202 protein-coding genes, 1 tRNA gene, 4 pseudogenes and 6 riboswitches (1 of these 213 cut by a window edge) are annotated in these 230,686 nt (G+C 71.8%); of the genes and pseudogenes, 123 read left to right on the top strand and 84 right to left on the bottom strand.

The genetic code is table 11. The features are described from left to right. Positions 1–67: 67 nt before the first annotated feature. From C8E87_RS38045 to C8E87_RS38035, 3 genes are all read left to right on the top strand, one after another. Positions 68–140 (top strand) — tRNA-Gly (locus C8E87_RS38045). A 650-nt stretch (positions 141–790) separates the two neighbouring features. Next, a complete protein-coding gene (locus tag C8E87_RS46070) occupies positions 791–2,866 on the top strand; it encodes an adenylate/guanylate cyclase domain-containing protein (protein WP_239080119.1) in 2,076 nt (691 codons plus the stop codon). After that, the gene (locus C8E87_RS38035) at positions 2,856–3,530 is read left to right on the top strand and encodes a Crp/Fnr family transcriptional regulator (protein ID WP_133878209.1); all 675 of its coding nucleotides are present in this window, start codon (positions 2,856–2,858) and stop codon (positions 3,528–3,530) included. Before C8E87_RS46070 ends, C8E87_RS38035 begins: the two co-directional genes overlap by 11 nt. 44 nt (positions 3,531–3,574) lie before the next feature. Here the strand turns inward: C8E87_RS38035 and C8E87_RS46545 are convergent, their stop codons facing one another. Both C8E87_RS46545 and C8E87_RS38025 read right to left on the bottom strand, forming a co-directional pair. After that, positions 3,575–4,660 (bottom strand): calcium-binding protein, encoded by a 1,086-nt coding sequence (locus C8E87_RS46545; RefSeq protein WP_166661413.1) that lies wholly within the window; start codon positions 4,658–4,660, stop codon positions 3,575–3,577. Between the two features lie 245 nt (positions 4,661–4,905). Beyond that, positions 4,906–5,688, bottom strand: a complete 783-nt coding sequence (locus C8E87_RS38025; protein WP_307870691.1) for a TSUP family transporter — start codon at positions 5,686–5,688, stop codon at positions 4,906–4,908. 47 nt (positions 5,689–5,735) lie between these two features. Here C8E87_RS38025 and C8E87_RS38020 point away from each other — a divergent pair, with 47 nt between their 5' ends. From C8E87_RS38020 to C8E87_RS38000, 5 genes are all read left to right on the top strand, one after another. Then, a complete protein-coding gene (locus C8E87_RS38020) occupies positions 5,736–6,263 on the top strand; it encodes a CGNR zinc finger domain-containing protein (protein WP_133878206.1) in 528 nt (175 codons plus the stop codon). A 34-nt stretch (positions 6,264–6,297) separates the two neighbouring features. After that, entirely contained in the window at positions 6,298–9,909 is a 3,612-nt protein-coding gene (locus tag C8E87_RS38015) for a tetratricopeptide repeat protein (protein ID WP_133878205.1), read from the top strand. A 1-nt stretch (position 9,910) separates the two neighbouring features. Further along, positions 9,911–10,300, top strand: coding sequence for a hypothetical protein (locus C8E87_RS38010; protein WP_133878204.1), 390 nt, complete (start codon positions 9,911–9,913; stop codon positions 10,298–10,300). A 336-nt stretch (positions 10,301–10,636) separates the two neighbouring features. Beyond that, positions 10,637–11,074, top strand: a complete 438-nt coding sequence (locus tag C8E87_RS38005) for a CBS domain-containing protein (RefSeq protein WP_133878203.1) — start codon at positions 10,637–10,639, stop codon at positions 11,072–11,074. Between the two features lie 246 nt (positions 11,075–11,320). Beyond that, on the top strand, positions 11,321–11,956 hold the full coding sequence (locus C8E87_RS38000) for a TetR/AcrR family transcriptional regulator (protein WP_166661412.1): 636 nt from the start codon (positions 11,321–11,323) through the stop codon (positions 11,954–11,956). Here C8E87_RS38000 and C8E87_RS37995 read toward each other — a convergent pair. The 4 genes from C8E87_RS37995 to C8E87_RS37980 all read right to left on the bottom strand — a co-directional run bounded on the left by C8E87_RS37995 (position 11,911) and on the right by C8E87_RS37980 (position 20,946). Then, entirely contained in the window at positions 11,911–12,309 is a 399-nt protein-coding gene (locus tag C8E87_RS37995) for a VOC family protein (RefSeq protein ID WP_133878201.1), read from the bottom strand. The genes C8E87_RS38000 and C8E87_RS37995 overlap by 46 nt on opposite strands. 13 nt (positions 12,310–12,322) lie before the next feature. Beyond that, complete coding sequence (locus C8E87_RS37990; RefSeq protein WP_133878200.1) at positions 12,323–17,476, bottom strand: diguanylate cyclase; 5,154 nt, start codon at positions 17,474–17,476, stop codon at positions 12,323–12,325. Positions 17,477–18,336: 860 nt separating this feature from the next. Continuing rightward, on the bottom strand, positions 18,337–19,446 hold the full coding sequence (locus C8E87_RS37985; protein WP_133878199.1) for an endonuclease: 1,110 nt from the start codon (positions 19,444–19,446) through the stop codon (positions 18,337–18,339). A gap of 66 nt (positions 19,447–19,512) precedes the next feature. Next, a complete protein-coding gene (locus C8E87_RS37980; RefSeq protein WP_203720589.1) occupies positions 19,513–20,946 on the bottom strand; it encodes a glycoside hydrolase family 76 protein in 1,434 nt (477 codons plus the stop codon). Between the two features lie 98 nt (positions 20,947–21,044). Here C8E87_RS37980 and C8E87_RS37975 point away from each other — a divergent pair, with 98 nt between their 5' ends. Further along, the gene (locus C8E87_RS37975) at positions 21,045–21,332 is read left to right on the top strand and encodes a DUF1905 domain-containing protein (RefSeq protein ID WP_133878197.1); all 288 of its coding nucleotides are present in this window, start codon (positions 21,045–21,047) and stop codon (positions 21,330–21,332) included. Positions 21,333–21,356: 24 nt separating this feature from the next. Here the strand turns inward: C8E87_RS37975 and C8E87_RS37970 are convergent, their stop codons facing one another. Next, a complete protein-coding gene (locus C8E87_RS37970) occupies positions 21,357–21,950 on the bottom strand; it encodes a mycothiol transferase (protein ID WP_133878196.1) in 594 nt (197 codons plus the stop codon). Between the two features lie 91 nt (positions 21,951–22,041). On the opposite strand from C8E87_RS37970, the gene C8E87_RS37965 reads away from it, so the two are divergent. The 6 genes from C8E87_RS37965 (at position 22,042) to C8E87_RS37940 (ending at position 28,359) form a co-directional block, all read left to right on the top strand. Then, entirely contained in the window at positions 22,042–22,869 is an 828-nt protein-coding gene (locus C8E87_RS37965; protein ID WP_133878195.1) for an alpha/beta fold hydrolase, read from the top strand. Between the two features lie 64 nt (positions 22,870–22,933). Next, the gene (locus C8E87_RS37960; protein WP_133878194.1) at positions 22,934–24,184 is read left to right on the top strand and encodes a DUF1800 domain-containing protein; all 1,251 of its coding nucleotides are present in this window, start codon (positions 22,934–22,936) and stop codon (positions 24,182–24,184) included. Between the two features lie 15 nt (positions 24,185–24,199). Beyond that, positions 24,200–25,432, top strand: a complete 1,233-nt coding sequence (locus C8E87_RS37955; RefSeq protein WP_133878193.1) for a DUF1501 domain-containing protein — start codon at positions 24,200–24,202, stop codon at positions 25,430–25,432. Further along, entirely contained in the window at positions 25,432–26,106 is a 675-nt protein-coding gene (locus tag C8E87_RS37950; RefSeq protein ID WP_133879211.1) for a response regulator transcription factor, read from the top strand. Before C8E87_RS37955 ends, C8E87_RS37950 begins: the two co-directional genes overlap by 1 nt. Continuing rightward, the gene (locus tag C8E87_RS37945; protein WP_133878192.1) at positions 26,099–27,436 is read left to right on the top strand and encodes a HAMP domain-containing sensor histidine kinase; all 1,338 of its coding nucleotides are present in this window, start codon (positions 26,099–26,101) and stop codon (positions 27,434–27,436) included. The genes C8E87_RS37950 and C8E87_RS37945 overlap by 8 nt, the downstream gene beginning before the upstream one ends. A gap of 95 nt (positions 27,437–27,531) precedes the next feature. Then, the gene (locus C8E87_RS37940; protein ID WP_133878191.1) at positions 27,532–28,359 is read left to right on the top strand and encodes an RpnC/YadD family protein; all 828 of its coding nucleotides are present in this window, start codon (positions 27,532–27,534) and stop codon (positions 28,357–28,359) included. A 221-nt stretch (positions 28,360–28,580) separates the two neighbouring features. Here C8E87_RS37940 and C8E87_RS37935 read toward each other — a convergent pair whose 3' ends face one another. From C8E87_RS37935 to C8E87_RS37915, 5 genes and pseudogenes are all read right to left on the bottom strand, one after another. Continuing rightward, positions 28,581–29,423: an alpha/beta fold hydrolase gene (locus C8E87_RS37935; protein ID WP_133878190.1), complete on the bottom strand. Its 843-nt coding sequence runs from the start codon at positions 29,421–29,423 to the stop codon at positions 28,581–28,583. Between the two features lie 158 nt (positions 29,424–29,581). Beyond that, positions 29,582–30,484 (bottom strand): annotated as a pseudogene (locus C8E87_RS37930) (SDR family NAD(P)-dependent oxidoreductase); the annotation flags it as partial. Beyond that, on the bottom strand, positions 30,481–31,917 hold the full coding sequence (locus C8E87_RS37925; protein WP_438866370.1) for a flavin-containing monooxygenase: 1,437 nt from the start codon (positions 31,915–31,917) through the stop codon (positions 30,481–30,483). The pseudogene C8E87_RS37930 and the gene C8E87_RS37925, both read right to left, overlap by 4 nt. Next, a complete protein-coding gene (locus C8E87_RS37920) occupies positions 31,905–32,186 on the bottom strand; it encodes a DUF4873 domain-containing protein (protein ID WP_133878187.1) in 282 nt (93 codons plus the stop codon). Before C8E87_RS37920 ends, C8E87_RS37925 begins: the two co-directional genes overlap by 13 nt. Then, entirely contained in the window at positions 32,183–32,860 is a 678-nt protein-coding gene (locus C8E87_RS37915) for a TetR/AcrR family transcriptional regulator (RefSeq protein WP_133878186.1), read from the bottom strand. Before C8E87_RS37915 ends, C8E87_RS37920 begins: the two co-directional genes overlap by 4 nt. 54 nt (positions 32,861–32,914) lie before the next feature. Here C8E87_RS37915 and C8E87_RS37910 point away from each other — a divergent pair, with 54 nt between their 5' ends. After that, complete coding sequence (locus C8E87_RS37910) at positions 32,915–33,799, top strand: AurF N-oxygenase family protein (RefSeq protein ID WP_133878185.1); 885 nt, start codon at positions 32,915–32,917, stop codon at positions 33,797–33,799. Here C8E87_RS37910 and C8E87_RS37905 read toward each other — a convergent pair. Then, entirely contained in the window at positions 33,744–34,889 is a 1,146-nt protein-coding gene (locus C8E87_RS37905; RefSeq protein WP_166661411.1) for a glycosyltransferase 87 family protein, read from the bottom strand. The genes C8E87_RS37910 and C8E87_RS37905 overlap by 56 nt on opposite strands. A gap of 117 nt (positions 34,890–35,006) precedes the next feature. Then, entirely contained in the window at positions 35,007–36,155 is a 1,149-nt protein-coding gene (locus tag C8E87_RS37900; RefSeq protein ID WP_133878183.1) for an alpha/beta hydrolase, read from the bottom strand. Positions 36,156–36,523: 368 nt separating this feature from the next. On the opposite strand from C8E87_RS37900, the gene C8E87_RS37895 reads away from it, so the two are divergent. From C8E87_RS37895 to C8E87_RS37840, 12 genes are all read left to right on the top strand, one after another. Next, positions 36,524–36,715, top strand: coding sequence for a hypothetical protein (locus C8E87_RS37895; RefSeq protein ID WP_133878182.1), 192 nt, complete (start codon positions 36,524–36,526; stop codon positions 36,713–36,715). Then, complete coding sequence (locus C8E87_RS37890; protein WP_133878181.1) at positions 36,705–36,890, top strand: hypothetical protein; 186 nt, start codon at positions 36,705–36,707, stop codon at positions 36,888–36,890. The genes C8E87_RS37895 and C8E87_RS37890 overlap by 11 nt, the downstream gene beginning before the upstream one ends. Positions 36,891–37,032: 142 nt before the next feature. Then, a complete protein-coding gene (locus C8E87_RS37885) occupies positions 37,033–38,139 on the top strand; it encodes a uroporphyrinogen-III synthase (RefSeq protein WP_133878180.1) in 1,107 nt (368 codons plus the stop codon). A gap of 95 nt (positions 38,140–38,234) precedes the next feature. Continuing rightward, the gene (locus C8E87_RS46055) at positions 38,235–39,077 is read left to right on the top strand and encodes a sirohydrochlorin chelatase (RefSeq protein ID WP_133878179.1); all 843 of its coding nucleotides are present in this window, start codon (positions 38,235–38,237) and stop codon (positions 39,075–39,077) included. 248 nt (positions 39,078–39,325) lie between these two features. Then, a complete protein-coding gene (locus C8E87_RS37875) occupies positions 39,326–41,398 on the top strand; it encodes a molybdopterin oxidoreductase family protein (protein ID WP_133878178.1) in 2,073 nt (690 codons plus the stop codon). A 2-nt stretch (positions 41,399–41,400) separates the two neighbouring features. Then, entirely contained in the window at positions 41,401–41,748 is a 348-nt protein-coding gene (locus C8E87_RS37870) for a molybdopterin oxidoreductase (protein ID WP_203720588.1), read from the top strand. Between the two features lies 1 nt (position 41,749). Continuing rightward, complete coding sequence (gene nirB / locus C8E87_RS37865) at positions 41,750–44,206, top strand: nitrite reductase large subunit NirB (protein WP_133878176.1); 2,457 nt, start codon at positions 41,750–41,752, stop codon at positions 44,204–44,206. After that, a complete protein-coding gene (locus tag C8E87_RS37860; protein WP_133878175.1) occupies positions 44,203–44,505 on the top strand; it encodes a Rieske (2Fe-2S) protein in 303 nt (100 codons plus the stop codon). Before nirB ends, C8E87_RS37860 begins: the two co-directional genes overlap by 4 nt. Further along, the gene (locus tag C8E87_RS37855; RefSeq protein ID WP_133878174.1) at positions 44,502–45,830 is read left to right on the top strand and encodes a nitrate/nitrite transporter; all 1,329 of its coding nucleotides are present in this window, start codon (positions 44,502–44,504) and stop codon (positions 45,828–45,830) included. Before C8E87_RS37860 ends, C8E87_RS37855 begins: the two co-directional genes overlap by 4 nt. 212 nt (positions 45,831–46,042) lie before the next feature. Continuing rightward, the gene (locus tag C8E87_RS37850; RefSeq protein ID WP_239080118.1) at positions 46,043–46,522 is read left to right on the top strand and encodes an anthrone oxygenase family protein; all 480 of its coding nucleotides are present in this window, start codon (positions 46,043–46,045) and stop codon (positions 46,520–46,522) included. A gap of 513 nt (positions 46,523–47,035) precedes the next feature. Further along, entirely contained in the window at positions 47,036–48,373 is a 1,338-nt protein-coding gene (gene ltrA / locus C8E87_RS37845; RefSeq protein WP_133878173.1) for a group II intron reverse transcriptase/maturase, read from the top strand. Positions 48,374–48,511: 138 nt separating this feature from the next. Then, positions 48,512–48,994 carry a GNAT family N-acetyltransferase gene (locus C8E87_RS37840; RefSeq protein WP_133878172.1) on the top strand — a complete coding sequence of 161 codons (483 nt, stop codon included), beginning with the start codon at positions 48,512–48,514 and terminating at the stop codon, positions 48,992–48,994. Here C8E87_RS37840 and C8E87_RS37835 read toward each other — a convergent pair. From C8E87_RS37835 to C8E87_RS37810, 6 genes are all read right to left on the bottom strand, one after another. Beyond that, complete coding sequence (locus C8E87_RS37835) at positions 48,976–50,373, bottom strand: pyridoxal phosphate-dependent decarboxylase family protein (protein ID WP_133878171.1); 1,398 nt, start codon at positions 50,371–50,373, stop codon at positions 48,976–48,978. The two genes, C8E87_RS37840 and C8E87_RS37835, sit on opposite strands and share 19 nt — an antisense overlap. A gap of 89 nt (positions 50,374–50,462) precedes the next feature. Continuing rightward, complete coding sequence (locus C8E87_RS37830) at positions 50,463–53,414, bottom strand: 3-keto-alpha-glucoside-1,2-lyase-like domain-containing protein (protein WP_133878170.1); 2,952 nt, start codon at positions 53,412–53,414, stop codon at positions 50,463–50,465. Between the two features lie 168 nt (positions 53,415–53,582). Then, on the bottom strand, positions 53,583–56,714 hold the full coding sequence (locus tag C8E87_RS37825) for an ATP-binding protein (RefSeq protein ID WP_133878169.1): 3,132 nt from the start codon (positions 56,712–56,714) through the stop codon (positions 53,583–53,585). Continuing rightward, positions 56,711–57,322: a hypothetical protein gene (locus C8E87_RS37820; protein ID WP_133878168.1), complete on the bottom strand. Its 612-nt coding sequence runs from the start codon at positions 57,320–57,322 to the stop codon at positions 56,711–56,713. Before C8E87_RS37820 ends, C8E87_RS37825 begins: the two co-directional genes overlap by 4 nt. Before the next feature lie 23 nt (positions 57,323–57,345). Continuing rightward, entirely contained in the window at positions 57,346–59,244 is a 1,899-nt protein-coding gene (locus tag C8E87_RS37815) for a hypothetical protein (protein WP_133878167.1), read from the bottom strand. Between the two features lie 290 nt (positions 59,245–59,534). After that, complete coding sequence (locus tag C8E87_RS37810; RefSeq protein WP_203720587.1) at positions 59,535–61,427, bottom strand: Na+/H+ antiporter NhaA; 1,893 nt, start codon at positions 61,425–61,427, stop codon at positions 59,535–59,537. Between the two features lie 155 nt (positions 61,428–61,582). On the opposite strand from C8E87_RS37810, the gene C8E87_RS37805 reads away from it, so the two are divergent. Then, positions 61,583–62,680: a GGDEF domain-containing protein gene (locus tag C8E87_RS37805; protein WP_133878166.1), complete on the top strand. Its 1,098-nt coding sequence runs from the start codon at positions 61,583–61,585 to the stop codon at positions 62,678–62,680. On the opposite strand, the gene C8E87_RS37800 is transcribed toward C8E87_RS37805, so the two are convergent. Beyond that, positions 62,681–63,346, bottom strand: coding sequence for a TetR/AcrR family transcriptional regulator (locus C8E87_RS37800; protein WP_239080117.1), 666 nt, complete (start codon positions 63,344–63,346; stop codon positions 62,681–62,683). Positions 63,347–63,409: 63 nt separating this feature from the next. On the opposite strand from C8E87_RS37800, the gene C8E87_RS37795 reads away from it, so the two are divergent. Then, a complete protein-coding gene (locus C8E87_RS37795; protein ID WP_133878165.1) occupies positions 63,410–64,099 on the top strand; it encodes a DUF4386 domain-containing protein in 690 nt (229 codons plus the stop codon). Here the strand turns inward: C8E87_RS37795 and C8E87_RS37790 are convergent. After that, positions 64,015–64,746 carry a type III effector protein gene (locus C8E87_RS37790; RefSeq protein ID WP_203720586.1) on the bottom strand — a complete coding sequence of 244 codons (732 nt, stop codon included), beginning with the start codon at positions 64,744–64,746 and terminating at the stop codon, positions 64,015–64,017. The two genes, C8E87_RS37795 and C8E87_RS37790, sit on opposite strands and share 85 nt — an antisense overlap. A gap of 118 nt (positions 64,747–64,864) precedes the next feature. Between C8E87_RS37790 and C8E87_RS37785 the strand changes: the two genes are divergently transcribed. The 8 genes from C8E87_RS37785 (at position 64,865) to C8E87_RS37755 (ending at position 72,055) form a co-directional block, all read left to right on the top strand. Continuing rightward, a complete protein-coding gene (locus tag C8E87_RS37785; protein ID WP_133879207.1) occupies positions 64,865–65,311 on the top strand; it encodes an Hsp20/alpha crystallin family protein in 447 nt (148 codons plus the stop codon). A gap of 45 nt (positions 65,312–65,356) precedes the next feature. Further along, on the top strand, positions 65,357–65,704 hold the full coding sequence (locus C8E87_RS37780; RefSeq protein ID WP_133878164.1) for a hypothetical protein: 348 nt from the start codon (positions 65,357–65,359) through the stop codon (positions 65,702–65,704). 187 nt (positions 65,705–65,891) lie between these two features. Next, on the top strand, positions 65,892–67,880 hold the full coding sequence (locus C8E87_RS37775; RefSeq protein WP_133878163.1) for a sensor histidine kinase: 1,989 nt from the start codon (positions 65,892–65,894) through the stop codon (positions 67,878–67,880). Between the two features lie 176 nt (positions 67,881–68,056). Then, entirely contained in the window at positions 68,057–68,194 is a 138-nt protein-coding gene (locus tag C8E87_RS44030) for a hypothetical protein (protein WP_166661410.1), read from the top strand. 98 nt (positions 68,195–68,292) lie between these two features. After that, positions 68,293–68,697, top strand: a complete 405-nt coding sequence (locus C8E87_RS37770; protein ID WP_133878162.1) for a hypothetical protein — start codon at positions 68,293–68,295, stop codon at positions 68,695–68,697. Positions 68,698–68,791: 94 nt separating this feature from the next. Next, positions 68,792–70,021, top strand: coding sequence for a serine hydrolase domain-containing protein (locus C8E87_RS37765; protein ID WP_133878161.1), 1,230 nt, complete (start codon positions 68,792–68,794; stop codon positions 70,019–70,021). Positions 70,022–70,096: 75 nt separating this feature from the next. Continuing rightward, positions 70,097–71,272 carry an alpha/beta fold hydrolase gene (locus C8E87_RS37760; RefSeq protein WP_133878160.1) on the top strand — a complete coding sequence of 392 codons (1,176 nt, stop codon included), beginning with the start codon at positions 70,097–70,099 and terminating at the stop codon, positions 71,270–71,272. Positions 71,273–71,452: 180 nt separating this feature from the next. Beyond that, complete coding sequence (locus C8E87_RS37755; protein ID WP_133878159.1) at positions 71,453–72,055, top strand: TetR/AcrR family transcriptional regulator; 603 nt, start codon at positions 71,453–71,455, stop codon at positions 72,053–72,055. Positions 72,056–72,064: 9 nt separating this feature from the next. Here the strand turns inward: C8E87_RS37755 and C8E87_RS37750 are convergent, their stop codons facing one another. Then, positions 72,065–72,634, bottom strand: coding sequence for a nuclear transport factor 2 family protein (locus C8E87_RS37750; protein ID WP_166661409.1), 570 nt, complete (start codon positions 72,632–72,634; stop codon positions 72,065–72,067). A gap of 139 nt (positions 72,635–72,773) precedes the next feature. Beyond that, positions 72,774–74,366: a methyl-accepting chemotaxis protein gene (locus tag C8E87_RS37745; protein ID WP_166661408.1), complete on the bottom strand. Its 1,593-nt coding sequence runs from the start codon at positions 74,364–74,366 to the stop codon at positions 72,774–72,776. 128 nt (positions 74,367–74,494) lie between these two features. Between C8E87_RS37745 and C8E87_RS37740 the strand changes: the two genes are divergently transcribed. From C8E87_RS37740 to C8E87_RS46720, 4 genes are all read left to right on the top strand, one after another. Continuing rightward, a complete protein-coding gene (locus tag C8E87_RS37740) occupies positions 74,495–76,051 on the top strand; it encodes a dolichyl-phosphate-mannose--protein mannosyltransferase (RefSeq protein ID WP_239080116.1) in 1,557 nt (518 codons plus the stop codon). A gap of 157 nt (positions 76,052–76,208) precedes the next feature. Continuing rightward, positions 76,209–77,165, top strand: coding sequence for a helix-turn-helix domain-containing protein (locus C8E87_RS37735; protein WP_133878155.1), 957 nt, complete (start codon positions 76,209–76,211; stop codon positions 77,163–77,165). Between the two features lie 75 nt (positions 77,166–77,240). Next, positions 77,241–77,750 carry an IS110 family transposase gene (locus tag C8E87_RS37730; RefSeq protein ID WP_239080115.1) on the top strand — a complete coding sequence of 170 codons (510 nt, stop codon included), beginning with the start codon at positions 77,241–77,243 and terminating at the stop codon, positions 77,748–77,750. Beyond that, on the top strand, positions 77,665–78,108 hold the full coding sequence (locus C8E87_RS46720; protein WP_307870683.1) for a transposase: 444 nt from the start codon (positions 77,665–77,667) through the stop codon (positions 78,106–78,108). The genes C8E87_RS37730 and C8E87_RS46720 overlap by 86 nt, the downstream gene beginning before the upstream one ends. Here C8E87_RS46720 and chrA read toward each other — a convergent pair. From chrA to C8E87_RS37715, 3 genes are read right to left on the bottom strand one after another with little or no spacing between them, the layout of a single operon-like run. Then, positions 78,020–79,408: a chromate efflux transporter gene (gene chrA, locus C8E87_RS37725; protein ID WP_133878154.1), complete on the bottom strand. Its 1,389-nt coding sequence runs from the start codon at positions 79,406–79,408 to the stop codon at positions 78,020–78,022. The two genes, C8E87_RS46720 and chrA, sit on opposite strands and share 89 nt — an antisense overlap. An 11-nt stretch (positions 79,409–79,419) precedes the next feature. Further along, positions 79,420–79,638, bottom strand: coding sequence for a chromate resistance protein ChrB domain-containing protein (locus tag C8E87_RS37720; RefSeq protein WP_239080113.1), 219 nt, complete (start codon positions 79,636–79,638; stop codon positions 79,420–79,422). Continuing rightward, positions 79,635–80,120 (bottom strand): Chromate resistance protein ChrB, encoded by a 486-nt coding sequence (locus C8E87_RS37715; RefSeq protein WP_239080112.1) that lies wholly within the window; start codon positions 80,118–80,120, stop codon positions 79,635–79,637. The genes C8E87_RS37720 and C8E87_RS37715 overlap by 4 nt, the downstream gene beginning before the upstream one ends. Positions 80,121–80,403: 283 nt before the next feature. Between C8E87_RS37715 and C8E87_RS37710 the strand changes: the two genes are divergently transcribed. Further along, positions 80,404–80,748, top strand: coding sequence for a YciI family protein (locus C8E87_RS37710; protein WP_133878153.1), 345 nt, complete (start codon positions 80,404–80,406; stop codon positions 80,746–80,748). A gap of 126 nt (positions 80,749–80,874) precedes the next feature. Here C8E87_RS37710 and C8E87_RS37705 read toward each other — a convergent pair whose 3' ends face one another. Further along, positions 80,875–82,656, bottom strand: a complete 1,782-nt coding sequence (locus tag C8E87_RS37705; RefSeq protein ID WP_133878152.1) for a carbohydrate-binding module family 20 domain-containing protein — start codon at positions 82,654–82,656, stop codon at positions 80,875–80,877. A gap of 497 nt (positions 82,657–83,153) precedes the next feature. Between C8E87_RS37705 and C8E87_RS37700 the strand changes: the two genes are divergently transcribed. Continuing rightward, the gene (locus tag C8E87_RS37700) at positions 83,154–83,675 is read left to right on the top strand and encodes a carboxymuconolactone decarboxylase family protein (protein WP_133878151.1); all 522 of its coding nucleotides are present in this window, start codon (positions 83,154–83,156) and stop codon (positions 83,673–83,675) included. A gap of 106 nt (positions 83,676–83,781) precedes the next feature. On the opposite strand, the gene C8E87_RS37695 is transcribed toward C8E87_RS37700, so the two are convergent. From C8E87_RS37695 to C8E87_RS37665, 7 genes are all read right to left on the bottom strand, one after another. After that, positions 83,782–84,312 (bottom strand): hypothetical protein, encoded by a 531-nt coding sequence (locus C8E87_RS37695; protein WP_133878150.1) that lies wholly within the window; start codon positions 84,310–84,312, stop codon positions 83,782–83,784. Continuing rightward, a complete protein-coding gene (locus tag C8E87_RS37690) occupies positions 84,309–86,525 on the bottom strand; it encodes a galactose oxidase early set domain-containing protein (protein WP_133878149.1) in 2,217 nt (738 codons plus the stop codon). Before C8E87_RS37690 ends, C8E87_RS37695 begins: the two co-directional genes overlap by 4 nt. Further along, complete coding sequence (locus C8E87_RS37685) at positions 86,522–87,754, bottom strand: glycosyltransferase (RefSeq protein ID WP_133878148.1); 1,233 nt, start codon at positions 87,752–87,754, stop codon at positions 86,522–86,524. Before C8E87_RS37685 ends, C8E87_RS37690 begins: the two co-directional genes overlap by 4 nt. Then, positions 87,751–89,274 (bottom strand): ArnT family glycosyltransferase, encoded by a 1,524-nt coding sequence (locus tag C8E87_RS37680; RefSeq protein WP_133878147.1) that lies wholly within the window; start codon positions 89,272–89,274, stop codon positions 87,751–87,753. The genes C8E87_RS37685 and C8E87_RS37680 overlap by 4 nt, the downstream gene beginning before the upstream one ends. Continuing rightward, positions 89,271–90,524 carry a glycosyltransferase gene (locus tag C8E87_RS37675; RefSeq protein WP_166661407.1) on the bottom strand — a complete coding sequence of 418 codons (1,254 nt, stop codon included), beginning with the start codon at positions 90,522–90,524 and terminating at the stop codon, positions 89,271–89,273. The genes C8E87_RS37680 and C8E87_RS37675 overlap by 4 nt, the downstream gene beginning before the upstream one ends. Positions 90,525–90,870: 346 nt before the next feature. Next, on the bottom strand, positions 90,871–91,791 hold the full coding sequence (locus C8E87_RS37670; protein WP_203720585.1) for a GNAT family N-acetyltransferase: 921 nt from the start codon (positions 91,789–91,791) through the stop codon (positions 90,871–90,873). Positions 91,792–91,869: 78 nt separating this feature from the next. Further along, complete coding sequence (locus tag C8E87_RS37665; RefSeq protein ID WP_133878146.1) at positions 91,870–92,094, bottom strand: hypothetical protein; 225 nt, start codon at positions 92,092–92,094, stop codon at positions 91,870–91,872. 82 nt (positions 92,095–92,176) lie between these two features. Between C8E87_RS37665 and C8E87_RS37660 the strand changes: the two are divergent. The 3 genes and pseudogenes from C8E87_RS37660 to C8E87_RS37650 all read left to right on the top strand — a co-directional run. Beyond that, positions 92,177–92,817, top strand: a pseudogene (locus tag C8E87_RS37660) (sugar isomerase domain-containing protein); the annotation flags it as partial. A 15-nt stretch (positions 92,818–92,832) separates the two neighbouring features. Beyond that, the gene (locus C8E87_RS37655; RefSeq protein WP_239080111.1) at positions 92,833–93,318 is read left to right on the top strand and encodes a type 2 periplasmic-binding domain-containing protein; all 486 of its coding nucleotides are present in this window, start codon (positions 92,833–92,835) and stop codon (positions 93,316–93,318) included. 98 nt (positions 93,319–93,416) lie between these two features. Then, positions 93,417–93,508: riboswitch (glycine riboswitch) on the top strand. Positions 93,509–93,511: 3 nt separating this feature from the next. Continuing rightward, positions 93,512–93,594: riboswitch (glycine riboswitch) on the top strand. A 39-nt stretch (positions 93,595–93,633) separates the two neighbouring features. Beyond that, complete coding sequence (locus C8E87_RS37650) at positions 93,634–94,965, top strand: L-serine ammonia-lyase (RefSeq protein WP_133878145.1); 1,332 nt, start codon at positions 93,634–93,636, stop codon at positions 94,963–94,965. 4 nt (positions 94,966–94,969) lie between these two features. Here C8E87_RS37650 and C8E87_RS37645 read toward each other — a convergent pair whose 3' ends face one another. Then, positions 94,970–96,193, bottom strand: coding sequence for a tetratricopeptide repeat protein (locus C8E87_RS37645; protein WP_133878144.1), 1,224 nt, complete (start codon positions 96,191–96,193; stop codon positions 94,970–94,972). 296 nt (positions 96,194–96,489) lie between these two features. Here C8E87_RS37645 and C8E87_RS37640 point away from each other — a divergent pair, with 296 nt between their 5' ends. Continuing rightward, positions 96,490–98,400, top strand: coding sequence for a zinc metalloprotease (locus C8E87_RS37640; RefSeq protein WP_133878143.1), 1,911 nt, complete (start codon positions 96,490–96,492; stop codon positions 98,398–98,400). A gap of 118 nt (positions 98,401–98,518) precedes the next feature. On the opposite strand, the gene C8E87_RS37635 is transcribed toward C8E87_RS37640, so the two are convergent. Beyond that, positions 98,519–101,491, bottom strand: coding sequence for a helix-turn-helix transcriptional regulator (locus tag C8E87_RS37635; protein ID WP_133878142.1), 2,973 nt, complete (start codon positions 101,489–101,491; stop codon positions 98,519–98,521). Between the two features lie 140 nt (positions 101,492–101,631). Here C8E87_RS37635 and C8E87_RS37630 point away from each other — a divergent pair, with 140 nt between their 5' ends. The 25 genes from C8E87_RS37630 (at position 101,632) to C8E87_RS37510 (ending at position 127,668) form a co-directional block, all read left to right on the top strand. Beyond that, positions 101,632–102,699, top strand: a complete 1,068-nt coding sequence (locus C8E87_RS37630) for a class I SAM-dependent methyltransferase (protein WP_133878141.1) — start codon at positions 101,632–101,634, stop codon at positions 102,697–102,699. Beyond that, on the top strand, positions 102,696–105,614 hold the full coding sequence (locus C8E87_RS37625; protein ID WP_166661406.1) for an AfsR/SARP family transcriptional regulator: 2,919 nt from the start codon (positions 102,696–102,698) through the stop codon (positions 105,612–105,614). Before C8E87_RS37630 ends, C8E87_RS37625 begins: the two co-directional genes overlap by 4 nt. A gap of 80 nt (positions 105,615–105,694) precedes the next feature. Then, positions 105,695–106,597, top strand: a complete 903-nt coding sequence (locus tag C8E87_RS37620; protein ID WP_133878139.1) for a hypothetical protein — start codon at positions 105,695–105,697, stop codon at positions 106,595–106,597. 240 nt (positions 106,598–106,837) lie between these two features. After that, complete coding sequence (locus C8E87_RS37615) at positions 106,838–107,449, top strand: TetR/AcrR family transcriptional regulator (protein ID WP_133878138.1); 612 nt, start codon at positions 106,838–106,840, stop codon at positions 107,447–107,449. A gap of 34 nt (positions 107,450–107,483) precedes the next feature. Then, positions 107,484–108,119 (top strand): class I SAM-dependent methyltransferase, encoded by a 636-nt coding sequence (locus C8E87_RS37610; protein ID WP_133878137.1) that lies wholly within the window; start codon positions 107,484–107,486, stop codon positions 108,117–108,119. 33 nt (positions 108,120–108,152) lie between these two features. Beyond that, positions 108,153–108,620, top strand: coding sequence for a hypothetical protein (locus C8E87_RS46040; RefSeq protein ID WP_239080110.1), 468 nt, complete (start codon positions 108,153–108,155; stop codon positions 108,618–108,620). 6 nt (positions 108,621–108,626) lie between these two features. After that, positions 108,627–108,887, top strand: a complete 261-nt coding sequence (locus C8E87_RS46880; RefSeq protein WP_203720602.1) for an MFS transporter — start codon at positions 108,627–108,629, stop codon at positions 108,885–108,887. A 306-nt stretch (positions 108,888–109,193) separates the two neighbouring features. Further along, complete coding sequence (locus C8E87_RS37595; RefSeq protein ID WP_133878136.1) at positions 109,194–109,472, top strand: MSMEG_0570 family nitrogen starvation response protein; 279 nt, start codon at positions 109,194–109,196, stop codon at positions 109,470–109,472. After that, positions 109,469–110,764, top strand: a complete 1,296-nt coding sequence (locus C8E87_RS37590) for an MSMEG_0569 family flavin-dependent oxidoreductase (RefSeq protein ID WP_133878135.1) — start codon at positions 109,469–109,471, stop codon at positions 110,762–110,764. The genes C8E87_RS37595 and C8E87_RS37590 overlap by 4 nt, the downstream gene beginning before the upstream one ends. Before the next feature lie 181 nt (positions 110,765–110,945). Then, entirely contained in the window at positions 110,946–111,749 is an 804-nt protein-coding gene (locus C8E87_RS37585) for an amidohydrolase family protein (protein WP_133878134.1), read from the top strand. 11 nt (positions 111,750–111,760) lie between these two features. Then, entirely contained in the window at positions 111,761–112,273 is a 513-nt protein-coding gene (locus C8E87_RS37580) for an MSMEG_0572/Sll0783 family nitrogen starvation response protein (RefSeq protein WP_133878133.1), read from the top strand. Between the two features lie 5 nt (positions 112,274–112,278). Then, positions 112,279–113,331, top strand: a complete 1,053-nt coding sequence (locus C8E87_RS37575; protein ID WP_133878132.1) for an MSMEG_0568 family radical SAM protein — start codon at positions 112,279–112,281, stop codon at positions 113,329–113,331. Positions 113,332–113,386: 55 nt separating this feature from the next. Beyond that, entirely contained in the window at positions 113,387–114,748 is a 1,362-nt protein-coding gene (locus C8E87_RS37570) for an MSMEG_0567/sll0787 family protein (RefSeq protein WP_239080109.1), read from the top strand. 64 nt (positions 114,749–114,812) lie between these two features. Continuing rightward, complete coding sequence (locus C8E87_RS37565) at positions 114,813–115,628, top strand: carbon-nitrogen hydrolase family protein (RefSeq protein ID WP_133878130.1); 816 nt, start codon at positions 114,813–114,815, stop codon at positions 115,626–115,628. Beyond that, entirely contained in the window at positions 115,628–116,452 is an 825-nt protein-coding gene (locus C8E87_RS37560; RefSeq protein ID WP_133878129.1) for a carbon-nitrogen hydrolase family protein, read from the top strand. Before C8E87_RS37565 ends, C8E87_RS37560 begins: the two co-directional genes overlap by 1 nt. After that, positions 116,449–117,486 (top strand): MSMEG_0565 family glycosyltransferase, encoded by a 1,038-nt coding sequence (locus C8E87_RS37555; RefSeq protein ID WP_133878128.1) that lies wholly within the window; start codon positions 116,449–116,451, stop codon positions 117,484–117,486. Before C8E87_RS37560 ends, C8E87_RS37555 begins: the two co-directional genes overlap by 4 nt. Positions 117,487–118,265: 779 nt before the next feature. After that, the gene (locus C8E87_RS37550) at positions 118,266–120,482 is read left to right on the top strand and encodes a glycoside hydrolase family 9 protein (RefSeq protein WP_133878127.1); all 2,217 of its coding nucleotides are present in this window, start codon (positions 118,266–118,268) and stop codon (positions 120,480–120,482) included. Positions 120,483–120,524: 42 nt separating this feature from the next. Continuing rightward, positions 120,525–121,097 (top strand): DUF2087 domain-containing protein, encoded by a 573-nt coding sequence (locus C8E87_RS37545; RefSeq protein WP_133878126.1) that lies wholly within the window; start codon positions 120,525–120,527, stop codon positions 121,095–121,097. A 172-nt stretch (positions 121,098–121,269) separates the two neighbouring features. Continuing rightward, positions 121,270–121,653: a hypothetical protein gene (locus C8E87_RS37540; RefSeq protein WP_133878125.1), complete on the top strand. Its 384-nt coding sequence runs from the start codon at positions 121,270–121,272 to the stop codon at positions 121,651–121,653. 508 nt (positions 121,654–122,161) lie between these two features. Next, positions 122,162–123,280, top strand: a complete 1,119-nt coding sequence (locus C8E87_RS37535) for an ABC transporter substrate-binding protein (RefSeq protein WP_133878124.1) — start codon at positions 122,162–122,164, stop codon at positions 123,278–123,280. Beyond that, positions 123,273–124,172 carry an ABC transporter permease gene (locus tag C8E87_RS37530; RefSeq protein WP_239080108.1) on the top strand — a complete coding sequence of 300 codons (900 nt, stop codon included), beginning with the start codon at positions 123,273–123,275 and terminating at the stop codon, positions 124,170–124,172. The genes C8E87_RS37535 and C8E87_RS37530 overlap by 8 nt, the downstream gene beginning before the upstream one ends. Next, complete coding sequence (locus tag C8E87_RS37525) at positions 124,160–124,963, top strand: ABC transporter permease (protein ID WP_239080107.1); 804 nt, start codon at positions 124,160–124,162, stop codon at positions 124,961–124,963. The genes C8E87_RS37530 and C8E87_RS37525 overlap by 13 nt, the downstream gene beginning before the upstream one ends. Then, positions 124,960–126,015 (top strand): ABC transporter ATP-binding protein, encoded by a 1,056-nt coding sequence (locus tag C8E87_RS37520; RefSeq protein WP_133878123.1) that lies wholly within the window; start codon positions 124,960–124,962, stop codon positions 126,013–126,015. The genes C8E87_RS37525 and C8E87_RS37520 overlap by 4 nt, the downstream gene beginning before the upstream one ends. A 51-nt stretch (positions 126,016–126,066) precedes the next feature. Continuing rightward, complete coding sequence (locus C8E87_RS37515; RefSeq protein ID WP_133878122.1) at positions 126,067–126,861, top strand: M15 family metallopeptidase; 795 nt, start codon at positions 126,067–126,069, stop codon at positions 126,859–126,861. A 57-nt stretch (positions 126,862–126,918) separates the two neighbouring features. Further along, a complete protein-coding gene (locus tag C8E87_RS37510) occupies positions 126,919–127,668 on the top strand; it encodes a class I SAM-dependent methyltransferase (protein WP_133878121.1) in 750 nt (249 codons plus the stop codon). A gap of 114 nt (positions 127,669–127,782) precedes the next feature. Here C8E87_RS37510 and C8E87_RS37505 read toward each other — a convergent pair whose 3' ends face one another. Next, on the bottom strand, positions 127,783–128,409 hold the full coding sequence (locus C8E87_RS37505; RefSeq protein ID WP_133878120.1) for a hypothetical protein: 627 nt from the start codon (positions 128,407–128,409) through the stop codon (positions 127,783–127,785). A 67-nt stretch (positions 128,410–128,476) separates the two neighbouring features. On the opposite strand from C8E87_RS37505, the gene C8E87_RS37500 reads away from it, so the two are divergent. From C8E87_RS37500 to C8E87_RS37490, 3 genes are all read left to right on the top strand, one after another. After that, positions 128,477–128,986: an NUDIX domain-containing protein gene (locus C8E87_RS37500; RefSeq protein ID WP_133878119.1), complete on the top strand. Its 510-nt coding sequence runs from the start codon at positions 128,477–128,479 to the stop codon at positions 128,984–128,986. After that, the gene (locus C8E87_RS46035; RefSeq protein ID WP_239080106.1) at positions 128,958–129,245 is read left to right on the top strand and encodes a hypothetical protein; all 288 of its coding nucleotides are present in this window, start codon (positions 128,958–128,960) and stop codon (positions 129,243–129,245) included. Before C8E87_RS37500 ends, C8E87_RS46035 begins: the two co-directional genes overlap by 29 nt. Positions 129,246–129,354: 109 nt before the next feature. Further along, a complete protein-coding gene (locus tag C8E87_RS37490) occupies positions 129,355–130,170 on the top strand; it encodes a cobalt-precorrin-6A reductase (protein ID WP_133878118.1) in 816 nt (271 codons plus the stop codon). Positions 130,171–130,276: 106 nt separating this feature from the next. Here the strand turns inward: C8E87_RS37490 and C8E87_RS37485 are convergent, their stop codons facing one another. From C8E87_RS37485 to C8E87_RS37465, 5 genes are all read right to left on the bottom strand, one after another. After that, positions 130,277–131,056 (bottom strand): CbtA family protein, encoded by a 780-nt coding sequence (locus C8E87_RS37485; protein ID WP_133878117.1) that lies wholly within the window; start codon positions 131,054–131,056, stop codon positions 130,277–130,279. A gap of 104 nt (positions 131,057–131,160) precedes the next feature. Next, positions 131,161–131,370 carry a CbtB domain-containing protein gene (locus tag C8E87_RS37480; RefSeq protein ID WP_133878116.1) on the bottom strand — a complete coding sequence of 70 codons (210 nt, stop codon included), beginning with the start codon at positions 131,368–131,370 and terminating at the stop codon, positions 131,161–131,163. Further along, positions 131,369–131,512, bottom strand: a riboswitch (adenosylcobalamin (AdoCbl) riboswitch). (Overlaps the previous gene by 2 nt.) Further along, the gene (locus C8E87_RS37475) at positions 131,509–132,867 is read right to left on the bottom strand and encodes a cobyrinic acid a,c-diamide synthase CobB (protein WP_133878115.1); all 1,359 of its coding nucleotides are present in this window, start codon (positions 132,865–132,867) and stop codon (positions 131,509–131,511) included. It overlaps the preceding riboswitch by 4 nt. After that, on the bottom strand, positions 132,861–133,475 hold the full coding sequence (gene cobO / locus C8E87_RS37470; RefSeq protein WP_133878114.1) for a cob(I)yrinic acid a,c-diamide adenosyltransferase: 615 nt from the start codon (positions 133,473–133,475) through the stop codon (positions 132,861–132,863). The genes C8E87_RS37475 and cobO overlap by 7 nt, the downstream gene beginning before the upstream one ends. After that, the gene (locus C8E87_RS37465) at positions 133,475–135,457 is read right to left on the bottom strand and encodes a VWA domain-containing protein (RefSeq protein ID WP_133878113.1); all 1,983 of its coding nucleotides are present in this window, start codon (positions 135,455–135,457) and stop codon (positions 133,475–133,477) included. The genes cobO and C8E87_RS37465 overlap by 1 nt, the downstream gene beginning before the upstream one ends. 47 nt (positions 135,458–135,504) lie before the next feature. Next, positions 135,505–135,649, bottom strand: a riboswitch (cobalamin riboswitch). A gap of 55 nt (positions 135,650–135,704) precedes the next feature. Between C8E87_RS37465 and cbiE the strand changes: the two genes are divergently transcribed. Together cbiE and C8E87_RS37455 are read left to right on the top strand one after the other, a co-directional pair. Next, positions 135,705–136,913, top strand: coding sequence for a precorrin-6y C5,15-methyltransferase (decarboxylating) subunit CbiE (cbiE, locus tag C8E87_RS37460; protein ID WP_133878112.1), 1,209 nt, complete (start codon positions 135,705–135,707; stop codon positions 136,911–136,913). Next, entirely contained in the window at positions 136,910–137,665 is a 756-nt protein-coding gene (locus C8E87_RS37455) for a cobalt-precorrin-4/precorrin-4 C(11)-methyltransferase (protein WP_133878111.1), read from the top strand. The genes cbiE and C8E87_RS37455 overlap by 4 nt, the downstream gene beginning before the upstream one ends. Here C8E87_RS37455 and C8E87_RS37450 read toward each other — a convergent pair whose 3' ends face one another. Genes C8E87_RS37450 through C8E87_RS37440 form a run of 3 tightly spaced genes read right to left on the bottom strand, consistent with a single transcriptional unit; the run spans position 137,666 to position 140,705 of the window. Continuing rightward, positions 137,666–139,168 carry a precorrin-2 C(20)-methyltransferase gene (locus C8E87_RS37450; RefSeq protein WP_133878110.1) on the bottom strand — a complete coding sequence of 501 codons (1,503 nt, stop codon included), beginning with the start codon at positions 139,166–139,168 and terminating at the stop codon, positions 137,666–137,668. It lies immediately after the preceding gene. Continuing rightward, positions 139,165–139,830, bottom strand: coding sequence for a precorrin-8X methylmutase (locus C8E87_RS37445; protein ID WP_133878109.1), 666 nt, complete (start codon positions 139,828–139,830; stop codon positions 139,165–139,167). Before C8E87_RS37445 ends, C8E87_RS37450 begins: the two co-directional genes overlap by 4 nt. Next, positions 139,827–140,705 (bottom strand): ferredoxin-like domain-containing protein, encoded by an 879-nt coding sequence (locus tag C8E87_RS37440; RefSeq protein ID WP_133878108.1) that lies wholly within the window; start codon positions 140,703–140,705, stop codon positions 139,827–139,829. The genes C8E87_RS37445 and C8E87_RS37440 overlap by 4 nt, the downstream gene beginning before the upstream one ends. A 45-nt stretch (positions 140,706–140,750) precedes the next feature. Then, positions 140,751–140,931: riboswitch (cobalamin riboswitch) on the top strand. 54 nt (positions 140,932–140,985) lie between these two features. On the opposite strand from C8E87_RS37440, the gene cobN reads away from it, so the two are divergent. Beyond that, positions 140,986–144,600, top strand: coding sequence for a cobaltochelatase subunit CobN (gene cobN / locus C8E87_RS37435; protein WP_239080105.1), 3,615 nt, complete (start codon positions 140,986–140,988; stop codon positions 144,598–144,600). Beyond that, the gene (gene cobF, locus C8E87_RS37430; protein WP_133878107.1) at positions 144,597–145,370 is read left to right on the top strand and encodes a precorrin-6A synthase (deacetylating); all 774 of its coding nucleotides are present in this window, start codon (positions 144,597–144,599) and stop codon (positions 145,368–145,370) included. Before cobN ends, cobF begins: the two co-directional genes overlap by 4 nt. A gap of 48 nt (positions 145,371–145,418) precedes the next feature. Here the strand turns inward: cobF and C8E87_RS37425 are convergent, their stop codons facing one another. Further along, a complete protein-coding gene (locus tag C8E87_RS37425; protein ID WP_133878106.1) occupies positions 145,419–146,213 on the bottom strand; it encodes a phytanoyl-CoA dioxygenase family protein in 795 nt (264 codons plus the stop codon). A gap of 95 nt (positions 146,214–146,308) precedes the next feature. Between C8E87_RS37425 and C8E87_RS37420 the strand changes: the two genes are divergently transcribed. Next, a complete protein-coding gene (locus C8E87_RS37420; protein WP_133879200.1) occupies positions 146,309–147,178 on the top strand; it encodes an AraC family transcriptional regulator in 870 nt (289 codons plus the stop codon). Between the two features lie 3 nt (positions 147,179–147,181). Here C8E87_RS37420 and C8E87_RS37415 read toward each other — a convergent pair whose 3' ends face one another. The 3 genes from C8E87_RS37415 to C8E87_RS37405 form a co-directional block, all read right to left on the bottom strand. Continuing rightward, positions 147,182–147,481, bottom strand: coding sequence for a putative quinol monooxygenase (locus tag C8E87_RS37415; RefSeq protein ID WP_203720583.1), 300 nt, complete (start codon positions 147,479–147,481; stop codon positions 147,182–147,184). A gap of 61 nt (positions 147,482–147,542) precedes the next feature. Then, positions 147,543–148,460, bottom strand: a complete 918-nt coding sequence (locus tag C8E87_RS37410) for a universal stress protein (protein WP_133878105.1) — start codon at positions 148,458–148,460, stop codon at positions 147,543–147,545. A gap of 7 nt (positions 148,461–148,467) precedes the next feature. Then, complete coding sequence (locus C8E87_RS37405) at positions 148,468–149,466, bottom strand: Acg family FMN-binding oxidoreductase (protein ID WP_133878104.1); 999 nt, start codon at positions 149,464–149,466, stop codon at positions 148,468–148,470. A 187-nt stretch (positions 149,467–149,653) separates the two neighbouring features. Here C8E87_RS37405 and C8E87_RS37400 point away from each other — a divergent pair, with 187 nt between their 5' ends. After that, positions 149,654–150,343 carry a CBS domain-containing protein gene (locus C8E87_RS37400; protein ID WP_133878103.1) on the top strand — a complete coding sequence of 230 codons (690 nt, stop codon included), beginning with the start codon at positions 149,654–149,656 and terminating at the stop codon, positions 150,341–150,343. Here C8E87_RS37400 and C8E87_RS37395 read toward each other — a convergent pair. After that, complete coding sequence (locus C8E87_RS37395) at positions 150,292–150,924, bottom strand: TetR/AcrR family transcriptional regulator (RefSeq protein WP_133878102.1); 633 nt, start codon at positions 150,922–150,924, stop codon at positions 150,292–150,294. The two genes, C8E87_RS37400 and C8E87_RS37395, sit on opposite strands and share 52 nt — an antisense overlap. Before the next feature lie 54 nt (positions 150,925–150,978). Here C8E87_RS37395 and C8E87_RS37390 point away from each other — a divergent pair, with 54 nt between their 5' ends. Then, positions 150,979–151,443: an ester cyclase gene (locus C8E87_RS37390; RefSeq protein WP_133878101.1), complete on the top strand. Its 465-nt coding sequence runs from the start codon at positions 150,979–150,981 to the stop codon at positions 151,441–151,443. Between the two features lie 9 nt (positions 151,444–151,452). Continuing rightward, entirely contained in the window at positions 151,453–151,809 is a 357-nt protein-coding gene (locus C8E87_RS37385; protein WP_133878100.1) for a hypothetical protein, read from the top strand. A gap of 2 nt (positions 151,810–151,811) precedes the next feature. Here C8E87_RS37385 and C8E87_RS37380 read toward each other — a convergent pair whose 3' ends face one another. The 5 genes from C8E87_RS37380 to C8E87_RS37360 are packed head-to-tail and all read right to left on the bottom strand — an operon-like array spanning position 151,812 to position 158,028. After that, the gene (locus tag C8E87_RS37380; RefSeq protein WP_166661405.1) at positions 151,812–152,531 is read right to left on the bottom strand and encodes a PASTA domain-containing protein; all 720 of its coding nucleotides are present in this window, start codon (positions 152,529–152,531) and stop codon (positions 151,812–151,814) included. A gap of 56 nt (positions 152,532–152,587) precedes the next feature. After that, positions 152,588–153,676, bottom strand: coding sequence for a CaiB/BaiF CoA transferase family protein (locus C8E87_RS37375; RefSeq protein ID WP_133878098.1), 1,089 nt, complete (start codon positions 153,674–153,676; stop codon positions 152,588–152,590). Beyond that, positions 153,673–155,670 carry a 3-hydroxyacyl-CoA dehydrogenase NAD-binding domain-containing protein gene (locus tag C8E87_RS37370; protein WP_133878097.1) on the bottom strand — a complete coding sequence of 666 codons (1,998 nt, stop codon included), beginning with the start codon at positions 155,668–155,670 and terminating at the stop codon, positions 153,673–153,675. The genes C8E87_RS37375 and C8E87_RS37370 overlap by 4 nt, the downstream gene beginning before the upstream one ends. Further along, positions 155,670–156,875, bottom strand: coding sequence for an acetyl-CoA C-acetyltransferase (locus C8E87_RS37365; RefSeq protein WP_133878096.1), 1,206 nt, complete (start codon positions 156,873–156,875; stop codon positions 155,670–155,672). The genes C8E87_RS37370 and C8E87_RS37365 overlap by 1 nt, the downstream gene beginning before the upstream one ends. Then, on the bottom strand, positions 156,865–158,028 hold the full coding sequence (locus C8E87_RS37360) for an acyl-CoA dehydrogenase family protein (RefSeq protein WP_133878095.1): 1,164 nt from the start codon (positions 158,026–158,028) through the stop codon (positions 156,865–156,867). Before C8E87_RS37360 ends, C8E87_RS37365 begins: the two co-directional genes overlap by 11 nt. A gap of 62 nt (positions 158,029–158,090) precedes the next feature. On the opposite strand from C8E87_RS37360, the gene C8E87_RS37355 reads away from it, so the two are divergent. Then, positions 158,091–158,690, top strand: coding sequence for a TetR/AcrR family transcriptional regulator (locus C8E87_RS37355; protein WP_133878094.1), 600 nt, complete (start codon positions 158,091–158,093; stop codon positions 158,688–158,690). Here the strand turns inward: C8E87_RS37355 and C8E87_RS37350 are convergent, their stop codons facing one another. Next, positions 158,691–159,794: a methyl-accepting chemotaxis protein gene (locus C8E87_RS37350; RefSeq protein ID WP_239080103.1), complete on the bottom strand. Its 1,104-nt coding sequence runs from the start codon at positions 159,792–159,794 to the stop codon at positions 158,691–158,693. A 156-nt stretch (positions 159,795–159,950) separates the two neighbouring features. On the opposite strand from C8E87_RS37350, the gene C8E87_RS37345 reads away from it, so the two are divergent. Together C8E87_RS37345 and C8E87_RS37340 are read left to right on the top strand one after the other, a co-directional pair. Then, complete coding sequence (locus C8E87_RS37345; protein ID WP_133878093.1) at positions 159,951–160,529, top strand: hypothetical protein; 579 nt, start codon at positions 159,951–159,953, stop codon at positions 160,527–160,529. Further along, entirely contained in the window at positions 160,526–162,652 is a 2,127-nt protein-coding gene (locus C8E87_RS37340) for a M48 family metalloprotease (protein WP_133878092.1), read from the top strand. Before C8E87_RS37345 ends, C8E87_RS37340 begins: the two co-directional genes overlap by 4 nt. Before the next feature lie 369 nt (positions 162,653–163,021). On the opposite strand, the gene C8E87_RS37335 is transcribed toward C8E87_RS37340, so the two are convergent. Together C8E87_RS37335 and C8E87_RS37330 are read right to left on the bottom strand one after the other, a co-directional pair. Beyond that, on the bottom strand, positions 163,022–163,357 hold the full coding sequence (locus C8E87_RS37335) for a hypothetical protein (RefSeq protein ID WP_239080102.1): 336 nt from the start codon (positions 163,355–163,357) through the stop codon (positions 163,022–163,024). Between the two features lie 39 nt (positions 163,358–163,396). Continuing rightward, on the bottom strand, positions 163,397–164,419 hold the full coding sequence (locus C8E87_RS37330) for a sialidase family protein (protein ID WP_166661404.1): 1,023 nt from the start codon (positions 164,417–164,419) through the stop codon (positions 163,397–163,399). 164 nt (positions 164,420–164,583) lie between these two features. Between C8E87_RS37330 and C8E87_RS37325 the strand changes: the two genes are divergently transcribed. Then, on the top strand, positions 164,584–165,291 hold the full coding sequence (locus C8E87_RS37325) for an SMI1/KNR4 family protein (RefSeq protein ID WP_133878090.1): 708 nt from the start codon (positions 164,584–164,586) through the stop codon (positions 165,289–165,291). A gap of 106 nt (positions 165,292–165,397) precedes the next feature. Here C8E87_RS37325 and C8E87_RS37320 read toward each other — a convergent pair whose 3' ends face one another. The 3 genes from C8E87_RS37320 to C8E87_RS37310 form a co-directional block, all read right to left on the bottom strand. Beyond that, the gene (locus tag C8E87_RS37320; protein ID WP_133878089.1) at positions 165,398–165,832 is read right to left on the bottom strand and encodes a GNAT family N-acetyltransferase; all 435 of its coding nucleotides are present in this window, start codon (positions 165,830–165,832) and stop codon (positions 165,398–165,400) included. Position 165,833: 1 nt separating this feature from the next. Beyond that, positions 165,834–168,233 (bottom strand): Hsp70 family protein, encoded by a 2,400-nt coding sequence (locus C8E87_RS37315; RefSeq protein ID WP_166661403.1) that lies wholly within the window; start codon positions 168,231–168,233, stop codon positions 165,834–165,836. 69 nt (positions 168,234–168,302) lie between these two features. Then, complete coding sequence (locus C8E87_RS37310) at positions 168,303–168,899, bottom strand: chemotaxis protein CheB (protein ID WP_203720582.1); 597 nt, start codon at positions 168,897–168,899, stop codon at positions 168,303–168,305. 221 nt (positions 168,900–169,120) lie between these two features. Here C8E87_RS37310 and glnII point away from each other — a divergent pair, with 221 nt between their 5' ends. Further along, entirely contained in the window at positions 169,121–170,131 is a 1,011-nt protein-coding gene (glnII, locus tag C8E87_RS37305; protein ID WP_133878087.1) for a glutamine synthetase, read from the top strand. Position 170,132: 1 nt separating this feature from the next. Next, on the top strand, positions 170,133–170,972 hold the full coding sequence (locus tag C8E87_RS37300) for an N-formylglutamate amidohydrolase (protein ID WP_133878086.1): 840 nt from the start codon (positions 170,133–170,135) through the stop codon (positions 170,970–170,972). Here C8E87_RS37300 and C8E87_RS37295 read toward each other — a convergent pair. The 3 genes from C8E87_RS37295 to C8E87_RS37285 all read right to left on the bottom strand — a co-directional run bounded on the left by C8E87_RS37295 (position 170,944) and on the right by C8E87_RS37285 (position 175,222). Then, positions 170,944–172,254, bottom strand: coding sequence for a neutral zinc metallopeptidase (locus C8E87_RS37295; protein ID WP_239080101.1), 1,311 nt, complete (start codon positions 172,252–172,254; stop codon positions 170,944–170,946). The genes C8E87_RS37300 and C8E87_RS37295 overlap by 29 nt on opposite strands. A 71-nt stretch (positions 172,255–172,325) precedes the next feature. Then, positions 172,326–173,960 (bottom strand): ABC-F family ATP-binding cassette domain-containing protein, encoded by a 1,635-nt coding sequence (locus tag C8E87_RS37290; protein ID WP_133878085.1) that lies wholly within the window; start codon positions 173,958–173,960, stop codon positions 172,326–172,328. A 440-nt stretch (positions 173,961–174,400) separates the two neighbouring features. Next, positions 174,401–175,222, bottom strand: a complete 822-nt coding sequence (locus C8E87_RS37285; RefSeq protein WP_133878084.1) for a PhzF family phenazine biosynthesis protein — start codon at positions 175,220–175,222, stop codon at positions 174,401–174,403. A 261-nt stretch (positions 175,223–175,483) separates the two neighbouring features. On the opposite strand from C8E87_RS37285, the gene C8E87_RS37280 reads away from it, so the two are divergent. From C8E87_RS37280 to C8E87_RS37270, 3 genes are all read left to right on the top strand, one after another. Continuing rightward, positions 175,484–176,902, top strand: a complete 1,419-nt coding sequence (locus C8E87_RS37280; RefSeq protein ID WP_133878083.1) for a sigma 54-interacting transcriptional regulator — start codon at positions 175,484–175,486, stop codon at positions 176,900–176,902. Position 176,903: 1 nt separating this feature from the next. After that, the gene (locus tag C8E87_RS37275) at positions 176,904–178,856 is read left to right on the top strand and encodes a vWA domain-containing protein (protein WP_133878082.1); all 1,953 of its coding nucleotides are present in this window, start codon (positions 176,904–176,906) and stop codon (positions 178,854–178,856) included. Between the two features lie 254 nt (positions 178,857–179,110). Further along, positions 179,111–180,073: a helix-turn-helix transcriptional regulator gene (locus tag C8E87_RS37270; RefSeq protein ID WP_133878081.1), complete on the top strand. Its 963-nt coding sequence runs from the start codon at positions 179,111–179,113 to the stop codon at positions 180,071–180,073. Positions 180,074–180,196: 123 nt separating this feature from the next. On the opposite strand, the gene C8E87_RS37265 is transcribed toward C8E87_RS37270, so the two are convergent. Next, positions 180,197–181,114: an SDR family oxidoreductase gene (locus tag C8E87_RS37265; protein WP_133878080.1), complete on the bottom strand. Its 918-nt coding sequence runs from the start codon at positions 181,112–181,114 to the stop codon at positions 180,197–180,199. Between the two features lie 425 nt (positions 181,115–181,539). Here C8E87_RS37265 and clsA point away from each other — a divergent pair, with 425 nt between their 5' ends. The 15 genes from clsA to fxsT all read left to right on the top strand — a co-directional run bounded on the left by clsA (position 181,540) and on the right by fxsT (position 196,805). After that, the gene (gene clsA, locus C8E87_RS37260) at positions 181,540–182,142 is read left to right on the top strand and encodes a cardiolipin synthase ClsA (RefSeq protein WP_133878079.1); all 603 of its coding nucleotides are present in this window, start codon (positions 181,540–181,542) and stop codon (positions 182,140–182,142) included. After that, positions 182,142–183,047, top strand: a complete 906-nt coding sequence (locus tag C8E87_RS37255) for a DUF881 domain-containing protein (protein WP_133878078.1) — start codon at positions 182,142–182,144, stop codon at positions 183,045–183,047. The genes clsA and C8E87_RS37255 overlap by 1 nt, the downstream gene beginning before the upstream one ends. Continuing rightward, the gene (locus C8E87_RS37250; RefSeq protein ID WP_133878077.1) at positions 183,044–183,376 is read left to right on the top strand and encodes a small basic family protein; all 333 of its coding nucleotides are present in this window, start codon (positions 183,044–183,046) and stop codon (positions 183,374–183,376) included. The genes C8E87_RS37255 and C8E87_RS37250 overlap by 4 nt, the downstream gene beginning before the upstream one ends. A 384-nt stretch (positions 183,377–183,760) precedes the next feature. Beyond that, on the top strand, positions 183,761–184,453 hold the full coding sequence (locus tag C8E87_RS37245) for a DUF881 domain-containing protein (protein WP_243755192.1): 693 nt from the start codon (positions 183,761–183,763) through the stop codon (positions 184,451–184,453). Between the two features lie 38 nt (positions 184,454–184,491). After that, positions 184,492–184,872, top strand: a complete 381-nt coding sequence (gene gcvH / locus C8E87_RS37240) for a glycine cleavage system protein GcvH (protein ID WP_133878076.1) — start codon at positions 184,492–184,494, stop codon at positions 184,870–184,872. A 164-nt stretch (positions 184,873–185,036) separates the two neighbouring features. Beyond that, the gene (odhI, locus tag C8E87_RS37235) at positions 185,037–185,489 is read left to right on the top strand and encodes an oxoglutarate dehydrogenase inhibitor Odhl (protein ID WP_133878075.1); all 453 of its coding nucleotides are present in this window, start codon (positions 185,037–185,039) and stop codon (positions 185,487–185,489) included. A 68-nt stretch (positions 185,490–185,557) separates the two neighbouring features. Continuing rightward, positions 185,558–186,229 carry a transcriptional regulator FtsR gene (ftsR, locus tag C8E87_RS37230; RefSeq protein ID WP_133878074.1) on the top strand — a complete coding sequence of 224 codons (672 nt, stop codon included), beginning with the start codon at positions 185,558–185,560 and terminating at the stop codon, positions 186,227–186,229. A 123-nt stretch (positions 186,230–186,352) separates the two neighbouring features. After that, positions 186,353–186,820, top strand: coding sequence for a bifunctional nuclease family protein (locus C8E87_RS37225; protein ID WP_133878073.1), 468 nt, complete (start codon positions 186,353–186,355; stop codon positions 186,818–186,820). Positions 186,821–186,968: 148 nt separating this feature from the next. Next, positions 186,969–187,523: a MerR family transcriptional regulator gene (locus C8E87_RS37220; protein ID WP_133878072.1), complete on the top strand. Its 555-nt coding sequence runs from the start codon at positions 186,969–186,971 to the stop codon at positions 187,521–187,523. Between the two features lie 62 nt (positions 187,524–187,585). Next, on the top strand, positions 187,586–188,257 hold the full coding sequence (locus C8E87_RS37215; RefSeq protein ID WP_133878071.1) for a class I SAM-dependent methyltransferase: 672 nt from the start codon (positions 187,586–187,588) through the stop codon (positions 188,255–188,257). Positions 188,258–188,297: 40 nt separating this feature from the next. After that, the gene (locus tag C8E87_RS37210) at positions 188,298–188,507 is read left to right on the top strand and encodes a hypothetical protein (RefSeq protein WP_133878070.1); all 210 of its coding nucleotides are present in this window, start codon (positions 188,298–188,300) and stop codon (positions 188,505–188,507) included. Positions 188,508–188,782: 275 nt separating this feature from the next. Beyond that, positions 188,783–191,032, top strand: a complete 2,250-nt coding sequence (locus tag C8E87_RS37205; RefSeq protein ID WP_133878069.1) for an FxsB family cyclophane-forming radical SAM/SPASM peptide maturase — start codon at positions 188,783–188,785, stop codon at positions 191,030–191,032. Between the two features lie 52 nt (positions 191,033–191,084). Next, positions 191,085–191,774, top strand: coding sequence for a TIR-like protein FxsC (locus C8E87_RS37200; RefSeq protein WP_166661402.1), 690 nt, complete (start codon positions 191,085–191,087; stop codon positions 191,772–191,774). After that, positions 191,771–192,955 (top strand): TIR-like protein FxsC, encoded by a 1,185-nt coding sequence (locus C8E87_RS37195; protein ID WP_133878067.1) that lies wholly within the window; start codon positions 191,771–191,773, stop codon positions 192,953–192,955. The genes C8E87_RS37200 and C8E87_RS37195 overlap by 4 nt, the downstream gene beginning before the upstream one ends. Then, entirely contained in the window at positions 192,939–196,805 is a 3,867-nt protein-coding gene (gene fxsT / locus C8E87_RS37190; RefSeq protein WP_133878066.1) for an FxSxx-COOH system tetratricopeptide repeat protein, read from the top strand. Before C8E87_RS37195 ends, fxsT begins: the two co-directional genes overlap by 17 nt. Positions 196,806–196,924: 119 nt before the next feature. Here fxsT and C8E87_RS37185 read toward each other — a convergent pair whose 3' ends face one another. Beyond that, positions 196,925–197,362 carry a nuclear transport factor 2 family protein gene (locus C8E87_RS37185; protein ID WP_133878065.1) on the bottom strand — a complete coding sequence of 146 codons (438 nt, stop codon included), beginning with the start codon at positions 197,360–197,362 and terminating at the stop codon, positions 196,925–196,927. Positions 197,363–197,451: 89 nt separating this feature from the next. On the opposite strand from C8E87_RS37185, the gene C8E87_RS37180 reads away from it, so the two are divergent. Then, positions 197,452–198,072, top strand: coding sequence for a TetR/AcrR family transcriptional regulator (locus C8E87_RS37180; protein WP_133878064.1), 621 nt, complete (start codon positions 197,452–197,454; stop codon positions 198,070–198,072). 89 nt (positions 198,073–198,161) lie between these two features. Here C8E87_RS37180 and C8E87_RS37175 read toward each other — a convergent pair whose 3' ends face one another. From C8E87_RS37175 to mgrA, 7 genes and pseudogenes are all read right to left on the bottom strand, one after another. Beyond that, positions 198,162–198,827, bottom strand: coding sequence for an alpha/beta fold hydrolase (locus C8E87_RS37175; protein WP_239080126.1), 666 nt, complete (start codon positions 198,825–198,827; stop codon positions 198,162–198,164). Between the two features lie 2 nt (positions 198,828–198,829). Beyond that, positions 198,830–199,711, bottom strand: a complete 882-nt coding sequence (locus tag C8E87_RS37170) for an alpha/beta fold hydrolase (RefSeq protein ID WP_239080100.1) — start codon at positions 199,709–199,711, stop codon at positions 198,830–198,832. 274 nt (positions 199,712–199,985) lie between these two features. After that, a complete protein-coding gene (locus tag C8E87_RS37165) occupies positions 199,986–202,478 on the bottom strand; it encodes a DEAD/DEAH box helicase (protein ID WP_133878061.1) in 2,493 nt (830 codons plus the stop codon). Between the two features lie 52 nt (positions 202,479–202,530). Continuing rightward, a complete protein-coding gene (locus tag C8E87_RS37160; protein WP_133878060.1) occupies positions 202,531–203,190 on the bottom strand; it encodes a nucleotidyl transferase AbiEii/AbiGii toxin family protein in 660 nt (219 codons plus the stop codon). 269 nt (positions 203,191–203,459) lie between these two features. Continuing rightward, positions 203,460–203,834, bottom strand: a complete 375-nt coding sequence (locus C8E87_RS37155) for a hypothetical protein (protein ID WP_133878059.1) — start codon at positions 203,832–203,834, stop codon at positions 203,460–203,462. Between the two features lie 169 nt (positions 203,835–204,003). Next, positions 204,004–204,354 (bottom strand): annotated as a pseudogene (locus C8E87_RS37150) (DNA polymerase beta superfamily protein); the annotation flags it as partial. A 40-nt stretch (positions 204,355–204,394) separates the two neighbouring features. After that, positions 204,395–205,390, bottom strand: a complete 996-nt coding sequence (gene mgrA, locus C8E87_RS37145; protein ID WP_133878058.1) for an L-glyceraldehyde 3-phosphate reductase — start codon at positions 205,388–205,390, stop codon at positions 204,395–204,397. Between the two features lie 51 nt (positions 205,391–205,441). Continuing rightward, positions 205,442–205,534: riboswitch (glycine riboswitch) on the top strand. Between the two features lie 90 nt (positions 205,535–205,624). Between mgrA and gcvP the strand changes: the two genes are divergently transcribed. Further along, positions 205,625–208,429 carry an aminomethyl-transferring glycine dehydrogenase gene (gene gcvP / locus C8E87_RS37140; RefSeq protein WP_133878057.1) on the top strand — a complete coding sequence of 935 codons (2,805 nt, stop codon included), beginning with the start codon at positions 205,625–205,627 and terminating at the stop codon, positions 208,427–208,429. 181 nt (positions 208,430–208,610) lie between these two features. On the opposite strand, the gene C8E87_RS37135 is transcribed toward gcvP, so the two are convergent. Beyond that, a complete protein-coding gene (locus C8E87_RS37135) occupies positions 208,611–208,811 on the bottom strand; it encodes a DUF5999 family protein (protein WP_133878056.1) in 201 nt (66 codons plus the stop codon). 125 nt (positions 208,812–208,936) lie between these two features. On the opposite strand from C8E87_RS37135, the gene C8E87_RS37130 reads away from it, so the two are divergent. From C8E87_RS37130 to def, 5 genes are all read left to right on the top strand, one after another. Beyond that, positions 208,937–210,211 (top strand): chorismate-binding protein, encoded by a 1,275-nt coding sequence (locus C8E87_RS37130; protein WP_133878055.1) that lies wholly within the window; start codon positions 208,937–208,939, stop codon positions 210,209–210,211. A gap of 29 nt (positions 210,212–210,240) precedes the next feature. Continuing rightward, the gene (locus C8E87_RS37125) at positions 210,241–210,429 is read left to right on the top strand and encodes a hypothetical protein (RefSeq protein WP_239080099.1); all 189 of its coding nucleotides are present in this window, start codon (positions 210,241–210,243) and stop codon (positions 210,427–210,429) included. Positions 210,430–210,627: 198 nt separating this feature from the next. Beyond that, positions 210,628–211,440, top strand: coding sequence for a hypothetical protein (locus C8E87_RS37120; protein ID WP_133878054.1), 813 nt, complete (start codon positions 210,628–210,630; stop codon positions 211,438–211,440). Next, positions 211,437–211,928 (top strand): SigE family RNA polymerase sigma factor, encoded by a 492-nt coding sequence (locus C8E87_RS37115; protein ID WP_133878053.1) that lies wholly within the window; start codon positions 211,437–211,439, stop codon positions 211,926–211,928. Before C8E87_RS37120 ends, C8E87_RS37115 begins: the two co-directional genes overlap by 4 nt. A 29-nt stretch (positions 211,929–211,957) precedes the next feature. Continuing rightward, the gene (def, locus tag C8E87_RS37110) at positions 211,958–212,446 is read left to right on the top strand and encodes a peptide deformylase (protein ID WP_133878052.1); all 489 of its coding nucleotides are present in this window, start codon (positions 211,958–211,960) and stop codon (positions 212,444–212,446) included. Positions 212,447–212,832: 386 nt separating this feature from the next. Here the strand turns inward: def and C8E87_RS37105 are convergent, their stop codons facing one another. Then, positions 212,833–215,589, bottom strand: coding sequence for an AfsR/SARP family transcriptional regulator (locus C8E87_RS37105; protein WP_133878051.1), 2,757 nt, complete (start codon positions 215,587–215,589; stop codon positions 212,833–212,835). Between the two features lie 162 nt (positions 215,590–215,751). On the opposite strand from C8E87_RS37105, the gene C8E87_RS37100 reads away from it, so the two are divergent. Continuing rightward, positions 215,752–217,089, top strand: coding sequence for an FG-GAP repeat domain-containing protein (locus C8E87_RS37100; protein WP_166661401.1), 1,338 nt, complete (start codon positions 215,752–215,754; stop codon positions 217,087–217,089). Positions 217,090–217,873: 784 nt separating this feature from the next. Here C8E87_RS37100 and C8E87_RS37095 read toward each other — a convergent pair. The 6 genes and pseudogenes from C8E87_RS37095 to C8E87_RS37075 form a co-directional block, all read right to left on the bottom strand. Further along, positions 217,874–218,356: an NUDIX hydrolase gene (locus C8E87_RS37095; RefSeq protein ID WP_133878049.1), complete on the bottom strand. Its 483-nt coding sequence runs from the start codon at positions 218,354–218,356 to the stop codon at positions 217,874–217,876. Next, a complete protein-coding gene (locus C8E87_RS37090) occupies positions 218,353–218,871 on the bottom strand; it encodes a nucleoside deaminase (protein ID WP_203720580.1) in 519 nt (172 codons plus the stop codon). Before C8E87_RS37090 ends, C8E87_RS37095 begins: the two co-directional genes overlap by 4 nt. Positions 218,872–218,875: 4 nt before the next feature. Then, a complete protein-coding gene (locus C8E87_RS37085; RefSeq protein ID WP_133878048.1) occupies positions 218,876–219,991 on the bottom strand; it encodes an alanine racemase in 1,116 nt (371 codons plus the stop codon). Beyond that, on the bottom strand, positions 219,978–220,421 hold the full coding sequence (locus C8E87_RS46030) for an IucA/IucC family C-terminal-domain containing protein (protein WP_243755208.1): 444 nt from the start codon (positions 220,419–220,421) through the stop codon (positions 219,978–219,980). Before C8E87_RS46030 ends, C8E87_RS37085 begins: the two co-directional genes overlap by 14 nt. Positions 220,422–220,559: 138 nt before the next feature. After that, positions 220,560–221,455: pseudogene (locus tag C8E87_RS46025) on the bottom strand (IucA/IucC family protein); the annotation flags it as partial. Further along, on the bottom strand, positions 221,452–222,948 hold the full coding sequence (locus tag C8E87_RS37075; RefSeq protein ID WP_133878047.1) for an IucA/IucC family protein: 1,497 nt from the start codon (positions 222,946–222,948) through the stop codon (positions 221,452–221,454). The gene C8E87_RS37075 and the pseudogene C8E87_RS46025, both read right to left, overlap by 4 nt. 258 nt (positions 222,949–223,206) lie before the next feature. On the opposite strand from C8E87_RS37075, the gene C8E87_RS37070 reads away from it, so the two are divergent. The 3 genes from C8E87_RS37070 to C8E87_RS37060 are packed head-to-tail and all read left to right on the top strand — an operon-like array spanning position 223,207 to position 226,629. After that, a complete protein-coding gene (locus C8E87_RS37070; RefSeq protein WP_133878046.1) occupies positions 223,207–224,793 on the top strand; it encodes an ABC-F family ATP-binding cassette domain-containing protein in 1,587 nt (528 codons plus the stop codon). A 12-nt stretch (positions 224,794–224,805) separates the two neighbouring features. Continuing rightward, positions 224,806–225,738, top strand: coding sequence for a tyrosine-type recombinase/integrase (locus C8E87_RS37065; protein ID WP_133878045.1), 933 nt, complete (start codon positions 224,806–224,808; stop codon positions 225,736–225,738). A 54-nt stretch (positions 225,739–225,792) separates the two neighbouring features. Next, positions 225,793–226,629: an undecaprenyl-diphosphate phosphatase gene (locus tag C8E87_RS37060; RefSeq protein WP_133878044.1), complete on the top strand. Its 837-nt coding sequence runs from the start codon at positions 225,793–225,795 to the stop codon at positions 226,627–226,629. A 55-nt stretch (positions 226,630–226,684) separates the two neighbouring features. Here C8E87_RS37060 and C8E87_RS37055 read toward each other — a convergent pair whose 3' ends face one another. Next, positions 226,685–227,245: a TetR/AcrR family transcriptional regulator gene (locus tag C8E87_RS37055; protein ID WP_133878043.1), complete on the bottom strand. Its 561-nt coding sequence runs from the start codon at positions 227,243–227,245 to the stop codon at positions 226,685–226,687. Positions 227,246–227,335: 90 nt separating this feature from the next. On the opposite strand from C8E87_RS37055, the gene C8E87_RS37050 reads away from it, so the two are divergent. Continuing rightward, positions 227,336–228,160, top strand: coding sequence for an alpha/beta hydrolase family protein (locus C8E87_RS37050; RefSeq protein WP_133878042.1), 825 nt, complete (start codon positions 227,336–227,338; stop codon positions 228,158–228,160). 6 nt (positions 228,161–228,166) lie between these two features. On the opposite strand, the gene C8E87_RS37045 is transcribed toward C8E87_RS37050, so the two are convergent. Beyond that, positions 228,167–228,694, bottom strand: coding sequence for a 2'-5' RNA ligase family protein (locus tag C8E87_RS37045; protein ID WP_133878041.1), 528 nt, complete (start codon positions 228,692–228,694; stop codon positions 228,167–228,169). A gap of 117 nt (positions 228,695–228,811) precedes the next feature. Here C8E87_RS37045 and C8E87_RS37040 point away from each other — a divergent pair, with 117 nt between their 5' ends. The 3 genes in view from C8E87_RS37040 to C8E87_RS37030 are tightly spaced (each overlapping or abutting the next) and all read left to right on the top strand, a layout consistent with a single transcriptional unit that may run on beyond the window. Then, the gene (locus C8E87_RS37040) at positions 228,812–229,753 is read left to right on the top strand and encodes an ABC transporter ATP-binding protein (protein ID WP_133878040.1); all 942 of its coding nucleotides are present in this window, start codon (positions 228,812–228,814) and stop codon (positions 229,751–229,753) included. Beyond that, positions 229,750–230,535 carry an ABC transporter permease gene (locus tag C8E87_RS37035; RefSeq protein ID WP_133878039.1) on the top strand — a complete coding sequence of 262 codons (786 nt, stop codon included), beginning with the start codon at positions 229,750–229,752 and terminating at the stop codon, positions 230,533–230,535. The genes C8E87_RS37040 and C8E87_RS37035 overlap by 4 nt, the downstream gene beginning before the upstream one ends. Continuing rightward, positions 230,532–230,686 carry the 5' portion of a sensor histidine kinase gene (locus tag C8E87_RS37030; RefSeq protein ID WP_239080098.1) on the top strand. Its footprint extends 1,030 nt past the window's final position, so the window shows 155 of its 1,185 coding nt (coding positions 1–155); its start codon is at positions 230,532–230,534; its stop codon lies off the right edge, out of view. The genes C8E87_RS37035 and C8E87_RS37030 overlap by 4 nt, the downstream gene beginning before the upstream one ends.

Genomic DNA, 230,686 nt, shown 5'->3' with positions numbered 1-230,686 from the left:
CGCCCGACACACCGCCGGCAGCCCGGTGCGCGCCGGCGCCCGGCGATCCGGTATCGTTCACCCCAACGCGGACGTAGCGCAGCTGGTAGCGCATCACCTTGCCAAGGTGAGGGTCGCGGGTTCGAATCCCGTCGTCCGCTCGTAGGCGGGAGGCCCGTGTCCACGGAAAGCGTGGACCGGGCCTCCTCGCATTTCTGCCTGGGGCCCGAGCCCCAGACCCCACGGTGCGGTCTGTTGCGGTTGGGTGGGGGGTCGCGCTGGGTGGTGGGCGGCCTGCGGCCTGCCGGTAGGTGGTGGGCGGCCTGCGGCCTGCCGGTGGGTGGGGGTGGCCTGCTGGTGGTGGGTCGTGAGCGGCCTGCGGCCTGCGGGTAGGTGGTGGGCGGCCTGCGGGTAGGTGGTGGGTGGTCTGCGGTCTGCCGGAGGTGGCTTTCGCCTGGCGGATGGGGGGCCTGGCCAGCCTGTGGGGGGTGACGGTGGTCTGCGGTGGTGGGAAGTGCTGCTGGCGGCTGGTGGGCAGTTCGGTTTGGCCCGTGTAGACGGCCTGGGAGTGCGCGTCGGCGTCAGCCCTCGCGTTTCAGTGGTGGTGTGCACGTAGGTGGCTGCCGAATTGATCCGCGTCGATGTGCTGCGGCCGGCGCCGCGCTGACTTCGTCGGGATCTTCCCCGGCGGCTGTGCGGTACCGATCAGTCCGGGCGGTGGCGGGCCGGGACTGACCGCGGAGCTGCTCTTTTCCGACAGCGTCGGGGTGGGTGGGCGGGACTAGGGTGAAGCTCCACGGGAGGCGAGCCGATGGAGCCGTTGGCCGGGCGGGGCAGCAGCGCGCGGGTGGCCGTGTGGGTGGTTCATCTCGCGGCGCCCCTGGCTGGGCTGTGGCTGCTGGTGGCGAGGCCCGAGCTCGACGGGCACTGGGAGCATCAGGCGGCGCACTTCTGGCTGGTCCTGGCGGTGGCGGTGATCAGCCTGGCGCTGGCGGTCGTGATCAATCAGGCGGCGGTCCGGCGGGCGGACACGCGGCTGTTGCTGGTGGCATTGTCCTGCCTGGTGGCGGCCGCTTTCCTGGGACTGCACGCGGTGGCCACGCCGCAGGTGGTGCTGGACGCGCGCAACGCCGGGTTCGCGTACGCGTCGCCGGTCGGGCTCACGTTGGCGGCTGTGTTCGCGGGGCTCAGCGCTGCCGAGTTGACGCCGCGGGCCCGGGCGTGGCTGCTGCGCCGGTCCGGGGTGGTGCGGGGTGTGTTGCTCGGGCTGGCCGTGGCCTGGGCGGTTGTGTCGCTGACCGGCAACCCGCCGCTCAACCGGGTCCCCGCCGCCGATGAGTCCGCGCCGGCGATTCTGCTCTCGGCGGTCGGCGTCATCCTTTTCGGGTACGCCGCCCTGCGGTACTACCTGCTCTATCGGCGGCGCCGGGCGGTCATGCTGCTGTCCGTCGTCACCGCGTACGTTCTGCTCGCCGAGGCTGCCGTGGCGATGGCGCTCGGCACGAGCTGGCACGTCTCCTGGTGGCTCTGGCACGCGCTGATGGCGGCCGGGTTCGGCTACGTCGCGTACAGCGCCTGGGTGCAGTACCGCAACGAGGGCGCGGCGGCGGGCCTGTTCGCGGCGGTCGGCACCGACGACACCGTCCAGCGGTTGCGGGCCTCGTACGGGGAAGCTCTCGAAGGTCTTGTGGGTGCCCTGCGGAGCAGTGAGCAGGGGACGATCGGCGAGGAACAGCTGGCCGCGACCACCGAGCGGGTGGCCCGGCGGTTCGAGCTCACCGACGGCCAGGCGGCGGTGCTGGGCCGGGCGGCCGGTGCGCTGGCCGCCGAACGGGACCAGATCCGCAAGCTGGGGGCGCTGGTCGCGGTCGGGCAGGACGCGCGGGTGGTGGTGGCCGACGACGAGCTGGTGCGGTCGGCCGTGCAGCGCGTCGAGTCGGTTTTCCAGCATTACTCCGTACGGGTGGGTCTGGTCGACGACAACCGGCTGGTCTTCCCGGCCGGGTCCCCCGTGACCGCCGAGACGTTCCGGGTCGCGCAGCGGGCGATGACCACCCGGGCGGTCGAAACCGGCCCGGCGGGCGCACTCCACCTGCCGTTCCTCGTCAAAGGACACGCGGCCGGGGTGCTGGTGGCCGACCGGGGCGGCCCGGTGCCCGAACGTGACGCCGCCCTCCTGGCCTCGCTGGCCGCGCAGATCGCGATCGCCCTCGAGAACGCGCGGCTGTACCGGACGCTGGACGGGCTGTTCCGCCAGTACATGTCGCCCGACGTCGCCACCGCCCTGGTCGCCGACCCGCGGCAGGCCGCGCTCGGGGGCGCCGTGCTCGAGGTGACCTCGCTCTTCGCCGATCTGCGCGGGTTCTCCACGTTCTCCGAGTTCTCGTCGCCGGGCGAGATCGTCGAGATGCTGAACCGCTACTTCGACGTCGCCACCCGGGCCGTGCTCGGCGAGAACGGCACCGTCGTGCAGTTCGTCGGGGACGCGCTGATGGCGCTGTTCAACGCGCCCGCCCGGCAGCCCGACCACGCCGTACGGGCGGCGCGGGCGGCTCTGCGGATGCAGCACGACGTGAACCGGATCGCGGCCGACCGGCCGGAGTGGCCCCGGTTCCGGGTCGGCATCAACACGGGGGAGGCGCTGGTCGGCAATATCGGGGGCGAGGCGTTGCGCAACTTCAACGCGATGGGCGACGCCGTGAACGTGGCCGCCCGCCTCGAGTCGTGCGCCGAACCGGGGCAGGTGGTGATCGGGGCGTCGACCCGCGACCTGATCGGCGGCTGCGCGCTGGTCACGCCGCTGGGTGAGCTGATGGTGAAAGGACGCGTCCAGCCGGTCGGGGCGTACGTGCTGCACGACCTGTCGGGAGGTGGACATGAACACTGACGTCGACCCCGGGGAGTTCGTGGCCGAGCTGGCGCCGGCCGACCGTGACGACCTGTTCCGCATCGGGCAGCGGCGCCGCTGGCCGGCCGGGGCGACCCTGTTCAGTGAGGGCGACCGGTCCACCACCGTCGTGCTGGTGATCAGCGGCCGGGCCAAGGTGTTCTCGCTGACCGCGCAGGGCGGTGAGGTGCTGCTGGCCATCCGCGGGCCGGGCGCGCTGCTGGGGGAGATGTCCGCGCTCGACGGCGCTCCCCGCTCGGCCTCGGTGTCGGCGCTGGAGCCCCTGGAGGCGTACGTGGTGACGGTGGCCGCCTTCCTCGACTTCCTCGGCGCCCACCCCGACGCGGCGGTGCGGATCGTCCGGATGATCGTGTCCCGGCTGCGCGACGCCGACCGCAAGCGGGTCGAGTTCGGCGCGTACGACGCCCTGGGGCGGGTCGCTCTGCGGCTGGCCGAGCTGGCCGAGCGGTTCGGCGACTCCCAGGCCGATGCCGTACGCATCACCCTGCCGCTCACCCAGGACGAGCTCGCCGCGTGGACCGGCTCGTCGCGCGAATCGGTCACCAAGGCGCTGGGGACGCTGCGCCGGCAGGGGATCATCGAGACGAGCCGCCGCTCGGTGTCCGTCATCGACCTGGACCGCTTGAGGGCTCGCGCGAAGTGACCGGGCGGAGCGCCGTTGCGGCGCCCCGCCCGGGAACGGAGGGTTTACAGCTCGCAGCTGTTCTTGAAGTCGAGCAGGTCGGCCACGCACCGGTCGATGCCGACGCCGCCGAAGTTGCGGTCGTTGCCCCGCACGCCGTCGCGGCTGTTCAGGTTGTCGTTGCCGGCGTCGCCGAACAGCAGGTCGCTGCCCGCCCCGCCGACGACGGCGTCGACGCCCAGGCCGCCGCGCAGCACGTCGTTGCCCGCGTCGCCGAAGATCCGGTCGTTGCCCGCGTCGCCGGTCACCGTGTCGTTGCCCGCGCCGCCGCGGGACAGGTCGAAGCCGGCCGCCCCGGCGACCCGGTCGTTGCCCGCCGCGCCGTTCTGGTTGTCGTTGCCGGCGCCGCCGACGAGGGTGTCGTTGCCCGCCCCGCCGTTCTGCGTGTCGTTGCCGTCGTCGCCCAGGACGGCGTCGATTCCGGCGCCCCCGTTCTGGGTGTCGTTGCCGTTGTCGCCACGCAGGGTGTCGTTGCCGGCATCACCGTTCTGCGTGTCGTTGCCGAGCCCGCCGTTCAGCCGGTCGTTGCCCGTCCCGCCGAACTGCCGGTCGTTGCCGGCCCCGCCGTTGAGGGTGTCGTTGCCGGCGCCGCCCAGCTGGGTGTCGGCCCCGTTGCCGCCGTTGAGGATGTCGTTGCCGGCGCCGCCGGACTGCCGGTCGTTGCCGCTGTCGCCGTTGAGGATGTCGTTGCGCGAGCCGCCGAGCAGCGTGTCCGCTCCGTCCCCGCCGTTGAGCACCGAGTTGGTCGTCGTGGTGTTGCTGACCCGGTCGTTGCGGTCGCGGGCGTTGACCCGGATGAGGTTGACGTTGGTGGCCGAGCAGCGCACCACGTTGACGTTGACCTGCGCGCAGCCGGGCCCGGCGACCGGAGGGTCACCCGCGTCCTGCACGAAGAAGAAGTTCCCGGCCCGGGTGACGGTGATGTTGTTGGCCCGGTTGGCCTGGGCGTTGACGGTGATGGTGCCGCCGGCCTTGGTCACGCCCGTGGCGGCGTACGCCGGGGCGGCCAGGATCAGAGCGGGCGCCGTGCCGGCCGCGGCCAGCGTGGCGAATCGGAGAATCCGGCGCCGGCGCGCCTCGTTGTTGCTCATGTTGCTCGTTCCCCCCTCGAAAGTTCGCACCCGATGCGTCGGGCACCGGAGAACCATCGCAGGGGAATGGGCGATCGGCGCAGGAAGAATTACGCTTTCGAACGGGTAAGAATGCCTGTTCGCAGTGTCGGGAAATTGCTGGCGAACGGCGATCCGCTCATTGTTTGCGGCCTGTTGCTACTATCGCTCGCCCATTGTTTCCGGCGCAAGTCCCGGGCCGCTCGCCCGTGGAAGGCAGCGGGGGATCAGAGGTACTGGGCGCCCAGGCGGGCCACCATTGCCACAACGACAAGCACCAGGACGACGCGGACGAAACCGGCGCCGCGCTTCAGGGCCGTACGCGCGCCGAACCTGGCCCCGACGATGTTGCAGACGGCCATGGCCAGGCCGAGCTTCCACAGCACGTGCCCGCCGGCCGTGAAAACGATCAGCGCGCCCAGGTTCGTCCCGGCGTTCAGGATCTTGGCGGTGGCCGAACTGGCGACGAAGTCCATTCCGAGCAGCGCGGTGAATGCGATGATCAGAAAAGTGCCCGTGCCGGGGCCGAATACGCCGTCGTAGAACGCGATGGCCGTTCCCGCCAGCAGCACGGCCGTTATCCGGCGGCGCAGCGTCTGCTCGGGTTCGGTGACGAGGACCCCGAACGACGGCCGGGCCACCACGAACGCCAGCACCAGCAGCAACAACACCATCACGGCGGGGCGGAAATACTCGACCGGGATGTGTGAGGCGGCCAGCGCGCCCGTTCCCGAGAAGACCACGGCGAGTGCGGCTGCCGGTCCCGCCATGCGCCAATCGATCTTCGTACGGCGGGCGTACGTGATCGCGGCGGACGTGGTGCCGCAGATGCTGGCCACCTTGTTCGTGCCCAGCGCCGTGACCGGCGACATGCCCGGCAGCCCGAGCATCAGGGCCGGCACCAGCACCAGCCCGCCCCCGCCGACGACCGCGTCGACCCACCCGGCCGCGCACGCGACCACCAGCAGCAGCGCGACGGTCTGCCATTCCAACCCGTACAGCCATTCCACGGCGACAACCCCTTCACGGTCGCCACCCATCCTGCTGTAATGGCTTTATGCATCTCAACCCTTACGGCGAGGATGCCGTGCGGCTGGGCCTGTCGCTGGTCACCGATCCGCCCGGCACCGACGACGCGATGGTGGCCCGCTGCCTCGCCTATGACCTGGTCATCGAGCTGCCGGTGACGAATTATGACCGCCTGGCCACCGCCCAGTTCCTCGCGGAGTGGCTGACAGTGATCGACGCCACCGACCACGACGAACGGGCCCGGCGCCTCAACGAGCTGCTGCGGCACGCCTCGGCCTACCCCCGGCTGACCAACCACGCCGACGACGGATGGCACATCCACTACCGCGATCCCGGGCAGCCGCTCACCTCGGTGCTCCGCACGCTGATCAGCGTCGGCACGGCCCTGCACCTGGCGGGCCGCGGCATGCACCGGCTCGGGCGCTGCGCCGCCGAGGGCTGCGGCAAGCCGTACGCGGACTTCAGCCGTACGGGAAAGCAGACGTACTGCTCCCCGGTGTGCGGCAACCGCGACGCCGTACGCCGGCACCGCGCCCGCGCAGCCGCCCGGAAGTAGCCGCACGGCGATACGATCGCGCCGGGAGGCGCCGATGTGGACAGTCAACCGCTTCGTCGACCGGCAGGACGCGCTGGACGCGTTCGACCGCTTCGTGAGCGCGCCCGACCGGCTGCTCTTCTTCTCCGGCATGTCCGGGCTGGGCAAGTCGACCCTGCTGGCCGAGCTGGTCCGGCGCCGCGGCCCCCGGCGCGCCCGCGTGATCGACCTCGAGTCGCTGGCCGAGACCGCCCCCGGCGGCCACACCGACCTCGCCTTCGCCGTCACCGACGCGGTGGCCGAGGCCTGCGTGTCCTGGACGGGCGGCCGCACCCGCCGCTACCGGCTCGCCCGCGACAAGGCCGCCACGGCGCTGGCCGACGCCTACCGCCAGGTTCCCGACGTCAAGGTCACCGCGACCGGGGGCTCGACGATCCGGGACGTGTCCATCAACGTCGTCACCGACCCCGCGGCCGTACGGGCTGCGGGTCTGCGGGCGCAGCACCGGCAGCTGCTGGCCCGGGCGCTCGCGGACGACCTGCGCGGCCACGACCTGGACGGCCGCGTGCTGCTGTTCGACTCGGTCGAGCGGCTGCCCTACCTCGACGAGATCGCCGGCCCGCAGGAGGAGCCCGGCGGCACCCGGCAGACGTCCTGGTTCCTGACCAGCCTGGTGCCCCGGCTGCTCGACGCCGGGCTGCGGGTCGTGCTGGCCGGCCGTGAACCACCCCCGCCCGGCCTCGGCGCTGTGCACGTGCCGTTGGCAGAGTGGGCGGCCGAGCACACCGCCGAGATGCTCGAATCCCGCGGTGTCGAGGACCGGGAGCTGGCCGCGGCGCTGCACCGGACGTGCGGCGGGCTCCCCGGCTGGGTCGACCTCGCCGCGGCCGCCGTAGCCGAGGCCCGCGGCTCCGGAACGGGTCTCACCGCGTCCGAGGTGGCCCGCCGCGCCGCCGCCCACCCTGTGCACCGCTGGCTGCCCGAGGTCTTCCTCGATCGGCTGCCGCCGGCCCGCCACGCGGTGGTGACAGCCGCCGCCGTTCCGCGTGTGCTCGGCCGCGCCACCCTGCGCGCCCTGCTCGACGACGGCGGGGTCGAGGAGGACACGCTCGACCGGTACTCGTTCGTCCGCACCGAGATCGGGCCGGACGGCGAGCCGGCGCGCACCCTGCACCCGCTCGTGCGTACGGCACTGCTGGAGAGTCTGCGCCGCAACGACCCCGGCCTGCTCCGGCGCTTGCACGAACGGGCCCGCGACCACTTCGCCGCCGTCGGGCCCGATGCGGAACACCGCTACCACGCGCTCGCCCTGGCCGACCCGGCGGCGGTGCAGGCCTGGCGACGGCAGGTCGAAGAGGCCATCACCTCGGCCGACTTCGCCGCCGCCCGTACGGCCCTCGATCTGGTGCTGGTGCCCGAACAGCGACCGGTGCTGCTGGCCGGCCACGCCGTCGCGGTGATCGAGGGCGAACTGGCCGCCTCGGTCGTGGGGCGGGCCACCCACCGCTTCGACGAGGCCGTCGCGCACCTGGACGAGGCCGACCGGCTCGCGGGCCGCTATCGCAACCGGGAGGCGCACGCCGCGGTGGCCCGGGAACGCGCCCGGCTCGCGCTGCGGCGCAACGGCATCGCGGACGGGCTCGACGAGGCACGCATAGCGCTGCAACTGGCCGAGGACCTCGGGCTCGGCGGCGAGGCGGGCGAGGCGCACGACCTGCTCGGCGATCTGAGCGTCCGGGCCGGCGACCTGAGCGCGGCGCAGCAGCACTTCGAGCGCGCGATCGAGGCGTACGGGAAATCGGGGGTGAAGGTCGGGGAGGCGAACGCGCTGCTGTCGCTGGGCACGCTGACGATCCGCACCGGCGACCGGGACAGGGCACGTGAGCTGCTTGAGCGGGCCCTGAAGACGTACGTGGAAGAGGGGCGCCGCGGTGGGCAGGCCGACGCCCACCAGGCCCTCGGCGAGGTCGCGCTGCAACGACAAGACCACGACGCCGCCCGCCGTCACCTGATGACCGCCGAACGGCTCAACGTGGCGCTCGACGACCAGCTGGGCGTGGCGAACTGCCGTTACCGGCTGGCCGAGCTGGCCGTGGCCGAACCGGACGCGGACGAGCGGTTCCACCAGGTCGAACAGGACTACCGGCGCCTCGACGACGCGCTCGGGGTGGCGAACGCGCACCGCGGCCGGGGCACGGCGGCGCTGCACCGGCGCGACTTCCCGGCCGCCGAGGAACACCTCACCCGCGCCGAGCTCGAATACGCCGACCTGGGCTCGGCCTACGGGCAGGCGATGTGCCGTTACCTGCGGGCCCGGCTGCTGATCGAGCGCAACCAGCCGATCGAGGCGGCCCGGATGCTCGTGCTGGCGCTGTCCGCGTTCGGGGAGTCCGACGACCGGAGTGCGCGGGCGCGCGCCGAGTCGCTGCTCGGGATCCTGCAGATCGAGAGCGGAGCCGTACGCGAGGGGGAGCTGCTGCTGCGTTCGGCGCGGGACGAACTGGCAGCGACAGGCCGCACCGAGGACGTGGCCGCGATCGACGAGGCGCTGGCGAAGGTCGACGCCGACCGGGCCGGGATCGGCCGGCGCCTCGACACCCTGACCCCGGCCGCGCACCTGCTCCTCGACCTGCTCGCGCTGCTGCACCCCGCCGACACTTTCCCGTACGTCGTCACGGGGGTCTGGCCGGTGGCGTGGCAGCAGACGTTCCCCGGTCAGCCCCCGCCCGGCCTCGACGCGACGCTGGCGGCGCTCACCTCGGGCGGCTTGATCGCCGTCGTCGACGGGCAGTACACGTTCCCCGATCCGGCGCTGCGCCCGATGGTGCGCGACGCCGTGCCCGCCGAACGCCGCAACATGATCAACGAACTGCTCACGGTGGCCTGGATGCAGGTGTTCGAGGCCGGCCGGCACGCCCCCGACTCCACCACCGCGCGGGCCGGTGCGGGCGCCGCCGTCTACGCGATCGAGCGCGGCGAGTTCGACGACGCCTGGGCCATTCTCACCGAGGCCAAGCCGATCGCGTCCGCGCTGGGCCTCGACGGCGAGATCCTCGAACTGATGCGCGAGTGCGCGATGCGTTCCGGCGACAGTTCCCGGTACGCGTCGTACTTCGTGACCGGTGTGGGCGGTCCCGGCGAGGCCCTTGAGGTGATCGAAGACCTGGACGAGGCCGGCGACGACATGCTGGCCGAGATCCACCACCAGTTCCTGGAACGGCACCAGCCGGCGGCCGCGCTGGCCCTGGCCGAGCGGATGCCGAGCGGCCGGGGCAAGGCACTGCGCCTGAGCGCCCTGTACGCGCTGGGCCGCCACGCCGAAGTTCTCTCCGGCCTGGAGGAGGCGGTCGCGGCCGCCGCCGGCGACCGGGAACGCGTCTCGGTGCTGCACGACGGGGTCGGTTCGGCCAAGGCCACCCGGCAGTGGGAGTTGTCCCTGGTCCTCAACGAGCGCATCCGCCAGTTGCTGCTCGCCCGGGGTGCGTCCCGGCACGAGCTCATGCACTACGCGTTCAGCGACAACGCGGCCCTGATGGAGCTGGGCCGCTTCGACGAGTGCTCCCGGCTGCTGGCGTCGTGCGAGGTGGTTTTCCGCGGCGCCGGCGACGAGGCCCAGCTGCGACATGTGGCGGCGGCCCGCGCCCTGCTCGCGAAACCGCCAGGGTGATGTGACCGGTGGCCTGCCGCTGGATCGCGCGGCGTTGCGCGAGGCGTACGCGGCCCGCGACGCCACCGCCGCGGCCAATCTGCACGTCAACTACGCCAACCACCTGCGCCTCGCCGGTCTCGACCCGGCCGAACGCGTGGCCCACCGCCTGGCCGCGGTGATCCTCTACGAACTGACCGGCAACGAGAGCCAGGCGTCGCGCGCCCTGATCCAGGCGCATGCCGAGCCCCGCCGTCACGGCCTGCGTTCCACCATGCCCAAGCGCTTCACCGAGTTGGCCACCGTGGTCGCCCGGATCCCGGGCCTCGATCTGCGCGCGCTGCTCAACTCCCTGCGCAGCCCGGACGCGATCAGCCGGGCCGAGGCGCTGATCGAGGCAGCTCGGCGCTGATGCCTTTCGCCTTCTCCCGGCCGAGGGGAGTTGAGGTTGCCGCACTGCCTGCTCGCGAAAGTCCTAAGAGCGCGCCACGACCGCGGGGGGTGAGTGAGATGCTGAAAAGCGGCGACTACGTGCTCCACCCGGCGGGCTGACGGGCGCGCGATCCCGGCGGTGAGCACCGGCGAGCCGATGGGTGGATCATCAGCGCGGTGAGGCCTGGCCGGGGGTGGGTGGCGGCCCGGCTCTTGACATCGGTCGCCCGATGACGGCATCTAGGCGTATGCCCCGCGGCGCTGCGAGGTCCCGTGGGGGTTTGCTACGGCGGATCTCTGGGACGGGAGAGGCGACATGCGGATCAGCGACATTCTGCGGGTCAAGGGCGAGCGGGTGGTGACGGTGGCCCCCGGGGCCGATGTGACGGAGCTCCTGGGCGTGCTTGCCGAGCACAAGATCGGTGCGGTGATCGTGTCGAGCGACGGCGGGCGGGTCGAGGGCATTGTGAGTGAGCGCGACATCGTCCGGGCGCTGGCCGCGCGTGGGGCCGCGGTGCTGAGCGAGCCGGTGACGGCGATCGCGACCACGCAGGTGCGGTCGGTGTCGCGCGACGCGGCGCTGGTGGATGTCGAGCGGTTGATGACCGAGTGGCGGTTCCGGCACGTGCCGGTGGTTGAGGACGGCCGGCTTCAGGGCGTGGTCAGCATCGGTGACGTGGTGAAGTTCCGCATCGACGAGCTCGAGCACGAACGCACGAGCCTCGCCGAGTACATCACCGGGGAACGGGCCTGACGCGTGCGTCCAGCTGGTCGTCGGCGGGGCAGCGGCCGCGCATGACGTAGCGTTCGGTGAACTCCGCGACCTGGTCACGCAGGTCGCGGGCCACGCCGTGCCGGGCCGAGGTCCCGTACGCCTCGACGAAGTGCTCCTATCCGGTCAGTAGGCATCGCCCGTTCGGCCGAGTTCGGTTACCGAGGTGTAACGGACAGGGGTCGGGGTATGCGACCGCCACCTGCACCGGAAGAGACGAGGGAACGGTTGCCGAAGATTGTTGACCACGAGCGGCGGCGGGCCGAGATCGTCGGCGCGTTCCTGACCGTCGTGGCCCGTGAGGGGCTCGCGGGTGCCGGCAGCCGGGCCATCGCTGCCGAGCTCGGGGTGGGCGCCGGGGCTCTCTGGCACTACTTCGACAGTCTGGACTCGGTGGTCTCGGCCGCCTATCAGCGCATCCTGGAGCAGGTCGACGCGCGCATCGAGGGCGCGGCCGGCGGCCGGCGCGGCCTGGCCGCCGTCGACGTGACGCTGCGCGAGATCCTGCCGGTCAGCGCCGAGACCCGCGACGAGGCGCAGGTGATGGTCGGCTTCTGGGGCCGGTTGGCGGTCAGCCGCCGCCCCCGGTCGGTGGCCGCCGACGCGATCACCCGCTGGGGTGATCCGATGCGCCGCCGCCTCGGCGAGGCCGTCGAGGACGGTGAGCTCTGCCCCGAGGCGCCGGTGGCCGAGCTGGCCGACGTGCTGCTCTCGGTGGCCGTCGGTCAGCAGGTGCATGTCGTGCTCGGGACCGGGACGGATGCCGGCAGCTGCCCGCTGGCCATCATCGAGCACTGTCTGGCCCCGTGGCGTCCGGCTCAGGCCACGAAGATGCAGAACGGATGGCCGGCCGGGTCGGCGTAGACGCGCAACGGCTCCTCCGGGTCGTCGCTGCGGTCGTGCAGCAGTTCGGCGCCCAGCGCGAGCGCCCGGTCGTGCTGGACGTCGAGCTCCGCGACCGACGGCACGGTGCTGTCCAGGTGGATCTGCTGGGGGACAGGGCCCTCGGGCCAGGTGACCTCGGGCAACGACGGCACCTGCTGGAAGGCCAGCGCCCGGCTGCCGTCGGGGCGCAGCAGCACGAGCCAGCCCTGGGCCTTGTCCAGTTCGTCGCCGGGACGGTAGGTCAGGCCGAACAGCTCACGGTAGAACTCGGCCAGGCCGCGGACGTCGACGGTGTCGAGCACGGGCTGCAGGATTGCCGGGTAGCTGGTCATGGCGACCAGGCTGTCAGCCGCCGGCGCCGAGCACAACGCGGTTGCGGCCGGACTGCTTGGCCCGATAGAGGGCATGGTCGGCGTGGGCCAGCACCTGGTCGAGCCCGTCACCGTCGGCCAGCGGCGCCACGCCGACGCTGATGGTCACCGGGACAGGCCCGGCCCTGGTCGGCACCGGGGTGCCGGCGACCGCGGCCCGCATGCGCTCGGCCAGATCGAGTGGCGACACGTCGTCGGTAGCGTGGTCGGGCAGCACCACCGCGAACTCCTCGCCGCCGTACCGGCCGAGCACGTCGGACTGCCGGATGCTCGCCCTCACCCGCGCGGCGACCTCGCGGATCACCTCGTCGCCCACCCCATGCCCGTACGTGTCGTTGATGCTCTTGAACTTGTCGATGTCGAGCATGACCGCCGCCAGTGACCGCCCGCCGCGTGAAGCCGCCTCGACCAGCGCTCCCGCGATGGCGTAGAAGTGGCGCCGGTTGTGCTGGCCGGTCAGCTCGTCGGTGGTGGCGAGCTCCTGGACCCGGCTGAACAGGCGCGCGTTGTCGTAGGCGGCCATGCCCTGGAACGCCAGCGCCGCCGCCACCTTGCGAGCGGTGTCGTCGAAGGCTTCGCCGCCCAGCAGCGCCACCCCGGCCCGGCCGTCGCGGTGCTGCAGCGGGACGGCCAGCACGACGGCCGTGCCGAGCAGGCCCGGGTCGTCGACCAGCACCGGGGCCGACCCCGGCGCCGTCACCTCGGGACGCGTGCCGATCAGGTCGGCGGGCGCGTCGCCGGACACGTCGACGATCCCGGCGTCGCCCGCGCCCAGCAGGCAGCCGGCCGTGGCGCCGAGCTGCAGGCTGAGCGTGGCGAAGAGCTGCCGCAGCAGCTGGGCCGGGTCGTGGATGCCGCTCAGCTCGGCCAGGCTGGCCCGCAGCACCTCGGCGAACGCCTGCTGCTGCCGGGCGGTCTGCACGGCCAGCTCGAGCTGGGCCGCGCGGGCGGTCTCCAGCGAGGTGGCGAGGTGGCTGCTCATCGCGGTCAGCACCTCGATGTCGTCCTCGGTGAAGATGCCCCGGGCCATCCGGCTGTCCAGGTAGAGCACCCCCAGCGTGGTGCCCTTGAACCGCACCGGCGCGACCAGGATGCTGCGCAGCCCGTGCACCACCGCGCTCTGCGAGCCGAGCGCCGCGCCCTGCTCGGTGCCGGTCAGCACCAGCGCCTCGCCCTCGTCGGCGACCCGGCGCACCAGCGTGGTCCCGTACGCGGTGGTCTCGGTGAGGTCGGCGCCGTCGGCGCCCCTCCCGGCGTAACGCACCGGTTCGCCCGCGTCGTCGAGCAGGAAGAACAGGGCCCGCTCGGCGCCGAGGATCCGCAAAATCTCGTCCAGCGTCACCCGGGCCATCTGCCGCGGGTCGAGCACGGTGGCCGCGGCCGCGCCGACCTCCTGCAACGCCTCCAGCCGCCGGTTCCGGCCGGCCTCGGGACGCCGGCCCGCCACCGTACGCCGCCCGGTCGCACCGCCGTCGTCGGCGCCGAACTCGGCCCGCACCTGCCGCCGGCGCAGCTCCCAGCCGTACTCGGTGGCCAGCAACAGCGCCCACCGGGCGTTGCGGTCGGCCTCGGCGCCCAGCCCGAGCTGCCGGAACGCGCGGGCACGGAACCGCGCCACCTCGAACTGCACGATCGGCGCGTCGAACCGGCGGGCGACCTTCTCCGCCTTGTCGGTCCACTCGATCGCCTTGCCCGCGTCGCCCTGCAGCTGCGCGAGGGCGGCCTCGCCGATCAGATACGCGCAGTCGATCAGCGGGGAGCTGCGGCGCACCTTGCGCAGGTCGGCCACGGCCGCCTTGGCCCGGGCCAGCGCGGCCGGCCGCTGCTCGTCGGAGGCCAGGCGCAACTGGGCCATCCGGCCGTGCGACTGGAACGCGTAGAACCACTTGTGCTGCTGCATCAGGTCGCGGGTGCGCAGCCCCAGCGAGCGGAACTCCTCGACGATCGCGTCGAACCGCTCGCCGAACTCGCCCTCCTCGACCGCCGCGCAGGCCGCCGACACCACGATGTTGATCCGCTGGGCCACCGTGGCGGTCCCGGCCGGGTAGGCCGCGCGCGCGTCGGCCAGCACCTTGGCCGCCTCGCCGGGCCGGCCCTGGATCGCCGGCACCATGACGCCGAGCATGCTGAACGAGCTTCCCAGCGCGTCGGCCGGGTTGGCCAGCACGGACAGCCCGCGCTCGTACTCGGCCCGCGCGTCCTGGACGTATCCGCGCAGCACCCGGCGCAGCCCGATGGTGGAGTGGCCGACGAGCAGCTGGGCAGGGCGGTACCAGCGCAGGTTGCGGCTCATCGTCTCGACCCAGGCGGTGCCGTCGTCCTGCCCGCTGAACAGCATCGCGCAGCCGCGCAGCCATTCCACGTACGCGCCGAGCCCCGGATCGCCCAGCCCGGCGGCGACCCGGGCCGCCCGGTCCAGGCAACGGGCGCCGATGCCCCGCAGTCTGACGACAGTGGTCACGTAGCCCGCCAGCGCGTAGACCCGCACGTACTCGGGGCACGGGCCGAGCCGGTTCACCGCGTACATCGCGCGCATGGCCAGCAGGAGCGCCTCCCGCAGCCGCAGACCGATCGCGGCGGCGTAACCCCCGGCGTCCAGGGCGGCGGCGAGGGCGGCGAGATCCTCGCGGCGTTTTCCGCTCACGGTTCCCGACCCTTTGCCCGTACGCCGCACCGCCGCCCCGGCCAGGGCGATGCCGATGGTCGACAGGATGAGGGGCAGTCCCCGGGCGGGCAGGGGCCGGCCCAGCTCGCCGAGCGCGCGCGAGGCGGCGTCCAGGGCGTACTGGTCCTGCCAGACGGTGTGGTGCGCCTCGATCTCGGTCGTCAGCAGCCGTGCGCGGGTGCGGCGGTCCGGCTCGCCGGCGAGCGCGCGCCGGATGGTCGCCAGGGCCTCGTCGATGCGCCCCGCCCGCAGGTAGGCGACCGCCAGCGGGTGCAGCACCGCGGTGGGCGGCGCGGGGTCCCCGTCGACGGCGTCACGCAGGTAGTCGAGGGCCTCGTGCGGGGCCTGGTCGTCGAGGGCGGCGAGCCCGGCGGCGAACGCGCTGCGGCGGCGCTTGCCGGCCGGCACCGCGTCCCCGGCCCTCTGGTGGTGGCGGGCGATCTCGTACACGCGCTCGGCGTCGCGCAGCGCCCCGGGGCTTCTCTCCAGCGCGTCGGCGACGATGGCGTGCAGGCGGCGGCGCCGCTCCTCGGAGACGCCGGCCATCAACTCGACGCGCAGCAGGTGGTGGATGAACCCGTACGAGCCGTCGGCGCGGTTCTCCAGCACCCGCCGGTCCAGCGCCACCGCCACCGCGGCCACCACCTGGTCCTCCGGGAGGCCGGCCGCGACCAGCGTCTCGTTGCGGAACCGGGCGCCGGCCACCGCGGCCGTCGTCAGCACCTCGTGCACCGCAGCGGGCAGGTCCTCGAGGCGGGCAGCAAGTAGGGCGCGTACGTCCTCGGCGGCGGGCAGCGCGTGGGCGCCTGCCCCGTCGAACCACCACTCGCCCCAGAGCGGGCTGAGCAAACCCGAGTCGATGAGCCGCCACAGGTACGCCACCACGGCGAGCGGGTTACCGCCGGTGCGGTCGGCGACGTGCCGGGCCAGCTCGGCGGTCACCCGCGCGCCGGGCAACCGGGTCGCGATCAGCTCCTCGACCGCGGCCGGGACGAGCGGCTCGCACTCCAGCACGGTGTCGGCGGGCAGGTCCGGGCCCGCCTCGCCGGTCAGCTCGGTCAGCACCACCAGCAGCGGCAGATCGGGCAGGTCGGGGGCCAGCCGGGTCAGCACCTCGCGGGTGGCCGGGCCGAGCCGGTGCGCGTCGTCGATCACCAGCAGCAGCCCGCCCGAGCGCCGGGCCAGGTCGCCCAGGAAGGCGGCAGCGGCGGGCAGCACGAGCTCGTCGCGGCCCTCGTCGGGGGTGGCGCCGATGATCTCGGCAAGGCGGGGGGAGAGGCGGGCCACCAGGGCGGGGCCGGCGGCCGTGGCGGCCTCTCGCAGGTGCTGCTCGGCGGCCTCGCGTTGCGGCTCGGGCCGCCACCGCAGGGTCTGCAGGTAGCCGTCGATCGCGGCGCGGAGGGCGGCCAGCGGCAGCGGGGTGTCCAGTTCGACCGTGGTGGTCAGCACCGGGTACCCGGCCGCCGGTTCCACAGCCTCCTCGGCCAGGCGGGTGCGACCCGAACCGGCCGCGCCGCGGATCCGCACGACACCGCCGTGCCCCTCAAGGGCCTGCCGCCGGCGCCGGACCAATTGCTCCCGCTCGGCGTCGCGTCCGGCCAGGGGCCACCGTACGGCCGCGGGCTCCTCGGCCGCCTCGCCACCGGGGCAGGCGCGCAGGTCGGACAGCAGCGCCGCCGGGTCGGGGTAGCGGTCGTCGGGGTCCTTGGCCAGCAGCCGTTCGACCACCGCCACCAGGGCCGGGTGCACCCCCGGGCACAGCTCGTTCAGGTCGGGAACGGGCGCCACAGCGTGCCGGCGCAGCAGCTCGCCGACGTCGGAGGACTCGAACGGCAGCCGCCCGGTCAGGCACTCGAACAGCACCACGCCCAGCGAGTACAGGTCGGAACGCCCGTCCACCGGCCGCTTGAGCATGCCCGACTGCTCGGGCGAGGTGTACAGGAACGTGCCGACGGCGTGGTCCTCGGCGGTCCCGTCGCCCTGGCCGAGCTGGGCCAGGCCGAAGTCGATCAGTTTGGCCGGGTGGCCCGGCGAGACCATGATGTTGCCCGGTTTCACGTCGCGGTGCACCAGCCCCACCCGGTGCGCGGCGGCCAGTCCCCGGGCCAGCTGAGCGGCCAGCTCGACGACCCGCACCGGCTCGAGCGGGCCGGCGCCGAGCAGGTCGGCCAGGGAGCCGCCGGGCAGATGCTCCAGGACCAGCGCGGGATTGCCCTCGAACCGTCCGGCGGCGAAGATGCGGGCCACACCGGGATTGTCGACACAGGCGAGCAGGGCGGCCTCCCGCTGGAACGCCGCGAGCAATTCGGTGTCGCCGTCCCGGCTGGAGGCGTGGCGCTTGAGGGCGTACAGGTGGCCGTCACGCCGCACCCGGTGCACCGTCGTGAAGGCGCCGCGCCCCAGCTCGGCCTGCACCTCGAACCCGGACAGCTCCGCTGCCCGGCCCCCGGCCGTCCTCGTCACAAGCTCACTCCGCGCTCTCGCCTTCTGCCTCCCCTGATCGGCAGCCCGGTCCGATACCTGACCCGCTCAGAAGCGGCGCCGGGCGGCCGATGCGGATGATGACGACGAATCGGCACGAACAGCGACGGAAATGACAACTGTCCGGCTGCGGGCTCCTGACACATAGGCTCGCGCTCATGACCGACGGCGACTGGAGAGACAGCGGGTTCCGGCAGCGTCGGCCCTCCGCGGAAACTCTCGCCTGGGTTGCGGCGTCGATGGGCCGAGGTAGCCGCATCGCCGGCTATCGCCGGTTGACCGCTGGCGTCTGCTCCGCCGTGAATCGGCTGACGATCGAACGACGTGGAACGCGAACTCTGGTCGCGCGGAAGGATTACCGGGCCGACCGACTGGAACTCCGTCCATCGAGGGTCGCGTGCGATCGACGTCGGGCACTGCCGGCGATACCTGGCGGCGCTCTGCTCACCCGGGTGGGCTGAGCAGCTCCGGTCGTTCTACGAGTCGATCGCCGGAGCGACTCTCGATCCGTGGTGGGACCTGTACGCCCTCCTGCACCATGACGACAGCCAGCCGAAGTGGATCCGTGGTCAGGTCGCAGGGCGCCGTCCCGTTGATGTGCCCGGCATGACTTCCCGAGTCGAGGTCGCTGTCGAACGAGCGCTGAGGCGCCTCGGGTAACCGTAAGTTCCGACAACCTCGCGGCACCGTGGTGCCGAACTCGCGACACGAAATCCGCCGACGATCAAGCGGTGTCCACAGCGACGTTCGAACGGTGTCCGGAGACGCGGAGACAACCACTCCTGGCGTCCTCCGGCGTCGCGGCGGCCGGACGCCCGCGCGGCGGCCGGCCGCTTCCGGGTCTAGTCGAAGATCGACGCGGCCCACTCCGGGTGGTCGATGAACGGGTTGCGGTTGTGCTGGTAGGTGGCGTAAATGGTCTGGTTGCGGGCGCGCTCGGCGGCGTCCGGCGGGTCGGCGGCGTGCCAGGCCAGCAGCGCCGAGACGCGGCCCATGCGCGGGGCCGTGCCGCTGCTGGTGGCGTCGTCGACCTCGAGGTCGGGGTAGGAGTCGCCGCCCTCGTACCGCACCGCCATGTAGAAGATCATGCGGGCCACGTCGCCCTTGACGGCGGCCCGGGGCTCCCACGAGTTGCTGTCGCTGTAGTTGCCGGGGGCGCCGGAGACCGCCGTGCCGCCGTTGTCGAAGTCCTTGTTGCCGCGGGCGCTGTTGACCCCCACGTCCTCGGGTCGCAGGTGATGCAGGTCGGTGCCCGGCCCGGCGGAGGTGCCGAAGTCGCCGTGGGACTGCGCCCAGACGTGCTCGCGGTTCCAGTCGCCCGAGTCGCCGCCGTTGAGCGACTTCGACCGGCTCAGCCCGGAGTAGAACAGCTTGACGTTGGCCGAGTTGGCCGGGTCCTGGTCGGTGACCTTCAGGGCGTTCCAGACCCCGTCGTACGACAGTTTGGTCACGCCGCTCGAGATGATCCCGTGCAGCGCGGTCTTCAGGTTCTCGCCGGTCTTGCCGGCCGCGGCCGCGTAGTACGAATCCGGCGTCGGCGTGGTGGTCGCGGCCCCCGTCATGGCCGTCGGCGACTTCAGGCCGGGGTGCGAGAAGTACGCGGTCAGCGTGCCGGTCACCGTGATCGTGGCGCCGAGCCGTCCGGGGTTGCTGAGCAGGCCGAACGACGACCGGTAGGCGCTGGTGATCTGGACGTAGAGCATCCGCGCGGTCGAGGTCTCGCCCCGGCTGTCGGCCAGGGCCAGCGCCGTGTCGCCGGTGAAGCCGCTGGTCCGTACGGTGGTGGTCGCGGTCGGCTCCCCGACGACGTATCCGGTCACCGTTCCGGCGCCGCTCTGGCTGCTGATCGCCTGCGCGACCGTCAGCGTGGCGGCTGCTCCGGCGGGCACGGTGAGGACGGCGAGCGCGACGAGCGGCGCTGCGAAGAGGGCGATGCGCCGATGCCACGACATAGCAGCGAGTCTATGGGCGGGCGGGTGTCCGGCGGGCATATCGGAAGTGTCATACGCCGTACGGGCTCACGGCGCGGCGTTGAGCAGGTCCAGGGCGCTGTGCTGGCAGCTGTGGTTGGTGCTGCGCCACGGGCCGGCCCAGTGCGACCCGTACGCGTCGAAGCTGTTGCGGCCGGCGGCGTAGGCGGTGTCGGCGTTGCGGCGCAGGTAGGAGTCGTACGCGCCGCCCGTCGCGGCGTTGAGCACACCGAGACCCCGTACGGCGGCGCCCTTGAACGAAACCCCGTCGCCGGAGCACTGGTCGGGTTCGTTGGGTTCGCGCATGATTCCGCCCGGCGACAGATAACCGCTGGTCGTGAGCGCGTTGCCGATCCGCCGCGCGGTGGCCAGCGCGTCCGCGTCCCCGGTCAGCCGGTTCAGCTGCACCAGGGCATTGATGAGAACCCCCTGGTTGTACGTCCAGGTGACGTCGCCGTTGTTGCGGCAGGTCGACATGTTCAGGCCGTCGTTGACCAGGTCCTCACCGTTGAGCATGCCGGTCGACCTGAACCAGTTCCAGCCGGCCTGCGCGCGCTGCCGGTACACGGTGTCGCCCGGGACGCGCAGGCTCAGGGCGGCGTTGAGCTGGATGTAGAGGCTGTTCGGGATGGCGTTCTTGGTGGCGCGATCGGTCTTCCAGTAGACCCCGCCGCCGCAGCGTGTGTCCCAGTGGCTGAACATCCAGTCGGCGTCGGCGCGGGCGGTGTTCAGGTAACGGCTGTCGCCCGTCACGTCGTACGCGGAAACCCAGGCCAGACCCCACCAGCCGGTGTCGTCGAGGAACTCGTTGCGGAACTGGCCCAGCCGCGAGTTCACATTCTTGTCGTACGTGGCCGCGATCGCGTACTGATAGCTGCGCATGCCGCTGCGCCGGACGTTGTCGATGATCGCGGTGAGCGCGTTCGCGCCGGTCCACCAGCCGTTGGTGTCGAAGAGCCCGGTTCCGCGGTCGAACCGCATCATCAGGGCGGTGGCGGCCGCCGTACGCCGGTCCCAGGCGTTCCAATTGCTGCGTGCCCACGCCGTGCACACGATCTCGGGCCGGTCGCCGGCCTTGCCGCAGGCCCGCAGCACCCCGACGCCGTTCGAGCCCCAGTCGTCCACGTTGAACTGCCCGGTACGCCATCCGTTCGCCCCGCCGGGAACGGTGGTTCCGCCGATCCGGCTGTCGGCCCAGCTTTGCCCGCCGTCGAACGAGCGGTCCAGCCACACCTCGTCGCCCGGCTGCCCGTTCTCGACCGAGCCCCAGGCCATGGCGTCGGTGTCGTTGACGTGCAGCTTGAAGCTCCGCCCGTAGAGGGTGACGGTGACCGGGACCCGGTCGGCGGGGGCCAGCGCGGCGTCCCGGCCGTCGCAGTGGCGATTGCAGATCGTGGCGGCCTGGGCGGCGGCCGGCGTCTGCAGCAGTGCCGCCGAGGCCAGAACCACCACCATCGCGAGCCGTCGAACCGTCACGGGCATCGGGGCTGCCGGCCGCTGCGTCATATTGTCAACAAACCCGCTCCATTCACTGCAGTCAATGTTCTGTGCCCTTTCGGGCAGGTTCTAGGGTGTGGCCCATGGAGTTGGAGTTCTCGGGGGAGATCTGGTTCTGGCGCGGCCCCGCGCCCTGGCACTTCGTGACCGTGCCGGAGGCGCAGTGCGAGGAGCTCGAGGCCGCGTCGTCGCTGGTCAGCTACGGGTGGGGGATGATCCCGGTCGGTGCGCGGATCGGGCGGACGGCCTGGGCCACCTCGCTCTGGCCCAAGGACGGGCGCTACATCGTGCCGATCAAGACGGCCGTACGCCGCGGGGAGGACCTCGACGTCGGTGACACCGTCACCGTCCGGCTCACCGTGGGTGAATAGACGGCGGGGCGGTCACTGTCCGGCTCACCGGCGGCGGGTGGGTGGCAGGACGAAACGCCCCGAAACGGGCCGCCAGTCCGCGGGCGGGTCCTCGCCGACCCGCCCGTCGACCGCCTCGCGGAGCAGGTCGGCGTGCCCGGTGTGGCGGCCGTACTCCTCGAGCATGTCGCAGACGAACCGGCGCAGCGTGGGACGGCCGCCGTCGGGCCAGGCCGTGGCCGACACCTGGTCGAGGCTGCCCGCCGCGTCGAGACGAGCCCGTGCCCGCACCACGGCGTCGTCGTACCACTCGTACAGGTCGGACGGTTTGTCGTGGGCGGCGCTGTCGAACTCCCAGTCGTCTTCCGCGCCGGCGGGCCGCGACAGCCAGGGCTCGACGGTGAACGACGCCACCTGCTCACCCGCGAACTTCACGCCGAACGTGTAGTCCTCGGCCAGGGCCAGGTGTTTCAGCAGGCCACCGAGGGTCAGCTTGGAGACGCCGAGACGCGCGTTCAGCCCGTACGCGTCGAGGCCGTCGGCCTTGTACCGAAACGTCGTGCGTAGCCTGTCCAGCGCGCCCAGCAGGTGCTCACGCTCGGTGCCGGCGATGGGCGGTTCCCAGGGAATGTCGGTCATGGCCCGACCATAGGGCCTGATCCGGACGGTCGGCGTCCGGAAAGACGGCTCCCGGAGTTCCGGACGTGCGGGCGCGCAGTAGTGTCGCCGCGTGACCCCGCCTGAACGCCGTGACATCGCCGGGCTGACTTGCGCCGAGTGGAACCCGGAAGCGACCGGGCCCGTGGTGCTCGCCCTGCACGGGCTGACCAACAGCTCCGAGGTCTGGCGGGCCTTCGCCGAGGCGTCGCCGGGCACCCGCGTGATCGCGCCCGACCTGCCCGGCCGCGGCGGCTCGCTCACCACGAAGGCCGCCCCCGGCCTGGCCGGTCACGCCGCCGAGGTCGTCCGCGTCGCCGACGAGTGCGGCCTCGACGACGTCGTCCTGCTCGGCCACTCGATGGGCGGCTACCTCGCGCCCCTGGTCGCGGCAAAACTCGCCGACCGCGTACGCCGTCTGGTGCTGCTCGACGGCGGCGTGCTGCCCGAGCCCTCGTGGCGCAGCCGCCGCCTGGCCGTCCGTGCTCTGTGGACCCTGTGGACACGCCCGCTGGGCCGCACCTTCCCCGACGCCGCCACCTTCGTCGACCAGGTCGAGGGCCGCCCGATCGCCCGGCGCCCCGACCTGCGCCCCCGCCTCGAACAGTGGGCGGCCCACCTGCTCGACGACGCCGGCCACCCCCGCGTCGACCTGCCCCGCCTCGTCGACGACGCCGTGGACACCCTGGCCGGCCGCCCGACGTTGCCGCGGCTCGCCTCGCTCGACATCCCCGTACACGTGATCCTGGCCGAGCATGACGGCGACGACTCGGCCCGCCCCTTCATCAGCGACCGCGCACTGGCGCTCGGCCGCGCCCAGCTGCCCCGCCTGACCGCCGAACGCATCCCGGCCAACCACGTGACCATGCTCTTCGACGAGGCAGTGGTCCGCGCCGTCTGAGCCAGACCGCGGGCGTACACGGCCCTTACAGAACCTTGACAAACACCACCTACCGTCCCCGGGCATGACCGAACGCCAACGGGTGGCCCACCTGCTGCGCCGGCTCACCTTCGGGCCGACGGCCGCCGAGGTCGACGAGGCCGCCCGGGTGGGCTTCGACGCCACCCTCGCCGCACTGCTCCGCCCGGCCGCGGCGCCGCCCGGCCCCGGCCTGCCTCCCGACCCCACGGCCCGGCTCGGCCCGGACGCCACCCGGGAGCAGCGGCAGCAGGCCCGCAAGGAGCAGCGCGAGCAGGTCGTCGTGGCCACGCGCTGGTGGCTGACGCGCATGGCCGGCGGCGGCGCGGCCGAGAAGCTGGCGTTCTTCTGGCACGGGCACTGGGCGACCAGCGTGCGGAAGGTGCGCTCGGCCCACCTGATGCTGGCCCAGCAGGCGACTTTCCGGCGGTACGGGACGGGCGACACCGGCCCGCTGGTACGGGCGATGCTGCGCGACCCGGCACTGATCCTCTGGCTGGACGGGCAGCGGAACACCCGGGCCGCGCCGAACGAGAACCTCGCCCGGGAGGTGATGGAGCTGTTCACCCTGGGCGCCGGGGCGTACGGGGAAGCCGACGTCAAGGCCGCGGCCCGGGTGCTGACCGGGTGGCGGGTGGACCGGGCCGCCGGACAGGCGCGGCTGGTCCCGCAGCGTCACGACAACCGCCCGGTGACCCTGTTCGGCCGGACGGCCACCCTCGACGTCGACTCCTTCGCGGACATCCTGGTACAGCACGAGGCGCATGTGCCGTTCCTCGCCGGACGTCTGTGGGCGCGATACGCCGGGGCAACCCCGCTGCCGGCGACGATTCTTCCGGCGGGCCGTAACACCACCGCGCTGATCTCCGCGATGTGCCGGACACCCGAGTTCGCGGCGACGGCTGGGACCCTGGTCAAGCAGCCGGTCGAATGGCTGGTGGGCGCGGCCCGCCAATTGGCCGTCCCGGCCGCCGCCGGGCAGAAGCTGATGCCTGCGGTGCTGCGCGAGCTCGGGCAGGTGCCCTTCGCGCCGCCGTCGGTCGGTGGCTGGCCGGCCGGCCCGGCCTGGCTGACCACCTCGTCCACACTCACCCGGCTGCGCGCCGGGCAGCGCCTCGCGGAGCTCGCACCCGCCGCAACCGACCGACTGACGGGCCGCGACCGGCTCGACGCGCTCGCCGCGATGCTCGCCGTCGACAGCTGGACCGATCGCACCCGTGCCGCGCTGGGCGACGTCCGCGACCCTCGCCGGCTACTGGCCCTCGGCCTGGCCAGCCCCGAATACGCCGTCCACTGAGAGGAACGCGAGAGCATGGACACCCTCACCCGGCGCCGTTTCCTGATCGCCGGCGGCATCACCGGCGGCGCGGCCCTGGCCGCGGGCGCGACCACGCTCGGCCTGGGCGACATCCTGCGCACCGCCGGCGACCGGGACCCGGCCGCGAAGACCCTCGTCATGGTCACCCTGTACGGCGGCAACGACGGGCTCAACACCGTGGTCCCGTACGAAGATCCGGCGTACGCGGCCGCGCGGGCCGGGATGACGTACGAGCCGGAGGCCCTGCTCGGTCTCGGCGACGGCGTCGCGCTCAACCCCGGCCTGCCCGGCCTGCACCGGCTGTTCGGCGAGAACCGGCTCGCCGTGATCCGCGGGGTCGGCTACCCGAGGCCGAACCGCAGCCACTTCCAGTCGATGGACATCTGGCAGACCGCCCAGCCCGACCGGCCCGGCACCACCGGCTGGCTCGGCCGCTGGCTCGACTCGGCGGGCGGCGACCCACGCCTGGCCGTCTCGTTCGAGCCGGTCCTGCCGCCCCTGCTGGCCGGGGCGACCAGTGCCGGGGCAACCGTTCCCGGCGGCACCCTCGCGCTGCCCAAGTCGGCCGGCCCCGCCGTGCTGAAAGCGCTCGGCACACCGGCGCCCGGCGAGTCCCCGTCCCAGGCCCGCGCCGCGGCCTGCTTCGCCGACCTCGTGCGGGTGCGGGACCTGATGGCGCAGGTCGGCGGCGAGACACCGGCCGACGACGACAGCGACCAGCCCGCGACCGCCACCGGTGGCGCCGCGGCGCCCCTGGACAGGCAGCTCGCGCTGGTCACCCGGTGCATCGAGGCCGGCGCCGCAACACGCGTCTACTCGGTCTCCCTCGGCGGCTTCGACCTGCACGCCGGCGGCCGGGACGTCCAGCAGGCGCAGCTCGCCCGGCTGGACGGACCGTTGACCGCGTTCGCCGATCGGATGTCCGGCCGGGGTGTCGTCGTCGCTGTCTACTCCGAGTTCGGCCGCCGCGTACGGGCCAACGCCTCCGACGGCACCGACCACGGCACCGCCTCGGACGTCTTCCTGCTCGGCGACGGCGTTCGCGGTGGCCTGCACGGCGAACCTCCCAGCCTCACCGACCTCGACGACGGCGACCTCAAGCACACCGTCGACTTCCGGGACATCTACGCGTCGCTGCTGACCGGCGTGCTCGGCGCCGATCCGGACCGGATTCTCGGCGGCTGGACGGGACACCTCGACGGGGTGCTGGGCACAATGGGCCGGTGATGGACAAGGGCCTGGTCCTCGTCGTGGAGGACGAGCGGCCGATCGCCGACCTCGTGCGGCTCTACCTGACCCGCGACGGCTACGGAGTGCACGTCGAACACGACGGGGTGGCGGGGCTGGCCGCCGCCCGGACGATGCGGCCGGTGGCGTGCGTGCTCGACATCGCCCTGCCCGGCCTGGAGGGCACCGAGATCTGCCGCCAGTTGCGGGCCGACGACGACTGGACGCCGATCGTCTTCCTGACCGCCCGCGACGACGAGGTCGACCGGATCCTCGGGCTCGAACTCGGCGGCGACGACTACCTCACCAAGCCGTTCAGCCCACGGGAGCTGGTGGCCCGGGTCCGTGCGCTGCTGCGCCGCGCGGCCGGGCCGGGCGACGGCGAACGGGTGCGCACGGCCGGGGCTGTGTCGCTCGACCCGGCCCGGCGTACGGTCACCGTCGCCGGGCGCCCGGTCACGCTGACCCCGACCGAGTTCGACCTGCTGGGCCACCTGCTGCGCCGCCCCGGCCGCGTGTTCACCCGCGAGGAACTGCTGGCGCAGGTGTGGGGATACCCGGCACACGGTGGCACCCGCACGGTCGACGTGCACATCGCCCAGCTCCGGGCGAAGCTCGGCGCCACCGAGGTCATCCGGACGGTCCGCGGCGTCGGCTACACCGCCGATGCCTAACACCCTCGCCGGCCGTACGGTCCTGGTCACGGCGGCCACCGCGGTCGTCGCCGTCATCATCACCGCGTTGGTCGCGCTGCCGCTGGCCGCCCGGTCGGCCGACAACGCGGCCCGCGCCGACCTGGCCGACAAGGCCGCGCTCGCCGTCGAGTTGCTGGCCGCCGAGCGTCCGGTGGTGCGGGAACGCATCGTCGCCCGGCTGCGCGACGACGGCATCGCCGTCTACCTGATCCGGCGGGGCCGGTCCGACCGGCCGGGCCTGCCCGAAACCGTGATCCGGCAGATCGCGGACGGATCGGTGGTCGACGCGCACGGTGTCGTCTCCGGCGAGGACGTCCTTGTCGCCGGGCGTCCGCTGCGCGGCATCGACAGCGGCGTGGTCCTGACCCGCCCGGCCAGCTCGGTGACGGCCGGTCAGGTCCTCGGCGGGGTGTGGGCGGCCCTGCTCGCGGGGCTGGCCGGTGGCGTCGGCGCCGGGGCGTTGCTGGCCTACTTCACCGCCCGGCCGTTGCGCCGGGCGGCGCTGGCCGCGAAACGCCTGACCTCCGGGGACCGTTCGGTGCGCCTGGCCGTGCGCCCACCGGCCGAGGTGGCCGAGCTGGCCACCGCGCTCAACCAGCTCGGCGCGGCGCTGCAGACCAGCGAGGGCCGCGAGCGTGAGTTCCTGCTGTCGGTCTCCCACGAACTGCGTACGCCGCTGGCCACCATCCGCGGCTACGCCGAGGCCCTGTCCGACCGCGTCGTGACCGGCGACGAGGCAGTGCGGGCCGGGGAGACCATGCGTCAGGAGGCCGACCGGCTCGACCGGCTCATCAGCGACCTGCTCGTCCTGTCCCGGCTGGAGGCAGCCGACCTGCCGGTTCACCTCGCGGAGGTCGACCTGACCGAGCTCGTCGACGCGGCCGGGCGGGCGTGGCGGACGCGGTGCGGGCCGGACGGCCCTCGCCTGACCGTAGAACTGCCCGACGCCCCGGTGACGGTGACGACCGATCCGGGCCGGGTACGGCAGGTGATCGACGGGCTCTGCGAGAACGCGGTCCGCGTGATCCCACCCGGCGCGCCGCTGGTGCTGGCCGTCCACGTCACCGACCGCGGCGGCACGGTGCAGGTCCGCGACGGCGGTCCCGGCTTCACCGACGACGACCTGGCCGTCGCTTTCGAGCGCGGCGCGTTGCACCACCGATACCGGCACGAGCGCAAGACCGGCAGCGGTCTCGGGCTCGCCTTGGCCGCGCGTCTGGTCACCCGGCTGAACGGGACCATCGAGGCCGGGCACGCCCCGGAGGGTGGCGCCATGTTCACCATCACCCTGCCGTCGTCCGTCATCTAGGCGTTCGCCAACACGTCGCTTGACTAGTGGTCGTGCGACGGGGCAGACTGCCTCGCGTCGATGGCGGACGGGGGAGGATCAGGGTGGTTCGGAGCGTGGCGTCGGCCCGGGATTTTGACGGGTTGTTCAAGAAGTTGCTGGAGGCTCATCCGCGGGAGGCGTTGCAGCAGTTGTGCGGTGCTCGGGTGGATGGCGGGACGGTGGTGGTGGACGGGCCGACTGAGCAGCCGCGGCAGCGCAGTCTTCAGCTGGACAAGGTGTTCGTGGTCCGGCGGGGTGGGGGTGTTCCGGCGGATATCTATCACGTTGAGGTGCAGGTCAAGCGGACCGACGATTTTCAGGAGCGGATGGTCTCCTATTGGGCGTCGTTGGCGTTGCGGTATCGGCGGGCGGAGCATCGGATTCATCAGGTGGTGTTGTGGCCGTTGGGTGGGGGTTATCCGGGGCGTTTTCGGCGTGATCGGGTGCAGCTGGACTATCGGTCGGTGAGCGTTCCCGATGACTTGGAGCCCGGGGTGTTGCTGGCGGGTCCGTTGGCGCCGTTGGCGTTGTGGTCGCAGAAGCCGCCGGTGGACGTGGTGGAGCGGGTGGTGGATCGGATCGCGGCGACGGTTGCGGTTGAGGAGCAGTTGGTGCTGGTGGAGCTGGGTATGCTGGCGTCAGGTTCGCTGGCGGCCCAGGTGTTGGAAGCGTTGCGGAGGAGAGGCATGAACAACGTTCTCGAGCAGTCCGAGGCAGGTCGCGAGATCGCCCGCAAGAACCGCGAGGAGGAACGTGTGGACAGCATGCGGGCGCTTCTGCGGGCCAAGTACGGCGAGTTTGACGACTTGGACGAGCTGGCGCGGAAATTGGCCGGGCGTGACAAGGTCGGCACGATGGCTCGCATCGTTGCCGGCGCGTCCCTGGCGGAGCTGCGTTCTTAGTTCACTGCCGCAACCCGTGCGGAAGCAGTCCGAGGCAGTCTGTGAGATCGTCCGCCAAACGTCGAGCAAGGTCTCTTTCCTGCGATGCCGGCCGTTCCGAAGAGCACCTACGGCGAGTTCGACAACTTGCGGGAGCTTGCCGAGCGTTTGGCCGGCCTCGGCTTCGAGGGTGTTGTCATTCGCATTCTTGGTGGTGCGACGTTGGAGGAGTTGCGGACTGATCAGGTGGCGTTGACCTGGGTCAGCAGAGGACGGGCCACGGCGGCGAACTCCTCCGGACGTTCCAGCTGGGGCATGTGGCCGGTGTCCGGGAACATGTGGGTTTGCGCGTACGGGAGGGCTGCGCGCGCGGCCTCCAGGTGGGCTGCGGGGAGGATCAGGTCGCGTTCGCCCCAGACTATGAGGGTGGGATGCTGGGTGGCGGCCACTCGGGGGAGCAGCTGGTTGCGCCAGCCGTCGGCTATGCCTCGGAAGCCGCCGAGGGCGCGGGCCACCTCCAAGTAGACGGCGGCGAAGTCGGGCCGGCGGCCGATGCGTACGGCCATGTCGACGCGCTCGTCGGTGACGTGGGCCCGGTCGAAGAAGATCGAGCGTTCGATGCGGCGGGCCGCGCGCGGGTCGATGCGGCGCAGCAGAGAACGGCCCAGCAGCGGGACGGCCAGGATGCGCAGGGCCATCGTGACCTCACGGCCGAAGCCGGCGCTGTTGACCAGGGTCAGCGTCGAGACGCGGGCGGGATCATCGACGAGCATCTGCATGCTGACGGCGCCGCCGAGCGAGTTGCCCATCAGGTGCGCGGGGGCCGTTACGTCGAGGGCGTCGAGCGTTGCCCAGACGGCGCCGGCCAGGCCGCCGAGCGTGGTCGGGGCGGGGAGGCGGTCGGAGAGTCCGAAGCCGGGCATGTCGAGCGTGATCACCCGGTGGTCGGCCTCCAGGAAGGGGCGCTGGGGTTCCCAGTCCTCCAGGCTGCGGCCGATGCCGTGCAGCATCACGACCGGGGGCGCGTCCTTGTGGCCGCTGACTTCGTAGCGGATGCGGCTCCCGCCGGCCTCGACCCAGCTCACCGGCCGCCCTCCGCGGACGGCTCACCCGCCGGGGCGACCGGCATGTCCGTTGAACCGGATGAAGAGGGTGTCGTGGTGAGGGAGGAGGGAGCCGCTGAAGCAGAGGGCGGAGGCGTGGTTGAAGGCGGGGAAGACGGAGCCGTTGACGCAGCGGGCGGCCGCGTGTCTGTCGGCGGGGATGAGGGAGAGGGCGGCACGGCGGCTGCGGGGGAGGGCGTGCGGGAGCGGTGTGTCAGGGTGTTGGTGATGGCCTGCATGATGCGGGCGTGGCCGACCGGGGCGAGGCGGGCCAGAAGGTCGGGGAGCTTGGCGCTGGAGGCGATCAGCAGGCGGGCCTTGCGCCGGGTTACCGCGTTGAGGATCTGCTCGGCGGCCTTCGAGGGTGGGTAGGTCAGCAGCGCGTCGAAGATTCGCTGGTGGGGTTCCCTGTCCGCAGCGGGGACGCCGGTGCCGACCAGGGCGCTCTGGGCGATGCGGGTGCGGATGCCGCCGGGGTGCACGGTGGTGACACCCACGCCGTTCTCGGCCAGCTCGGCGCGCAACACCTGGCTGAGACCACGCAGGGCGAACTTGGACGCGGAGTAGGCGCTTTGCCCGTACGGGGAAATCAGGCCGAACAAACTGGACATGTTGACGATGTGGCTGCCCGGCGTGGCCGTCAGCGCGGGCAGCAGGGCGTGGATCAGCAGCATCGGGGCGCGGAAGTTCACGTTCATGACCTGCTCGAACTGCTCGACCGAGACCTGGTCGAACCGTCCGCCCAGGGCGATGCCGGCGTTGTTGATCAGCAGGCCGATCGTGGGGTGCGCGGCCAGCACCCGCTCGGCGACCCCGGTTGCCTGCGCGCGGTCGGACAGGTCGGCGATCAGCGGCGTCACCTCGAGAGCCGGGTGCGCGGCGCGGATGCGGGCGACGACCGGCTCGAGCCGTTCCGCGTCGACGTCGACGAGCACCAGGTGGCTGCCGCGCTGGGCGAGCCCGTACGCGAGCTGTTCGCCGATGCCGCTGGCCGCGCCGGTCAGGACGGCGGTGCGCCCGGCGAACCGGTAGGGATCGGTCATGAGGTCCTCTCCTTGAAGGTCATGTCGCGGGTGACGTCGGCCCGGGGTGTGGTGATGACGTCGGTCAGGTAGTTCTGCCGCACGATCCACGGCGCCTTGTCGCCCTGCCGGGGGAACAGGTCGAGCGCGCGTTGCACATAGCCCGACGACAGGTCGAGCAGCGGCCGGCCGGTGCCGTCGGGCGTGGTGGGCGTGGCGACGGCGAGCCCGTGACGGTCCATGTGCCGCAGCAGGCGCATCACGTACCGGTGCGAAAGGTCCGCGCGCAGGGTCCACGAGGCGTTCACGTAACCGATGCAGTAGGCCAGGTTCGGCACGCCGCTGAGCATGAGCCCGCGGTAGGCCGCCCGCTCGCCGATCTTCACGGGTTCGCCGTCGACGGACACCTGTACGCCGCCGATCGGCAGCAGTCGCAGCCCGGTGGCCGAGACGACGATGTCGGCCTCGAGCTCCCGGCCCGACCGCAGGCGGATGCCCGACGGCACGAACGTGTCGATGTGGTCGGTCACCACCGACGCCCGCCCCGACCGGATCGCGGCCCACAGGTCACCGTCCGGAATCACGCAGAGCCGCTGGTCCCACGGGTCGTACGCGGGGGTGAAGTGCTCGTCCACATAACCCGCGTCGCCGAGTTCCCGCACTGCCATCGTGCGCAGCAGCTTGCGGACGCGCTGCGGCCGGCGCCGGGCGAGCTGATAGAACCCCTGGGTGAGCAGCACGTTCTTCGCGCGCGCAACGGCACTGGCGGCCCTCGGCGGCAGGGTGCGGCCCAGCGCGGCGGCCACCACGTCGCGCGGGGGCAGCGCCGTCAGATAGCTGGGGGAGCGCTGCAGCATGGTCACGTGCGCGGCGTCCGGGGCCATAGCCGGCACCAGCGTCACGGCCGTTGCGCCGCTGCCGATCACGACCACCCGCTTGCCCGCGTACGACAGGCCGGACGGCCACGCCTGCGGGTGGATCAGCCGCCCGGTGTAGTCGGACAGGCCCGGGAACTCGGGTTGGTAGCCGCCGTCGTACGAGTAGTAGCCAGCACACGCGTACAGGAAATCGCAGGTCAGGGTTTGCCCGTCGGCCAGGGTGACGGTCCAGTGATCGCTCGACCAGTCGGCGGTGACGACCTTCGCGCCGAACCGGATGTGCGCGGTGATGCCGCCCTCGTCGGCCGTGTCCTGGATGTACTGCCGGATCTTGTCGCCGGACGCGAGCGACTGGGTGTCCGTCCACGGCCGGAACGGGTAGCTCAGCGTGAACATGTCGGAGTCGGAGCGCACACCGGGGTAGCGGAACAGGTCCCAGGTGCCGCCGATCGCGTCGCGCGCCTCCAGGATCGCGTACGTCTTGCGCGGGAACGCCTCCTGCAGGCGCCACGCCGCGCCGATGCCGCTCAGCCCGGCCCCGATGATCAGGACGTCGTGGTGGCTCATGCGAACCACGGCGGTGTGCCCGTCCCCGACAGCCGGACGCCACCCCACGGGTCCGGCTCGCTCAGCCGTACGGTCGTGGGCCGCTCGCCGATCGCCAGGGAGGCCTCGCGCAGCCCCGCGCCGACCCGCTCGGTCAGCAGCGCGTCGGAACCCGTACGCCCCGCCCAGCGGTAACGACCCTCGATCGGCTCGAACCGGGCCGACAACCGCACCTGTACGGGATGCCGGTCGTCGCCGATCCTCAGGACCGCCGGGCCGCGATATTCCTCGTCGTTCACGTGGTCTCCTGTCCGAATGCCGCCAGGCCGCCCGGGACGTCGGCCGCGTGCTGGATGCCCGCCACCCCGCCCCACAGAAACGTCGTCAGGTAGTCGCCCAGCGCTTCCCGGCTGATCGGCTGCTGCTGCCGCAACCACCAGTCACCGACCGCCTGCACGTAACCCACCACCCCGTACGCCCAGGGCAGCGCTGCCCCCGAGTCGAGTCCCCGGGCTCGTAGCCGGTCGCCGAAGATGCGCGCGAGCCCGCTGGCCACCGTGTCGACGACATCGGCCACCACGTCACGATGCCGGGCGATGTCGGGCTGGTGCACGACGAACTGGTAGAGGTTCGTGTCGGCCGCGATGTGGGTCAGATAGGCGTCGATGGCGGCCCCGATCGCGGCGCGTTCCTCCCGTACGGCGGCCACGGCCGGGACGATCGCGTCGAGCACCAGGGCGCCGGAGCGCTGCCCGACCGCGAGCCACAGCTCCGACTTGTCGGCGAAGTAGCGGTAGAGCACCGGTTTGCTGACGCCGGCGTGGGCGGCGATCGCCTCCATGCCGACCTCGGGGCCGTGCTGCCGGATGGCGTCGATCGCGGCGTCGGTCAGCTCGGACCGGCGCTGTTCCCGGTGGCCGGCCCAGCGCTCGCGACGAGCGTCGGTATTGACCGGCTTCTGTTCCGACTTCATAGTACTAGAAGTAACTGTTACCGCCGGTAACGTCAAGCGCTTCCGGGAGGCATCATGACCGATCGCGACCGCACAGCGACCCGGCTCCTGCAGTCGTCCGCTTCCCACTCGTACGACCCTTCGGTGGAGATCGATTGGGAGGCGCCCTTCGAGGACGGCTTGTATTTCGTCCCGCCGCACCGGTCGTCGCTCTACGGCACGTCCCTCTGGGACGGTCTCACCGAGGAACAGCGGATCACGCTGACCCGGCACGAGGCGGCCAGCATCGCCGGGCTGGGCATCTGGTTCGAGACGATCCTCATGCAGCTGCTGATCCGGGCGTACTACGGCCAGGACCCGACCACCGCCCACGCCCAGTACGGCCTCACCGAGGTGGCCGACGAGTGCCGGCACTCGGTCATGTTCGGCAAGATGATCGAGACGCTGGGGACGCCGGTCTACCGCCCCGACGGTGTCAACGCCTTCCTCGGCAAGTGGATCGCGACCACGGCCACCGGCCCGCGCATGTTCGCGGCCATCCTGATCTGCGAGGAGATCCTGGACACGCTGCAGCGTGAGGCCATGGCATCCGAGCAGGTGCAGCCCCTCGTACGGATGGTGTCGCGCATCCACGTCGTCGAGGAGGCCCGGCACGTACGGTATGCCCGCGAGGAACTGGCCCGGCAGGTCCGCGCCGCGTCGGGTAAGCGGCTGGCCTTCGACAAGCTGGTGATCGGGCGGGCGGCGTACCTGTGCGGCACCCGGCTCATCCATCCCGCCGTGTACAAGGCGATCGGTGTCCGGCCTTCCGACGGCTGGCGGGCGGCCCGCGCCAACCCGCACTTCCAGGAGACGATCCGCTGGGCCAGCGAGCGTGTGGTGGCGTACCTGGGCGAATTGGACCTTATCGACGGGCCCGGGAAACCGTTGTGGAACCGCTCGGGCCTGCTGCCCCGCTGAGCGAGTGACGGCGTAGTCGCAGCGCCGCCCATACCCCGAGGGCCAGCGCGGCGAGCAGGTAGGCGTTGCCGGGAACGTGCTCGACCGGGTCCCAGCCGTATTCGCGGCGCTGTCCCCACGGCTGCCACACGAACAGACGGGAGGCGAAGACCGCAAACCACAGGACGCTCGCAGTCCGGCTGCACGTCCACAGTGCCAGCCCGACGGGGACGGCCCACACCCAGTGATGCGACCACGAGACCGGTGAGGCGAGCAGCATGGCCAGCGCGCCCAGCCCGGCCCCGAGCAGCCGGTCGCCGCGGCGCCACCGCACCGCCCCGAGCACCACGAACGCCAGAGCGAGCGGCCCGGCGACCGCGAGCCACATCAGGTTCGGGGGCACGCCGTCCAGCAGCCGGGCCAGCGCCCCGAACACCGACTGATTGTGCGCCATCTCCGGAGGCCCGACCCGGCCCGCCGTGAAAAGATCCTCCGTCCAGTACGCCCGCGCCGAGCCGGGAGCGAACACGAAACCGGCCGCCACGGTGGCGGCGAAGGCCAGCAGAGCTCGCCCCGCCGCGGCCCGGCGACCGATCAGCACCAGCAGCACGACGAAGACCAGCGGGGTCAGCTTCACCCCGGCGGCGATCCCGACGAGCACGCCCGACCAGCGCCGTTCCGGTCGCATCAGGTCGACGAGCAGGGCCGCCATCAGGAACAGGTTGATCTGGCCGAAAGTGAGGTTCTGCCACACCGGTTCCAGGGCGAGCGCGCCCGCGGTGAGCAGCGCGACCTGCCACCCCGTCAACGAACGGCCGGCCAGCGCGATCACCCCCGCCAGGGCGGCCGTCGAGGCGGCCGTCCACAGTGCGGTGACGAGCCAGAACGGCAGCAGCGCGAGCGGCGTCATCAGGACCGCGGCGAACGGGGGATAGGTGAAGCGCAGATTCGTCGCCGGGTCGCGGGTGTCGTAGAGCGGCAAGCCGTCGAGCACCAGCCGGCCGCCGTACCGATAGACCGACAGGTCGACGAAGCCGCCGTGCAGGTGCAGCCTCGGAGGCACGCCGGCCCAGGCGACCGCGCCCGCGACGACGGCGGCGACAACCACCACGACGAGGACCGGAACGTAACCCCGGCGTCTCACCGGGGCAAGGGCCGGCCGTACGCGTCGAGCGCCGCCGCCAGGATTGACGTCATGCGCGAATCGTACCGGCCCACCCGATTTCCGCTATTCGGCGACGGCGAGCAGGGCCTCGGGGAAGTTGTGCCGCCAGTTCACGTAGTCGTGCCCGCCGGAGTACTCGGTGTAAGTGACCCTGCAGTGGCGGGACAGCAGCACGTCCCGCATCTCGCGGACCACCTCCAGCTGCGACAAACCGGAGGCGGCGCCGGGACGTCCCTCCAGCAGGCCGACGTCGAGGTAATAGCGCACGTCCGGGTGGGCCAGCCGTTCGGCGTCGCGGATCAAGGTTCCCGGGGTTCCGTCGGCGCGGGGAGGCCACCAGAAGCTGGCGGAATGGGCGATGACCCCGCGGAACAGGTCGGGCCGGCGCAGCCCGAGGTGCGTGGCGACAAGGCCGCCACGGGAGACGCCGGCCACCAGGTTGTCGCCCATCGGTGAGCCGACGCCGGAGCGCGACCCCGCCCACTCGAGGGATTCCTCGACCAGCTTCTCGAGGGGCGGGCCGGGGGTCAGGTCGCGGGAACGGTTCTCTTGCCGGCCGTGGACGAACAGCGCGGCCATCGGCTCGAGCCGTCCCGCGGCGATCAGGTTGTCGAGGACCGTCGGGACGCGGAGCACGGTCTGCGCCTCGTGGCCGTCGAACATCACCAGCACCGGCAGGCCGTCGGGCTGCACCCCGTACGGGAGATAGGTGGTGATCGCGACGCCGGGGCGGAACTCGCCGTGGGTCAGACGGCCGGCCGGGTTGCCGGGGTCCGGCGTGGTCCACGGTGATCGCGGCGCGGCGGGCAGACGCAACTCGGAGGCCCAGCGGCTGACGTCGGTCGGGTCGCCGGGGTCGGCCTCGAAGGGGACCGTGAGCGGGTTGCCGTGGTCGAGGCGCGCGTCACCAGGGGTCGTGGGCAGCTCCTCGACGTCGTCGCGCACGAGCGCGTAGATGGTGCGCAGGTCGTTCGGGAAGACCTCGGAGCCGTGCCAGACGTCGGTGCCGGGAATGCGGGTGAGCGACACGTCGATGTCCCACCACGCCCGGACCCGCTCGGCCCGGCCGCGCCACAGGAACGTGACCAGGCAATGGCCGTCGTCCCAGGGCTCGATCAGCGGGGTGCCGCCGGCGGTGAGCTCGGCCCACAGGCGGTCGGCGTCGGGAGGGTCGGTGGCCTCGATCAGGCCGGTGAGCCGGGGGCTCCGCATGTCGATCCTGACCAACTCCTTTCCCCGTACGGGGTAATCACCTCGTGACGCAGGGTTTCAGTCAGCCGTCGGCACTGTCAAGAGACCGGGCTCGATGCAGACGGATCCCGGCCGTGTGGCGCTCCGGGTGCTTCTCCGGCGACGGCCGCCGAGGATTCTACGCCGGACAGCCCGGCGGATCACCGCTCGGATTCGCCTGCTCACCGTGGGTGCGACGGTGGCCCAAAACTCGTCCGAACGCGCCCTTGACCTCGAACTTTAGGATTTCCGGCTGGGCGAATCGGCCGGTGGGAATCCGGGTTCGCGCATGTGAGATTGATTCGCGGTGTCTGCGCCTGACCGCGCGACAGGAGCGTTCAGGAGGACTGATGGACAGCGCGGACTTCGCCCTGCGGGCCTACGACGAGGGGCGGGCCGACGGTGTGGCCGGGCGGGAGGACCACGCGCGGGACAGCGACGCCGACTATCGGGTGGGGCTGGCGGACGGGCAGCTCGCCGTGTTCGAGGCCGACCTCATCGCGGCGATCCGCAAGGCCATGGACGGCAAGAATGGACGATGAAATTCGCGCGTACGACACCGGGCGTACGGATGGCATCGCGGGGCGGCGCGACAACGTGAAAGCGGGGGACCCCGACACCGGCGCCGACTACCGGATGGGCTTCCTGGACGGGCGGATCGAGGTGTTTCATCTGCTCGCGGCGGTGCGGCGGATCCAGGACGAGGCCACCGACTGACGCTCCCCGTGGCGCTCGTCGCGGCGCTCACAAGATCAACGGCTGGAATTGTGACCCCGGCTTATCGGCCCCGAAACATGACGACGACGTCACGGTAACCCGCCCTGGGAACCCTGGCGGAAGCGAAATGATGGGGGAGTCGATGACTGAGGGTGTGCTGACGGGCTTCACCGTCGCTGTCACCGCCGAACGGCGGCGCGACGAGATGGCCGCGCTGCTCACCCGTCGTGGCGCGCGGGTCGTCACCGCGTCCGCGATCTCGATCGTGCCGCTGGCCGACGACGAGGCGCTGCACGCCGCGACCGCCGCCTGCATCGGGCTGGAACCCGACCTGGTCGTGGCCACGACGGGTTTCGGTTTCCGCGGCTGGCTCGAGGCGGCAGAGGGCTGGGGCCTGGGCGACCAGCTGCGCGAGGTGCTCGGGCGGGCGCGCCTCGTGGCCCGTGGCCCCAAACCGTGCGGCGCGATCCGGGCGGCCGGCCTGAGCGAGGACTGGGCGGCGGCCACCGAGTCGACCGACGAAATCCTCGAACGGCTGCTCGCCGCGGGTGTGGCCGGCCAGCGCATCGTCGTCCAGGAACACGGCGAGCCGCAGACGGCCTTCGTGACCGCCCTGCGCGGCGCGGGCGCGGCGGTGGTCGAGGTGCCGGTCTACCGCTGGGTGTACCCGCAAGACCTTTCCCCCGTACGCCGGTTGGCCGAGCAGATCACCGCCGGTCAGATCGACGCCGTCACGTTCACCAGCGCGCCGGCCGCGAAAGCCTTCCTGACCGTGGCGTCGGAGGCGTCGCCGGGCGCCCTCGACCGCCTCCTCACCGGCTCGACCCTGGCCGCGTGCGTGGGGCCGGTGACCGCCGCGCCGCTGACCGAGCGGGGGATCCCCGTGGTGATGCCGGCCCGTTTCCGTCTGGGCGCCCTGATCAAAACCGTGACGGACGAGCTGCCGCGCCGCTCGGTCAAGCTGCGGGTGGCCGGCTCCACCCTGGAACTCCGGGGCCACGCCGTCCTGATCGACGGCGCCCCCTACGCCCTGGCCCCGGCGGCGATGGCCATTCTGACCTCCCTGGCCGCCCGCCCCGGCGCGGTCGTCTCCAAGGAGCAGTTGATCGAGGCCCTGCCCCGGGGCAACGACGGCCACGCTGTTGATGTGGCGGTGGCCAGGTTGCGGACGGCTTTGGGCTCCGGCCGCCACATCGAAACCGTGATCAAGCGGGGTTATCGCCTCCGCCTGGACGAACCCGCCGCCTGACCGCTCCGGCCGGTTCCGGTAGCCCGACGGTCGATCCTCCGCACGTCGCAACGTGGCGACAAATCGGAAATATCCTGATTAGGGAGACCGACAGCATGCCCACGTTGATCGTTGTCGCGCACGGCACCCGTAGTCCCGCCGGCCAGGCCCAGATCCGCGACCTGGTGGCCCGGGTGGCCCGCCGCCGCCCCGGTCTCGACGTCCGCCTCTGCTACGCCGACGTCCAGGAACCCCGGATCGCCGAGGTGGCCCAGCAGACCCCCGGCGCGGTGGTCGTGCCCTTGCTGCTGTCCGCCGGTTACCACGTACGCGTGGACATCGCCAACGCCGTGGCCGGCCGCGACATCCCCGTCAGCCGGCCGCTGGGCCCCGACGCCGTGCTGCGCGACAGCTTGCACCGCCACCTGCCCCCCGCGGACGCCGTGGTGCTGACCGCTGCGGGCTCCTCGGACCCCACCTGGAGAGCCGACGTCGAGGCCCTGTCCATCGATCTTGGATATCGGATGAATGCCGCGTCTTCCCCAAGATCGCCTGTACGCCACCGCCACCCCCTCCCACCCGGGGTGGAGCGTCGTGAGCAGCCTACGCGTTTTCGGGATGGCGAACCGGAGTCGTCCACAGGCACGCGCGGGGACACCCTGATTGTGGACAACCCGCGGACCCCCGTGCGGATCGGCTATGTTTCGGGGCCGGGACCACGGGTGGCCGATGTCGTCGCCGAGCTGCGGCAGGGCGGTGCTCGGCGGGTGGCCGTCGCGGCCTACCTGCTGGCTGACGGTTTGTTCTACCGCCGCCTCGGTGAGACGGGCGCCGACCACGTCACGCCGCCGCTCTGCCTCGACCCGGCGGTGACCGAGCTTGTCCTGCGACGCTTCGACGAGGTTGTTGCCACGGCATCGGCGTCGGCGCCACGGCTCGGTGCTGCGCTGCGGCGCTGAGGGGAGCGGCGGGGTCCGTGCTGTGGCGGGCGGCGGTGTCGGGGGCGGCGGGGTCCGTGCTGTGGCGGGCGGCGGTGCCGGGGAGCAGCGGCGGCGGCGGCTTCGGTCGGGCGGGTGCGACGGCTGACCATCGAAGCTCCGTACGGTGAAGGTCTCACAACGGCGTCCGGGCGCTTGTAGGGATTTCTGTACGCCGGCGCAACGGCAGCGGTCACGGCGGTAAACAAAAGCTGCCGAGTATTCAGGGCGTGACGGCGACCGATACGCATTGCCCCTACTGCGCCCTGCAGTGTGGGATGACGCTGACCCCGCAGGTTCCCGGGGTGAAGCTCGAGCCGCGTGACTTCCCTGTCAACAAGGGCGGGCTGTGTGCCAAGGGTTTCACCGCGGCCGACCTGCTCGATCACCGGGATCGCCTGCTCACCCCGCTGGTGCGCAAGGGCAACGGTCTGCGCGAGGCGACCTGGGACGAGGCCCTCGACCGGATCGTCGAGGCGATAACTCACTCCCAGAGCAGGTACGGCCGCGACAGTGTGGGCGCGTTCGGCGGGGGTGGGCTCACCAACGAGAAGGCGTACGCGCTCGGGAAGTTCGTGCGTGTCTCGCTCAAGAGCGCCTCGATCGATTACAACGGACGGTTCTGCATGTCCAGCGCGGCCACGGCGGCCAACCGTTCGCTGGGCGTGGACCGCGGTCTGCCGTTCCCTCTCGAGGATGTGGCCCAGGCCAAGACCGTGCTTCTCGTGGGGGCCAACCCGGCCGACGCGATGCCGCCGTCCATGCAGTATCTGGACGCGGGCCGCGAGAACGGCGCGCGGCACATCGTGGTCGATCCGCGGCGCACCAACACGGCGGCCGGCGCCCACCTGCACCTGCAGCCGTTGCCCGGCACCGATCTGGCCCTCGCGAACGGGCTGCTGCACATCGCCGTCCGTGAGGGATACGTCGACGAGGACTACGTCCGGGAGCGGACGACCGGGTTCGAGGCGGTGCGGACGGCCACCAACTCGTACTGGCCGGAACGCGTCGAGCGGATGACCGGCGTACCGGAGACGCGGCTGCGGGAAACGGTGCGGCTGCTCGCCACTCAGGGCCCGGCGATGATCCTGACCGCGCGCGGCGCCGAGCAGCACAGCAACGGCACCGACACGGCTCAGGCGTACCTCAATCTGGCCTTGGCGCTGGGGCTGGTGGGCAAACCCTTCTCCGGGTACGGGACGATCACCGGCCAGGGCAACGGGCAGGGTGGACGCGAGCACGGGCAGAAGGCCGACCAGCTGCCGGGTTATCGCAAGCTCGACGACCCCGCGGCGCGGGCGCACGTGGCCGAGGTGTGGGGCATCGACCCCGACGAGCTTCCGGGGCCGGGCCAGTCTGCGTACGAGATGCTCGACCAGCTGGGCGAGAAGGTGCGCGTCCTGATGGTCCTGGCGAGCAACATCGCGGTCAGCGCCCCGAACAGCAACCGGGTCCTGCGCAAGCTCAAGGACCTCGACTTCCTCGTCGTCTCCGACATCTTCCTGTCCGAGACCGCCGAGCTCGCCGACGTCGTCCTGCCGACCGCCCAGTGGGCCGAGGAGGAGGGCACGATGACCAACCTCGAGGGCCGGGTGATCCGCCGCAAGCGGGCGCTGCCGCCACCGCCGGATGTCAGGACCGACCTGGAGGTGCTGGCCGAGTTGTCGCGGCGGCTGGGGCGGGAGGAGTCCAGCGACCCGCGCACGGTCTTCGAGGAGCTGCGCCGCGCCAGCGCCGGGGGGATCGCCGACTACGCCGGGATCACGTACGAGCGCATCGAGGCCGAGGACGGCGTCTTCTGGCCGTGCCCCGCCGAGGACCACCCGGGCACGCCGCGGCTGTTCGCCGACGGTTTCCCGACCCCGTCCGGCAAGGCCCGGATGATCCCGGTCGTCCACCGTGACCCGGCCGAGATGCCCGACCGCCAGTTCCCGTACGTGCTCACGACCGGCCGCAACATGCAGCAGTACCAGAGCGGCAACCAGACCCGGCGGGTGAAGGCGCTCACCGTGGCGCTGCCGGAACCCCGCGCCGAGCTCCACCCCGACCTGGCCCGCCGGCACGGCATCGCCGACGGCGACCTGGTCGAGTTGCGCAGCCGCCGCGGCGCCGCGGTGCTGCGGGCCCGGCTCTCCGACGGGATCCGCCCGGACACCGTCTTCGCCCCCTTCCACTGGCCGGGCGCGAACGCGCTGACCAACCCGGCCCTCGACCCGCACTCGCGCATGCCCGCCTTCAAGGCCTGCGCCGTCGCTATCTCATGCCTGAAAGACGGCACCCGGCACACGAGAGGAACCGATTAGCGGTGCACTCCACCCCGCGATTCCTGCAAGGCGTCTTCGCTTACGAGGGCAAGGGCCTGGACCGGCCCGCCCCGATCGACCCGGCGCTGTCCTATGTGGTCCCGGACGGGTTCACCACACAGGCCGTCTACTTCCGGGGCGGCAACTCGGCCGCCGAACTGGTCAGTGTCGTGCTGATGCGCGACGGCAGCCCGATGCGATGGTTCCCGATCGGGGCCAAGGCCGACGTGCACGTGCCGCTGCGGGTCGTCGAGGACCTCGCCGCGGGCACCGCCGTCGAGCTGTGGCTGGCCGCGCCGGCCGGGGTCGCCGGCACCGTCATCGTCGACCTCGGCCTGGTGGAGATCTGAGATGCGGCAACGACTTGTGGTCATCGGCAACGGCATGGCCGGAGCCCGTACGGTCGAGGAGATCCTCGCCCGCGGCGGCGACTTCGACATCACCGTGTTCGGCGACGAGCCGTACGGCAACTACAACCGGATCATGTTGTCCAACGTCCTCGCGGGCGTGGAGGACGAGTCCGGGATCTTTCTCAACGACCTCTCCTGGTACGCCGACAACGGCATCACGCTGCACACCGGCACCCGGATCGAGCGCATCGACCGGTTCGCGCGGATGGTCTACAGCGAGGACGGCACTGCCACCCCGTACGACAAGCTGATCATCGCCACCGGCAGCCGGGCGTTCGTGCCGCCCATCCCCGGCATCCACCGCCCCGGCCGCGGCTACCACCAGGGCGTGTTCGCGTTCCGCACGCTCGACGACACCCGGGCGATGATCCGGTACGCCAAGGAGCACGAGCGCGCCGTGGTCATCGGCGGCGGCCTGCTGGGCCTGGAGGCCGCCCGTGGCCTGCAGAACCACCTGCCGCACGTGACCCTGGTCCACGCGGCCGGCCACCTGATGAACACCCAGCTCAACGAGGTCGCCGGCGAGACGCTGCGGGCCAGCGTCGAGGCCAAGCTCGGCATCGAGGTCGTCGTCAACGCCCAGACCACCGAGATCCTCGGCAAGCACGCGGTCACCGGGGTCAAGCTCGCCGACGGCCGGGTCATCGACTGCGACGTGGTCGTGGTGGCGGCGGGGATCCGGGCCAACGCCGAGATGGCCGCGGCCAGCGGACTCGTCGTCGAGCGGGGCATCGTCGTCGACGACCAGATGCGCGCGCAGGACGAGGACGACATCTACGCGGTCGGCGAGTGCGCGCAGCACCGCGGGGAGACGTACGGGCTGGTCGCCCCGCTCTGGGACCAGGCCAAGGTGCTCGCGGACCACCTGACCGGGGTGAACCCGTTCGCCGAGTACCACGGCTCGCAGGTCGCCACCAAGCTCAAGGTGGCCGGCGTGGACGTGGCCTCGATGGGCCTCAAGGAGCCCGCGAGCGACGACGACGAGTCGCTGACGTACACCGAGCCCAAGCGCGGCGTCTACAAGAACGTCATCATCCGCGACGGCCGGCTGGTCGGGGCCACCTTGATCGGCGACGTCAAGAAGGTCGCCTTCCTCATGCAGGCCTTCGACCGCGGGCTGGCGCTGCCCGAGGAACGCGCCGAGCTGATGTTCGACCTGGGCGGGCCGGCCGGCGAGGTCAAGGTCGAGGACATGCCCGACGACGAGCAGGTCTGCAACTGCAACGGCGTCAGCAAGGGCGCCATCTGCTCGACCGTGCAGTCCGGCTGCAGGACGGTCAGCGGCGTCATGGACAGGACCCGCGCCGGCAAGGGCTGCGGCACCTGCAAGAGCGTGGTGCAGCGGATCGTCGAGTGGGCCGCGGGCGGCGAGGTCGAGGAGGACCCGGCCGCCTCCTACTACGTGCCGGGCATCCCGATGCCCAAGCCCGAGCTGATGAACGCGATCCGCCTGCACGAGCTGAAGTCGGTGTCGTCGGTCTTCGCGAAGCTGGGCGGCGAGGAGGACGCCAAGAGCAAGATGGGCCTGGCCTCGCTGCTCAAGATGATGTGGGGCGGCGAGTACGTCGACGAGCGCGACGCCCGGTTCATCAACGACCGGGTGCACGCCAACATCCAGCGCGACGGCACGTTCTCGGTGGTGCCGCAGATGAAGGGCGGCGTCACCACCCCGGCCCAGCTGCGCCGGATCGCCGAGGTGGCCGAGAAGCACGAGGTGCCGATGGTCAAACTCACCGGCGGGCAGCGCATCGACCTGCTCGGGGTGCCCAAGGAGAAGCTGCCCGAGGTGTGGGCCGACCTGGACATGCCATCCGGCTACGCCTACGGGAAGAGCTTCCGCACGGTCAAGACGTGCGTCGGCTCGGACTTCTGCCGGTTCGGGGTGGGGGACTCGACGGCGCTGGGCATCGCGCTCGAGGAGCGGTACCAGGGCGTCGAGGGGCCGGGCAAGATGAAGCTCGCGGTCACCGGCTGCCCGCGCAACTGCGCCGAGGCGTACGTGAAGGACCTCGGGGTCGTCGCGATCGACGGCGGCAAGTGGGAGATCTACGTCGGCGGCGCGGCCGGCGCCCACATCCGCAAGGGCGACCTGCTCGCCACGGTCGGCAGCGGCGAAGAAGTGATCACCCTGACCGGCCGGTTCCTGCAGTACTACCGTGAGAACGCGAACTGGCTGGAGCGCACGTACGCGTTCGTGCCCCGCATCGGCATCGAACGCATCCGCGAGATCGTGGTCGACGACGCCGACGGGATCGCGGCCGCCCTCGACGCGGCCATGGACGCCACCGTGGCCTCCTACCGCGATCCGTGGAAGGACCGCGAGCAACCGGCGACCCCGGGACAGTTCCGCACGTCGCTGCCGCTGACCGTCCTGCCCCAGGTTCCGGTGCGCGCATGAGGGCCATCGGACTGGTCGACGAGATCCCGCTCGGCGAGGGCCGCACGTTCACCGTGGACGGCGAGATGATCGCGGTCTTCCGGCTGCGCGACGGCTCGCTGCGCGCCACCCAGGCCGTCTGCCCGCACAAGGGCGGCCCGCTCGCGGACGGGCAGATCGACCTCAAGCAGGTGCTCTGCCCGCTGCACCTCAACGCCTGGGACCTGCGTACCGGCTGCTCGCTGAGCGGCCAGCCGGACCTGACCACCTATCCCGTGCACCTCGACGACAACACGATCCTTCTGGGGGACCCGACATGACAGCCACCCTGCCCGCGGTCCGCCCGGCCGCGACCATCAAGGGACACTGGATCGACGACTGGCGGCCCGAGGACCGCGAGTTCTGGGACACCACCGGCGCCCCGATCGCCCGGCGCAACCTGATCTTCTCGATCACGTCCGAGCACATCGGCTTCTCGGTGTGGTCGCTGTGGTCGGTGCTGGTGCTGTTCCTCGGCCCCGAGTACGGCATCGACCCGGCCGGCAAGTTCCTGCTCACCGCCGTTCCCACGCTGATCGGCGCGGTGCTGCGGATCCCGTACAGCTTCGCCGTGGCCCGGTTCGGCGGCCGCAACTGGACCATCTTCAGCGCCGCCCTGCTGCTCGTCCCGGCGATCCTGGCCGCCTTCCTGATCCGGCCCGGCGTCGACTACTCCACCCTGCTGATCCTGGCCGCCGTGGCCGGTGTGGGCGGCGGCAACTTCGCGTCGTCGATGACCAACATCAACGCGTTCTACCCCGACCGGCTCAAGGGCTGGGCGCTCGGCATCAACGCGGGCGGCGGCAACCTCGGCGTGGCCGCGGTGCAGCTGGTCGGCCTGTTCGTGCTGGCCGTCTTCGGCGCCGGGCACCCCGGCCTGGTGGCCGGCATCTACATCCCGCTGATCGTGCTGGCCGCGCTCGGCTCGGCGCTCTACATGGACAACCTGACCCAGGCCCGCAACGAGAAGCGGGGCATGCGCGACGCCGTCAAGGAGCCGCACACCTGGGTGATGTCGCTGCTCTACATCGGCACGTTCGGCTCGTTCATCGGCTTCGGCTTCGCGTTCGGCCAGGTGCTGCAGGTGCAGTTCGCCGACGTGTTCAGCACCCCGGTGAAGGCCGCCTACCTGACCTTCCTGGGCCCGCTGCTGGGCTCGCTGATCAGGCCCGTCGGCGGCGCGCTCGCCGACAGGCTGGGCGGGGCGCGGGTCACCTTCGTCAACTTCATCGCCATGGCCCTGGGCGCGGCCACCGTGCTCATCGCCGCCCAGCTGCGCTCGCTGCCGCTCTACATCGTCGGGTTCATCGCCCTGTTCGTCTTCAGCGGCATCGGCAACGGCTCGACGTACAAGATGATCCCGGCCATCTTCAAGCGCAAACACGCCACCGACGACCACGAGGCCCGCCGCCTCTCCAACGCCGTCATCGGCATCGCCGGCGCGGTCGGCGCTCTCGGCGGTGTGCTGGTCAACCTGGCCTTCCGCCAATCCTTCCTGACCACCAAGGAGGCGGACGCGGCGTACGTCGCCTTCATCGCCTTCTACGCCGTCTGCGTCCTGGTCACCTGGGCGGTCTACCTACGCCCCTCCCACCAGCGAGTTTGATTTTCCCGTACGCGTCGTCCCCGCCCTCAACCGCACCAGGCCCGTCCCGGGCGCGCCTCGCGACCTGCGTGATTCACCAGGCCGTAGCGCGCGCCCGGGACGTTCCCGGTGGAAAGTGTGAGACCAGAGGCTCTTCGGCTTCGCGCGCCCCGCGTATGAACCGTGGACGCTCAACGATGTCTGGCGCGGCCCCGCCCCGGTTGACTGGGGGCATGTTCGCTTTGATGGTGGCCGCACTGATCGCGGCGACGATGACGACCGGGCTGATGGCCGGCGTCTTCGGTCTGTACCAGCACACCGTGATGGCCGGGCTGGCCGGCACTGACGACCGCACGTTCATCGGCGCGTTTCAGGCCCTCGACCGCGCGATCATCAACCCCTGGTTCATGTTCAGCTTCGGCGGCGCGCTGCTGTTCACGGCGGTCGCGGCCTTCCTGAACCCCTCGCCCTGGGTGTTCGCCGCGCTGGGGCTGTACCTGGTGGTCTTCGTCATCACGGTGGCGGTCAACGTGCCGCTCAACGACGCGCTCAAGGCCGCCGGCCCGCCGGACAGCCTCGCCGACCCGGCCGCCGTCCGCGCCGCCTTCAACGAGGCCCGCTGGACGGCCTGGAACCTCGTACGCACCCTCGCCACCACCACGGCCTTCGGCTTCCTGTGCTGGGCCCTGGTCGCGCGGGGCAAGCTGGGCTAGGGTCGGCCGCGTGTTGCGTCCTGAAAGCTGGTCCAGGCTTGCGGGTGGAAGTCCCGTCCCGGTAGGTACCGGAGCGCCGGGTAGCAGGTCCCGGTTCGTCGGAGAGATCCGGCGGGCTGAGCGGGATGTCGAGAGCCTTGTTGGAGGGAGCAATCGCGCGGGCCGCAGCGTTAAGCGAACCTTGCAGCCTCGTCAGATCCACAACGGGAGAGCCGAGCCGCTCATGTCACGGCGAAGGCCATGTCTGCCGGGCCCTGTTCCGGGGTCAGCCTGGCGGGTCTCTCCGGGGTAGGGAGGGTGGCACGTGCGAACAGTCTGGGCTGGAACAGGAGAGACCCGTCTGCGTGGCCTGCGTCGGGCAGAGACCGGGCGTATAAGCCGATGGTGAAGTCGTCCGGAGTGCAGCGGGAGTCCGAGGGGGTCGTAGTACCGGTGATCGGCGTGCAGCAGAACGCGCCGGGAGGGAAGGGCTCTCACTTTGATCATGCTGGTGGAGAGGGTAAGCGTCAGGGCATGACCGGGACAGCCCGGTCCAACGACCCCGGCAGGCCGTTGCCTGCCGAGCCCGGTCCGGTGCGCCGGTTCGGGAAGGTGCGAGAACTTCAACGCAAGCTATGGACTGCGGCCAAGCAGTCACCGGAGCGGCGTTTCCACGCCCTGTATGACCGTGTCTGCAGGGGTGACGTCCTGCGGGAGGCGTGGCAGCGGGTGCTTCGTAACCGGGGTGCGGCCGGGGTGGATCGACTCACCCTGGAGCAGGTGCAGGAGTACGGGGTCGAGCGGATGCTCGACGAGCTTGCCCGTGATCTGCGCGAAGGTGTCTACCGTCCGGCGCCGGTGCGCCGGGTGGAGATCCCGAAACCAGATGGTGGCAGGCGGCCGCTGGGTATTCCCACGGTTCGTGACAGGGTGGCCCAGCAGGCGGCCAAGCTCGTGCTGGAACCGATCTTCGAGGCCGATTTCCTGTCGGTGTCGTACGGTTTCCGGCCGAAGCGGTCCGCGACGCAGGCGATGGAACGGGTGCGAACCGGGTTCATCGCGGGTCACGTGTTCGTGGCCGAGTTCGACATCGCGAGTTTTTTCACCGAGATCGATCACGAGAGGTTGATCGGGTTGGCGGGAGAGCGGGTGTCGGATCGTCGGGTGCTCAAGCTGGTCCGTCAGTGGCTGCAAGCGGGGGTGATGGTCGACGGGGGTGTCGAGCGGACGGTCGCCGGCACGCCGCAGGGTGGGGTGATCTCACCACTGCTGTCGAACATCTACCTGCACGTGCTGGACACCGAACTGACCCGCCGTGGAGTGGGGGAGCTGGTGCGCTACGCCGATGACGGTGTGGTGTTGTGCCGTACTGCGGCGCAGGCCAGGGCGGCCCTGGACGCGGTCGGGGAGATCCTGGCCGGTCTGGGGTTGCGGCTGCATCCGGACAAGACCCGGATAGTAGATCTCCGGGAGGGCCGGGACGGGTTCGACTTCCTCGGCTGCCATTTCCGGGCCCGGATGTCCGGCAGGTTGTGGGAACAGAAGCGCATCAAGCGCTACTACCTGCACCGCTGGCCGTCGCAACGGGCGATGAAACGGCTGCGGGAGAAGGTCAGGGCCCGCACCGGCCGCGACCGCGTGGGAGTGCGAGATATCCGCGCCGTGATTGACGTTCTCAATCCGATCCTGCGTGGCTGGGGCAACTACTTCCGGACCGGTAACGCTGCCGACAAGTTCACCCAGGTCGACGACTACGTGGTCTGGCGTCTACGCCGCTTGATGATCAAGAAGCGTGGCCGCAATCTACGAGCCGGGCAGGCCGAGCGGTGGACGGAGGACTGGTTCAACGGGCTGGGCCTATATCGGTTATGAGGCACTATCCGCTATCCGAAGGCGGCGTAACCCATGTCAAGAAGATCATCGGTAAGCCGTATGCGGGAGAACCGCACGTACGGATTGAAAGGGGGATGGGGAACCGGGCTCGCAAGAGCACCGCGCCCCTGACTACCAATGCCTGAGCTGGTGCTGCTGCACGCCTCCCACGCGGCGGCGGTCCTCGACTTCGAGCTGGCCAATCGCGCCTGGTTCGCCACCACGATCCCCGACCGCGGCGACGACTACTTCGCCACGTTCCCCTCGCGCCACGCCGCTCTGCTGGCCGAACAGGAGGCAGGGGTGTGCGCCTTCTACCTGCTGACCGGCGAGCGCGGCGAGGTGCTGGGCCGCTTCAACCTGTACGACCTTTCCGACGGCGGCGCGGTGCTCGGCTACCGCGTGGCGCAGCACGCCGCCGGCCGGGGCTTGGCCACCACAGCCGTACGCGACCTGTGCACCCTGGCAGCCACAACCCACAGCCTGACCCGGCTGCGCGCCGCCACCACCCACGCCAACGTCGCCTCCCAGCGGGTCCTGCTCAAGACCGGTTTCGTGCCCGACGGCCCCGCCGACCTCGAGGGCAAACCCGGCATCTGGTATCAGCGCGAGTTGACGTAGGCGGCCAGCTCGCGGACCACGTCGACGAAGAAGTCGATGTCTTCCCTGGTGGTGCGCCAGTTGACGATGGCCGGGCGCAGGGCCACGTGGCCGTCGTAGAGGGTGGTGCCGGCGTAGACGCGACCGTCCTCCAGGAGGGCGGCGCCGAGGCGGCGGTTGAAGTCGTCGAGGTCGGTCACGCCGGGTGGGGCCGCGCGGAAACACACGATGCAGAGCGGCACGGGGGCCAGGCGTTCCAGCTCGGGCGCGGCGTCAACCAGGGCGGCGAGGTGCTGGGCCAGGTCGAGGTGCTTCTCGACCATGGCGCGATGACCCTCTTTGCCGTACGCGGCCAGGGTCGCCCAGATCGGCAGGGACCGTGCCCGCCGCGACGACTCGGGGCCGGACAGCGCGTACCCGGCGGCCGGGTCGCCCGCGCCGGGCAGGTAGGCAGCTCCCGGCATCCCGAACGCCTCGTGCAGCCGGGCCGGCTCCCGGATCAGGGCGAAACCGCTCTCGTACGGGACGTTGAGCCATTTGTGCCCGTCGGCGGCGATCGAGTCGGCCCGGTCGACCCCGGCCACCAGGCCCGACGTACGGGGTGACAGCGCGGCGAACAGGCCGAACGCGCCGTCGACGTGCAGCCAGCAGCCGAATTCCTGGGCCAGGCCGGCCAGCTCGGCGATCGGGTCGAAGTCGCCCGTGTTGACCTCGCCCGCGTTGGCGATGATGACCCCGTGCGCGCCCTTCAGCGACTCGAGGCGCCGGCGCATGAGGGCCAGGTCGACCCGGCCGGCGCCGTCGCGGGCGCAGACCGTCACCGAGTTGCGCCCGTGCCCGAGCATCTGCAACGCCTTGCGGGCGCTCGAGTGCACGTAACCCGACGACAGCACCGGCATGCGGGGCAGCTCGGCCAGCCCGTCGGCGGCGGTGTCGACGCCGTGCTGGAACCCCCACCAGTGGGTCGCGCAGCCCAGCGCGGTGAAGTTGGCGAACGTCGCGCTGGCCACGAGCGCCCCGCCCCACGAGGCGGGCAACCCGAACAGCTCCCGCAGCCACCCCAGGGCCACCGTCTCGACCTCGTGCGCGAACGGCGACGAGACCTTCGAGAACGCGTTCTGATCGAGCAGCGCCGCCGCCCAGTCGGCCGCCAGCGCGGCCGGGGTGACTCCCCCGGTGACGAAGTGGAAGAACCGCGGCCCGGACGAGGTCGTCGCGGCGGCCGTCCCCACCGCGAGCAGCCGCTCGATCACCTCGGCCGGTTCGGCGCCCGCCTCGGGCAGCGGCCCGCTCAGCGACGCCAGCAGCTTCAACGCGTCCCGATCCTGCACCGGCCGCGCTGCCAGCGACTCAAGATAGGGGCCGGCGGCCGCGTACACCTGCCCGAGAAGATCCGTCATCCCGAAAGGCTATCGAGACGGCCCGTCGGCGCCGTGGCGACCACCGAGATGATCGCCACGGCGCCGCGGCGGGAAGCGGGCCGTGGCGATTACCCGGCCGGCTCGATCCAGACGTTGCGGTACTGGACCTTGTTGCCGTGGTCCTGCAGGCGGATGGCGCCGGTGGCCGGTCCCTCGGGGATGTTGCCGCCGGTGCCGTTCGGGATCTCGACGTTGTCGTGGACCTTCTTGCCGTTCCAGACGACGGTGATGCGGGCGTTCTCCGTCTTGGCGCCCGAAGCGTCGTAGCGGGCCGCGCGGAACGTGATGTCGTACTTCTGCCACGTCTCCGGCGCGGTGGCCGCGTTCACGTCGGGCGCCTTGACCGTGTAGATCGCGCCGGCCTCGTTGTTGGCGGGCGTCGTGTCCCCGTACGAGTCAAGGATCTGGACCTCGTAACGCTCCTGCTGGTAGACGCCGCTGTTGCCCCGGTCCTGCCCGGTCACCTCGGGCGGCAGCAGCGGCACCTTGAACTCGACGTGCAGCTTGTAGTCGCCGAACGCCTCGAGTGTACGGAGGTCACCGCAGCACACCTCGGTGGCGTCCGGCGCCACGGAAGGCCACTGTGGACGCCGCCCGTCGGTGTGCTGCCAGTTGTCGAGCCCGTCGCCGTCGAACAGCGTGATCCGCGCGCCGGGCTTGCGGACGCTGATCTGGTCGAGGTTGATGTGCCCGGTGTCGGTGGCGTCGACCCGCCATTGAATCGCGTTGACGCCCTTCTTCAGCTTGAGCGTCTCGTAGACCGACGCCCACTCCTCCCAGGTGACCGTCGACGGCAGCGACACCTGCCGGATCTTCTTGCCGTTGACGTAGACGCTGACGGTCTTGGTGCCGCTGAACGGGTTGGGGCCGTTGGAGTAGCGCAACCCGACCCTGTAGTCGCCGGCCTTGTCGACGGTGACGTGGCTGGTGGTGGACGCGTTCAGCGAGCCGAACCCGGCCACGAACCCGATTCCGGAGAACCCGCGGTGGTCGGTGGCCAGCGACGCGCCGCCCTCGCGGTTGCCCTCCTCGGCCTCGTAGAAGACCTGCTGGGTCCGCGGGCCGGGCTTCTCGTTCATGGTGTACCAGGCCTCGGTGCTCCACAGCGTCTCACCGTCGCGCGCGGCGAACGGGCGGGGCGACCGCAGATGCACGACCCTGTCCTTGCGCAGGCCCTCGACGGTCAGGGTCACGGTCTTCTTGTCGCCGGAGACCTTGGCGGCGTTCACCTTCAGCGTCTCCCGGTCGACCTCCGGGCCGCCGTACTGCGCGGTCGGCACGTAGCGCCACTGCTCCACGGCGTACTTGTTCGCGAGCCCCTCGACGGTCGCGTCGGAGAGCGGCTTGGTGTACTCGATCTTGAAGCCGGTCGGGGTGGCCTTCATCGTCTTCATGTCGAACACGGTCTTGCCGTTCGGGGTCAGCTTCTGCAGGCCGAAGCGGAGCTTGCCCTCCTGCCCCCAGTTGCCGTCCGCGCCCAGCCCGCCGACGTAGAGCGCGCCGTCCGGCCCGATCGACACCCGGTTGACGCCGGCCTCGAGGCCCTGGGTGTGCCGGAAGACCGCGCCCTGCTCGACCCCGTGCACCGTCTCGAGGGCGGCCCGTTGCAGACCCCCGTACGTGACGTCGCCGATCAGGAATTGACCCTTGTACGCCCCCGAGGTCAGCAGCACCGGCGTGCTGGGGGAGTTGGCGATCTGGTTCTGCGGCAGCCACAGCACCGGACGCGTCACCGGGTTGGCGTCGAACTTGCCGTCCGGGTTGGTGAAGTGGTTGTAGAACGCGTCCTCGGAGATCTTCAGCAGCTTGGAGGAGGGCAACCAGCCGCCCTGGTTGTCGGTGACGTAGAGGTCGCCGCCGGAACCCCAGCCGATGCCGTTGGGCGTACGCAGCCCGCCCGCGACCGTGGTGACCTTGCCGCTCTTGCGGTTGACCACGATGTGCGTGCCGCGCCCGCCGACCGGCTGCGGGTCGGTCGTCGCGCCGCCGAGGTTGATCGAGACGGACAGGTTGAGATAGAAGTTGCCGCCCTTGTAGAGCAGCCCGAACGCGAACTCGTGGAAGTTGCCGCCGAACGGCCAGGTGGCCACGGTCCGCCGGCTGTCGAGAACGTCGTCGGAATTCGTGTCCTTGAACTCGGTCAGCTCGTGCTTCTGCGACACGTAGACCAGGCCGTCGACGACCGCGATGCCCATCGGCTCCTTGAGGCCTTCGGCGATCTTCTTGTACGTGACCTTGCCCGGCCCGGTCGTGCCGGTGACCCCGGAGACCAGGTAGACCTCGCCCTTGAGCTGGTCGGAGCCGCCCCACGTGCTGAGCAGCATCTTGCCGTCGGGCCGCCACGCGATCCCGGTCACCTGGGGCTCGAAGCCCGGCGGGCGCAGGTCGGTCAGGGTGTAGCCCGGGTTCACGGCGGTCAACGGCAGCCCGTCCCCGGGGGTGTCCGTGCCCTCGGCGCACTCCTTCTGCCCGGGCGCGGTCACCCGTACCACCCCGGCGTCGGTGGTGAGCGCGCTCGTGGGCACGACGGCGAAGTCGCTCGCGCCCGGCGTCCGCCAGGACAGGGTCAGACGCTGTCCACCCGTACGGTCGAAGTGCTCGATCCGGAGTTTGTGCACCCCGGCGGTCAGCTCCGTGGCGCCCTCGCCCGGCGGTTCGACGTCGTGCAGGCCGTCGTGGTCGACCACCAGCTCGTCGTCGAGGTACAGCTTCGCACCGTCGTCGCTGACCAGGCGGAACGTGTACTCCCCGGTCGCGGGGGCGGTCAGGTTGGCCAGCGCGTGGGTGATGAAGTTGTCGTTGAGCCCGAACTGGTCGGTGGTGGACCAGTCGATCGTCGGCATCAGCTTGTCCACATTGGGCGTCTGGCCGGGCTTGAGCGGGCAGACCTTGCTCATCGGGACCCCGATGTCGAAGGTCCTGAGCGTGACACCCGGTTCCTGCGGCGGGTCGGCGGCTGCGTAGGCCGGGGCGGCGGCGAAGGTCCCCACGAGCAGGGCGGCCACGAGCAAACGTTTCATCGGCACTCCAGGGTTACCGAGAGAATTCATGGTGATGAACACCATCGTTTGCTTTCGTTGTAAAGTCCATGGCTTTCGCCGAACTCGACAAAAGTTTTCCCGTACGAGCCGAAAGTTCCTGGAGTCTTGACATGTTGCTCTTGGACTGTCCAGGGTGGAGCGGCACCCTCAGGGTCGGCGGGCGCGGTCCATGACCTCCTCGTCGGTGAGCGGGCTGCTCGGGTGATGGCTGAGGCAGAGCGGGGCGTTGATCTTCTGAGGGGGTTCTCCTTCGAGGGCCACGTAGAACTCGCCGAAGGTGAGCGCGCCGATGTCGGGCACCTCGCCGCCCTTGACCCGGGCCATCTCCTGGGCCGCGGCGATCTGGACCGGGGCGGTCAGGCGGCCGAACAGGTGCGTCGCGGCGTTGCCGGACACCCGGTTGTGCAGCCCCTTCGGGGCCTGGGTGGCGAAGAGCAGCCCGAGGCCGTACTTGCGGGCCTGCGCCGCGAGGGCGAGCGTGCTCTGCGTACAGGCGGTCATCGCCCCGGAGGGCGCGAAGTTCTGGGCCTCGTCCATGACCAGCAGCCCCAGCAGCGGACGGTCCGTGGCCGGGTTCTTCCTGATCCAGGCGAACAGGCCCATCTGCAGCTGGTTGACGAAGCTCTGCCGCGCCTCGTCGTTCAGGCCGATCATGCTGATCACCGAGACCCGCGCGCGTTTGCCGGGCGACGGGGTGAGCAGGACGCCCGGGTCGGCCGGGGTGCCGCTGCCGCCGAACATCGGGTCGTTGTCCATCGACGCGGTGAGGGTCTGGCCGAGATCCGCCGCTATCCGGGCCGCGCCGTCGAGGTCGCTGACGCCGTCGGGCAGGTCGCCGAGCACCTCGATCAGGCCGCGCAGGCTGCTGCCGCCTCGCTCGCCGTAGTAGCGGATCGTCCGGCGCAGCACGGCCATCCCGAGGTGCGCCTTGGTGCTGCGGCCGGCCACGTTGGCCCGGGGGCCCAGCGCGGAGGCAGCCGCCTCTACGGCCGCGTCGAACTCGTCGGGGTCGTCACGCACCTCGGCGAAGTCGGGCAGCGGCTGAAAACTGAGCGGCCGGCCGGTTTCCCGCCGGGGCGTCCACACCACGACCTCGGTGCCGGCCAGGTACTCCTCCGCCCGTTCGGCGTCGCCGGGACGCCACCGGCCGGGCGGCTCGGGCCACCGGTCGCCGAGCCGGGCGAGGTCGTTGTTCGGGTCGAGCACGATCGCCGACACGCCCAGCAGCGCGCACTCCTCGACCACATGCCGGATCAGCACCGTCTTCCCGGAGCCGGAGGCGGCGAAGATCGCCATGTGCTTACGCAGGGCCTCGAGGGTGATGGACACCGGGACGGCGTCGTCGTCGTGGGCCTGCCCGATCGCGAACGCCTCCGGCGAGGGCTCCGGCCGGGCGGAGGCCGGGCTGGTCCAGGAGTCGGCGTCGGCCAGGGCCTCCTTGAAGAGGGCGAGCTGCTGCGTCGGGCATTCGCGGACCAGCCACGCCTCCAGCTCGGCCGGGTTCTCCTGGCGCAGCCCGTGCAGGGCGGCCAGCACCCGCAGGTCGGCCTCCTCGATGTGCAGGACGACCCCGCCGTCGGCCTTCAAATCGGCGATGACCTCCTGGGTCTTGGCCGACGGGGACCACGGGCCGTTGCGGATCAGGAAGAGCTTGCGCTTGGTCACGTCGGCGCTGAGGCCGGCGGCCGTCCGGGCCCGGCGGATCCGGTGCAGGGCGGCCAGGCCGTGGTGGGTGTCGCTGATCGCGCGGAACGACCAGTGCGCCTCGTCCTCGCTGCTCACGTCGTCCTCGTCCCCGCCGCCGAGCGCTCGCCGCAGCCGGGCGTGCAGGTCAGCCTTGGCGCTCGGCGGGGGATCGACACGGAACGCCCGCCCGGCGTCGCCCCGCTCGGCGATCCAGGCGTTGAGCCCGGCGGCCAGCAGCTCGGGGAACCACTGGTCCTCGGTGTCGCCCTCCATCGGCGAGGTGACATCGGCCGTCCGCTTCAGCTCGGAGAACCTGGCGTCGATCCGGCGCATCACCTCGTCGCGGACCACCGGCGCCGTCCTCGACGCGGGCTCGACCGCATGGTTGTCGGCGGGGATGTCGGCGAGATCGGTCAGCTCGGCGATCTCGCCGTCGAGCAGGCATCCGCGGATGTGGCGGTCGATGTCGGCCAGCAGCCGCCTCGGCGTGTAGTTGACGGCCTGGTCGAACACCCGTGGCTGGACGGGCCAGGTCGGGTACGGCGGCTCGAACCCGACCGTGGCGTACCGGGCGGTGAACCGTTTCTCGACGATCTGCCGGGCGAGGTCGGCGCTGCGGATGCCGCCCAGGGCCAGGTTGCCGCGGAAACGGTCGCGGAACGAGGACGGCACCCGGCTCTCCAGCAGCTTCCACGTCTGCGACAGGGTGGTGGTCAGCGTCAGCGTGCGCCGGGTCAGGTCGCGCAGGTCCATCAGTCCGGTGGCCAGGTCGGCCACCACGCCGGCGGCATGCAGGTCGACGGCCTCGGGCGAGATCTTGGCCAGGTCCTCCTGGATCGCCGACTGGGCGATCGGCGTGTCGAGCTGGTCGAAGGCGATGACGGTGGGGCCGGTGACCGCCAGCAGGGCCGAGACTTCCCGGACGAGGTCCTGGGGCGTCCGCCGCCTCGGCCCGATGCCCCAGCGCCTGCGTTCGCCCGGCACTGCCTCGTCGGCACAGCCGAAGTAGCTGTCGGCGATGTCCTGGTGCTCGTCGTCGTCCGAGGCGAGCAGCGCGAGCGCGCGTGCGGTGTCGCGGCACTGGCGGTGGACGTACGAGTCGTAGTCCTTCAGCCCTTCGATGAAGGCGTCGAGAGCCGGGCGCGTCAGCGCGGTCTCGCCCATGACGGCCCGCCGGGCGTTGCGCGGCGCGCCGATGCGGGCGGACAACCGTCGCAGCAACAGCTCCAGCTGGGTGTCGCCGCCGGTGACCTGCCGGGCCAGGCCGTCCAGGAGGAACAGCAGCAGACCGTCCCAGAACTGCCGCCCGTCGAGCAGGCCGATCAGGAAGAAGTAACCACCGCGGCGCTGCACCTGCTCGCGGACCCAGCCGAGCAGGTGGGTCTTGCCCGAACCGGCGGGGCCCTGCAGCGCCAGGCCGACCGGGTCGGCGGCCGTGCTGGCCTCCGCCTCGGCGATGCCGTCCAGCACGTCCTGGACGATCGTCCGGTGCAGGCCGTCCACGTGGAACGGTGACTCCCGCCAGACGTCCTCGGGGGCCTGAACCCAGTTGAAGCGCAGCGCGGCCAGCGCGGACCGCTGATCGTCGTTCATCGCATCCCGATCGCCAACTTGTGCCTGTCCTCACCGCCGATGCGGACGGCCGCCTCCTTCGCCGCCCGGTCGAGCCGGTGCCGGTGCACCTCGGGGTCCAGCCGCACGTCGGGCGCGTCGAGCATCTTCTCCAGCACCACGTCGAGCTCGGACTTGGCGACATCGGGAAGCAGGGGACGGATCGCGGTGAGGTCGACCCAGTCGCCGGGACCGTCGGCCACCTCGGCGTAGGCGTCGCGGACCCGCTTGTCGAGGCTGCGCGTGTCGGGGGCGGGCGGTTGTTCGACGGCCCGCGGCTGGTGCACCGCCCGCAGCGCGGCCCACAGCACCCGCTCGCGGAACGTGCGCTTCTCGGTGGCGTCGGCCTGTTCCTCGTCGATCGCGAGCGGCCGGGCCAGCACGGCGGCGCCCTTCGCCGAGAGGCGGTGCCGGTACGGGCGGCGCTGCGTGTTCGAGATGACGTATTCCGAGCCGTTCAGCTTGGCGTACAGCGATCCGGTGAGCCGGAACCCGTACGTGTCGTGCAGCTCGGTGTTGGAGATCTCCCGGTTCTCGTGGCCGAGCAGCAGCAGGATCGCGTAGTCCGAGGGGGTCAGGTCGTCCGACATCAAAGGGGCCCTTTCACCAGAGGTCACAGCGGGAAGGAATCGTGGTCGAGGAGTTGTGACCCGTCGGCGTTGAGGCCGAAGGCTCGCAGCCGGGCCGTGTGCTCGGGCGGTGTGCCGGTCGCGGTGTGCAGGGCCAGGAAACGCTCGGCCGCGCCCTCGGTGCCCGCGTCGAGCTCGGCGGTGAGCCTGTCCATGTCGCGCAGGTCGAACAGCAGAGCCGACAGCTGCACCGCGGCCTCCGGCTTGCCCTCCTCGACCGCGGCGCTCAGCTCCTCCATCTGGACGGCCGCGCTCGCCTGCCGGGCCCTGGCCGAGGGCATCCGCGAAAGTCGTCGCTCGGCCGTGCGATCGCCCTTCTCGGCCCGTTCGCGCAGCAGGTCGGCCTCGCCCCAGGCGACGTAGAGGTCGGCCAGCGCCTCGGCCGCGACGACCTGGCCCTGGTCGGCCCGCTCCCGGATCTCGGTCAGGCAGCCCCGGTCGACGAGCAGCTCGACCAGGCGTTCGGCCGCGGTCAGGTCGCCGTCGCGTTCGCGCGTCCGCAGGTCGTCGCTGAGGCCGCCGTCGATCAGGATCTCGGCTATCCGGCCGCGGGCCGACCGGTCCCCGGCGTCGGCTCGGGGCTGCAGTCGCTCGACCCTGTCCCACAGCTCCTGCGCGCGGGCGAGCCGCCGGCCGATCGCGCGGTCGCGGGGGTCGTCGTCGAGCCGGCGGCGCAGGACCTCGGTCGCGCGCTCGAACCGGCCCTGCCGGATCAGCAGGTCGGACAGCTCGCCCGCCGCCACCGTGTCGTCGTGGGCCGTGGCCAGCCGCCGCAGCGCGGGCTCGGCGTAGCAGTACCGCATCCGGCTCATCGCGGCGTCGGCCAGCCGGCGCAGGTCGGACGGGCGGTCGACCCCCTCGACGAAGGCGCGCCAGGCCTCGTGGGGCACCGGCTCGGTGCGCCGGACCTTGCGCAGATGCTGGGCGAGATAGTCGGCGACGACGTAACCGGCGAGGCTGCCCGGCTTCCCGCCGTCGACCGGGGACAGCGCGGAGACGTCGCCGTACAGGGGGCGGGTCGCGTGCGGCCGCGCCTGCTCGAGCCACACCTCGGTTGTCTGCACCCGCTGGGCCGGCCGCAGGTAGCCGTACATCGCCTCGGCCAGAAGCTCCTCACCGAGCGGCGCGTGCACGCCGAGGCGATGGCTGTCGGCGGCGGCGGTGATGATCGCTTTCGCGTACGGGTTGGCCGGTTGCTCCCACGCCATGACGAGAGCCGGCCCGCCGGCCAAGGCCTGGGTCAGCCCCGCGTCCTGGGTGTCGAGGGCCTGCCGGATCCGGCTGTCCCGCTCGGCCACGCCGCGGGCCTGGTTCAGCTCGGCGGTCGACAGCCGGCCCGGCACGCTGATCTGGATCGCCGTCCTCATCAGCCGATGAATCTCCGGCGAGGCCGATGTCAGGGCGCCGAGCTGGTCGGGCCAGACCGTGCCGACCACGACGTTGCCGTGGCGCAGCAGGCTGCGGACGCATTCGTTGGTCAGCGGGGAGCGGCCGCTCAGGTATTGCTGCAACTCGTCGAGCCAAAAGACCGTCCGGCCGGGCGGATCATTCTTGAGTTCGAGCAGATATTCGGCGTGCGGCGGCTGGATCAGCCACCAGTCCGGATAAATCTCGCGGACCGCCTCGTACAAGGATCGGGTCTTGCCGGTCGAGGACGAGCCGAGCATCACCACGAAGGGGCCGCGGCCGGCGTTCGGGGTCAATGCGGCCCGCAGTTTGAAGTCGAAGTCCCTTTCCACGTACGCCGGCAGGTCGTCGTCCGCGTCCGAAGCGGTGATCGCGTTGTGAATGCCCAGGTCACGGGGCATTGCGTCGTCGACGCGGACGCGGTCGAGGGGCTGTGCGCCGCCGCCCGGCCCGAGTGTTCCGATGCGGGTCAGCACGCCGTCACCCCACGATCGCGTACGAATCAGGTGTTCACCGATAACAGGAACGGGCCGGCGGAAAGCGCGGCGAATGTGATCTGCGTCAGCAGTAGCCGGACCCTACAACAGCAATTCACATGATCACCAGAACCTCGTTGCTGACGAATCGCAGGGTCTTGTTTGCGACAGCTCGCGCGCATTCTCATTGCATTCGCGGAGCCGGAATGCCATCCGCCGAACAGGTATCGCCGATGCCGTCGTCGGTCCGGAGAAAACGTGATCGGCGACGGGCGTGCCGCGCGGGTAGCTCAGCGGCGCTTGGCGGCGATCCTCGCGCGCACCCGGGCCAGCCGGATCGCCTCCTGCAGGGTGGCCACGTCGTACGCCCCGTAGTGGCGGCGGCCGTTGATGAAGAACGTGGGGGTGCCGGAGACGCCGCTCAGGTCCGCCGACTCCAGGTCGGCGGTGATGTGCTCGGTGCAGGCCGGCTGCATCATGTCGTCGTGGAAGCGGTCCTGGTCGAGGCCGAGCTCGCCGGCGTACCCGATCAGGTCGGCGATGCGCAGATGCTCCTGCCGGCTGATCAGCAGGTCGTGCATCTCCCAGAACCTGCCCTGCAGCCCGGCGGCCTCGGCGGCCTGCGCGGCCAACTGCGCCTGCGGGTGCACGTCGGTCAGGGGCAGGTGCCGCCACACGTAGCGCAGGTCGTCGTCGGTGAGCAGCTCGCGCACCACAGGCTCGGCCCGGCCGCAGTACGGGCACTGGAAGTCGCCGTACTCGACCAGGGTCACCGACGCCTCGTCGGGGCCACGGACGTGGTCGCGGCCGGGGTCGACGTCGGGGATCAGGTCGGTCAGCTCGTCGACGTCGCCCAGCAGCGCCACCGCCTTGCGGGGCTTGGGCAGGCGGCTCGTGCCGAAGAAGACGGCCCAGGTGAGCAGCGACGAGACGACAATGCCGAGCAGCAGGCCCAGCTTCGCCTCGGACAGTTCCGGGTCGTCCAGCGCCAGGTTGGCGATCAGGAACGAGACCGTGAACCCCATGCCGGCGATCGTTCCCGTGCCGAGCACCGAGGCCCAGCCCGCGGCGGGGCGGACACGGCCGCGACTGACCCACGTCACCAGCGCGGACACGCCCGTGATGGCGACCGGCTTGCCCACCACGTACGCGAGAAGGATGCCGACGGTGACCGGGGACGTGATCGCCTCGCCCAGGAAGTCGCCGTGGATCTCGATGCCCGCGTTGGCCAAGCCGAACAGGGGAACGATCAGGTAGCTCGACACGCCCGACCACGTGCGGGTCAGCCTGTCGTTGGGTGACAGCGACCGCGCCAGGCCGATCCGGGCGAACCTGGCCAGTTCCGGTGTCGGCTGCTCGCGGAACGAGCGGAACAGATCGCTGGCCCGCTCGAGCTCGCCGCGGGGCGGGGTGTACGCGGCCGCGGCCAGGCCGATCGCCAGTCCGGACACCACCGGGTCGATGCCGCTCTCCAGCGTGGCCACCCAGACGACCAGGAAGAACGGCACGTAGACGACGCCGCCGCGGACACCGGCGCGGATCATGACGAGGGTCAGCGCGAACACCGCGACCGCGAGCAGCAGCGGGGTCAGGCGGAACTGCTCCGAGTAGGCGGCCCCGATCACGACGAGGGCCACCACGTCGTCCACCACCGAGACGGTGACCAGGAACAACCGAGCCGGCGCGGGCACGTTGCGGCCGACCAGCGCCAGCAGGCCCAGCGCCAGCGCGGTGTCGGTCGACATGGCCGCGCCCCAGCCCGCCGCGCCCGGCCCGCCCGCGGTGAAGGCGAGGTAGATGCCGATCGGCAGGGTCATCCCGACGATGCCGGCCAGCGCGGGCAGCACGAACCGCCGCCGGTCGCGCAGGTCGCCCAGGTCGAACTCGCGCCGTGCCTCCAGCCCCACGACCAGGAAGAACAACGTCATCAGGCCGCTGTTGACCCACTCGCGCAGGCCCAGCTCGAGGCCGGCGCCGCCGAACCGGAAGCTCAGCGGGGTCTCCCAGAACCGCTCGTAGCTCGAGCCGGCCACGTTCGCCCAGATCAGCGCGGCGACGATGGCGGCGACCAGCACCCCGGCGCTGCCCGCCTCGGTGTTCAGGAAGTCGCGCAGGGGCGTGGTGACCCTGGGCCTCCACCGGGTCGTGGAGGTCGTGTCGCTCAGCTCGGTGGCTTCACTCACGGTGAAACCCAAGCACGCCGCGCGCCGCCTTTCCACTGTCTGTGACGAGCGACAGTCAGAACCGATCCCCGTACGCCGACACGGGCGCCCGCGAACTGGATAAGATCCGGTCTTCAGGCGCGTGGCACGGATGCCGCGGCCGCTGGGGAGGCGGGTTGACCAGCATCGAGGATCTGTCGTCGCGGTTGTCCGACGCCCTCGCGCAGCTCGACGGGCTCCGCACCCTCCAGGAGGTCAGCCGGGCGGTGCACGCCAGCCTCGACCTCACGGCGACGATGGACGCGGTGGTCCACGGTGTCACCAGGGCGTCCGGCTTCGAGGTCGCGGTCATCAACGTGGTGCAGCCCGGCGGCGACTTCATGGTGGTCTCGGCGGACGGCACCGACGAGATCCGGCGTTCGCTGCTCGGCACCCGCACGACCCTGGCCATCTGGGACGAGCTGTTCGGCAAGGCCGAGCGGTGGGGCTCGCTGTATTTCATCGGCGCCGGCAACACCATCCCCGAGTCGATGATCACGTGGACCTCGGACACGCTCCCGATGCCCGAGACACCCGACGGCTGGCACCCCGACGACATGCTGCTCGCGCCGCTGACCGCCCCGACCGGTGAGCTGGCCGGCGTGCTCAGCGTCGACCTGCCCCTCGACGGGCGGCGGCCCGGCCCGGTGCAGCGCGAGATGCTCGAGCTCTTCGCCCAGCACGCCTCGATCGCCGTGCACCACGCTCGCCTGCACCACGAGCTGGCCGAGAGCCGGGCCCGGCTGGCCCACGCGGCCACCCACGACCCGCTCACCGGCCTGGCCAACCGGGCGATGCTGCGGGCCTTCACCGAGGAGCTGGCCGGGCGTGCCGGCGGCGAGGTCGGCGTGATGGTGATCGACCTCGACGACTTCAAGGCCGTCAACGACGCGGGCGGGCACGACGCGGGCGACGAGGTGCTGCGCGCGGTGGCCGAGCGCATGTCCGCCCTCGTACGGGGGGAAGATCTTTTGGCCCGGGCCGGTGGGGACGAGTTCGTCGTCGTGGTCGCGGGCAGCGATGTGGAGCCGGTGTTGCGCGACACGGCCGAGCGGATCCATCAGGCGCTCAGCGAGCCGATCGAGACGCGCGACGGGCCGTGCAAGGTGGGCGCGAGCATCGGTCACGCGTACGGGGAGAGCGGCAGCGATTTCGCCCAGCTGGCCGCTGCGGCCGACGCCGACATGTACCGCAGCAAGCAGCGGCACCGGGCCAAGCGCCCCTGGGTCGCCTGATCAGCCTTGGCGGCGCAGGTCCTCGAGCCCGTTGAGCAGCAGGTCGAGCGTGAACTCGAACTCGGCCTGGCTGTCGCACCAGCCCAGCGTGGGGTCGCCGGCGTCGTGGATCTCGGACGCCACCATCGCGGTGACATGGGGCAGCGCCTCGGCCATGGCCGCCAGCTCGGCCTCGGAGGCCTCCGGTTCGAAGTCGCCGCCCGGCGCGAACACCTCCTGGGCGAAGCCGAGCGGCATGCTCCCGAACGCGTGCAGCGCCCGGTGCGCCAGGTGGTAGGTGAAGCCGGCGCCGACCAGCGTGGCCAGGATGCCGTCGTAGTAGGCGAAAACAGTCGGTGGCACGGACGTCCGTGAGGCGATGAGCCCCGGCGCCCACGGGTGGCGCAGCATGACGCGGCGAGCGGTGAGGAACTGCCGGCGCAGCTGGGTGCGCCAGTCGCCGGCGTGCTCATGCGCCACCGCTGCCGTCACCTCGCCCAGCAGGCACTCCACGACGCCGTCGAGCAGGGCCTGCTTGCCCGGCAGGTGGTGGTAGAGCGACATCGCCTCGACACCCAGGCCGGCCGCGAGACCGCGCATGGTGAGGGCGGCCAGCCCGTCCCTGTCGGCCAGCGCGACCGCCGCCTCGAGCACGCGTTCCCGGGTCAGCGGAGTCCTGGTCACCACGGCTTGACCTTACAACGTATGGTGAACCTTACAACGTAAGGCAGATCGTTTCGGGAGGCAGTCATGATCCGTACGGCCCGTGTCACCGGGCTCCTCTATCTCGGGCTCGCCCTCGGCGGCGGGGTCGGCTTCCTGCTCGTCCGCCCGCGGCTGTTCGACCCGGCCGACCCGTCCGCGACGCTGGCCAACCTGGTCGCCGATCCCGCGCTGGCCCGGGCGGGCATCGTGTTCGAACTGTTCGCCGTGCTGACCCAGGCCCTCGCGGCCGTCTGGTTCGCCCGGCTCTTCCGCCGCCCCGCCGCCTGGGCCATCGCCGCGTTCGGGCTGGCCAACGCGTTCGCGCTCATGGTCAGCGCGGCCCTGTCGGCGACCGCGCTGTCGGTGGCCGAACGCCCGTACGGGGATCCGGCCGCCCTCGTGCAGACGCTCTATCTGGCCGGTGACCACCTGTGGGGGGTGGGTTCGGTGTTCTTCGGGCTGTGGCTGATCCCGATGGGGTGGTGCGTGCTGCGCTCCGGGCTGATGCCGCGGCCGCTCGGCTCGATCCTGATCGGCGGCGGCGTGGGATATGTGCTGAGCGCCTTCTCGCAGTACGCCCTGCCGGACGCGGGGCTGGTTGCCGAGTTGCTGGTCCTCCCGGCCACGGTGGGGGAGTTCTGGATCATCGGCTACCTGTTGATCGTGGGGGTCCGCCGCGGCGTCGCGCCGGCCGGCCCGGACATTCCGGAAGTTTCGCCGGCGCTACCGGCATGACCGGGTGGGGGATCGTGGCGGGCCGGGCGCTGCCGCACCTGAGCGGCGCGCTCGGTGACCGCGTCGATCTGGGCCGACAGCTCGGGATGCCGGGACAGATGCGGCTGAGCGTCGGCGAGCAGGCCGGGCAGGGCGGCGGCGTCCGGGGCGCCGAGGGCCTCGTGCAGCCGATCGACCGGCTCAGTGGCGGCCTCGGTGAGGTCGGTCAGGGCCACCACCTGCCCGGCCAGCCGTCGCAGGTCTGCCGTGTTGTCGTTGGCCCAGCGGGTGACGGCGCGGTGCCCGGCGCGGCGATCACGTTCGGCCTGGACGCGGGCGTCGCGGGTGGCTCCGTCTCCTGTTGTCAGGGCGCTGCGCAGGTATCGGCGTTCGGCGGCCTGACGGCTGGCCACACCGAGCGCGGACGCCAGGCTCTGCCACGAGACGCCCGCGGCCCGCGCCGCGGTGATCAGGACAGGTTCGATGGCGGTCAGCTCGGCCTGGGCCCAGCGCAGCAGCTCCAGGGCTTGCAGCAGATGCTCCGGGCTGACCTGGTTGTCGTCGGCGTTCGCGCGCAGCGAGCCTGCGACGGCGGCCAGGGCGGCGGTGACGGCGCCGAGGTCGTCGCGGTTCCCCTCGGCGATCACTTCGGCAGCGGCGTTCGGCATGCCTACCTCTCCGGCATCTGTCATCTTTCCGATGACGTTCCACTTGTCATCGGAACGATGACATGCTAGAAACAAGGTACGCGCATTGACCACCACAGTCGAGACCGAGGAGGCAGCCATGTTGATGCGCAGTGAGCCCTTCTACGAGTTCAACCGGCTCGCCCAGCAGTTCTTCGGCGGCACACCCGCCGGCAGCTGGACTCGTCCGGCCACGATGCCGGTGGACGCCGTCCGCAACGGTGACGAGTTCGTGATCGCCTTCGACCTGCCCGGCGTCGACGCCGACAGCATCAACATCGACGTCGAGCGCAACGTGCTGACCGTGCGGGCCGAGCGCCGCCCCATCGACCTCGGTGAGAAAGCCGTCACCCAGATGTCCGAGCGGCCCCTGGGCGTGTTCTCCCGGCAGCTCTTCCTGGGCGACGCCCTCGACACCGAGCGCATCGACGCCGCGTACGAGAACGGGGTGCTCGTGGTGCGTATCCCCATCGCCGAGAAGGCCAAGCCGCGCAAGGTCGCCGTGACGACCGGCCAGGCCGACCGGCAGAAATCGATCACCAGCTGAACCGGCGGCTCCTCTGCCGTCGCGGGCGACAGGCGGTGACCTGAATTGATCGACATCCTCGAGGTGCGGGCACGGACCGCGCTGTCCCCCGAGTGGGACCACGGGTTCGACGAGGCGTTCGCGGAGCTCGTCAGCAGCGACCCCGACCTGGTTCAGGCGGAGTTCGACGACCTCATCGCCTCGTCGTGGACCGGACCGTCCGACGTCGCGCCGCCCCCGGACCCGCCGGTCGCCGGCCCGGAGTCGTCACCGTCCGACGCCGCGCCGCCCCCGGACCGGCCGGTCGCCGGCCCGGAGTTGTCACCGGACACTGCCGCCCCCGGGCCGGTGGGGGCGCGACCGGACGGTGATTCGTGCGGCGCCCCCGCTCACCAGCGACCACCTCCACCCTGAACAGGCGTCCTCGGCTCGCCGGCCGGTTCGGCCGGCGAGCCTCCGCCTCCGCGTGTGACCAGCGTGAATCCCAGAACGTGGGAACAGAAGGCCCGGCCGAACCGGAGCGGGCTGTGATCCGTATTCCACTTTGGATTCCGCCAGGTCCTACCTCTGGTGCGCCGGACCCGCCACTGATTGAGGTCACATGCGAAAGAAACCCAGGTCCATACGTTCCAAGGTCGTGCTCGCGCTGCTGGTGCCGCTGCTCGCACTCACCGGCCTGTGGGCACTCGACGTGAAGTCGTCGTTCGCCGACGCCACCGCCCTGCGCGACACGTACAACACGCGGGACAACGTGAGCCTGCCGACCGACCGGATGGTGGCCGCCCTGCAGAGCGAGCGCACCGAGTCGATCGAGTTCCTGGCCACGCCCGACGGTGACGCCGGGGACCTGCGAGCCCGCCGGGCGGCGACCGACGCGGCCGTGGTGCAGTTCCAGGAAGGGTCCCGCCGGTACCGGGGGAGCGGTGTCTCCGCCGACATCACCCGGGCCCGCTTCGCGGACATGGCCACCCGCCTCGATTCCCTGACCTTGATGCGGGCCCGGGTCGACGCCCGCGCCGCCACCTCGATCAGTGTCCTCAGCGGTTACAGCAGCGTCATCGGGTACGCGTTCAGCGTCTCGAACGCGGCCGCGGCCTCCGGTGACCCGCTGGTGGAACGGGTCATGCGCACCATGCTCGACATGCGCCGGGCCGGGGAGCTGCTGTTCCAGGAGGACGCCCTGCTCACCGGCGCCACCACGGCCGGCCGCTTCGGCAACGGGGAATACCAGCAGCTGATCCAGATCGTCGGGGCGTTGCGGTTCCAGATCCCGACCGCGGGCGCAGCCCTGCCGGTGCCGGCCCAAGCACAGTTCAAGAGCATCCTCAGTGGCCCGGCTTTCGCGGCGCTGCGCTCGGCCGAGGATCAGATCATCACGCGCGGCCGGGCCGATGGGCCGGTCGAGATCACCTGGGAGGTCTGGAAGGAGACCTCGACCCCGGCCATCGCGCAGCTGTTCGCCTTCATGTCAGGCGGCTACGACCAGGCGGTGAACTACGCCAAGCAGGCCCGTGACCGGATATTGAAACGCTTCGGCATCACCGGCCTGCTCGGTTTGATCGCCATCCTGCTGTCGGTGGCCATCGCCGTCCGGATCGGCGGCTCTGTCGTACGGCGGTTGTCCCTGCTCCGGACGGCGGCCACCGAGCTCGCCAGCCAACGGCTGCCCGACCTGGTCCGGCGGCTCCGGGCCGGTGAACGGATCGACGTCGACGGCGAGACACCCCGCCTGCGCCTGGGCGACGACGAGATCGCCGAGGTCGGCACCGCCCTGACCGACGTGCATCGCAGCGCGCTCGAATCGGCCGCCGGGGAAGCCGCCATGCGACACGACATGAACAAGGTGCTGGTCAACGTCGCCCGGCGCAACCAGACCCTGCTGGACCGCCAGATCGAGGCGCTCGGCCCGGCCGGCGGCGTCGACGCCCGCGCCTACCAGCTGGCCGTCCGCATGCGCCGGCACGCCGACCACCTGGTGATCCTGGCCGGCTCCGCCCGAAGCCGGCGCGGCCTGGGCCCCGAGCCGCTGGCCACGGTCCTCAGGCGGGTGGCCGGCGAGAGCGAACACGCCGACCGCGTCGCCTTCGGCCCGATCGTCGAGGCCGAGGTACGCGAGCACGTCGTCACCGACCTGGGCCACCTGACCGGCGAACTGCTGGAGAACGCCGCCGCCTTCTCCCCGCCGGACACGCCGGTACGGCTGTCGGCCCAGCGGGGCCCGGACGGTGTCGTGATCGAGATCGAGGACAACGGCATCGGCATGTCAGCCACCGCGATCGAGGAGACCAACCACCGGCTGGCCCAGCCGCGCGAGTTCGACCCGGCCGACAGCGCCCGGCTCGGCCTCTTCGTGGTCGCCACCCTGGCCGCCCAGTACGGCATCAGGGTGACCCTCAGCCCGGCCGCCGCCGGCGGCATCCGCGCGGTGATGACCATCCCCGAGACGCTGGTCGTCCCGGCCGAGCGGGTCCCCGAGGGCCCAGCGACAAGACGCTCCAATGCGTCCCGCCTCGTGGGAATGGCGGGCCGCGTGGGCCCGCGAACCCACCACACCATGAGCCCGGACCGCCCCGGCGCCCTGATCGAATGAACACGTGCCGCCCCGGACAGCCTCCACCGGTCCGGGGCGGCCGGACCGTGCCTCACCGGCTGGCTGTCGCTGGGCAAGCCGTTCGCCGAGGCGGCCTTCGACGACCTCGCCTCCGCCCGGCGACACGGACGGTTCTGCGCGTCGTTCTCCGGACAGCTGCGAGCCTCTTCCTGATCGTGGAGATCGGCGCGATCGGTGTCGCCGTCGACGGGGGTTGGGTCACTGAGCCGGACACGACGGCCGGCGACCCCGTCGCGATGGCGATCGCCGCCGGCCCCATGCTTCTGATCCCGCCGACGGGCTCGTTCTCCTGATTGTCCGATTCATGCGTCGGTCCCGCCGGAAATTCCCCCACCCCCTTCGCCGGTCGGGGGTGTTACACCGGAGTGGGGACCGGTCCTACAGTGCCCAGATGACAGCGTGGGGTGAGGACTGGCGGGTGGCCGGCGGTGTTGCGACGGCGTGGTTCGACGCGCCTTCGCTGAGTGCGGGTGCCGCGCTCGCCGGTGGGGAGGCCCTGGTTGCGGTTGACCTGCGCGCTGACGGGGTGCGGGTGCGGGTCGGTGAGCCCGAGCATGCCGCGGAGGTTTCGGCGGCGGCGCGGGAGGGCGGGCTGACGGCGAACCCCGCGGTGCTGCGGGAGCTCGGCGTCGTCGTCGAGTCCGGGGATCCGTCGCGGGTGGAGCCGTTCTGGCGGCGGGTGCTGGGCTACGCGCCGGCGGTGGGGGAGGGGCTGGCCGATCCGCTCCGGCGTGACCCGGCGATGCGGTTCCGGCGGTCGGGCGAGGTGCGGCCGTTGACGATCGTGTCCGGCTGATCCCGTACGGGGACGCTTGTCCCCCGTGCGGGGTAAGCGCACTGTCCACTCTGCGGTGACGTTTTGCGGAGATCGTTTCTCTAGCGTTTCCGGCATGAAGAGATCACTTGTGGCAGGGATCGTCGCGGCGACGGTGGCGGGGGGCGCCCTGGCCGGCATCGGGGCCGCTCAGGCCGGGACAGGCGATCGGCCGGCGCCGGTCGCGCACCGGCCGAACCCGACGGCGACCCTGCAGTCCGACGCGGACGCCCTGCTGAAGTTCGGCGCGCCGGGAGTGCTGGCCGAGCTGGACACCCCGCGCGGCGCCGTGCGGGTGCGCAGCGGATACGGCAACGTCGCGGCGCGTACGCCGGTGCCGTGGGAAGCGAAGTTCCGGATCGGCAGCTACACCAAGCCGTTCGTGGCGGCGACCGTGCTGCAGCTCGTGGGGGAGCGCAAGCTGTCGCTGGACGACAAGGTCGAACACTTCCTGCCCGGCCTGCTGCGCGGCAAGGGCATCGACGGCCGGAAGATCACCGTACGGCAGCTCCTGCAGCACACCAGCGGCGTGCCGGAGTACTTCCGAGGCATCACCGACACGGGAACCGAAGAGGGCTTCCTCAAGAACCGGCTGCGCGGCTACACCGACGTCCAGCTCGTCCGCCTGTCCCTGCAGTTCCCGGCCGACTTCGCGCCGGGCGCCAAGTGGTACTACTCCAACACCAACTATGTGCTCGCCGGGATGATCATCAAGAAGGTCACCGGGCACTCGTGGCAGCAGGAGGTCCGCGCCCGGATCGTCAAGCCGCTCGGCCTGCGCGACACGTCCCTGCCGGGCGCCAGGACGGCGGTTCCGCGCCCGCACGCGGTCGGCTACCAGCGGTTCTCCGGCCCCGGCGCGACCCCGGAGGACCCCAAGTACGGCGAGCCGATCGACGCGACGGTGCTGAACCCGTCGGTGGCCGACGCGGCCGGCGAGATGATCAGCACCGCGGCCGACGCCAACACGTTCCTGCGGGCGCTGATGACCGGCAAGGTGCTCAAGCGGGCCCAGCTGAACGAGATGCTGACGACCGTCGACACCATCGACCTGCTGAAGAACCGGTGGCCCGGCGCCCGGTACGGCCTGGGCATCGTGTGGGCCGAGAACTCGTGCGGCGGTTACTGGAGCCACGGCGGCGACATCGAGGGCTTCATGACCCGCAACGGCGTCACCCCGGACGGGTCTCGCAGCGTCACCGTGTCGATCAACACCGACTCGCTCAAGCCGGCCCCCGGCGTGCAGCTGCCTGCCACCGACATCGCCACCGAGCTGGTCGACCACGCCCTCTGCGGCGTTCGCTGAGTCCCGTGGCAGCGGGGTCGTGCCCATCCGTACGCCGGGCACGGCCCCGCTGCTTCGCCGAAGGGGAACCTTGACATGAAGACTGTGAAGATCGTGATCGCCGCTGCCGCCGTGCTGGCCGCCGGCGTGGGGGTTGCCGACGCCGGCGTGGGACCGGAGGCCGGCTGGGGCGGCATCACCCGTGAACAGGTGCGCATCGACCTCGGCCAGGGCTGGGTCACCAAGGCCGAGCTGACCTATCCGAGCCGCTCGAAGGGCCGTCTGCCGCTGGTGGTTTTCCTGCACGGCAGCGGGCGCAACGACATGAACCAGACGCTGCCGGGCGGGCGGGGCTCGACGTTCGTACGGCTGGCGCAGTCCGCCGGTCACGAGGGGTACGCGACCTTGCGGTTCAACAAGCGCGGGGTGACCGGCATCGGGCCGGTGCGCACCACCGATCCCGCCCAGCTGGAACCGGCCAACCCCTATGACCGTACGCTGCGGGACGCCGCCGCCGTGGTCCGGTTCGCGGCCAAGTCGCCCCGCGTCAACCCGTCGAAGATCTTCCTGCTCGGCCACAGCGAGGGCACCCACGTGGCCGCGAACCTCGCCGCCGACCCGAAGCGCCACGGCATCCCGAAACCGGCCGGTGTGGTCGCTATGGCTGTTCTGGGCAGGCCCGTCGAACAGCTGCTGACGTTCCAGGTGTACGGGCGTCTGCTGCTGCAGCTGCACGACGAGTTCGACCTCGACGGCGACGGCGCGCTGACGGCCACGGAGGTCGGCGACGGCCTGGTGGGCCGGCCGGAGCAGGTCGCCGGCCTGTTCCGTTCCGTCCTGCTCGACGGCGCCGAGGTCAGGGCGAGCACCGACAAGAACCGGGACGGCCGGATCGCCGTCGACGCCGAGGCCGGTCCGGTGCTGCGCGAGATGACCGGCATCGACGCGTACCCGAACATCCCGGGCCTCGACCCGTTCCTGGTCGGCTATCTCGAGGACCTGGCCCGTTTCCCGGACGTCTCGAAGGCGCTGCCCCGGTTCGCCGGTCCCACGTTGCTGCTCAACGGCGAGAACGACCTCGAGACCCCGGCCCGCGCCGCGCTCGCCGCCGACGCCGCCGTGGCCGCGGCCGGCAACCCCGACCACAAGGTCGTCATCTATCCCGGCATGGTGCACACCATGAACCTGGCCCCGAAGTTCAGCGACGCGCCGGGCGAGCCGGACCAGCGGGTGATCGACGAGGTGCGCGGCTGGCTCAAAGCCCACCGCTGATCGGAATCACAAGGCCGGGACCTCGTACGCGCGGAGGTGCGGACGTTCGCACCGAGGAAACTTCTCCGAGGCGCGCCGTGAGGTCCCGGCCTGTCCACGCGTGCACGTCAGTGACCGCCATGCTGGTTAACGCTGTTAGGCTGGGGCTTCCGAGCACGCCGTCGAAGCGAAGTGACCACCATGCCGACCAGCACCAGGCGGGCGCGCGAACGCGCGAGCACCCGCGAACGCATCGTCGAGGCCGCGCTGCACATCCTCGAGAGCGAGGGTGCTTCGGCTCTGACGATGCGGCGGATAGCGGCCGACATCGAGTACTCCGCGCCCGTGGTCTATCAGCACTTCGCCAACAAGGACGCGCTCGTGCTGGAGCTGGTCGAACACGGCCACCGGCTGATGGCCGCGTCGTTCGAGCAGGCCGCCGGGGAACCCGGCATCGACCGGCGGATGATGCGGATCGCGGCGGACTACATCAGGTTCGCCGGTGAGCACCCGCACCTGTACCAGATCATGAACGGCACCGCCGTCGACGCGGAGGCCCGCCGGCGGGCGGCCGCCCCGATCAGCGCCGTCCTGATAGAACTGGTCACCGCCTGGTCGCAGGCCTACGACGTGGTCCTGGACGACTTCGACGAGGCCTGCGACATCATCTGGGGCACCCTGTACGGGATCGCCTCGCTCGGCAACCTCGGCACGGTCGGCAACGAACGCGCCCAGCGGCTCGCCCAGCAGGCGTTGCGAACGCTGCTCCGGGGATGGCGCAGCGACCTGCCGGACGAGCCGTGACGGGCGGCGTCAGCTGCCGGTCGGGGTCCAGTCCGCGGGCAGTCCGGAATCGCTCAGGATCTCGCCCCGGTTGTAGTAGTCGTTGCTCGAGACGACCAGGTCGCCGCGCAGCCGCAGCACGGTGACGACCGGAACCGCGAACGGGCGGGGCGCCCCGGCGAGGTGTCCGGTGAACGTGCCCTCGATCACCACTCCGTCGCCCCCGCGGAAGCCGCGCTTGACGTCGAACCCGAGGTTGCGGACGAGCTGGTGCGACCCGGTCGCCCACTCCACCACTCCCGCGCGACCGTGGAACACCAGGTTGAGCGCCTGGTCGGTGTAGACCGCGTCCTTGGTGTACAGGCGGGCCAGCTTCGCCGGGTCACCGCTCATCCAGGCGGCGGCCCATCGTCGCCCGATCGCCGGCACCTGATCGTGCTTCCCGCCCGGGTGTGCGTGCCCGCCCGCCTGCGGCGCCGCGGCCAGTTCCACTGGCGACACCGCCGAGGATGCCGAAGGCCCGGCGACGACGGTGACGGCGATGACGCCCGCGGCGGCCAGCGCGGCGGCGAGGCCGGGAACGACGGTCGGTGTGCGCATGTGAGTCTCCCCTGTCCTGGGCCGGCGCGGCATCCACTCGGGCCGCGTCCGACCTAACGTCGTTAGATCTTCTAACGCCGTTAGGTTAGGTCGGTGCGGAAGCCCGCGTCAAGGGAGACGAGGGTCACGTGACGGGTGATCAGATCTTGAACTGGCCGACGAGCGCCTGCAGCCCGTTGCTGAGCCGGGACAACTCCTGCGTCGCGTCCCGGATGTCGATGACGCCGTCGGTGGTGGTCTGCGCGCCCGTCGAGATGGTGGCGATGCTCGCCGCGATGTCGGCCGAACTCGTCGTCGAATCGGTGATGTGGTCGCTGATCTCGTCGGTGGCGGCGGCCTGTTCCCGGACGGCCGCGCTGATGGTGGACTGGAAGCTGCCCAGCCGTCCGGTGGTCTCGACGATCTCGCCGACCGCCTCGGCCGCCATCGCGGTGTCCTGCTGGATGTCCTGCACCTTCGCCGTGATGTCCTCGGTGGCGGCCTCGGCCTCCTGCGCCAGCTTCTTCACCTCACCCGCCACGACCGCGAAACCCTTGCCGGACTCGCCGGCCCGGGAGGCCTCGATGGTGGCGTTGAGCGCGAGCAGGTTGGTCTGCTGGGCGATCGCGCTGATGACCTTGACGATGTCGCCGATCTGCCGGCTCGAGGTGGTCAACCGGCCGACCACCTCCTGGGTGGTGCGGGCCGCCCGCACGCTCTGCTCGCAGACCCGGCCCACCTCGCCGGCCGTGCTCGTGATGGTCTGCAGCGAGCCGCCCATCGAGGAGGTGCTGGCCGCGACCGTACGGACGTTGGCCGCCACCTCGTCCGCGGCCAGCACGACCTCACCCGACTGCCGGGACGTGGCCTTGGCGTCCACCATGATCTGGATCGCGGTGCGGGTGAGCTTCTCGCTGGCCTGCGCCACCGCGTTGGCCGAGTCCCGGATCCCCCGTACGGCGGTGGCGATCTTGTCGACGAACGTGTTGAACGACCGGCTGACATCGGTGAACTGGTCGTGGCCGGTGGTCTCCAGCCGCTTCGTCAGATCGCCGTCGCCCTCGGCGATGTCCGCCAGGCGGTCCTGCAACGCGCTCAACGGCCGGAGGATCGACAAGGAGATGAGGATCGTGAGCACCACCGCGAAGAACAGCGACAGGCTACCCACCAGGGTGGCGACGCCACTGGTCCGGTCGGCGGTGTCCTCCGCCTCCTGGTGCGCGACCGCCTCCTGCTCCCGCGCGGTTGCTAGCAGCCGGTCGACGCCGCCGGCGATCACCGCGTACAGGTCGAGCCCGGGCCCGGCCACCAGGTGGTTGGCCTGGGCGACCCCCGCGGGAGTGCCCGCCCGATAGCCGGCGATCACCCGGTCGTCCAGCTCCTGGAACCTCTGGAAGCCGGACCGGATCGTCGCCACGTCCGCTTCCTCGCCCGGGGTCAGCGGCAGCGCCGCCATGTCGTCCAGCTCCTTGAGGAAGCTGTCCATCGCGGCCAGGAACGCGCTTCGCTCGGGCGCCGAGTCGGTGGTGGCCCCCGGCGCCCCGCGGACGATGTTGAACGCGTACCCGGCCTGCCACCCGCTCACATCGGTGACGCGGAACTTGAGCTGCTGGGCGGCGTCGACCCGGGCCTGGGAAAGAGCCAGCGCCGCCGCCGTGTCGCGGGTGCTGTTCGCCGACCACTCGGCGGCAATCCACAGGGCGCCCACGCTCAGGGCCAGGAGGAGCGAATACGCCATCAGGCGCGTGGTCACCCGCATTCGCCGTAGCAGTCTCACGTCGAGCCTCCGAACCGATGGTAGCCAGGCGTCACGCAGCCGGACCGGCAAACCGCGAACCCGGGCGACGAACCGGCGTTCGACACCACCACTACGATCGCGGGGTGACAACGGCTACCGTGCGGACCGAAGCGGCTCCCCAAGAGGCCGCCAAGCGGGGAGTCCCGGACATCGTGCGGCGGCGGCTGGCCACGCTCGACGACTGGCTCAACCCGTACTCGTGGCTGGTCACCGCGTTCGTCGTGGCGGTGGCGGCGCTGCTGCGGTTCCCGGGGCTGAGCGACCGCAAGGGCTACATCTTCGACGAGGTGTACTACCCGACCGACGCCTGGGACATGTTGCAGCACGGCGTCGAGTGGGACGAGAAGACCAACGGCCCCGCGTACGTCGTGCATCCCCCGCTGGGCAAGTGGCTGATCGCCGCGGGCGAGGCCGTGTTCGGCAACAACGAGCTCGGCTGGCGGGTCCCGGCCGCCGTCGCGGGCACGCTGATGATCCTCATTCTCGTCCGGGTGGCCTACCGCCTGTTCCGCTCGGTGCTGCTCGCCGGCGCGGCCGGTCTGCTCATGGCGCTCGACGGTTTCCAGCTCGTGCTGTCACGCACGTCGCTGCTCGACATCTTCCTCGGCCTGTTCGTGCTGGCCGCGTTCGCCGCCATGGTCCTCGACCGCGACCATTACCGGCGGCGGCTGCTCCGCGCGCTCGAGGACGGCTACGACCCGGAAATGCAGTTCCGCGCGCCCAGGATCGTGCCGTGGTGGCTGCTCGTCGCGGGTGTGCTGTTCGGGCTGGCGCTCGGGGTGAAGTGGAGCGCGCTGTTCTTCCTGCCGTTCTTCGGCGCGCTCGTGCTGGTGTGGCGCTGGCAGGCCCGCCGCTCGACAGGTCTGGCCCGACCGATCTCGACCGGGCTCGGCCAGGACATCGGCTGGGGCGTCGCCGCCGTGGCCCTGACCGCGGTGTTCTACCTGGCCACGTGGACAGGCTGGTTCGTCACGAACACCGGCTGGTTCCGGCACCACCGCGAGGCGAACGGCCTGAGCGAGCCCCCGATCCTGGGCACGTTGCTCAACCTGTGGCACTACCACCAGGAGGCGTACGGGTTCCACAGCGGCCTGACCAAACCGCACCCCTACCAGTCCTGGCCGTGGCAGTGGCTGCTGCTGGGCCGGCCGGTCGCCTTCGACTGGAACACGCCGACCGGCTGCGGGGCGCCGAGCTGCGCGCGCGAGATCCTGCTGCTGGGCACGCCGCTGCTGTGGTGGTCGTTCCTGCCCGCGCTGGCCGGCCTGGTCTGGTTCGGCCTGGCCCGGCGTGACTGGCGGGCGTGGGCGATCTTCGTCCCGGTGTTCGCCGGGCTGGCGCCCTGGTTCTACTACGCGGTCAAGGACGGCCGCACGATGTTCTCGTTCTACGTGCTGCCCGCGCTGCCGTTCCTGATCCTGGCCGTCGTCTACGTCCTCGGCGCGATCATGACACCTCCGACGGGCATGGCCACCGGCAAGGCCCGCACCGACCGCCAGCTCATCGGCACGGTGGCCGCGGGAGCCTACGTCATACTGGTGGCGCTGTGTTTCGCGTACTTCTTCCCGATCTTCACCAACCAGGTCATCCCGTACGAGGACTGGTCCGCCCGCCTGTGGCTCGGCAGCCGGTGGATCTGAGCGGGAGCGCCCCGGTCACGGCCGCACCCGGCGGCCGGCCGCCCCCTCGTTGCCCGGAGCGCTCCACACAGGCCATTGTCGGGCCGTGACCGTGACGCGTCCGCAGCGTGGAGCGCACTGCCGTATGCACCTGGCGCACGCGTGACACCCTGAGAGCATGCGCACGGTGTTCGACAGCGCCGCCTTCGCCGCCCCGGACCGTCTGGCGGCCTGGGAGAGCGCGACCTCGGCGTCCCTGATCCCCACCGAGATCGCCAGCCCGGACCCGCTCGCTTTCACGGCCCGGCTCGGCGTGGCGGCGCTCGGCGACGCGCAGGTCACCTCGCTGTCGTACACGTCGCTGTTCTCGCGGCGGAGCCCCCGCGCGATCCGCATCTGCGATCCCGAGTTCTACCAGGTCGGCCTGATCGGCGGCGGGCGGCAGCGCATCGACCAGGACGGCGTCCGCGCGGTCCTGGTCGGCGGCCAGTTCGTGATCTACGACAGCTCCCGCCCGTTCGAGGCGGTAACCGGCGACGGCATCTCGAAGTCGATCGTCCTGCAGTTCCCCAAGCGGCTGCTGCCCGTGGCCCCGGCACAGATCGCCCGGCTCTGCGCGACCCCGCTGCCCGCCACCCACGGCATCGGCCGCCTGCTGGCCCAGTTCCTCGTCACGGTCCGCGACGACCACGACGACTACACCGGCCGCGACGCGAAACGCCTCGGCCACACCGCCGTCGACCTGACCACGGCGATGGTCGCCCACCACCTCGAACGCGACGACCCGCCGCTGCGTTCCCCGTCGCACGTGCTCTACCTGCAGATCATGGCGTACGTGGAAAGGCACCTGGACCGGCCCGGCCTGGCCCCCGGCTCCGTGGCGTCGGCCCACCGGATCTCGCTGCGTTACCTGCACCGCATCTTCCAGCAGCACCACCACACGAGCGTCGCCGCCCACATCCGCACCCGCCGCCTCGAACGGGCGGCCCGCGACCTGCTCGACCCGCGCCTCACCCAGCACACCGTCGCCTCCATCGCCACGCGCTGGGGTTTCGACCGACCCTCCGACTTCAGCCGCGCCTTCCGCCACCACACCGGCTTGTCCCCCCACGAATACCGCCGCGGCCCGCAATAGCCACCGAGGGCGGCGGTCCCTGACCCGCGCCGGAGTCCCCGCACGAAGCAGGCTTCCCGGCACCGGGAAGGGCTGGTGGTTTCCGGTGCCAAGAGTGACCCCGGCGACGCGCACGCTCTGGCGGACATGGTGCGCACCCGGCGTCACCAGCTGCGGCAGGTGGCGGCGGACTCCGATGTCGCCGAGGCGGTCAAGGTCGTCGCCCGGGGGCATCAAACGCTCATCCGGGAACGGACCCGGCACATGCTGCGGCTGCGCACCGCGCTGCGGGAGTACTTCCCGGCCGCGCTGCACGCCTGTCAGCCGTTGACGCTGACCGCCTCGGACACGCTGCAGCTGCTGGCCAAGGCACCGGCTCCGGCCGCCGCGGCCAAGCTGACGATCACGCAGATCAGCGCCGCGCTCAAACGAGCCCGGCGTCGTGACATCCCGGCCAAGGCCGCCGCGATCCAGCAGGCCCTGCGCACCCAACATCTCGGGCAAAGCGACATCGTCGCCGGTGCCTACGCCGCGACCGTCCGCGCCACTGTCGCGGTCGTCATTACGCTCAACGACGAGAATCACCACCCTGCAAGGGCAGGTTGAGGCGCATTTTGGCCAGCACCCGGACGCTGAGGTCCACCTCAGCCGGCCCGGCATCGGCGCGATCGTCGGCGCCCGGGTGCTCGCAGAGTTCGGCGACGCCACCGGACGCCACACCGACGCCAAATCCCGCAAGAACGACGCCGGCACCGCACCGATCACCCGCCGATCCGGCAAGTCGAAGACCGTCCACGCCCGGTTCTCAGCTCCGGGGGTGCCTGACCCGCCGTCGCACCGACGCTCTTCGAGCAATCCCCGCCGGGCGCAGGGACTCAGACGCCGGGCAGGCCCAACAGCCCGGCGGTCAGGCCGAGCAGCGCCGCGATGCCGAGCACCCGCAGCACCGGCCACTTCACCGTGAAGATCAATACGGCGGCGACGACGGCGACGGCCACCGGCGCCCAGCGGACCGTGTCGAGTTCGGGCACCTGCAGATTCAGCGGGCCGGCAGTGACCGAGCGGGTTTCGCGGAACAGGGTGTGCACGGCGAAGTAGAGCCCGAGGTTGGCGATGACACCGACGACGGCGGCGGTGATGCCGGTCAGGGCGGCGGACAGCGCGTGGTTGCCGCGCAACTTCTCGACGTATGGGGCGCCGAGCAGGATGAACAAGAAGCACGGCACGAACGTCACCCAGGTCGTCAGCAGCGACGCGACGACGCCGGCCACCCACGGGTCCAGCGCGCCGGGGTGATGGTAGGCGCCGAGGAAGGCGACGAACTGCACCACCATGATCAGCGGACCTGGCGTGGACTCCGCGAGGGCCAGGCCGCGAACCATGTCGCCGGCCGACAACCAGGCATAGTGCTCCACTGCTCGCTGAGCGACGTAGGCGAGGACCGCGTACGCCCCGCCGAACGTGACGACGGCCGCGCCGGAGAAGAACAAGCCCTGTTGCGTGTAGACGCTGCCGGTCCCGGTCGTGATCGCGACGAGGGCCACGGGCAGGAACCAGGCAGCCAGGCCGATGACGAGGATCTTCACGGCTCGGCGGGTCGAGGGCTGGTCGTGGTGCAGCGCGTCGTCGGAGATCAACGGCTCGGGGCCGTCCGAGCTCTTGCCGCGTCCGCCGCCGCCGGCGATGAGCTGCGGACGCCGGCGGTGCAGGGCCCAGCCGGCGAGCGCGGCCGCGGCAACCACGACGGGGAACGGAACGCCGAACATCGCGAGCGCGAGGAACGCGATGACGGCGAACCCGACGAGGACCCGGTTGTGCAGCGAGCGGCTGCCGACCCGCCAGACGGCCTGCGCGACGATGGCGACGACCGCCGGGGCCAGGCCGGCGAACAGGGCGGTGACGACGGTGGTGTCGCCGAAGCCGACGTAGATTGCCGACAACGCGAGCAACGCGGCCATGCCGGGCAGCACGAACAGGGTGCCGGCAACGAGCCCGCCGCGCAGGCCGTTGAGCAGCCAGCCGACGTAGATGGCCAGCTGTTGCGCCTCGGGGCCGGGCAGCAGCATGCAGTAGTTGAGCGCGTGCAGGAAGCGCTTCTGGCCGATCCAGCGGCGCTCGTCGACCAGGTGCCGTTGCATGACGGCGATCTGCCCGGCCGGGCCGCCGAAGGTCTGCAGCGAGATGGCGAACCAGGCCCGTACCGCGTCGCGGAACGGCACCACGTCGCGCGGTGTCGTGTCCTGTCCGGGGTCGGTGGTCGTCACGGTGGTGCTCCTCAGGCAGGTGGGCGGTTGAGCAGCAGGGCGCGGCGCTGGTGCTCGTACAGGCCGTCGAACATCGGCCCGGTGAGTCTCAGCACCTCGTCGTCGTCGCAGACCATCGACAGGCCACGCAGGATCACGTCGAGGCCGGGCGCCTCCGGAGCGTCGAACCGCTCGTCGTCGATGTCCGCCTCGTGGACGATGTGCACGCCGGCGCGGGTGGCCCACTTCATGCCCGCTCCTGCTCGTTGACGTCCACCGGGTCGGCCAAGGCTTCCACCGCCATCCGCGCAGCCTCACGTTCCTGAGGAGGGAAGAAGTCGCGTCGCCCGATCCGGTGCATTTCCCCGCGTAGCCGGCGCAGGGTGCGGGCGCGGTCCGCTTCGCCCGCGGCGCGCGCTTCGTCGATGACCGACTGGTACTCGGCGGCCCGGGCTGCCTGCATGCCGGTCGCGATCTGCCGTTCCTGGCCACTCGTGGAGGGAGTGGCCAGCCAGACCGTCGCGGAGCCCTCGGCCTCGGCTATCTGTTCGGCGATCCAGTCGAACTGCTCCCGGGTGCGCGCGTCCGCCGGCAGGGCTACCAACCCGTCGCCGAGCCGGGCAACGCCGAGACGCTCGAGCTTGCGCCACACCGCGATGCGAGGGCGCGACGGCTCGCGCGGCATGCGGTAGGCCAGCAACACCCACTTCCCCGCCTGGTCGTCCGACGACACCGGCCCCCCTCTTCAACCCGCCCACGCCACGATGAAAGTAACCAGGGTTACCCAGGACGAAAGCATCGTAACCCTGGTTACATCTACTCGCCGACCGTTGTTCTTTTCACAGTCCCTGCTGCTGCCGTGGGGTAGCCGGCGCGCTGGACGGCCCGGGTTGACGATGGGAGCCGGGCGGGTGGCGGGGCAAAACCGACGGGGCACAGAAAGGCCGTACGGAGTTGTCGGATCGGGTGGGGGCTGTTCGTAGCGTAGGCAGAGACCGACGACCAGAGGAGTGACGATGCCGCAGTACCTCATCTACTTCAACCAGCAGTGGGTTGGTGACCACAGCGAGGAATGGTTCCGCGGGCGGGGGCCGCTCGCCCGGGCTGTTGTCGACGAGATCAAGGCGGCCGGCCAGTACGTCTTCGCCGGGGGTCTGGAGGAGGAGGACGGCCCGGTTTTCAGCGCGGACGCGACGAGTGGTGAGTTGCTGTTCACCGACGGGCCGTACGTCGAGACCAAGGAGTTTCTGGGTGGGCTGACCATCGTGGACGTGCCCGACGAGGAGACGGCCCGGATGTGGGCCGGCAAGATCGCGGAGGGGTGCGGCTGGCCGCAGGAGGTGCGTCGCTTCAAGCCGTGACGCGAAGCCGTGACGCGAAGCGGTCCGTGACGCGAAGCCGTGTCGCGGGTGAGTGGCCGTCCGGGTGTGGGGTCACGACGGTGGGCGGCCGCGCCGGGATCGACGCGGCCGCCCGGGGGACAACCGTCAGGAACGCCAGGTGTCGTTGACTGTCAGGGTGCAGGCGGACCCGGTGTTGATGGTTCGGTTGCCGCCGGACTCCCAGGTCACCGATGATCCGTTCTTCTTGACGTACTTGTATTCCACGGCCGTGTTGGCGGGCAGGTCGACCGTTCCGCGCCAGACCGGGTAGGTCGCCGACGACAGGGCCACCCCGCCGCTGGTGTTCCAGCTGGACAGCTCGGCCCGGTTGCCCAGAACGAAGACGTTCTCGCCCCACACCGTGGTCGTGCTGGAGGCGAACGTCACCGCGACGGTGCCGCAACCGGTCGGGGGCGTGGTGACGCCCCCGGTGGTCCGGGCGTTGATGTGCAGCGCGACCATGCCGTTGGCGGGCACGTTCGCGGTGAACTGGCCCGACGAGTTGACGGTGTACGCCGTACCGGTGCAGGTGTTTCCGCTGATGTCACCGTTGGCCACGTCGCAGTAGGTGCCGGCCGGCAGCGATGTCGAGAACGTACGGTTCAGCGTGCCGCCCCGGTTGAAGACCGCGTACGCGTTGGCCCCGCGCCCGAAAGCGATCTGGTTGCCGCCGTTGGACCACCAGTTGCTCAGGCCTGTGCCGTACGCCGCGTTGTGGAACCCGACCATGTTCGCGGTGGTGCGCCAGCGGTGCTCGCACGCCCAGCCGGACGAGCAGTTCACCGCATTCGTGGTGCCGTTCGACGACGCGGGCGGACCCGCCTCGGGGTTGCTGAACGTGAACGACGACATCACCGCCGGGGTCCCGTACGGGTAAGCAAGCATGAACGCCTCGGAGAGCGCGTAGTTCGTGCCGTCCTTGTAGGTCAGCTTGGCCCGCCCGTTGCGCTGGGTGTCGTGGTTGTCGATGAACGCGACCGCGTCGCCGCTCGCGAGCAGCATCTGCGAGGGCAGGTTCTGCAGGCCGGACAGGTTGCCGTCACGGAACGCGTTGCCGACCACGTCGCCGTAGCGGAACTCGGTGACGTCACCGATCCCGGTGTACTCCGACGGCGACGGCTCGCCCGCGCCGCCCTCGATGGTCTCCTGGAAGATGTACGGGTTGCCGTTCAGCCGGGAGTAGATGTTCTGCAGGTCGGCCACCGGCATGTGCTTGGCCGCGTCGACCCGGAACCCGTCCACGCCGAGCGAGATCAGGTCGTTCAGATAGGCGACAAGCTTTCCCCGTACGTATTCCGCCTCGGTCCTGAGGTCCGACAGGTCGACCAGTTCGCAGTTCTGGATCTCCCAGCGGTCGCCCCAGTTGGCGATGTCGTCGTTGCCGTTGCGGCCGCAGTGGTGGAAGCCGTCGTTGCCGAACGGCACGGCCGGGTACGAGTAGTGGTTGTACGTCGAACCGGCCGACCCGGCGCCGGTCGACGCCCCGCCCGCCATGTGGTTGATCACCGCGTCGACGTAGATCTTCACGCCGGCCGCGTGGCAGGTGCTGACCATGGTCGCGAACGCCGCCCGGTCACCCCGCCGGGTCTGCAGCTGGTAGCTGACCGGCTGGTAGTCCTGCCACCACGGGTAGCCCGCGCCCGGCAGCACCACGTGTTCCTGCGGCGGCGACACCTGCACGCCGCCGAAGCCCTTGGGCCCGAGCACGTTGGTGCACTCCGACGCGATCGACGCCCACGGCCACTCGAAGAGGTGGACGATCACGTCCTTGGCGCCGGGGTTCGCGTCGGCCTTGGCGTCGGCGTGTTCGGGCCGGCCGACGACCAGGACCGCGACCAGGGCGGCCATCAGGCTCACTATCAGCGGCGCGATGCGTTTCATCGTCATTGATGCTGCTCCTTACTTCAGGTACGGGCCGTCGGACCCGACCTTGCCGGGGCGGAACTGCCGGGGACGTACGCGCGGAGGTTGCGCTCAGGGCGCCGGTGGTGACGGTCTTGACGTCACCGTGACGGCATCGGTGTGGACGCCGTGGGGGATGCCGGTGAAGGTGGCGCTGCCCGAGACCGTGACGAGCACGAAGCTGTGTTCGTGCACGGATCGACGGCGGAAACCGTTCCGTTGCTGATGACGACCGTTCCGACGCCGGCGCTGTAGTTGCGTCCGGCGTTGTTGGGTGGGGGCACGGTTCCTCCAACGACCTGGGGGGAGTTCCAACGACAGGTATCGCTGCATGGAAACCGGGGCACCTCCACTACCAGGGGCGGAGCCGGTAGCAAGGACGTAATCCCGCGTTCACATTGGAACGGACGATAGCAAGAGCTTGCAGCGGTTGGAAGTGCTTGCAGACACTTGCGGTCATGAATTTCTGCCACCATGGGCCGATGGCGTACATCGATCTGGGCCTGGACGAGACCCGCAATCCCGGCATCCGGGGATTGCTGCAATACCGGCCCGAGACCGGCAAACCCCTCAGCGAGCTGGCCGAGGTGCTGCTCCGTGGCGAGAGCACCCTGACCCGGGGCGAACGCGAATACCTGGCCGCGTCCGTGTCGCGCCTCAACAACTGCACGTTCTGCGCCGGCTCCCACGGCGCCATGGCGGCGGCCCAGGGCATGCCGGCCGACGCACCCGTCCCCGGTAAGCTACGTGCCCTCCTGGCCATCGCCGAGGCCGTCACCGTCGGCGGGCACGCCGTCACCCCGGCCCTGATCGCGGACGCCCACGATACCGGGGCGACCGACCTCGAGATCCACGACACGGTCCTCATCGCGGCGGCGTTCAGCATGTTCAACCGTTACGTCGACGCGCTCGGCACCCTCGCGCCGTCCGACCCACGCTCGTACGAGATGGGCGCCGCCCACATCGTCGCCGGCGGTTACCTGCTGCCGCCTACCCCGCGGTGACCGGGGCGCCTCGAGGGGAGGGGCCGAGGGACAACGGCTCTTCTTTGACGAACGGCGCGGCGGGGGAGCGCCGGGCATGGCGGCCACCTGTGAGTCACGGGAACGGTCAGTCGCAGGCGGTGCCGTTCTTGTCGGGGTCCAGCTGGTGGCGGTCGGTGCCGTGGACGGTGAGGTGGGTGAAGCCCTGGGCGGCCAGCCAGGCGCACTTGTCGGTGGCGGAGGACGGGAAGGTCCACGGGACGCACTGGGTGCGGGTGCCGTAGCCGCGGTCGCAGCCGTCGACGTTGGCCGGGACCTTGAGCGGCGCGGTCGGGGAGGGCAGGGCCGGCAGCGGCTTCACGCCGGGCTGCGCGGCGAAGGATTGCACGAACGGGGCCGGGGCCGGAGCCGCGGGTGTGGCGGCGGTGGAGGCCGGTGCGGCCGAGGGGATGGCCGTGGTGGCGGCCACGACCACCCCCTCGGGCGGAAGGGCCGCCTCGACCGACGGCGCCGGTGTCGGCACCGGGCGGGTGAGCGGCGGGGCCGCTTTGACAGGGGTGACGGCGGCCGGTGCCGGCCGCAGCAGCAACGCGATCATCACGGCGGCGGAGGCGGCCACGGCGACGGCGGTGAACAGGACCAGGCGGCGGGGGGTCATCCGACCTTCACCCACTTCGCCACCGAGGGGACTCCGTTGGCGCCGACCACGAAGAGCATGTACCAGCCGGGCGGGGCCAGGTTGGGGTTGCTGGTCAGGTTCAGGTCGATCGTGTTGCCGGTGACCGTCATCGGCAGGTCGACGAAGCGCTGGTTGGGGTCGCTGGAGTGGGTCACGGCGGCCGGGCGGATCAGCTCGGCCTTCAGGATCGGGCCGTCGACGGTGATCGTGTTGGAGCTCCCGTACGCCCAGGTGTTGCCGGACATCGAGAGGATCTGCGGCCGGGCGCCCTTGAACAGGTAGGGCGGGGAGTAGACCGACAGGCGCATGTCGAAGCTGCCGTCGCCGGGGTTGTTGCCGACCGCCATCACGCGGCCGTCGGGCAGCAGGAACGCCGACGAGTGGTAGCCGCGCGGCACCGGGTCGGTCGCCATGCCGGCGGTGAACGTGTTGGTCACCGGGTCGAACATCGACGCCTCGTACACCGGGTCGGCCCGGTTGTGCAGGGCGCCACCGGTCTCGAAGACCTTGCCGTCGGGCAGCAGCACCGCCGAGACGTACATCTTGCCCTGGGTGGGGGTCTGCCCGGCGCCGGTGGGCAGCAGCGGGCCGGCCGTGTAGACGGGAGCCGCCTGTTTCAGGTCGATCAGGTCGGTGAGCCGGTTGGCGTCCGGGTTGGTGTCGATGTTGCCGCCGCCGAGGGTGAGCACCCGCTGGTCCTGCGCGGGTGGCAGCAGCACGCTCATCGACTGGTCCCGTTCGTCCTTGTTTTGCAGACCCGGTACTCCGGTGATCGTGTTCGCGTCGTAGTTGTAGATCGACGCGCCGGTGCCGGGCAGGCCGTTGCCGAAGACGTGACTGCCGGTGTAGAAGAGCCGGCCGTCCTGCATCAGGATCATCGACGGGTACAGCCCCCAGAAACTCCAGGTCTGGTTGGCCTCGCCCAGGCCGAGCCAGCGTTGCTCGCTCACGTCGAAGTACTGCGTGGCCACCATGCCCGACGATTCCTCGTTGAGGCCGCCCAGCGAGATGACGTCACCGTTGCCGAGGATCGTGGCCGACGGATACCAGGAGCCCGCGGTCATGTCGTTGACGCGCGTATAGCTGCTGGTGGCCGGGTCGAAGATGAACGAGTCGGGCAGGCCCTTGTAGCCGACCGTCCCGTCGGCCGAGGGATAGTCCTTGTTGCCGCCCATCACCAGCACCCGCCCGTCGGCCAGCTGCACGTGCCCGGCGCAGAACAGGTCGGCCGGGGTCGGCACGTCGACGAACGTCCCCGTCGACGGCTTGTAGACGGCGGTCTTGAAGGTGCCGGCTCCGAAGTCGTCGAGGTTGTTACCCGACCCAGCGACCAGCAGCACGTCCCCGTTGTGCAGGACAACGGCGTGAATTGCCCGTACGGGGGAGTCGAACGGCATCACCTGCCAGGCGCCCTGCGTGCACGCCGCACCGGCCGTGCAAGCGGTCGTGCCGGGGGCGGGCTGGGTGACGTCCTCCATCGTGTAGTCGTCCGTACGCAGGGTGCCCGCCCCGTAGATGGTGACGCCCCAGACGATCTGGTCGGTGCCGGGCGGGACCTGCGGGGTGCGTACGGTCTGCTGCTGGTAGGTCGCGGTCACCGGCATCGTGGCCAGGTCGGTCCAGTAGACCCAGCCCTGCGCGACGTCGTGGCGGAACACCGTCATGACCGTGTTGGGCGTGGTCGTGGTGTACCAGACGCTCAGGTCGTACTGGTGACCCGGCGTGACGTTGGGGGCGCAGGACGGATTCTCGAGCATCATGGCCTTGCGGTCGCCGGGGGCCGTCTGGGCGAGCGTGATCTGCATGGCCTTGGCGCCGGTGTGGGCCTGGTCGGTGACGTCGAACGTGTAGGGGGAGTCGCCCCAGCCGGAGCGTTCCCAGCAGACCGGGAAGCCGTCCGCGCCGATCGCCTCGAGGCCGCCGTTGGCGACGAGGTTGGCCCCGGCGGCTGCCGGTGGGGTGGGGAGAGCCAGCGCGAACAAAAGCGCCAGAACGCCTATGACTCCGAGGTCGCGGCGGTTGCGGCGGCTGAGCCAGGGCCGCGGCGTCCGCGTCAGGGCCGCCGTGCCCGCGGTGGCCGCGCTGGGGGTGGCCGCGCTCAGGGTGGCCGCGCTCGGGGTGGCCGCGTGAGGAGGCGCCGCGCCGGGGGTGGCCGCGTCGGGACCTGTCGCGGGGAGACGGCCGGCGTTCATGGCCGCCGCGCCCGGTAGATGACGCCGTCGAGGATCAGGAAGCGGAGCACGAACGAGACCAGCAGCGTGATCAGGTTGGCGATCAGCACACCGACGTGCAGCCCCGAGACCAGCAGCGCCAGCAACGGCACCCGCAGCAGCAGATCAGCGTTGCCCAGCAGGAAGAACCGGCTGATCCGCCCGGCGAAGCTGCGATGCTGCCGCCGGTTGCGATAGAGCAGGGCGTCGGTCAGCGCGAAGTTCCACCCGACCGCGATCAGGTTGGCCACGATCGCCGCCGGCACGTAGTGCACGCCGAACACCGCGTGCAGCAGCCACAGGGCGGCCTGGTTGGGCAGCAGCCCCGAGACGCCGATCATCGCGAACACCAGCATCCGCGCCCGCTTGGCCCCGAACCGCAGGATCGCCAGGTGTTTTCCGAACCGCAGGCCCTCGGCCAGGCTTGACTTGGACTCGCCGGCGTGGCGCGGCTGGAACGCGTACGGGACCTCGACGATACGGCCGGGCCGGTTCCGGACGATCAGCTCGAGCAGGATCTTGTAGCCCAGCGGCCGCAGTTCCCCGGTCTCCAGCGAACTGGCCCGGATCGCGAACAGCCCGCTCATCGGGTCGCTGACCTGCAACAGGTTGGTCCGGAAGATCACCTTGGTGACCAGGGTGGAGCCGCCCGAGACGAGCCGCCGGTATCCGCCGTCGAGCCCGGCCCGGCTGCCCCCGCCCGCGTAGCGGCTGCCCACCACCAGGTCGGCCCCGTCCCGCCGCCCGGCCGCCACCAGCGCGGGGACGACCTCGGGCGGGTGCTGCAGGTCGGCGTCCATGACCACGATCCACTCGCCGCGGGCCGCGCGGAGCCCCTCGACGACAGCGCCGCCGAGCCCGCCGGTCGCGTGTTCGCGGTGCAGCACGGTGACCGGGATGGGGTAGCCGTCGGCGGCGGCGCGGATGACGTCGGGGGTGTCGTCCGTGCTGTCGTCCACGAAGACGATCTCGGTGTCGTTCGCGGGCAGGGCCGACGCGAGCCGTTCGAGCAGGGTGCCGATGTTGTCGCGCTCGTTGTAGGTGGGCACGACCACCGTCTGCTTGAGGGCCGTGCCGACGGGCAGCTCACCGATGGTGCCGCGGAGGGTGGCCCGCACCGGCGCCGGAGCCTCGGAGACAGCCGGGTCCTGGGCGGCGACCGCTGGGACCGAGGCCGGGGAGGTCGCGGAAGTGTCGGTTGTGACGGTCATGAGGGCTCCTTGACGACCTTGCGGATCTCGATGACACCGTCGCCCGAGCCGAACGACTCGATCACGGCGCTGTTTCTGAGCAGGGTGGTGACGGTCGGCAGGGTGCCCGGGTCCTGGCGCAGGGCGGGCGACGAGACCACGTAGTCGACGTCGCGCCAGCCGCCGGGCAGCCGGGCCGCGACCTCGGCGTCGAGGTCGAGCTTGTAGAACCAGATCACCCTGTCCTCGGGGTATCCGGCGTTGACACAGTCGAGCCACAGCACGTCGTCGACGACCACCGTGGAGGGCGGCTGCGCGCGCAGATAACGGGCGGTTTCCACGTACGCGGCGTTGTCGTCGGCCGTCAGGGCACGGCGATCGCCGACGTACCAGCGGGGCGCCACGACGAACGCGGCGAGCAGCACCGCGAGGCCGATGGCGACCGGCTTCACAAGCCCCCGCGTCCGGCTCAGCGCCCAGGCGAGGACCCCGGCGATCGCGAGCGCGAAGAACGGCAGCACCTGCACGACGTACATGGCCGGGAGGTAGCCGCCGGGACGCAACGCCACCAGGATCAGGATCGCGCCGGCCACCGTGACCGGGCGCAACCGCCGCAGGGCGAGACCGGCGACCGTGGCCACCGATCCCGCGATCAGCAGCACGCTGTCGTAGTAGAGCCACGAGTGCAGCAGCGCGTTGGCGCCCGACCCGGCCTCGAAGATGCTGCCCGACCCGGAACGGGAGCCGAGCTGGAACTGGACCGCGCCCAGCAGCGAGACGTGCCCCTCGCCGGGGAACAGTTCGCCGCGCAGCAACGCGTACAGGGGGTAGAAGCAGCCGACGAGCACCAGGCCGCTCGCGAAGGCGCCGTACGCCCACGGGCGGGTGCTGCTGCGGGCCGTGTTCTGCCAGAGCGCGACCAGCACGGCGGGCAGGATGACCAGGATCGTCTCCTTGGACAGCACCCCGACCGCGGCGGCGGCCCCGGCGGCGGCGAAGTGCCACAGGTGCTTGCTGGGCGACAGGGCGAGCGCCAGCGCGGCCAGGATCCAGACGACCGCGAAACTGTCCAGGTAGATCTGCCGGCCCATGGTGAGGAACAGCGGGGAGAGCCCGTACGTGAGCAGGCCCAGCGCGGCGGCCCAGCGCGGGAACCCGACGCGCCGGCCGATCACGTAGACCAGCAGCAGACCGGCCGCCTGCAGGGGCAGCATGGCTATCCGGCCCGCTGCCACGGCGAGCAGGCCCGGCGCGATCAGGCCGGGCAGCCACGAGCCGGCGGCCAGCTGGATCCAGGCCAGCGGCGGATGGTCGTACCAGTACGTGTAGTGGGCCAGGCCTTTGCCGTGCTGCACAGCCCACGCCTGCGCGAGGTAGGTGCCCTCGTCGTCGCTGGCGGTCGGGAAGCCGGTGATGTTCCACGCCAGCAGGGCCAGCACCACCGTCGTGAGACCGACCGAGAGGTAGAAGTCGGTGCGGTCCTTGGGTTTCGCCTCGACCGGGGCGGGCGAGGCCGGTTTGACGAGTTCGAGGACGGTCACGCCGGGGCCCCCTCGAGGTGCGCGCCGACATGCGTGGTCAGTTCCCAGTTGCGGCGGCCGGTGTACTCGCGCCACACCGCGCGCAACGCCGCCGTCGACAGGACCAACGCGTACGGGAAGGCCCCGAGAACCAGCGCGAGGTAGTGATGCCAGCGGATGCGCAGGTCGTACTCGCGGCCGAAGTCGTGCAGCCCGACGATCTGGAACATCAGCGTGGCCGCCATCGGCAGCACCGGCAGGAACGTGAACAGCGCGACCAGCACGGGCAGCTGCGCCAGGATCGCGACGGCGACGCCGACCGGGATGACCACACCCGAGAACGCTTGCAGGAACGGGCTGGTCAGGGTGTACCGCGCGAGCATCCGCGACCGCCAGCTGGGCAGCCGGCGCCACTCGCCCTTGCGCAGCACCTGCAGGAAGCCCTGGTGCCAGCGGGTGCGCTGCTTGAGCAGGGCGGCCACCGAGTGCGGCGTCTCCTCGCGGGTGACGATGGTCGAGTCGTACGCGACCACGACCTTCTTGCCCCGGCTGGAGAGCCGTACGCCCAGGTCGCAGTCCTCGGCCAGGCACGTCCCGTCCCAGCCGTTCGCCTCGCGCAGCACGTCGGAGCGGACGAACACGGTGTTGCCGCCGAGCGGGATGAACCCCTTCTTGGCGTGCAGGTGCAGCCGGCTGCGGAACCAGAAGAAGTACTCCAGGCAGTTGTGCAGGCTGTACCAGCTGGAATGGAAGTTGATCAGCTGGACGCCGCCCTGCACCACGTCGGCGCCGGTGGCCCGGAAGGCGTGGTCGACGTGTTCGAGCAGCAACGGGTGCACCTGGTCCTCGGCGTCGAAGACTCCGACCACGTCACCCCGTACGTAGGGCAGGGCCGTGTTGAGGGCACGGGGCTTGTTCTTCTGCTCGTTGTGATCGATCACGACCAGGATCCGCCCCGGTGCGGTGGCCGCCACCCGGTGCGCGACCTCGGTCGTGCCGGGGTCGTCGTGCCCGACGATGATGATGATCTCGAAGGCCTCGTGGGTGGAGCGCAGGAGCCGCTGGACGGTGTGCTCGAGGACGGATTTCTCGTGGCGGGCCGGCAGCAGCAGCGAGAAGCTCAGGTGCTGTTCCCCGTCGGGCGGGGCGAACCGCGTGCCGGCCAGGGTCTCCGGCGTGCGCCAGGCATGCATGGTCCACCACAGCGTCACCGCGGCGAACGCCGCGAGCACCAGGGACACGACAATCATGATTACGGCAGCCAATGTCATGGCCTCTTCCCGAGTCTTTCTCCGCAGGTCCCGGTTTCGCCGGACAGAAAGACCCTAACGGGGTTCACCTCGTGCGTATCAAGTGGACTGTCGCGGGTTTTACAGCGCGCCGGAAAGCGTTATCGGATCAGAAATGAGGCCGCAACACGAAGTCCGTCCCGTCCGGTTTTGCCGGGCCGTTCGGATGCCGGGATCCCGTATCGCACAGGGGATCCCGGCGCAACGGTCCGGCTCGATGAACCATTGATTCCGGCGTGTTAACGACCGGCGACGGAACCGCTCCACAATAGATCACCATTTCTCCGGCCGATTGCCCGATCGGGAAATGAAGTAATCCGGATCACTGTCAGCACGCGACCAATCGGAGCGCGAATCGCCGATAACCTTGCCGTTCGAAGGTCGCCACCATTGGCGTGTTCGTGCTGTCGGTGTCGGCCCGGATCACCGTCGCGCCCTCGGCGGCCAGCATCCAGGTGATCTCGGCCAGCAGGTCGGCCGCATACCCGTGGCCGCGCTGCTCGGGCACCACCCCGACGTAGCCGACGACCGGGCCGCCGGCGTTGGCCGAGGGCAGCGCGGCCCCGACGAGGTTCCGTTCGCTGTCGTGGGCGAGGCGCCACCACTCCCGCGGGCCGGGCATCATCTTGTAGTCCTCGAGGTCGGCCAGCGCCTGGGCCCGCGCACCCTGCCGGGCCACGCCCGCACGCATCGCCACGTCGAGGCTGCCGGCCGAGATCCGCTCGAAGGCGTCGGCGAACTCCTCGTCCGTGGCCGGGGCGAAGGCGAGCCGGGTCGAGCGCTCCGGCAGCGGCGACGCGCTCGTCCACTCGTACCGGAAACGCTCGTTGAGGTTTTTCAGGCCCGCCTCGGCGGCGGCGCGCAGGCGCAGATCGATCCCGGGGTCGTCGCGGGAGTCCGGGGTCGTGAAGATGTGGTACTCCACGGGGGGCGGCACTTGCCGGATGAGCCCGGCCCACAACGGCACCGGATCGGCGACGGCCGGCGCGGCCCACAGCGCGTCGAGGGCAAGCGGCCGGTCACCGGCGGGAAAACCCCACCAGACGGCCAGCCCGGCCAGGGCGTCGCCGTCGAAGGCGAGCCAGGTCCACTCGGGGCGGTAACTGCGAGCGGCCAGATGCTCGCGGAACCGCGCCTCGGTGGTGGTGTTGACGGACGGTTCGGACAGGCAGGTCAGGATCAGGTCGAGATCGGACTCGGCCATGGTGCGGAACAACAACGAAGCCTCCCAGTGGGCACCGATGAGCATGACGAGAACATGGGAACCCTCCTTTCCTGCTCGAGTTGTCGTCGATCCTGGCGTGCCGGCGATCCGGGCGCACGCGAATTAGCGGGCGAGCAGCGCGGCGTGCAGGCCGGCGGGGGAGAGCGGCGTCAAATCGCGGGCGGCCAGCCAGGCGGCTCCGGCGGCCGGGTCGCCACCGGTGACAGCGTCGACGCCGCGCCCACGCAGGACGGCGCGGACCTCGTCGCGTACGGGGGTGCCGGCCGTCAGGAGGCCGCCCGCGAGATGGCGTTCCGGTTCGAGCGCATCCGGGTCCCCGTCTGGCACCGCACCGACTCGCACACCGCGCTCACCAACGCCGCCCTGACGCTGCCGGGGGACGTGGCCATCGGGCTCAGCCACTCCGGGCGTACGCAACGGGGGAGTGATCCAGGCCTTCGGCTGCGGGCACTCGGAGGCCCTGGCCATGGAGATCGCCGGTCGCGCGGGGGACTGGTGCCGACCAACCGGATCGCCCTGCGCGACATCGTCCTGTACGGCGGTTCGCCCCTGTCGGAACTGGCCGACCCCGGGGTGGAGCGCCGGACCGACATCGCGCACCGGCTCTACGAGCTGGCCCCGATCAAACCCGACGACGCGTTCGTCATCGCCTCCAACTCCGGCATCAACGGCGCCGTCGTCGAGATGGCGCTGCTGGTCAAGGAACGGGGGCACAAACTGATCGCGATCACCTCGGCCGAGCACTCGGCGGGGGTCGAGTCGCGGCACCCCGGCGGGCGCAAGCTCGGCGAGATCGCCGACGTGGTGCTCGACAACGGCGCCCCGTACGGCGACGCCACAATTCCACTGCCCGGCGGGGGAGCGGTCGGCGCGGTCTCGTCGATCACCGCGGCGCTGCCGGCCCAGCAGATCGTCGCCGAGGTCGTGGAGCGCCTGCTCGCGGCGGGGATCACCCCGCCCGTCCACCTGTCGGACAACGTGCCCGGCGGCAAGGACCACAACGCAGAGATCGAGGCGCGGTACGCCGGGCGCATCCGGCGCACCGCATAGGAAGAGAGCACTGTGATGAACCCTGATTCCCCGCTCAGACCTTGTCCCACCAGGCGAACACTGCTGCGTACGGCCGTCACCGCGGCGGTCACCGTGCCTTTTGCCGCCGGGTGTGTGACCTCCGGCGACTCCTCCCCGGACCAGCCGGCCGAGGGCGCCGAGAAGACGGCGGAGAACCCGCTCGGCGTGAAGGCCGACGCTCCCCTCGAGGTGGTCGTCTTCAAGGGCGGCTACGGCGACGACTACGCGATCAAGGCCGAGTCGGCCTACACGGCGAAGTACCCGCGGGCCACCGTCGACCACAAGGGGTTGCAGAAGGTCGGCGAGGCCATGCAACCCCGCTTCGTCGGCGGCAACCCGCCCGACGTCGTCGACAACACCGGCGCCGGCCGGCTCGACATCGGCACCCTGGTCAGCGCGGGGCCGACGCGGGCAGTCCGTTCCTGCCGCGCGGCCCCGGCGCTCGCCCGGCCCCTCCAGCGGCACGCCTGGGATCGGTGAGCGGGTAACCTGGGGAGGCGGGCGTTCGAGGCCCGTCCCGTTGGTCTTGACCCGTCGACAGCGGATCGCTACCTTGCGGGCCACAACTGCACACCGCTTTGGCCCCGGCGGGAGAGTTCCCCGCGCCGGGGGCGCCGAAGGAGCAACTTCTCCCTCAGAATCTCTCAGGCACCCGTACCGTCGTGGCCGGCGACTCTGGAAAGCCGGGAAACCCCGCGCCCAAGGTGCAAATCAGCCGCCCGCCGGCCGATGAAGCTCTCAGGCCCCATGACAGAGCGAGGGAGGCCTACCCGCCGTCTCGTCAGGGAGCCTCCCATGGCCGTGTCCGTCTTCGACCTGTTCTCCGTCGGTATCGGGCCGTCCAGCTCGCACACCGTCGGACCGATGCGGGCCGCCCGCATGTTCGCGAGCCTGCTCGATGCGGCGCCCGGGGTGACCCTCGTACGGGCCGAGCTGTTCGGCTCGCTCGGCGCCACCGGTCATGGGCACGGCACCCCCAAGGCCGTTCTTCTCGGGCTCGAGGGCGCCGAACCGGAAACCGTCGACGTCTCCACCGCCGACTCGCGGGCCGCGGCCATCCACGCCCGGGGCGGTTTCGACCACGGCGACCGTGTCATCGGCGTCGATCTGGTGCTGCACCGCCGTCGCACGCTGCCCGGGCATCCCAACGGCATGACCTTTTCCGCGTACGCCGGTGACGGTTCGACGGTGCTGAGCAAGACCTACTACTCGGTGGGCGGCGGGTTCGTGCTGGACGAGACCGGCCTGGTGCGCGCCGGCGCCACGCCGTTGCGGCACCCGTTCGCCAGCGGGGCCGAACTGCTCCGGCTGACCTCGTCGACGGGGCTGTCGATCTCGCGGCTCATGCTCGAGAACGAGACCGCTTGGCGTTCCACGGCCGGGACGCGTACGGGCCTCTTGGAGATCTGGCGGGTCATGCGCGAATGTGTGACGGCCGGGCTCGAAGCCGAGGGCGTGCTGCCCGGTGGCCTGAGGGTGCGGCGGCGGGCGGCGGCGACGGCCCGGCAGCTGCGCGTGGCGGGGCGCCCGGCCGAGCACGCGATGGAGTGGCTGACCGCGTACGCGATGGCCGTGAACGAGGAGAACGCGGCAGGCGGCCGGGTCGTCACCGCGCCCACCAACGGCGCGGCCGGCATCATCCCGGCGGTTCTGCACTACTACGTGAACTTCGTCCCGGGCGCCGACGACGAGGGGGTGGTCCGGTTCCTGCTCACCGCGGGCGCGATCGGGCTGCTCTTCAAGGAGAACGCGTCGATCTCGGGCGCCGAGGTGGGTTGTCAGGGCGAGGTGGGCAGCGCGTGCGCGATGGCGGCGGCGGGGCTGGCCGAGGTGCTGGGCGGCACCCCCGAGCAGGTGGAGAACGCGGCCGAGATCGGCATGGAGCACAACTTGGGGCTGACCTGCGACCCGGTCGGCGGGCTGGTGCAGATCCCGTGCATCGAGCGCAACGGCATGGCCGCGGTCAAGGCGGTCACGGCGGCCCGGATGGCGCTGCGTGGGGACGGCCGCCATCACGTCTCCCTCGACAAGGTCATCAAGACCATGAAGGAGACGGGGGCCGACATGAAGGTCAAGTACAAGGAGACGGCGCGCGGCGGGCTGGCCGTCAACGTGATCGAGTGCTGACCGGTCAGGGCTGTCTGCGGCGGCGGTGAGCGGCCTTCCCCCGCGAGCCGTCAGCCCGGGGCGCCCCGCCCATGCGGAGCAGAACGCCCCGGCGGGTCTCGGCGGCCACCCGGGTCTGCGGATGGGTGGCGCCCAGCGTGCCGGCCAGGCGGGTGATCGTTTCGTCGAGCAGTTTGCGGGCCGGCAGCAGGGCGCCCGCGGCCACCAGGGAACGGGCCAGCTCGTGGGCGCAGCGCAGCGTGTCGGGGTGGTCGGGGCCGAGGGTTTCGCGCCAGCCGGTGTGCAGTTCGGTGGCGATCGTGCGGGCCGGGCGGGCCTTGCCCCGGTGCAGCAGGCTCACCACCAGGCTGCAAGCGGCGGCCCGGAGCACGGGGTCGGGGCTGTGCGCGGCGTCCGACGCGATCAGATGCGGCGCCAGCACGGCCCAGCGCGGCCACGATGAGGGCTCGGCCACCTGGTCGGGCACGGCGGCGGCGACCAGCGACCCGGCGTAGGCCCGGCACACGGCCGTGGCCGCCTCGCCCAGGTCGGCGCGAACGGCTTCCCGCACCGGCTCGGGCACCCGCAGCCCCTGGCTGCCGCGATGTGCCAGGCCGAGCCCGACGAGGGCCGCCACCAGGCCGTTGAACTGCATCGGCGCGACCCCGCCGAGCGGTCGCGGCAGGATCGGCAGCGACCGCGTGAAGACGTCGACCGGCACCGGCGCGGGATGCAGCACCGCGCACAGACACAGCAGTTGCGCCGCCGCCGGGCTCCTCTCGCCCAGCGCCTCGAGTGCGCCGGTGATGTCGGCGGGTCCCTCCGCCGGGTCGCGCTGTCTCGGCAGCGCGGGCGCGTCGGCCCGTGCGACCTGCGCGGAGGAGCCGGCGGGGTGTGACTCGGGTGGCGATGAGGCGGACGGCGGCGTGCCCGGCGGCTCCTCGCCGGTCGTGTCGGCCGTGGGCGGGTCATCGAATGCCGGCGGAGCGGGGGCAGTCCCGTTGCCGAGGGAATGCGGAACGCGGGTGGCCGGGTCGTCGACGGCCGGCGGAGTGGCTGCAGGCGGGTGGTCGGCCGCGGGCGCTGTGGGGTCCGGCGGATCGGCCGCGGCCGGTGGGTCGGTGGCGGGACGGGGCGAGGGCACGGAGGGGAGCCGTACGGCGGGACCTGGCTCGGTGACCGGGACGGGGTCGGGCGCGCCCATGGCGGCAACCTCCTCGGCGGCGGGATGCGCGTACGCGTACGACATGGGTTATAGCCGCCGCGTCGAAGGGGCCCGGCCGCGCGGGCGTACGGGGAAACGCGCCTCCGAGGCAGCGCTTTGGCTGGTCGCCACGGGGGCGGGAAAGATCGTCGGCGCGCGGGGGCGGGGCAGTGGGCGGACACGATACGTGGTGGCATCAGCCGAACGAGTGACGAACGCATGCGCGGCGCCACAGCGGCTTCGACCCCGTCCGGCGGGAGTTGTCCGCAATTGACCGGGATCGATGGTGCTTGTCCGCACGGGGACTTCCCATCGGCGGTCGCTGATGGTTTGGTGTGCGCATGAGACGGAGTGGCGCCTTCATCGCACTGTTGGTCGCCGCCATGGTCGGGGCGTCCGCAACCCCGGCCGGCGCGGCGGCTCCCGCCTACCGGTACAACTTCCTCGCGCCCGGCGGCCAGCCCAGGCTCACCGAGACGGTGCCGGTGAACGTGGTCTTCGTCGGCTACGAGCCGGGCCAGGTCGGCGCGGGCGCGTTCAAGGGTGAGCTCGCGAAGAAGTACGAGCCGGTCGTGCGCTCCCGCTTGGCCTACGACGTGGTCGAGAAGCTCGGCATCACGTACAAATACGACTATCGACTGACGTACGCCGACCGCGCGTACGAGAACAAGTTCTTCAACCAGCTCGGCAAGCTGGCCAAGCCCGCGCCGCTCACCGAGTACCAGGAGGCCTACAACACGCAGGCCGGTGTCCTCGACGTCACCGCGAACCACACGATCGACGCCCCCAGTGTGGAGAAGTACCTGGCCTTCCACCCGCCGTCGGGGGTCGACACCCGGCGCAACACCGTCTACTTCATCAACTGGCACGGGCGGTCCGACTTCAAGTTCCACGTCTACACCAAGACCGGCGAGCCCGACCCCGACACCGGCTACGACTTCGGCGCCAGCCGCGACAGCCGCAAGATGATCGCGTGGGGCGGCACCACCGCCGACGACGAGGAGACCGGTCTCGGCGCCACCCGCCGCGTCTGGTTCCACGACCTGTCGGCCGGCCCCGAGTCGTGGACGGAGAACTACGACGTCACCAACGCGGACGTCGACGGTGACGGCGAGCCCGACTACCGCATGCCCCCGATCTGGGAGTACGCGGCCGGTGGCTACCGTACGCCGGCCGCGCTGGCCGGCGACCTGGGCAAGATCACCCGGTACGTGGCGCTGAACCTGCTGATGACGACCTCGCCGCTCTACCCGGTCGAGCTGCCGACGACCGAGCCGCCGCGATCCATCAACATCGACGCCAACACGTACGAGGGCTGGCCCGGGCTGGACGCCTCGGCGCGGTACGTCAAGCCCAAGCTCGTGGTGAAGGAGCTGTCCGAGCTGCGCTGGCGCAACAAGATCGACTACGACAACCAGGACTTCGCGCTCGACGCCAAGAACAGGGCCTGCTACGACGGCTTCGTCAGCGGCGAGAGCTGCTACCCCGGAAGCGGCCTGCCGTCGGACGCCAACCTGTTCCTCTACAACCGTGACAACCTCGCCCGCACCAAGGACGACGGCAACAAGGTCGACTACGAGCTGCCTGTCTTCAACTACGTGCTCCCGCCCGACGTCGACCCGCCGCTGCTCGGCTTCGCCGACGACGACTGGCAGACCGGCACCCAGTCGTACGTGTTCAACTTCCTGTCGCAGAGCATCGTCGAGAGCGGTTACGGCCTGAGCACCACGACGATCCACGAGGTGGGCCACCACCTGGGCATGTCGCACCCGCACGACGGCTGGGACAGCGAGACGGGCGTCGATTACGCTCCCACCGGGCCGACGTTCTTCGCCTGGGCGGGCGACGAGAACAACTCGATGATGAGCTACATCGACGTCAACTGGGACTTCTCGCAGTTCGACCGGGACAACAGCAACCGCTTCCTGACCGCCGCCTACTGGGAGGCCGCGAACCGGCTGGCCGCCACGATCCCGAACGGCAGGTCCCGCGGTGACCTGGCCGCGGCGGACGCGCTGCTGGGCCTGGCCAAGGTCGCGTTCGCCAAGCACGACTACCGCGCCGCCTACACCCTTGCCGAGGGCGGCTACAACAAGGTGGTCGCGGCGGCCAAGAAGTCGGGCGTCGACCCGTCGTCGGCCGCGCGGGCCATGGCCGCGGAGGCCGACGCCGAGCGGGCCAAGCCGGATGTGAAGAGCCCGCACGAATTCATCGACACGCTCGACCCGCAGGGCCCGCGCGCCCAGCCGTGACGAGCGCGGCGCCGGTCTCGCTCAGACGAATGATGCGGGCGGCCCGGCGTTGATCCCGCGCGGGCGGGTGACGAGGTGGCGGCCTGGCGAATGTGGCGTGGCGGCCCGGTCACGTCGATCAGCGTGGCGGTCGAGCTGTCCCGGCTTGGTCGGTGAGCAGGCGGCCGACCGCGTTGCGGGAACGCAGGCCGAGCTTGGCCAGCACGCTGGAGACGTGCTTCTCCACCGTGCGTTCGCTCAGGTGCAGCCGGCGTGCGATGCCCGCGTTGGTGTGTCCCGAGCCGATCAGCTCGGCGACCTCCCGTTCGCGGGCGGTCAGGGCGGCCAGCCGATCACCGCCCGGATCCGGGGGCTTGACCGGCCCCCGCGGGCGCTCACCCAACCGGCGTAGGACGGCGAGAGCACCCTCACGGATGCCGTGGGCGCCCAGGGCCTGCAGGTCACGGTCGGCCCGGCGCAGTTGACGCCGTGCCTCGTCGACGCGGCCCAGCTCCGCGAGGGCAGCCCCGGCGATGATCCGGCAGTGCCCCGCCCACAACGGTGTGCCGGCGACATCCGCGGCCTCCGCCCCCGGCGCCGCCACCCGCGCGGCCGCGCCGGGGTCGCCGCGGGCGAGCGCCACCGAGGCGTCGATACGGGCCATGATCCCGGCGAAGGTGCCGGAGCACCGTCCACCGGCCTCCGCCGGGGCGCGGGCCGCGAGCTCGGTGGCCTTCTCGACCTGGCCCTGGGCCAGCAGGACCCGGACCCCGACGTCGGTGGCACGCACCCTGTCCCGGGTCCACAGGCCGGGCTCGACCCAGCCGAACGCGTCGAGCACCGCGACGGCCCCGTCCACATCGCCCGCCGCGAGCCGCGCGTCGGCCAAGGTCCAGCCCGCCGCCGAACCCGGGTCCACGCCGCAGAACGCCCAGGCGGCCTCCCCGTGGCTGAGCGCCGCGTCGACCCGGCCCTGGATCAGGGCGACCCGGCTGGCGATCATGGCGCCCCAGAGGCCGAGCTGCGGGTTGTTCGAGACGATCGCGTTGTCCAGGACCTCGTCCGCGGCCACCTGGGCGGCCTCGATCCGCCCCAGCTCCTCGTCGGCGTAGGCGCGCAGAATCAGGAACGACGGCGCCAGCAGGCCCTGACCGCTGCGGCGGGCCAGCACCAGGCCCCGTTCGCCGTCGGCGACCCCGCCGGTCAGGTCCCCGGTGAACGCGCGGGCGACGCCGAGCCACAGCAGCATCTGCAACCGTCCGGTGACCTGCTCGTCGGTCAGCGCGCCGACCAGGGCCGCGGCCCGCGCGATGCGTTGTTCGGCGGCCGCCCGCCGGGCCGGGTCGGCGCTGCGCTGGGCACAGTGGGCGTCGTCGGCGGCCTGGCACGCGGCGTCGGCCTCCAGCACACTGTCGCCGGCCTCGCGGGCCAGGGCGGCGGCTTCCTCGGCGAGGGCGAGCGCGGTCGTGTGTTCCCCGCTGGTGCCGTGGTTGCGTGCCTCGGCGAGGGTCAGCACCGCCGCTTCCCACGGTGTGCCGGCGCCCAGGGCGGCCCGTTCCCGCTGGAGGAGTTTGCCCGCGACGGCCGCGTTGCCCGTCCACATTCCTTCCAGCTGAGCCAGCTCCTCGACCACCTCGACCCGTGCCCGGCCGGCCCCGGCCGGCATCTGCCGCAGCAGCCGATACAGCACGTCCCGGGCGTGCGCCGGACGCCCGGCCGACGCGAGCGCGCCGCCCTGCGCCCGCAGCAGCGAGAGGCGCCGCCCCCGGTGCTCGCCGCCGTCGGGCAGCAGGCGCACCGCGGCCTCGTACCAGCCGGCGGCGGTCGCCGGAGCGGCCGTGGCGACATCGTCGGCCGCCCGGATCAGCGCCGAGATCGCGTCCAGATGCCCGGGGCGGGCGGACCGTTCGACGTGGTGCGCGAGCCGCGCGGGCGCGGCGCCGAGCGCTCGTAACGCCTCGGCGGCGCGGGCATGCGCGGCGATGCGCCATCCGCCCGCCGTGTCCTCACAGACCGAACGGCGCACGAGCGGATGGCGGAACCGGAACTGCCGGGCCCGGCCGGTCGGACGGATCAGGTCGGCGTCCAGCAGGGCGTCGAGCGCGGCCAGCACGTCGGCCTCGCTCAGCCCGGCGGCCGCGGCCGCCAGATCCACGTCGAACGGGTCGCCCGCCACGGCCGCGCCCTCCAGCACCAGGCGCGCCTCGGCGGGCAGCCGGCTCACCTCCCCGGCGAGGGCGGCCCGCACGACCCGCGGAACTCCCGGGAGATCACCCCAGGCCGGTGACGGCGGCCCGGCGTACCCGCGGGCCAGTTCCTCGAGATAGAACGGGTTGCCGCCGGAATCCCGGTACAGCCTGTCCCGCACCCCGCCGGGCAGATCGGGCAGCAGGCGTGCCACGTCGTCGGCCGACAGCGGCTGGAGATCGCACACCTGGCCCCGGCCGTCGCGTACGGCCTGGGTGAGCGTGAGCGTCACAGCGTCTGCCCGGCCCGGCCGGGTGGCCAGCACCAGCAGCACCGGCGCGCGGGGTGGGCGGTGCATCAGCAGGGCGAGCACGTCGGCGCTGGCCGGGTCGCCCCAGTGCACGTCGTCGAGGAGCAGCACGACGGGCCGGCGCCGGGCGAGCCGTTCGAGCAGGGCCCGAACCGCGCCGGCGACCCGGTGTCGTTCTGCCGGCAGGGGCGGGGAACCGTGGTCGTCGCGGCGGAGGGCCGGCAGGGCGGAGGCGAGCTGATCGGCGTCGTCGCGCGGCAGGCCGTCCAGGGCCCGGCTCAGCTCGGCGGGGGCGCCGCCGAGGGCGCGGCCGCCGTCGAGAGCACGGCCACCGTCGGAGGCACGGCCGCCGTCGGAGGCGGGCGCACTGTCGAAGGCGTCGGCCAGCAGCGCGAAGGGCAGGTCGCGTTCCAGCTCCGCGGCCCGGCCCCCGAGCACCAGCATGTTCCGGCCCCGCGCCCGTTCGCTCAGCTCGGACACCATGCGGGACTTGCCGATCCCCGGCTCGCCGCGCAGGCACAGCGTCCAGGAGCGCCCCTCGGCGAGCTCACCGAACGCACGACTTGTCGCGGCGAGCTCGGACTCTCGCCCGACCAGAGCCAGCCGGCGTGTCACGAAACCGACCCTACGCGCGCCACCAGCGCCGGGGAACGCGATTTTTGGGTGCCCGGGTGGGTGCCGTCACCCATACCGGCGCGGCCGGGCGCCGCCCAGTGTGAACGTGACCGCAACACCATCCGGAAAGGACCGTCACCATGAGCGACCGCACCGACCAGCTCGCCGAGCGCCTGTTCGCCGCGACGATCTCGGCCCTGGAACTCTGTTCGATCTACCTCGGCGTGGAGCTCGGGCTCTACCGTGTGCTCAGCCGGGACGGCGCATTGACCCCCGCCGAGTTGAGCGCGCGGGCGGGCATAGCTCCGCGCTACGCCGTCGAGTGGCTCGAGCAGCAGGCCGTGGCGGGCCTGCTGAGTGTCGACCAGCAGGACGGGGACCGCCGTTACCGGCTCGGCCCCGAGCACGCCCGGGTGCTCGCCGACGCCGACGACCCGGCGCACGTCGCGCCCTTCGCCCACCTGCTGGCCGGCATCGGAGGCGTCCTGCCCCAGGTGGCCGCCGCCTACCGCAGTGGCGAGGGCGTCCCGTACGCCGCGTACGGCCCGGCGTTCCGGTACGGCCAGGGCCACATCAACCGGCCGGCGTTCACCCATCAGCTGCCCACGGCCTGGCTGGGCGCGATGCCCGACGTGGTGTCACGGCTGGAGTCGGCGTCCCGCGCGAGGATCGCCGACGTCGGCTGCGGGCAGGGCTGGTCCGTGCAGTCGGTCGCGCGGGCGTTCCCCCGGGCCTGGGTGGACGGCATCGACGCCGACGCCGCGTCGATCGAGGACGCCCGCCGCCACGCCGCCGCGGCCGGGCTCGACGGCCGGGTGCGTTTCGTGCACGGCGAAGCCGCCCGGGTGGCCGACGAGGGCCCGTACGACCTGGTGTTCTTCCTCGAGGCGCTGCACGACATGGCTCAGCCCGTGGAAGCCCTGCAAGCCGCTCGGGCAGCGCTGGCGCCCGACGGCGTCGTGCTGGTCGTCGACGAGCGCGTGGCGGAACAGTTCACCGCCCCGGGCACGGAGGTCGAACGGATGATGTACGGCTGGAGCGTCACCCATTGCCTGCCGAGTCAGCTGACCGACCCGGGCTCCGCCGCGACCGGCACCGTGCTGCGCCCCGGCACGCTGCACCTGTGGGCGAAGGAAGCCGGCTTCACCCGCAGCGTCGAGCTGCCGGTCCACGACGACTTCTTCCGCCTCTACCGGCTGGAGCGTTGACCACCCGGCTGCGGGTCCTCGGTCCCGTCGAACTGACCGGGGCGGACGGTGAGGCCGTGCCCCTCGGCGGGCGTCGCCAGGAGCGGCTGGCCGCTCTGCTGTGCGCCGCCGCCGGGCGGATCATGCCGTCCGACCGGCTGGTCCGGTTGTTGTGGCCGGACGAGGGACCGCGGGACCCGGCCGCGGCGCTGCACAGCCAGGTGTGGCGGCTACGCCGGACCCTGGCCGCCGCCGGGCTGGGGCTGGAACGCCGGGGCCCGGGATACGTGCTGCTGGCGGAGCCGGCCGACCTGGACGCGTCCGCCTTCGAGGCGCTGGTCACGGGCCACCGGGTGGAGGACTGCGAACCGGCGGCCGTGCGTGACCTGCTCGCCGCCGGGCTGGCGCTCTGGCGGGGCGAGGCCTACCTGGGGATGAGCGACATCCCGGCGCTGCGGGACGAGGCCAGGCGGCTGAGCGAAATCAAGCTGTCCTGGGTGGAACGGGCCGCGGCCCGGCTGCTGGAGGCCGGCGACACCGCCACCGCGTCGGCCTACCTGCGCCGCTCGATCGCCGAGGACCCGCTGCGCGAGCAGTCCCGGATCCTGCTGATGCGTGCCCTCGCCGTCGAGGGCCGGTCCGCCGACGCGGTCGCGCAGTACCACTCCTACCGCCGGGCGCAGGTCGACGAGACCGGCCTGGATCCCGGGCCCGCCATGGCGAACGCGTACGAGCGGCTGATCGCGCGGGAAACGGGGAACGCGGCCGAGCAGCCCGGCGCCGTACGGGTGATGCCGGTCGCGGTCCCCGAGCCGGTGTCCCCGATCGTGGGGCGGGAAGCCGAGGCGGACCAGTTGATCCGGATGCTCGGCGGCGGGCACCGGCTGATCACCCTGACCGGCCCCGGCGGCGTGGGCAAGACACGGCTCGCCGTCGAGGTGGCCCGCCGCAAGTGGGACGCCGACGCCGTTTTCGTCGACCTGTCGCGGGTACGTGCCGCGGCGGACGTGCCGGACGTGTTCGCCCGCGCGTACGGTGCGGGCCGCGCCGGACCGGACCCGGCGGCCGCCCTCGCCGCGGCGGCCGGCCCGGGGGAACTGCTCCTGCTGGTGGACTGCTCCGGGCAGGCGAGGCCCGCCCACGAGTTCCTGGTGGACCTGTTGTCCCGCTGCCCCGGTGCGGTGGCGATGGTGACCAGCCGGGAGCGGCTCGGCGTGCCCGGGGAGATCGAGTTTCCGGTGCGGCCGCTGCCGGCGCCGGACGCGGACGCGGACCCGGAGGAGGCAGCCGCCGCCGCGGCCGTGACCCTGTTCCTCGAACGGGTTCCCCATCCCTTCCTCGCCGCCTGGCCGGACGGCCCGGCGTTGGTGTCGCGCGTCGGCCGGTTGTGCCGGGACCTGGGCGGACTGCCGCTGGCCATCGAGACGGCGGCCGCGCTCGCCGCCCACCAGCCGATCGACGAGGTCGCCGACCGGCTGGTGGGGTCGCTGCGGGAGCCTGTGGCCGCCCACGACGTGGCCGGGCCCCTGGACGCCGCGATCGGGTGGAGCTACGAACGGCTGCGCCCCGCGGAACGGCGGGTGCTGCTGCGGTTGTGCGCGTTCAGCGGCCGGTTCGGCGTTCCCGCCGTACGGGCGGTGTGCGCGGGCGCCGGGTCCGACACGGCGGTCGAGCGGCTCACCGCCCTCGGGCTGGTCACCGCGCATCGGGACGGCCCGGAGGTGCGCTACTCGGTGCCGGCGATGATCTCCGCGTACCTGGAGCGGGACCATCGGCACGGGGACGAACGGACCCGCGCGCGGGCCGCGCACTTCCGTTACCACGCCGGTCGGTGCCGGGACCCGCAGTTCCTCGACGACAAACTGCTCGCCCGGATCGACAGCGGCTACGCCGACTTCCTCGCCGCGCTCCAGCACGGCATGGACCGCCCCGGCGACGACGCGGACGTCGGCGACCTGGCCATCTCGATGGTTCTGTACTGGCTCTGGCGGGAGGAACCGGAGCCGGCCCTGACGTGGCTCGACCGGCTCGCGGACCGGCTCGCGGGCACGCCGTCGTGGCCGGCTCGCGCGGACGTGCTGCGGGCGACGTTCCTGCGCAACCTCGGTCGCCTCGCCGAGGCCGCCGACATGGCCGTCCGGGGCACCGCTGCGCTCGCCGCGGCCGGTGATCAGGACTGGCTCGTCACCGCGTACGCCCTGCTCACGGGCCTGGCGGACGACCGCGGTGACGCCGAGGAGACCGTACGGTGTGCCGAGGCCGCGGTCCGGGCCGCTCGCGCTGGTGTCCCGCGCCGGCTGCCCGAGGCGCTGGGCTACCTCGCGTACGCCCACGTCGCGGCGGGCCACCCGGCGCGCGCGGCCGAGGTTGCCCTGGAGGCCCTGACCATGCTGGACGGTGTCGACTCGCTCGCGTTGCGGGCCGGCACCCGCATCAACGCGGCACAGGCGCTCATCGAGGCCGGTCAGGGCGTCGTGGCGGTGGAGGTGCTGACCAGCGGGCTGAGTGAGCTGCGGGACGTTCCCGACGGGATGCTGGGCTACCGGATCAAGCTCGGCTGGGCTCATCTCGCCACCGGGGACCATGCCGCCGCCCTGCGGTGGTTCGCGACCTTCGCCGACGAGGTCGCGCGCACGGACCAGCGGCTCTGGGTGGCCGAGGCGATCGCGGGCTGCGCGTGCGCGCTGGTCCGCGGTGGACCCGGCCGTACGGCCGCGTTGGTGCTGGGCTCGGCGCAACGTCAGCTGCAGCGGTGCGAGGTGGACGTCTCGCCGTGGATCCGGCGGCAGCTCGACGACGCGTACGGGGAAATCACCCGGTGGCCGGGCGGGAGCGACCTCGTACGGGCGGGTGAGCTGCTGACCGTGGACGCGGTGATCCGGATGCTGCCGGCCGGGCGGTCAACCGGTGTTGTCGCGGGCCTGACAACTGTCTGAGAGCGCCGTGGAAGATGGCTGCGAGCGCTTGCCGGAACAGTCGGGAACAGCAACAACCAACCACGTGAAAGGACAGTCTGTTGTCGACTACGACCTCCACCCATCCGTGGCGCCGTTTCGCCCTCACGGCCGCGGTGCTCGCCGGCGCCGCCACGAGCGTCGCCGCTGTCGCGTCGCCCGCGTCGGCGGTGAGCGGCCTGCAGGAACGCGGCGGCGTCTCCGCCTCCAACTCGGTGGCGCTCAAGCAGCTCAGCATCGAATGCCCGCCGTTGCAGAACGCGATCGGCGGCACCGCCACCATCGTGGGCACGACCCAGGTGCGCATCCTGGCCGCGGTGCCGAGCGGCTCGGGAACCTCGGGCAGCGGGTTCGGCATCGTCGCGAGCGAGCAGGAATCCGGCACCACGGCCAACTGGCGGATCGAGGGCACGGTCATCTGTGCTCCGAACTCGTCCCTGCCCGGCCTGGAGTACCAGAACGCCCAGTCCGCCTTCAGCTCCCCGGCCTCCCTCGGGGCGACGGCCACCTGCAGCCCCGGCAAGCGCGTGATCGGGATGGGCGGCGAGGCCTGGTACAACAACCCGTCCGACCGCAGCCAGGTGGTGCTCACCGGGATCCGGCCCAACGCGGAGGGCACCGAGGTGACCGCGACGGGATTCGAGGACCAGACCGGGTTCAGCGGCAACTGGCGTACGTACGCGACCGCCGTGTGTGTGAACCCGGTCGCCGGCCAGCACCCGGTCGGCGCGGCCGACGGGTTCGACTCCGACGCTGCCAAGTCGGTGGCGCCGCAGTGCGACTCGGACGAACAGGTCCACAGCCTCGGCTTCGACCTGACCGGCCCGTCCGGCGGCGGCGCCGGCGAGACGCACGTGCACCGGCTGGGCAAGGCCGGCCCCGGTGGCGTGATCAACGCCGTCGAGGACGCCGACGGCCTTTCCGGGTCGTGGCGTCTGCGCGGGTACGCCATCTGCGCCAACTGATCCCCCCGATGGAGACGCCCTCCGGCAATTGCCGGAGGGCGTCTCGCCGCGCTCGGCGATGCTCACTCCGGAGGTGGGTGGCGTCGGGGCTCGGGTGGGTCAGGAGCGGGGCCGCGGCGAGGGAGTCGATACGGGCGCGCACCTCGGCTGCTTCCCCGTCGACGCCTTGGCCGGTGTCTACTTGAAAGGCAACATAGGCAGAAGGACACTTCGGAGTCAACAAGCGTGGGAGGGTGTCTCGTGGCGGAGGCGAGGGCGGAGCCCGTGCGGCGGCTGCCGCGTGCGCAGCGCCGTGAGCAGATCCTCGCGGCGGCGACGACGGCGTTCGCGCGCAACGGGTTCGCCGCGACGGGCCTGGATGACATCGCGGCCGAGGCCGGGATCACCCGCGTGATCCTCTATCGGCATTTCGACTCCAAGACCGACCTGTACCAGGCGGTGCTGGACCGGTTCTGCGCCGTCATGTCGGATCTTGTGGCCGAGCCGGTGGGCGGGTTCACCGATGCCAGCATCGATGGGCTGCTCAAGGCGGCGATCGCCGAGCCGGACGGATTCCGGCTGCTGTTCGTGCACGCCGCCCGGGAGCCGGAGTTCAAGGCCTTGGCAGACCGGTTCCACGCGCAGGTCACCGAGATCGCCCACACGCAGATCTCGCAGGTCGTCACCGATCCGGCGTGGGCCCGATGGGCAGCGCAGCTGGCCCCCACGGTGGCGGTCGAGGCGATCATCGCCTGGCGGGACGCCGGGCAGCCCGACCCGGACCTGGCGGCCGACCGGATCCGGCATGTCATCACCGGAGTCATCACCGCCGCAGCCGCCGACGGGCTCGGCCACCTACCCCCTACCGCCTGACCTTTTGCTCACCTGGGACCGGTTGGAGCAGCTCATGACCACGACATCAGACGAGACGGCCAAGGTCCTGCGCGCTTGGGAGAAGAGCGCACCGGGCTACGACAAGCAGATCGCCTTCTTCGAGAAGGTCTGGTTCAGCGGGGGCCGGCAATGGCTCGGCGCCCGCGCCCAGGGCCGGGTCCTGGAGGTCGCGATCGGCACCGGCCTCAACTTGCCGCACTACCCGCCCGGCACGACGATCACCGGGCTCGAGCTGAGCCCGGCGATGCTGGCCATAGCCAGACAGCGTGCCGCCGGCCTCGGCCGCGACGTCGACCTGCACACCGGCGATGCTCAAGCCCTTCCATTTGCTGACGAGTCGTTCGACACAGTGGTCTGCGCGCTGTCGCTGTGCACAATCCCGGACCCGCCTGCCGCGATCGGCCAGATGAAGCGTGTGTTGGCGCCCGGTGGCAGGCTGCTGTTGGTGGATCACATCGGCAGCTCCTGGCCGCCGATCCGGGCCGCGCAGTGGCTGCTCGAGCGGGTGACCATCCGCGCGGCCGGGGAGCACTTCACCCGCCGCCAGCTCCCGCTGGTCCGCGCCGCCGGGTTCGACATCGTGGAGGTCGAACGGCTCAAGGCCGGCACCGTCGAACGCGTCCACGCCCGCAATCCGGCACGCGACTGACATCGCCCGCCCCGACGGTCGGAGGACGCTGCCGTGATCGGAGCGAAGATCGGAGCGGGCCGCGAGGCCGACGTGCACGCCTGGGGCGACGACGCGGTCGTCAAGCTCTTCCGGCCCGGGTCCGGCGGCCACCGAGCCGAGGCGGCGGCACTGACCGCGCTGGACGGTCACGGTGTCGCCCCGCGGCTGATCGAGGTTGTGGACTGCGGCGGCCGGACCGGCCTCGTTCTGCAACGCTTCGCCGGGCAGGACATGCTCACGCTGCTGCAACACCGACCTTGGCGGGTCCTCGGCCTGGCCCGTGCCCTGGCCGCGGCGCATCTGGCGATCAACGCCGTGCGCGTGCCGTCAGGGCTGCCGGAGGTACGCGAGATGCTGGCGTCGCGGATCGAGGCCGCCGGCCTGCCGGCCCAGACGCGCGACTTCGCGTTGCGGGTGGTCACGGCCGAGGCGTCCGGGGCTGACGGTCATCGACCGGTCGCACGGCGCCGCGGACGCTGATGCGGTATCCGGTCCCGGAGCCGGGCTCGGCCGGGCCGAGGTAGTCGTAGCCGGTCGCGGGCCCGCGCCGTCGGCGTCTACCGACTGTGGCGCGATCTCGGCTACGCCGCCGGCGCTCTGATCGCCGGGATCACCGCCGACCTGTTCGGCCTGCGCGCCGCGATCTGGCTCGTCGCCGCGCTCACCGCCACCTCCGGCGTCATCGTCGCGATTCGGATGTACGAGACCCACCACCGCGGGCCGGCGCCGACGTCAGTGGAAGGGTGAGGAGGGACGCGCATCCCGGCCTGCACGGCAATCCGATCCACCTGGACCGGTGCCGATCGCCGAGTCCGATCCGGTGGGCCGGTCGAGCCCCGGTCTCCGGTCCCGCGCCTGCCCCGAGCCCCGGTGCGGGACCGGACGGCGCCCGCGCGCAGCATGCCGGTAACGCCGCTGACATGCGAGGCCGATGTGAGGAGCATCTAACGGCCGCTTGTTCCGGATGAAACCTCGGCGAAACCGCGGATTCCTTGACTGGGCTCCATCACCAGCCGCCTCACCTGGGCGGACGGGCCGGATCAGGGGTACGCCATGCCGGAACGGTACGTGTTGGTGCGCTGGCCGGACGGCGTGGCGCAGAGGATCTATTCACCTTCGACAGTGGTCGAGGACTTCTTCTCGGCGGGGCAGCGGATCCCGGTCGGCGAGTTCGTCGCCGTGAGCCGGCAGGCCCTGACCGAGGCCTCCGAGCGCGTGCGGCAGGCGTACGGATTCCCGTGCGGCAACGCCGCCCGCAGCCTGGCGCTCGTCGAGGCCCGGGCGATCGCGCAGCCGTCCGGTGATGTGCTCGTCGAGGGGATCGAGTCGTGAGCGCCCACGTCGGCGTGGCCGTGATCGGTGGCGGGCAGGCCGGGCTGAGCATGAGCTGGTATCTGCGGCAGCGCGGCGCCGACCACGTGGTGCTCGAACGCGACCGGGTGGGTCACGAGTGGCGCGACCGGCGCTGGGACTCGTTCTGCCTGGTCACCCCGAACTGGCAGTGCCGGCTGCCGGGCTACGCGTACAGCGGGGACGACCCGGACGGGTTCATGGCCGGCGCCGAGGTGGTCACGTTCCTCGAGAAGTACGCCGCCTCCTTCGACCCGCCGGTGCGTGAAGGCGCCGAGGTGAGCCGGCTCCGGCGTACGGGGAAGGCTTTCGAACTGGTGGTGAACGGCGAAGTGCTCACCGCGGACCAGGTCGTGATCGCGACGGGCGGCTATCACCGGCCGGCGATCCCGCGGGTGGCCGAGCGGCTGCCCGCCCACATCGTGCAGGTGCACTCGTCGCAGTACCGCAACCCGCGGCAGCTGCCCGAAGGCGACGTGCTGGTGGTCGGGACCGGGCAGTCGGGATGCCAGATCGCCGAGGACCTGCACCTGAGCGGACGGCGGGTGCACCTCGCGGTCGGCAGCGCGCCCCGGGCGGCCCGGCGTTACCGCGGCCGCGACACGCTCGCCTGGCTGGACGAGATGGGCCACTACGACAGGAGCGTGCACGAGTTCGGCGACGCCGACGAGGTGCGGCTGCGCGCCAACCACTACATGACCGGGCGGGACGGCGGGCGCGACATCGACCTGCGGCGCTTCGCGACCGAGGGCATGAGCCTGTACGGGCGGCTGCGGGGCGTCGAATCCGGCACGATTGCGTTCGGCGGGGACCTGGCCCGCAACCTGGACCACGCGGACGCGGTCGCCGAGGGCATCAAGGACGCCATCGACGCCTACATCGAACGGGAGCGGATCCCGGCGCCGGTGGAGAAGCGGTACGAGCCGGTGTGGACGCCCGGCGTGCCGCGGACCTCCCTCGACGCCGGCGCGATCGGGTCGGTCGTGTGGGCCACCGGGTTCCACCGCGATCACCGCTGGATCGAGGTGCCGGTCTTCGACGGCCGTGGCTTTCCGGCGCACGACCGCGGCGTCACCAGCTGCCCGGGGCTGTACTTCCTCGGGTTGCCGTGGCAGCACACGTGGGGTTCGGGACGGTTCGCCGGCGTGGCCCGCGACGCCGAGCACCTGTGCGCGCAGATCACCCGGGCCCGCCTGATGCAGGTCACCGAGGGCGTGAGCTGGCTCGCCGGCACGCCGACCGAGACGTACCCGGACCTGGAGTGGGCGGCATGACCGACTGCACCGGAGCGGGCGGAGCGGGTGTAGGGCCAGGAGGGCATGCCCTGGGGCTCAGTATGACCGACTGCACCGGAGCGGGCGGAGCGGGTGTAGGGCCAGGAGGGCATGCCCTGGGGCTCAGTATGACCGACTGCACCGGCGTCAGCGGGGCGGTCGCCGGGCCAGGAGGGCCGGTATGACCTACGACGCGCACCGGCATCTGGGGGTGCTGCCGGCCTATCCGTTCTACGGCGGGCCGCCGGTCAAACCGGACGTGACCGCCCGCGCCACGATCGACCAGCTCCTCGCCGACCTCGACCGGGAAGGCACCGAGCGGGCGCTGATCCTGCCCAACTACGGAGTGCCCGACCCGGAGGTGGCGTTCGGCTTCAACGACCTGGTCGTCGAGGCCGCCCAGCGCGACGACCGGCTGCGCTGCGGGTTGTGGGTCAGCGCGAAGGCCAGCGACCGGGCCCGCACCGAGCATGCCCTGAAGCTGGCGGGCGAACCCGGCGTACGGGCTCTGAAGATCAGCTTCCTGCTCGGCGGGAGCATCGACGACCCGGGACTCGAGCCGATCTTCGCCGCCGCCCGCGAGCACAACCTGGTCGTTCACGTGCACACCTCGCCCGGCGCCGCGTCCGACATCGACCAGGTCGGCAAGCTGGTCGACCGGCACGGCGACGACGTCCGCATCCATCTCGTGCACTTCGGCGGCGGGATGAGCGGGCACATCAAGCTGATCGGCGGCCGGTTCTTCGACTGGATCGCCGCCGGCAAACAGGTCTACACCGACCTGTCGTGGGCGATCGGCTTCGCCCCGCGCTGGCTGGCCGACGAGATCGACCGCCGCGGCCTCGGCCACGACCGGGTGCTGTTCGCCAGCGACGAGCCGTGGGGCGACCACGCCGGTGAACTGGCCCGCCTGCGAGCCGCGGCGGCCGGGCGCGAGCTCGGCGACGCCGTTTTCCGGACCACCTTCGACAAGCTCTACACCTGAAGGAGATCACCGTGACCGACCTGACCGACCTCGAGCAGAAGAGCCTCAACGAGATCCCGCACCCCGCCCTGGCCGAGGGTTCCAGCATCTACGGCGGCACCAAGGTCTTCCCCGACTACAAGGCCGAGGAGGGGCAGAGTTACTTCACGCTCGTGCACGGCATCGCGCACGAGTCGTCGGTCAGCTTCGTCGCCGTCCTGCAGGCCACCCGGGCGTTGCGCAAGGGCTTCGAGTCGGCCATCTACTTCTACGGACCGGGCTCGCTCAACTGCCTGGCCACCCGCGGCTTCCCGACCACCGGCACCAGCGCGTTCCCGGGCGAGCACAACATCAACAATTCGCTCAAGACGTTCATGGCCGAGGGCGGCAAGGTCTACTGCTGCCGGTTCGGCCTGTCGCTGCACGGCGCGCGCGAGGAGGACCTGATCGAGGGGGTCATCCCGACGCACCCGCTCGACGTGCAGGACGCGCTCATCCACTACGCGCGCAAGGGCGCGATCATCAACTCGACGTACCAGCTCTGAAAAGCATGTCCATCGACGTTCGAGCCGACCTCGCCGTGCGCGGCGTGCGGGTGCCCACGCCCGTGCGCCGGCCGGCGGGGGCCGGTCCCAGCGACGACGGTCACCTGGTCGTCGAAGGGGGCAACGCCGCCCTCCCGATCAACCCGCAAAGCCCTTATTCCGTACGGGATGACAAGCTCTGGCTGGGCGAGACCGACACCGGGCTTTCCCTGTCGGTCGTACGCCGCCCCCGCTTCTACGACCTGACAACCGCCGACGGCGTGCCCTACGAGCAGATCGCGCGCCTGCACGGCAGGGATGTGCTGGCCACGACGGTGGTGCAGACCTGCATCCGGTACGCCGAGGAGCAGCGTTGCCGGTTCTGCACGATCGAGGAGTCGCTGCGGGCCGGGGCCACGATAGCCGCGAAGACGCCCGCCCAGCTGGCCGAGGTGGCCGCGGCGGCGGTCGAGCTCGACGGCGTACGGCAGATGGTGATGACCACGGGGACGACCGCCGGCCCTGATCGCGGGGCGCGCAACCTCGTGCGGTCGGTGCGGGCTGTCCTCGAACGCGTGCCCGGCCTGCCGATCCAGGTGCAGATCGAGCCGCCGGGTGACCTGGCCGTCCTCGACGAGCTGCACGCGGCCGGCGCGGTGTCGATCGGCATCCACGCCGAGGCCCTGGACGACGAGGTCCGCCGCCGGTGGATGCCGGGCAAGGGCGCGGTGCCGATGACCGAGTACGAGGCCGCCTGGGACCACGCGGTCGCGGTGTTCGGCCGCAACCAGGTGTCGACGTACCTGCTGATCGGCCTCGGCGAGGACCCGGACGACCTCGTGGAGGGGTGCCGCGGGTTGATCGCCCGGGGCGTGTACCCGTTCGTGGTGCCGTTCCGCCCGATGGCCGGCACCCTGGCCCGTCGCGACGGCGTCACGGCCCCGCCGCCGTCGCTGGTGCGCGACGTCTCGACGCGGGTGGCGGCGCTGCTGCGCGAGGCCGGGATGCTCGGCGCCGACCAGTCCGCCGGGTGCGCGGCGTGCGGCGCGTGCGGCGTCCTGCAGGCGGCCGGCGGATGACCGCGCAGATGCGGGGACTGCCCGGGGCGTGCGGCTCCACCGGGGGCGGTGCCGCGTGACTGATCTCGTTCCGGCTCTGCTGGGGGCGCCCCGGTTCCTCATCGGGCCCGCCCGGACGCGTGCCGACCACGACCGGCTGCGGCGGCGAGTGTTCGTGCACGAGCAGGGGTTGTTCACCGGCAGCGACCTCGACGATCGGGACGACGACCCACGCACGATCGTTCTCGAGGCCCGCGATCCGGGCGGCGCTTTCCTCGGCGGCGTGCGGCTGGGGCCCGCCACGGACGGGCCGGACATCGGCTGGTGGCAGGGCGGACGCCTGGTGGTCGACCCGGATGTGCGCGGCGCCCAGCGGATCGGGCCGGCGCTTGTGCGGGCCGCCTGCGCCGCCGCCGAGCAAGCGGGGGCGTTGCGGTTCGACGCGACCGTGCAGGTCCGGTTCAAGCGGATGTTCGAGCGGCTCGGCTGGGACGCCGTACGGCCGGTGACCGTCGCGGGGCGGCCCCATCACCTGATGCGCTGGCCGATCGGGCGGATCGCGGCCCTGGCGGCGGCGACCAAGAACCCGCTGGGTGGCCTGCTCGGCGGGCTCGATCCGGGTGGGGCCGGGTTCGTCGGGGACGACGGGGCCCCGGTGCCGGGAACGGATCTGATCGCCGCTTGTGACGCGATCCTGCCGTCGATGGTCGAGCGTGACCCCGAATGGGCGGGCTGGTGCGCTGTGCTGGTCAACGTCAACGACCTCGCGGCGATGGGGGCCACGCCGGTCGGGCTGCTCAACGCGGTCGGGGCCCGTGACACCTCCGCCGCTTCGAAGATCCTCGCCGGGCTGCGGGCGGGGGCGCGGGCGTACGGCATTCCCGTGCTCGGCGGGCACACCCAGCTGGGCGTTCCGGCGGCCCTGTCGGCCACCGCGCTCGGGCGAGCCGCCCGTCCCGTGCCGGGTGGGGGAGGACGACCCGGCCACCGGGTCCGGCTGACCGCCGACCTGGGCGGACAGTGGCGGCCCGGCTACCACGGGCGGCAGTGGGATTCGACCTCCGGGCGTTCCCCGGAGGAGCTGCGGCAGATGCAGGGCTTCGTGGCGGCCGCGCAACCGGCGGCGGCCAAGGACGTGTCGATGGCGGGCATCGCCGGGACGCTCGGCATGCTCGCCGAGGCCGGTGGATGCGGGGCGGTGCTGGACGTGGCAACGGTGCCGCGACCGGCCGCGGCGTCGATGGGGGACTGGCTGACCTGCTTCCCCGGGTTCGCGATGCTCACCGCCGGGCCGCACCGGCAAGCGCCGGCGGGACCGGCGGTGACAGCCGACTGCGGCGAACTGACCACCGGATCCGGGGTCGGTCTGCGCTGGCCCGACGGGGATGTGACCGAGGCGCTGACCGGCCCGGTGACGGGAATGGGGGCCGCGGCGTGAACGGTGCGGTGACGACGGGCCGGTTCATGCTGGGCGTGCGCCGCGATCCGCTAGGAGGGACAGCATGATCAAGGTGGCTGCGGTCGCGGAGGCGTTCGACCGCGACCTCGACGAGGACTTCAACCGCATCGAGAAACTGGTCACGGCGGCGCGGGCGGACGGCGTACGGCTGCTGGCCCTGCCCGAGGCGTGTCTCGGGGGCTATCTGGCCGACCTGAACGGGCAGGCCGAACTGCCACCGGCCCTGCGGCTGGACGGGCCCGAGATCGCGCGGCTGATCGACATCGCCGGCGACATGGTGGTGTGCGCGGGGTACTGCGAGGACAGCGGCGACGGCACCCGCTACAACAGCGTCGTCTGCGTCGGCGACGGGCGCGTGCTCGGCAACCACCGCAAGGTGCACCAGCCGCTGCGCGAGGACGCCAGCTACTCGTCGGGGGAGTCGTTCGCGGCGTTCGACACGCCGGTCGGCCGGATCGGGCTGATGATCTGCTACGACAAGGCGTTCCCGGAGTCGGCGCGCACGCTCGCCCTGGACGGCGCCGAGATCATCGTCTGCGTGTCGGCGTGGCCGGGATCCCGGACGAACGCCCCCGAGGACCTGGCCGACGACCGCTGGACCCGGCGGTTCGACCTGTTCGACCGGGCCCGCGCGCTGGAGAACCAGGTCGTGTGGCTGTCGGCCAACCAGGCGGGCACGTTCGGCTCGCTGCGGTTCGTGTGCAGCGCGAAGATCGTCGACCCGGGCGGGGACGTGCTGGCCACCACCGGCTGCGTGCCCGGCATGGCCGTCGCCGCCGTCGACGTGGCCGGCTCCCTCGCCGACGCGCGGCGCTACATGGGACACCTGCGCGATCGCCGACCGGCCGCGTACGTCTGATGGCGGCGACCAGGATCGCGGCCGCCGCGGCGCACTTCGGCCGGGACCTCGGGCACGACCTCGGGCGCATCGGGAAGCTGATCGGCGATGCCCGCGCCGCCGGGGCCGCCCTGCTCGTGCTGCCCGACGCGGCGCTCGGCGGATACCTGGCCGACCTGCGCCACCCCGACCCGGCCGCGTTCCCGCCCGCGATCAAAACCGACGACCCGGTCTTCGAGCAGATCGCGGCGGCGGCCCGCGACATGGTCGTCTGCGTCGGGTTCTGCGAGGCCGACGGCGACGACCGGTACAACGCGGCGGTGTGCCTGACCGGGGACGGCGTGCTGGGCCGGCACCGCAAGGTCCACCTGCCCGCGGCCGAGGGCGTCGCGTACCGGGCCGGCGACACGTTCGCGGCGTTCGACACGCCCGTGGGGAGGATCGGCATGCTCATCGACTACGACAAGACGTTCCCGGAATCGGCCCGTACCCTGGCCCGCGACGGCGCGCAGATCGTGGCCTGCCTGTCGGCCTGGCCCGCCAGCATCACCAACGCCGCGCCGAAGATGTCGCAGGACCGGCAGTCCCGCCTGTTCGACCTGTACGACTGTGCCCGCGCCGCCGAGAACCAGGTCGTCGTCGTGTCGTCCAACCAGACCGGGGCGGCCGGCGGGATGCGCTTCCTCGGCCAGGCGAAAGTGGTCGGCCCCGGCGGCAACGTGCTGGCCCGTACGTGGGCGAAGGCGGGCCTGGCCGTGGCCGAGCTGGACGTCGCCCACGAGATCGCCGCCGCGCGCCGCGTCCTCAGCCACCTCGACGAGCTGCGCCCCGGAGCGTACCGGTGAGGATCGCGCTGCTCACCTACTCGACCCGGCCGCGCGGCGGGGTCGTGCACACCCTGGGGCTGGCCGAGGCCCTGGCCGCCCTCGGACACGACGTCACCGTGTGGACCCTGGGCCGGGGCGGCGGCTTCTTCCGCCCTGTCGACCCGCGCGTGCGCCTCGCCGTGGTCCCGTTCCCCGACATCCCGGGCGAGCAGGTCGGCCCCCGCATCCTGCGGTCGATCGCGCTGCTGCGGGAGGCTTTCACCCCTTCCGCGTACGACGTTGTGCACGCCCAGGACTGCATCAGCGCCAACGCCGTGGACCGTTGCGTGCGCACCGTCCACCACCTCGACCAGTTCACGACACCCGAGCTGGTCGCCTGTCACGAGCGTGCCCTGACCCGCCCGTACGCCCACATCTGCGTCTCGGCCGCAGTGGCAGCCGAACTGCGTGCGGGCTGGGGCCTGCACGCCACCGTCATCCCGAACGGCGTCGCCTACTCCCGCTTCGCCTCGGCTGCTCCACTTTCGTCGGACACCCCCTATGTGCTGTCGGTCGGTGGCATCGAACCCCGCAAGGGCTCCCTCGACCTGTTACGGGCGTACGCCCTGATGGGCTCGTCCCACCGCCTGGTCATAGCGGGCGGCGAAACCCTGTTCGACTACCGCTCGTACCGCGCCTCGTGGGACGCCCTGGCCGCCTCCCTGGACGTGACCCCTTCGGTGCTGGGCCCGGTCGCCCACGACGACCTGCCTTCACTGATGGCCGGCGCGGCCGCATTCGCTTTCCCCTCCACCAAGGAAGGCTTCGGCCTCGCCGCCATGGAGGCCCTCGCCGCCGGCGTTCCCGTGGTGGTCCGCGACCTCCCCGTACTCCGCGAGGTCTTCGGCGACGCCGTCCTCTACGGCACCGGCCCGGACTCGCTGGCTGCCGCCCTGACCACCGCCGTGAAGGAACCCTCGCCGGAACGCCAGGCCCTGGGCCGCGCCCTGGCGGCCGCCCACACGTGGGAAGCCGCCGCCCACCGGCACATCGAGTTCTACGAGTCCCTCTAGCACGAAAGCGCCGAGCCTTCCCGTCCGCGTTCCCGGGCGCCCTTCAGACCCTTGTCCGCGGCACCCCTCGTCCTGCGGGGCATAGCTGGTCCTGCGGGGCATAGCTGGTCCTGCGGGGCATAGCTGGTCCTGCGGGGCATAGCTGGTCCTGCGGGGCATAGCTGGTCCTGCGCGGTATAGCTCGTCACGCGTGGCATCGCTCGTCCTGCGTGGTGGGACCGCAGAGGGGTCCGCATCGGGGCGATGGCCGGAATTCGGCGGTGCCGCGTTTCTGCTCATCCTGCACTGGGGTCGTGTGGAGGGCCGGGTGTCACGTCGGGGTTGGTCTTCGGGCGCAACCACGCACGCAGGTCGCCGTGGTGGGTTTCGCGTTCTGGACGCGCAGCGGCCAGCGAAGCCCGCCGCGGCCCTCGGCGGGAGCGACGGTCTGCACCCACCACCCCGCTACGACATCTGCTTCTTGGTTTTGATCTATGGGAGTGGCGGATCTATCCCGCTATGTGCCTTTGGAGGCGGCGAATCCGTCCTGCTATGACATCTGCTTCTTGGTTTTGATCTCTGGGACCGGTCGACCTGTCCCGCCACGGGTCTTCGGAGGCGGCGAACCCCGCCCCGCTGCGACACCGGCTCTTGCTCTTGACCTTGGGGCAGAAGCGGACGATGTCCGCGACAATCTGGGAGCGCTTCCAGTTCGTGACCGCTGCTCGTTGATCTTGTTGCTCGGATGCATTGTTTCGAGTTCGTTGACAGGGCATCACCAGTGCTATCAATATGTCTCCATGTCTCTATGGGAGCGCTCCCGGAACGTGGCCGTGATCGGGGCGGCAATACTTGTCGGCACAGGGCTGGCTGTGCCGGGGCCGGCCAGTGCGGCCGAGGTGGAACAGATCGTCAACGGCGGCTTCGACAACGGCACTGACCCGTTCTGGGCCAACGGGGGCATGACGCTCGCGCTGGACGACGGGCGGGCGTGTGTCGACGTGCCGGGCGGCACCGCGAACAAGTGGGACGCGATCGTCGGGCAGAACGACATCGACCTGGTCGCGGGGGAGAACTACCGGTTCTCGTTCGACGCCAGTGGCAGCGCGGCCCGGTCCGCGCGCGCGGTGGTCGGGCTGGCGGTCGACCCGTACGACACGTACTTCGAGCAGTCGCCGGTGCTGGGGGACACGCAGCACTACGAGTGGACGTTCACCGCGAGCACCACCACGGCGCAGGCGCAGGTCGCGTTCCAGGTCGGCGGCAGCCCGGATCCGTGGAGGTTCTGCGTGGACAACGTGTCGCTCGTCGGCGGGGTGCCACCCGAGGTCTACGAGCCCGACACCGGGCCGCGGGTCCGCGTCAACCAGGTCGCCTACCTGCCCCAGGGACCCAAGGCCGCCACGGTCGTCACTGACAAAACGGACGCGCAGCCGTGGAAGCTTGCCGACAAGAACGGCAGGACCGTAGCCCAGGGGCGCACCAAGCCGCGCGGGGTTGACGTCTCCAGCGGGCAGAACGTCCACACGATCGACTTCAGCAGCGTCAAGAAGCAGGGCGCCGGATACACCCTGACGGCCGACGGCGAGACCAGCCGGCCCTTCGACATCAGCGCCGACGTGTACACGAAACTGCGCACCGACGCCTTGAAGTTCTACTACACCCAGCGCAGCGGGATCGCGATCGACGAGGCCTTGCGCCCCGGCTACGGCCGCCCGGCCGGTCATGTCGACGTCGCGCCCAACCAGGGCGACGGGGACGTGCCGTGCCAGGCCGGCGTGTGCGACTACCGCCTGGACGTGCGCGGCGGCTGGTACGACGCGGGCGACCACGGCAAGTACGTCGTCAACGGCGGCATCTCGGTGTGGGAGCTGCTCAACGCGTACGAGCGGACCCCGGGCCTGCGCAAGGTCGGGCTGAACATCCCGGAGAGCGGCAACGGCACCCCCGACCTGCTCAACGAGGTGCGCTGGGAGCTCGACTTCCTGCTGAAGATGCAGGTCCCGGCGGGACAGCCGTACGCGGGCATGGCGCACCACAAGATGCACGACCAGAACTGGACCGGGTTGCCGCTGCTGCCGCACCTCGACCCGCAACCGCGTGAGCTGCACCCGGTGTCGACCGCGGCCACGCTCAACCTCGCGGCCACCGCCGCGCAGGCCGCCCGCATCTACAAGAAGTACGACCGTGCGTTCGCGCAGGAGGCGCTCGCCGCAGCCCGCACCGCGTACGCCGCAGCCAAGGCCAACCCGGCCCTGCTCGCGCCCGAGTCCGACGGCGTGGGAGGCGGCGCCTACAACGACGCCAAGGTTTCCGACGACTTCTACTGGGCGGCCGCCGAGCTGTTCCTCACCACGGGGGAGAAGCAGTACTCCGCGGACGTGCTCTCGTCGCCCGAGCACACCGCCGACGTGTTCGGCGCCGGCGCCTTCGACTGGGGGAACACGGCCGCGGCCGGCCGCCTGGACCTGGCGCTGGTGCCGAACCGTCTGCCCGGCCTGGACAAGGTCAAGGCCTCGGTGATCGCGGGCGCCGAGAAGTACCTGGCCATTCAGCGGCAGCACCCGTACGGGGTTCCGTACGCGCCCCCGAACAACTCGTGGGACTGGGGCTCGAACAGCATCATCCTCAACAACATGGTCGTCATCGCGGCAGCGCACGAGCTGAGCGGCAAGGACAAGTACCGTGACGGCGTGCTGACCGGGCTCGACTACATCCTGGGCCGTAACGCGCTCAACATCTCGTACGTGACCGGGTACGGCGAGGTCAGCTCGCAGAACCAGCACAGCCGCTGGTACGCCAAGCAGCTCGACCCGGCCCTGCCCAACCCGCCGGTCGGCACCCTCGCCGGCGGCGCCAACACCTCGATCCAGGACCCGTACGCGCAGAGCAAGCTGACCGGCTGCGTCGGGCAGTTCTGCTACATCGACGACATTCAGTCCTGGTCGACCAACGAGCTGACGATCAACTGGAACGCGCCGCTGGCGTGGATCGCGGCTTACGTGGCGGCCCTGTAAAACGGGTCGCTTCGGCGGCGCGGGTGAGCCTAGGTTGACGGGATGTCTGCCGAAGCCGCCCGCGCCGCCGAGATTTTGTCCCAGCTCGCCATCCCGCTGCGGTTGCGGGCGTACGCGGAACTGGTGCAGCGCGGCCAGGAAGGCGCCACGATCGCCGAGCTGGCCTACATCCTCGACGTGCCCGTGCAGACCGCCGGCGAGACCTTGGCCCGCCTGGTCGGGGCCTCCCTCGCCACCGGCACGGGCAACGGCGTCTATCGCGCCTCGCCGGGCGAACTGCGCGAGGCCGCCCAAGCCATCGACCGCTCCCAGCCGATCGCTTCCTACCTGGCCGACTATCCCCAGCTGCGGGCCAACTTCACCCACGGGCGGCTCACCTCGATGCCGCCCACTTTGAGCGAGCGCTACACGCTGCTGGGCGAGTTGCTGTCCCGCTTCCTGGCGCTCGAGGGCCTGCACACCGAAGCGGAGATCAACCGCCGCCTGTCCGAGGTGACCGACGACGTGGCCGCGGCCCGCCGCATGCTGGTCGAGACGGGCTGGCTGGAAAGGGACCAGTCCGGGTCCACGTACGGGATGGGCCGGCGCGTGCCGCAACAGACGTCCCCGTCCTGACCCTTGACGGCGTCGGCCCGCAGCTCCGTCCACTACCGGGTTCGACGGTCACGCGTGCTCTCCCACGCTGCGCTGTCACCGGCCCCCGTCCGGATTCGTCCGGGATGGTCGGCGTCGGCCGGCCGCGTCAATAGCGTCGGGTCATCCACACATCAATGGGGGTGAGTTACCGATGCGTCCTTCCTTCACACGTACGGTGGCCGTGCCGGCGATCGCCACGGCTGCGGCCGTGGTCGGTCTGGCCACGCCGGCGCAGGCCAGTCCGTATCCGTGCAACCCGGTCGGCACGGCCGGCAACGAGATCTGCATCCAGCAGATCAACGGGAACACCGGCGTCAACATGTGGTACTGGAAGCGGGCCGGCAACCCGGTGACCGTCCGGTTCAGCTACCGCGCGAACCTCGGCAACCTGACCCACTGGGACAACGGCTGGTTCGTGGCCGGCGCGACCAACATGTACTCGTTCGCCTGGAACAACACCAACCCGCCCGCGTGCATCGTCGGCACGCTGCATGTCTCCAACGGCGAGAAGCACAACGTGAGCCGCTGCCGCTGACCCGAGCCATCCGTCTTCCGCCAGTAATCTCCCGCCCGTACGGGGCACGGTTGCGCACCCGGCGATTACCGGGAAGACAGGTCACCTGCGGCTTGGCGGTCGGCTGACTCGCGGCCCGGTTCGCCGGGTCAGCCGGCCGCGCGGGCATGTCGTTGCAGCGGCCGGGGCAGGCCGCTCGGCAGGTTCGAGGAGACCGGCATCGACCCCGGTCTCCTCGAACATGTCCCGCCGCGCCGTTCGCCGGGCTCGACCTGCCCACCGGTTGATCAGGGGCAGCACCTCCCGGGTGAAACCGGCAGTGGCCGGGTGGGCGAAAACGATATGCGCGTGGGCCATCGGCCAACCATATGCATCGATCATGTTCGGCTATACGATCACGGCATCGGCTTGACGGGGATCAACGCGGAACTGTCGCCTTGCCGACGTGTTCTGGTCGCCTGCTGTCAAGCAAGCACTTTCATGATCACCCAGCGTGTGCCGGTCCGGTGCGCGCAGAGGGAGGAACACGGTGCGCATTCTTACCCGTACGATCGCCGTCGCTGTGGCGGCCACCACCATAGCCGCGTCGGCGGCCTGCTCGCCGCCCGAGAAGGAGTCGGAGTCGTCCGGTTCCGGCGCGGCGAGCGCGACCAGCGCGGCCGACCTGGGCGGGCTGGACAAGCTGGTCGAGGCGGCCAAGGCCGAGGGCGAGCTCAACGTCATCGCGTTGCCGCCGAACTGGGCCAACTACGGCGAGATCATCAAGACGTTCGGCGACAAGTACGGCATCAAGGTGAACTCGGCCCAGCCCGACGGGTCCAGCCAGGACGAGATCAACGCGGCCAACCAGCTCAAGGGGCAGGGCGGCGCCCCCGACGTGTTCGACCTCGGCGCCACCGTGGCGACCGCCAACGTCGCCATGTTCGCGCCGTACAAGACCGAGAAGTTCGCCGAGGTGCCCGACAACCTGAAGGACCCCAACGGCGCGTGGGTCAACGACTACGGCGGCTACATGTCGATCGGGTACGACAGCGCCAAGGTCCCGGCTCCGGCCAGCCTCGACGACCTGCTCAAACCGGAATACAAGGGCAAGGTGGCGCTCAACGGCGACCCGACCCAGGCCGGCGCGGCGTTCGGCGGCGTACAGATGGCCGCGATCGCCAAGGGCGGCAGCGCCGAGGACATCAAGCCCGGCGTCGACTTCTTCGGGCAGCTCAAGAAGGCCGGGAACCTGCTCCCGGTCGACCCGAGCTCGACCACCATCCAGAGCGGTCAGACCCCAGTGGTCTTCGACTGGGACTACCTGAACGCATCCGAGGCCACCAAGCTCGCGACCTGGAAGACGTTCGTTCCCCAGGGCGCCGTGCTCGGCTCGTACTACGTACAGGCGATCAACAAGGACGCCCCGCACCCGGCCGCCGCGCGTCTGTGGCAGGAGTTCCTCTATTCCGACGAGGGCCAGAACCTGTGGCTCAAGGGTGGCGCCCGGCCGGTGCGGGCCGAGGCCATGGAGAAGGCCGGCACGATCGACAAGGCCGCGTTGGAGGCCCTGCCCAAGGTCTCCGGTGATCCGGTCATCCCCACCGAGGAGCAGAACACCAAGGCCAAGGAGTACCTGTCGGCGAACTGGACGAAGACCGTTGGCTGAGGCAGCCGCCGGCGCCCCGCGGAGCGTGACCCCCCGGTCGCGCCTGCGGGGCGTCACCTCCCTGCTTCCCACGCTGCCCTTCTTCGCGTACGTGACGGTCTTCCTGCTCATCCCCACGTTGGTGGTCGTGATCGGCGCGTTCGCGGGCAACGACGGCGGCGTCTCACTGGACAGCGTCAAGGCGCTCGGCAACGAGGTCATCCTGGACGCGTTCGGCCGCAGCATCGCGCTCTCGGCAATGAGCGCGCTGATCGGCGCGGTCCTGGGGGCGCTTCTGGCGTACGCCTTGACGACCGCGAAACCGGGCGGGGTGCTGCGCCGTACGGTGACCGCGGCGGCCGGTGTGCTGGCCCAGTTCGGCGGCGTCACGCTCGCCTTCGCGTTCCTCGCCACGATCGGACTGTCCGGTTTCGTCACCGTGTGGCTGCAGGACACGTTCGGTTTCAACCTGTACGAGAACGGGGTGTGGCTGTTCGAGCTGCCCGGCCTCACGCTGATCTACACGTACTTCCAGATCCCGCTCATGGTCATCGTGTTCCTGCCCGCCCTCGACGGCCTCCGTCCCCAGTGGCGGGAGGCGACCGAGAACCTCGGCGGCACCACCTGGCAGTACTGGACCAGGGTGGCCGGCCCGCTGCTCGCACCCGCATTCCTCGGTTCCACCCTGCTGCTTTTCGCCAACGCCTTTTCCGCGTACGCGACCGCGGCCGCACTGGTCAGCCAGGGCAGCCCGCTCGTGCCGTTGCAGATCCGCGGCGCCCTGACCAGCGAGGTGGTGCTCGGCCAGCAGAACCTGGGCAAGGCGATGGCGCTGGGCATGGTCGTCGTCGTGGCCCTCGTGATGACCCTCTACGCCCTGCTGCAGCGAAGGACGTCGAAGTGGCTGGGGTGATCGCACGCCGCGCCCGCCGGCAGCGCGTGTTCCGCTGGGCCGTGCTGCTCGCGCTCGGGGTCTTCTTCGTGCTCCCGTTCGTCGCGATGATCGAGTTCTCCACCCGCGACCCGGAGACCTGGCCGTTGCTGGTGGACTGGCCCGCCCTCCGCGAACGCTATCCGGCGCTGGCCGAGGGCATCGTCAACTCGCTGCTGCAGGCCGCGTTCACCGCCGTGCTGATGCTGCTGCTGCTCGTGCCGACCGCCGTCTGGGTGCGGTTGCGGCTGCCCCGGCTGCGGCGGCTGATCGAGTTCATCTGCCTGCTGCCGCTGACGATCCCGGCCATCGTGCTGGTCGTCGGGCTCGCGCCGGTCTACGCCTGGGTCACCTACTTCCTCGGCGGCTCGTCGCTGACGCTCGTGTTCGCGTACACGGTCCTGGTCCTTCCCTTCGCCTATCGCGCCGTCGACGTGGGCCTGTCGGCGATCGACGTGCGGACGCTCGCCGAGGCGGCCCGGTCGCTGGGCGCCGGCTGGGGCACGGTGATGTGGCGGGTCGTGCTGCCCAACATCCGCTCGGCGGTGCTGTCCGCGGCGTTCCTGACCGTGGCGCTGGTGCTCGGCGAGTTCACCATCGCGTCGCTGCTGAACCGCACCAACCTCCAGGTCGCGATCAACTTGCTGGGCAAGAGCAGCGCGACCATGTCGGTTGCCGTCTCGCTGATCGCGCTGCTGCTCGCCTTCGTCCTGCTGCTGCTTCTGTCCCTGCTGGGCGGACGCCTCCGAAAAGCCAAGGAGCCCACCCCATGACCGGCGTCGCCGTACAACTGCGAGAGCTGCGCCGCACGTTCGGCGCCGTGCACGCCCTCGACAACCTCGACCTGGCCATCGAACCGGGCGAGTTCGTGGCCCTGCTCGGCCCGTCCGGCTGCGGCAAGACCACGGCGTTGCGGGTGCTGGCCGGCCTGGAGGACGCCGACAGCGGGCACGTGCTCGTCGGCGGCAAGGACGTGACGGGGCTGCCCGCGAACCGTCGCGACATGGGCATGGTCTTCCAGGCGTACAGTCTCTTCCCGCACCTGACCGCCCTCGCGAACGTGTCGTTCGGCTTGTCGCTGCGCGGGCGCTCCCGGTCCGCCGAACGGGCCGGCGAGATGCTGGAGCTCGTCGGGATCAGCCAGTTCGCCGACCGCTACCCCCACCAGCTCTCCGGCGGGCAGCAGCAGCGGGTCGCCCTGGCCCGCGCGCTGGCCATCGAACCCAGCGTGCTGCTGCTCGACGAGCCGCTGTCGGCGCTCGACGCCAAGGTACGCGTGCAGTTGCGCGACGAGATCCGCCGCATCCAGACCGAGGTCGGCACGACGACGCTGTTCGTCACGCACGACCAGGAGGAAGCCCTGGCCGTTGCCGACCGGGTCGGCGTGATGCGGGCCGGGAAGCTCGAGCAGCTGGCCGCCCCCGCCGACATCTACCTGACTCCCGCGTCGCCGTTCGTGGCCGAGTTCGTGGGCCTGAGCAACCGGCTTCCCGGGGTTGTCACCGGCAACGAGGTCGAGGTCCTGGGCACGCGCCTGCCGCTGCTCGCGCCCGCCTCCGGTTCCACCTCCGCCTCCACCTCCGCCTCCGGTTCCGCGGGGCCGGTGACGGTCCTCGTGCGTCCGGAATCCGTGCGGGTCACGCCGGATGCTGAGGGCGACGCCGCGGTGCTCACGACCAGCTTCCTGGGGCCGATCAGCAAGGTCACCGTGACGGTCGGCGAACACCTCGTGGTGGCTCAGGTGGCGACCGACCGCTTGCCGTCCCTCGCGCCCGGCACCCCCGTACGGGTAAGCCTGTCGCCGAACCCCGTCGCGCTGGCCTGATTTTCACGTTTCGCTGCGACACGCCCGCCGGCCTTCGTACGGTCTGTAGCCGTGCCCAAACGTCTGATCGCGGTCCTGACCGCCCTGCTGCTCCTGCCGGTTCTCGCTCCCACCCCGGCCGGAGCAGCGGCGACGGTCTGGCACGTGGTGCGTCCGGGCGAAACGCTGTCCTACGTCGCGGCGCTGCGCGGGGTGACCGCCGGTGAACTCGCCGCCTGGAACGGCATCCCGGCCAACGTTCCCGTGCAGGTCGACGCGGTTCTGCGCCTCAACCAGCCCGACGTCCCACTGCCCGATTTCCGTACGCGCATCGAGCTCGTGACCCCCGCCTCGGTCAACTGGAAGCCCCTCAAACGCTGCCCCGTCCTGCCGATCAACCTGCGCCGCGTCTGGGTCTCCTACATCGACTTCACCGGCGCCCACCGCGACGGCAGCGTGGTCGTCCGCAAGGACGTCGCCGAACGCGCCCAGCAGGCCTTCGGAACCCTGTACCGCTGGCGGTTCCGCATCATGGGAATGGCCCCTATGAGCATCAACAACCCCACCGAGAAGAACATGGCCACGGTGACGGCCGGCTACAACTGCCGAGCCGTCGGCGGCACCTCGGTCTGGTCAGAACACGCCTCCGGCACCGCCATCGACATCAACCCGTTCCAGAACCCGATGATCCGGGGCCGCTCCATCGCCCCGGCGGGCAGCCAGTTCTATCTGCAGCGCGACCGCTACCTGATAGGAATGGTCCACCCGGAGGGCGCGGCCCGAGCCTTCATGTGGAACGACTTCCATTGGGGCGGCCGCTGGACCAGCCTGAAGGACTACATGCACTTCAGCCTGACCAACAAGTGACGACAGGCCTTGCCGGCACGGCCGTGCCGATCGGTGGGGCGGGCCTACATTGGTGGCATGGCGGAGAGCCGGTTCGACGGGTGGACAGCCGCGCATTACGCCCGGTTGTGGCCTGAGCTGTTCGAGCCGTCGCTGGTCGAGGCGACGACCGACTTCCTCGCCGGGCTGGCGGGAGGCGGCGCGGCGCTGGAGTTCGGCGTCGGCACCGGGCGCATCGCCATTCCACTGAGCCGGCGCAGGATCCCGGTGTACGGCATCGAACTGTCGGCGGCGATGATCAGGGAGCTGCGGGCGCAACCGGGCAGTGACGCGGTCACCGTTTCGCTCGGCGACTTCGCGACCACCACCGTCGACGGCTCGTTCTCGCTCGTCTACCTGCTGCGCAACACCATCACGAACCTGACGACGCGCGAGGAGCAGGCACAGGCCTTCCGCAACGCCGCCGGGCACCTCGGAGCGGGCGGTCGTTTCGTGATCGAGAACTACGTTCCCGTCCCGGCCGAGTCGCCCCGGCTCTTCGCGGACACCGGCCAGCACCGAGGCGTCGAGGTGTACGACGTCGGCAAGCAGATCGCGGTTTCACACCACACGTGGATCCTCGACGGCGAAGTCCACACGTACGCGTCCGCCCACCGCTACGTCGGGACCGCCGAGCTCGACGACATGGCACGCGCGGCCGGCATGAGTTTGCGCGAGCGCTGGGCGGACTGGCAGCGCGGCCCGTTCACCGACACCAGCCCGGCCCACATCTCGGTCTGGCAGGCCCGGGTCGATCTCAGCCGTCCCGGGACGGCTGAGAACGATTGACGCCGCGCGAACCGCCGCCCTCGGCAGCACCGATGACGGCACGGTCGAAGTACCTGTCGACCGGGGCACCGGTGAAGCCGCCGCTCACCGTACGCGTGGCTCTGCTCGACAGAGCTACGCCTGTTCCAGGTCGAGGAGGTAGCCGACAGTGGTCCGGGCGGCTCCGGCGCGTTGGACGACCGCGACATCTTCGCCTCGCCCGCGGGTGACGCGGCCGCTGCCCGGTAAGCCGTCCAGCCGGACGACCCGGTGGACGAGCCATGTCCGTACGGCGTGACGCAGCAGTTCAGCCTCGGGTTCGTACGCCCCGGTCTCGTACGGTTCGGCGATGCTCAACTGGCCCCGCACGCGTGTCCACATTCCCGGCTGCGGCACCGGCGCGGCTGGATCCGAGCCGGTTTCCCGGTACACCCCGAGACGCGGGAAGCCGGGCGACGGTCCGGCGGCCGCCTCGCTGACATAGATGCCGAGCCCGTCGACGTCGAGCATCCACCCGGCCGCCCAGGCGGTGTTCTCCATGGCGACAGGCCGGCCGACCAGGTCGTAGACGCCACGGTTGTCCGGGAGCGCATGATCCCCGGGCGTGAAGGTCACCGTTGGCCGGCCGTCGTCATCCTTGCCCACCGGGGTCCGGTACCGGCAGTACAACGCCAGAGGCATCTCGACCAGGCCGCCGACCTCGGCGGTGAACCCGTCGCTGCCCACCACACTGTCGGGGACGAAGACATCACGCCACAGCATGTTCACACACTGATCTTGGGTCATGGGCCGGCAGAAATGTGTCGTACCCCCTCACTAGGTTGCCGGCATGAGTCGTGAGGAGTTGCAGCGGCAGACGTTGGCAGCCGCGCTGGGCGATGCCGGCATGGTCCGGGACGTGTTCGACGACGTCGATGGCTGGGTCGCTTCCGTCGGTCCGAGCCCGCCTGATCCGTTGGGGGCCGAGGTGTGGGTGTTCGATCCAGGGCTGTCCCGGGTGCTGCTGGTGCGACATCCGTGGCGGGGCTGGGTTCCGCCCGGCGGGCAGGTCGAGCCCGGCGAAACGCCCCGCCAGGCGGCGCGGCGGGAGCTGTTCGAGGAGACCGGGGTCGAGGCCGATCTCCTCGCACAGCCGGCTGCGGTCGACGTCCGGTCGTACAAGACCGGCGAGCCACCGACCCTGAGCCTGTCCTATGCCGCGTTCGGCGACCCCTCAGCAACGCTGGTGGCCGAGCCCGCTCAGCCCGCCGCGTGGATGAGTCTGGATCAGGCATGGGAGAGCTGGTTTCCCGATGACCGGTTCCGGATGCGTGAGTATGCGCAGGGGCTGGTCGACTGACAGACTGTGGAACCTGGTCAACTGGGAGGACGTCACCAAACACTTCGACGCCGCCCGCGCCGCCGGCACCCCGATCATCGTCGACCCTGACGATGGATGCCGCCGCCGCGCTCGCCGCCCGCAACGTGCCGCCGCCCGCAACGTGCCGTCGGCCGCAACGTGCCGCCAACATCGCGGTGACTTCGGCGACGTCGAGGGCGGCGGCCGGGCGAATGGGCAGCGGGCGATACTGGGGCGGTGGATGGACAGGCCCGCCTGACGGGGCGGCTCATGGTGGCGCTGCTCGAACCGGCTGAGCGGGGCGAGGTCGCGGCGGGCTCGGCCGGCCCCGTGTACGCTCCCGCGGTCCCGGTGGTCGGACGTCACCCGTGAAGGTCCTCGTGCTCGGCGGGACGGGCGAGGCCCGTGCGCTCGCGGACGCGCTGGTCGAGGACGGCGCCGTGGTCGTGACCTCGCTCGCGGGACGGGTCTCGCGTCCTCGGCTGCCTGTCGGACAGGTACGCATCGGCGGTTTCGGCGGCGTTGACGGGCTGGCCGCTTACCTGGCGGAGAGCGGCGCCGACGCGGTGGTCGACGCGACGCACCCGTTCGCGCAGCGGATCAGCGCCAACGCGGCAGTGGCGTGCCCGGCGGCCGGAGTGCCGCTGGTCCGTCTGGAACGTCCGGGCTGGGCCGTCCGTCCGGAGGCGCGCACGTGGCACTGGGCAGGCGACCACGGTGAGGCAGCCGGCATGGCGGCGCGGCTGGGGGAGCGACCGTTCCTCACCGTCGGGCGGCAGTCGCTCGCCCACTTCGTCGAGCCGCTGCGCCGTCATGCCTGCCTGGTTCGGGTGGTGGACGAGCCCGACATCGCTCTTCCGGCGTCCTGGACGCTGCTGCGCAGCCGCGGTCCGTACACCGTCGGCAGTGAGCGGGAAGTGATGGCGGGCGCGGACGTCCTGGTGACTAAGGACTCCGGCGGTGACCACACGGTGGCGAAGCTCGTGATCGCCGCGGAACGCGGGATGCCGGTGGTCGTGGTGCGCCGTGCCGGCCCGCCGGCCGGGGTACGGATCGTCGGTGACGTCGAGGCCGCACTGGCGTGGATCCGGGCACTGCCCGCTCGCTGGCATGGGCGGTGCTGGCATGGGCGGTGCTGGCATGGGCGGTGCTGGCATGGGCGGTGCTGGCATGGGCGATGCTGACAGGGGCGATGCTAGGCACGGGCGGTTGCTGACAGGGGCGGTTGCTGACACGGGCGATGCTGACAGGGGCGGAGCTGACAGGGGCGAAGCCGCAGGGGGAAACGGCTCAGAGCGCCGCGGCCAGCTCCTGACGGCGTAGCCGTTCGGCGGCCCGGTCCGCGTCGCGTCCGACCAGACCGGTCAGCACCACGCCCAGGACCGCCCACGTCGCGGCCAGGGTCATGAGAGACGAGAGGCGGAAGTACCAGAGCGTGTCGGCAGGGAAGTCACCGACTTCGTTGACCGTCGGCAGCACAGCACCCGCGACCACGACGACCACGAGGTAGGCGCCGGCGGCGGCCAGCACCGCCGGATAGGCGCCCAGCCGGGGCAGCAGACGGCGGGCCAGGAGCACGGCACCGACGGCGGCAGCCAGGCTCAATGCCCAGAACCCGAAATACAGGGCGGTCCGTTCGCTGATCGTGTCGCCGGAGCCCACCGCCGGTGGTGTGGCGGGGTACTTGAGGAACGGCACGAGGGCGGCGGCGACGAAACCGACGGCGGCCACCGTAGCGGTGCTGGCCCGTGCGGACAGTCCGCCGAGGCGCCCGGCGGCGAAGGCAGCGGCGAGTGCCGTCGCTCCACCGAGGACGATGCCCACCAGGACGGTGCCCAGCGCCAGGCCCCCGGTCGACTGGGTGCCACGCGAGACCGCGGCCTCCTCGTCGTGGCTGTGGGGTTGCCCGGCGGTTGCGGTGTCGTGCGTGTGCTCGGCGGCGCCGGCTTCCTCCAGGGCGATGGCCGCGTCGATCTGGGGTTCGGCGACGACGTAGGAGACGAGGAAGGCGGCGAAACCGGCGATGAGTCCGGCCAGCAGCCCGTGGACGAGAAACGTACGTGGGGTCATCGAGGGTCCGTTCGAGAGCCGGCCGCGGGCAGCACGAAATGCCGGCGGCGCCGGGAACGAGGAAGAACGAGGAATCCGGACGGCCGGACGTGTGCCGCTTGGCGTCAGTGGCAGGGGAAGCCCAGCACGTGCCGCGCGTCGTGCGTCAGCTCGTGGAGGAAGGTGCCCTCGAAGACGGAGAAAGCTCCCTGCTCGGCGCCCACGAAATACAGGACGACGGCGGTGAGCAGCGCGAAGAAGAGTGCCCAGGGGGCGAGCGCGCGTACGGGAACGGTGGGAAGAGCGGCCGGAACGGCCGTGGTCGCCTGAGGCATGACACTCCTTGGGATGCTGCGTCCCGTCAATGGGTGGTCGACCTGGCTGGAGGGTCTGGCTTCGCCGCGAGCGGCGTCACAGTAGCGCGACTGCGCCGGATTCACACCGGCTTCCTTCAGCAAGGTGGACCGACCATATCAGGTATCGGAGCGAACCGATCGGTGCACGGCGTCGGCAAACGACTGGGCCAGGTGCGGGTGCCCGGCCCAGTGCACGTGAAGGTAGGAGGCGCTGAGGCCGGGACCGGCGAACCCGGCGTCGCGGCCCTCGACACGCCAGGCGGGGTGTTCGCCGTGCCCGGGGGTGACGGTGGTGCGGTGGAACTCGTGGCCGGTGGCGGTGGCTCCCCGTTCGCCCAGCAGCTGGTCCGAGCCGAGTTCGGCCCGGACGTACGCGAGGGTGAGCCGGGGCGTCATGACCGCGTCGGCGTCGAGCGCCCCGACCATCGGGTGCCCGTCGACGGAACGGCACAGGTACAGCAGCCCGGCGCACTCCGCGACGGTCGGGACACCGTCGAGGACTGCCTGGCGCAGTTCGTGGCGCAGGGCGGAGTTGGCGCTCAGCGTGGACGCGTGCACCTCGGGGAAGCCCCCGCCGAGGTACAACCCACTCGTCCCGGCGGGGAGCCGCTGGTCGCGGGCCGGGTCGAACGTGACGACGGCGCAGCCCGCCGCCTGCAGCAGCTCGGCCGTCTCGGCGTACCGGAACGTGAAGGCACGCCCGGCCGCGACCGCGACGACCGGTGATCCGGAGCCGGGGCGGCGGATGTGTGCCGCCGGGTTCCACGGCTCCGCGTTCAGATCGGGGGCGGTGCGTGCCACCTGCAGCACGGCGTCGAGGTCGACGTGACGGGAGATCTGCTCGGCGAGCAGGCCCAGGGAGGCGGCCGCCTCGTCGCGTTCGGCGGCCGGGACGAGCCCGAGGTGCCGTGACGGAGCGGTGACACCCTGGTCGCGGTGCAGGATCCCCAGCACGGGCACGCCGGTGGACTCCACCGCGCGGGCCGCCTCGGCGGCGTGGCGCGACGAGCCGGCCTTGTTGAGCACGACGCCCGCGACGGTGATGCCGGGCTGGAACGTGGCCATTCCGTGCACGACGGCGCCCACGCTGCGCGAGGTGTGCGAGATGTCCACGACCAGCAGGATCGGGGTCGCGGTGAGGGTCGCGAGGTGCGCGGTGGAGGCGAACCCGTCGCCGCCGATGCGGCCGTCGTACAGGCCCATGACTCCTTCGACGATCGCGATGTCGGCGTCGCGGGCGCCGTGCAGCAGCAGCGGAACCACGAGGGAGGGGTCGGTCAGGTGCGGGTCGAGGTTGCGGCCGGGGCGTCCGGTGGCCAGGGCGTGGTAACCGGGGTCGATGTAGTCGGGCCCCACTTTGTGCCCTGACACGGTGTGCCCGCGCGCGGCGAGCGCGGCCATGAGCCCGGTCGCGACCGTTGTCTTGCCGTGGCCGGACGCCGGCGCCGCGACGATCAGCCGCGGCAGGCTCACCATTCGATGCCTCGCTGGCCCTTCCGGCCGACGTCCATCGGGTGCTTGACGTGCTGCATCTCGGTCACCAGGTCGGCTGCCCCGACCAGCCGGGGATCGGCCCGGCGTCCGGTGACGACCACGTGCTGACGGCCGGGACGACGGGTCAGCGTCTCGACGACGTCGTCGGTGTCGACCCAGCCCCACTGCATCGGATAGGTGAACTCGTCCAAGATGTACAGCTGGTGCCGTTCGGCCTGGATGCGGCGTTTCACCTCGGCCCAGCCCTCGGCGGCGTCTGCGGCATGGTCCGCCTCGGTGCCGCTCTTGCGGCTCCAGGACCATCCCGAGCCCATCTTGTGCCACTCGACGGGGCCGCCCTCCCCGGTCTGCTCGTGCAGCAACGCGAGCCTTTCCAGGACCGTCTGTTCCCCGATGCGCCACTTGGCCGACTTCACGAACTGGAACACCCCGATGTCCCAGCCCTGGTTCCAGGCGCGCATCGCCAGGCCGAAGGCGGCGGTGGACTTGCCCTTGCCGTTGCCGGTGTGGACCATCAGCAGCGGCTGGTTGCGCCGCTGACGGGTGGTGCTGCCGTCGTCCGGGACGACGAGCGGTTTGCCCTGCGGCATCAGGCCACCCCCGCCCGGGGCGCGGTGGCCGCGCGGACCACCCCGGTGAGCGCATCGGCAGTCACCTCACCGAGCGGCACGTGCTCGGCCCGCAGGTGTGTGGCCAGCTGGGCGGCGAGGCCGAGCCGGAATCGTCCGGTCTCGCAGTCGACGACCACGACCTGGACGCCGCTGGTGGCAAGCGCGGCGGCGGCGCGGTGGGCGCGACCGAGCGGGTCCGGGCCGGAGGTGGCGCGGCCGTCGGTCACCACGACCAGCAGCGGCCGGCGGGACGGATCGCGCAACGCCTCCCGGCGCAGCACCTCCCAGCTGCGTTCCAGGCCCTCGGCCAGCGGGGTCCGGCCACCGGCCGGCAGGTCGGCCAGGCGGCGTGAGGCGACGTCGACCGAGCCGGTCGGCGGCAGGACGACCTCGGCGGTGTGCCGCCGGAACGTCACCAGAGCGACCTTGTCCCGGCGGCGGTAGGCGTCCAGCAGCAGCGACAGCGCAGCGGTCTTGACCTGCTCCATACGGCGGCGGGCCGCCATCGAACCGGACGCGTCCACGCACAGCAGCACGAGGTTCGACTCCCGCCCGACGGTCTCGGCCCGGCGCAGGTCGCCGGGCACGAGCGCGAGGCCGCGACCGCCGCTCAGGCCACCACGGGAACGCTGGTGCGGCGCCGCCGCGGTGATGGTGCCCGGCAGGTGCAGACGACCGCCGGTGGCCGTGCCGCCCCGCAGCCCGGCGACTCGGCCCTGCGGCGTCCGGGCCCGGGACCGGCGGCCGGCCTGACCGTCGCCGGTTCCCTTCACGACGAGCAGCCGGGCACGTGCCGGCTCACCGGCGGAGGCCACCGATGTGGCGCCGGCGGTCTGCGGTTCGGGAGCGGCGGATCCGGGGCCGTTCCCGGCCGGTCCCTCGTGCCCGGTGTCGTCCGGTGCCCCGTTGCCGGGGCCGCCAGGTCCGTCCGGTCCGGGGTCGGGGTCGGGGTTGTCGGGGCCGAGCAGGTCGTCGAGGCGGTCCTGGTCGAGGCCGGGCTCGTCGAAGGGGTTACGGCGGCGGCGGTGCGGCAGCGCGAGGCGGGCGGCGACCCGGATGTCCTCGACCGTCACCAGCGTGCGTCCCCGCCAGGCCGCGTGTGCCGCGGCGGCGCGGGCGGTGACGAGGTCCGCACGCAGGCCGTCGACGTCGAACGCGGCGCACAGCTCGGCGATCCTGGTGAGCGTCTCGTCGTCGAGCACGACATCGGCCAGCGACCGCCGCGCGGCGGCCAGCCGGGCGCGCATGCCGTCCTGCTCCCCGGCCCAGCGTGCGGCGAAGCCCTCGGGGTCGGCGTCGAACGCCAGCCGGCGGCGCACCGCCTGCACCCGCCGGACGGGGTCGCGCGGGGCGGTGACCTCGACGGTCAGGCCGAACCGGTCGAGCAGTTGCGGGCGCAATTCGCCCTCCTCCGGGTTCATCGTGCCGATCAGCACGAACCGGGAGGCGTGCTCGACGGAGACACCGTCGCGTTCGACGCTGACCCGGCCGGTCGCCGCGGCGTCGAGCAGCAGGTCGACCAGGTGGTCGGGCAGCAGGTTGACCTCGTCGACGTAGAGCAGGCCACGATGAGCCCGGGCCAGCAGACCGGGTTCGAACGCGACGACCCCGTCACGCAGTGCCGCGTCGAGCTTCAGCGAACCGGTCACCCGGTCGTCGCCGGCCCCGACGGGCAGTTCGACGAGGCGTACCGGGCGTTCGACGACGGGTGTGGACGCGCCGAAGGGCCCGTCGGGGCAGACCGCCGAGGGATCGTCCGGGTCGATCGAGAACCGGTCGCCCGCGTAGACCCGCACCGCCGGGAGCACCTCGGCCAGGCCGCGCACGGTAGTCGTCTTGGCGGTGCCCTTCTCGCCGCGGACCAGGACGCCGCCGATGAGCGGGTCGATCGCGACCAGGGTGAGGGCGAGGGTCATGTCGTCGGCGCCGACGACGGCACAGAAGGGGTACTGCGCTGGCATGTAGGGCTCCCGCTCGATCTGCCATGGCGGTCCACGACGCGGAGTGCGCCGTGGCTCGGATCGAGGCCGGTCTTCGGACTTCCCAGGTCGATCGCCCGGGTCACCGCAGCGGGCCCTGTGCCGGATTCTCACCGGCTTCCCAGATTCTCCCCGTGACCGCGGTCGTGGGGCACCTCGAACCTGTGCATCACCATAGACGCCCCGGCGGCCGGGGCAAGGGCCGGTGGGCGGGCTAGGGTGCTCCTCCATGGAGGACCGGGTGACCGTCGTGGGGATCGGGGCTGACGGGTGGGTGGGTCTGCCGGAGCCGTCCCGGGCGCTCGTGCGGGCGGCCGCGACGCTGCTCGGCGGGCGTCGGCACCTCGATGCCGTACCGCCGGTCGACGGTCAGCAGCGCCTGACGTGGCCGTCGCCGCTGCGGGACAATCTCCCAGGTCTGCTGGCCGCGGCACGAGGGCCGGTCGTCGTACTGGCCTCCGGTGACCCGCTCGTGTCGGGCATCGGCACGACGCTGCTGGACGTTCTCGGCCGAGATCGGGTGACCATCGTTCCCGGGGTCTCGTCGGTGGCTCTCGCCCGGGCACGTCTCGGCTGGCCGGCCGAGTCAGTGACCACCGTGAGCCTGGTCGGCCGGGACGTACGGCTGGTCGTGCCCGCGTTGGCGGCCGGCCGGCGGCTGCTGGTCCTGTCCAGCGACGAGACGACACCCGCGGCCGTCGCCGGCGTGCTCACCGGGTTCGGCTGGGGGCAGTCCCGGCTGGTCGTGCTCGGTGACCTCGGCGCCGCCGGGGAGTCGTGTGCCGAGACCACCGCTGCCGGGTGGGACGTCGAAGAGGTGCCGCGGCTGAACGTCCTCGCCGTGGAGGTCCGCGGCGCCGGTCCGGGCTGGGCGGCGGGTGGGATGCTGCCCGACGACGCGTTCGAGCACACCGGGCAGATCACCAAACGGGACCTGCGGGCCGGCGCCCTGGCCCGGCTCGCGCCCGCGCCCGGTCAGCTGCTGTGGGACGTCGGCGCCGGCAGCGGCTCGATCGGCGTGGAGTGGATGCGGGCCTGGCCGACGGCGCGGGCGATCGCGGTCGAGTCCCGCCCCGACCGGGCGGCGCTGGTGCGGCGCAACGCGGCAGCCCTCGGCGTGCCCGGCCTGCGTACGGTCGAAGGCTCGGCGCCCGGGGCCCTGTCCGGTCTCGAACGTCCCGACGCGGTGTTCGTCGGTGGCGGGGCCACGGTCCCCGGCGTGCTGGACACGTGCTGGGACGCGCTCGGCGCCGGTGGCCGGCTCGTCGTTCACGGGGTCACCGCCGAGACCGAGGCGGTGCTGCTGGAACAGCACCGCCGCCGGGGCGGGGAACTCGTCCGCCTGCACGTCGAGCGGGCCGAGCCGCTCGGAGGCTTCACCGGCTGGACGCCCGCGCGGGCCGTCAGCCAATGGTCCGTCCGCAAGGGAGAATCGTGACAGTTCACTTCGTCGGGGCGGGGCCGGGCGCCGCCGACCTGCTCACGCTGCGTGCGGTACGCCTGCTCGAGGCCGCCGACGTGTGCCTGTACCCGGGCACCTACCTCGACGCGGCGGTGCTGGATCACTGCCGCGACGACGCGCGGCTGATCGACACCCAGCAGCTCGACCTGGACCGGATCACCACCCACCTGGTGCGGGCCCACGCCGACGGGTCGGAGGTCGTACGGCTGTGTTCCGGTGACCCGTCGTTGTACTCCGCGGTGCACGAGCAGGCACGCCGGCTCGACGCCGCCCGGGTCCCGTGGGACATCACTCCCGGTGTGCCGGCGTACGCGGCTGCCGCGGCCGCCGTCGGCGCCGAGCTGACCGTCCCGGAGCTGGCCCAATCGGTCGTGCTCACCCGCGCGCAGGCCCGGTCCACCCCCATGCCGCCGGGGGAGGAGCTGGCCGCGTACGCCGCGACGGGGGCGACGCTGGCCCTGCACCTCGCCGTCACGCGTACCCGCGAGCTGGCTGCCGGACTGGCTGGGCACTACGGCCACGACTGCCCGGTCGTGGTGGTGTTCCGGGTGTCGCAGCCGCAGGAGCTCATCCTGCGCGGCACGTTGGCCGACATCGGCGACCGGGTCGAGGCCGCGGGCCTGCGGCAGGCCGCGGTCATCCTGGTCGGCCCGGCAGTGGCCGCGGACGTCCGCGGTGGGGAGTCCTTCCTCTACTCGGCCGGCCGCGAGCGCCGCGGGCGCGGCTGATCAGGCGACGAAGCGCGGGCTCCAGACCCGTCCGGCCGCGGTGACCCGGGTGCCCGACGCGCCGACGATCACCAGGCATTTCATGTCGATGTTCCCGGGCTCGAGCTCGCCGAGCGTGGTGACGGTCAGACTTTCGCCGGCGCGGCCGATGTCGCGGCCCACGACGACGACGGTCCGCGGCGACTTGCGCTCCAGCAGCACGTCCCGGGCCCGTGCGACCTGTTCGGTGCGTGAGCGTGAGCGCGGGTTGTAGAGGGCCAGCACCAGATCGGCCTCGGCGACCGCGCGCAGCCGCTTCTCCACGACCTCCCACGGTTTGAGCCGGTCCGACAGGCTCATCACCGCGAAGTCAGCGCCGATCGGTGCGCCTGCGCGCGCCGCGACGGCCTGGACCGCGGAGATACCCGGCACGACCCGTACGGCGACGTCGGTGTACCGGGGATCTTCTGCCGCCTCGAACACCGCCGACGCCATGCCGAAGACGCCCGCGTCACCTCCGGAGACCACGGCGACCCGCTCACCGGCCAGCGCCAGCTCGAGCGCCTCCCGGGCCCGGTCGAGCTCCACCGTGTTGCCGGACGCGTGGCGCACGAGCCCGGGGCGCTGCGCGACTCGCTGCACGTACGGCCCGTAGCCGACGACGTGGCCGACCTCGGCGAGCACCTGCGACGCCTCGGGGGACAACCACCGGTCGGGGCCGGGGCCGAGGCCCACGACGACGACCTCGGCGCCGGGGGCGGGTTCGGGGGCCTCGGCTGCCGGGCGGTCGTAGCGGGAGACATCGGGACGGGTGTCCCCGGGTACCAGCACGATCGAGAAGTACGGCACGGTGGCGGGGTCCACGTCGGCGACCGGCAGCACCCGCTCGGCGGTCATCGACGCCCGTTCGACGTACCAGGACCCGTCGATCCGTCCGGCCTGCTCGAGCGCGGAGCGGACCTTGGCGAACGTCCGGCCCAGCTTCATGATCACCGCCCCGTCGGTGTCGGCGAGACGGCGGGCCAGCTCCGGCTCGGGCAACGTGCCGGGCAGCACGGTCAGCACGTCGGTCTGCCGGACCAGCGGCAGGGCGGTGGTGGCGGTCGCGGCGGCGAAGGCGGGCACACCGGCGACGACCTGGGTGTCGAACTCGCCGGCGAGACGGTCGTGCAGGTACATGAACGAGCCGTAGAGCATCGGATCACCCTCGGCCAGCACGACGACGTCGCGGCCCGCCGTCAGGTGCGTCCGCAGCCGCTCGGTGGACTCGGCGTAGAAATCGGCCATCGCCCCGGCGTACCCGCCCGGGTGCTCGGTGCTCTGGGTCGTGACCGGATAGACCAGAGCCTCCTCGATCACGTCGTCCGGGAACAGCCCGGCGGCGACACGGCGCGCGTTGGACTGCTTGCCGACGCCCTGGTGATAGGCGATGACCTGGGCCGCGCCGATCAGCCGGGCGGCTTTGAGCGTGAGGAGTTCCGGATCACCCGGCCCGACCCCGACGCCGGACAGCCGCCCGTTCACTCCGCCTCCCGGGCGAGGGCGTTCAGCGCGGACGCGGCCATCGCCGAGCCGCCCCGGCGCCCGGTCACCACGAGGTACGGCACGTCGAGCCCGGGGGCGTCGGCGGCGAGGTCGATCAGCGCCTGCTTGGACTCGGCCGCGCCGATGAAGCCCACCGGCGTGCCGATGATCGCGGCCGGTCGTGGCGCCCCGTCGCGCAGCATCTCCAGCAGATGGAACAGGGCGGTGGGCGCGTTGCCGAAGGCGACGACCGCGCCGGCGAGATGCTCGGCCCACAGCGACACCGCCGCGGCCGACCGGGTCGTGCCCCAGGCTCGGGCGAGCTCCGGGACCTCGGGCTCACGCAGGTAACAGCGGACCTCGTTGGCGCGCGGCAGCCGGGCGCGGGTGACGCCGGCGGCGACCATGTGCGCGTCGGTCAGGATCGGCGCCCCCGCCTCCAGCGCGCCCCGCGCGGCCGCCACCAGACCGGGATGGATCACCAGGTTCCGGATGAGGCCGGTCTGCCCGCAGGCGTGGATCATCCGTACCGCGACCTTCTCGGCGTCGGCGGGCACGCCCGTGAGATCAGTCTCGGCGCGGATGGTGGCGAACGAGGCCTCGTAGATCGCCGCGCCGTCGGTGACGTAGTCGTAGCGGCGTGGCGGTGCGGTGAGACTCATGCGTTCTCCAGGTCGGGGACGAGCAGGGTGCGGTGCGGTGTGACAACGATCTCGCCCGCGCCGAGAGCGCGGACTTCGTCCAGCACGGCCGCGTCCACCCGGCCGCCGGGAACGGCGAGGTGTACGGCGACACGGCCGTCATCCTGCACGATCCTGCCGAGTGCGGGTGGGGGAGTGCTCACCCGGGTCCGGTCGGCCCGGTCGAGCACGCTGCCCAGCAGCGCGGCGCCGGAGCCGGGCAGCTCGTCGACGTGCCAGGGCGAGTCCGGCCGGTTCCCGGCGAGTCCGGCGAAGCGTACGGCGAGCCCCGTCAGCGCCGCAGCGGCCCCGTCCAGCCGGACGACGGGACCCCAGGCCGACGTTCCGGCGCGCAGCTGCGCGGTGTCCGGGCCGAGCGCCACGAGTCCCAGGTCGAGGTCACGTTCGACCAGGTCGCCGCGGCCGTCGTCGAGCACGAACAGGAACCGTCCGGTCAGCGCGGTGAGCCGGGGCTCGGCACAGAGCAGGGCGTCGAGCCCGGCGACGACCGGGCGCAGATCGGCGCGGCCACCACTGCGTCCGGTGAGCGGTGAGGCGAGGATGTTGCGGACCAGCTCGTGCGAGGCCGACGGCACCAGCCCGGTCGCGACGATGCCGGCGACGACGGCGCCGGGCAGCCGTCCGCCGTCGTGCTCGATGCCGCGTACCTGCAGGTTGGCGCGGCTGGTCAGGTGGACGGAGCCATCGCCGTACGCACGTGCCACCTCCACCAGTGCGCCCAGCGCCGCAACCGGCACGATCCCGCCGGGGACGCGCACCCGCACGAGCGCGCCGTCGTCGGCGATCCACGGGCGCAGCAGGCCGGGACACAGGTCGCGGCGGGTCCTCTCGGTCACGGCGACATGGTGCCAGAACCCGTACGGGGTGACGCCGGCCGTCGGTGCTACGGTCGTGCTGCCAGTCAAACTCAGCCATGAGCCAGGGAACCCGGTGCGAATCCGGGACTGACGCGCAGCGGTGAGGGTGACGGGCGGGGCACGACGCCACTGGACCACGGGTCCGGGAAGGCGCTCCGTCCGGTTGATCCCGAGTCCGAAGACCTGCTGGCCGCAGATCCGTCTGCGACACGTGCCCATCCAGGCCTCGCGCACAGGCCCCGGACGAAGGAAGACCCCCGTGTCCTCATCGCTGCGTCCGCGCATCGCTCTGCTGTCCACCTCGGACACCGACCTGCTGTCGGCGCGGGCCAGCAACGCGGACTACTCCTGGGCCAACCCCGCCCGGCTCACCGCCGAGCGCCGCGACACCCTGGCTACCGAGGCGGACCTGATCGTGCTGCGGGTGCTCGGCTCGCCCGAGGACGTACGCGACCTCGCCGCGCTCGTCCGCGACACCGGCCGTCCCCTGGTCGTGCTCGGCGGGGAACGAACGCCGAACGCCGCGCTGATGGAGCTGTCGACCGTCCCGATCGGCGTCTGCGCCGAGGCGCACCGCTACCTCGCCGAGGGCGGCGCGGTGAACCTCCGCCAGCTGCACGCCTTCCTGTCCGACACCGTGCTGCTGACCGGCGAGGGTTTCGAACCGCCGGCCGTCCTGCCCGAGTGGGGGGTCAGCCGGCGGCCGGCGGCGAGCGCCGGGCCCCGCGTCGGTGTCCTGTACTACCGGGCACACGAGGTGAGCGGCAACAACGCTTTCGCCCATGAACTCGCCGGCGCCGTCGATGCCACCGGCACAGCCGCCGGCGTGCCGATCTATGTCTCGTCGCTGCGGGCGGCGCCCGACGCGCTGTACGCCGAACTCGCCACCCTGGACGCGATCGTCGTCACCGTCCTGGCCGCCGGCGGCGCCCGGCCCGCCACCGCGAGCGCCGGCGGGGACGACGAGTCCTGGGACGTCGAGCGGCTGCGCGCACTCGACGTCCCCGTGCTGCAGGCTCTGGCGCTCACGTCCGGCAGAGCCGAGTGGGAGGCGTCCGACGAGGGCGTCACCCCGCTCGACTCGGCGTCCCAGATCGCCATCCCCGAGTTCGACGGCCGCCTCATCACCGTCCCGTTCTCGTTCAAGGAGGTCGACGCCGACGGCCTGCCCCGCTACGTGACCGACCCTGAGCGGTGCTCCCGAGTCGCGGGCATCGCCGTCAACCACGCCCGGCTACGGCACGTTCCGCCCGCCGAGCGCAAAGTGGCCCTCGTCCTGTCGGCCTACCCGACCAAACACAGCCGCATCGGCAACGCCGTCGGCCTCGACACACCCGTGTCGGCGATCCGGCTGCTGCGCGCGATGCGGGCCGCCGGCTACGACCTCGGCGACCCCGGCGCCGTCCCCGGGCTCGACCCGCTGCCCCCGGTCGCCGGGGAGGACCCCGACACGACGGCCGGCAACGCGCTCATCCACGCGCTCATCGCCGCCGGCGGGCAGGACGAGGAGTGGCTCACCCAGGCCCAGCTCAACGAGTCACATGTGCGCATCAGCCGGGACGACTACCGGCGCTGGACCGCCCGGCTGCCCGCCGCGCTGCGCGACGCCATGACCGAGACCTGGGGGGAGGCCCCCGGATCGCTGTTCGTCGACGACGCCGGCGACATCGTGCTGGCCACCCTGCGCGCCGGCAACGTCGTCATCCTCATCCAGCCGCCGCGGGGCTTCGGCGAGAACCCGGTCGCGATCTATCACGACCCGGCCATGCCCCCGTCGCACCACTACCTGGCGGCGTACCGCTGGCTCGAACACGGCTTCGGCGCGGACGCGGTGGTGCACCTGGGCAAACACGGGTCGATGGAGTGGCTGCCGGGAAAGAACGCCGCCCTCTCGGCCGCGTGCGCCACCGACGCGGCGATCGGCAGCATGCCGCTGATCTACCCGTTCCTGGTCAACGATCCCGGCGAGGGCGCCCAGGCCAAGCGCCGCGCGCACGCCACCATCGTCGACCACCTCGTGCCGCCGATGGCCCGCGCCGAGAGCTACGGCGACATCGCCAAGCTGGAACAACTGCTCGACGAGCACGCCAACGTCGCGGCCATGGACCCGGCCAAGCTCCCCGCGGTCCGCCGGCAGATCTGGACGCTCATGCAGTCGGCGCAGATGCACCGCGACCTCGGCCTGGACGAACGCCCCGGGGACGAGGAGTTCGACGACTTCCTGCTGCACGTCGACGGCTGGCTGTGCGAGATCAAGGACGTGCAGATCCGCGACGGGTTGCACGTGCTCGGCCAGGCGCCGGCCGGACAGGCACGGGTCAACCTCGTCCTCGCGGTGCTCCGCGCGACACAGGTCTGGGGCGGCCAGAACCGGGCGCTGCCCGGCCTGCGCGCTGCCCTCGGTCTTGCGGAGGACGCCCCGGCATCCGAGGTCGACGCGGTGGAAGCACAGGCCCGCGCCCTGATCGAGGCGATGGAGAAGTCCGGCTGGCGGGCCGGCGCGATCGACGCGCTGCACGAGGACCCGGTGGTACGCGACGTCCTGCGCTTCGCCGTCGAGCAGGTCGTTCCGCGGCTGGCCGCCACCACCGGCGAACTGACCAACGTCCTGCACGCGCTCGACGGCGGTTTCGTCCCGGCCGGGCCCTCCGGCTCCCCACTGCGCGGACTGGTCAACGTCCTGCCGACCGGCCGCAACTTCTACACCGTCGACCCGCGTGCCGTCCCGTCCCGTCTGGCCTGGGAAACGGGACAGGCCATGGCCGAGTCCCTCGTCGCGCGGCACCTCGCCGAGACCGGCGAGCACCCCCGATCGGTCGGCCTCTCCGTGTGGGGCACCTCCGCGATGCGCACCTCCGGCGACGACGTCGCCGAGGTGCTGGCGCTGCTGGGCGTACGACCGACCTGGGACACGGCCTCACGCCGGGTCAACGGCCTGGAGGTGATCGACCTCGACGAGCTCGGCCGGCCCCGCATCGACGTCACCGTGCGCATCTCGGGGTTCTTCCGCGACGCCTTCCCGCACGTCATCGACATCCTCGACGACGCCGTGCAGCTCGTCGCCGGGCTCGACGAACCCGACGAACGCAACTACGTGCGGGCGCACACCCGCCGGGACCTCGCCGAGCACGGCGACCCGCGGAGGGCCACCACGCGGATCTTCGGCTCGAGGCCCGGCTCCTACGGCGCCGGCATCCTCCAGGTCGTCGAGTCCGGCACCTGGCGCGACGACGCCGACCTGGCCGCCGTCTACACCGCCTGGGGCGGGTTCGCCTACGGCCGGGGCCTCGACGGAGCCGTGGCGACCGACGACATGCGTACCAACTACCGGCGCATCGCCGTCGCCGCGAAGAACATCGACTCCCGCGAGCACGACATCGCCGACTCCGACGACTACTTCCAGTACCACGGCGGCATGATCGCCACGGTCCGCGCGCTGACCGGCGCCGAGCCGAAGGCGTACGTCGGTGACTCCACCACGCCCGACGCCGTGCGCACCCGCACCCTGCAGGAGGAGACCAACCGCGTGTTCCGCTCGCGCGTGGTCAACCCGCGCTGGATCGCGGCGATGCGGCGTCACGGCTACAAGGGCGCGTTCGAGCTCGCCGCCACGGTGGACTACCTGTTCGGCCTCGACGCCACCGCCGGCGTCGTCCACGACTGGATGTACGAGTCGCTGGCCCGCGAATACGTCCTCGACGGGACGAACCAGCAGTTCATGCGTCACGCGAACCCCTGGGCGCTGCGCGGCATCGTGGAACGGCTGAACGAGGCCGCCGACCGCGGACTGTGGGCGGAGCCGGACACCGAGGTCATGGCGGACATGGCCCGCGTGTACCTGGAGATCGAGGGGGACCTGGAGGACCAGGCGTGACACGGCGCCTCACCCTGGTCGGGCTCGGCCCGGGTGACCCCGAGCTGGTCACGGCACAGGCGGTCCGGGCACTCAACGAGGCCGACTACTTCCTCGTCGCCGACAAGACCGGACAGCACCCGGGTACTGCCGACCTCATCGCGATGCGCGAGGCGATCTGCGCCCGGCACGTCACCGGTCCCTGGCGGCTCGTGCCGGTGCCCGACCCGGAGCGCGACCGTGCCGGCCGGGCCGAGTACACCTCCGCGGTGCGCGACTGGCACGAGGCGCGGGTGCGGGCCTTCGAGCAGGTCTTGCTGGACAACCCGGGCGATGCCGCGGTGCTCGTCTGGGGCGATCCTTCCCTGTACGACTCGGCGATCCGGGTGGCCGACCGCATCGTCGAACGCGCACGGGTCGACGTCGTGGTGGACGTCGTGCCCGGCCTCAGCAGCGTCCAGTTGCTGGCGGCACGCCATCGGCTCGTCCTCAACGCGATCGGTGGCCCGATCACCATCACGACCGGCCGCCGCTTGCTCGACGACGCGGCGGCACACGACAATCTCGTTGTCGTGCTCGACGGGACGTTGACCTGCCGCCGGCTCCCTGACCCGTCGGCCTGGCGGATCTGGTGGGGCGCGAACCTCGGCTCGCCCGACGAACACCTGATGGCCGGCAACCTGGACGAGATCGCCGACCAGATCTGGTCCCGGCGGACGGCGGCGAGACAGAGCCGCGGCTGGGTCATGGACACCTATCTGCTGCGCCGGGGTCAGCAGCCACACCGGTAGGAACCGACCGCAGCCCCCGGTCCCTCCGACCGGCTGGAGGGAAGGTGCTCAGCGTGCCGGTCCGTGGTGGGCGGACTCCTGTCCGAGGCCCCGGCGGATCGCGATCTCCACAGGGGAGAAGGCGCCGTCGGCCCGGTGCGGGTCGCAGGGCTCGGCCGGCAGCAGCGGGGGCTGGGCCATGAAACGGGGCCGGGTTCCGTGGTGCGGCTGCGCCGCGTGCACCAGGAACGGATGGCACAGGAAGACATCGCCCGGGGAGCCGGTGGCCAGGGTGACGGGCCGGTGGGCGGAGGCCGCGTCCAGGCCGGGCGCCAGGGTGAGCCCGCTCGCCCCGTCCTCGCCGTACGGCTGGAGGATCTTCGGCACGTCGAGGTGGGAGCCGACCCTGATCCGGGTCGGGGCGTCCTGGTCGCCGACCTCGCTGAACAGGAACAGCATCAGCAGCGCCCGGCCGCGGGAGCGCGCGTTCGTGAAGTACCAGCTCTCACCGTCCGGCAGGTAGCTTCCCTCGATGTGCCAGCCCGCGTCGTCCGGTTCCTGCTCGTGCGGGAAACGCAGCGGGAAAGTGCCCAGGGAGTACCGGGGCTCCCAGCGTCCCGGGCCGGCGAGCAGGTCGTACGCGTGGTGCAGGCCCGGGGAGTTGGGCGCCGCGGCGAACGGTCCCTGCGCCATGCCGGGCACCCAGCGCACCGGCTGTGTCCACGTCGCCGGATCGTCCGGGTCGCAGCCCGTCTCCCGCCACAGCAGCCGAGCGCAGTCCGCGGCCACGCGCGGCGCGACGGCGCCTTCGAGCTTCACGAAGCCGTCGCTCAGGAAACGGGAAACCAGGGTCGTGTCGTCCATGCCGCCATCGTGCGGGGGTGCGTCGGCCGGTCGCCCGACATTTCCCGTACGGGTTCTGTCCGATCTTCCTGTGGGAAAGCGCGACCATGGTTGACATGATCGCGGCGCTCAACCGGCTCGTGGACCTCATGGAGGAGGGCCTGACCGGGGACTTCGACGTCAAGCAGGTGGCCCGCACGCTGGGCACGACCGAATACCACCTGCGCCGGATGTTCTCGTCGCTGGCCGGCATGCCGCTGTCGGAGTATCTGCGCCGCCGCCGCATGACCGTCGCCGCCGCCGAGGTCGTACGGGGTGAGCAGGACCTGCTGACCATCGCCGTCCGCCACGGGTACGGCTCGGCCGAGGCGTTCGCGCGGGCGTTCCGGGCGGTCCACGGCGCCGGCCCCTCGGAGGTGCGGCGTGCCGGTGGGCCCCTGCGCACCCAGCCACAGCTCAGGTTCCGCCTGACCGTGGAGGGCAGCGAACGTATGGACGCGCGCATCGTCGACCGTCCGGAGTTCCGGCTCGTCGGGCACGCCGTCCGGGTTCCGCTGGTCCATCACGGCGTCAACCCGCACATCCGGCAGCACATCGCCGCGCTGCCGGCCGAGGAGCACGTACGGCTGAAAGCGCTCGCCGGCGCCGAACCGGCGGGCCTGCTCGCGGTCAGCGACAACCTCGACCCCGACCGCGCCGAGGGCAGCGAGCTGACCTACCTGCACGGGGTCGCCGCGAGCCCGGACGCCGCGGTCCCCGGTGGCTTCGACGTGATCAAGGCGCCGGCCGGCCGGTGGGTGGTGTTCCGGACCACCGGGCCCCACCCGCGGACCCTGCAGGAGACCTGGGCCGCCACCGCGACCGAGTGGTTCCCCTCCAACCCGTGGCGGCTGCGACCCGGTCCCGAGATCGTGGCGGTGCTCGAGCGTACGGAGGACTTCCGCGCAGCCACCTGTGAGCTGTGGCTGCCGGTCGAGCCGGCGTAGCGCTCAGATGCCGAGGCCGCCGACGACGTGCGTCTCGTGGGTGGTGAACTCGCCGGTCAGCAGGGGCATGGCGCGGGCGACGGCGGCCCGGGTCTCGGGCAGCCGCAGTGAGGCGTCGTGCGCCTCCTTGGACTCCCAGGCCTCGGTGACGCGGATCGTGACGTCGTCGCTGGTGTCGAGCGCGACCACGTACAGCCGGCAGCCCGCGGCGCGCAGCCCGTCGGCGCCGGAGGTGAGGATGGCGGCGACGTCGTCGCGGTGGCCGGGCTTGGTCTTCATGGCGTTCTCGTATCCGTAGAGCACCCGATCATCCTGGCATGCCTACCGGGCCGGTTCGACCTGGCAGCGGGAAGCCGATCCCCGCTCAACTCTCAGGATTGTCGTGTGCACGGCCCGGCGTCAGGGCCATCGGTCCCGCCGGCTGCGGGGCGGGCGGGATCAGCGCTGTCGGGCATGTCGAGCGCTGGCCGAGGCGGGGGTCACGGGCGCCGCACAGGAGTTCGGCGAACGTGCCGCTGCGGCCGGTGCCGGCGACCATCAGGCGTCCCCGCCGTAGGGCCCGTTCGATCGTGTACGCGATCTCGAGGTCGTGCACGACCAGGCGTTCGACCGGGACGCCGGGGAACAGGGCGACCACCGGGGCGAGCGCTGCCCTCAGGGCCTGCTCGGCGTCGGCGCGTTCCTTCGCGTAGGCGCCCGCGGGCACGACGGGCGGCGTGCCGTCCTCGGCGCCGGGCCGCATCCACATGTGCACGGCGACGACCGCATTTCCCGTACGGGCGGCGCGCTCGAAGGCGTATTCGAGGGTGGGACCGCCGGCGTGCCGCGCGGAGGTCGCTACCACGACCGGCCCGTCCACCGGCGCCGCGCCGCGGTAGATCATCAGGGGCGAGGCGGTGTGGTGGGCCAGGTACGCGGTGGTCGAACCCCAGGCCGACCGTGGATGGGCCTCCTCGCGGTGCCCGACCACCACCAGCGCGGCCCGTTGCGAGGCCCGGCTCAGGGCGTCGCCGGCGCCCCCTTCGAGCAGCTCGGTGCGGACGGTGAGCCCCGGCACGATCAGGCGGGCGCGCTCGGCCGACAGGGTCAGGAGCCGGTGCGCGTCGGCCCGCGCCGGGATGATCCCGCGCCCGCGGAAGGTGCCGGTGTAGCGGCCGGGCCAGACGTGCGCGATGAGCAGCGGGACCCCGAGCGATGCCGCCTCGGCCGCCGCGAAGTCGATGAGGGCCTGGCCGGGGCGGGTGCCGTTGACGCCGGCCAGCACTGGCTTGTCCGTGTTCATGGCGGCGTCAATCTTCGATCTTGATTACTTCCACGGGGGAACGGCGTGGCGACGGCGGTATGCCCTCGTCGGACTCGACGTAGCCCAGCCGGACGATCAGGTACGGCTCGCCGATGCCGGAAAGCAGCCGGGTCAGCAGCTGCCGGGGCCACGCCACCTCGACGGCCTCACTGATCGGGGCGGTCGCCACCCCCTCGGCGGTGGCTCGCAGCAGCAACGCCGACATGGCCTCGCCGCCGCGCAGCAGGGCGACCGGCCGGTCGGTGTCACCGAAAATGATCGCGTACGTGGCGCCCTCGTCGTGGTCGACGCCGGCGAGCAGGCCGGGGGAGCCGTCGGGCAGGAAGTTGCGGGCGGGCACGCGGCGCAAGCTCGGTTCGACCGCCGTGTTCGGCGGGACGCCGTCGCCGGTCCAGGCCGGGCGGTGCGTCCACATGGTGAGCTCGGTGCGGTGCGGCGGGTCGAAGAAGTTGACGTCCGCCGCCAGGTCGACGGCGACGGCCAGTTCGGGCACCCGATCGCCGGGCACGACGTGCAGGTACGCGCCTTCGGCCTCGACGGCCCGGCGCAGCCCGGCGAGCGTCGCGTCGGACAGCAGCCGTTCGCCGAAGGCACGACGGTCGGTGCGTCGCCGGCCGATGGCAGAGGCCAGCTTCTGGGCATCGGGGTCCGGCTCGGCCCGGCCGGTGATCCGGACTCTCGCCAGCAGGTCCGGCCGCGCGGCCACGGGGAAGCGGACGACCTCGGCGTCCCAGCCCTCCGCGGCCAGGGCGAGACGCGCGTGGTGCAGGGCCCCGCCGCAGCTGAGCAGCAGCAGCCGGCCCTCGGCGTCGGTCACGCCGAGCCGGCGGCCGGGGTCGGACTCCAGCGAGAGGACGTCGCCGGTGAGGCGCCACGTCCAGGGTTGCGTGTTGAACACCGACGGTGCCCGCAGGGAGGCGCGGGCCGCCAGCTCCAGGGCGCTGCGGGCCTCGGCGCGGGTCACGTCGTTCGCCGGCTGGGTCATCGGTAACACCTCCGGAGTCGTGGGATCCCTCCACAGTCGCAGGGCGCGGAGCCTCCGGTCAGGGCCGGGCGGTCCGGCGGAGAGGGACTTAAGCCCCGGCTGCCCCCGTCGGACGGGTCCTTCGGCCCTGCCCGGGCCGGGCCGGCTCGCCATAGCGTCGGCGTACGGGTGATGAGAAGGAGGCACGGTGAAGAGCTGGGGTGTCGACGACGTGATGACGAAGGCGGTTCTGTCGGTGGACGCCGCCGCCACCTACCGGGATGTGGTCGACCTGCTGATCGGCAACCGGCTGAGCGCGGTGCCGGTCATCGACGCGTTCGGCCGCGTGGTGGGGGTGGTGTCCGAGGCTGACCTGCTTCGCAAGATCGAGTATGCGGGTGACGAGGAGCCGCGGTTGTTCGAGGGGCGGCAGCGTCGTGGTGACCGGCAGAAGGCTTCCGCGCGTACGGTGTCGGAGCTGATGACCGCGCCCGCGGTGACGGCGCTGAGCGGCACGTCGATCGCGGCGGCGGCCCGGCTGATGGATCGTGAGAAGGTCAAGAGGCTGCCGGTCGTGGACGACCTGGGCCGGCTGATCGGCATCGTCTCGCGGGGCGACCTGCTCAAGACCCACCTGCGGCCGGACGACGAGATCCTGGCCGACATCGAGGCGGCCGTGCTGCGGCCGTACGTGGACGACGAGAACGCTTCCGTCACCGCGGCCGTGGTCGACGGGGTCGTCACGCTGTCCGGCAAGGTCGACAGGTGGTCCTCGACCGAGATCGTGGAGCGGCTGAGCCGGCAGGTGGCCGGGGTCGTCGAGGTGCGGTCGAGCCTGGCGTTCGCCTACGACGACAGCGAGCTGCCCGGCGTCCGGTTCGGAACGGGCATCGCCTGACCGTGGAGCACACGTAGCGCGTCGAGGGCGACCGCAGTGAGGACGGCGCGGCCGACCCCGGCGCGGCCGAGCAGTTCCATGCCCCGCGTGATGGCGACGAAGTAGACCGCCAGCGACTGCACGTTGGCGTCCGCCGGGATCTCCCCCTGCTCGCGGGCGTGTTCCAGGCATTGGGCGTAGACGCCGGCGAGCTGATCGATGCCGGCTTTCGTGACGGTCGACAGCGGGTCCTCCTCGCCGGTGGACTCGACGAGCGCGCGCGTGGTCAGCGAGACCCGGCGGTCGCTGCTGCTGAACTCGATCGCCATCGTGAGCATGTGCCCGCGGATGCGTTCCAGCGGCGAGGCGTCGTCGTGTCCGAGCGCTTCCGAGACGGCGCGCGTGGCTTCCGCACGGTCCTCGGAGAGCGCCCGCAGGAACAGTTCCCGCTTCCCGCCGAACGCGTTGTACAGGCTCTGTTTCCCCAGGCCGGTTGCCCGTACGAGGTCGTCGAGCGTCGCGGCTGCCAGGCCGTGCACGGCGAACACCTCACCGGCGCTGCTGACGACGTCACTCTCGACGAACTTGCGGGGACGGGCCATGTGGGCAAGACTACGTTATTGACCGTACAGACAAAAACTAGTCCGGGAGCGCACGTGAAGAGCAACGAAGAGGTCGTCCGTGAGGCGTACCGCCTGGCGGAGGGCGCCGTCCTCGACATCCGGGGTTTCCGCGCCCTGTTCGCCGAGGACGGAACGTTCAACGACATCCCGAACGCGCAGACCTTCCGCGGCGACGAGATCCCGCGGGCGCTGACGGGCTTCGCCGGCATCTTTCCCGATATCCACCGTGAGCTGCTGGAAGTGAACACCCTCGGCGATGTCGTCGCGGTCGAGCTGCGGATCCAGGGCACGCATCTCGGCGGGTTCCCGACCCCGGCCGGCGTGATCCCGCCGACCGGCAACCGCATCGACATGCCGGCGGCCGACCTCTGGTACCTCCGCGACGGCAGAATCGAGCGGTTCAACTGCTACAACGCGACCAGCGTGATGCTCGCCCAGATCGGCGCCGCCCCCGACTTCACCGCGGCGATCGAGTCCGCCGGAACGGTCGCCCGGTAGGTTGGGGCCATGGGTGACGGCCGGGTTCTGGTGATCGGGCTCGATCCGTATCGGGTGCCGGGCCCGTGGGATCCGGCGCCGGTGGCCGAGCGCATCGCGGCCGGGATGGCGCGGTTCGGCGAGGCCGGTGTGGACGCGCACGCCTGCCTGTTCGGGCTGGACGGCAGCGACGACATCGAGGCCGTGGTGACCGCCGCGCTGCGCGAGCGGGACTGGGCCGTCGTGGTGGTCGGCGGCGGTGTGCGCGGCGAGCTCGACCTGTTCGAGCGGGTGATCAACCTGGTGCGCCGGCACGCGCCGGGCGCGGCGATCGCCTTCAACAGCGCGCCGGACGAGACGTACGCGGCGGCGGCCCGCTGGCTGTGAGGCTATTCGACGGCGACGGCCTGACCCCGCCGTACGGTGGTGCCGGGTGTGATGTTCTGACTGCTGATCCGTTCGCCGTTCATCGGGCGCAGCACCAGCGTGATGGACTTGGCCGAGGCCAGCTCGATCGCCTCGGCGGGGCTCTTGCCGTTCAGGTCGGGCACGGTCGTCAGGGCCGCCTCGGATTCCTCGAGCAGTTCCCGTACGCGAATGGTCGTCCACAAATAGCTGAGGACGAAACCGGAAATGACGCCGACGAGCACGACCGAGATGCCGATCGCCGCGCCGAACTGGGAACCGCCCATCGGCTCGACCAGCGCGTTGCCGAGGCGGCGGACGCCGGGCACGAGCGAGTTCAGATTCGCTATGCCGAGGCCGACGATGATCGTGGTGAACCAGTCCGACACCTTGACGAAATTGGAATTCGTCAGATATCTCGTGCTGAGCGCGGCCTTGCCCTGGTCGGGCGACGGGGCGAGGTCGGCCAGCCGGGAGCGCGGCATGCCGAACAGGAAGCCCAGGAACGCGCCGACCGCCATCGCCGCCGCGAACACGATGAGCACGGTGGCGGTGACGAAAAGGCCCCTGCGGGTCTGCTCGTCCTCCGACGCGAAACCGGCGAGCACGCCGACCCCGATGATGCCCAGTGCGAGGAAGACGACCGAGCCGACCACGACGGCCTGGATTTTCGAACCGGCTCTGCGGGGAGCTTTCTCAGCCATTGTCTTCCACTTTTCACCGGGGGTGGAGTCGACCGCCCACATTAGAGAACGGCCCGTCACCTGTCCATCGGTAAAGGCGTCCATTCGTCCAGGATCTGCGACACGGTGACAGCCTCCGGCGGGCGCGGGGTTCCGGTTCCCGTACGCCCGAACCGCGGCGCCGGAGCGGGCTGGGTGAGCCCGTCCACGTCGACGAAGGTGTGCCGCGCCCGGTTGTGCGGATGGGCCGGCGCCTCGGCGGGGGAGAGCACCGGCGCGACACAGGCGTCCACCCCCTCGAAGAGGGCCGTCCACTCGTCACGGGTCCGCTCGGCGAACCGGGCCTCGAAGCGCGCCCGCAGCACCGGCCAGCCCGACCGGTCGTACGGGGAGGGAAGGTCTTCGCCCTCGAGGCCGAGCCCGGTGAGCAGGGCCTGGAAGAAGGCCGGCTCGATGGCGCCGACGGCCATGAACCCGCCGTCGGCCGTCTCGTACGTGTCGTAGAAGGGCGCGCCGCCGTCGAGCAGGTTCTCGCCGCGCCCGCCCGGCCACGACCCGCCCGCGATCAGCCCGTGCAGGAACGAGGTGAGCAGGGCCGACCCGTCGACCATGGCCGCGTCGACGACCTGCCCGAGCCCGGAACGCGACCGTTCGACCAGGGCCGCCAGCACCCCGGCGGCCAGCAGCATCCCGCCCCCGGCGAAGTCCGCCAGCAGGTTCATCGGAGCGTGCGGCCGCTGCCCGGCCCGGCCCAGGGGTTCCAGGGCCCCGGCCACGGCGAGGTAGTCGATGTCGTGCCCGGCCCGCGCGGCGAGCGGCCCTTCCTGACCCCAGCCGGTCATCCGGGCGTACACCAGACCGGGGTTGATCTTGTGGCAGGCGGCGGGACCGAACCCGAGCCGTTCCGCGACACCGGGCCGGTAGCCCTCCACCAGCACGTCGGCCCGTTCGGCCAGGCGCAGCAGGTCCCGTACGCCGTCGCCGGTCTTGAGGTCGAGCGTGAGCGTACGGCGGTTGCGCTCGAGCGGCCCCGGCGGCAGACCCGGCCCACCGGGACGGTCCACCCGCACCACGTCCGCGCCCAGGTCGGCCAGCATCATGCAGCCGAACGGCCCCGGCGCCAGCCCGGCCAGCTCGACCACCCGGATGCCGGTCAGCGCCGTCACGCGGGCTCGAATCGCTTGCCGTAGCGGGCCGCCAGCTCACGCGCCCGCCCCTCGAAGTCGTCGTGCTGCTCGGCGAAGCGCAGCACACCGCCGGTCCACGCCGGATAGCCGATGCCGAGGATCGAACCGACGTTGCCGTCCTCGGCCGTGCGCAGCACCCCCTCGTCGAGGCAGCGCCGCGCGTCGAGCGCCTCGGCGAACAGGAACCGGTCCTTCAGATCCTCCAGGGGCACGGCACGGCCCGCCGGTGTCGCCATTTCCACGAGGCCTTCCCAGAGCAGGCCCCGCTTCCCGTTCCCGTACGCGTAGAAGCCGCGCCCGCCGCTGCGCCCCGGCCGCTCGTGCTTGTCGACCATCGCGTCCACGAGCTCGTGCGAGGGCAGCCGTTCGAAGCCGTCGCCGGTGGCCGCCTCGTACTGGCGGCGGATCCGCTGCATCAGCGTGAGGCTGACCTCGTCGGCCAGCGCGAGGGGACCGGTCGGGTACCCGGCCTGCAGGGCGGCGTGCTCGATCGACGGCGCCGGCACCCCCTCGGCCAGCATCGTGAGGGCCTCGTCGAGGAACGTGCCGATCACCCGGCTGGTGAAGAAGCCGCGGCCGTCGTTGACGACGATCGGGGTCTTGCCGATCAGCCGGCCCAGGTCGAACGCCCGCGCCACCGCCGCGTCCGAGGTCTTCTCGCCGACGACGATCTCCAGCAGCGGCATCTTGCCGACAGGGGAGAAGAAGTGCATGCCGATGAAGTCGCCGGGTCGTTGGACGCCCGCGGCCAGCCCGGTGATCGGCAGCGTCGACGTGTTCGAGGCGAGCAACGCGTCCGGGGCCACCACCGGCAGCACCTCCGCGAAGACCCGCTGCTTGAGGGCCGGGTCCTCGAAAACCGCCTCGATCACCACGTCGCAGCCGGCCAGCGCGGCGACCTCGGCCGTGGTGGTGATACCGGGACCGGCGGCGCGGGCGGCCAGCTCGGGCGTGACGTCCCTGACCACGACGTCGAGCCCGGCCTCGGCGCAGGCCTGGGCGATGCCCGCGCCCATCATGCCGGCGCCCAGCACTGCCACCCGGCGCGGCGGCGGCGCCTCGACACGGGGGCGGGCCAGGCCGCCGTTGACCGCTCGCATGTCGAAGAAGAACGCGCCGATCATGTTCTTGGCGATCCGGCCGGTGAGCAGCGTGATCAGGTGGCGGGTCTCGATGACCTGGGCCGTGTCGAAGTCGACCTGGGCGCCCTCGACGGCCGTGGCCAGGATCTTCTCGGGCGCGGGCAGCGAGGCGCCCTTGAGCTGTTTGCGCAGGGTGGCCGGGAACGCGGGGAGTTGCGCGGCGGGCAGCCCGCCGCGGATGCGGTAGCCGTCGCGGTCCCACGGCTGCGCCGCGTCCGGGTTGGCCCGGATCCACTCGCGAGCCTGGATGATCAGCTCGGCCGGGGTGGCGGCGAGCTGGTCGATCAGGCCGTTGGCGAGCGCGTCGGCCGGGCGGAAGCGGCGGCCGGTGAGCAGCCAGGTGGTGAGCGCGGGGGCCAGGCCGAGCATCCGGACCGTACGGGTGACACCGCCCGCGCCCGGCAGCAGGCCCAGCGTGACCTCGGGGAAGCCGATCCGGGTGTCCGGCCGGTCGAGCGCGATCCGGTGGTGGCACGCGAGGGCGATCTCGAGCCCTCCGCCCAGCGCGGCGCCGTTGATCGCGGCCACGACCGGACGCCCGTACGTCTCCAGGCGGCGAAGATCCCACTTGATCGTGCTCAGCAGCTTGAACAGGGCGGGCGCGTCCGCGCGGGTGGCCCGGTACATCGTCGGCAGGTCACCGCCGGCGAAGAACGTCTTCTTGGCGCTGGTCACGATCACGCCGGTGACCTGCTCGCGCTCGGCGTGGAGACGGTCGACAGCGGCCGACATGGCCGCCACGTACGCCTCGGTCATGGTGTTGGCCGGCTGCGCCGGGTCGTTCATGGTGAGCGTGACGACGCCGTCGTCGTCGCGGGAGTAGTCGATCATCAGAGCCTCTCGAGGACGGTCGCGACGCCCATGCCGCCGCCGATGCACAGGGTGACCACGGCCCGGCGCTGGTCGCGGCGTTCGAGCTCGTCGAGCGCGGTGCCGAGCAGCATGGCGCCGGTCGCGCCGAGCGGGTGTCCCAGCGCGATCGCGCCGCCGTTGACGTTGACCGTCTCGGGGTCGAGACCGAGGTCGCGGATGTACTTGAGGACCACGGCCGCGAACGCCTCGTTGATCTCGAACAGGTCGATGTCGTCGACGGTCAGCCCGGCCACCGCGAGGGCCTTGCGGGTGGCCGGGGCGGGGCCGGTCAGCATCAGCGTGGGGTCGGCGCCCGTGACGGCGGCCCCGGCGATCCTGGCCCGCGGCGTCAGGCCCAGGGCCCGGCCTGCTTCCTCCGAGCCGATCAGGACGAGCCCGGCGCCGTCGACGATGCCCGAGGAGTTGCCGGCGTGGTGGACGTGGTCGATGCGTTCCAGCCAGTGGAACTTGCGCAGGGCGACGGCGTCGAAGAAGTCCGTACGGGCGAACGACGGCCGCAGTCTGCCCAGCCCCTCGACGGTGGCGCCGGGGCGGGGGTGCTCGTCGGCGGCGAGGATGTCGAGGCCGTTGGCGTCGCGGACCGGCACGATCGAACGGGCGAAGTGCCCTCCGGCCTGCGCCTTGGCCGCCCTCTCCTGCGACTGCACGGCGTACGCGTCGACGTCGTGCCGGCTGAAGCCCTCAAGGGTGGCGATCAGGTCGGCGCTGACGCCCTGCGGCACGAAGTCGGTGGCCAGCGACGTCTCGGGGTCGAGGAACCAGGCCCCGCCGTCCGAGCCCATCGGGTTGCGCGACATCGATTCGACCCCGCCCGCGACGATCAGGTGCTCCCAGCCGGAACGGATGCGCGCGGCGGCCTGGTTGACCGCCTCCAGACCGGAGCCGCAGAAGCGGTTGAGCTGCACGCCGGCCACGGTGTCGGGCAGCCCGGCCAGCAGCGCGGCGGAGCGGGGGAGGTCGCCGCCCTGCTCGCCGACCGGGGTGACGATGCCGAGCACGAGGTCGTCGACGGCAGCCGGGTCGAGGCTGGGCAGCCGGGCGCGCAGCGCGTCGAGCAGGCCGGTGACCAGCGTGACCGGTTTGACCCCGTGCAGGGCGCCGTTCTCTTTGCCGCGGCCGCGCGGGGTGCGCACCGCGTCGTACACGTAGGCCTCAGAGGACACGGGCCACCAGCTCCTTCATGATCTCGTTGGTGCCGCCGTAGATCTTCTGGACGCGGGCGTCGGCGTACATGCGGGCGATCGGGTACTCCGTCGTGTAGCCGTAGCCGCCGAAGACCTGCAGGCAGCGGTCCACCACCTCGCACTGTCCCTCGGTGAGCCATGCCTTGGCCATGGCCGCGGTGGCGACGTCGAGCTCGCCGCGCACGTGGCGCGCGATGCAGTCGTCGAGGAAGACCCGCGACACCCGCGTACGGGTGGCGCACTCGGCCAGCACCATGCGCGTGTTCTGATGGCCGATCAGCGGCTTGCCGAAGGCGGTGCGTTGTTTCGCGTACGCGGTGGCCAGCTCGACGGCCCGCTGCATCGCGGCCACCGCCCCGACGCCGATGACGAGGCGTTCCTGGGGGAGCTGGCGCATCATCAGGACGAACCCCTCGCCCTCGGCGCCGAGCAGGTTGGCCACGGGCGCCCGGAACTCGTCGAAGAACAGCTCGGCGGTGTCGTTGGCGTGCAGCCCGATCTTGTCGAGCAGCCGGCCGCGCCGGAAGCCGGGGGTGTCGTCGCGCAGCTCGCAGACGATCAGGCTGATGCCGGCCGCCTGCTGTGCCGGGTCGGTCTTGACCGCGAGGACGATCAGGCCGGCCAGGCCCCCGTTGGTGATGAACGTCTTCGAGCCGCTGATCACGTAGTCGTCGCCGTCGCGGACCGCCCGGGTGGTGATCTCCTGCAGGTCGGAGCCGCCGCCGGGCTCGGTCATCCCGATCGCGCCGACCAGTTCGCCCGAGCACAGGCCGGGCAGCCACCGCCGTTTCTGCTCCTCGTTCCCGTACGCGGTGAGGTAGCCGGTCACGATGCCGCTGTGCACCGCCAGGCCCAGGCTGCCCTCGCCGGTGGCCTGTTGCTCGTGCAGCACGACGGCCTCGTGGGTGAAGTCGCCGCCCCCGCCGCCGTACGGCTCGGGAACGCTGAGGCCGAGCAACCCGAGCGCGCCGGCCTGCCGGTAGTGCTCACGGTCGGGGTGGCCCTGCCGCTCGTGGCGGGCGGCGTGCGGCAGCACCTGCTCGGTGAAGAAGGACCGGGCCAGCTCGGCGAGGTCGTCGTGCTCGGGTTTCGACCACGCCGGGGTGTACCCGTCCAGTCCTGGAGTGGGCATGGCACCTACCCTCCCGGCCTGTTGGCAGACTGTCAACAAGCGGATGGCGTAAGGTCCGCACGATGAGTGTGGAGGCCGGACCGCGCCGGCGCCTCGAACCCGACGCCCGGCGCGCGCAGATCCTGTCGGTGGCCGTGCGACTGTTCGGCGAACGGGGCTACGCCGGCGTGTCGACCACCGACGTCGCCCGGGCCGCCGGGGTCGCCCGCGGCCTGGTCAACCACTACTTCGGCACCAAGAAAGACCTGTACCTCGAGGTCATCCGGGTGATGCTGACCGTCCCCGAGGTCGCCGTCGCCGGGCTGCCCGACGGCGACCTGCCGACCCGCGTCGACGCGATCGTCAGCTGGTTCCTCGACGTCGTCTCCCGGCACAGCCGCTCCTGGCTGGCCGCGATCACCGCCGGCGGCATGGCCGGCGACACCGACGTCGACCGGGTCATCGCCGAGGCCATCGACGGTGCCGCCGACGCCGTCCTGACCGCCGCCGGCCTGGACGCCGCGAACCCGGCGCAGCACGCGATGGCCCGGTCCTACGTCGGTCTGGCCGTGTCGACCGCCCGCGAGTGGCTGCAGCGCGGCGTGCTCACCCGGGCCCAGGTGCACCGGCTGCTCGCCGCCACCCTGCTGACCATGGTGTCGCAGGTCTTCCCGGAATCGTGATCAGGCGGCCACGTACGACTCGATCTGGCGCTGCGCCGCGGCGGGGACCGAGGTCAGGTGCAGGCCCAGCTCACTCCCGTTCGTACGGTCGGCCCGCCGGACCACGTCGGCGCCTGCCTCGAACGTCGCGCCGGACAGCCCGACAGTGACGGTGACCCGGTCGCCGACCGACACGGCGGCGCCGCGCGGCAGCAGACAGCCCAGCCCGTCCGCGCTCACGTCGATCAGCTGCCCCTGCACGGGGGAGCGGCCCGCCACCTGTACGGTCACCGGCCCGTTGGCGGCCGTGCGCTCGTTGCGGCGGCGCTCCAGACGCTCGGCGACCTCGGACAGGTCCTGGATCTGCTCCATCGTCGCGCCGACCGTGCTGTTCAGCCGTTCGACGATCCGGTGCTGGTTGTCGGCGATGCCCCCGAGCAGCCCCATGGCCTGCTCGATCTCGGCCACGCCGCCGATGATCGCCGTCAGCGTGCCGCCCATCTCGGCCACGTCGGCCTCCAGCGCCGCGACCGTTGCCGCGATCTGCTCGGTCGACTCGGCCGTCGTGGTCGCGAGGGACTTGACCTCGTCGGCCACCACCGCGAAGCCCTTTCCGGCGGCGCCGGCCCGAGCCGCCTCGATGGTGGCGTTCAGGGCCAGCATCCGGGTCTGCGACGCGATCTCGCCGATCACCCCGGCGATCCCGGCCACCTGGTGCAGGCTCGCGTTCAGCTTGGTCGCGGACGCGTCGGCCGAGCGGGCCCGGCTCACCATCACCGCGGCCGCCCGGCTGGTCGTGGCGACCCGGCCGTGCGTGGCCGTGGCCGCCTCACGGGCGGCGCCGACCTGCTCGACCACGTCCTGCAGCCGCTCGGTGATGACCGCGCCCGACTCGTCGATGGCCTCCCGGGCGCGCCGCCGCAGCCGGTGGTTGTTCCTGCTCTGTTCCTGCTGAGCGCCGGCCAGCCGGCTCGCCCGCTCGGAACGCAGCTCCTCGATGTCCCGTTCGCGCTGCTCGGCCTGCGCCGTCAGGGCGGCGCGCACCGCGTCCAGTTCCAGCCGGTCGCGTTTCCCCCGCCGGACCGACCCGGCCCCGTACGCGGCCACAGCGGCACCAACGGTCACAAGAACCCACAACACGATCACGGGTACGGGTCTCCTGTTCGACAAGCCTCGAGGTCGAGGACCCCCAAGAATCGGTTGCCCGCCCCCGCAGTTGAGGGTCCGCCGCGGGCCTTCGTGCGGCCCGCCATAATCTCGGGTGTCGACTGTGGAGGAAACGTGGATCAACACTGGGACGAGGTGCTGGCGCTCGGGGAGACGGTCGTGCGCGAGACCTACCCCGCCGAGCTGGACGACTTCGACACCGCCGCCGACTGGTTCCGCACCACCGGCCCGCCCGGCCGGGTCCTGCGGCCGCCGGTCGGCATGGGCGTCGAGTTCGCGTCGATCGTCCCGACCGTCCTGTCCGCCGTGTCCCTGCTGGTCACCGCCGTGTTCACCGCGGCCGGCGAGGAACTGAGCCGAGCCACCAAGGAAAGGCTGGCCGCGGTCTTCCGCCGTGACCGCCGGCCGGGGGCCGCCGCGCTGACCCCCGAGCAGGAACGCGAGATCTACCTGCTGATCCGTTCCCGGGCCGCCGAATCCCTGCCCGGTGCGGAGGCCCAGCACCTGGCCGAGGCCGTGATCGGCGCCCTGCGCCTGCGCGGCTCGGCCCCTCTCGACGGGCCCGCTGCTGCGGGGGAGCGCGGCCTGTCCTCCGGTCCCGTGCCGAACCTCGGCCCGGATGAAGCGGGCTCGTCCGGTGGCGCGGGTGCGGCGGATGAGCGGCGGCCGTCCGGCGGGCCGGACGCGTCGTGACCGGCGCGGCCGTCCGCCGTCCGCCCTCCGCGACCCGTGGCCGCTACCTGCTGATCATGGTGGTGCTGCTGCTGGGTGGCGCGCTGGCCGGGCAGCTCACCCACCACCTCACCGTGGGGCTGGACTGGCGTGACGTGACGGTCGCCTGCTTCCGGGACGCCGCTGCCCAGTTCCCCGGCGACCCCCTGCGCCGCGCGCCCGTCGTCAACTCCTGCCGCGCGGGCGTGGAACACCGTTACGCCCTCTTCGCCGCGGCCGGCGCCCTTCTCACCCTCGCGGCGGCCCTGCTGCTGGCCCGTCTCCAGCCCCGCCTGCTGCTGCGGCGGCTGGGCCCGCGACGCCCCGCCCCCTTCACCGCCCGTGCCGCCGAGATCGCCGCCGGGCTGGGCGTCCGGCGCCCTCCGGTGGTCGAGTTCGGCCCGTTCACCCTGCGGGAGCCCTTCACCGTACGATCCTCCGGCGCCACCCGGATCGTCCTGCCGCCCGGCGCCCGCCGCCTGCCCGCCGACCACCTGGACGCGGTGCTCCGCCACGAGACAGCCCACGCCGCCGCCGGTGACGTGACGCTGGTGTGGCTGACGAGGGGCCTGTTGTGGGCGCTGCCAGTGGTCATGGCCGTGCCGCTGCTCGTGGCCCCGTTCCGGGACGGCCTGAACGACTTCCCGTTCTGGCTCCGCTACGGCGTGCGCGCCGCCCTGCTCTGGACGGCCGGCTACCTGCTGACCCGGGCCGTCATGCGCGACCGCGAGCTGGAGGCCGACCACCACGCCGCCCGAGCGGGCTCCGCCGACGCCCTCCGGACGCTGCTGGCGCCCACCCACCACCCGGCGGCCCACTCCACGCGTGCGAGGCGTCTGCTCGCCACCCACCCACAGCCCGCGCGGCGGGTGGCCGTGCTGCGTGAGCCCGCACGGCTGCTCGGCATGCCCGCCCTGGTGGCGTGGGTCGCCGGTGTGCTGGCCGTGAACATCTGGTCCGCCGGCAGCCAGATCCTGCTTTCCGCGCTTCTCGGCACCGCGCTCGAGCCGTACCCGCAGCTCGTCGCGGGACTGGCGGCGGGTGCCCTGCTCGTGGCGACCTGGGGCCTGGCCATGTGGCGCCGCGCCGCAGAAGCGGGCCCGCCCCGGGCGCCCGCGGCCGGCACGCTCATCGGCCCCTCCCCGGGGGCCGCGCTCGGGTCGGCGGCCGGCACGCTTACCGGCCCCTCTCCGGCGGCCGGCACGGTTACCGGCCCCTCTCCGGCGGCCGCGCTCGGGTCGGCGGCCGGCACGCTCACCGGCCCGCCCCGGGCGGCCACGCTCGGCTTGCTGGCGGGCGCACTCACCGGCCTGCTCGTCAACCTGGACCCCCGATCGCTGGCCGGCGACTGGACCATCGACTGGTGGGCCGTCCTCTACGTCCCGCTCGCCCTGGGCGGCGCCGCCGGTTGCGTGCTGGCCCTGTCCTGTCGCCGCCGCCCGTGGCCGGTGGTCCTCGCGCTCGGCACGGCCGTCTTCGCCGGCGCCCTTTGGATCGGGTTCGGAATGGCCGCCCAGCAGGCCCTGGCCGTGCAGACCGATCTGCCCGCCGCGGCCGCCGTCCTCTGGACCGCCGGTTTCGGTTCCGCCTGGCTGACCCCCGCCACGGTCACAGTCGTGGCGTTGGCGGTCGCCGCTGCGTCCTCCCGCGCCGCGTTGCTGGGCCTGCTGGCCGGTCTGCTCACGCTGGCCGCGCGCTGGCTGACCCCGCTCGCCGCCCTCGACCTCTATCCGGAAGCCCAGCGCGACTGGTGGGCCTCCGCCACGGCAGCCATCACCCTGACCGTGCTGCTGCTCCTGTTACGCGGCGCCGCCGGGCTGGCCGACGCGCTGATCGCCGCCCCGGCCGCTGCGCTGACTGTCACGGCCGGGGTGCTGCTGCGTTACCTGTCCGACTGGGACGATCCCGTCGCCGCCGCCCGCGTCTACGTGACCCGCCCGCTGACCATGCTGGCCGTGCTGACCCTGGCCGTCGCCGCCACCGCGTGCTTCCTGCCGTCCCGCCCCGGCCGGCCCGGTTGGCGCGGCGCCGCCGTCCTCGCCCTGACCGCAGCGGCCGCAGCCTCAACCCTCCTGCTGTCCGGCGACGGCCTGCTGACCCGGTGAGCGAGGCGGCGGGGGCGGAACGTGTGATCGCCCGCTGCCCGGCGCTGCTGACGCTGTGCGGTTGGGCTTTGCGTCGAGCATGGTGAATGCCCGGGAGTTGCCGCGGCTGGACGCGGAGCTGAAGGTTTTGGCGCTGACATGTTCTCCCCGCCGCGGCGTCAGGCCGACAGGAGCGGTCGCACCGGTGTTGACGGCTGTCGCCGGTCACGGCGACGCCGCCGGCTTCCGGCAAGGCTCCACCGAACTCCGTCAAACAGGTGCGGCGTAGCTACCAGACGAAAAACAACGGAAAGCAGTTGATTCAGGGCGCCACCTGGCTGCCAGGCGGCGGCCGCCGTTTTTCGTTCCCCCGCTATGTGGGACGCAAGGTCAGCTGCGGCGCCGCCGGTGGTGCTCGTCGTTCTCGGCGGTGATGCGGGCGGAGGTCTCCAGGCGCCGACCGGGGTCGGTTGCCGGCCGGCCCTGGCGGCCACAACAGGCGGTGAACGAGGTCAGCCCGGACAAGTACTTTGTTCCAGGTGTTCGCGGCGCCGGAGGCCCGGCGGGCCATCGTCTGCTCGTAGATCTCCGGGTGAGCTCTGCGACCGGCAGCTGATCCCCGGCGGTTTCGCGCAGCCGCCGCAGGGTCTCGGTGCAGGTGGCACGAGTCGCGGGGTCGTCGCGGAACCGGTCGAGAAACGGATCGACGGCGGCCACGAGCGCCACCGGACGGCTGCTCGCGAATCCGATTGCCCGGGTTCGGGGTCAGCCCGGATAGTCCGCCGGCGTGGTGAAGAAGCCGACGACCGTGGCCTCGCGCACGTCGAAGCTCACCGTCAGGAACCGCCCCGGCGCGACCTCGACACTGGACGGGTTGGCCTGGTCGGGGTGGCCGGAGTCGTAGAGCTGCACGTCCGGGTAGCCGTCCCACGTCTTGGCCGGGTCGCGGACCAGCCGGCCGACCGTGTCGCGGTGCTCGGAGAAACGGGGCGACAGATCCCCGTACGTCACCAGGACCTCGCCGGTGCTCAGCGTCAGCGCGTGGTGGGAGGAGGCCGGCATGTCGGTCGGCTGGGCCTCGCTCCACGTGTGGCCGTGGTCGGTGGAACGGCAGATCCACGCCCGGTCGGCCGTCGTGCGGATCAGCGCGACCACGGTGCCGTCGTCGAGCACGGTCAGCGTCGGCTCCTGGTAGTGCACGCCGTCGCCCTCGGCCAGCAGCACCTCGGACTCGGCCGGCCACGTGCGCCCGCCGTCCGTGCTGCGCACCACTGTCGCGCGCTGCCACTTCTCGCCGGGGAGACGGCCGTACAGGGGCAGCAACACGTCGCCGGTGGGCAGCTCGACCGCCCCGCCGTGCGAGGCCGCCCACGTGGGCACCGCCGGGGTGAGCCGTCCGCCCTCGTCGATCATGGACGTGCCGACCGGGATGGGCTCGCTCCACGTACGCCCGCCGTCGGTGCTGCTGTGCACGTACGTGCCGTGGGTGGTGTGCAGCGGCGTGGTGCTCCAGTCGATCACGAAGTAGCTCAGCAGCACCGTGCCGTCGGCGCGCACCCCCAGTTTCGGGTCGCGGTCGTCGAAATCGCCGTCGACGGCCACCCACGGCTGCGACCACGTCTCGCCGCCGTCGGTGCTCTCGACCAGGCAGATCCGCCCGTCGGATCGTACGTGCCCGGCGCCCTCGCGATAGGTGGCGAGCAGACGGCCGTCGGGCAGCCGTACGACGTCGGGAAAATGGGCCAGGAGCCCGGCTTCGGCTCGTGCGACGGTGAACGGCGTCGGCACGCTGTACCCCCTCAGGTGTCGGTTCGCGCTCCATCTAACCGTGCACCCGGTCGCGCCGCCGACCCCGGGTGGCGCCGGTGCGGGTCGGATGCTGTCCGGCGCTCGGTGCTGAGCGCGAGCCGTGGGACTTTTCTTGACGTTTGACGACCACGTCACGGCCCTCGGTGACAAAGCCGACGAACGGCTCGCTTTTCAGAACAGTCATCCGATTCGCCGGTAAGGTCGGGCTCATCGACACTGTCACGCTTTGGCGTCCCACCAGTCAGGCCGAACTCGACCTTGTGGCCGGGTGCGGCTGGCGGTCGTGGCCCGGTGACCTGGGCGGTCAACCGCTGGTGGGCCGGGAGGAAGCGACCCGGACAGTCCGCGAGTCGCTGGTGCCCGCGGAGGGCGTCGGCTACGTGACGCGCGTCGAGGTCGACCCGTCCGACGGTCGCCTGGCGGGGGTGATCAGCGAGGAGGCCGACTTCCGCGGCCCGGTCGGCGACGACGAGTTCGCCGAGGCCGAGGCCATGCTGGGCACCCCGCTGCCGGCCGCCTGGCGTGCCTACCTGCAGGGTGGCTCCTGGCTGCACAGCGGCTGGCTGGACAAGAGCGGCACCTACATCTCGCTGCACTCGCCGCGCGAGATGATCGAGCTGCACGACGCCTGGCGGGACACGGTCGCGAGCCACCCGGGCATCGCCATCATCGGCGGCGACGGTTCGCGCGAGCAGCTTGTGCTCGATCTGCGCCGGGACCCGGCGCCGGTCCGGCTGGCCGATCTCGCCAGCGAGGGCTGGGAGACGACGTTCCAGCAGACCGCCGACGTCGGCGAGCTGATCGCCCGGATCGAGGCGGGCGCCTTCGCCATCGATTTCGGCAGCGACTGATTGCGACCCGCGAGGCAGTGGCTGATCGCGCCCCCGCGAGGCAGCGGCTGATCGCGGCCCGCGTGGCAGCGGCTGATCGCGGCCCCGCGAGGCAGCGGCCAACTGATCAGACGGTCTTGGCGAAGAAGACCCGCTCGGCGTCGCGGTGGGTCTCGCGGTAGCCGCGCCGCGGGTAGTACGCGATGTTCTCGGTCATCGTCCTGCTGGTGCACAACCGCACCTCCGGCAGGCCCTGGTCGCGGGCCCGCTGCTCGGCGAAGGCCAGCAGCCGCCCGCCCACCCCGCGCGCCTGCGTGCCGGGCGCGACGGCCACCGTCTCGACCTCGAGGTGGTCGCCGGCGGTCTCCAGGTGCAGCATGCCCACGATCTCGCCCGCGTCGACGGCCACCCAGCAGCGGCCGGACGCCACGATCGTGTCGTAGTCGGCGGTCATCGGCTTGGGCTTGTGCCCGAGCCGCGGGATGTAGGGCGTGAAGGCGCTGTCGACCAGATCCCGTACGTGCGTGGTGTCCGCCGCCCCCGCCGCGGGCCGGATCTGCATCTCAGTGCCTCCTCAGCCCGGCCGCCACGAGGATCAGCCCCACCACCAGCGCGATCAGACCCACAACCGTTCCCGCGTACGGGCTGAGCAGCCACCATCCGACGCCGGCCACCGCCAGCGCGGCGCCCGTGGTGACGAGCCCGGCCGAAGCACGGTTCGCCGGGGCTGCCGGGGGCGGGGCCGCGGCGGGCGGGGTGGCGGGGACGTCGGCGGGCTCGGAGAACTCGAGGCGGGTCTTGCCCACGCCGATCACGTCGCCGGGGCGCAGCGGTTCCCGTCCGCGGACCCGGCGGCCGTTGAGGGTGGTGCCGTTCGTGCTGCCGAGATCGTCGACCAGGAACCGCCCGCGTACCGGGGTGATCTCGGCGTGGCGGCGGCTCGCGTACAGGTCGGTGAGGCGCAGGTCGGCGTTGACGGCCGTGCCGATGATCGTGGCGCGTTGCCGGGGCAGCCCGTACGTCGTGGTCTCGCCGTCGGCCCGCACCACCCGCAGACATGCCGCCGGCGCCGGATCGGGTGCCGGCGCCGGCGACCGTGGAGCAGCAGGGGGTGGCGGGCTCCACGTCGGTGCACCCGGGGCGGACGCCGCAGGTTCGGCCGCGGCGGCACGGGGCGGATCCGGGGCCGCCACGGCGACGGGCACTCTCGCGAAGTGCAGGCGGCGCAGTTCCGCCGGGGGCAACCCCAGATGGGGCGCCTCCGGAAGCGGATCCTCCCAGTAGAACGACCGGACGAACGACGGCCGTCCCAGGCCCAGCGCGTATTCCCATTCCGCGCGGCAATAATCCGAGATCATGGAATTGTTCGACCAGAAAAGCTGGAAGATGTCGGCTTCCTCGATCAGTTCGAGCAGGCGGGGGCTCCACTGCTCACCGGAACGCAGGGTCACCACGTCCTGAAGGTACTGGTCACCGAGGGCGCGGGCGGCCACCGCGAAGTCCTCGGCCACGGCCCGGTCACGGCCCGAGTAGGACGGGAAGATCTTGCGGTACCGGCGGATCGGCTCGGGCCGGCGCTCGACGGGCACGTCGCCGAGCGTGACCGGCAGGGCCAGCGAGACCTCGCCGATGACGACCGGGCCGCACCAGACGCGGACGAAGCCGCGGACCACCTCGGGCGCTGTCGGGGCCACCCGCAGGCGGAAGGCGAGCTCCTGCACGGGCTCGTGCCGGTCGAGGACGTGCTCGGGCGGGTGGCATTCCACTCCGGGCAGTTCGGGCACGACCCGGAGGCGGGCGCCGGGGGCCGGCGGGCGGCGGGAGTCCACCGTACGGGGGGAAGGGTTTTCGCCCGCGAAGGAGCGCTCGGCCCGTTCGTGCACCTCGCCCGCCGGGCCGGGCTTGTGCGCGAACACCAGCATCGACTCCCACCGGCCGGGCGGCAGCCGCAGCGGACGGTACACGGTGAACTGCACGTCGTCGTCGATCAGCGGCGCCTGCCGGCGTTCCAGCAGCGCGCAGCCCTCGGCCACCACGAGGTCAGGATCCTTCACGGTGATCGGCTCGCGGCCGGTGAGCTCGGTGAGGAGCCGGCCCAGCAGCGGGATGCGGCTCGACCCGCCGGCCAGGAAGACCGCCGACACGGCCGCGGGGCCGAGCACCTCGCGGGTCACCCGCAGGGCCCGGTCGAACACCGGCCGGGCCAGCGCCTCGAACTCCTCCCGCGTCACCGTCAGCCCGGTGTCGGCCAGCGGAACGCTCAGCGTCGCCTCCGGTTCCGTGGACAACCGGTGTTTGAGCGCGCGCACCTCCTCCCACAGCAGCAGGCGGGCGGCCCGGTCGACGGGGGTGAGCGGATCCATCAGGCGGTGCCAGAGCGTCTTGTCCCCGGCCGCAATCCGGGCGCCGAGGAACTCGACCAGGCCGGTGTCGAGCTGGATGCCCCCGGAGCCGTCGACCGTCTCGAACGCCACCGTCTCGAACCCGTCGGCCGTGCGGCGCAGCAGGCCCGCGTCGCAGCTGCTGGCGCCGGCGTCGAAGACCAGCAGCAGACCGCCGGGCGGCACGGCGGCGCCGTCCATCGAGGTCAGGCAGGCCGCAGCCGCGGTGACCTCGCCGGCCACCTCGACGCCGCCGAGACCGGCCCGGGTGACCGCCTCGGCCAGCGCCGACCGCCTGCTGTTCTCCCATTCGGGCGGGCAGCCGACGGTGGTCTCGACGGGTTCGGCGCCCGCGGCCCGGTGCACCTCGTGGGCGATGCGGGCGAGGTGCTGCGGCAGCATCGAGCCCGCCCACAGCGGGTCACGGTGGCCGGGATAGACCGGGTCGGCCGACGAGGGCATGCGGGGCGAGCCCCCGGCCAGGATGGGCCGGGGCCGCATCCCCGGCGCGCGCAGCATCGCCACCGTCGAGGCCGAGCCGATGCTGATCCCGACCCGCCAGCCCTGCGCCGACACCGTCATGCCTGGCATAGTGCCACGTGATCACCCCGTTGCGGAGCGTCATCAATGCCCCAAAAGGGACGGTGTCGGCTATCGTCCGGCGGTGACGTGCTTGACGATGGCTTCGGCGATGTCGTCGAGCGGCAGAACCTGATGGACGGCGCCCGTCGTCACGGCCGCCGCGGGCATGGACGGGAAGTGAGCGGTCGCCGCGTCCTGCGCCAGGACAATGCCGCCGCACTGGGCCACGGCCCGGACGCCCGCCTGCCCGTCGTGACCCATGCCGCTGAGGATGACCGCCAGCGCGCGGGCGCCGCAGGTGACCGCCAGCGTGCAGAGCAGCAGGTCGGCCGACGGCCGGGCCGGGGGGATCGGGCCGGTCGCGATCAGGCCGACCCGGGCCTCGGAGGTGACGAGAAGGTGGTAGCCGGGCGGGACCACCAGCACACGGCCCGGCGTCATCGGCGCCTTGTCGTGGGCGACCGCGATCGGCAGGCTCGTCGTGCGGGCGAGGATCTCGCGGAGGTAGCTGACCCGGATCGGATCCTGGTGCAGGGCCACGATCACCGCCGCCGGCAGGCCGGGTGGCAGGGGCGCCAGCACGTGGGTGAGCGCCTCGATGCCACCGGCCGACGCGACGAGGGCGACGACCGGGAGCGGCACCGGATAGGCGTCCCGCACCGTCATCCCCGGAGCGTACTGCGCTCAGCCGGGAACCGGCGGCCGGGGCCTCGACCACCGTGGCGCTGCGTAATGGCTCCCATCCGGACGAAATCCGCGTAACTACCAGTGTTTCCCCCGTGTTAATCCGGAGCGTGGTGATCCTCTCACGCTCGGAGGGCACTGAGAGTGACCCACCATCGGTAGCCTTCTGCGCGTCCGGAACGCCCTTCTGCAAGGAGATCGCTTTGCCGTTCAAGGCTGAATACATCTGGGTCGACGGCACGCAGCCGACCGCGAAGCTGCGCTCGAAGACCAAGATCGTCGAGGACGGCGCGGAGCTGCCGATCTGGGGCTTCGACGGCTCCAGCACCAACCAGGCGCCCGGCGACAAGTCCGACTGCGTGCTCAAGCCGGTGTTCGTCTGCCCCGACCCGATCCGCGGCGGCAAGAACGTGCTGGTCATGTGCGAGGTGCTGCTGATCGACGGCACCCCGCACCCGAGCAACACCCGCGCCGCGTGCGCCGAGGTCGCGGACAAGTTCGCCGACCAGGAGCCGATTTTCGGCATCGAGCAGGAGTACACGTTCTTCAAGGACGGCCGCCCGCTCGGCTTCCCGATCGGCGGCGGCTTCCCGGCCCCGCAGGGGGGCTACTACTGCGGCGTCGGCTCCGACGAGGTCTTCGGCCGGGCCATCGTCGAGGCCCACATGGACCTCTGCCTCGAGGCCGGCCTGCACCTGTCCGGCATCAACGCCGAGGTCATGCCCGGCCAGTGGGAGTTCCAGATCGGCCCGGTCGCCGCGCCCCAGGTCGCCGACGAGCTGTGGATCGCCCGGTGGCTGCTCTACCGCGTCGCCGAGGACTACAACGTCTCGGCCACCCTGGACCCCAAGCCGGTCAAGGGCGACTGGAACGGCGCCGGCGCGCACACCAACTTCTCCACCAAGGCGATGCGCGCGAACTACAAGGCGATCGTCAAGGCGGCCGAGTCGATGGGCGCCGAGGGCAAGGTCGCCGAGCACATCGCCGGGTACGGCGCCGACATCGAGCACCGCCTCACCGGCATGCACGAGACCGCGCCGTGGAGCAAGTACAGCTACGGCGTCTCCGACCGCGGCGCCTCGGTGCGCATCCCGTGGCAGGTCGAGCGGGACGGCAAGGGTTACATCGAGGACCGCCGGCCCAACGCCAACTGCGACCCGTACGTCGTGACCCGCCTGATCGTCAACACGGTGTGCTCCGCGCTCGCCGAGTAAGGTGGTCTTCCACGTTCTGCCGGGCGACCCGGGCTCGCCGGTGATCCTCCACGTGCCGCACGCGTCACGGGAGCTCACCGAACGGGCCCGGGCCGGCCTGCTGGTGGACGACGCGGAACTGTCCGACGAGCTCGACAACCTGACCGACGCGCACACCGATCTCATCGCGCTGCGGGCGGCCGGCGGTTCCCCCGTACGCCCGTGGACCTTCGCCAACGGGTTGTCGCGCCTGGTCGTGGATCCGGAGCGCTTCCCCGACGAGCGCGAGGAGATGCGCGCTGCGGGCATGGGGGCGGTCTACACCCACGGTTACGCGGGCCGCAGATTACGCGCCTCGGCCGATGACCAGGCGCTGATCGACGAGCACTTCCACCCGTACGGGAAAGCGATCTCGGACCTCGTGACCGAGAGGCTGGCCGCCACGGGACGCGCCGTGATCGTCGACGTGCACTCCTATCCCACGCTGCGGCTGCCCTACGAGCTGCACGGCGACGGCCCCCGCCCGCAGATCTGCCTGGGCGCCGACGACTTCCACACCCCGCCGGCCCTGCTCGACGAGGCCCGCACCGCGTTCGCCGGCTACGAGACGGCGGTCAACACCCCGTTCGCCGGCGCCTACATCCCGCTGACCCACCACGGCCGGGACGAAGCGGTCACCGCCCTCATGGTCGAGATCCGCCGCGACACCTACATGACCGAACCCGCCGGCCCGCCCCACGAGGGCCTCGGTGAGATCGCCGACGCGTTGACCGCCCTGATCGCGGCTGTCCAGCCACCGCACCGGGCCGACGCGAAGCACGCCGCCGGTGCGCCTAGCCGGTGCAGGCGGCCAGCCCCTTGAGTGTGCCCTCGCGGTAGGCGGCGATCCGGTCGAACGCGGTCGGTCCCTCGCCCTCGCCGGCCCGGCCGAAGGCGAGCAGCGCCTGCACCGCCTCGTCGAGGTCGCCGGGGGAGAGGCTGACCCGGCTGTCGCGGTCGCGGGTCAGCAGGTCGTTGGTCCACGACCCGGCCAGGCAGTCGACGGTGAGCTGGCCCTGCTCGGTGCGGGTCGGCTCGCCGCGGCGGTCCTGGGCGGCGCGGGCGAACAGGTCGCCCATCAGCATGCCGAGGGCGAAGTCCCCGATCCGCTGATGCAGGGCCGGGCCCAGCTCGGTGCTGTCGAACGCCACGAAGTCGCCGTCGGGGCAGTAGAAGGCGCGCCCCTCGGCCGAGGCGTCCGGCCGCGCGCACTCCGGCGGGCTCCCAGCCCGGAACGGCTGGACCGGCAGGTCGGCCCACTGCGCGCCGGCCAGCCGCGGATACACGCGCTGCCAATACGACTGGGCGTCGTCGGCCAGCAGTGACAACGCCTGGTCGTAGGCGAGGTTCCCGCCGGTCTGGGCGTCCTCGAGGCTGGTGAACGGCACCTCGGTGACCGGCAGGTTCCGCCGGTTGTAGCCGGCGCAGGTTGTCACGCCCTCCTCGACCCCGTCCTGCAACGCCCGGATGCGGTCGAACGCGTTGCCGTGCGCGCCCTCGGCCAGCGCCGGGGTGCCCGGTTGGTCGCGCAGCGTCAGCACACCGGCCACGGCGTCATCGAGCTGGGCCGCGGTGATGTCCTTGAACGCCGTGGACCTGCCGGCCAGCACCTCGGCCATCCACGCTCCGGCGTAGCAGTCGGCCTGCTGCTCGAGCACGACCGTCGGCTCGTTGCCGGCGCCGATGCGGGCCTGGATGGCGTGCCCGTACTCGTGGGCCATGACCACGCCGACCAGCAGCGGGCCGTAGTCGTCCTCGAGCTGGGGGATGAGCTGCTGGGCGTCCCAGGCGATGAAGTCGTCGGGCGGGCAGTAGAAGGCGTTCGGCTGGTACTCGAACTCCTGGCCCCCGCACGCGGGCGGTGGATCGGCCTCCGTGTACGGGAAGTAGCCGCCCCGCACCGGGGTGAACTTCTCTCCGCCGGAGATCTGGCCGAACTGGGCCGTCCAGAACCGCTCCACGTCGCGCAGCGCCGGGGTCACCGTGTCACCGGTGCTGCGACGCCGTTCCTGCCGGTCGTCCTCCAGCGGCACGATCGTGCACCCACCGAGCAGCAGACCCAGCCCGGCGGCGACCGCCACCACGAACCCACGCATCGACGGCATCGGCACTCCTATCCACCTGGCCCACGGTAGGGTCCCCCGTCCACACAGTTCTCAAGCATGCGGGCCCATGATCATCCGGTCACCTTGCCGTCGGCCACCTCCAGATGCCGCGTGGTGGTGACCGCCTCCAGCATCCGCCGGTCGTGGGTGACCAGCAAAAGCGTTCCCGCGTACGAGGTCAGGGCCGATTCCAGTTGCTCGATCGCGGCCAGATCGAGGTGGTTGGTCGGCTCGTCGAGGACCAGCAGGTTGACGCCCCGCGCCTGCAGCAGCGCCAGCGCCGCGCGGGTGCGTTCACCCGGCGACAGGCTCGCGGCCGGCCGGGGCACGTGCGCCGACCGCAGCCCGAACTTCGCCAGCAACGTGCGCACGTCGGCGTCGCTGAGCTCGGGCACCGCCTCACCGAACGCCCTCATCAGCGGCTTGTCACCCAGGAACAGCCCACGGGCCTGATCGATCTCGCCCACGACGACACCGGAGCCGAGATGGGCCGAGCCCTCGTCGAGTGGCAGCCGGCCCAGGATCGCCGCGAGCAAAGTCGACTTGCCGGACCCGTTGGCGCCGGTGATCGCAACCCGGTCGGCCCAATCGATCTGCAGCGTGACCGGCCCGAGCTGGAACTCCCCACGGCGCACCACGGCGTCGCGCAGGGTCGCCACGACCGAGCCCGAGCGGGGCGCTGCGGCGATCTCCATCCGCAGCTCCCACTCCTTGCGCGGTTCCTCCACCACCTCGAGCCGCTCGATCAGCTTCTCGGTCTGGCGCGCCTTGGCCGCCTGCTTCTCGCTCGACTCGGCCCGGTACGCCTTACCGATCTTGTCGTTGTCGGGCGACTTGCGGCGCGCGTTCTTGACGCCCTTCTCCATCCAGGCGCGCTGCATCCGGGCCCGGTCGAGCAGGTCTTCCTTCTTGTCGGCGTACTCCTGGAAGTCCTCGCGGGCCTGCCGCCGCGCCCGCTCCCGTTCCTCCAGGTAGGACGCGTACCCGCCGCCGTACAGGTTCACCCGCTGCTGGGCGAGGTCAAGTTCGAGGACCTCGGTGACCGTACGGGTGAGGAACTCGCGGTCGTGGCTGACCAGCAGCGTGCCCGCCCGCAGCCCGCCGACGAACTCCTCCAGCCGGCGCAGCCCGTCCAGGTCGAGGTCGTTGGTGGGCTCGTCGAGCAGGAACACGTCGTACCTGCTCAGCAGCAGCGACGCCATGCCCGCGCGCGCCGCCTGCCCACCCGAGAGCGCCGTCATCGGGTGGCCGAGCCCGACACTCAGGCCGAGCTCGGCGGCCACCTGCTCGGCCCGCTCGTCGAGGTCGGCGCCGCCCAGGTCGAGCCACCGCTCCAACGCCGTGGAGTATTCGTCGTCGGCGCCCTTCGCTCCCGCCGTCAGCCGCTCGGTCGCGATGTCGAGCTGCCGCTGGGCCGGCCCCACCCCCGTGCGGCGGGCCAGGAAGTCGCGGACGGTCTCGCCCTCGCGGCGCTCCCGCTCCTGCGGCAGGTATCCGACGTTCGCGCTGGGCGGGCTGAGCGACACTGCGCCGCTCTCGACCGGGACGAGCCCGGCCAGCGTCCGCAACAGGGTCGTCTTGCCCGCCCCGTTGACACCGACCAGGCCGATGACGTCGCCCGGCGCGACCACGAGGTCGAGCCCGGAGAACAGGACGCGGTCGCCGTGCCCGGCGGCGAGATCACGGGCAATCAGGGTGGCGCTCATCTCGCTCCGATCCTAGGCGGTCGGCACTCCCGCGGCTGCGCCCGGCTCCCCGGCGGCGGCTCTCTTCCTGACCGCGCCAGTCTGCGGGCCGCGTCAGCCCCGGGCCGCGTCAGCTCTGCGGCTGCGTCAGCTCTGCGGCTGCGTCAGCTCTGCGGCTGCGTCAGCTCTGCGGCCGCGTCAGCCCCGGGCTGCGTCAGCTCTGCGGCCGCGTCAGCCCGGGCTGCGTCAGCTCTGCGGCCGCGTCAGCCCGGGCCACGCCAGTCTGCGGGCCGCGTCAGCCCAGGCCGCAGCTCTGCGGGCCGCCTCAGCCCCGGGCCCAGCCAGCCCCGGGCCCCGCCAGCCCCGGGCCCCGCCAGCCCCGGGCCCCGCCAGCCCCGGGCCGGGCTCGCCCCGGGCCCCGCCAGCCCCGGGCCGGGCTCGCCTCCCGGCGGCGGCTCTGCTCAGGCGGTCATCGGCACCGCCCGCCCGCTGACCCGCACGCCCGGGTCGCGCTCGACCAGCCGTACGGTGATGCGGCTCGGCCGGCCCAGGTCGTCGCCCTGCCGCAGCTCGATCGTCGCCTCCTCGCCGACCAGCCCGAGCGCACGCAGGTATCCGCCCAGCGCGGCCGCCGCGGCCCCGGTCGCCGGGTCCTCCACCACGCCGCCGACCGGGAACGGATCGCGCACGTCGAAGCTCGCCGGGCCGGTCCGGAAGATCAGCTGGACGGTCGTCCAGTCCTGCGCCAGCATCAGCCCCTTGAGCGCCTCGAAGTCGTAGTCGAGCTCGGCCAGCCGCTGCCGGGTGCGCGCCGCCAGCACGGGGTGATGCGCCCCCGCGTACGCCACCTGGGGCGGGAAGGCCGGGTCGAGGTCGTCCTCCTCCCAGCGCAGGGCGGTGAGCAGCGCTTTCAGCGTGGGCTCGGGCAGCTCACGAATCGTCGGCGGCACGCTGGTGAGGGTGGCGCGGCCCTCCTGGTCGACGGTCACCGGCACCTCACCGGCGTTGGTGGTGAAGATGTGATCACCCGGCCCCAGCGCGACGGCCGTGGCCACCGTGGCGTGCCCGCAGAACGGCACCTCGGCCAGCGGGCTGAAATACCGCACCCGGTAGTGCCCGGCGCCCTTGTCGGCGGTGATGAACGCGGTCTCCGAATACCCCACCTCGGCCGCGATCTTCAGCATCGCCGCGTCGTCAAGGTCGGCCGCGTCACGCACCACCCCGGCCGGGTTGCCGCCCGCAGGGTCGTCGGTGAAGGCCGCGTATCGCTCGATGGTCGCCATGCGGGAAAGCCTGCCGCGCCGGCGGGCCGGGCGCCAGCCCGTTTCCGGGCCTGTGGACGACTCCGTTTCGCGTGGTGACGGCCTGTGGACAACCAGCAGGATTCCCAGCCGCGGACGGTAGATTCGATCGGGTGGTGGTCAGCCCCCTGGGTGGGCGGGGCAGGCCCGGTTGGCGGGGCAGCCCGGTTGCGGCGCCGGTGAGCGGGCGGGGCGGGCCGAAGGGGCGGCAAGTTGTCACACTGGCGGAGTAGCGTTCGTGCGGTGACAGATGCACCAACCGCGATCACACCCCCGTCCGACCTTCCGCGCACCCTGGGCGAGCTTCGCGCCTCGGGCCACGAGTTCAAGACCGTGAAGCAGGAGCTGCGCGACAACCTGCTGGCCCGCCTGCGCGACGGCGGCCCGCGCTTCCCCGGCATCGTGGGCTACGACGACACCGTCCTGCCCGAGGTCGAGCGGGCCCTGCTGGCCGGCCACGACATGGTCCTGCTCGGTGAGCGCGGCCAGGGCAAGACCCGGCTCATCCGCGGGCTGATCGGCCTGCTCGACGAGTGGACGCCCGCCATCACCGGCTCCGAGCTGCGCGAACATCCGTATCACCCGCTCACCCCGGCGTCGCGCAGACTGGTCGCCGATACCGGTGATCTGCTGCCGATCTCGTGGGTGCACCGCTCCGAGCGGTACGGCGAGAAACTCGCCACCCCCGACACCAGCGTCGGCGACCTGATCGGCGACGTCGACCCGATCAAGGTGGCCGAGGGCCGGGCCCTGGGCGACCCCGACACCATCCACTTCGGCCTGGTCCCGCGCACCAACCGGGGCATCTTCGCCGTCAACGAGCTGCCCGACCTGGCCGAGCGCATCCAGGTGTCGCTGCTCAACGTGCTCGAGGAACGCGACATCCAGGTCCGCGGCTACCAGCTGCGCCTGCCGCTCGACCTGCTGCTCGTGGCGTCGGCCAACCCCGAGGACTACACCAACCGCGGCCGCATCATCACGCCGCTCAAGGACAGGTTCGGCGCCGAGATCCGTACGCATTATCCGGTCGACCTGGCGCTCGAGACCGCGCTCATCCGGCAGGAGGCCGAGCTGGTCGCGACCGTGCCCGACCACCTGCTCGACGTGCTGGCCCGCTACACCCGGGCGGTCCGCGAGTCGCCGTCGGTGGACGCCCGCTCGGGCATCTCGGCCCGGTTCGCGATCGCCGCCGCCGAGACCGTCGCGGCGAGCGCCCTGCGGCGCAGCGGCCTGCGCCAGGAACGCGAGGCGGTGGCCCGCATCTGCGACACGGTGTCGGTGACCTCCACGCTGCGGGGCAAGGTCGAGTTCGAGAGCGGGGAAGAGGGCCGCGAGACCGAGGTGCTGGCCCACCTGCTGCGGGTCGCGACGGCCGAGACGTTCCGCGACCGGCTGGCCGGGCTCGACCTGTCCGGCTTCACCGAGCTGGTCGCCGAGGGCGCCATCATCGAGACGGGCGACCTGGTCAGCGCCGACGAGCTGCTGGCCCAGATCGGCACCGTGCCCGGCCTGGCCAAGGTGCTCGACCGGCTCGGCCTCGGCGACGCCCCCACCCCGGGGCAGGCCGCGGCGGGCATCGAGTTCGTGCTGGAGGGGCTGCACCTCACGCGCCGGCTGGCCAAGGAGCTGACCGACGACGGCCGCACCCTCTACGGGAGCTGACATGGCGGGCAATCGTTTCCGGTACGGCGCCTGGCGGGACGGGCCCGACCCGCTCGCCCCGCCCTACGACGTGCGGGCCGCCGTCGACGAGGTCGGCGAGCGGGTCCTCGAGGGCGACAACCTGCGTGACGTGCTGCGCGACCTGATCCGGCGCGGCCCCCGGGCCGGTCGCGGGCTCGACGAGCTGCGCGACCGCGCCCGCCGGATGCGCCGGGAAGCGTTGCGCCGAGGCAACCTCGACGGCGCCGTCACCCGGGCCCAGCAGTTGCTGGACCAGGCCATTGCCACCGAACGCGACGAGCTGCGCGGTCGCGACGACGACGAGTCCCGCTTCGCCGAGGCGGTCCTCGACAACCTGCCGCGTTCGACCTCCCGGGCCGTCGAGGAGCTGTCCGACTACAACTGGGCGTCCGACGAGGCCCGGCAGCTCTACCAGCAGATCCTCGACGGGCTGCGGCGCGAGGTGGTCGAGCAGCGGTTCGCGGGCATGAAACAGGCCCTGGAACGGGGCAACTTCGACGGCGTCAACGAGATGGTGTCCGACCTCAACGACCTTCTCGCCAAGCACGCCCGCGGCGAGGACACCGGCGACGCGTTCCAGCAGTTCATGGCCAAACACGGCCAGTTCTTCCCGGAGAACCCGCAGAACGTCGAGGAACTGATCGACTCGCTGGCCCGGCGGGCCGCGGCGGCCGAGCGGCTGATGCGCTCGCTCAGCCCGCAGCAGCAGGAAGAACTGTCCCGGCTCATGGACCAGGCGCTCGGCGACGGCCCGCTGCGGGGGCAGCTCGCGCAGCTCACCGACAACCTGCGGGCGCTGCGGCCCCAGCTCAACTGGGGCCGGGGCGAACGGATGAAAGGCCCCAACGACCTCGGCTACGGCGACGCCGCCTCGGCCCTGGGCGAGATCGGCGAACTCGACGAGCTGCTCGACCAGCTCGGGCAGGAACACCCTGGGGCCACGCTCGACGACGTGGACGTCGAAATGGTGGAACGTCAGCTCGGCCGGGGCGCGGCCGACGACGTGCGGCGGCTGCGGGAGCTGGAACGTGAGCTGACCCGGCAGGGGTGGGTGACGCGGGACGCCGAAGGTCTGACGCTCTCGCCCAAGGCGTTGCGCCGGCTCGGGCGTACGGCGTTGGCTCAGGTCTTCGACGACCTGTCCGGCCGCAAACAGGGGCAGCACGACCTGCGCGACGCCGGCGCGGCGGGCGACCTGATCGGCTCGTCGCGGCGCTGGGAGTTCGGCGACGAACAGCCCCTCGACGTGGTGCGCACCATCGGCAACGCGGTCCGGCGCCGCGCCGGCAACGGCGGGGTGGGCGTCCTGCCCGTCCGCCTGGAACCCGAGGACTTCGAGGTCGCCGAAACCGAACGACGGGCGTCCGCGGCGGTCGCGCTGCTGGTCGACCTCTCCTACTCGATGTTCGCCGACGGCCGCTGGGGCCCGATGAAACAGACCGCGCTGGCGTTGTCCCACCTGGTCGCGACCCAGTTCCCGCAGGACTCGCTGCAGATCATCGGCTTCGGCCCGTACGCGTCGACGCTCTCCCAGGGGCAGCTCGCCGCCATCGAGCCGAGCATGGAAAAGGGCACCAACCTGCAGCACGCCCTCAACCTGGCCGGCCGTCACCTGCGCCGCCACCCCGGCGCCGAGCCGGTCGTGCTGGTCGTCACCGACGGCGAGCCCACGGCGCACCTGGAGGACGGCGAGTCGTACTTCTGGTGGCCGCCGCTGCCCGAAACCATCCGCGCCACGATCCACGAGGTCGACCACCTGACCCGCTACGGCGCCACGCTCAACTTCTTCATGCTCGGTGAGGACCCGGGCCTGCAGAGGTTCGTCGCGAGGGTCGCGGAACGCAACGGCGGCCGCGTCTTCAGCCCGGACGCCGAGGAACTGGGGAGGTACGTGGTGGACGACTACGTGCGAGCAAGACGGGGGAGACGCTGAGAACGGCGAAGATCAAGGTCAACTGCAAGATCAAGGTCAACTGCAAGATCAAGGTCAAATTCAAGCTGTCGTAGCGGGGTGGTGGGTGACGGACCGCAGCTCCCGCCGAGGTCGCTTCGCTCCGATCTGCGTGCGTGGTTGCGCCCGAAAACCCGTTCGCCGCGTCGCCGGGTGTGGCCACGGGTGGCGGCGGTGTGGGGAGGAGTCGCGGGCGTGGTCACGGGTGACGGCGGCGCTGTGGGGAGAATGGGGATGTGCGGGCGGCTCGGCTGATCAACCTGGTGCTGTTGTTGCAGGCGCGGGGGAGCATGACCGCGGCTGAGCTGGCGGCCGAGCTCGAGGTGTCGGAGCGGACCGTCTATCGCGATGTGGTGGCGCTGTCGGCGGCGGGCGTGCCGGTCTACGCCGAGCAGGGACGGGTCGGTGGGTATCGGCTCGTCGACGGGTATCGGACGCGGCTGACCGGCTTGTCGCGGGCCGAGGCCGAGGCGTTGTTCCTCGCCGGGCTGCCGGGGCCGGCCCGCGAGATGGGGATGACCGAGGCGGCGCAGGCGGCCCGGCTCAAGATCCTGGCGGCGCTGCCGGCGGGACTGCAGGAGGCCTCGGAGCGGGCGGGGCAGCGGTTTCATCTCGACGCGCCGGGATGGTTCCAGGATCCGGAGACGCCGCCGGTGCTGGCCGAGCTGGCCCAGGCCGTGTGGCACGACCAGGAACTGACGATGGGCTACCGGCGGCACGACGTGGTGACGCGCACGGTCTCCCCGTACGGGCTCGTCCTCAAGAACGGGGTTTGGTATCTGGTCGGCAAGGTGGGGGCGGACCTGCGCACCTACCGCGTCGACCGGATCACCGAGGTCACCCCGACCGGGCGGCTGTTCGGGCGGGACGCGGCGTTCGCGCTGCCGGAGTTCTGGGCGGAGCGCGCCGTGGAGTTCGTGCGGCAGATGCTGCGCGAGGTCATCACGATCCGGCTCAGCCCCGACGGTGTACGGGTGCTGCGGTTCGTCGCCGAGACCGTCGCGCTGGACGAGGCCGTGAAGCAGGCGGAGCAGCCGGACCCGGACGGGTGGGTCCGGACCCGGCTGCGGGTGGAGTCACTCGACGTCGCCTACTCGTACATGCTGCGGCTCGGCCCGCATGTGGAGGTGCTCGAGCCGGCCTCGCTGCGTGCCCGGATGGCCGAGGCCGCCGCCAGAACGGCCGAGCTGTACCGATAGCCGCCCGGGGCCGACCGCCTCAGCGACGGCCGCCCGGCCTCGAAGTCGACGGCCGCCCGGCGCCGGAGCTGACGGCCGCCCGGCGCCGGAGCCGACGGCCGCCCGCCGCCAGGGTCGACGGCCTCAGCGGTAGCCGGTCACGTCGGCGGGTTTGCCCGGGTCCTGCACCTCGACCAGATAACGCCACGCGTCGGGGCGGCTGCCGTCGAGGTCGGTGAACCCGTACACCTGCGCCAGCTCGCCGCTGGAGGTCGACCTGCCGTTCCAGCGCGCCCGGTCGGGGTCGGCGGCCAGGGCGGCCACGGCCCGGCCCACGTACGCGGGCGACTCCGAGATGGCGAAATGGGGTTCCTTGGCCGTCGCGTCGAGCCAGTTGTCCTCGGTCACGCCGAAGTGCTCGAGCATCATCTCGGAGCGCAACCAGCCCGGGGTGACGGCCACCGCCGTGCCGCCGTGCGGGGCAAGTTCCCGCGACCAGGCGTACGCGAGCCGGTTGACCGACACCTTGGCCAGGTCGTAGAAGACCGACAGCCGGTAGTTGTCCTGGTTGTAGGCGGTGGTGCCGTCACCCACCTCGATCACCAGGCCGCCCGGCTCGCGGATGAGCAGCGGCATCGCGAAGTGCGCGGAGGTTATGTGGGTGTCGATCGCCAGCCGCAGCAGCCGGAACCCGTTGTCGAGCGACTGCTCCCACACCGGTTTGTGCCAGGTGACCAGGGGGTCTCCGCCCCACACGTCGTTGACCAGCACGTCGAGCCGGCCCTGCTCGTCGTCGATCCGCTGTACGAGCGCCCCGACCTGCTCTCCGACGAGGTGGTCGGCGGCGACCGCGATACCCGTGCCGCCGGCCGCGGTGACCAGCTCGGCCGTCTCCTCGATCGTCTCGGGCCGGTCCATCTCCGACCGTTTGCCGCGCGTGCTCCGCCCGGTCGCGTAAACGGTCGCGCCGGCCGCCCCGAGCTGCACCGCGATCTGCCGCCCGGCGCCGCGCGTGGCCCCCGCCACGAGGGCAACCTTGCCTGTCAGTGGTTTGTCTGCCATGCCGACGACCCTGCCCCAAAAACCTGACAACCCGTGTCAGGCTTTCTCGATCTCTGTGTTCCGGGCACTGGACGGACCCACCCGACGGGTGTTGATCTCCGGGGTCTGGTCCCCACCCTCCCGGGGGACTCCCAACCTACCGAGATCGCGAAATCGCCGGGTCAGGTTATCCACAAAGCCGATGTGCACGCTCGGCGTCGTCCACAGCCCCCGGCGGGCACTCCACAGAACTAGGTTCCTAGGATGGCGCACGAGATGTGCGACACGTAGCGGGTCCGCGACGCGGATTCTGAAGCTCGTTATAGTTGCTCGGCGAGTGGCCGGTGGGGGGCCCGGGCGTCGGGGGACGCGTCTTTCCGGGCCGGCGCGTGCGCCGCGGTCATGCCGGGTCCGTCATCCCGGCGCCGGAGGGGGAGGAAGTCGTGATGTCGCAGCAGCCTGCGCCGTCCGTCGTTGCCCCGTCCAACCGGATCTGGACGATTCCCAACGTCATCAGCTTCATTCGCCTGCTCGGCGTGCCGCTCTTCCTCTATCTCCTCCTCGGCCCGCAGAACGACGTGGCCGCCGTGATCGTGCTGGCCGTCGGCGGCACCACCGACTGGGTCGACGGCTTCGTGGCCCGGCGGATGAACTCGGTGAGCCGCCTCGGCGAGCTGCTCGACCCGTTCGCCGACCGGCTCTACATCCTGGCCACGCTGATCGGCTTCACCGTGCGCGGGGTCGTGCCGTACTGGCTGACCGGCGCCTTGTTGCTGCGTGAGCTGGTGCTCGGCGTCGCCTTGCTGGTCCTGCGCCGCCACGGCTACGGCCCGCCGCCGGTGCACTACGTGGGCAAGACCGGCACGTTCGTGCTGCTGGCCGCGTTCCCGGTGCTGCTGCTGGCCAAGGCCGTGCCGTCGATCGACTGGTGGGCGGGCCCGGTCGGCTGGGGTCTGGCGTGGTGGGCGCTCGGGCTCTACTGGGCCGCCGGTGTCCTCTATCTGGCGCAGACCGCGCAGCTGTTGCGCGCAGCCCGGACGGCCCCGTGATGCCGGACAGCGGCGAGCAGCCCCCGAAGCGGACGTTCCAGCCCGACTTCCTGACGGAGCTGTTCCGTAATCCTCTCGACCCCGGGTACGCCGACGCCGCCGCCCGTAAGCAGCGCGAGGGCGAACCCACCGGCCTGCGTAAACAGCTGTCCGGCAGCGCGCTCGTGGTGACCCTGGTCGCGCTCGGGTTCCTGCTGGTGATGGCGTACAAGCAGACGGTCGCCGACGAGCCGGCCCGGACGACTGCCCGCGCCGAGCTGATCCAGCAGGTGCAGAACCGGCGGGACGCCACCGCCGAGCTGCAGGACAAGGCCGACAAGCTGGCCGACGAGGTGTCCGAGCTGCGTGAGGCCGAGCTCAGCGGCGACGAGGTGCGCCGGTTGCGCGACACCGAGGCGGCGACCGGGCTGGCCGCCGTACGGGGGCCGGGTGCCAAGATCACGGTGGGCGACGGGCCGACGCCGATCGACCCGGTCACCGGCGAGCGCAACACCGTGGCCCGGGTCAAGGACTCCGACCTGCAGCTGGCCACGAACGCGTTGTGGTCGCTGGGGGCCGAGGCGATCGCGATCAACGGGCAGCGGCTGACCGCGACGTCGACGATCCGGCAGGCCGGCGAGGCGATCCTGGTCGACCTGCGGCCGGTCACCACCCCGTACGAGGTGGTCGCGATCGGCCCCGACGACCTCGCGAAGGATTTCAAGGCCGGGTACGCGGGACGGTTCTTCGGTCAGCTCGCGTCCAAGTACGGCATGTCGTTCGACTCGCGTCCCGTCGACGACGTGCGGCTCGAGGCGGCGACCGAGCTGAAGCTGCGGGTGGCCCAGCCGTCCACGCCGCCGCCTGCGCCCTCGGCCCCGATGTCTGAAGAACCGTCCCGCTCCACCTCGGAAGGCGGCCGATGATCGCCGTACTCGCCCTGATCGCCGGTGTCGCTCTGGGCATCGTGTTCGACCCCACCGTGCCGGTGGCCCTGCAGCCCTATCTGCCGATCGCGGTGGTGGCGGCGCTGGACGCGGTGTTCGGCGGGGTGCGGGCCAAGCTCGACCGCATCTTCGACGACAAGCAGTTCGTCGTCTCGTTCATCTCGAACGTGCTGGTGGCAGCGCTGATCGTCTATCTCGGCGATCAGCTCGGCGTGGGCACGCAGCTCTCCACGGGGGTGGTGGTCGTGCTCGGTGTGCGTATCTTCGGCAATGTGGCGGCGATCCGCCGGCACCTGTTCCGGGCGTGACGGGTGGTGACGCGATGACCGACCAGAACGAGCCCGAGCCGGGCATGCCCACGGCGGGACGCAAGCCGCCGCCGAACCCGGACCAGCCCGCGACGGACGACGGCCCGACCCTCGAGCAGCCGAAGCGCCCGCCGATGGACTTGCCGACCGTCGAGCTGGACGGCCCGACCCAGCGGCTCGGCACCCCGATGGAGCTGCCGCCCGAGCCGGCCCCCGATCCGGCGGCGCCCGCGGATCCGGGGGAGGCGACCCGGGTTCTGGCCCCGCAGCCCAAGACGCCGCCCGGCCAGGGCCCGGACGAGCCTGTGACGAGCGAGGAGCCACCTGAGCCCGTACGGGGGAAGGAAGCGCGACCGGGGGCAACCGGGCCGGACCGCCGCCGGGTTGCTCAGCAAACGGCCCAGCTCGGCCGGCGCGTTGATCCTGGTGTTGCTGGCGTTGTTCGGGTTCACGCTGGTGGTGCAGCTGCGGAGCAACGACAGCGACGAGGGCCTGGCCAGCGCGCGGCAGGAGGACCTGGTGCGCATCCTGAGCGACCTGGAGGCGCGCGACAGCCGCCTGCAGAGCGAGATCAGCGCGCTGGAGACCAGTCAGCGGCAGCTCACCTCGGGTGTGGCGGGCCGGGAGGCGGCGCTGACCGAGGCGCAGAAACGGGCCGACGAGCTGGGCCTGCTGGCGGGAACCCTGGCGGGGCGCGGGCCGGGCCTGCGGATCGTGATCGACGGGGTGAAGGCGAGCGCGATCCTCAACACGGTGCAGGAGCTGCGCGGCGCCGGTGGTGAGGTCATGCAGATCGCCGGGGCGGGTGGCCGGCCCGTACGGATCGTGGCGTCGAGCTATTTCGTCGACGCGGAGGGCGGCGGCATTCTGGCCGACGGTCAGGGCCTGTCCGGACCGTACGTGCTGACCGTGATCGGGCAGCCGTCGGTGATGCAGACCGCGTTGCAGATCCCGGGCGGGGTGGTGGCGTCGGTGAACAGCGGCGGCGGTAGCGTGACGTTGGAACAACGGACGTTGGTCGAAGTGACCGCCGTCCGGGACGCCAAGACATTGCAATACGCACGTCCGGCGTCCTGAAAGGGGCGCCGGGGAATCGTGAAAACGGGAGAGAACGCGTGATTCCTGAGGACCTGCGGTATACGGCTGAGCACGAGTGGGTGGCCGGCGACGGCAGCGGGCCCGTGCGGGTGGGTATCACCCACTTCGCTCAGGACGCTTTGGGCGACATCGTCTTCGTTCAGCTGCCCGATGAGGGCACCGAGGTGGCGGCGGGCGACTCGCTGGGTGAGATCGAGTCGACGAAGAGCGTTTCGGAGATCTACGCGCCGATCGCGGGCACCGTGGTGGCCAAGAACGCCTCGTTGACCGACGAGCCCGAACTGATCAACGCGGAGCCGTATGCGGCGGGGTGGCTGGTGGAAATCGCGCCGGCCGATTCCGGGGCGATTGCGCAGCTGCTCGACGCCGGCGCATACAAAGCTTTGACGGAGAGCTGACCGAAGGTCAGCGCGTCCGGTTGCCCCGCGATATTGGCCCTGACTAGGGTTGCGGGGCACAAGTGTTATGCCTTTGAAACCGATAGTCGTGCGTCCAAGCCTTACGGCGCGGCGGGGGAGACCTTTGCCGCACGCCACGACCAACTGATCCGTGAGGTGGTCCGATGACGCGCCCAGACGACGAGTTCCCCCCACTCGACGTCACGTCCACGCTGAACCTCGGCGCCCTCGACGAGGTGCTCGAGGGTCCCGACACCGACGTGGTGCCGAGCCGCATGTCCGGTTCGCTCCCGCCCGGGATGGCGCTGCTGGTGGTGCGCCGGGGTCCCAACGCGGGTGCCCGGTTCCTGCTCGACCACGACGTGACGACCAGTGGACGTCACCCCGACAGTGACATCTTCCTCGACGACGTGACGGTGTCCCGCCGCCACGCCGAGTTCCACCGCGACGGCGGCACCTTCACGGTGCGCGACGTGGGCTCGCTGAACGGCACCTACGTCAACCGGGAGCGGGTCGAGGCGGCCACGCTCAGCAACGGTGACGAGGTCCAGATCGGCAAGTTCCGGCTGGTGTTCATCGCTGGGCCGCGGCCCGAGGGTGAGGGCAGCCAGGGGTGACTTCGCCGGGGGCGGCCGCGCGCGACCCGGGGGCCTCGCGTCCCCAGGGCGGGCGCGAGCCTGCGCTGATGAGCATCGGGGAGGTGCTGGCCCATCTGCGCACCGAGTTCCCCGACACGACGATCTCGAAGTTGCGGTTCCTGGAGGCGGAGGGGCTGGTCGATCCTCAGCGCACCGCCTCCGGGTACCGGAAGTACTCGTGGAACGACGTCGCGCGGTTGCGATTCGTGCTGACGGCACAGCGCGACCAGTATCTCCCCTTGCGGGTGATCCGCGAGCAGCTCGACCGCATGGAGGCCGAGGAGCCGGTGGCGCCCAGCCGCCCGGCCCTGGTCGCCGTGGGCGGTGAGAAGGCGGCCGATCCGTCCGACACCCGGGTCCCCCGGGAGGATGTGATGGAGCGCACGGGCGCCTCGGCCGAGCTGCTCGACGAGCTGGAGCGTATGGGTCTGGTCACGGCGCGTCCGCCGGGGTGGTACGACGGCGACGCCGTGATCATCGTGGAGGCCGTGGTGGGTCTGACGAAGTTCGGGCTGGAATTGCGGCATCTGCGGGGTTTCCGGGCCGCCTCGGATCGTGAGGTCGGCCTGTTCACGCAGCTCCTGGCGCCGCTGGTGCGGCAGAGCGACCCGGCCGCGCGGGCCCGGGCGCATGAGACGGCCCGCGATCTGCAGGCGCTGTCGCAGCGTCTGCACGCGGCTTTGGTGCGGGCGGGGTTGCGCGGCGAACTCGGTCGCTGAGGCCGGTTCGCCTAGGCTTTTTCAGGGGTATGCGGCAGCCGTAGGATCCGGACGGCGTGCGTGTACCGTGCAGGATAGGGGCAGCCGTTGCGGGGCGGCGCGAAAACGACACGGAGGCGGGCGGTGCGCGAGCTGAGCGTGGTCGGAGTCCGGGTGGAGCTGCCGAGCAACCAGCCGATCGTCCTGCTGCGAGAAGTCGACGGTGATCGGTATCTGCCGATCTGGATCGGGGCGGTCGAGGCGACCGCGATCGCGTACGAGCAGCAGGGTGTCAAGCCCGCTCGTCCGCTCACCCACGATCTGCTGCGGGACATCCTGGCCGCCCTCGAGGCGCCGCTGACCGCTGTCGAGATCACCGAGCTGAAGGACAACGTCTTCTATGCCGATCTGCTGATCGGTGAGGAGGGGGTGCGGGTCTCGGCCCGGCCCAGCGACTCGATCGCGCTGGCCCTGCGGGTGGGCGCGCCGATCCGCTGCGCCGATCAGGTGCTCACCGAGGCCGGCATCGTGATCCCCGACGAGCAGGAGGACGAGGTCGAGAAGTTCCGCGAGTTCCTCGACCAGGTCCGTCCCGAGGATTTCGCGGGCTGAGCCGTCCCCGGCCCGGGGGAAAGATCGACATCTGCCTCGCTCGTGCGCGGCGTGTCGCCGGGTTACCTGGCTGTTTCCGCGGGCGCCGAGATATACGCTCGTGAAGTCCAGGTGAAGCGGCGGCACCGCGCAGCGGGGAGGTGGTCGCGTGCACGAGCAGCCCCTTGAACATGAGGGTCCCCTCGTCGGCGAGGACGGCTCGGTCGGTTATCGCGGGGTGACGGCGTGCCAGGCGGTCGGCATCAGTTACCGCCAGCTCGACTACTGGGCGCGGACGACGCTCGTGGTGCCGAGCATCCGCGACGCGTCCGGCTCCGGCACGCAGCGGCTCTACTCGTTCCGTGACCTGGTCGTTCTCAAGGTCGTCAAGCGTCTGCTGGACGCCGGGGTGTCGTTGCAGAACATCCGCCGGGCCATCGAGACCTTACGTTCGCGCGGCGTCGACGATCTGGCCGGCATCACGCTGATCTCCGACGGCACCACGGTTTACGAGTGCCGCTCGCCGGAGGAAGTGGTCGACCTGTTGCAGGGCGGCCAGGGTGTGTTCGGCATCGCCATCGGCGGCGCCTTCAAAGAGATCCAGGGCTCGCTGACCAACCTGCCGGCCGAGCCGGCGGGTGGCCCCATCCCGGTCGGTTCCGACCCGGCGCCGTCGGCGGGCGACGAGCTCGCTGCCCGCCGGGCCCGCAAACGCGCCGGCTGACCGGTTTGCTGTTCCGGCAACGTTCGTAGGAGATCGGACCGCTGTTGCCGCAGGCTGGGCACATGAGCGACGAACATGCGTGGGACGCCCGGTACGCCGAGAGCCACCGGATCTGGAGCGGCAAGCCGAACGTGGTGCTGGTGCGCGAGGTGAGCGATCTGCCCGCCGGCCGTGCGCTCGATCTGGGGTGCGGCGAGGGCGGCGACGCGATCTGGCTGGCCCAGCGCGGCTGGCAGGTCACCGCGGTGGACATCTCCGGGGTGGCCGTCGAGCGGGCCAGGCAGCACGCCGCCGAGCGGGGCGCCGGCACGATCGACTTCCAGAAGCGGGACCTGGCCGCCGACTTCCCGGAAGGCCAATACGACCTGGTCAGCGCTCAGTTCCTGCACCACTGGGGCCCGTTCGACCGCGAGTCCGTCCTGCGCCGGGCGGCCGCCGCCGTGGCGCCGGGTGGGGTGCTGCTGATCGAGGGGCACATGGACACCGGGCCGGTGCGCCGCCCCGAGCACGACAGCATGCCGCCGCTTCCCGGCCCCGGTGAGGTGGTCGAGAGCCTCCAGCTGGACGACGGGTGGGAGGTGCTGCTGGCCGAGGCGCACCCGCGCGAGCAGGTCATCGACGGGGTGACCCACCACCGCACCGACAACACGGTCAAGGTCCGCCGCCGGTCAGGAGCCGGTCATGGTGCCGGCCGAGGTGTGCAAGGAACGCCGGAGCCGCTGGTCAGTCCGTGAAACCCCGGCGCGGCGCCCGGTCACCGCGTACGGTCGGAACGTGATCCCGCAGCACTTTCCGCTCTATCTGCGTGAGGCCGGCGCCGCCGCCCGCGATGACAAGGTGTGGCTGGTGGTCGGCTGGATGCCGGACAAGGTCTCCGGCCTGCCGCGTCAGCCGGTCGCGTTGCTCTGCGACGGCGACGTCGAGGAGCCGCGGGTGCTGGAACAGACCACCGTGTTCCGGGTGATCGGGCACAACCGGCACTGACCTGGGGCCGTACGTGAGCACCCTGCGTGCCCGTGACATGACCTCCAGTGTTGTCTATGCTTCCAGATGCCTTTGACCGGGATCTGGGGGAATTTGACGTGCCGTTGCCTACCGCGAAAACACCCGCTCCGCGCCCGCTCGACGAGGCTCGCCGGAGCCCCATCGACCGGATCGAACGGACGGCGTCCGCGACGATCGTCCGGCGCATCGTCCGTCACGAACGGACCCGCGACCGATCCGACGTCACACCCTTCACCTCGGGCATCTGAGCCGGGGTGGACACGCCGTGGCGCCCGCTGCGCCACTTCGTGCTGAAGGTCCACAGCCGCTGCGACCTGGCGTGTGATCACTGTTACGTCTACGAGCACGCCGACCAGTCGTGGCGGGGCCGGCCCGCGGCGATGGCGCCGGAGACTGCCCGGGCCGCGGCGGGCCGGATAGCGCAGCATGCCGCCCGGCACGGCCTGACCTCGGTCGGGGTGGTGCTGCACGGCGGTGAGCCGCTGCTGCTCGGGCCGCGGCGGCTGCGCGCTGTCCTCGAGGAGCTGCGCGGCACGATCTCGCGTGTCTGCGAGCTCGACCTGCGGATGCAGACCAACGCCGTACGCCTCGACGAGCCCGCCTGTGACCTGCTGCTCGAGTTCGGGGTGCGGGTCGGGGTGTCGCTGGACGGCGGCCGCGCCGAGAACGACCGTCACCGCCGCTACCGCAACGGCGCGTCCAGCCACGACCGGGTCCGGGCGGCGCTGCGACGGTTGCGTGAGCCGCGCTACCGCCCGCTCTACGCCGGGCTGCTGTGCACCGTCGACGCCGCCAACGACCCGATCGCCGTCTACGAGGCCCTGCTGGCCGAGGAGCCGCCCCGCATCGACCTGCTGCTGCCCCACGCCACCTGGGACACCCCGCCGCCCGCGCCCCTCGGCACGTGGCTGACCACGTTCCACAACCGCTGGGCGGCCGACGACAGGCCGGTTCCCGTACGCCTGTTCGACTCGATCCGTTCGCTGGGCCTCGGCGGCCCGTCCCAGACCGAGGCCGTGGGCGTCGACACCGGTGACGTGGTGGTGGTCGAGACCGACGGGGCGTGGGAGGAGCCCGACTCGATGAAGACGACCCGGCCCGGTGGCGGCGCGACCGGGCTGACCGTCTTCGACGCCTCGGCCGACGACGTGACCGAGCTGCCCGCGATGCGCCGCCGCCGGGCCGGGCTGTCCGCGCTGTCGGCCACCTGCCGGGCGTGCTCGCTGGTCCGGCAGTGCGGCGGCGGGCTCACCGCGCACCGCTGGTCGCGTGCCGCCGGCTTCGACAACCCCTCCGTGTACTGCGACGACCTGAAGGAGCTCATCATCGCGATCAACGAGCACCCCGGTCCGGTCGCGGGCGATCTCGGCGCGCTCCCGGCGGACGCCTTCGACGGTCTCGGTTACGGGTACGGCGACGCCGCGGCGGTGGCGCTGCTGGCCGAAGCCGAGCTGGCGGTCAACCGGGCCCTGGTGGCGGAGGTGGCGGGCGAGACCGCGTTCGGCAGCCGGTTGCTGGCCGAGCTGGAGAGTCAGGCGCCCGGCGTGTTCGACGAGGTGCTGCGGCACCCGTTCGTGAGGTCGTGGGCGGTCAGCTGCCTCGACGGCGGCCGCGACTGCGACCCGGACTGGGCGGCCGCGATCGCCGCCGCGGTGGCCGTGCGCGCCGGGCTGGCCGCCGAGGTGCCGGTGCGGGCCCACGGCGGGCGCATCCACCTGCCCACTGTCGGGTTCTTCGCGGCCCCGGCGGCCGAGGTGATCGTGACCGCCGGGCCGGGCTCGTTCACGCTGCGCTGGCCGGGCGGCCGCACAACGGTCACGGCCGGCGGCGCTGCGCGGGGGTGGCACGAGGCGCGGTGGGTGACCGTGGACGGCGTACGGATCCTGCTCGAGGACGCCGACCCGTACCGTGACCGCCTCGAGCACGCCGCCACCGGCCACCTGGACGCGGCGGCCGCCGGTGGATGGTCGGCGGCGCTGGCCGGCGCGTGGTCGGCGCTGAGCCTGGACGCGCCCGACCAGCTCGGCGGCCTGCGTCAGGGGCTGCGCGCGATCGTCCCCCTCGCCCCCGCGCCGGACGGCACGCTCCGCAGCGCCACGTCCCGGCACGCGTTCGGGGCGCTCGGCATCGCGCACACCGCAGCGCCGGAGCTGGCCGTGCTGCTGGTGCACGAGTTCCAGCACACCAAGCTGGGCGCCGTGCTCGACCTGATCGACCTGGTGCCCGACGACGCGGGCGGCGACCGGCTGCGCGTCGGCTGGCGACCCGACCCGCGCCCGGTCGAGGCGGCCCTGCAGGGGGCGTACGCGCATCTGGCCGTGGCCGACGTGTGGCGGCGCCGCGCCGACCGCAACGGCGACGACCAGGGCCGCGGGCTGTTCCGCACCTACCGCGACTGGACCGCCGCGGCCATCGACGCGCTTCGCTCGGGTGACCGGCTCACCCCGGCCGGCGCGCGCTTCGTGGGCCGCATGGCCGACACGGTGAACAGCTGGCCGGGTTGACCGGCGACCGTCCTGGATGGAGGTTGCGATCACGTGGTTGACTGAGCGTCCTGTGGCAGAGGATGCGGGCAAGTCCGAGGCGGCGGGGCACGACGATCCGTCGGCCCCGGTGTTCTTCCTGAGCTACTGGCGGCCCGACCCGGCCAAGCACGGCGCCGGGCAGCCGCGTGAGCCCAACCGGTTCGTCATGCAGTTCTTCGACGAGCTCAGCGAGAACGTCAACAACCTGATCGGCTCGATGCCCGGCCGCGATCCCGGTTTCCTCGACGTGGCCCGCGGCGGCGGCGAGCTGTGGGAAAGGCAGCTGCTGCACGCGGCCGGCACCTGCCAGGTCTTCATCTGCCTGCTGTCCACGCCGTACCTGACGGGCAGCCAGTGGTGTGCCCGCGAGTGGGACCTGTTCACCCGCCGCGAGGTGCGCCCGCGTCACAGCCTCGCCCAGCCGTACGAGACGGCCGTGGTGCCGGTGCTGTGGACGCCGCTGAGCACGCCCCTGCCGCCGGTGGTCTCGGACGTCAACCTGTTCGTGCCGACCCGGCTGCGCGACGACTACCGCGCCGAGTACCAGGCCGAGGGGCTGCTCGGGCTCCTGCGTACGGGGCAACGGCTGGTCTTCGACACGGTGGTGTGGCGGATCGCGCAGCGGGTCGTCGACATCCGCCACAACTACTGGGTCGAACCGCTGCACCTGCCCGGCTCGGGGGAGCTGCGCACCGACTTCGAGCGGAGGGCGGACGTGTGACGCGGTACTACTTCTACCTCAGCTACGGCCACTCGGTGCGGCTGCGCGCCGGCGACCGGCCCGACACCGACCACTGGGCCGGGCAGCTGTTCACCGAGCTGTCGGCCGAGGTGGCCCGGCTCGTCGGCGCCGACCGCCGCGCCCAGGTCGGCTACTACGACGACCTGGTGCAGCCGCTGACCGACTGGAAGGCGGCGCTGGCCGGCGTGCTCAGCACCACCGACGTCTTCGTCGCGCTCTACTCGCCGGGCTACTTCAACAAGTCGTGGCCGCTGCGGGAAAGGGCCTCGTTCGCCAGCCGCTACGCCGACCCCGCGATGGCCGACCACTTCTTGGTGCCCGTGCTATGGGTGCCGTGGCCGTCCTGGGAGCACGAGGCCGAGCGGGCGGCCGCGCTGCGCCTGGGCGCGGGCGTCCCCGAGTACGCCGAGGAGGGTCTGCAAGCCCTGTCCCGGCTCGGGTTGTACCGCAAGCAGTACCGCACCATCGTGCGGCGGCTGGCGTACCGGATAGTCACCCTGGCCGCCGAGGCCCCGAAGCCCGCACCCCTGGCCGTCGCGATCGACGAGGTCACCGCCGAGCCGACCGCCCCCACCGAGATCCTGTTCACCGTGGGGGTGCTCGCCCCGCAGCGCGCCGACGTGCCGCCGGGCCGCTCGCCCGGCTCGTACGGGTCGTCGCCGCGCGCGTGGACCCCGTACCGGGACCTGCAGCACTTCCCGATCACCGAGTACGTCGCCAACGTCGCCGAGCGCCTGGGTCAGCCCGCCCGCATCGTCGACCGGCCCGCCGACCTCGGCGCGCTGGCCCAGGGGGCGGCGCTGGTGCTGATCGACCCGTGGGTGGCGGCCACCCCCGAAGGCCTCGAACGGCTGGCCGGGCTGGCCGGGCGGATCCCCGAATGGGCGACGGTGCTGCTGGTCGCCGACCGCAGCGATCCGGAGTACGCCGCGCGCGGCGCCACCCTGCACGCCCGGGTGGCCGATACCCTGATCGCCGCCGGGATCGCCCGTGGCCGCATCACGCTGCTGCGCGACGCCGACCGGCTCGTCGAGCGGATGCCGTCGATCATCGATCAGGCCTGCACGGCGTACCGCAAGACCGCACCGGTGTTCCTGCCCAAGGGCGCCGACTCGACCCTGCCGAAGCTCACGGGGAGCAGCGATGACCGAGAACCGTGACGGGAAGGTCGTCACGTTCTACTCGTACAAGGGCGGCACCGGCCGTACGATGGCGCTGGCCAACGTGGCCTGGATCCTGGCCGCCAACGGCAAACGGGTGCTGGTCGCCGACTGGGACCTGGAATCGCCCGGGCTGCACCGGTTCTTCCGGCCGTTCATCGACCCGCGGGCCCTGGCCGACTCGGGCGGCGTGATCGAGCTGGTCCGCGGCTACGAACAGGCCACCCTGCAGGACGTCGAACGCGACGACGACTGGCACCGCGAGTACGCGAAGGTCAGCCGGCACGCCTTCACGATCAGCTGGGACCACTTCCCGGAGGGCGGCACGCTCGACTTCCTCGGCGCCGGCAGCCAGAACCAGGACTACGCGCGCAGCGTGTACGAACGCGACTGGGACGAGTTCTACGAACGGCTCGGCGGCGGGCAGCTGTTCGACGCGCTGCGCGAGGACATGCGCAGGCACTACGACTACGCCCTCATCGATTCCCGTACGGGGTGGAGCGACGTCGCCGGCATCTGCACCGTCCACATGCCCGACGTCCTGATCGACTGCTTCACGTTCAGCGAACAGGGCATCGACGGCGCCGCCACGGTGGCCGCCAACGTCTCGGCGCAGCAGGGCCGCCGGCAGATCCGCATCCTGCCCGTCCCCATGCGCGTCGACCTGGCCGAGCTGCAGCGCGCCGACGCGGGCCGGCTCGCCGCCCGGCAACGGTTCAGCGGCCTGCCCGCCGGGATGCAGGGCCGGGAACGCGACGCGTACTGGTCCACGGTCGAGGTGCCGTACGTGCCGTTCTACGCGTACGAGGAAACCCTGGCCACCTTCGGCGACCGGCCCGGCTCGCGCAGCTCGATGCTGGCCGCGTACGAGACCATCACGCACTACATCACCGGCGGCGAGATCTCGGCCCTGCCGCCGATGGAGGAGTCGCTGCGCGAACGCACGGCGGCCCGGTTCGTGCGCCCGGCGGTCCTGCCGGAGTCCACGATCGCCCTGCGGTACGCGCCCGACGACCGGATCTGGGCCGAGTGGATCGCGAAGGTGCTGCAGACGGCCGGGGTCACCGTCAACGCGGTCGCCGTCGACCCGGACGCCGACAGCGTGCCCACCCCCGAGGGCCGCCCGCTGACCGTGGTCTCCGGCGCCAACGCGCTCGCCGAGCAGGCCCGGGTGCCGTCCGGCCGGGACCCCCGTACGCCCCTGGTCGTCTACGTCGCCGACGTGAGCGCCCTGCGGGGGCAGTCCGAACGCGACTCGGCGTTCCTGGTCGGCCAGACCGAGGAGGCGGCGGTAGGACGGCTGCTGCGGCTGGTCGGGCACCCCGTCGACGAGTTCGACCGCGGCCGCATCGGGCTGCGTTTCCCGGGCCGTTCGACGGTGCTGTTCAACGCCCCCATCCGCAACGTGCAGTTCACCGGCCGCGAGAAGGACCTGCTCGACCTGCGCGACCAGTTGCAGAGCAGCAGCAGCCCGGTGGTGCTCTCGGGCGCGTCGCCGGTGGCGCTGCAGGGCATGGGCGGCATCGGCAAGACCCAGGTCGCCATGGAGTACGCCCACCGCTTCCGCAACGCGTACGACTTCGTGTGGTGGATCGACGCCGACCCGGTCACGTTCGTCGACACCCAGCTGTCCGACCTCGCCCGCGAACTCGGCCTCGCCCCCGACGGCGGCATCGCCGACCAGGCCCAGGCCGTGCTGGGCGCCCTGCGCCGCGGCCGCACCCTGGGCCGCTGGCTGGTCATCTTCGACAACGCCGAGGACATCGCGGCGGTCACCCGGTTCCTGCCCAGCGGCCCCGGCGGCCACGTCATCGTCACCTCCCGCGACGCCGCCTGGGGCGAACGCGCCCAGGTCGTGCAGGTCGACGTCTTCGACCGCCGGGAAAGCGTCGCCCACCTGCGCAAACGGGTGCCCAGCCTGCGCACCGAGGACGCGTCGCGGCTGGCCGAGCTGCTGGGTGACCTGCCGATCGCGGTCGCCGCCGCGGGCGCGTGGCTGGCCGACACCGGCGCACCCATCGACGACTACCTCGAGCACATCGAACGGTACGGCCCGGCCAACCTGGAATCGGTGTGGGACCTGTCGCTCAAACGCCTCGAGGAGCGCTCCGTCGCGGCGTACCGGCTGCTCACGCTCTGTTCGGTGCTGGCGCCGCAGATCGCCCTCGACCTGATCTACAGCGACCGGATGGCCGAGCTGCTCAGCCCGCTCGACCCGATGGTCACCGACCCCATGTACCGCGGCGCCCTCGTGCAGCAGATCAACCGGCTGGCGCTGCTCAAGCTCGACATCGGCGGCGGGCAGATCCACGTGCACCGCATCGTGCAGCACGTCGTCCGGCAGCGGCTCAGCCCGGAAGAACGCGACGACGCCCGCCGCGAGGTGCACCTGGTGCTCGCGGCGGCCCGCCCGACCGGCGAGGTCGACGACCCGGCCACCTGGGCCCGGTTCCGGCAGCTGTGGCCGCACCTGGAGGCGTCGCGGGCCCACCTGTCGCACTCCGAATCGGTCCGCCGGCTGATCATCGACCGGGTCCGGTACGTGTGGCAGTCCGGCGGCTACAACGACGGCCGCCGCCTGGCCGAGGAGTACGTGCGCCGCTGGACCGAGCTGCGCGACGAACTGCCCGGCGACGCCGCCCGCGCGTCGCTGAGCCGGCAACTGCTGCAGCTGCAGTTCCACCTGGCCAACATCCTGCGCGACCGGGCCGACTTCGCCGAGGCCCGTGCGCTCGACGAGAAGGTCCTGGCCGAGCAGCGTGAACTGCTCGGCGACCAGCACCCGAACACGCTCACCACGGCCGGCGGGCTCGGCGCCTCACTGCGCGCCCTGGGCCTGTACGCCGACGCGCTGCGCCTCGACGAGCAGACCACCGCCGCCTGGACGGAGATCTTCGGCGAGGACGTGCTGCGCACCATGATGGCGATGAACAACCTGGCCAGCTCGCTGCGGCTGTCCGGGCGGGTGCGCGAGGCCCGCGACCGCGAACGCCACCTGTACGAGCGGTGCACTCTGGTGCTGGGCGAACACCACACCCAAACCCTGTCGGTCGGCTCCAACTTCGGCCGTGACCTGCGCGAGGCCGGCGAGTACCTGGAGTCGATCACGCTGCTGACCGACATCCTCAACCGCACCCGGCAGGCGTTCGGCGACAACTCGCCCCGCACGTACAGCGTGATGGCCAACCTGGCGGTCTCCGAACGCAGCGCCGGGCGCAACCGGGAAGCGGCCAACCGGCTCGACACCGCGTACGACAACCTGAACCGGCTGCTCGGCCCGGACAGCCCGGAAACCCTGGCCTGCCGCCTGAGCCGCGCGGTCAGCCTGGCCGCGATCGGCGAGCCCGACACGGCGGCCGACGAGATGGCCCGGGTCGAACGGTCCTACCGGACCAGCCTCGGCGCCTCCCACCCGCACACGCTGACCTGCCTGAACAACCGCTCCACGGTGGCCCGCGCGACCGGCGACCTGGGCACCGCGCGCCGCCTGGCCGGCGAGGCGGCCGACAGCTTCGAACGGCGTCTGGGCCCCGACCACCCGTACACCCTCGCGGCCCGCATGAACCAGGCCATCTTCACGGCCGAGTGGGGCGCCGTCCCCGAGGCGTACGCGATGATCGTCCCGGTCACCGAACGCATCGAACGCCTGCTGGGCCCCGAGCACCCCGACACGGCCCGCGCGGTGGCCAACCTGACCCTGATCCGAGCCGACGTCGAGGGCCGCAACGCCGGCGCCGAACGCGACGCGCTGCGCCGCCTGCGCGAGGCCCTGGGCGAGACCCACCCGGCCGTGGAGGCGCTGCGGGAGGGCCGTTACGTGCACCGCACCCTGGACCCGCACCCCTTCTAGGACCAGGCGCATCCGCGACCTCGGGGAAGATCACCCTGTACCGGACCGGACCGCGCACCGACTTCCTCGACCGGGCCATCGTCGTGGTCCGCCGAGCACGCCCTCACGCACCGATCGACTCAGGAGACAGGCACCGTGAGAACGGCCGGGTCCCCTGTGCTCCAGAGGCCCCGGATGCGACGGTTGCTGATCTGCCAGCCCTGCTCGGTACGCCGGAAGGTGTCGTCATAGGCGCCGCCCAGCAGGAACTGCTCTCCACCCCGCACATGCTGGGCCGTCATCGTGGCGTGGGTGGTGGCGACGTCGCCGTCGATGCTGATCTCGATGTTGTGCACGGCGTGATGGGTCACATCGAGCGGCCCCAGAAAGGCCCGGGCGCCCTCGACGATCTCCGCATTCCCGCTGGCGGCTGCGTTGACGTAGTCGCCCTGGGCATCCTCGGTGTAGCCGGCCGCGAGCAGTTCCCAGTCCTTGCTGTCCATCGCGCGGGCGATCCGGTACAGCGTGTCGGTGATGGCGGCGCGGTCGAGCAGTTCCTGAACGTCGTTGCTGTGCATGGTGGTTCTCCTGGATCGGATCGGCGGGACGCTCCGACGCTAATACGGCACTAGTCAGTGCCGCAACCTTTGGTGCGTACCATCACGGGATGACCAGCACTCCCACGGCGGGCAAGGCCGGACGCCGGCGCGACCCTGAGAAAGACGCGCAGATCCTCCGGGCCACCCTCGACGTGCTCGCGGAGACGGACTACGCCGACGTCACCATCGAGTTGGTCGCGGCCCGGGCCGGAGCGGGAAGGCACACCATCTACCGCCGCTGGGACAGCAAGGACGAGCTGATCCTGGCCGCCATCGCCTGCACTGACTCGGCCGACCTGGGCCCCGACGGCCTGCCGGACACCGGCACACTGCGCACGGACTTCCTGGCCCTGCTGGACCCGAACTGGATGGGCGGCAGCGAGCGGCGCCTGCGCATCCTGAGCAGTGTCTCGGCCATGATTACCCGCAGCCCGAGGGCCGTGGACGCCGTGACCAAGGCCATCGTCGACCCGTCGACGGCGGCCTACCGGTTCCTGATCCAGCGGGCCGTCGATCGAGGCGAGTACGCCCCGCCGCACAACCTCGACGCTCTGGCGCAGGTGATTCCGTCGATGGCGGCCTACCGCGCGTTCTTCATGCAGCAGGTCGTCGACGAGGAGTTCATGCTCTCGATCATCGACGGCGTCGTGCTGGCCGCACTTCGTGAACCCTCCGTTGCCAACCGCTGAGGAGCGATGCTGATCCACGGAAACATCTGGCCTCGACATGGCTGCTTACGCCGCACCAGCCGTGAGGTCAGAGATCCTCGGCCTCGGCCTCACAGGTCGCGGAGCAGGTCCAGGACGCGGCCGGGGCCGTCGCGCAGGACGTTGTGGGTGACCGGCCACTCCTCGTAGTGCCAGTCCGGGTCGTTGCGCAGCCGTTCCATCGTGGCCGGCGCCTGCAGGCCGCCCGGGGTGTCCAGCGCGGCCGCGTACCGTTTGACCGGGACCTGCCGCCACGCCCCGGTGAGCCGGCTCTTCTCGAGCAGCGTCGCGAACGGGTGCGGGCGGGCCCGTTCGTCGAAGAACGGCATCGGCGCCAGCCCCAGTCCGTCCCCGCCGACCGAGTCGAGGAAGTACTGCCGGTTGGCCTCGGTCGTGACGTCCCAGCAGGACTCGCCGTCCTCCACGACGTCGGTGTCGAGATGCACGAGCGCGCTGACCCTCGACGGGTCCCGGTCGGCGGCGCCGTTGATCACCTGCCCGCCGTAGCTGTGCCCGACCATCACGACCTGCCCGCCGCCCGCGGTCAGGTCGGACACCAGCTCGGCGACCTGCTCGACGTGGGTGCTGAGGTTGACCGGCCGCCGGGTCAGGTCGTCGTGCGGCCACAACCCGGCGAGCGTCACGCACTCGGCGGTGTGCCCCAGCTCGTGCAACCCGGCCGCGAGCGGCTCGTACCACCAGCCGCCGTGCCAGGCGCCGGGCACCAGCACGAACATGCTCACACAAGCACCTCGGTGGGCTGGGCCAGCCACGACAGGATCTCGGGGAGGATCTCCACGGCGCCGAAGTGAGCCGTGCCGGTCTGGACGGTGAGCTCGGCGTTCGGGATGCGTTCGGCCAGCCAGCGGGCGTGCGCGGGCGGGACGCAGTTGTCCTCGGCGCCGTGCCACACGCGTACGGGCTGCTTGATGGCGCCGAGGCGGAAACCCCAGTCGCGGCGGTTGGCCAGCACGTCGTCGATCCACCCGTACGGGCCGCCGCGCATCGCCTCGGCGTACGTCTCGACCAGGAGCTGCTGCATCATCAGGTCACGCACCACGGACAGGTCGGGCCCGGCGATCTCCTGCCGCAGCGCCTCGAGCAGGCTCACCGGGCGGCGACGCGTGCGGTCGGCCTGAAACCGCAGGCTCTCGACCAGGCGGGACTCGTCCTGCGCGGAGGTGCCGAACTCCTGCGCGTTGGACGGCATCATGCCGCCGAACCAGTCGATCTCGGCGTCGCGCGGGGCCAGGCTGACCAGCACCGCGGCGCGGGTCACGCGCTCGGGCAGCAACGCGGCCGCGGCCAGCGCGTGCGGGCCGCCGCCGGAACGCCCGACGACGGTGAACTTGTCGAGGCCCAGGTCGTCGGCGATCGCGGCGATGTCACCCGCGCAGTCGGCCACCGAGCGGCCGCGGTGCCGGTCGGAGCCGCCGTAACCGGGTCGGTCGTAGCTGATCAGCCGGATGCCGAGACGGTAGAGCACCCCGGCGCGCGGCTTGGGCCCGACGCGGCTGCCTGGGGTGCCGTGGAGCAGGAAGACCGGAACCCCGTCACGGGCACCGGACACCTCGTAGCGCAGGCGGCGGCCGCCGCTGGTGTACACGTCGCTGTACGACACGGTCACTCCTCGGGGCCACCGGCGATCAAGTGGTCACGTTACTGACGCCGGGGCGTCGAGACCAGTATCGGTGGACGGCACCAGCCGGGTTTTGCCTCTTACGGTGGAAACGTGACCCGTTCCGGGCTTCGGCGGTGAGGCCGCGGGCCGGACCGGTCGGCTTCGAGCTTACGCCGTGACCTGGCCGTGCACCGACGTCGCCTCGGAGACCGGGGTCCGTCGCCCGTTTCCCGTGAAACCGAAGAATCGTAAATGTCGGATGTGGAGACCGCCATCAGCCGGAGTGGGGGCCGACGGCGGTGACGACGATGGCCGCCGCGCCGGCCTCGTCGGAGGCGGCGAGATCGACAGTGGCCTCGATGCCCCAGTCGTGGTCGCCCTCCGGGTCCTCGAAGACCTGCCGCACCACCCACGCGGCCGGGCCGGCCTCGATGTGCAGGAACGCCGGGCCCCGCGCGGACGGGCCGGTGCCGAGCGAGTCGTACTCGTCGAAGTAGTCGAGGATCGCGTCCTCCCACCGGTCCGCGGTCCAGCCCGACTCCGCGTCCATCTCGCCCAGCAGGTCCCAGCGGCGCAGCGCGGCCAGCTCGACCCGGCGGAACATCGCGTTGCGCACCAGCACCCGGAACGCGCGGGTGTTGCGGGTGACCGCGGGCGGCTTGTCGTCGAGGCGCACCTCTTCGACCTGCTCACCCGGGTTGCGCAGCCGCTCCCACTCGTCGAGCAGGCTCGAGTCGACCTGCCGCACGAGTTCGCCGAGCCATTCGATCAGGTCGGTCAGTTCCTCCGTACGGGCGTCCTCCGGCACGGTCTGCCGCAGCGCCCGGTACGCGTCGGCCAGGTAGCGCAGCACGAGACCCTCGGAGCGGGACAGCCCGTAGAACGACACGTACTCGGTGAAGGTCATCGCCCGCTCGTACATGTCCCGTACGACGCTCTTGGGTTTGAGCTCGTAGTCGGCGACCCACGGGTGACCCTGCCGGTACGTCTCGTACGCGGCTTCGAGGAGCTCCAGCAGCGGCCGCGGGTGGGTCACGTCCTCGAGCAGCGTCATCCGCTCCTCGTACTCGATGCCCTCGGCCTTCATCGCGTTGACGGCCTCGCCGCGGGCCTTCTGCCGCTGCGCCGAGAGCACCTGCCGCGGGTCCTCGAGCGTCGACTCGATCACCGACACCACGTCGAGCGGGTAGTCGGGCGCCTCCCGGTCGAGCAGTTCCAGGCAGGCCAGCGCGAACGGCGACAGGGCCTGGTTGAGCGCGAAGTCGAGCTGCAGGTCCTCGGTGAGCCGGTACGTCCCCTCCGCCGTACGTTCGATGACCCCGCCCGCCATCAGCGCGCGGGCGATGCCGATGGCCCGCCGGATGTGCCGGCGCTGGGCCGCGGGCTCCTCATGGTTGTCCGTGAGCAGGTGCCGCATCGCCACGAACGGGTCCCCGCCGCGCGAGATCACGTTGAGCAGCATCGCGTGCGACACCTGGAACGAGCTGGTCAGCGGCTCGGGGTCGGCGGCCACGAGCCGGTCGAAGGTGGGCTGACCCCAGCCGATCGTGCCCTCCGGCGGCTTCTTGCGGACGACCTTGCGCCGTTTCTTCGGGTCGTCGCCCGCCTTGGCCAGCGCCCGCTCGTTGTCGATCACATGCTCGGGGGCCTGCACGATCACGGTGCCGAGCGTGTCGAACCCGGCCCGGCCGGCGCGCCCGGCGATCTGGTGGAACTCGCGTGCCTTCAACAGGCGGGTCTTCACCCCGTCGTACTTGGAAAGGCCGGTGAACAGCACCGTACGGATCGGCACGTTGATGCCGACACCCAGCGTGTCCGTGCCACAGATGACCTTGAGCAGCCCCGCCTGCGCCAGGGTCTCGACGAGGCGGCGGTATTTGGGCAGCATGCCCGCGTGGTGCACGCCGATGCCGTGCCGCACGAGCCGGGACAGCTGCTTGCCGAAGCCCGCCGTGAACCGGAAGTTGCCGATGGCCGCCGCGATCCTGTCCTTCTCGTCGCGGGTCGCCATGTTGATGCTCATCAGCGACTGCGCCCGTTCCAGCGCGGCGGCCTGCGTGAAGTGCACGATGTAGACCGGCGCCTGCTTGGTCTGCAGCAGCTCCTCGATCGTCTCGTGCAAGGGCGTCATCGCGTACGAGAAAAGGAGCGGGACGGGACGCTCGACGCTCGCCACCACGGCGGTTTCCCGGCCCGTACGCCGGGACAGGTCGTCGACGAAGCGCGTGGTGTCGCCGAGTGTCGCCGACATGAGGATGAACTGGGCCTGCGGCAGCTCGATCAGCGGCACCTGCCAGGCCCACCCGCGGTCGGGTTCGGCGTAGAAGTGGAACTCGTCCATCACGACCTGACCGACGTCGGCGTCCGCCCCCTCGCGCAGCGCCAGGTTGGCCAGGACCTCGGCCGTGCAGCAGATGATCGGGGCGTCCGCGTTCACGCTGGCGTCACCGGTCAGCATGCCCACGTTGTGCGCCCCGAAGATCGCGCACAGGGCGAAGAACTTCTCGCTGACCAGGGCCTTGATCGGTGCGGTGTAGAAGGTGGTGCGCCCGTCGGCCAGCGCGACGAAGTGGGCCCCGGTCGCCACCAGGCTCTTGCCCGACCCGGTCGGGGTGTTCAGGATGACGTTCGCCCCGGTGGCGATCTCGATGAGCGCCTCTTCCTGATGGGTGTAGAGGGCCAGGCCCTGCTCGGTCGCCCATTTCTGGAAGGCGTCGAACACGGCGTCGGGATCGTTGGAGCCGGGGAGGCGGTCGGTCAGCAGCATGAGGCCTTTAATCCGATGATGGGCGGCGGGTGGGCTGGTGGACGTCCGTCAACTATATGGATGACGTGCGGGGCCACTGCGCGAGGCTTTGCCGCAGTTCCGCGATTTGTCGCCGGTCGAGCCCGTACAGCGCGAACCGGGCGTCGTCCAGCCTGTCCAGGTAACGTCCGGCGTCGGCCACGTCCTCCGGGTCGAGCGCCGGGTCGGCCCGGCGCCCCAGGGCCAGCAGCTGGGGGAGCGAATACCGGTCCAGCGCGGCCGCGACGTCGATGTAGTCACGCACCTCCCGCCGGTTGACCAGCGCCGCGACCTTCGTGGCGACCAGGTCGTCCAGATGCATGACCGGACCGACCTCCATCACCACGGGCGTCCGGTGCCGATCGAGCCGGCACAACGTCAGCCGCAACGCCCGGCGCTCCCCGGCGACCAGGAACTCCTGAAGGTCCTCGTCCATCCCCTCGAAAAGCTCGTCACCCTCCTCCCGCACGACCCGGTAGCCGGCTTCGTTCAGCGCGGCGCTCACCTCCCCGGCGGCCGCCGCGACGCCGCCGGCCGTGTCGGTGAAGAGGTCGACGTCCTCGGTGGGGCGCTCCACCAGCCCGTTGACCAGCCAGGCGAAGCCCCCGCCGAGCACAAAGCCATGCTTGGTGGCCACGGCAAGCGCAATCCGCGCGACGTCTGCGTAGAAGTCATCGACGTCGCTGCTCGGCATCGAGCCAGGTTATCGGCCGGGTTGCCGCCGGTACGACGGGCCCGCCCGTGCCGGCTAGCAGACTTCGGCTGATCGTTCCTGTTGTCCACAGCCCCGGACTTGTCCACAGACCGCCCTCTCGCTGCCCCGAAGATCACGAACGGCCACTAGAATCGGGGAGGGTGGAGGTCCCCCGGTTGGGGTGGGTCTTGTCGGCGCGGCTATTTGTTGGCGGCGCGGCTTTGTTGGCGGCGCGATCTTGAGCCGGTGGGCCGAGCAGGCGCTGCCGTTCAGCGGGACGCGGTGGCCAGCAGTTCAGACCCCGGCCGAGCCGCAGCCCGCCTCAGCCGTGGGTGACGAGTCTCCCAGGCGGCGCGAACCCCTCGGGGCAGGTTGAGGTCGCGCCACACCTCGGCGAGCGTCGGCCCGTGCAGATAGGTGCGCAGTTCCTCGACCCGAATGGCCTCGCGCAGAACGTTCTCGTACATCCACGCCAGCATCGTCGGCGAGGAGAGGTCGAACGCCCGCTGCGGCCCCCACCAAAGGCGCAGAGGCAACTCGATGAGGCCGTGGGTGGGGCCGGTCAATTCGCTCAGTGTTCCGGCCACCAGAACCGGCCGGTGGGGCCGAGCGAGGTGAACAGCGACACGAGCAGCGGTGGACATGCGATCAGCGTAAACCGACAACCCGCGGAAACAGAATTCCTAGTATCCTAGGACGCCTTAGCGGAAGAGCCGGAACCCACAGAAACGACGCCTTCGGCGACAGCCCGAACAGAGGTTCCGGGCCGACTCCTGAGGCGAACGCCGGAGGGGCCGGTGCCGCATTCCCCGCGCGCCGGGCGGCGATCCGGTTGAGCTGGTCGCGCGCGTATTGCCCGTACGTGGAAGCGGCTCTTTGCGACGGGAAGGCGTGCCGGACGGAAAAGCAGTTCGGCGCCGGCCCAGGTCACTTCTCGACGATGGGGGACCAGAGCACTTCGAGCACGGTCGGGTTGTCCTGTAGGGCGAGCGTGCAGAACTGTTCGTCGAGGGGCCCGTCGAAGTGGGTAACGGGTTTGTCGAGGCTCCAGAACGAGCGGGTCGGCGCCACGGACACGCCGCGGCGGTCGTGGTCGGATCCGGGGCCGGAGAGTCCGTACGCCCGTGACCCCACCACGACCGCGAGAACCGTGTGCTCGATCATGCGACGAAGCCGGCCGCGGAACGCAGGACCAGCAGCCGATTTACAGGTCGAGGACGGTGCCGTCGATGTCGCCCAGTTCGGCCTCGGACAGGGCCAGGTTGCCGACGGCGGCGACGTTGTCCTCGAGCTGTTGCACGCTGCTGGCGCCGATGATGAGGCTGGTCATGCGTTCGTCGCGCAGGGCCCAGGCGAGGGCCATCTGGGCCAGGGACTGCCCGCGCCGACGGGCTATGTCGTTGAGCGCGTGCAGCCGTGCGAGTGTCCGGTTGTCCAGGGCGTCCTCGTTGAGGAACCGGCTGGTTCGGACGCGGGAATCGTCGGGAATGCCGTTGAGATAGCGGTCGGTCAGCAGTCCCTGCTGCAGAGGGCTGAAGGCGATGCAGCCGGCGCCGGCCTCGCCGAGGGTGTCGAGCAGGTTGTCCTTCTCGATCCGGCGGTTGAGGATCGAGTACGACGGCTGGTGAATGAGCAGCGGCGTGCCGAGATCGCGCAGAATGGCCGCCGCGGCCGCCGTCTGCGACGAGTCGTAGTTGGACAGGCCGACGTATTGGGCCTTGCCCGCGCGTACGACGGCGTCGAGGGCGCCCATGGTTTCCTCGAGCGGGGTCTCCGGGTCGGGCCGGTGGTGGTAGAAAATGTCGACGTAGTCGAGGCCGAGCCGTTTCAGCGACTGGTCGAGCGAGCTGACCAGGTATTTGCGGGAGCCGAAATCGCCGTACGGTCCGGGCCACATCTCGTATCCGGCTTTGGTCGACACGACGATTTCGTCGCGGTGGGCTTTGAGGTCGCCGGCCAGGATGCGGCCGAAGTTCTGCTCGGCGCTGCCGGGCGGCGGGCCGTAGTTGTTGGCCAGGTCGAAATGGGTGACGCCGAGGTCGAAGGCGCGCAGCACGATGTCGCGCTGGCGTTGCCAGGGCCGTTCGTGGCCGAAGTTGTGCCACAGTCCGAGCGAGATGACGGGCAGGCGCAGCCCGCTTCGGCCGGTCCGCCGGTAGGGCATGGTGTCGTAGCGGTTGCTCGCGGGGGTGTAGGTCACAACCCCACCCTAGAGATAGCGGCCCCGACCATGATCGCTGGTAGGTTGGAGGGTAGCCATGCGGGAGAGACCGAGGGTCGACCTCGGCGCCGAAGGGGCAAATCCTCCCCGGAACCTCTCAGGCAAAAGGACCGCGTGGGCTCGCGACTCTGAAGCATTGCGGCTGGGCGAAAAAGACCGGCTGGTGTGACAGAGGGGGAGGCCGCCTTGTCGACCTCTCTGTCAGGAGCCGCCATGACGTTCGCCAACCGGCATATCGGGCCGGATGCGGAAGAGCAGACCCACATGCTCAAGGCCATCGGGTACGCGTCGCTGGACGCTCTGATGGACGCGGCGATCCCCGAGGTGATCCGCTGGCACGGGTCGCTGGAGCTGCCCGCGGCCGCCTCCGAGGAGGAGACGATCGCCGAGCTGCGCGCGATCGCGTCGCAGAACAGGGTGACGACCTCGATGATCGGGCTGGGGTACTACGGCACGCACACCCCGGCGGTGATCAAGCGGAATGTCCTGGAGAACCCGGCCTGGTACACGGCGTACACGCCGTATCAGCCGGAGATCAGCCAGGGCCGGCTGGAGGCGCTGCTCAACTTCCAGACCATGGTGACCGACCTGACGGGGTTGACCACGGCGAACGCGTCGATGCTGGACGAGGGCACCGCGGTCGCCGAGGCGATGACGCTGGCCAAGCGGGCTTCGAAGAGCAAGTCCCGGACGTACGTGGTGGACGCGGACACGTTGCCGCAGACGCTCGCGGTGCTGCGGACGCGGGCCGAGCCGCTGGGCATCGAGCTCAAGTTGGTCGATCTTGACGCGGGTGACCCGCTGCCCGGCGAGTTCTTCGGCCTGCACCTGCAATACCCAGGGGCTTCCGGAGCCGTACGGGATCACGCGGCGCTCGTCGAGGCGGCGCACGCCCGGGGTGCTCTGGTGACGGTGGCCGCCGACCTGCTGGCGTTGACGTTGCTGCGGGCGCCGGGGGAGATCGGGGCTGACATCGCGGCGGGCACGACCCAGCGTTTCGGGGTGCCGCTCGGGTTCGGTGGTCCGCACGCCGGTTACCTGGCCGTGCGGGCGGGGCTGGAGCGGTCGTTGCCGGGCCGGCTGGTCGGCGTGTCGAAGGACGCGGACGGCGCTCCGGCGTACAGGCTGGCGTTGCAGACCCGTGAGCAGCACATCCGTCGTGAGAAGGCGACCAGCAACATCTGTACGGCGCAGGTCCTGCTCGCGGTGATGGCGAGCATGTACGCCGTCTACCACGGTCCGCGGGGGCTGCGGGGGATCGCCGAGCGGGTGCACCACCACGCGTTGACCGTGGCGGGCAGCTTGACGGCGGGTGGCGTGCGGGTGGCGCACGACGCGTTCTTCGACACGGTGACGGCGGTTGTCCCGGGCCGGGCGGCGGAGGTGGTGGCCGCGGCGGCCGAGGCCGGCATCGACCTGCGGCTGGTGGACGCCGACCGGGTGTCGGTGGCGGCCGACGAGACGACGACCGAGGCGCACGTCGCTGCGGTTGTGCGGGCTTTCGGCGTACGGGAAACCGCTGTCGCCGATTGTGGGGCGAAGCCCCTGGCGCGCACGAGCGAGTACCTGACGCATCCGGTGTTCCGCACGCACCATTCCGAGACGAGCATGCTGCGGTATCTGCGCAGGCTGTCCGACCGGGACTACGCGCTGGACCGGGGCATGATCCCGCTGGGGTCGTGCACGATGAAGCTGAACGCGACCACCGAGATGGAGCCGGTGACCTGGCCGGAGTTCGCTGACATCCACCCGTACGCCCCGGCGGCGAACACGGCCGGCTACGAGAAGCTGGTGGCGACGCTGGAGTCGTGGCTGGCCGAGATCACCGGGTACGACGCGGTGAGCGTGCAGCCGAACGCGGGGTCGCAGGGTGAGCTGGCCGGTCTGCTGGCGATCCGGGGTTATCACCGTTCGCGGGGCGAGTCCCACCGGGACGTGTGCCTGATCCCGTCGAGCGCGCACGGCACGAACGCGGCCAGCGCCGTGATGGCCGGGATGCGGGTGGTCGTGGTGGCCTGCGACGATCTCGGCAACGTGGACATGGCCGACCTGCACGCCAAGATCGAGAAGCATGCGGAGTCCCTCGCCGCGATCATGGTGACGTACCCGTCGACCCACGGCGTGTACGAGACGTCGATCGCCGATCTGTGCGCGGCGGTGCACGAGGCGGGCGGGCAGGTCTACGTCGACGGGGCCAACCTGAACGCGCTGGTCGGGTTCGCCCGGCCGGGCACGTTCGGCGCCGACGTGTCGCATCTGAACCTGCACAAGACGTTCTGCATCCCGCACGGCGGTGGCGGTCCGGGTGTCGGCCCGGTCGCGGTCCGGCGGCATCTGGCTTCGTTCCTGCCGGGTGACCCGTTGGAGCCGGGGGAGCACCACGCGGTGTCGGCGGCGGCGCACGGCTCGGCCGGTATTCTGCCGATCTCGTGGGCGTACCTGCGGATGATGGGCCCGGACGGGCTGGTGGCGGCGACCGGCACGGCGGTGCTGGCCGCCAACTATGTGGCGGCTCGGCTGCGCGAGCACTTCCCGGTGCTGTACGCGGGCAACAACGGCCTGGTCGCGCACGAGTGCATCCTCGACCTGCGGCCGATCACGAAGGCGACCGGGGTGACGGTCGACGACGTGGCCAAGCGGCTGATCGACTACGGCTTCCACGCGCCGACGATGTCGTTCCCGGTGGCCGGCACGCTGATGGTGGAGCCGACCGAGAGCGAGGACCTGGCCGAGCTGGACAGGTTCGTCGCCGCGATGATCGCCATCAAGGGCGAGATCGACCAGGTGGCGGCGGGGGTGTGGCCGGCGAAGGACAACCCTCTGGCGAACGCGCCGCACACCGCTTCGGCGGTCACGGCCGACGAGTGGGAGCACCCGTACCCGCGGTCGGTGGCCGGGTTCCCCGCGGGGGTGGACCGTACGGCCAAGTACTGGCCGCCGGTGCGCCGCATCGACGGGGCGTACGGGGATCGGAACCTGGTTTGTTCGTGCCCCTCGCCGGAGGCGTTCGAGGACTGACCCCGTGTGCCGCCGCGCCCGTTCGCGGGCGCGGCGTACCGTCCGCCGCGCGAATCGTCGTCGCTCACGCGGGTCGGCCGGGTTCGGATGGGGATCGATCGATTACGCTGCGTTACGGAATCGGTCGCGTTTGTCGTACGTTCTCAACGGCTGCTCAACGGCCTCTCAGGGGCCGTCCAGCTCAGGCCGCGAGAGCGTGCGGGGCGGGGCCCCGGTGCGGCTCGATCATCGTGCCGTCGGGCAGGATCTCGCCGGTGTCCTCGAAGACGATGACGCCGTTGCAGAGCAGGCTCCAACCTTGCTCTCGGCACGTCGAAACGGTGCGGGCCGCCTCACGATCGATGGCGTCTGCGCTGGGACAGGGGGTCTGGTGCTGGCACATTGTGTGTTGCTCCGGTCGGGGGGTTGTGTGATGACTCACAACGACGGTGACGGACGTTACCTCAAATCGAACGACGACGGATCGAGCGGGTGACGGTGTCCCCATTGACAGAATCCTCGCTTCCGATGGTCCACGGAAGCCGGTCGTTCGGCCACTGTCGGACCCCACCTTCCGCTGCGCCACCCGGCCGTCCGGCGTCCTGCCAGGGCCGTCACCGTGCGTCAACTTCGTTCCAGTGGTTCAGAAGTGACGGTGGTGACCCTGCCGAGCTTGTCGCCGACTACCTCGCCGGCGACGGACTGGACGTGCGAAACATTGGCCGAACGGATGAGCAGGAATGTCCGACCGGCGCTGGCTCGATCTGCGGGGCGGCACTGTACGTGTCCGCCGATGCGGGTTCCGTAATGTCCGGAGGGTCGCTGGGCGCGCCCTCGCCCGTGCCCGGCATTCCCGACGTGTACGCCGTCGTCTACCGCCACACGGACGCCGCCTCCGCGCAGGGCCCGCCGGGTCCGCCGCCGGCCGCCGGTTTCCCGTCGGGTCCGCCGCCGGCCGCCGGCTTCTCGCCGGACCCACCGCCGGCCGACGGTTTCGAGCTGGGGGCGTGGACCCCGTCGTGGACCCCGGCCGAGCACGCGGCCGCGGTCACGTCCGTACGGGAGGCCATCGGGCGCGGCGACGTCTATCAGGTCAACGTCGTGGGCCACACCAGTGCCCCGTACGCGGGTTCGCCCCTCGCGGCCCTGCACCGGGTGGCCGCGCTGCCCGGCGCGCGCTACGGCGGCGTTCTGGAGGGCCCCGGCTGGGCGCTGGCCACCGCTTCCCCCGAGACGCTGGTCGAGGTGCGCGGCGGCCGCGTGATCACCCGGCCCATCAAGGGCACCCGCCCGGCCACCGCCGAGGGGCGCCGCGAGCTGCTCGCCTCGGTCAAGGAACGCGCCGAGCACGTGATGATCGTCGACCTGTCCCGCAACGACCTGTCCCGGCTGCCCGGCGTCGGCCCGGTGACGGTCGACGAGCTCTTCGCCGTACGCCGGTGGTCCGCCCTGTGGCAGGCCGAGTCGGTCGTGTCGGCCCCCGTGACCGGCCCGCTGGGCCTGCCCGACCTGCTGCGCGCCCTGGCGCCGGGCGGCTCGGTCACCGGCGCCCCCAAGATCGCCGCGTTGTCGCTGATCGCCGGGCTCGAGCCGGTCGGCCGGGGGGTGAGCATGGCCGCCGTCGGCTGGGTCGGCCGCGACCACGTCGACCTGGGGCTGACCATCCGGACGGTGGCCGCCGACGGCAACCGCGTCCACGCCTGGGCCGGCGGCGGGATCGTGTGGGACAGCGACCCCGAGGCCGAGGTCGCGGAGGCCGCGGCCAAACTCGCCCCGATCAAGGCGGCCCTGGCCGGCCGCTGAATGTCGTACCCGGGTGGCAGGGTCCCGGCATGGCGAAGACGCAGTACTGCACAGCGACCACGATCGACGGGTTCATCGCCGACGAGCACCATTCGCTCGGCTGGCTGTTCGAGGCGGGCGACGGGCGTGACAGCCCCTTCGCGTCGTTCTTCGAGCCACCCTCGGGGCGGGTGCTCCGCTGCTGCCGCGCCGTCTCCCGTCCACCCGCCTTCGGCTGACGGCGGTGGAGCAGCGGGGGCCGTTCGCCTACCTGACGTACGCGGTGTCCCCGCCGCCGGGCTGAGCGGGAAGTTTGGTGCGGAGCCGGGTCTGCGGGCACCATAGGTCACGCTTCGGCGTCGGGGGATGCCGGGCGGTCACGTGAGCGGTGGGCCGGCTCGTCTTCGCTACAGATGGGTGTGGAAAGGGTTTCTTCTGTGACCGAGGACCTCCGGGCGCTGATGCGGGCCGAGCTGAGCGGGGAGCGGCCCCCGCCGCTGGGTGACGTGGTCGGCGCCGCCGTGCGTGACGGCCGCCGGATCCGCCGGCAGCGACGCCGGTTCGCCGTGGTCGCCGCGGTCTCGGCCGGGCTGCTCGGCGTGGTGGTGTCCGCCGGGTTCGCCACGGGCGCCGCGCCACGCCGCGCGGTGGTGGCCGAGCCGGCCGGTCAGCAACCGGCGATGCCCGCCGCGCCGGCTCCGGCCCCGATGACGCGGGCCGGGCAGCTGTCTCCCGGATCTGTGCCAGTCACGGCAACGCCCCCCGCGACCGGGGCCCCGGAGCGTAGTTTGGCGGTCCACAGCGGTGTCGAACGCGCCGCCGGACCGCGGAAGAAAGCGACAACGGGGGCCATGCTTCACCTTCTGACCGAGTTGCTTCCGCCCGGACGGGCGAGCCGTGCCGCCGTCGCGGCCGACGAGGATCTGCGCGTGCAGATCGATCTCGACCGCGGCGACCGGGCGGGCCTGCTCGGCCTGACAGTGGGCCGGCAGCCGACGGACGCGGCCCGGGGCGCCACCGCGACCGTGTCGATCGTGCCGGTGGCCGGTGACTGCGAGCAGGGTTACCTCGTGGTGTCGCGCTGGCCCGACGGCACCTCCGTGCGGCTCGACGCGGCCTCCTGCGCGGTGCTCACCATCGACGAGGCGGTCCGGATAGCCACCGACCCGCGGTGGGGCCCGGTCATGGACGCCGACCTGGTCGACCGGGGCAACGCGCGGTTCGGCCGGGCGCCGGTGCTGGCCCCATGACCGACGAGGAGGAGTTCGTCGAGTTCGCCACCGCCCACGCCGAGCGGCTGCGGGCCACCGCGTTCATGCTGTGCCGCGACTGGCATCTCGCGCAGGACCTCACCCAGAGCGCGCTGACCAAGCTGTTCCTGTCGTGGCGCCGCGCCGTGCAGAGCGACAACCTGACCGCGTACGCGCAGAAGATCCTGCTCCGGGTCTTCCTCGACCACCGCCGGCGCCGCTCGTCGTCGGAGACGGCCAGCGAGGTGCTGCGGGAACCGGCGTACCGGGAGAACCCCGAGCTGCGGCTGACCATGCTGGACGCGCTGGCCTGCCTGCCCGAACGGGACCGGGCGATCGTGATCCTGCGCTACTTCGAGGACTACAGCGTCGACCGGGTCGCCGACGTGCTCGAGCTGCCGGTGAGCGTGGTCAAGAGCCAGACCCGGCGGTCGCTGGCCAAGCTGCGCGAACTGCTCGCCTCCGAACAACTGGCCCTGTTCGGCTAGGCCCGTGACGAGCCGATAGCCTTTGCGCCATGACAGTCCGGCCCATCAGGATCATCGGTGACGCCGTGCTGCGCACCGAGTGCGACCCCGTCACCGCGTTCGACGCGGAGCTGCAGGCCCTGGTCGACGACCTGGAGGACACCGTACGTGAGCCCGGCCGCGCCGGTGTGGCCGCGCCGCAGATCGGGGTGAGCGCCCGGGTCTTCTCCTACAACGTCGACGACGTGGTCGGGCACATGGTCAACCCCGTGCTGACCGACCTCGAGGGCGAACAGGACGACGACGAGGGCTGTTTGTCCATCCCCGGCCTGTACTTCCCGACCCGCCGCGCCATGTCGGTCACCGCCACCGGGTTCGACCGCCACGGTGAGCCGCTGGTCATCAAGGGCGCGGGGTTCCTGGCCCGCGCCCTGCAACACGAGACCGACCATCTCAACGGCACCCTCTACATCGACACCCTGACCGGTGAGGTCCGCCGTCAGGCGTTGCGTGAGGTCCGCCGCCTGCCCCGCGGCTGACCCGGCCCCGGCTCGGACTGCCCCAGCCCGGGCCGGCGCGCGCCACAGCGGCGTTCTGGAAGGCCCCGGCTGGGCGGCCTCAGCGCCTCGGCCACTCGCAAACGGCCGCTGTGCGGCTTCGCTGCTGTTCGCGAGTGGTGGCCTGGTGCTGCGGACGCTCCGGGCTGTGGCTGCCCGACCTCATACACATCGCCCAGCGTACTGCCGGCGCCGGCAGGTTGCCGGAAGCAGTCTCAGCACGCATCGGCGTCTTCACAGTCCCAACCTAGCTTCCTAGGACGGGCTACACGTCGAGATCAACAACACAGACGAATCGCGACCCTTCGGGCCGCTCTCAACCACCGAATAAGGCCCTCGACGCTCGCAGGCTCGGATGATCCGAATGTTCACCGCGATGCCGTGAGGCGCCCGCGCACCTCCTCGGCGCCGGGGTGCTCCAGTTCGTCCAGCAGGGCCAGCGCGTGCCGCCAGGAGCGTCGCGCCGCGCTGGGCTCGCCGGCCGCCTGGTGCGCGTCGCCGAGATGGACCGCGATGTCGGCCTCGTGGTACCGGTCGCCCAGCTCGTGGAACAGCTGCTCGGCGCGGCCGAGGCATTCCACCGCCGCCGGGTGGTCACCCAGGTGGTGGTGCGCCACGCCGAGGGTGTCCCAGGTGTGCGCCTCACCCTCGCGGTCGCCGGACTCCCGCAGCTGCGGGAGTGCCCGCGCGCACAGCACGAGGGTGCGGCGGTGGTGTCCCAGAAGCGCATACTGCCATCCGAGGGTGTTGCGGGCACGGCCCTCGCCGGCGGGGTGCCGATCCCGGCGGAACGCCCGCAGGGCGCGCTTCGCGTAGCGGACGGCCTCGGGCACCCGGGTGCGCGTCGCGTACGACCAGGACAGATAGAGCAGGGCGTAGCCGTCGGTATTCCGGCCGTACAGGTCCAGTGACCGTCGCAGGTGGACGTCCGCGTCGTCGTGGCGGCCCAGGGCGGCGTAGGCGCGGCCGAGGTCGCGGTGGACGTCCGCGCGGGCGGTGCGGCCGCCGAGGCGTTCCGCCGACCGTTGCGCGGTCACGTGGGTGCTCACCCAGTCGTCGAGCAGTTCCCTCCGGTTGTGGAACGTCGTCAGCGCCGCCGCGAGGCGCGTCACGTGGGTGTCGAAGCCGTGTGCCGACGCGGCGCGCAGCACCGTCAGCAGCACGGGGTGCTCACGCGTGAACCACTCCATCGCGGCACGCCGGTCGGCGACGGCCGTCACGACGGCGCCGGGCGGAGCAGGCGGCCCGGGCAGCACCCGGCTGGGGTCGAGGAGCCGGTCGGCCGCCAGGGCGGTGTGCAGGTAGTGGTCCAGGAGGCGGCCGAGCGCCGAGCGCCTCGCGCCGGCGCTGTCCGTGGCGCGGGCGAGTTCCCCCGCATACGCGCGGAGAAGGTCGTGGAGCGCGAACCGGCCGGGCGCCGGCTCGGTGATCAGATGGGCTCCCAGCAACTCGGCGACGAGCCGGCGCGCCCGCGGCACCGGGGCGCCGGCGAGCGCGGCGACCGCTTCGATCCCCGCCTCCTGCCCCGGATGCAGCCCGAACCGGCGGAACACCGTCGCCGCGTCGTCGCTCAGCGCGCGGTACGACCAGGAGAAGACGGCCCGCGCGTTGACCGCCGCGTCCCCGGCGTCGAACGCGTCCAGCGGATCGGCGGCGTCGCGCACCTCGGCGGCGAGCCGGGCCAGCGACGTGTCCCGGCGGACGGCGGCGCGGGCAGCCACGATCGACAGTGCCAGGGGCAGCCGTGCGCACGCCGCGACGATGTCGTCCACGGCTGCCGGCTCCTGCCCGATCCGCTCGGTGCCGAGCCGGGCGGCGAGCAGCGCACGCGCCTCGTCCGGGCGTAACAGGTCCAGCGACAGCGGCGCCGCGCCCTCGGTCGCCACCAGCCCGGTCAGGGCGTCTCGGCTGGTCACCACCGCCAGGCACGACGGCGAGCCGGGCAGCAACGGCCGCACCTGCGCGGGGTCGCGAGCGTTGTCCAGCACCACGAGCACCCTCCGGCCGCTGAGGATGCTGCGGTACAGGGCGGCCTGCGCCTCGAGTCCGGCGGGCACGCGTTCCGGCGGCACCGCGAACGCGTCGAGGAATCCGCGCACCGCCTCCGCCGGGTCCAGGGCGTTGCGGGACGGGTGGTAGCCGCGCAGGTTGACGAAGAGCTGCCCGTCCGGGAAGCGGCCGGCGATCCGGTGGGCCCAGTGCACGGCGAGCGTCGTCTTGCCCACGCCTGCCGTGCCGGACAACGCCGAGATGACCACCGCGGACGGCGTGCCGGTGTCCAGCAGGCCGTCCAGCGCGGACAGTTCGGCGGCGCGGCCGACGAACCCGGTGAGTGCGGCGGGAAGCTGTCTCGGCCGGAAGCGGCGGTGCGCCGCCGGGGCCGGGACCGCCGCGAGTTGCGGGCCGAGCCCGGCGTCGTGGCTCAGGATCTGGTCGAACAGCGTGCGGGCCGCCGGGCCGGGCGGCACGCCCAGCTCCTCGTCGAGCGTGTGCCGGAGCCGGTGGTAGACCGCCAGCGCCTCGCTCTGCCGGCCGCTGCGGTACAGGGCCAGCATGAGTTGCCCGTGCAGGCCCTCGTCGAGCGGGTGCTCGCCGGCCAGCGTTTCCAGATGCGGCACGAGCGCCGCGTGCTCGCCCTGCGCCAGCCGGGCGCCGGCCAGGTCTCGCTCCACGGCGAGGCGCAGCCGCTCCAGCCGGTCGGCCTGGCCGGCCAGCCACGGCACCGCCGCCACGTCCGCCAGCGAACGCCCCCGCCACAGGGCCCGGGCCGCGCGCAGGTGAACCGCCGCCTCATCGTGACGGGCGCACGCGATCAGGCGCTCGGCCACCGTGAGGTCCACTCCGTCGGGCCCGAGATCCAGCGCGTAGCCGCCACCGCGCGACGCGATGGCCTCGCGCCCGAGCGCGCGGCGCAGATAGGACACGTGACTCTGCACGGCGTTGCCGGCAGTCGGCGGCGGGTCACCCGCCCAGACTGCGTCGACCAGCCGGTCGGTGCTGACGGCCTCGCCGTCGTGCAGCGCAAGGACGGCCAGGACGGCTTTGCGCCGCAGCCCCGGCACCGTACGGGGCACACCGTCGGCCAGCACGTCGATCGGTCCCAGCACGCGAATCTGCAAACGCACTCTGTTCCTTCCCGGTCCGGTCTCGGGCGTCGTGGCAGCGGTTTCAGCGCCGCGTCAGGCCGCTTTCAGCGCTGGTTGCCAGTATCTGCGCGGACCCGGCCCCGGGGGTGTCGGGCCGTTGACGCAGAGGGGGAACACGATCCGATGAGAACAAGAAACCGCATGCCGCGGGTGCTCCTCGCCGTGGTGCTGGCCCTGACGCCGGCACTCGCCGGCACCGGGCCGGCACAGGCGGCGCCGCTGACCAGCGCACCGATCGCCGTCGCCGATGTGGGCACCGACGGGCGCGCCGACCTTCAGCTGCTCGGCGGCGCCGGCTGGACGAACATGCCGGTGGCGCTCACCCAGCCCGGCGAGACGTTCGTGCACACCAACACCCCGTCCAGCTATGCCTCCTTTGCGCAGCTGCCGGGAGTGCGCCACGTCAGTGCCGACTTCAACGGTGACCGCCGCGCCGACACCGCGCTGCTCGGCGGCGCCGGCTGGCCGAACATCCCGGTGTCGTACTCCAACGGCAACGGCACGTTCCGCGTGTTCCTCGCCGAATCGCCGGACTTCGCCGGCTGGGCGCAGGCGAGCGGTGTGCAGACCGTCACCGGCGACTTCAACCGCGACGGGCGCGGTGACATCGCCCTGCTCGGCGGCGCCGGCTGGCACACCGTCCCGGTGGCGTTCGCCGCGGGCGAGGGCGCGTTCCGGGTCACGAACATCGACGTCGGCGATTTCGCCGGGTGGGCGCGGGCGCCCGGCGTGCGGGTGATCGGCGGCGACTTCAACGCGGACGGTTTCGCCGACCTGAGCCTCGTGCCCGGCGCCGGCACGACCGACTGGACCACCCTGCCGGTGGCGTTCGGCAACGGTGACGGGTCGTTCCGGGTCACCAACAGGCCGCGGGACGATTTCGCCGGCTGGGCCAGAGCTCCCGGTGCGCGGGTCCTGCCGGGCGACTACGACGGCGACCACCGCACCGACCTGGCGCTGGTGCCCGGCCCGGACACGCCGTGGTGGTTCACGCAGCCCGTGGCGTTCTCCAACGGCGACGGCACGTTCCGGGTCACGAACACCGACGGGGTGGGCGTGTTCTCGTCGGAGTGGGCGCAGGTGCCCGGCGGGCGGGCCGTCACCGGTGACTTCAACGGCGACCAGCACACCGACATCGCCTTGCTGCCGGGTCAGAACATGTCGTGGTGGTCCACGATCCCGGTGGCGTTGTCGTACGGTGACGGCCGTTTCCGCGTGGTGAACAACTCCGTGGGCGTGTTCTCGTCGGAGTGGGCGCAGGTGCCCGGCGGGCAGGTCGCGGTCGGTGACTTCAACGCCGACCGGCGTGCCGACATCGCGTTGCTGCCGGGCCCGGACATGTCGTGGTGGTCGACCATCCCGGTGGCGTACTCGTCCGGGGAGGCGCAGTTCCGGGTCGTGAACGCGCCGAGCGGCGGGTTCGCGCACCGGGCGCAGGAGCCGGGCGCGCGGATAGCGGGCATACCGGTCAGCTTCTGACCGTACGGCGAAGTCCGCACCGTGCGGGCCGGCCCGTCCACCGTGGGCGGTCCGGCCTGCACCGCTGCGTGTCGTCCGGGAGGGCACGCTGGGGGATCAGGCCCTGCTGCCTGCCATGGCGGGATGGTCGGGGCATGGCGCAAGAATTCAGGGTCGTGTCCGAGGGTTCGGCGCGCCCGGCGGCCGGGCCGGGCGACCGAGTACATGTGATGCCCGGCGTGCCGCACCGGCGCGGCGCCGGGCAGTGTGTTCGTGCGCCTGGGCGGCACAGCGACGGGGGAGACCGGGTGGGTGGTCACCGGTGGTGGACGGATGAGAGCGCTCGGGCCGTACCGGGTGCGGGTGCCGGCGGTGGATCTCAGCGATCTCCGGGTCCGGCTGGGCCGGACCCGGTGGCGGCCCTGGTCGTCGGCGACCTGGTGGTCGCGACCGCCGGCAGCTGCGGGCAGGTGCCGGACCGGCGGGCTCGGCGGCCATCCTCGCGGTCACCTTCACCGAACCAGCGGTGCGGGCCCGCATGATCGCGGTGTGGGTGTCGGCGTCCGGCCCGCTGCTGGGTGCCGCTCTCACCTGCCGCGATCCGGCTGGTCCGGCACCGGTTGCGGGCAGAGCGGCGCTGCCACGCTGATCCGATGCCACCAGTCGGACGGGCCGCCGCCGTCGTCGCTGCGGGGCTGGGGTATGGGGGCGGCCGCGAGCTGGTCGGTGGAGACGTGCGGAGGCGGTTCCTCCCACGCTGCCCGTGGGTGAACGCGGCGGAGCGCCGGGGCGCGGGCGGGGCCTGTCAGGACACCGTGATGGGCCGGGGTGGGGGGCCGTGGGTGATCAGGGTGGTCAGGGCGGTGGCCAGGTCGTACGGGCCGAACTGGTCGGGGCCCGGGTGGGCTTTGATGTCGGGCAGGGACCACCAGCGGATGTCCTGGATGTGTTCGGCGGCCAGTTCGGTGTCGGTGAGGCTGCCGCGCGGGGTGAACGCGGCCGTGCGGACCAGGTAGTAGTCGCTGATGGCGCGGTCGTAGCCGGGCAGGTAGTCGGGGGCGGGCACGTCGCGGTGCCACACGTGGGGTGGGGTGGTGGTCAGTTCCAGGCCGACTTCTTCGCGGAGTTCGCGGCGCAGTGCCTGCAGGCGGGTTTCGCCGGGCTCGATGCGGCCTCCGGGGGCTGCCCACACGGCGGGGGTGTGGCGGCGGGGGTTCTGGTGGCGGGCGAGCAGGATCCGGTCGTGCTCGTCGAGGATGATCGCGCGTACGGCGTGGCGGAGTCTCATGGGGTGTGTTCCGTCCGGCCGGTTGTGGCGAGGTGGCGGGACCAGCGGCGGAAGGCGTTGTCGGGGCCCGCTTCGGCGTAGCGGCGGAATTTGTCCTGGGCTTCGGCGCGGCGCAGGCCGGCGGTGATGGCGGGTGGGCGGTACCAGGGCAGGGCGGGGTCGTACGGCCAGGTGGCGGCGACGCGGGCGCCGCCGTCGGCGGGGGATTCGAGGGCGTAGTAGACGTCGGTGACTTTGAGGGCCATGGCGGCGCCCATGCACATGAGGCAGGGTTCGAGGGTGACGGCGAGGCGCAGGGGTGCTGGGCGGGGTTTCCAGCCGAGGGTTTCGTCGGCGGCGGTCATGGCGAGCAGGTCGGCGTGGACGAGCCGGCGGTTGAGGCTGTTGTCGCGGGTCCAGGCGCGGGCGATGATGTCGCCGTCGAGTTCGACGGCGGCGCCGATGGGGAGTTCGCCGTTGGTCATGCCTTGTTCGGCTGTTTCGAGGGCGGCCTGCATCAGCTCGTCCGGGGTCATGTGTTCATACGATCACGAATTCCGGTGGTGGGTGGCGCAGGAACTGGTGGTGGGAGATGTCCCAGCCGTAGGCGCCGGTGCGGGCGAAGACGAGCAGGTCGCCGGCGCGGACGCGGGTGACGTGCTGGGCGCGGGTGAGGACGTCGCGGGGGGTGCAGAGTTCGCCGACGGCGTCGACGGTGGTGTCGGTCGCCGCGGGGCGTGGGTACGGGTGGGGCCAGTCGTCGACGGGGACGACGGTGAACGGGTGGGAGTAGCCCCAGGCGGCGGGGAGGCGGAAGTGGTGGGTGCCGCCGCGCAGGACGGCGAACGTGCGGCCGTGGGTGGTTTTGACGTCGAGGACTTCGGTGGCGTACCAGCCGGCGTCGGCGGCGAGGAAGCGTCCGGGTTCGAAGATCAGGTCGACGCCGGGGGGCACTTCGATGTCGCGCAGGGGTGTGAGGTCCATTTTCTGGTCGGTGGTGTGGTCGATGCCGAAGCCGCCGCCGACGTTGACGATGCGGGGGTTGGCGCCGGTGCCGAGGGCCCAGCGCAGCGACGCTCGGACGAAGCCGGCGTGCGCGGCGCCGTCGAGGTTGTTCGACACGGCGTGCAGGTGGAACCCGATTATCCGTACGCCGGGAACGGCGAGGGCCTCGGCGAGATGTTGTTCGTCGACGCCGAACGGGGTGGGTGTTCCGGTCATGGTGTGGCTGCCGGTGAGCGCGGTGCCGGCCCGGTTGACGCGCAGCACCACTTCGGCGCCGGGCCGCAGGGTGGCGATGCGGCGTAGTTCGTGGAGGCTTTCGGCGTTGATCTGGGCGCCGGCGTCGAGGGCGGCGGTGAGTTCGGCGTCGGTTTTGGCGGGGCCGCCGAACACGATGCGGCGGGCGCCGGCCGTGCGGGCCAGGTCGAGTTCGCCGCCGGAGGCCACTTCGAGGCCGTCGCACATGCCGGCGAGGGTGCCGAGGACCGCGGGGTGTCCGTTGGCTTTCACGGCGTACAGCAGGGAGGCCGCCGATGGCAGGTGCTGCCGGACCATGGTGGCCCGTTCGCGGAGGGCGGCGGTGTCGTAGACGTATGCGCAGACGGGCCGCTGGAGGGTGCGCAGGGCGCGGGTGATGTGGTCAGGCGGGCGCATGCAGGGGGTTCCGTACGGGGACGTAGATGTCGCCGTCGCCGGCCAGGCGCATGCGGACGAGGGCTTTGTGGGGGACTGCCGGTGCGGTGAAGGCGGTGTGGTCGTCGCCGGTGACGTGTTCGTCGACGATGCCGCGGATGATGCGCCAGGCGTCGGTTTCGTCCAGCGGCAGGTGCAGGACGAGTTCGCCGAGGTGGGCCTGGAAGAGGGTGTAGCCGATTTTGGCGCGGAAGGTGTCGAGGTCGGTGGTGGCGACGACGGAGCCGGGCCACAGGTTGATGGTGTGGCCGGCGGCGGCGAGGCGGGGTGGGTGCAGGCGCAGGCCGGCGAAGTCGCGCAGGGCGAGGCGGTGGGGCCGGCCGTCGATGAAGGTGGGCAGGCAGTTCTGCAGGTGGGCTTCGAGCGCGATGCCTTGGGCGGTGAGTTTCATCAGTGGGGGGATGACCATTTGCCCGTACGCGTGGAGCCAGTCGCGGGGGTCGCCGGTGACCAGTTCGTGGAGCAGGTGGGGCAGGGCGCCGCCGGGGATGACTCGTTCGCCGGGGTGCAGGCGGTGACCGAGTCCTTCGCGGCGGATGGCGGACAGGTCGCGTCCGGTTCCGAGGGGGACGGCGGCGCCGGCGGTTTCGGCCATGAGCAGCAGCCGGTCGTCGGTGAGCTGGTGCAGCAGGCGGGACAGGGCGGGGCCGTTGCGGGTGCTGGCGGTGCTGATGCTGCGGCGGGTGGAGGTGACCTGGATGTCCAGGGACACTTTGAGGTAGTCGCCGGTGTGGGCAGCAGCAGGGTGCGCAGGGCGGCGGTGGGCACGGCGACGTGCTCGTCGTCGAGGATGATCAGGTCTTTGCTGCGGAGCTGGTCGGCGTAGCGTTCGGGCAGGACGTTGTCGCGTTGCCAGGCGTGGACGGGTTGGACGGTGTACCCGGAGGGTTTTTTGATCTCGGGGTTGAGGTGGTCGCCGAGGTGCAGGCCGGTGCGGACGGCGACGTAGCCGATGCGGGTGGCGGGTGTTTCGAGGTCGTGGGCGAGGACGTCGCCGGTGTCCCAGCCGAGGCGGGTGCGGCCGCAGGGGTGCAGGTTGTGCCCGGCGACGGCGAGGCGTTCCAGGGCGATGATCTGTTCGTCGGCGGTGTCGCCGGCGGGGGGTGCGGGCCGGGCGAGGGCGATGGCGAGGTTCGTGACGGCGTTGCGGATCTCGGTGGCGAATCCGGGGGCGTCGAGGCCGTCGAGCAGGTCGATGGGGTCGGCGACGCCGGCGGTGGGGTATTCGACGCGTCCGAAGCCGTGGGGTTCGCCGGGGCCGGTGTTTTTGATGCCTTCGCGGGTGAGGGCGCCGCGCAGTCGCCGTCCGACGGTGCCGGCTGCTTCGGGCAGGGCGGCGAGGAAGCCGGGGACGAGGTCGGGGGCGTGGACGGCGAGGGCGGCCTCGGTGTGCGCGATCCGTTCGGGGCGCAGGGTTTTGTTCATGCGTGTCCCGTCATCGGGTTGTCGATCAGGGCCCATTGGTCGGTGAGGGGGTCGGTGGCCAGGCGCATGGCGGTGGTGGCTTTGACCGGCAGGGGTTCTTTGAGCAGGGCGGGCGCGTCTTCGGTTCCGGTGGCGCGCACGGCGCGGGCGATGATGGCCCAGAGCCGGTCGGGGTCGGCGCCGTGGGTGCGGGTGAGGGTGGCGACGAGTTGGGCGGCGACGGTGGCGAACGCGGCGGCGGCGAGTTTGGTGCGCAGTTCGGCGGGGTCGTCGGTGGGCAGGTCGCCGTGCAGGGTGGGTGCTTCGATCCCGGCGTGGCGCAGGCGGCGGCTGTGGACGCGGACGCCGCCGAGGTCGCGGTAGAGGATGCGGCGGGGCCGGCCGTGGTGGATGACGACGAGGGTGTTCTGGCCGTGGGCTTCGAGGGCGACGCCGCGGGCGAGGACGCGGGTGATGGGGGCGAACAGGATTTCGGCGAGGGTGGTTGTCCAGGCGTACGGGTCGTCGATGCCGAGGGTGTCGATGGCGGCGAGGGGGACGGCGAGTTCGCCGGGGTGCAGTTGGGGGGCTTCGCGGATGATGTGGGCGAGGTGGCGTTGGGGTTGCCCGTCGGTGATGACGGCGCCGGCGGCGGTTTCGGTGAGGATGTCGACGGGTTCGCCGGCGGTGAGGCGGCGCAGCAGCTGGGACAGCAGGGGGCCGTTGTGGACGGCGGCGGGTGAGACGGTGCGGACGGCGCTGGTCATGTGGACGTCGACGGCGGTTTTGATGTGGGGTCCGCCGTTGACGGGGGCGACGGTGCGCAGCGACATGAGGGGGCGTACGGGGTCGGTGTGCCCGTCGGGGGTGAGCCAGGGGTGCTGGTCGGTGAGGCGTTCGGCTTGCCAGGGGTGGGCGTAGAGCAGGGGCGGGGCGGTGCCGTACCAGCGGTCGGGGGGTACGCGCAGGCGGTGCAGGCGGATGACGGGGGAGTGTTCGGGGGCGTACGCGAGGACGTCGGCGACGGTCATGCCGCCGCGGGTGCGGCAGCAGGGGTGCAGGGGGTGGCCGTCGGTGACTTGTTGTTCGATGCGGCCGAGGGCGTCGGGGTCGCCGGGCTGGGGCAGGCCGGGTGGGGGCCGGTCGGCGCGGGCGAGGGCGAGGTTGGCGACGCTGTTGTCGATCTCGGCGGCGAAGGGGATGTCACCCCACAGCAGCCGGACGAGTTCACCCGGGTCGGTGATGGTTGTCGTGCCGGCGGTGACGGTCAGGCCGGGGTGTGCTTGCGCGAAGGGCTGGGCCGCGTCGGCCGGGTAGCGCAGGTCCTGGGTGTTCCCGGGCAGGTTTTCCCTGGTGAGGGCGCCGAGGAGGCGGGACAGGACGGCGGCTTGCGCGCCGGGTAGTTCGGTGTCGTAGGCGGCGACCAGGTCGGGGCGCAGGGTGGACAGTTCCGCCCGGGTCCGATCGGGACCGGCGGTGGGGGCGCTGGCGGGTGGTCGCGGCACAAGGCTCATTGTCCGCACCGCGTCCACAAGATCGAGCCGGGGCGGCTCGGGGGTGAGCGAGAACGCAGTAACCCCACCACCATCCTAGGACGCCCTGCCAGGGGCAAAATCTGTTGCGGGGCGGGCGGGGGCGCGGCAGGGTGGGACCCGGACCTGTTGCCGGAGGCGAGGAGTGCCTTTCTCCATGTGAGAGCGACCCGATGAGTGTGAGCGCCCGTCTGGCGGGTGCTGCCCCTGTCGGTGTGACGCCCCTGGGAGTGTGGTCCCTTGTTGAAGTGTGTGAACCTGAGCCGTTCGGTCGGCGGTGAGCCGTTGTTCACCGGGTTCGACCTGGTCCTCAACGCCGGTGATCGGGTCGGGGTGGTCGGTCCGAACGGGGCCGGCAAGTCGACGCTGTTGCGGGTGCTGGCGGGTGAGCTGAGGCCGGACACCGGTGTGGTGTCGTCCGGGCCGGGCATCCGGGTCGGTTACGTGGCGCAGCAGATGCCGGATCCTGAGGGCACTGTCGGGGCTTTCCTGGCCGGGGGTTTGGGGGAGCTGGCCGCGGTGACGGCCGAGTTGCGGCTGCTGGAGGGGCGGCTGGAGGCCGGTGAGGATGTTCTGGACCGGTTCGCGGCGGTGCAGGAGCGGTGGACGGCTCTGGAGGGCTGGAACGCCGGGAACCGGCTGACCGAGGTCCGGCAGCGGCTCGACATCGATCACCTGCCCGAGGGTTTGGCGCTGGGCCGGGTCAGTGGCGGGGAGCAGGCCCGGTTGTTGCTGGCGCGGGCGTTGCTGGACTCCCCGGATGTGTTGTTGCTGGACGAGCCGACCAATCACCTGGATGCCGAGGGTGTGGCGTGGTTGCAGGGCTGGCTGGCCGCGTACGGGGGTGCGGTTCTGACGGTCAGCCACGATCGGGCGTTTTTGGACGCGGTGGTGTCGCGGGTGCTGGAGCTCGACGGTGTCGACACCGAGGTGCAGGACTATCCGGGTGGTGGTTTTTCGGCGTACCGGGTGGAGCGGCAGCGGCGGTGGGAGCGGTTGTTGCTGGCGTTCGAGGCGCAGGAGAAGGATCGCCGGCGGTGGGAGGCCGACATCGAGCGGACGAAGCAGTTCTCGCTGGGGGTGGAGAACACGTCGGGGCTGGGGGTGGCGGGTCCGCATCTGCGTCGGGTGGCGCGGTTGGTGGCGCGTAAGGCGAAGGTGCGGGAGCGGCGGTTGCGCCGGCAGATGGAGTCGGTGCAGTGGCTTGCCCGGCCGCGTTCGCGTCCGCCGTTGACGTTGGCTTTCCCGGCGGATGAGGCGGATCCGGGTGAGGTGGTGCTGAAGGCGCGGGACCTCACCGTGTCGGCGGGGCCGCGGGTGTTGCTCGAGCATGTGGAGGTGCGGGTGGGCCGTGGTGACCGGGTTCTGGTGACCGGTCGTAACGGGTCGGGGAAGACGTCGTTGCTGAACGCCCTTGCCGCGACCGGTGACACGGCGGTGTTGCCGCAGACCATGGACGGGTTGCGGACCGATCAGCCGGTGATGGAGTTCTTCCGGTCGCGGGTGCCGGTGTATGTCGATGATGCGGAGCGGTTGTTGCGGGGGCATCAGTTCGGGCCGGATCAGTGGGGTGTGTCGTTGCGGAGTTTGTCGGCGGGGGAGTTGCGGCGGCTTCTGCTGGCGGTGCTGGTGAATTCGCCGGAGCGGGTGTTGCTGCTGGACGAGCCGACGAACTTTTTGGATCTGGATGCTTTGGAGGTGGTGGAGGAGGCGTTGCGGCGGTATCGGGGGACGTTGGTGGTGGTGTCGCACGACCGGTTCTTCGCGGAGGCGGTGGGGTTCGGCCGTCGCTGGCATGTCGGGGATGGTGTGGTGATCGAGAGCTGACACGATGGTGTCATGCAGCTGGTGCCGAGGCAGGGTGGCGGGGAGCTGGCCGGGTTCGGGGCGGCCGAGCAGGTCACGGAGGTGTGGCTGGCGAACCGGCGGTTGTCGGAGCACACCCGGGCGGCGTACCGGCGTGATGTTCAGGGGTGGTTGCGGTGGTGCGCTGATTTCGGCCGGGATCCGTTGCGGGTGTCTTTTCTGGATGTGAACGCGTACGCGCGGGGTTTGGAGGATCAGAAGCTGGCCGCTTCCACCGTCGCCCGCAAGTTGTCCGGTTTGTCGAGCTGGTACGACTTTCTCGTGAAGATTCAGGCGCGGGAGACGAATCCGGTGGCGGGGGCGGACCGGCCGAACGTGTCCCGGGATCATTCGGCCACTGTCGGCCTGACCCCGGAGGAGGTCGACGCGCTGCTGGACAGGGCCGCGGAGGCGGGCACGCGGCATCACGCGGTGATGACGGTGCTGGCGGATCTGGGGTTGCGTGTCGGTGAGCTGGTGAGTTTGAACCTCGACGATGTGGGGTGGGAGCGGGGGCACCGTACGGTCCGGTTCGTGGGCAAGGGCAACAAGGCGCGCCGCCGTGCGCTGACCCCGGCCGCCGCGGATGCCCTGGACGCCTATCTGGCGGTTCGTGGTGGTGATGAGGGGCCGTTGTTCCGGACGTCGACGGGGGCGCGGCTGGACCGGCATGCGATTTTCCGGTTGATCCGCCGGTTGGCCGGGGAGGCGGGGATCGCGGGGGCGGACCGGTTGTCGCCGCACTCGTTGCGGCATGCGTTCGCGACGGCGGCGCGGGCGGAGGGGGTGCCGCTGGAAGATGTGCAGGACGCGATGGGGCATGCGGATCCGCGGACGACGCGGCGGTACGACCGGGACCGGCACAACCTGGATCGTGATCCGGCCTACACCCTGGCGGCTGCGCGTGCCCGCCGCGCCGGGCGGTGACCGCGCCCCCTATGCTCGTCCGCGGTAAAAAGCGGATCAAAGAGGCGGTCGGGTTTGAACATCTTCGAAGCGGTGCTGCTGGGCGCGGTTGAGGGCTTCACCGAGTTCCTGCCCGTGTCGAGCACCGGCCACCTGACCATCCTGGAGAAGCTGCTGGGGTATCGCATCGACGATCCGGCGATCACCGCGTTCACGGTGATCATCCAGTCGGGGGCGGTGCTGGCGACGATCATTTTCCTGCGTAAGGACATCGTACGGGTGGTGCCGGCGTTCCTGGCCGGGTTGTTCAGCAAGGACAGGCGGGACAACCCGGATTTCCGGTTCGGGTGGGCGGTGCTGCTCGGCGCGATCCCGATCGTGATCGTGGCGTTGCTGTTCAAGGATCAGGTGGAGACGACGCTGCGGAGCCTGTGGTTCGTGGCGGGGGCGTTGATCCTGTGGTCGGGGGTGATGGCGTTCGCGGATCACGCGGCGACGCAGGTCCGGCACGAGGACGACGTGACGTGGAAGGATTCGCTGATCATCGGGACGGTGCAGTGCCTGGCGCTGATCCCGGGTGTGTCGCGGTCGGGGGCGACGATGTCGGCGGGTCTGCTGCGTGACTTCGACCGGGTGACGGTGACGAAGTTGTCGTTCTTCCTGTCGATCCCGGCGTTGCTGGGGGCGTCGTTGTTGCAGGGTTATCAGGAGGCGGGCAACATCGCCGACGGGGTGGGCTGGACGAACACGCTGATCGCGACGGCGGTCAGTTTCGTGGTGGCCTATTTCAGCGTGAACTGGTTGCTGCGGTTCGTGTCGCGGCACTCGTACAGCATTTTCATCTATTACCGGGTGGCGCTGGGTGTGCTGCTGATGGGGTTGCTGGCCTTCGGTGTGATCGAGCCGAAGTGAGCGCGGGGTTGCCCGGCGGGCCCGACGCCGGCGGTGGAGGCGCTGCTGCGGGGTGTCAGGCGGTGACGCGCAGGCCGGCGATGAGGACTTCGACCATCTGGCGGGCGTGGTAGCGGTTGTCGTTCTCGGCGCCGATGCACAGGTTGCCGACGCCGCGCATGAGGGTGAGGGCTTCGACGTCGGCGCGGATCTGGCCGGCGTCGGCGGCGGCGTGCAGCAGCTGGTCGCAGACGGGCAGGAGCCGGTCGAGGAACCAGGTGTGCAGGGTTTCGAAGCCGGCCTGGTCGGAGCGCAGGACGGCGGCGAGGCCGTGTTTGGTGACGAGGAAGTCGACGAACTGGCCGATCCAGCGGGCCAGGGCCTCGTACGGGGTGCCGCAGCTTGCCAGCAGGGCGGGGCCGGCTTCGGCGCAGGCCTGCACCTGGTGCCGGTAGACGGCGATGATCAGGTCGGCGCGGGTGGGGAAGTGCCGGTAGATGGTGCCCATGCCGACGCCGGCTTTGGCGGCGATGTCGCGGACGGGGGCTTCGACGCCGGCGGTGACGAACACGGCGGCGGCGGCGTCGAGCAGGGTTTCCTCGTTGCGCCGGGCGTCGGATCGCTTGGACCTTTCCACGGCTCCAGCATGCCAGGGTTGTCAAACGGAACAGCGCTCCGTATCTTTGGTTCCGGAACGTCGTTCCGCTTTGTTTCGTGGAGGCATGTCATGCACCAGATCCTGTCCGTCAAGCCGGTCGACCTCGAAGGGCTGCAGGTCCGCGTCACCGCGCCGACCGCCCCCGGCGAGCACCCGGTGATCGTTTTCTCGCACGGGTACGGCCAGTCCCTCGACGGCTACGCGCCCCTCACGGACTTCTGGGCCACGCACGGATTCGCCGTCGTGCAGCCCACCCACCTGGACTCCCGCAGCATCGGCCTGCCCCCGTCCGACCCCCGTACGCCTCAGATCTGGCGCCTGCGGGTCCGCGACGTCATCCGGGTGCTCGACTCGTTCGGCGCGCTCGACGCGGTCATCCCCGGCACGCTCGACGAGTCCCGGGTCGCCGTGGCCGGGCACTCGTGGGGCGCGCAGACCGCCGGCATGCTGCTGGGGGCGCGGGCGGCCGGGTTCGACGACAACTACCGCGACCCGCGGGTCACCGCCGGGGTGCTGCTCGCCGCGACCGGCCGGGGCGGGGCCGACCTGACGGAGTTCGCGGCCGGCCACTTCCCGTTCATGAGCCCCGACTTCAGCACCCTGGACATCCCGGCGCTGGTGGTGGCCGGGGACAAGGACCAGTCGGCGCTGACCGCGACCCGCGGGCCCGACTGGTTCACCGACGTCTACCACGACAGCCCGGGCGCGAAGGCGTTGCTGACGTTGCACGGCGCCGAGCACTCGCTGGGCGGCATCACCGGGTACGGCGTCACCGAGACCACCGACGAGAACCCGGCCCTGGTCGCCGTCGTCCAGCAGGTCAGCACCGCCTTCCTGCGCGGCGGGGCGTGGCCGGCCGTGGACCCCGCCCTGGGGCGTCTCGAGACGCGCTGACACCGGTCAGCCCAGCGCGAACTCCTCCCGGACCGACCAGGACAAGCCCTGCTCGGGCACCCCGGTGACCAGCCGCATCGCGGTGACCCGGGCATGGATCGGCAGGTGCTCACCGACGGCCCGCGCGGCCGCGGCCAGTTCCCCGGCCGGGTGGTCGTGGCCCAGCGTCAGGTGCGGCACCACCTCGTCGAACTGGCCCTGGTAGGGCTGCGCGGCCGGGAACCGGGCGGTCACCGCGGCGGTCAGCGCCAGGAACGGCTGGGCCGGGCGCGGGGCCAGCCACACCACCCGGTCGGCGAACCAGCACACCTCGGCCAGCGTGCAGAAGAACGCGGGCACGCTCGCCGCGGCCTGGCGCAACCCGCCCAGCACCGGTTCGTCGATGACCGCCGGGGCCAGGAACGGGTACAGCACGGTGATGTGCGCGGGCACCCCCCACGACGCGGCCCGGTCGTAACGCTCACGGCAGGCGGCCACGTACGGTTCGGCCTCGGCGACCGTGACGATCAGCGCGCTGTGGGTGGGCTCGTCCATCGACGCATTGTGGGGGAGCGGGCCGGGCGGCGCCAGGGTGCGGCCCTGACGAATGTCACGGCCGGATCGTGACGGGCGGCAGCAGAACCCGGTCCCGGCCCGGCCCACGATGAACGCATGACCCTCACCACTGCACCCGAGGCCGCCGCCGCGCCGGACACCGGTACGGCCGCGGTCGACCTGGACGGTGTGGTCAAGCGCTTCGGCGCGGTGACCGCCGTCGACGGCATCTCGCTGCGGATCCGCCCCGGCGAGGTGGTCGCCCTGCTCGGCCCGAACGGCGCCGGCAAAACCACCACCGTCGACATGCTGCTCGGCCTGGCCCGGCCCGACCGGGGCACGGTCGCCGTGTACGGGCGGCCCCCCGCCGAAGCGGTCGGGCTGGGGCTGGTCTCGGCCGTCATGCAGAGCGGCGGGCTGCTCAAGGACTACACGGTCGCCGAGACGGTCCGGCTGACCGCGGTGCTGTTCGGCAAACCCCGCACGGCCGCCGGCGAGGCCCTGCGGCGGGCCGGGCTCACCGACGTCGCCAAACGGCTGGTCGGTAAGTGTTCCGGCGGGCAGCAGCAGCGGCTGCGGTTCGCGATGGCCCTGCTGCCCGACCCCGAGCTGCTGATCCTCGACGAACCCACCACCGGCATGGACGTCGCCGGGCGGCACGAGTTCTGGACGGCGATCCGTGACGACGCCGCCCGTGGCCGCACGGTCATCTTCGCCACCCACTACCTGGAGGAGGCCGACGCGTACGCCGACCGGGTCGTGTTCGTGCGGCGCGGGCGGATCGTCGCCGACGGCACCGCGGCCGAGGTGAAAGCCCTCGCCGCCGGGCGGACCGTCCGGGCCACGCTGCCCGGCGCCCGGCAGGAGGAGCTGGCCGCGATCGGCGGGGTGGACCGGGCCGAGGTCCGCGGCGACACCGTCCACCTGCACGGCAACGACACCGACCGGATCGCCCGGCACCTGCTGACCCACACCACCGCCCGGGACCTGGAGATCACCAGCCGGAACCTGGAGGACGCGTTCCTGGCCCTGACCGCCGACGAGGAGACCCCCCGATGACCGTGACCCTGGCCCGGGACAACCGCGCCCTGCCCCGGTTCGGCGGGTTCACCCCCGCGATGGTCGGGCTCGAGCTGCGCCGCATGGTCCGTAACCGCCGCACCGTCATCTTCACGCTCGTCATGCCGGCGGTGTTCTTCCTGCTGTTCGGCACCGGCGGCGACTACCGGACCGAACGGGCCGGCGCCGGCAACGTCACCGGCTACATCCTGGTCAGCATGGCCGTGTACGGGGCGATGCTGGCCACCACCAGCGGCGGCGCGATGGTGTCGATCGAACGGGCCGCCGGGTGGAGCCGGCAGTTGCGGCTGACCCCGCTGCGCCCGGCCGCCTACATCACCGTCAAACTGGTCCTCGCCATGATCATCGGTGGGGTGTCGGTGGCGGTCGCGTTCGTCGTCGGCGCGTTCGCCGGGGCGCAGCTGCCCGCGGCCGCGTGGGTGTGCTGCGGCCTGCTGGCCTGGGTGTGCGCGCTCGTGTTCGCCGCGTTCGGCCTGTTCATGGGCTACCTGCTGCCCAGCGAGAACGTCATGCAGATCCTCGGGCCGGTCCTGGCCGTCCTGTCGTTCGCCGGGGGCCTGTTCGTGCCGCCGGACCAGCTCGGGCACACGTTCGCCACCATCGCCGCCTTCACCCCCGTGTACGGGGTGGGGGAGATCGCCCGGTACCCGCTGACCCACGACGGGAACCTGTGGACGGCCGTGCTCAACGTGATCGTGTGGACGGCGGTGTTCGCGGCCGGCGCGATGTGGCGGTTCCGCCGCGACACCGCCCGCGTGTGACCCGTAAGTTCGGCATCGTGACCCCGACAGCGCCCCCGAGGTACGGGTGGCTGTTCGCCGCGGTGTGGCTGTTCTACCTCGGCGGCACCGTCGGCGCCCTGCTGGACCAGCCCGACCTGCCGCGGCGGGCCACCGGGCTGGTGTCGGTGGT

It is taken from the genome of Paractinoplanes brasiliensis (assembly GCF_004362215.1).
GTDB lineage: Bacteria > Actinomycetota > Actinomycetes > Mycobacteriales > Micromonosporaceae > Actinoplanes > Actinoplanes brasiliensis.
This window is presented reverse-complemented; position numbering and strand designations above follow the sequence as displayed.

Bases quoted from the DNA above. Each gene is read 5' to 3' on its own strand.
- C8E87_RS37705 (WP_133878152.1), bottom strand. From the start codon at position 82,656: ATGACGATGAAACGCATCGCGCCGCTGATAGTGAGCCTGATGGCCGCC.
- C8E87_RS37830 (WP_133878170.1), bottom strand. From the start codon at position 53,414: ATGAAACGTTTGCTCGTGGCCGCCCTGCTCGTGGGGACCTTCGCCGCC.
- ftsR (WP_133878074.1), top strand. From the start codon at position 185,558: ATGAGCATCGGGGAGGTGCTGGCCCATCTGCGCACCGAGTTCCCCGAC.
- C8E87_RS37065 (WP_133878045.1), top strand. From the start codon at position 224,806: ATGCAGCTGGTGCCGAGGCAGGGTGGCGGGGAGCTGGCCGGGTTCGGG.
- C8E87_RS37950 (WP_133879211.1), top strand. From the start codon at position 25,432: ATGGACAAGGGCCTGGTCCTCGTCGTGGAGGACGAGCGGCCGATCGCC.
- C8E87_RS37510 (WP_133878121.1), top strand. From the start codon at position 126,919: ATGGCGGAGAGCCGGTTCGACGGGTGGACAGCCGCGCATTACGCCCGG.
- C8E87_RS37540 (WP_133878125.1), top strand. From the start codon at position 121,270: ATGCGTCCTTCCTTCACACGTACGGTGGCCGTGCCGGCGATCGCCACG.
- C8E87_RS37465 (WP_133878113.1), bottom strand. From the start codon at position 135,457: ATGCCAGCGCAGTACCCCTTCTGTGCCGTCGTCGGCGCCGACGACATG.
- C8E87_RS37395 (WP_133878102.1), bottom strand. From the start codon at position 150,924: ATGGCCCGTCCCCGCAAGTTCGTCGAGAGTGACGTCGTCAGCAGCGCC.
- C8E87_RS37425 (WP_133878106.1), bottom strand. From the start codon at position 146,213: ATGGACGACACGACCCTGGTTTCCCGTTTCCTGAGCGACGGCTTCGTG.
- C8E87_RS37760 (WP_133878160.1), top strand. From the start codon at position 70,097: ATGAAGACTGTGAAGATCGTGATCGCCGCTGCCGCCGTGCTGGCCGCC.
- C8E87_RS37885 (WP_133878180.1), top strand. From the start codon at position 37,033: ATGACTGAGGGTGTGCTGACGGGCTTCACCGTCGCTGTCACCGCCGAA.
- C8E87_RS46070 (WP_239080119.1), top strand. From the start codon at position 791: ATGGAGCCGTTGGCCGGGCGGGGCAGCAGCGCGCGGGTGGCCGTGTGG.
- C8E87_RS37500 (WP_133878119.1), top strand. From the start codon at position 128,477: ATGAGTCGTGAGGAGTTGCAGCGGCAGACGTTGGCAGCCGCGCTGGGC.
- C8E87_RS37640 (WP_133878143.1), top strand. From the start codon at position 96,490: ATGAGACGGAGTGGCGCCTTCATCGCACTGTTGGTCGCCGCCATGGTC.
- C8E87_RS37355 (WP_133878094.1), top strand. From the start codon at position 158,091: ATGAGTGTGGAGGCCGGACCGCGCCGGCGCCTCGAACCCGACGCCCGG.
- ltrA (WP_133878173.1), top strand. From the start codon at position 47,036: ATGACCGGGACAGCCCGGTCCAACGACCCCGGCAGGCCGTTGCCTGCC.
- C8E87_RS37165 (WP_133878061.1), bottom strand. From the start codon at position 202,478: ATGCTGCTGACCGACCGCCTCCCCGGCTCCAACGATCCCGACGCCGTG.
- C8E87_RS37185 (WP_133878065.1), bottom strand. From the start codon at position 197,362: ATGCACAGCAACGACGTTCAGGAACTGCTCGACCGCGCCGCCATCACC.
- C8E87_RS37690 (WP_133878149.1), bottom strand. From the start codon at position 86,525: ATGAACGCCGGCCGTCTCCCCGCGACAGGTCCCGACGCGGCCACCCCC.
- C8E87_RS37765 (WP_133878161.1), top strand. From the start codon at position 68,792: ATGAAGAGATCACTTGTGGCAGGGATCGTCGCGGCGACGGTGGCGGGG.
- C8E87_RS37770 (WP_133878162.1), top strand. From the start codon at position 68,293: ATGACAGCGTGGGGTGAGGACTGGCGGGTGGCCGGCGGTGTTGCGACG.
- C8E87_RS37095 (WP_133878049.1), bottom strand. From the start codon at position 218,356: ATGAGACTCCGCCACGCCGTACGCGCGATCATCCTCGACGAGCACGAC.
- C8E87_RS37160 (WP_133878060.1), bottom strand. From the start codon at position 203,190: ATGCCGAGCAGCGACGTCGATGACTTCTACGCAGACGTCGCGCGGATT.
- C8E87_RS37585 (WP_133878134.1), top strand. From the start codon at position 110,946: ATGACCTACGACGCGCACCGGCATCTGGGGGTGCTGCCGGCCTATCCG.
- C8E87_RS37960 (WP_133878194.1), top strand. From the start codon at position 22,934: ATGACCGAACGCCAACGGGTGGCCCACCTGCTGCGCCGGCTCACCTTC.
- C8E87_RS37250 (WP_133878077.1), top strand. From the start codon at position 183,044: ATGATCGCCGTACTCGCCCTGATCGCCGGTGTCGCTCTGGGCATCGTG.
- C8E87_RS37420 (WP_133879200.1), top strand. From the start codon at position 146,309: ATGATCGCGGCGCTCAACCGGCTCGTGGACCTCATGGAGGAGGGCCTG.
- C8E87_RS37135 (WP_133878056.1), bottom strand. From the start codon at position 208,811: ATGTGCCAGCACCAGACCCCCTGTCCCAGCGCAGACGCCATCGATCGT.
- C8E87_RS38020 (WP_133878206.1), top strand. From the start codon at position 5,736: ATGCATCTCAACCCTTACGGCGAGGATGCCGTGCGGCTGGGCCTGTCG.
- C8E87_RS37565 (WP_133878130.1), top strand. From the start codon at position 114,813: ATGATCAAGGTGGCTGCGGTCGCGGAGGCGTTCGACCGCGACCTCGAC.
- C8E87_RS37670 (WP_203720585.1), bottom strand. From the start codon at position 91,791: ATGCTCATCGGTGCCCACTGGGAGGCTTCGTTGTTGTTCCGCACCATG.
- C8E87_RS37790 (WP_203720586.1), bottom strand. From the start codon at position 64,746: ATGCCGAACGCCGCTGCCGAAGTGATCGCCGAGGGGAACCGCGACGAC.
- C8E87_RS37090 (WP_203720580.1), bottom strand. From the start codon at position 218,871: ATGACCCCGGACGAGCTGATGCAGGCCGCCCTCGAAACAGCCGAACAA.
- C8E87_RS37855 (WP_133878174.1), top strand. From the start codon at position 44,502: ATGACAGCCACCCTGCCCGCGGTCCGCCCGGCCGCGACCATCAAGGGA.
- C8E87_RS37835 (WP_133878171.1), bottom strand. From the start codon at position 50,373: ATGACGGATCTTCTCGGGCAGGTGTACGCGGCCGCCGGCCCCTATCTT.
- C8E87_RS37125 (WP_239080099.1), top strand. From the start codon at position 210,241: ATGGCGAAGACGCAGTACTGCACAGCGACCACGATCGACGGGTTCATC.
- C8E87_RS38035 (WP_133878209.1), top strand. From the start codon at position 2,856: ATGAACACTGACGTCGACCCCGGGGAGTTCGTGGCCGAGCTGGCGCCG.
- C8E87_RS37505 (WP_133878120.1), bottom strand. From the start codon at position 128,409: ATGCTGTGGCGTGATGTCTTCGTCCCCGACAGTGTGGTGGGCAGCGAC.
- C8E87_RS37850 (WP_239080118.1), top strand. From the start codon at position 46,043: ATGTTCGCTTTGATGGTGGCCGCACTGATCGCGGCGACGATGACGACC.
- C8E87_RS37700 (WP_133878151.1), top strand. From the start codon at position 83,154: ATGGCGTACATCGATCTGGGCCTGGACGAGACCCGCAATCCCGGCATC.
- C8E87_RS37130 (WP_133878055.1), top strand. From the start codon at position 208,937: ATGGTCCACGGAAGCCGGTCGTTCGGCCACTGTCGGACCCCACCTTCC.
- fxsT (WP_133878066.1), top strand. From the start codon at position 192,939: ATGACCGAGAACCGTGACGGGAAGGTCGTCACGTTCTACTCGTACAAG.
- C8E87_RS37595 (WP_133878136.1), top strand. From the start codon at position 109,194: ATGCCGGAACGGTACGTGTTGGTGCGCTGGCCGGACGGCGTGGCGCAG.
- C8E87_RS37750 (WP_166661409.1), bottom strand. From the start codon at position 72,634: ATGCGCACACCGACCGTCGTTCCCGGCCTCGCCGCCGCGCTGGCCGCC.
- C8E87_RS37520 (WP_133878123.1), top strand. From the start codon at position 124,960: ATGACCGGCGTCGCCGTACAACTGCGAGAGCTGCGCCGCACGTTCGGC.
- C8E87_RS37050 (WP_133878042.1), top strand. From the start codon at position 227,336: ATGCACCAGATCCTGTCCGTCAAGCCGGTCGACCTCGAAGGGCTGCAG.
- C8E87_RS37035 (WP_133878039.1), top strand. From the start codon at position 229,750: ATGACCGTGACCCTGGCCCGGGACAACCGCGCCCTGCCCCGGTTCGGC.
- cobO (WP_133878114.1), bottom strand. From the start codon at position 133,475: ATGCCGCAGGGCAAACCGCTCGTCGTCCCGGACGACGGCAGCACCACC.
- C8E87_RS37075 (WP_133878047.1), bottom strand. From the start codon at position 222,948: ATGAGCCTTGTGCCGCGACCACCCGCCAGCGCCCCCACCGCCGGTCCC.
- cbiE (WP_133878112.1), top strand. From the start codon at position 135,705: ATGGAGGACCGGGTGACCGTCGTGGGGATCGGGGCTGACGGGTGGGTG.
- C8E87_RS37385 (WP_133878100.1), top strand. From the start codon at position 151,453: ATGGGTGACGGCCGGGTTCTGGTGATCGGGCTCGATCCGTATCGGGTG.
- C8E87_RS37290 (WP_133878085.1), bottom strand. From the start codon at position 173,960: ATGAGCGCCACCCTGATTGCCCGTGATCTCGCCGCCGGGCACGGCGAC.
- C8E87_RS37685 (WP_133878148.1), bottom strand. From the start codon at position 87,754: ATGACCGTCACAACCGACACTTCCGCGACCTCCCCGGCCTCGGTCCCA.
- C8E87_RS37985 (WP_133878199.1), bottom strand. From the start codon at position 19,446: ATGTCGTGGCATCGGCGCATCGCCCTCTTCGCAGCGCCGCTCGTCGCG.
- clsA (WP_133878079.1), top strand. From the start codon at position 181,540: ATGTCGCAGCAGCCTGCGCCGTCCGTCGTTGCCCCGTCCAACCGGATC.
- C8E87_RS37405 (WP_133878104.1), bottom strand. From the start codon at position 149,466: ATGACCCAGCCGGCGAACGACGTGACCCGCGCCGAGGCCCGCAGCGCC.
- C8E87_RS37755 (WP_133878159.1), top strand. From the start codon at position 71,453: ATGCCGACCAGCACCAGGCGGGCGCGCGAACGCGCGAGCACCCGCGAA.
- C8E87_RS37265 (WP_133878080.1), bottom strand. From the start codon at position 181,114: ATGGCAGACAAACCACTGACAGGCAAGGTTGCCCTCGTGGCGGGGGCC.
- C8E87_RS37895 (WP_133878182.1), top strand. From the start codon at position 36,524: ATGGACAGCGCGGACTTCGCCCTGCGGGCCTACGACGAGGGGCGGGCC.
- C8E87_RS37320 (WP_133878089.1), bottom strand. From the start codon at position 165,832: ATGCAGATCCGGCCCGCGGCGGGGGCGGCGGACACCACGCACGTACGG.
- C8E87_RS37955 (WP_133878193.1), top strand. From the start codon at position 24,200: ATGGACACCCTCACCCGGCGCCGTTTCCTGATCGCCGGCGGCATCACC.
- C8E87_RS37825 (WP_133878169.1), bottom strand. From the start codon at position 56,714: ATGAACGACGATCAGCGGTCCGCGCTGGCCGCGCTGCGCTTCAACTGG.
- C8E87_RS37650 (WP_133878145.1), top strand. From the start codon at position 93,634: ATGGCCGTGTCCGTCTTCGACCTGTTCTCCGTCGGTATCGGGCCGTCC.
- C8E87_RS37275 (WP_133878082.1), top strand. From the start codon at position 176,904: ATGGCGGGCAATCGTTTCCGGTACGGCGCCTGGCGGGACGGGCCCGAC.
- C8E87_RS37445 (WP_133878109.1), bottom strand. From the start codon at position 139,830: ATGAGTCTCACCGCACCGCCACGCCGCTACGACTACGTCACCGACGGC.
- C8E87_RS37795 (WP_133878165.1), top strand. From the start codon at position 63,410: ATGATCCGTACGGCCCGTGTCACCGGGCTCCTCTATCTCGGGCTCGCC.
- C8E87_RS37485 (WP_133878117.1), bottom strand. From the start codon at position 131,056: ATGACCCCACGTACGTTTCTCGTCCACGGGCTGCTGGCCGGACTCATC.
- C8E87_RS46545 (WP_166661413.1), bottom strand. From the start codon at position 4,660: ATGAGCAACAACGAGGCGCGCCGGCGCCGGATTCTCCGATTCGCCACG.
- odhI (WP_133878075.1), top strand. From the start codon at position 185,037: ATGACGCGCCCAGACGACGAGTTCCCCCCACTCGACGTCACGTCCACG.
- C8E87_RS37980 (WP_203720589.1), bottom strand. From the start codon at position 20,946: ATGCCCGTGACGGTTCGACGGCTCGCGATGGTGGTGGTTCTGGCCTCG.
- C8E87_RS37475 (WP_133878115.1), bottom strand. From the start codon at position 132,867: ATGGTGAGCCTGCCGCGGCTGATCGTCGCGGCGCCGGCGTCCGGCCAC.
- C8E87_RS37910 (WP_133878185.1), top strand. From the start codon at position 32,915: ATGACCGATCGCGACCGCACAGCGACCCGGCTCCTGCAGTCGTCCGCT.
- C8E87_RS37180 (WP_133878064.1), top strand. From the start codon at position 197,452: ATGACCAGCACTCCCACGGCGGGCAAGGCCGGACGCCGGCGCGACCCT.
- C8E87_RS37820 (WP_133878168.1), bottom strand. From the start codon at position 57,322: ATGTCGGACGACCTGACCCCCTCGGACTACGCGATCCTGCTGCTGCTC.
- C8E87_RS37115 (WP_133878053.1), top strand. From the start codon at position 211,437: ATGACCGACGAGGAGGAGTTCGTCGAGTTCGCCACCGCCCACGCCGAG.
- C8E87_RS37890 (WP_133878181.1), top strand. From the start codon at position 36,705: ATGGACGATGAAATTCGCGCGTACGACACCGGGCGTACGGATGGCATC.
- C8E87_RS37550 (WP_133878127.1), top strand. From the start codon at position 118,266: ATGTCTCTATGGGAGCGCTCCCGGAACGTGGCCGTGATCGGGGCGGCA.
- nirB (WP_133878176.1), top strand. From the start codon at position 41,750: ATGCGGCAACGACTTGTGGTCATCGGCAACGGCATGGCCGGAGCCCGT.
- C8E87_RS37995 (WP_133878201.1), bottom strand. From the start codon at position 12,309: ATGACCAGCTACCCGGCAATCCTGCAGCCCGTGCTCGACACCGTCGAC.
- C8E87_RS37970 (WP_133878196.1), bottom strand. From the start codon at position 21,950: ATGACCGACATTCCCTGGGAACCGCCCATCGCCGGCACCGAGCGTGAG.
- C8E87_RS37785 (WP_133879207.1), top strand. From the start codon at position 64,865: ATGTTGATGCGCAGTGAGCCCTTCTACGAGTTCAACCGGCTCGCCCAG.
- C8E87_RS37155 (WP_133878059.1), bottom strand. From the start codon at position 203,834: ATGTCCACCGCTGCTCGTGTCGCTGTTCACCTCGCTCGGCCCCACCGG.
- C8E87_RS37560 (WP_133878129.1), top strand. From the start codon at position 115,628: ATGGCGGCGACCAGGATCGCGGCCGCCGCGGCGCACTTCGGCCGGGAC.
- C8E87_RS37310 (WP_203720582.1), bottom strand. From the start codon at position 168,899: ATGACGGTGCGGGACGCCTATCCGGTGCCGCTCCCGGTCGTCGCCCTC.
- C8E87_RS37710 (WP_133878153.1), top strand. From the start codon at position 80,404: ATGCCGCAGTACCTCATCTACTTCAACCAGCAGTGGGTTGGTGACCAC.
- C8E87_RS37175 (WP_239080126.1), bottom strand. From the start codon at position 198,827: ATGTTCGTGCTGGTGCCCGGCGCCTGGCACGGCGGCTGGTGGTACGAG.
- gcvP (WP_133878057.1), top strand. From the start codon at position 205,625: ATGACGTTCGCCAACCGGCATATCGGGCCGGATGCGGAAGAGCAGACC.
- C8E87_RS37545 (WP_133878126.1), top strand. From the start codon at position 120,525: ATGTCTGCCGAAGCCGCCCGCGCCGCCGAGATTTTGTCCCAGCTCGCC.
- C8E87_RS37720 (WP_239080113.1), bottom strand. From the start codon at position 79,638: ATGAAGTGGGCCACCCGCGCCGGCGTGCACATCGTCCACGAGGCGGAC.
- C8E87_RS37775 (WP_133878163.1), top strand. From the start codon at position 65,892: ATGCGAAAGAAACCCAGGTCCATACGTTCCAAGGTCGTGCTCGCGCTG.
- C8E87_RS37360 (WP_133878095.1), bottom strand. From the start codon at position 158,028: ATGCCCACTCCAGGACTGGACGGGTACACCCCGGCGTGGTCGAAACCC.
- C8E87_RS38005 (WP_133878203.1), top strand. From the start codon at position 10,637: ATGCGGATCAGCGACATTCTGCGGGTCAAGGGCGAGCGGGTGGTGACG.
- C8E87_RS46055 (WP_133878179.1), top strand. From the start codon at position 38,235: ATGCCCACGTTGATCGTTGTCGCGCACGGCACCCGTAGTCCCGCCGGC.
- C8E87_RS37480 (WP_133878116.1), bottom strand. From the start codon at position 131,370: ATGCCTCAGGCGACCACGGCCGTTCCGGCCGCTCTTCCCACCGTTCCC.
- C8E87_RS37645 (WP_133878144.1), bottom strand. From the start codon at position 96,193: ATGTCGTACGCGTACGCGCATCCCGCCGCCGAGGAGGTTGCCGCCATG.
- C8E87_RS37295 (WP_239080101.1), bottom strand. From the start codon at position 172,254: ATGCCGTCGATGCGTGGGTTCGTGGTGGCGGTCGCCGCCGGGCTGGGT.
- C8E87_RS37630 (WP_133878141.1), top strand. From the start codon at position 101,632: ATGAGCGACCGCACCGACCAGCTCGCCGAGCGCCTGTTCGCCGCGACG.
- C8E87_RS37370 (WP_133878097.1), bottom strand. From the start codon at position 155,670: ATGATCGACTACTCCCGCGACGACGACGGCGTCGTCACGCTCACCATG.
- C8E87_RS37380 (WP_166661405.1), bottom strand. From the start codon at position 152,531: ATGGCTGAGAAAGCTCCCCGCAGAGCCGGTTCGAAAATCCAGGCCGTC.
- C8E87_RS37695 (WP_133878150.1), bottom strand. From the start codon at position 84,312: ATGACCCCCCGCCGCCTGGTCCTGTTCACCGCCGTCGCCGTGGCCGCC.
- C8E87_RS37735 (WP_133878155.1), top strand. From the start codon at position 76,209: ATGCGCACGGTGTTCGACAGCGCCGCCTTCGCCGCCCCGGACCGTCTG.
- C8E87_RS37255 (WP_133878078.1), top strand. From the start codon at position 182,142: ATGCCGGACAGCGGCGAGCAGCCCCCGAAGCGGACGTTCCAGCCCGAC.
- C8E87_RS37285 (WP_133878084.1), bottom strand. From the start codon at position 175,222: ATGGCGACCATCGAGCGATACGCGGCCTTCACCGACGACCCTGCGGGC.
- C8E87_RS37840 (WP_133878172.1), top strand. From the start codon at position 48,512: ATGCCTGAGCTGGTGCTGCTGCACGCCTCCCACGCGGCGGCGGTCCTC.
- C8E87_RS37915 (WP_133878186.1), bottom strand. From the start codon at position 32,860: ATGAAGTCGGAACAGAAGCCGGTCAATACCGACGCTCGTCGCGAGCGC.
- C8E87_RS37945 (WP_133878192.1), top strand. From the start codon at position 26,099: ATGCCTAACACCCTCGCCGGCCGTACGGTCCTGGTCACGGCGGCCACC.
- C8E87_RS37900 (WP_133878183.1), bottom strand. From the start codon at position 36,155: ATGCGGAGCCCCCGGCTCACCGGCCTGATCGAGGCCACCGACCCTCCC.
- C8E87_RS37610 (WP_133878137.1), top strand. From the start codon at position 107,484: ATGACCACGACATCAGACGAGACGGCCAAGGTCCTGCGCGCTTGGGAG.
- def (WP_133878052.1), top strand. From the start codon at position 211,958: ATGACAGTCCGGCCCATCAGGATCATCGGTGACGCCGTGCTGCGCACC.
- C8E87_RS37040 (WP_133878040.1), top strand. From the start codon at position 228,812: ATGACCCTCACCACTGCACCCGAGGCCGCCGCCGCGCCGGACACCGGT.
- C8E87_RS37215 (WP_133878071.1), top strand. From the start codon at position 187,586: ATGAGCGACGAACATGCGTGGGACGCCCGGTACGCCGAGAGCCACCGG.
- C8E87_RS37085 (WP_133878048.1), bottom strand. From the start codon at position 219,991: ATGCGCCCGCCTGACCACATCACCCGCGCCCTGCGCACCCTCCAGCGG.
- C8E87_RS37975 (WP_133878197.1), top strand. From the start codon at position 21,045: ATGGAGTTGGAGTTCTCGGGGGAGATCTGGTTCTGGCGCGGCCCCGCG.
- C8E87_RS46030 (WP_243755208.1), bottom strand. From the start codon at position 220,421: ATGAAACTCACCGCCCAAGGCATCGCGCTCGAAGCCCACCTGCAGAAC.
- C8E87_RS37100 (WP_166661401.1), top strand. From the start codon at position 215,752: ATGCCGCGGGTGCTCCTCGCCGTGGTGCTGGCCCTGACGCCGGCACTC.
- C8E87_RS37675 (WP_166661407.1), bottom strand. From the start codon at position 90,524: ATGACATTGGCTGCCGTAATCATGATTGTCGTGTCCCTGGTGCTCGCG.
- C8E87_RS37655 (WP_239080111.1), top strand. From the start codon at position 92,833: ATGAACCCTGATTCCCCGCTCAGACCTTGTCCCACCAGGCGAACACTG.
- C8E87_RS37575 (WP_133878132.1), top strand. From the start codon at position 112,279: ATGTCCATCGACGTTCGAGCCGACCTCGCCGTGCGCGGCGTGCGGGTG.
- C8E87_RS37045 (WP_133878041.1), bottom strand. From the start codon at position 228,694: ATGGACGAGCCCACCCACAGCGCGCTGATCGTCACGGTCGCCGAGGCC.
- C8E87_RS37860 (WP_133878175.1), top strand. From the start codon at position 44,203: ATGAGGGCCATCGGACTGGTCGACGAGATCCCGCTCGGCGAGGGCCGC.
- C8E87_RS37315 (WP_166661403.1), bottom strand. From the start codon at position 168,233: ATGACGGTGTCGGCGCAGGGCTGGCGGGTCGGGATCAGCATCGGCTCG.
- C8E87_RS37410 (WP_133878105.1), bottom strand. From the start codon at position 148,460: ATGAACACGGACAAGCCAGTGCTGGCCGGCGTCAACGGCACCCGCCCC.
- C8E87_RS38015 (WP_133878205.1), top strand. From the start codon at position 6,298: ATGTGGACAGTCAACCGCTTCGTCGACCGGCAGGACGCGCTGGACGCG.